We start from the raw sequence: 230686 nt of genomic DNA, 5'->3' as shown, positions 1-230686 counted from the left end.
GCATCCGACTCTCAGGACTTTTCAGAAAAATCTGTCTCGCGGCTTTGATTTTGGGACTGTGTGCCGTTCCGGCACTTGCAGAAACCATGTATGTCAAATCGTCTAAAACCAAGATGACAGCGGAAGCATCCGCACGATCCAAAAGCCTGGGCTATTTGAGTGCCGGCCAGGCAGTCAACGTTGTTGGCAAAGAAGGGAAGTTTATTAAAGTTTCTGTCGGTGGGAAAACAGGCTATGTCTTTAAATTCAAACTGACTTCCTCGGCACCCTCTGGCGGTGGCGGAGGGGGTGGACTTGACGTACTGACCGGCAACCAGAAAATGGCGGCAGCGGAATCGTCTTCCGGTTCCAGCATTCGAGGACTCAGTCCCATTTCCGAAAACTATGCTAAAGGGCATGGCATTTCCCCGGACCATGTGGCCTCTGTCAAACAGATGGAGTCACTGTCTTTTTCCAGCTCACAGGTAGATGCTTTTCAGGAGCAGGGCAAACTTGGACCCTACGCCCAATAAACCAACGATCCTAAAAGCCGCTTCGTCTTCTGGCTTTTTAAATATGCGGAGGTATTCGTGAAAAAATTATTGATCTCATTATTGGCTATTGGAATTACGCTGGGCCTGGTCACCGCTTCCTGGTCGATCAATTTTGGGGACATCCTGAATGAAACCCTGAAGCCGCCACCCAAAAAAGAAACAGCTCCGGCACCGGCCCCAGAACAGGCTGCTCCAGAAACGTCGGCACCGGCTGAAAATTCCAAGGGTGGTGGAGGTCTCATTGGAATACTGGAAAGCACCGGCGCAGTAGACAAAAAAACCTCAGGTATTTTACGGGGAGCGGGGGCTCTGGTTCAATCGCTCCAACCGATCGGTTGGGAAGAGGAACGTGCCATCGGTGGATCACTTGCCCTGGAAGTCTTTAAGAATTTTGGTGGGCAATATAAAAATGACAAGCTGCAACGCTATGTCTCCCTGGTTGGACTCTCTGTAGCGGGAGTCTCTGACCGTGCAGATATTCCCTACCATTTTGCGATTCTCAACTCAAATGACCCGAATGCTTTTGCAACACCTGGCGGTTACATTTTCGTCAGTGCAGGCCTGTTACGGCTGGTACGAAACGAAGCAGAACTGGCCGGTATTCTGGGACACGAAGTAGCGCATGTGGCCAAACGACACGCCCTGAAAACTATTGAACGAAGTAAAACCTTGCAGGGTTTCAGCCAGTTGACGACTTCCATTCTGGATTCTGATCCTGGAGTTCTGGACAATATCGTCAAGGAAATGTCCGCGACACTGTTCACCAAGGGACTTGATCAAAACCTGGAATATGAAGCGGATAAATTTGGAATGGATTACGCTTACCGCGTCGGTTACAACCCGGGTGGGCTTCGGGATTTCATGAAGGTTCTAGGCAAGGCGCAAGGGTCGCATTCTGTTTTGCTTAGTACGCACCCGACTCCGCGTTCACGCTACGGTAAATTGAACGCACAGGCAAAACGTTACGGCAATGTCTCGCTTGCTCCAATCCTGTCCCAACGCTATTCAGCTGAAACCAAAGGCAATCTATAGTGAAAACAGGTATTTTTCGGGACGAACTGCCAGGGGAACGTAAGAGTATCATCAATACCCTGATGTGGGGCTGGATTCTGGTTATTTCGATACTCGGCTATTTCGCGTTCTACCTGACAATTCAGTTGGAGCAAGTGAATTTACTTCTGGAAAAGATGCCCCCAGGCCTAACCGGGGATGAATTCACTTTCATTCAAAGTCGGCTGATCAAAACGATCAACCGACTTGAAACCGAGATTCTCTGGTTGGCTGTTTTGGGTAGCATCTTTGCGGTTGTAGGAGGGCTTTACACCTTCAATCTAGTTGTGCGCCCTTTAAGAAAACTGGTGCAGCTTGCCGAAGGAGAACCGGTGGAACCGCCCGAGATCAAGTCCAACAACGAGATCAAACAGCTACTCACCGCCATTCACCCGCCCAACATGGAAGAAGCAAAATCAATTCATCTGAAAAATTAGTTTTGCTGAGGTATCAGTAAGATTCAAAGTCGTGAGTCATTTTGGAAAGCCGGTTCTCAAGATCGTGTTGCGCCTCCCCCGGTAATCCCAGTTCGTCGCTCATCCTTCTAAAAAAATAATAATTCATGGATCGCCTGAGGTTGCTCAGTGAAAGCGCGACCTGATTTGGTGACTGGCTCAAAGCAATCCACTTGTCACATTCTTCAGATGGGGTAATGCCAGTTGCACGCTGTTCCATCAAAAAACTTTCCTGCCGTGCCGGGAGGTCTATCCTCCTCCGGTCAACAGAATGCCGTTGCTCCAGGTCGCGATAATACAAACAGGCCTCTTTCAACAAAACACTTTGTTCCCATGGGGTTTTTTTCTTCCACGATTCTTCCCTGCCGGTAGAATCTCTTACCTGCAGAACCTTCAGGTCTACGCGTTTCCTGGCGTATTCTTTTTGACGGGCTACCTTCAGGGCATCAAATTTATCGGAACGGGCCTCAAGCTCCCTATCTCGAAAGTCGGGGTCTTCCTCCCATTTTTTTTTCCATTTCTCGTGGCGAAGCAAATAAACTTCCCATTCCGTCATAGCATCAATTTTTTTATATAAATCCAACGCCTTTGGAAGGTCCACTTTTTTAGTGGCAACAACCATTTCCTGATATCGATCCGGATCCTTACCTTCAAGCTCGGCCAATTTTGGTTCGTAGGTTTTCCAAAAATAGACTCCGACCCCGGCTGAAGCTACAAGGACAAAAAGGAATGTGTAAAAGCACCATTCCAAATATTTCTTGAAATTTTTGGGAAGTTTCATCGTCTATTGTCAAAACCCAGAATTTGACATGGGAATGGGGAACAAAAAAATCACTCAGAAGAGGGAAGCATGACAATCCCAAACCAGTATTCCCGGATTGTTTCTATCAGCTTGTCATAATCTCCCTGATTTTCCGGTCTCAGTACGAGTGAATTCACACCATAGTCATAGAACCTTTGGGTCTCCTCATGTTCTATTTCCGGATTGGAGAAAACAATCATGGGAATTTTTCTAAGGTCAACCCGCTTTCTGCGTAATTCAAGAAATTCCCATATTTTATCAGTGGTCTTTGGCATTCCAATAAACACCAAACGCGGTTTGAAATGGGCAAGGCCCGACTTTTCAGGTTGTTCTAGAATAGCCTGAAGTTCGTTTAGGTTGCCAACCCGCTTGGGCCGACTTTCGATACCTGAATTATTAAATGCTGAGGTTAGCAGATGGAATTTTTCATCATCTTCTTCAAATACAATAAAATCTTTCAGATGACTCGGCATTTCACCTGCTCCTAAAAGACATTTCTGAAGAGGCACTAAAATAATATAACGGCAAAAACGGATGGAGTCGTGAGCAAAATCATCTAACGCAGTATTAGAAACTATACTGATACTCTAAAGGAACCTCATATTATTCGAAAGTATTATTTGTTCGATTCTCAAAATTATTTCAGGTATTTTTTTAGCAAACAGACAATCAATGTTTGAAGTGGCGTATACCGGTGAAAACCATAGCCATACCGTGTTCATTGGCCGCGTCAATGACCTCTTGATCACGGATGGATCCTCCAGGCTGGATAATGGCGGTGATTCCCGATTGAGCTGCTGCATCTACAGAATCGCGAAAAGGGAAAAATGCGTCGGATGCCATAACACATCCTTTTACATCCTTGTTTGCTTTTTCAACAGCAAGACGCGCAGAATCCACCCGGCTCATCTGACCAGCACCAACGCCCACTGTTTCCTGCCCACGCGCATAGACAATTGCGTTTGATTTAACATGTTTTGCTACCACCCAGGCAAATTTTAAAGCATTGAGCAAGGAGTCATCTGGTTTTGCTTCCGTGACCACCTTCAACTTCTCAGGGTCGAGGGTAATTCGATCAGCATCCTGGACCAGCAAACCTCCTCCTATCTTTTTGATATCCTGCTCAGTTTTACCGGCACTTGCATCCGGCATTTCCATCGCCCGAATGTTTTTCTTTTTCGCCAGTAATTCCAAAGCGGCTGGTTCATAGCCGGGTGCCACGATGACTTCTACAAAGTTTTTGAGAATTTCCTCGACGGTACTTGCTGTTAAAGTCCGGTTGAATGCCATCACACCACCGAACGCGGACACCGGGTCTGTATCTCGTGCCTTTAGAAAAGTTGCCAGTTGATCTTCGCCAACAGCAGTTCCGCAGGGATTGGTGTGCTTGATAATCACTGCCGAGGATTCAGCAAATTCAATGGCAAGTTCCCAGGCCGCGTTCATGTCGATGTAGTTATTAAACGACAATTCCTTACCCTGCAATTGCCGGGCATTTACTATCCGGTTGGGGGCGGGGTTTGCTTCCCGGTAAAGTGCGGCTGCCTGATGAGGGTTCTCGCCATAACGCAGTTCCTGAACCCTGGAAAGACTCTGGTTGAATTGGCCTGGAAATGTGGGAGCATCGTCTTCCAATGACGCCAAATAGCCAGAGATCATCGCATCATACCTGGAAGTCGAGGCAAAAGCTGTTCGGCTAAGGCGCTTACGTGTATTAAGACTCACCTCACCCCCAGACGCTTCCATTTCTTTTAAAACAACAGGGTAGTCTACAGGGTCGACCACTATGGTGACATCATTATAATTTTTTGCAGAGGAACGGACCATGGCAGGTCCACCTATATCGATGTTTTCAATCGCATCTTCCAGAGTACAACCGGGCTTGGCGATGGTTGCCTCAAAGGGATAAAGATTGATAACGACCATGTCGATGGGTTGGATACCATGTTTTTCCATGGCCTCCATATGAGCGTTGACATCGCGACGACCCAGGATACCTCCGTGCACTTTCGGATGCAGGGTCTTGATGCGGCCGTCCATCATTTCAGGAAAACCGGTGTAATCGGATACCTGGGTTACCGGGATTCCCTCACCCTTAAGTAATTCAGCCGTTCCCCCGGTAGAAAGAATTTCGACCCCACGAGCGTGCAACTCTTTAGCAAAACCGGCAATACCGGATTTGTCTGAAACGCTGATCAACGCTCTTTTTATAGCTTTCATTTCAGGACACCTTTCAAAAGCACCAAGCCACCATCCAGGCTAATTTAATAAGCTTGTGGTATTGCTCATACTGAACATAAGGGAATAAATAAAGATGCCCTTTGGGCAGGGAATTTAAATGCGGTAGTTCTTTTTGGGTGGTTCTTTGGTTCTTAAGGAATCCGGAGTAACGGTGTCGATGAGCTTTAACATCCAACAGGGGAAGGAACCGACCGACTCCATCATACCGGGATCCTCAGGAACTTCATTTTCCTTTTTGGATTCAGGAGGGTGTTGCGACGGGCTGGTTTCTGTCTCGGTCATGATTTTATTTCCCGTAAAAAAAGTTCGTTACCTCTTTTATTATTGAGGCTTCAGTATTTGAAGAGGACGAAATCTTACACCCTTTTTTAGCATTTTTAAACAGAAAAAACCCGGTAAGGCCCACATCCAGCAAGCTTATTGAATACAAAGCCCCCGGGTAAAATGCCATTCAACCGATTGACCCGCTGGCAATCCTCCAAACTGCTGATATAAGGTTTCCTCCACTTCTTTCATCAGACGGCCCAACTCCTCACGGTCGTCGTCCGTCCAGGCGAGGGGCATTTCCTCCAGACGGTTGCGAAATGGCTCCAATATGTCCGCATTGAGAGCCCGCTCATCTCCGGGAATGGGACTTGGAAGGAAAATCACCTGCAAAAAGGAATTCGCAGCTTCTTCCGACAACGGCTCACAGACGACCTGCCCAAACATCGCGTAATGTGCCAAAGCGGTAAGGGTTAAACAAATAACATCCAGATCGACCAGAGCGGTTGGGTAACGCGACTTGGCAGACAGGGCTTCAATATCCTTTATGGAAAGACCCAGCACCATATTGACAAAACGCGCACGAAACTGTACCCGACTGTGGAGAAACTGCAATCGCTGCAAATCCTCCACCGACTCTAAATCCCGCCAATGGATCTCGGGTACTTCACTTTCCATTTCCTCATCCAGTAAAGCTTCTTCTTCAGGTGCAACCCGATGCACACCAATCCTTGGGAAGCGGTCGATCATAGCAGCAAGGTGCTCTTCGATTACGGGACCCGCTACCTGTTTAACAAGAGGACCGTGATCTTTCAGCAAGGCTTCAACATCCCATTTAAGCTGCATGACTCCTGCATAGCCCACCTGAAAAAGCGACTGCATCCAGGTACGGGAGAGGAGCTTTTCACCTCGTCCAATATCGCCACCGGCACCAAGTTCCAAACCAATATTGATATACCCCAAAACTTTTTTCAGCGTGCTTCGCCTGGCTTCGACACTCCCGAGGTCCAGCCTGTCGGCGACGATTACCTTGTTAGCCAGCATCACCAGTTCCCAGCAAATAGCATCGAACCTGTTGACATCCTTCATCTGTGAAAGACATTGCCCGAAAAACGATGCGGGGTCAGCCTCGAACAATGGAAAGGTGGGAGCCAGTGTCTGCCTTCCCGGCTCTGCTTCAAAGTCTTCCGGGGCAGGCGGGTTTTCATTCAGACTGCCGACATTGAGCTTACTGTAAACGGTAAAGGCTTCCTCAAAATCCGGAAGTCCACGATCTGCTGTGCGGGACAGACGCCATTGATAGGCTTTTTCAACCGTTGGGGTGATGGGATACCAGATTATGCCTTCCATCAAAGCACGGAATATTTCCGCGTCTTCATTATAAAGCTGGATAAAAATGCGTTTAAACAACCCTGAAGTATCTTCTTTAATAAAGAAAAGGTCATAAACTCCATCAGGAGTCCAGGGAGGTTTTTCCCCCACGCCTTCGTACTGATCGGTCGCTTCATCTCGCTTGAAAACTTTAACAAATGCCTGGAGGAACATAATTTTTTGTTCGAATTCTTCCGATTTAAACCATTCCAGGAGGTGATTGTCATTGCCATGATCCATCAATTCGAACCACTGCCAGGCGCGCTCCGGTAAAAACTTGTCGCCTCCCCACCATTCCATATCGAAAAAAAACTGAACCTGTGCCGTCGATAATACGGAAAGCATTGGATAGGCATCCTCCGGACCAATTTCCTTTACCGTATAGTATATTTCTTCATCGGGAAGTACCTGCATCAAGCCATAAGGGTTGTGCGACAGTAACAGGAGATTCTGCCTATCTTTCCCTGAATACATCATGAAACAACGCGCCTGATCCTCAATTGATAGTTCATTCAGGGCTTTTTCCGCTTTTTGAGGATCAGAAAGCAGCCATTCTCTTGGAAATGGCAAAAGCTGGTCCAGCAACCCCTCTGAGGGGGGCATAATATCGTTCATTCTATATTTCGTTTTTGGGTTAGTTTTGACCTTTTATTGAGAGCATTCTATCATGGGTCAGAGAATCCCGTTGATAGAAACTGTTTGGCCAAATAAGGCTAATTTAACATAATCAAACCTTACTGAAGGACTTTAAAGGTAGCAAGCCCTCGTATTTTGAGGTTTACTAAAGGAAGAGCAGACTGAATTGTTCAGGCCCAAAATAAATTCGGTAATCTCGATACAAAAACATTTTCCAAACCGGAAAAACTTTTTGAAAAAAACAAATGACCCTTCGTTCCAGCAAAAATGAAAAGCAGGACATTGCCGAAGAGGTGGACCGCCTACGCCAGGAAAACAACTTTCTTAAAAAGCAGGTTGCCGAATGGCAAGAGAAAGAAAGCCGTTGGCTAAATAAAATTATTTCCCTCCAGAATATCGTTGAAAGTCCTTCGGCTGTTTCCATCATGATAACCGACCTGCAAGGAAATATTCTGCTCTGGAATAAAGGTGCGGAAAACATGCTTGGATATTCCGCCGGGGAAATCATCAATAAGAAAAAAATATCAGTGCTTTACCCAGATGAAGGTGACACCCGGGAGGTGGTTAAGGAAGTAGTCACACACATCATTAATGAAAAAAAGGGAATCACCTGTGAAGTGGAAGAACTCCACAAGGACGGACACAAGTTATGGGTGCGTCTGACACTATCCCCAAGATTTAATGAACAGGGTGAAGTGATCGGTATCCTGGGGATAGGAGAAAATGCTACCGAGCGCAAACAGGCTGAAGCGGCATTGGCTGAACGTGTCACCCTTGCCGCCTTCAGTGCCAAAATAGGGAATGCCCTGGTAGAAAGTGCCTCCATGCGTCAGGTGCTGACACGATGCACTGAAATCACAAGTCATTACCTGGGAATTTGTCTCGCCCGTGTCTGGATTATTTACAAAGGCGAAAACGTTCTGGAAGTGCAGGCGGAAGCTTCAGGAGGATTATCAAGCGACCCTCCCGTCGCATCGGGACGAATGGAAAAAGATCCTCTGGGCATTATTGCTGCTGGTAAAAAACCGTTTCTCAGTAATCAGGCTTCAAAAGATCAAAACCTTCAGCATTACCACGACTGGTTAGTCCGCGAAGGCATCCAGGGCTATGGTGCCTATCCCCTGGTACTGGAGCAACAGGTCATGGGAATATTCGAGGTCTTTTCGCACAAAAAGCTGAGCGAGGCAAGACACCACACCCTGGCCACCACAGCGGATGAAATCACTCTGGGACTGGACCGGGTGCGAACCTTCGATGCCTTGCAAAACAGTGAAGAGAGAATTCGATCTATAGTCAACAATTCCCTTGAAGGGCTAATCACCTTCTACCGGAATGGGAAAATTGCAAGCTTCAATCCCGCTGCCGAAAAGATTTTTGGTTATCCGGCCGAAGAAGCGATTAAAAATTCCCTGGCCACGGTCTTCCCAAACCTATGTGATACAGCAGGAGAAATCAAAGAACACCTGTTATCAGGCGATGACAGTTTACTGGGACGGCTGGTAGAAGAGACCGGGCAAAATAAACAGGGTAATCATTTCCCGGTAGACCTGGCGGTCAGTGAAATAAAATTTCCTGAACGGAGAAAAGCCAACCGGTCTGAATCGGGAGACCGTCCCTCGCTATACACAGCTATGGTCAGGGATATCACCCAGCGCAAGGGATTTGAAGAAGCTTTGCGCAATGAACGCGATTACACCATGCGTATCATCGAACGCACACCCGCCCTTGTTGTCGGCCTTGGCCTGGATGGCACTACCCGGTTCGTCAACCCGGCAGTTGAGCGCACTACAGGTTTTCAGGCGGGGGATCTGATTGGCCAGAACTGGTGGCGCACTGTACTTCCCGGGGAAGCTTATAAACAGACGGAAGCCCTTTTCGATGCCATGCAAAAAGGACCTGTTCTCAATCATGAAATTGTACTGACTGCACGCAATAAAGAAAAACGGGTTGTTTCCTGGAGTAACATTCAACGACTGGGTGATCAGGGTCAGCTTGAAGAAAATATCGGCTTCGGAACCGATGTAACGGAACAAAAGCGTGTGGAAAAGCAACTCATCGCCGCTGCCAGGAAAGCGGAAGAATCCAACCGATTGAAATCAGATTTTTTGAGCATCATTTCCCATGAGCTTAGAACACCGCTCACGGTAATGCTCGGTAGCACACCCCTCCTGCTGAATGCGGAGGATCTGCCTGACCCGGATGAAATTGTCAATATTTCACGCGATATTGATAGCTCAGGAAAACACCTGCTGGCACTCATTGACGACCTGCTCGATTTCTCCAAGGTGGAAGCAGGTAAAATGGGGCTCAGCCTGGATGAACTTTCCATTGGAGATTTTATGGAACAATTGATCCCGGCATGCCAAATGATCGCGCAAAAAAAAGGGCTGATGATTTTTTCCGAAGTGGAAGATTTCAACCTTCTTGCCGATAAGGTACGCCTCAAACAGATTATTTTTAATTTATTGAGTAACGCGATCAAGTTTACTGATGAGGGCAGCATTACTGTGCGGGTCCGCAAGGAACAAAACAAGGCTGTTTTTGAAGTTGAGGACACCGGTTGCGGTATCTCGGAAAACGATGTCCGTTATATTTTTGATGTTTTCCGTCAGGTCGATGCCTCAACGACCCGGGCAGCTTCGGGAACAGGCCTGGGCCTTGCCATCACAAAAGAACTGGTGGAACTTCACCAGGGAACCATTGCAGTTGAAAGCACATTTGGCAAAGGAAGCGTTTTCCGGTTTGTGCTTCCCCTTGAACCGGAAAGGAGAGATAACTGATGGCCACAATCCTTATAGTTGAAGATCACGAACTGACAAGAAAAACCATTCACCGCAGGTTGTCCAAGGCCGGTCATCTGGTGCTTGAGTCCAGCAACGGACTGGATGGCATTGAGCAACTGGAAAAAAACCCGGTTGACCTCATCCTGATGGATTTCATGATGAAAAATATGAACGGTATGCAGACCTTTGAGCGTATGAAAGAAATCCAGCCCAATGTTCCGTGCGCCATGCTTTCCGCTTATGCTCACGCAGGATTAATCAAACAATTTATGATTGAAGGTGGTGCCGATTTCATGGTCAAACCGATCGGAGAAGATTTCGAACAACGCGTCGACCATATCATCGAGCGTTTTCAAAACAAGAATTGAATCGTATTACCTTCGGCACAACATGGCAACCGTGAGCATCCTTCCGGCACGGTCCCCCTCCTTCCGATACGAATACCAACGGTCCGTATGACAGGCTGTACACTCTCCAGATAAATAAACCCTGCTGGCAGCAACACCCGAATCAACGGCCTGGTCCTGATTGGCTTTCCATAAATTCAGCAAAACCTTGCCAGGAGTATGTTCCTTAACCCAATCCTGCCAGTTTGCAAACCGATCCTTCATTGCAGCGAGACAACCCTCTTCCACTTCATAACAGCAAGGCCCGATTGAAGGACCCAGCGCCACCTTCAAGGTTGCAGTGTTTACACCAAAGCAATCCACCATCTTCTTTATCACAGCAGGAACGATACCCTTTTCTGTACCCGCGCGCCCTGCATGCACCACACCTGCGGTGTGGGTCACCGGGTCATACAAAATCGCCGGAACACAATCAGCCGTGTAAATTCCAATGGGTTGATCCGGAGTCGCTGTAATCAACGCATCACCCTCTAACCTTTCCGGTAGCGGCTTGGTGTCAACAACATAAACTTGTGCACTGTGAATTTGTTTCAACACCTTCAACGATTGTTTTTCCATTCCGCAACTCGTTAATAAACGATGGTGCGATTCATCATTTCTGGTTTGCTTTTGCTCCTTCGTTAACACTCTTGAATCAGAAATGGAAGAAGGAATCACGTTATCCCTCGAGCTTGTTCCATGCCTGAGATCGGGCTCCGACAACAAATCATTAAAAAAATAGGAAGACATAGGAAATCCCGTTAAACTTTTTTTATTTTCTTTCCAGTAGAGAAATTTTTACCCAACCAGGCACATTAGTTAATGAAAATTTTATCGACACCCTTTTCCGCCACATTCCACAGGCTTTTTCAAGGGTCCATGTAGAAATAAAAAAAAATTCCTCTTTCTTTTTTTTTAAATTCTGTTTACCGGCAAAAACGCCGAAACGCTTTTTTCTTCAATATTTTCTTGACAATACAAAGCGATCTAATAAAATACAATTAAAATATTTGGGCGCTGAAGCACTACCAAATATTTTGTTGAAAGGAGTTCTTGATGGCAACCAAGAAAAAATCCAAAGCTAAAACCAAGACCAAAGCTAAGGCAAAAACAAAAGCTAAAGCCAAGACTAAAAAGAAAGCAAAGTCGAAAGCCAAAAGCAAAACAAAAGCCAAAGCGAAAACAAAAGCTAAAGCCAAGACTAAAAAGAAAGTTAAAGCAAAGTCAAAAGCTAAAGCTAAGACAAAAGCTAAAAAGAAAACAAAGAAAAAAGCTAAGTCAAAAGCTAAAGCCAAGACTAAAGCTAAAACCAAAACAAAAGCTAAAGCTAAAAAGAAAACGAAAAAGAAAGCTAAGGCAAAGAAAAAATAACATTCTTTTTTTTGTCAGTTCGGGCAGTCAATCGTTTCCATTTAGCCAAAGCAATCACACTTCAACCCAAATCTACGAAAGACCTGAGGTAGCGTTTCAGCGCCCCGTATTTCCCCTCCTCGGGTCACTTTCCCCTCCTGTATTCCAAGCAAAAGATCCAGTGTTCGCAGAACCTCACTGGAACGCCAAAACCCCTTTAAAATCAAAAGACTTCAAAGCACCCGGCCTTGAGGTATTCGCCACCCTGGAAACTGATCGGGTGATCAACCCCATGACGCGATTTAAACAAGGCTTTTTCTTTTCTTCCGGTTTGACGGATTCCCAACGAAACGGACCTGAAAAAATCCTTTGCACCTACTGATTGGGAACAGGAAGCGGCAAACAACAATCCCCCGGGGCGCGTGCACTGTGCTCCTGCTTTGGCCAGCCGCAAATAAGCCTGCAAGGCATTTGATTTGTGTTCATTCCGGGATGCAAATGCGGGTGGATCCAGAATCACCAGATCAAATTGACGCTTCTGCCTTTTGAATTCTGACAACACCTTGAACGCATCACCATGGATTTGATTAAAATCCGATTCATTCAAGGCTCTCTCAGGAAAATTCATCAACATGTTTTCCTTTGCTGCGAGCAAAGCCTGTTGATTGATATCGACTTCAGTCACTGAGCGGGCCTTTCCCAACATGCAATAAACTGAAAAACCACCCGTGTAGCTGAACACATTCAACACCTCTTTACCTTCGGCTATTTCTTTTAAACGGGCACGGTTCTCCCTCTGGTCAAAATAAAAACCGGTTTTTTGACCCTCCACCACATCCGCCTGAAACACCAGTGAGTTTTCCGTAAAGTGCACGGGCCCATCCAAAGGAGGACCGTACAAAATATGACCGTTTGCCGGTCCCGTCGTCCGGGTTCGTTCCACATGCCGGCTCAACAACAACACTATGCGATTGCACTCGGAAACTTTTTTCAAGGATTCAACGAATAAATCCAAATGAGGTGCCCAGGCCTCCGTATACAACTTGATTACAAAAGTTTCTCCATACCGGTCCACCACAAGACCTGGGAAACCGTCGTTCTCCCCATTGACCAGCCGATAGCCTGTAGTCTGGGTTCCTTCCAGAGAACGCCTTAATAACAAAGCCTGCTCCAGTCTGCGTGTAAAAAATTCTCCATCAATTGAAACGGGTTCTCCGGTATTTAAAATACGCAGGCGAATGTCCGAAAATGGATCAAACAAACCAATCGCAAGGAAACGGTTTTTAAAATCGTAGATCACTCCCAGATCACCAGGCTTGCCAACAACATCCCGGTTCTGCAATTGATAGAAATGAACCCAGGGATGACCTTTGGCAATTTTTGCCTGCAATGATTTTGATACCTTGATTTTGAGTTTTCCAGGTTTCACTTTATCCACTTTCTGTTTTTTTAGAAAAACATACAGCCCCTCTAAAGGAGCCAAAAATATATCGGGTGTGCGCTTCTGATGTTACGTATTTCTATCTGGAAGATAAAAACTTCAAAGATGTTGAGCGCATGCGTCTCAAAATGACTTGCTGCCGACCTCGCACGCGTCTTTCGAAAGCCGGTTCCGTCCATCTTCTGGGATTAGGCAGAATAGCGGCCAGCCACGCCGACTCCAACGCTGATAGCCGTTCCACGGAACGGTTGAAATGGGTCTGCGCGGCATCACGACAACCAAACACTCCGTCTCCCCACTCAATAATATTGAGATACACTTCGAGAATCCGCTGCTTGCTCCAGAATATCTCAATTAGAAAAGTAAAATAAGCCTCTAATCCTTTTCGAATCCAGTCACGGTTCTGCCATAAAAAAACATTGCGTGCTGTTTGCATCGAAATCGTACTGGCTCCGACCAGCCGATTCGACTTGATGTTCACATCAATCGCCCTGCGAACAGCAGCCCAGTCAAATCCGTTGTGACGCTCGAATTTCTGATCTTCGGAGGTAATCACCGCCCGAACCAGTCTCGGTGATATATCCTCCAGCGCAATCCACTGTCCAAGAAGCAACGGGCGCCTGGTGTCAAAACCACTCTCGGCCCAGCGTATGAACAGCAAGGGCGTGGTTGGCGGATCGACATATTTGTAAACCCAAACCGACGCCATTGACAATAGAAAAAATCCTGCAATGGTAAAAAGCAGAAATTTCTTCACCCTGCCGGCAAGCGTGTTCGTATTTTTTCGGGAACGAGGTCCCTTTTTTTTGCGAGGTTTTGATTTGGGTTTTGGCCTGGGTTTCGGCCTGGTCAAACGGGGTTTGGAAGCCAAAACGATTTTCCCCTCAGGCCGCGATCAGGACAGGCTGTTGTGCAGGATGGAGGCGTAACGCCGTGCGGATGTTTTAAAACCCGCCTTGTCTTTCACTGTCTTTCGATACGTCGGGTGCAACCGCGTCTTGAAGGGGTTCAGGATCTTGTTCTTGTTTTTGAGCGAACGCATTTCATAATGCAGGTGCGGTGCAAAACTGTGGCCGGTGTTGCCCGCTTCCCCTATGATATCGCCAGCCTTTACATATTGTCCCGCTTTGACATGCACTTTATTGAGATGCAGATACAGGGTACGCACTCCCTGAGCCGGATGTGTCAATTCGACACACATGCCATTATTCCCGCGATTCCAGTTTACACGGGAGACACGAGCCTCAAACGTGGCATGAATCGGGGTCCCCACATTGGTTTTAAAATCGGTTCCCGAATGGCCTGAAAACCCACCTTCCCGGTAATCCCCCGGTAACGACGTGATTTCGGAATAATGTCGAATAGGCGATCGTTGTTCTTTTAAACGTAGCGCCCATTCCTTTCCGGAGTCATCGTAAAAAGTGCCATGAGCAGCGCCTGGGGCCTGATAGTAGTTTGCCACCAGTTTTTCTTTCAGATAACCACTTTCAAACTCCAACCGGAGGATGCGCATTTCCTGTTCATCGGGTAACCGCTCATACACCAGGGAAACCCGGTCTCCCTTCCGCAAGTGCCGACTCACATCCATACGCCACATCAAAATACGACTCATATAAGCGGACATCAGTTTGCATTCCGGATCGGACATTACCCGACACAAGGTGTGGGTCAGCGATTTTTTTACTGAAAAATGCAAGGTCTGGATTTCGCGCCCTGGAAACTCTTCCGGTGCAACAAATGATGCGCGCTGCACCTTAAAATCTTCTTTAACCTTTTGAGCCGTGGAAGCCGATACTGACACCGCTTTCTTTGGAGCTTTGGCAGGAGCAGGGGCGACGGCCTCTTTCTTCTCCATTGAAGGTTTGCTGGAAGACCGGTCAAGATCAATTGATTTCGATTCAGTTTCCTGGACCTGCGCTGACACAACCTGCTGCTCTGAAGCCACGGCTGCTTTGTCCGACGGGATCCAATTCTGTCGCTCAAATAGAAAATAGGCATTGCCCATCAGCGATGCTGCCAATACCGTCATAATGATGCCAGAATGGGGTGACGATTTTCGTGAAACCGGGCTTTGATAATCAAGAACAGAGTGGGAATCCATAATGCGATCCTGGAAAAAGACCTTACGGTCGGCTAATGGAAGGATTTGGGGACGTACCTGGAATGAGCCGATAAACCGCCATCAGATGGACGATTTGGTTTACAATGTGGCCCAAGCCATTATGCCAAAAGAACAAGCCGATAACAACCATCGGCCAGCTTACAAACAATTGTTTTTCATCAAATTATGACCACTGCGCCATTTGACACCATATTTCTGGAGGAAGGCACCGAACGCCTGCCATTCACGCAGAAAGTCCTTTCGCGACTCCCCGGTGTGCCCGTGGAACGGGTGGATTCTGCGTCCGATATTGAAGCACGCTTGGAGCGCACTCAAACTGATGTGTTCGGCGCAGGTAAACGACAGCTTTTCTTATCCCGTTTTCGAGGTGAGTTTTTAAAAAAATGCCCGGGGATCAGTCCCGGTATGGTCTGCTGCAACTATTATGTCGTCAACCTGATCAAAAACTGCATTTACGATTGTTCCTACTGTTTCCTGCAGGATTTTTTGCAGAACAACCCCGTACTCACCGCCTTCGCCAACCCTGAAGACCTGGTTGCGGAACTCGAATCTGTTTTCAAGGAACACCCTGAAAACAGCTATCGAGTCGGCACTGGAGAATTAACCGACAGTCTCGCACTTGAAGAGGTATTGCCCTACGGCGAAGTGCTGGTCCCGCTGTTCAATCGTTATTCCAACGCGGTGCTGGAACTCAAAACAAAATCCGATTGTGTTGAGCCGCTTTTGGCGTTGTCTGATACGAAAAACGTTATCGTGTCGTGGTCCATCAATCCTCCGGAGGTTGCGGAGCTTGAAGAGAAAGGCACACCGGGAACCCATGCACGATTGAACGCAGCAAAAAAATGTTTTGAAGCCGGATTTAAAGTCGGTTTCCATTTCGATCCCATCATCCTGCATCCCGGCTGGGAACAGGCGTATCAACAACTGGTCAACGATCTGTTCGATGCTGTACCTCCTGAAGGAATAGAATGGATCAGCCTCGGCAGTTTCCGTTACCGGCGTGGTTTGAAGCCTGTCATCAAAGAACGGCATCCAGAGACTCTCCTGTTCCATTCGGAGCACGTACCCGCAGAAGACGGAAAGTTCCGCTACCTGCGTCCAATCAGGCAGGAAGCTTACGACACGCTTAGGCAAATGATTCAGAAAAAGTCGGAAGCACTCAGCGTTTATATGTGTATGGAGTCAAAAGAAGTGTGGGAAGGCGTGACCGGCCACACCCCCCGCGCTGATAAAAAACTGGATGTGTTTTTTGATTTGTAAGTTTCGAAGTTGTTAAAATTTTTATCATAAATGAAAGAGGGCCTATGGGACCAAATCCAAGAAAACCCAACCAATCAATTCCTTCTGATAAACCGGTTTCCGAAAGGCCTTACACACTTTCGCAATTAAAGGACAAAATTCTCGACGGAAATTTCTATTTGCCCTTAAATATAATGATTCAAAATGAAACGATGGAGGTTACAAGCTGGACTGATCTCTCTGTAAAGTTTGTTGAATGGTTGATAAGAAAAAACCTCTTAACTGAAAGCAAACTTCCAATTTTTTCCTTGTTCAGAGAACGAGAAATTTTTTATAAATATTATTGACCAACATAGGATACCGGAAAGAAACGGGCTGTGGAAAAAAGTGGAGAATTTCTTTGTCGATACAAAATACAATGCAGACGGTCACAAAAAAAATATTATCCGAACTCTGCGAGTTCTGGAAATCCAAAACTTAAATATAAAAATCTCTTTTAAATAAAAATCCTATTAATTAAGATTTATGGTTTCTGGCGGGCGTTCCGGATGCGAGTGATCAGAATTTCATCATTCAAAATACGATAATAAACCAAATGGCTCTTTTAAATATAACGCCGCCCTTTTCCATCCCACACACGGCCAAGCCCAGGGTTGTCCGTCAATAGTTCAAAACTATATTCCAGCCCTTCCAGATACTCACGAGCCTGACCCTCACCAAAATACTCAACGGTGTATTGATAAATGGCCTTGATATCTGATTCGGCCTGATGCGTCAGCCGATAATTCATTCATTATTCATTTCAGCTTTAGCTTCGGCAATTATTTTACTCATGGATCTGGGTTCTGCCACACCACTTCTAAAACCCTCCTCCTCATCCCGTATTTCCACAGCCTTGCGCTGCTCATAGGTGAGGCTTTCCCACAACTCCATATCTTCCGGCGTGGGGAAAACCGCAGAGGAAAATTTGATCCCTGAAATATCGACTGTTTCAATATCACTCATAGCTAAATTATAACAAATTTCCTTTATACAAATCCATTTTCGGTTTTAATACACAACCCGCCACAGGGTCATGGGGTACATCTGGGTCGCTAATTTGCCTTCCCATTCCACTTTATGAACCCCTTTGTCGGTCATGTATTCGATCCTGGCAGTTCCCGTGCTGAAATTCTTTGCTTCGATCTTAAGTGATTGGCGGCCCCTGCCTTTCAATTTTTTCGGATTTACAGTGAAATATCCGCGTTGGGTCACACCCATTCTGGTCTGCCGTTTTACGTTATCCAGTGTCGCTGCGGTAGTTCCATCCGGGTTCGCCGTCAATCCCACAGTGCCTCGATAATGATGCAGGTCCAGCGCGATTCCTTTAACATCTTTCAATTGTTCATACAGGTAACGATTCCAGCTGTTGGCTTTGCTGTTTCAAAGTCTGCGCTATCGGATGCCGATCCCACGATGATGACTTTTTCGTCGCTGATCTTCTCCCGTATTTGGGCGCTGGCTCCAGGGTTTGATGCTGTTTTCCCGGTTAACACCCCAGGAGGAAAAAGAAACATTCCACGGCCAGCTTATATTTCTCATGTCAGCCGCTTTCACCAGCGTAAAACCCTGACTGGCCAGTTTTTCAATGTATGCCGCGTGATCCGCATCTGATTTGGGTGGACCGGGCTCAGGCCACATCATTTTTTCTTTCCACATAGCCCCCCAACACTACAACCGGTTAAACTTTTTTGAGGACACAGCCGGCGTCGACCGTCATTGTCGCATCAGCAGCCTGGACAGGCATAACGAGAACAACCATCAAAATACAAGGGGTGGTTGTAGACAGGAGCTTCTTTTACGTTTTCTGCCAGGGTGGGTGAAATAAAAAATACGATAAATTTAGAAAATCAAATTTCAAAAACCAATACAACAAACTCTTTATTATTTTTTTAATACGATTCAGCGTTGATACAGGAAAATCCGGTTTTCCATTTAAAAGGAACGATCGAAGGTGAAGCTATATTTCTACAATATCGTTTTTTAAAGTCCCAATGAATCCAGTGACTTCATTGCGTTCCCGTTGCGGGACAGTGAAATGATCCAGCATGGCGTTGACATGGCCCATGAACGCAGACCAGTCATCCTCACCAATTCCCATGCCTTTATGAGTGGTTGGCATGTCGCGCCCTGTATAAACCAAAGGCCCTCCCGTGCTGGCGCAAAGATAATCTATCAGCAATTGCTTTTCACGGTCCAGACCATCCGTTCCCCGGTGTTTCCAGAAACGGCCCAGCAGGGCATCAGCAATCAAGCGTTTTAAAAGATCATCTGCAACCGCCGCAATGGCATCGTAGCCACCAAGACGTTTGTATAGGGAATCATCGTTCATGATGGACTCCAAAATTTTGAAAGGGACCGGTTGCCTTACTTCGACAGGCTCAGCATGACAACCGAAAAATCAACGCAAGGCACGGACGAACGCTACCGTTTCCTGAGTCACGACCACAGTTAAAATGACAATAAAAATTTCCGGGGGAATGCGCAGGACTACAGACGCATGGGCATGACAATGCTGAGGTAATCTGCATCGCTTTCTGCGGTGATCAGGCAGGAGTGGTTTTCGTCTTTCAAATTCAGCACCACCTGGTCACCCTCTATTGCAGCCAGGACATCGAGGACGTAACGGGCGTTCAATCCGATGGTCACTTCATCACCATCGTAATCGATTGCGATTTCTTCCCGCGCCGCACCGAGCTCGGTGTTGTCCGAAATCAGTGTGAGATTGCCTGCGCGAATTTCGAATCGAACCATACGAGACTTCTCGTCTGCCAGAAGGGCGACACGCTTGAGGGCATGCGCCAGGTCTTCCTTGTTTACTTTTACCTGGAGCGTGTTGTCGCCGGGAATAACCTGCCGGTAGTTGGGGAACTTGCCATCTACCTTGCGCGAGATGATGACTTCCTGATCCTGAATGAACGCCAGTTGATTGTCTTTTACAGAAAACTTGTAGCTGGTGTCTTCCTCTCCCACAGACTTGAGTAATTCTGACAAGACTTTTTTCGGCAACAGGTAGCCGTTCGGGTCAGCATCGTTTCCATTGGTTTTCCCTGCAGGCCGCTTGATCAGTGCCAGCCGGTGACCATCGGTACCAACAAGATTGATCTTGTCCTGTTCCATCTCGAGGAGGAGTCCGTTGAGTGCCTGCCGGGTTTCATCTGGAGAAATGGCAAAGACGGTTTTCTTGATCATGTCCCGGAGTTGCCCACCTGTGAACTCCAGCAGGCAGGATTCGCTGTACTCCGGCAGTTTTGGATAATCTGCTGCAGGTAACCCCGGTAAACGAAACCGCGATTTGCCACAGGTCAGCGTCACCCAGTCGTTTTCTTCTTTTACCAGACGCACTTCATGGGAAGGAAGTTCTTTCAGGATGTCAAACAGTTTGCGCGCGTTGAGGGTAACAGCTCCTTCCTTGACAACTTTCGCCGGATAAAACCCCCGGATACCGATCTCCAGATCGGTCGCCATCAGGGTGATGCCATCACCACTTGCGGAGATTAAAAGATGGGACAAAATAGGCATGGCGCCCTTGCTTTCGACAACGCCCTGAACTTTTTGAACGCCCTTTAAAAAGGTATCACTGCCAATCTTGATTTCCATGGAACCTTATCTCCGGAAGGATTTTTCTTTCAAGAATATTTTTCAACAAATTGTCTAAGACCACGGGCCTCTAACTACATAAGGGGCGGAATTTCCTGAATGCGGAATCTGTATTTTAAAAAGTTCCCGTAAAATAGCTGGTTAATTTTCAGGATACTGCTTTGGGCAAGTTTTAGAGGGGTTCTGATACCTGCACTAGCACTTCGTGGTCTAAGGAGTATTGACTCCCTTTTATGATAATTAGCACAATAACCCCAACCTGTCAAAAACCAAATACCCTGTGGAAAACAGCCCCAAAACCCCTTCAAATTCAATAGGCAGGTCAGGGCTTTTGCCGCCAACCGGGGATCCCGGTCACCTTGACTCCTGCAGTCAACGCGTGCTAATTTCGATACATTAACTTCCTAAAATTTAAGGTTACCCGTCATGATAGTTGTCCTCAAACCCGATGCCAAAGAAAACGAGATTCAAGCCGTCCAGGAAAAAATAAAAAACCTGGGGTACCAGACCCATGAAATTATTGGGGTGGAACGACGTGTTATCGGTGCTGTCGGCAAAGATGATCAAAATAAAGAACACGCAAAAGAGGTTCTTGAAACCATGCCCGGTGTCGAGAACGTTATCCCGATTCAGAAACCCTACAAACTTGCCGGGCGTGAAATCCAGACCGCTAACAGTGAAATTAAAGTCGACAACATGGTGGTCGGTGGCAAGCGCATTGCCTTGATGGCGGGTCCCTGCTCAGTAGAGAGCCGCGACCAGCTACAGACCACAGCAAAAATAGTGAAAAATGCTGGAGCAAATTTTCTGCGTGGCGGCGCCTTCAAACCCCGTACTTCACCTTACAGTTTCCAGGGACTGGAGGAAGAAGGCCTCAAGCTACTCAAGGAAGCCAAGGAAATGACAGGACTGCCTATCGTTACTGAGGTAATGAACCCGCGCGAAGTTGATCTGGTTGCCCGCTACGCCGATATACTGCAAGTAGGGGCGCGCAACGTTCAGAATTTTTCCCTGCTCAAGGAATTGGGTGCATTAAAAAAACCGATACTGCTCAAACGCGGTCTGATGACCACCATTAAGGAGTTTCTCATGTCGGCAGAATACATCCTTTCCGAGGGCAACAAGAGCGTGATCCTGTGCGAACGAGGGATCCGCACGTTTGAGACCGCCACACGCAACACGCTCGACATCTCAGCCGTGCCCGTCCTCAAAAAAGAAACCCATCTGCCGATTATCATCGACCCAAGCCACGGAACCGGACATTGGGATCTGGTTCAACCAATGGCTATGGCAGCTATTGCGGCTGGGGCGGACGGGCTGATGATTGAAGTCCACCCAGACCCAATCAACGCCTTCTCCGACGGACCGCAATCATTGAAACCTGTCAAATTTGAGAATCTGGTTGATGCATTGAAACCACTCCTGACCGTGATGGGGCGAACACTCTAGAACGCCCATCACATTGACACCCCACAACTCATTGATTTCATTTAGGTTTTAAAGAAAACTCGCCTTGAATTAAACCATCGTTTAGGATATTCTGCTCCTATAACAAAAAATCCTCCCTGAAAAACGGGGTACGGTTCCCATATCGGGACCCGGGATGAGACCGATGAGCGACCTCTACGTATCCAATCGAAGCCAGGCGAGTGTCTACCACGATGAATTGATAGCCCGGTTAAGCGATCTTTTCACGCTAAATGATCTCATTGGTTCTGATCCGAACGACACCCAGTCGTTTTATCTCCAGTTTAAAAATCACATTCAGGAGTTTGTCGAAAAAGAATCCGCCGCGGGCCAGGAAGAAATGCTGGCGTCGGATAACAGCCACCTGTTGTTGTTAAAAAGAACAGCGTTGGTCGACGTAGTGGTGAAACGTGCCTTCCACCTCGCACTTGATTTTTACAATAAAATTCAAAACACCAACCTGAAATCAAACGACCTGCCTGTTGCAATTGTGGCACGATCCGGCTATGGACGAGAAGAGCTGTCTTTTGGTTCGGACGTGTCGATCAAATTTGTATTCAGGGAAAGTGATGGCGTCGAGAACCTAGATGCAGCAATTCAGGTAATCAAGGATTTCGAATATCTGTTTGTGTATCAGGATATTTTCAGGACAGTAGCAAGAAGCGGCAATTCGATCCTGGACACAGACGATCAGGAACTGGATGACAACAACATGTCATCCCTGTTTTCACTTTTGGAGCATCGATTTGTCACTGGCAATAAAACGGTGTATCGGGAGTTTGCAAGCTCCATCAAAACAACATGCATTTTTCATAAAGACAAACTGATCAGTTATTGCGACCGCTACAAAAATCTTTACGGAATCCACAACACGGTATTCAAACAGGAGCCCCATCTCAGAGAAGAACTGAATCGGGTTTACTGGGCTCTTTCGCTGGCACGTTTGCGGCATTCGATCCCGAAAAACAATCTTTTTGAAATTCTGGAAGAGATGCACAACCGGAAACTCATCAGCACACCTGCATTTAAAAAGTCGCAAGTCGCCTTGAATTTTCTGGCACGCACCCGAATGGCCCTGCATTGCCACCAGAAAGGAGCACAACGCGATCTCTTAAGCTACGAAGTGCGTGAGCACGTTGCCAAAGCAATGGGATATTCAGTAAAAGAATTTTTCAACAAATACTTTTACACCTCCGTGTTGCCGCTGAAACGATTTTCGCGTGGAATTTTCTGGGAAAGCCTGAGTTCTGATTCCAAAAAAGTGCAGACACTTTCGGCTGATTTTGCCGTCAATGCAGAAAGACAGATTATTTTCACCCAGGGTCGAAACGATTTTACCTGGAACACCCTCGGTGAAATGCTCGAATTATTTACATGGGTATCTCGTCGCAATCTTTACTTTTCCTATCCCGTAGCTCGCGCCATAGAGGAAAATGTAGACCGCATGGCCCCCCTGTTCCAGATGGCAAATCATGGAACTGAACTGCAGCCTTATTTCCACAGCATTCTTCGTGGAAAACATTTTGCTCAGGCCATCCGTTACCTCCATGAATTCGGGTTATTGGATCAATTGTTTATACCCGAATACAAAAACCTGAGCGGCATGCTTCAGGATATCTATGTACACCTGTTCCCAACCGATACCCATCTGATGCACGCAATGGATGCGTTGAACGGACTGGAAATCGATCCTGAGAAGCAACCGTTCCTGTTTGACCTTTACCAGTCGCTCCGGGACAAAAGCACCATTCGCCTCGCAGTCATGCTGCACGACATTGGCAAGGGATTAAAACGCGAAGGGGAAAATGAAGAACTCGTTGGCGGGCGGGCGATCCCCGGCATCCTCGGCAGGCTGGGTTATGGTCGAAATCCTAAATTGATTCGGGATGTGGCCTTCCTGGTTGAAAAGCATCTGATGATGCGTGACCTGATGATGCTGGACCCTGACGAAGACGACACCTATGAGATGATCTGGGACCTGGTTGAAAAAGATGTAGAGCGACTGAAAATGCTTATCCTGTTGACTTATGCTGACCGGGCTGCAACCAAGATGAATATGTCACAGTCACAAATTGACCAGTTGAAATATTTTTACCAGAACACCCTCCACCATAAAAAACGCGAAAGTGTGTCCTGGCCAGTTAAAAACGAATTCCTCCGAATGATCAGGTTGCCGCGTGACATGCAATCGCAACTTGAAATTTATAACGAGTTTAAAAAATCTCGTGATAAATTTTCAGTGGAATTGTTCTTCAGGGCCGATCATCCCAGCGAACTGGTCTTATGCACCTGTGACCAGGGTGGATTATTGTTCAAGGTGGCAACCGTTCTCGCCTTCAATCACCTGAGTATCACCGATGCCCGGATACACACTCTCGGAGACAACGTCTTTGATGTCTTTCAGGTTGCAGAAATCGGGCAGAAACCCATCGACTTCTCCAATTTTTTCCTGGTCCAGAAAAAAATCAAGGAAGAATTACGCAAAGTCTTTGTCGGCAATATCGAGGTATCAGAACTATACAAGGGCCGTCCCCTCTCCACGACCCATATGGAGGAACGGGCCGGACCCCTGAAAGCCAAGGTGTCGATCATTGGCCGGGCGGTGAAACTCGAATGCTCAGATATGCTGGGCATCACTATGCTGCAAACAAAATTCTTTTCCAAATTGAATATGCAGATTCAGCGCGCCGTCATCAACAGCCAGTATGGGACCGCTTCCAATATTTATTACTTGAGACCTGAGGACGTTCGCGAGATCATGAACGACGAAGAGGGCTTTAAAAATACCTTAAGGGATGCATTGGAACCTCTGACCCGTAATCAACCTATTTTTCCCGACTCACCCGCTGAAGTCGCGTGAAAACCAATCGGACCCACCAATGAAAGCTATTGCTTGCAGCGCACTGCTTCTTTGTAGTTTCCTTGGCACCTCAGCTCTGGCCGACCCTTTTAAAGAGGCGCTCACCCTGGACCGCCAGGGCTTTTATCAGGAAACATTGCCGCACTGGGAAGAGTTTCTGGCATCTCACCCTGAAAAGAAACTCGATATTTACGGGCATATCAAACTTTGTATTGTCATGAACAAAATGGGGAACCTTGGCCAGGCTTATGAAGTGGCCAAACGCCTTGCCGACCGCTATCCTGACGATTTTCACGCTCAATTCAATCTGGGCAACATGACCAGCGCCGTGAAGATGTACCCCGAAGCAATCACCGCTTATCGCACAGTCATACAAATGCACCCGGAAGAAGGGCTGGGCCATATAGGACTTGGATTGTCCCTGTTTGGAGACCGGAAGACGGACCAGGCACTGGACACCCTGCGCAAGGTTCGCAGTCTGTTTAAAAAACAAAAAAATATTTCCTGGTATCAAAACACCCGCATCATGATTGGGCAAATAAAAAGCTTTGCTCCCTATCCTCCGGATTTTTCCGACCTCTGGTTAAACAACAACCTGAAAACCATCCGGGACACTTATTACCGAACACTTTTTCTTGACTACGAAACAAACCTCAACCATTAGGCCTACGTTTCCCCCCGAATCCTGCATCACAAACCAAAAATGAAGTAGGTCCGCTTTTTAAAGATTGTATTCAGGGAAGCACATCTTTAAATACCTGAAACAGTTTTATTCGGAAAGGTATTTCCTTCGGGAAAGTATCCGGGGGTTAAATTTCTTTAATCAAGTATTCATCCTTATTTAATTTCCGCTGCCCATACTGGGTACAGCCTGTTCTCCTCCATCCCGAGGGAGCGGAAGGAAAAATGGGGATTCTTTCTTCCGCTCCCGCCCTCCTTAAAAGATTTTTTTATTGAAACCGGCCTCAAGCTCCTTTCATCTAATAGTATAGAAACCGTATAAACGGAGTGATATTTTGAAGAGACATATTTTGATGTGCCCTCCGGACTACTTTGGAGTGGAATACACAATCAACCCATGGATGGAAAACCAGATTGGAAAAGTGGACAGGAAGTTGGCAAAGCAGCAATGGCGCCAATTGCACCTTTCACTTAGCAAACACGCAAGCGTGGAGCTAATTTCACCGTTTAAAGAAACGCCTGATATGGTGTTCACTGCCAACTGTGGAATGGTCTGGGGATCAAACTTTATTCCGAGCAGGTTTCTCCATCCACAGCGAAAACCGGAAGAAACGTATTTTAAGAAATGGTTCAGTGACAAGGGTTTCGATATTCTGGATCTACCGGAAAATATTTCGTTCGAAGGTGCTGGCGACATTCTCCCCTCTCACGATTCGAATCATTTATGGGCAGGCGGTGGTTTTCGTACTAACCCGGAGACCCATGTAGTATTGGGTCGCGAGCTTAATTGCCGCATCATTTCCCTCAATCTGGTAAACCCTCGCTTTTACCATCTGGACACCTGTTTCTGCCCTTTAAATGACGGAGTGGTCCTTTACTACCCGCCGGCCTTTGATACGATGTCGAACCACCTGATCAGACACAGTTCCGAAAAAACCATTGCTGTTTCCGATGAAGATGCACACAATATGGTTTGCAACGCAGTTTTGATTGATGACCAATTGTTTTTAAATAACGCCAGCCAAGCCCTTCGGCAGCAGCTGGAAGAGGAAGGCTACACCTTGCACATTATTCCCGTGAGTGAATTCATAAAAGCTGGCGGTTCCAGCAAATGTCTCACCTTCTGCTGGTAAAAACCTTCAACGTGGTTCAGGAATAAGTACTTGGTAAACTTATAACATCTCAAATCAATTTTCCTCCAGACTCTCCCGCCTTCAGGGAAAGATCGTGTACAATGGATGTTTTCCAATGGCTCGGTTTTCAACGATATGAAAAAAGATTTTCTTTCACTGGGAGATTTTTCCTCCCAGGAATTACAAGACATGCTGGTCACGGGCCTTGTCATGAAGGACCGGCCAGCGGAATTCCATGATGCCCTTAAGGGAAAAACCCTGGGGATGATATTTAATAAACGATCGACCCGGACCCGTATTTCCTTCCAGGTGGGGATACTCCAACTAGGCGGTTATGGGCTGGTACTCAGTCCAAACGATCTTCAGCTGTCCAGGGGAGAGTCTATCGAAGACACCGCAAGGATTCTGTCAGGTTACCTGGATGGAGTCATGATCCGGACCTTTGCGCATGAAGAAATTGTCGAATTTGCCCGGCACGCAACCATTCCGGTTATCAATGGGCTGACCGACTACAACCATCCCTGCCAGGCAATGGCAGATATGCTGACCCTGCTCAAATACAATTCAACACTCGAAGGATTAAAACTGGCATATCTGGGCGATTCCAATAACGTCACCGTCTCCTTGCTCTTTGCTTGTGTCCATTTTGGAATGCATATGGCCATCATCAGTCCCGAGGGGTACACTCTGGACCCGTCTGTGATGGAATCAGTTCGGGAACAGGCGGAGCAAAAAGGTTTATCCATCACACTCACCTCCGATGTTGAAGAAGGAGTTGCCGGTGCTGACGCCGTTTACACCGATACATGGACAAGCATGGGACAGGAGGACGAAGCTGAAAAACGGCTGAAAGATCTTGATGCCTATCGAGTCGATGCCCGTGTAATGTCACTAGCCAAACCAGGTGCTTTTTTCATGCACTGCCTGCCTGCGCACAGAGGAGAAGAGGTTTCTGCAGATGTTATGGATGGAGGCCAATCCCTTGTCTGGGAACAGGCTGAAAATCGCCTTCATATCCAGAAATCAATTTTGTACCACCTGATGAAATAGCAGGCTTTGGATCCTGTTCTTTTATTAAAGACAGGGAAAAGTCCTGTCGGATTCCTTGGAAACCCCGCCGCAATGGGTTACAATTTCAATGTATCCTGAATAGTCATGTGATTTTTTATGAGGACTTTTCAAAATACTTTTTGAACGCTTTAAATTTCCGGTTGTTTCAAAAATATTTGAAGTTTTCTTAACAAAAATCAAACGAAATAAATTCTCCATGAAACCAAAAGTTATTATTCTATTGAGTCTGTTTATTTCAGCGAGTATTTTATTAGCACACTCCGCAATGGCAGATGCCTGGGGGCCACCTCCAACTAAAAAGACCATACAATCGAAATCCAAAATTCCTTCGCCGCCATCAATAAAAAAGAAAGTTGTTCCAGAATCTGAAAACGTAGATGAATTAACCGAAAAAATGATGGACAATCCGGAATCGATGAGCAAAATCGGGAAACTGCAAAACGATCCCACCATGCAGAAAATATTGCAGGATCCTGAGCTTATGGAAGCGATTCGAAATAAAGATTTATCCCGAATTGCCAGTGACCCGAAAATAAAAGCATTGGAGAGTAACCAAGGTCTCCAGGAATTGTTGAAACAAAATCAATGACCAAGGTAGACCCCAACAATCTAGTCTGGATAGATCTTGAAATGACAGGTCTCGATCACGAGATCGAATCTATCATTGAAATTGCCACCATTATCACAGACAAACATCTCAACATAATCGCGGAAGGCCCCAATCTGGTTATTCATCAGCCCGATGAATTGCTCAACCGGATGGATGAATGGAACACCCAGCATCACACATCCTCTGGTCTTGTTGAAAAAGTACGCAATTCAAAGATTGGACTGGCAGAAGCCGAACGCGCCACACTCGATTTCATCAAAACCTATATTCCTTATAATACGTCACCCCTATGCGGCAACTCGGTTCATCAGGATCGTAAGTTTCTCGACAAGTACATGAAAGAACTGGCCGACCACCTTCACTACCGAACCATTGATGTCACGTCTGTTAAGGAAATCGTCAAACGATGGTACCCCAACGGGCCAAAGGTGCCGAAGAAAAGCGATGCACACATGGCACTGATTGATATTCGTGAATCAATTGAGGAGCTGGTTTTTTACCGCCAACACTACTTTATTGGCAACGGCAGACCTCCGGAAGATGCCGAAACAAATTCCAACCACAACAAGGATGGAGAGGAATGAACAAGGGTACGGTGATAACAATACTTTTTATGGTAGGTCTCGCTGGCTTGTCCGTCAGCATGATCCTGGGTGGAAATCACATGCGTTGCGAGGTTTGCATCGAATACAACGGAATCGAAGTGTGTGAATTTGTTGAAGGTAAAGAAAGAAACGAGATGATCCAACTCGGAATCAGCACAGCCTGTGCCGGTGCCGCCAACGGTCGCACTGAATCCATGGACTGTGGCCAAACCCCTCCGGTAAAGGTGGAGTGTGTCGCCACTGACGGTTAACCTTTGTTCTCGCCGCCACAAATTTTGCTGTAGACTTCCTGGTATTTCTCTTCGACTTTTCCCAGATCAAAACGAAACCGATCCTTATCCATCTTCTCATTGGTTTTAAGGTCCCATAATCGGCAACCATCCGGGCTGATTTCGTCTCCCAGTAAAAGCTCTCCATTGCGCCGTCCGAACTCCAGCTTATAGTCCACCAACCGGATTCCGCGCTCTTCAAAATATCCAACCAGCAAATCATTCACCTTAAAACCTAATAGCTTGAGTTGCTGGATCTCGTCGTCTGTTGCCAGACCAAACTCCCGAATATGATATTCGTTTATCATCGGATCGCCCAGATCATCATCTTTATAATAAAATTCAAGGATCGGGTTCTTCAATACTTCACCTTCGGGTCGCCCCATCCGTTTGGCCAGACTGCCCGCCACCACATTACGCATCACCACTTCGACCAGAATAATATCCAGCTTTTTGGTCAGCTGTTCCCGATCGTTCATGTGCTCAACAAAGTGGGTGGCAACCCCTTTCTCTTCCAGCCATTTATAAATAACAGAGGATATGTGATTGTTCATCACACCCTTGTCTACAATGGTTCCTTTTTTGATACCATTGAATGCAGAGGCATCGTCTTTATAATATTGTATTAAGAGATCCGGATTCTCTGTCTCGTAAATTATTTTTGATTTTCCTTCGTAGAGCTGCTTTCCTCTTTTCATCATTTCCCCAGTTAGTTTTTAAATACACGTTTGAATATTTTATCCACATTTCTCAAATGATGCTTTTGATCGAAGGCCCGGTCAATTTCCTTTGCACTAAGAGTCTTTTTAATATCCGCATCCTTTTTCAGGAGGGCTTTAAAGTTCCCCCCTTTCTCCCAGACCTGCATCGCGTTACGTTGCACCATGCGGTAGGCTTTGTCACGATCCAGACCTTTTCGACACAGAGCCAGCAGGATGTGTTCGGAAAAAATCAAGCCCCCGGTCTGTTCCAGGTTGCGCATCATGTTCTTAGGATACACCAGCAGGTTGTCCACCAACCGTGTGAATTTTCGCAACATGTAATGAACCAGAATTGTGCTATCCGGCGCGATGATCCGCTCCACTGAAGAATGGCTGATATCGCGTTCGTGCCAGAGCGGCATGTTTTCCATTGCCGCCATGGCATTTCCCCGGACCACCCGGGCCAATCCGGACATCTGTTCAGACACAACCGGGTTGCGTTTATGCGGCATGGCAGAGGAACCTTTCTGCCCTTTTGAAAAAAATTCTTCAGCCTCCAACACTTCCGTCCGTTGCATGTGCCGAACTTCAACCGCAAACTTGTCGATGGACGAAGCGAGCAAGGCCAGTGCAGAGAAAAACTCGGCATGCCGGTCACGCTGAATCACCTGACTTGATACTGGTGATGGCTTGAGCCCCAGCTTTTTACAGACCGACGCTTCCACTTCAGGATCGATTCCTGCGAACACTCCAACCGCACCGGACACCTGGCCCACGGCAATTCGTGTTCGCGCACTTTTTAAACGCTCAATGCCTCGCCCGATTTCTTCATACCAGATGGCCATTTTCAAACCGAACGTTGTCGGTTCTGCGTGAATTCCATGTGATCGACCTACGACCGGAGTCATCTTGAACTCCAGGGCACGCCTTTTGATCGCTTTTCGAAGGGCCGCGAGCTCCTTCAAGATGAGGTCTGCCGCCTGTTTGAGTTGAACTCCGAGTGCTGTATCGAGAACATCGGACGATGTCATCCCCAGGTGCATATAACGAGCAGGCTCGCCAATGTGCTCAGCTACTGAAGTGAGAAACGCGATCACATCGTGTTTCACTTCACGTTCGATTTCATCAATACGGGCCACATCAAACCCGGCTTTTTTCTTCATGGCAGTCACTGCGGATTTGGGGATCTCTCCACGCTTGGCCAAAGCCTCACAAGCCGCGATTTCAATATCAAGCCAGATCTGGAATTTGTTCTCAGGCGTCCAGATAGCCGCCATTTCGGGCAATGTATAACGCTCGATCAAGGTAATTTCCTTTTTTCGGGTATGGGAAAATGCAGGTTGAAGGGGGAGCAAACGGTGTTTTACAATAAAAGGACACGCTTTTTACCGGGCCCTTGTGTCGAACCCCCTGGCTGTCGGTTCCAGCGCATCTTAAAACGATTTTACGCCCAAATCAATCACCCAAAATGACTTCTGAAACCACTGTCACCATCTGCTTTGTATGTCTCGGAAATATTTGTCGTTCCCCCCTCGCTGAAGGAGTTTTTCAGGATCTTTTGAAGAAAGAAGGTCTTGAAGAACGCATCATCGTTCACTCCGCCGGTACCGGAAACTGGCATGTTGGCGCTCGGCCCGACAAGAGAATGCAGTCCACCGCCAATGCCCGGGGCATTGAATTGCTATCAACAGCCGAACAATTCCAGCCTGGCGATTTTAAACGCTTCGATCTTGTCCTTGCCATGGACCAGTCCAATAAAGAGTCGCTCGACTATATGGGGTCGGGCAAGGTAACGAAAAACAAATTAAAAATGTTTCGCGAATTTGACCCCGACCACAATGGTGATTTCGACGTACCCGACCCCTATTACGGCGGTGACCAGGGTTTTGAAACAGTTTTCGATATTGTTAATCGCACATGCCCACCTCTCCTTGAGTACATTAAGCGTGAACTACTCTGACCGGATGAAAGAAGCCATCCGGGCCCGCTTGTCTAAATCTTTCAGACGTGATGTTTCCATCGCCTCAACCTGTGATGTTGGTGGAGGCTGCATCAATCAAGCGCAGGTTTTAATTCTCGATGAGGGAACACGCGTCTTCGTTAAAAGGAACGCCTGCCCGCCAGCTGGCATGTTTGAAACCGAATCAAAAGGTTTGCAGTTGATGGCCGCAGCCAAAAACGGGCCACGGGTTCCAAAAGTCATCGCCTGCGACGATCAGAAACCGGCACGTTTTTTAATTCTGGATTATCTGGAGTCGACTTCGCCGGGAAAAGATTATTTTACCCGGTTCGGGCACGCACTCGCCGCCATGCACCGCATCACGGCTGACTCCTATGGGCTGGATCATGACAACTTCATTGGGTCAACTCCGCAAATTAACACAAGAGAAAAAAACGGCCTGAAGTTTTTTCGGGACCAGAGGCTGGGGTTTCAACAGGAACTGGCACGGAACTCGGGACTGCTGCCCAAAAAAACTGATCAAAAGCTGGATGAATTACGCGCAAAAATCGGCGACCTGTTGAATATTGAAGATGAACAACCGGCCCTTATCCATGGAGACTTGTGGTCCGGAAATCATTTCTGCGGACCCTGTGGTGAGGCCACCATATTTGATCCCGCAGCGCATTTCGGCCTGCGCGAAGCAGACCTCGCAATGACCGAACTGTTTGGCCGTATGCCACAGGCATTTTACGACGCGTATCACGAAGCCTTTCCACTCAACCCTGGCTATCAGGAACGCCGGGATATATACAACCTGTATCACCTGCTCAATCATTTAAATCTGTTCGGCGGGTCCTATCTTGGTTCGGTCGAAACCATTATCTGTCAATTCATACGTTGACCCAATAGAGGCTCCCATGGCAGAAAAACCCTGGTCGGTATTATTCGCTATCCCGTTATTTCTTTTCCTGAGCTTCACTTCTGCCTCGGCAAAATTGGCCCATGACTACCCTGAATTAAAAAAACAGGCCGAAGCCTTCTTTGAAGAAGGCTCTTTTTCGCGTGCTCATACCCTATATCAGAAATCCAAAATTTATGATCTCCCCACTGAAGAAACAAAATGGGTGAAATTTCGACTGGCTGACACGCTCTGGCGTATGGAAGCGGCAACCAATAACCCGGACAACACAAAAACAGACCTGGCCAGAACTCAGCTTGAGCATATGGTCCGCGATATCAAACGCAAGGAAGAGAAAGGTCGCATCTGGGCTGAGATTAAAGAATCTCTTGGCGATTTCTGGTGGACTCGCAAGCAAACGCGCAACTGGTCTTCTGCCTGGCAGAATTATCAGCAGGCCCTCGACTGGTGGGCCGGGGCGCGTGACATTGAACTGGCGCGGCAACGTTATCTCAAAATGGTCTGGACAATTTCATCTCCACCCTGGCGGGACCGTTATTATATCTATGGAAACTATGGCAACCGCCTGCCGCTGAACTTTTTAGAAAACGTTCTCAAGATCGCGAAGAAACCGGAAGACCGCTACCGGGCACAATATCTGGTCGCCCTCACCACCCGGAACCAGGGCGGCTGGAACGCTTCCAAACGAACAAGGGAAGCGTTTGAAGAAGCTCTGAAAGCTGGCAAAGAATCCGACTGGTACGACGACGCGCTTTTCTTCTATGCGGAATGGCTCAGTGGGCCGGGTGAAATCGTCATCCTTGATGGAGGCCGCAAGATCCAACAGCAAAATTTCGTGGAAGCCCTCCAGATCTACCGTCGAATTCTCAGTGAATTCAAAAAAGGCGAGACTCGCTATTTTAAAGATGCCAAAAGGAAAATTGAACAGATCACCAAACCCGTACTAAACGTCAATGTATCGAATATTTTTCTACCCGGCTCGGAAGCCCAGTTCAATATTAACTGGCGCAACACCCGGGAGGTCGAATTTACACTCTACGCCCTGGACCTGACTGATACCTGGGAGCCCGTTGAACACCCGGGGAGTGTAAAATTTTTCGACAACCTGCCCAGGGATCCATCACGCAAAGTGCTGTCCTGGAAAGAACAAACAGGAGACAAGGGCGAACATCGACCAGGAAACAAGACCCTCAGAGTTCCCAAAAAACTGAAGACCGGAGCATATCTTTTAAACGCAAACTCTAAAAACGCACAAATAAATCAGCTCATCCTGGTCACGGATGCCGCTCTGATGGTCAAATCATCTTCTAATAGAACCATTCTGTATTTTGCTGACTCCTCCGATGGCAGCCCCATTGCCAATGCTCGTGTAAGTCTCTCTGAGCAATATCGCGACAATAAAAAATGGCTGTGGCGAACCCGCGAAGGAAAAACCAATTCAGAAGGACTGGCGGTTTTCGATCGAAACGGAAAAGCCAGATCAAAAATATTTGCAACCGCCCAGAGCGGAGATCGTCAGGCATTTGTCAGGGATCGCCAACACTATTTCTCAAATAAAAATGATTATTGGAAACTCTATGTCACCACAGACCGTCCGGCTTACCGCCCTAAAGAGACCGCGCACTGGAAACTGACCGCCCGCATTCACGATGGCTCTGTTTACGAAACTCCTGCTGGCAACCTGCTGGAATATGAAATTACCGACCCCAGGGGGGCCAAGTTAAAAAAAGGTGAAGCGCGCTTGAATTCGTTCGGCAGTGCCTGGGGAGACCTTGAGCTGACTGAAACCAACCCGCTGGGTTCCTACAGGATCACTTTCTGGACCAAGGGACGCAAGCGCCACCTCGGCAGCGCGGAAATGTTTCGTCTGGAAGAGTACAAACTCCCCGAATTCAAAGTGAATATTCAAACCCCAGAAGAAAATGGGCGCAAAAAGGTATTTCTTTCAGGGGAGACGGTCGAGGTTGAAATTGTTGCCGATTATTTTTTTGGCGGACCCGTGGTCAATGCTGAGGCCGAAGTGACAGTCTTTCAGAAATCCTTTCAGCCTTACTGGCGACCCACCCCGGAGTTTCCCTGGTATTTTCGGGATATGTACCGTCCACCTCATTCCTGGGGACGAGGCCAGCAAATCAAACGCGAGGTTATTAAAACAGATGCGTTTGGAAAAGCGCATTTGAAGTTCGAAACACCGTCTAACGGGCAAAACCTGGAATACTCTATAGAGGTTCGGGTCACCGACCAGTCGCGTCGCGAGGTCAGAAGCTCCGGAACCGTGCGCGTCTCCCCTCAAAAGTTCTTCGCACACCTGACACCTGAACACCACCTTTATCAGCCCAATGATCGGGTGAGCGTCGACCTCAAAACACTGGATGCCAGCAACCAGCCAATGAGTGTTGACGGAACAATCAAGATCACCCGTGAACAGTGGAATGAAATCTGGCTCGACCCTGCCGGGCGCGAAGTCAAAGGTGATGAACTCAAAAAGTATCGTGAAAAAAATTCAATCTGGCCGCCACCACCCTTACCGGGAAACAAGGGTTGGGTACTGAAGTTCAGAGGCTACGAACATGAAGAAATCAAAACCCAATCCGTTAATACCGATTCTGAGGGAACGGCTGAGATCACCTTCACTCCCACGCGCGATGGTTACTACCGGTTCGCGTTTCACCATGAGGATCGTGAAACACCCCCCATCAATGCCACGACCACAGTATGGGTCGCCACCAATGAAACAACCCAGCTCGGATTCCGCACCGGTGGGTTGCAGTTGATCGTCGACAAAGACACGTTTCACGCTGGAGAACCGGGGCCGGTCATGATCACCGCACCGACCAGTAACCGCTATGTATTATTCAGTGTGGAAAGCGAAGGGGTTGAAAGTTATCAACTGATCCACATGGAAGGACCGGTAAAACTGGTGACGCTCGACATAAGCGAGAAACACGTCCCGAATATTTTTCTGCAAGCCAACATGATCAGCGATCACAAAATTTTCAGGGACGTGAAGCAGATTGTCGTTCCGCCGGTCAAACAGTTCCTGGATGTAAAAGTTTCAACTGACAAAAAACAATACGGTCCGCAGGAAAAAGGGAAACTCACTGTTACAACCAAGGATCATGAAGGCAACCCGGTATCTGCGGAAGTTGCGCTCGGACTGGTAGATGAATCCGTTTATGCAATCCAGAAAGACCTGGCCCCGGATCCTCGTGAATTCTTCTGGGGTTCCAAACGCCAGCATCGGGTGACCACGGCGAGTACATACCAATATAGAACGTATAAACATCTTGAAGAAGATGAGGACGGCAATATTATCGATAGCCTGTCCGGAACCCTCCGCAGAGGTTCAAAAGCCAAACGTGTTGGAGCAAAAGATAGTTTCGAATATAAATCCCGTTCAGAAGCTAGCCAGACATTTTCGGCTGAAAGCTCAGGCGAATCCATGGCCATGGGTGGGATGATGGCGGACAATGTGGCGGCCGCAGCACCGATGGCCCTGAAAGAAAGTCGGAGAGACAGGGATTTATACAGCCAAACCCAATCTGGGAGAATTAATGCAAAAACATTGGTCGGTTCATCGGGGAATAAAATCAGCGATGGCCCTGCAGTTCAGGTTCGCTCGGATTTCCGGACCACAGTTTTCTGGCAACCGGATGTCGTCACGGGTCGCGATGGCACAGCTGAAATTGAAATAACCTTTCCGGATTCCCTGACCGAATGGCGCGCCACCGCGCGAGCCATGACGCAAGAAAATCGGGTCGGTTGGTCAAAGACACAAACCCAAACGCAGAAACCCCTCATTGCCCGCCTGCAGGCCCCACGTTTCTTTGTGGTGGGTGATGATGTCACACTCTCCGCTGTCATCAACAACAACACGGATGAACCTCAAACCGTGATACCCGAACTTGAAACCAACCGACTGAAATTGATTGGAAGAATATTCGAGCGGAGAGTTTCCATTGAGAATCTTAAAAAACCGGTGACCGTCCCGGCCCGCGGCGAGACTCGAGTCGACTGGCGGGTCCATGCTATTGAAGCAGGTGATGTAAAAATCAAAATGACCGCTCGAGGTGAACGTCATGCCGACGCGATGGAAAAAACATTCATCGCCCACGAACACGGTATCGAAAAATTCATTGCGCGCTCCGGCAAAATGCGCGGCGATGAGATCACTGCGTCCATTAACCTGCCCAGGAAGCGCAAACCGGGTAGCACCCGGGTTTCTGTGCAGGTCACGCCGAGTCTGGCTGTGACCATGCTCGATTCCCTGCCCTACCTGATCGACTTTCCCTACGGATGCACTGAGCAGACACTGAGTCGGTTTCTGCCAACGGTGGTTGTGGCAAACACTTTAAAGGGATTCGGACTCGAAACCTCCGACATTCTGGGCCGCGTGTTCGGTGGTATTGACCACGCCAACACGGACAAGACACATCGCAAGGGAAAGCGGGATCTTAAGAAACTAGAAGGGATGGTCGAAAAAGGACTCGACCGACTGACCGACTTCCAGCATTCCGACGGTGGCTGGAGCTGGTGGAAGAAAGGCAACAGCGACCCCTTTATGACAGCCTACGTTTTGTGGGGGCTCACTCTGGCAACACAATCCAATGAAGAAATTAACTTAAATATTCTGGCACGTGCATACAACTACCTTTCAAAAGTTCTGGTCGAGGCAGAAAACGACTATGCCCTGCAAGCCTGGGAACTTCATGCGGCGGTGTTTTATCAGACCCACTCAAACAAAGGCAAACCGGGAAAATATGAAAAGCGTGCATATGAAAACCTCTGGAAAAACCGGACGCGACTCAACGCATACACCCGGGCTTTGCTGGCGCTCACGGCGCATTACATGAAAGACTCCGAACGAGCCCAGACATTGGTTCGTAATCTGGAGAATGGAGTGATTGAAGACAAGAGTCCGGACACGTCAGTTGTACAACGCGGCAACCAGCAAACTTCCGGGAACTCGATCGGAACGGCGCATTGGGGTGAGGATGGCATTTTCTTTCGCTGGTCAGATGGAGGAGTAGAAGCGACTGCTTTTGTATTGAAAGCCCTATTATTGATTGATCCTGACCATCGGCTGGTGGAACCCACGGTCAACTGGTTGATCAAGAACCGGCGTGGAGCCCACTGGAGCAACACCCGAGACACAGCCATCGTATTGATGACATTGACCGACTATCTCAAAGTAAGCAGTGAGCTTGAAACCGATGCGGCTTATGAGGTGAAGATTAACGGGAAGAGAATTGCCAGTGAAACAGTTTCCAATGTTCTGACCGCACCTTCCACGTTCAATGTTGACTCCGGATTGATTCGGAATGGGGCCAACCTGATACAGGTGAAACGCACGTCAGGCAAGGGGCCACTGTATTTCTCAGTGCAGGCCGAATATTTCAGCCTGGAGGAACCGATTCCGGCAGCAGGCAATGAAATCTTTGTACGGCGGCAATATTATAAATTGTCCGGTCGACCCACTTTACTCAAAGGTTATGTCTACGACAAAACCCCTTTGAAAGACGGAGAATCGTTGACCACTGGTGATCGCGTCGAAACTGTTTTGACTATCGAAGCCAAAAACCATTACGAGTATCTGATCTTTGAAGACCTGAAACCGGCAGGACTTGAAGCGGTGGAGGTGAAAAGCGGACAACCCGTTTATGCGCGGGAGCTGAAACAAAGCGGAGTGAAACACAAGTTTTCAAAAGAAAATTCCGCCGGTGGAACTGCGCCCCAATCGATGCCGGCAAGAGGATTTATTGGTGGCGCAAAAATTTCCAATGGGTCTATTGTTCTGCCCCTTCCCCAACCTGAGGGTGATGCAATGGACTACACCGGTCGCCAACGCAGCGTGTACCAGGAGTTACGCGACCGCAAGGTGGCGTTGTTCGTCGACAAGATGCCACAGGGTGTTTGGGAAATTCGCTATGATCTACGCGCCGAGACACCGGGAACGTTTCATGCACTTCCGTTAATGGTTCACGCCATGTACATTCCGGAAATCCGCGCCAATGGCGCCGAAGTGCGAGTGACTGTATTGGATAAATAAATTGGAGGGAATTTAATTTTTCTAAAAACGAATTTCAAGACCAACGACAGCTTCATGCCGTTAAGAATTAAATTTATTCAATGCTATTTTTCTTGTAGCGCCATTCTCGTAAAAAAATGGAGTGACTCCATCCTCAATCTGGAGCTTCCAAAATCTATACCCTGCCTTAATAAAGAATCTTAACCAGACATTGTAAATCAAAGGTGCTTCCAGGTTATTTCCAAGCCTTTGACTGGCACTCGCTGCCGAAGGTGATTGGGACAAATCGTTCCTCCCTGAGGTTTTCTTTTTTGTATGGAGCAAAAAATAACCAAAAAAAATTCCCCTTGTCTCCAGTTCAATGAAACAGAGGCAAGAGGAATTAATAATTGAGTTTCTTTAAAAATGGAAATTTAGCTAATTCTAAAACCCATTCCCGATTTTTCGGAGGAAGATTGAAATTTCCTTTCGGGCCGGGCCGTCCAGGTTTTTTTCTTCCTTGGTCAGGGTGTTGAGCACGGACAGGCCGTAACCTATCTCGAGCCCCATGGCGATACTGACCAGAATGCGTGAACCATAGCGCACAGTGATGGCGTGTTCATCTGCCGCCCGGAAAGCCGTTTCGGGGCCTGCAAGCATGGCCCAGGTTTTGATGACTGAGACTTCGCGCGATTCCCTGAAGCGGAGTTCCTCCAATCGTTCCATATAGGTTCCGGGGTCGATCTCCCCGGCTTCATAACGTTCGACCAATTGATTCAGGTTTTCATGTTCCGAATCCATCTGGTTAAGGATATATTCGAACAGTTTTCCTTCCAGCGCCTCTTTCATCTTGGGAATATCCCAGATGCATTTGAACTCCTTCCTGACAGTGTTCTCAGATTGCTCTTTTTCTCTTTTGATTTTTCTAAGACAGACGTCACAACGCTGGCCGGAGTCGTGCGCAAATGGTTGACCACAAAAACATTTCGCCAGATAGGTTTCGATAGCCAACGCCAGGGCTTCACCTTCCAGTTTTAAAACAGTACGGAGAGCCGATCGAACGGAGTCTCCTGTTGTGATGTTGATCCAGCGGTGACAACTGGAGCACGAAATGCCATACCCGGGGGAATCTTCTTCCGGTTCAAAGACGGGGGTATATTCTGAATCACAGAGGGTACACTGAATACTTCTTGCTATAGATTCTGTCATGACCTTCTCGCGATACAAGGTTTTCAAATTGACCAGTTTCCCAAATGAAAGGAGAAAACAGTCACCAAAAAAAAAGAACCCACGGCCAATAAGGCCATGGGTTCCTAAAAAATTTCGTTCAGGTTAACCGGCGTAGGCCTGCCCCATTCCAGCGGCCTGAGTTTCCTTGGCCTCAAGGATGATCTCCCCGGTGCTTGAATTAACCGGATGCATTGAAATGGCCTGATGCGTGCTGCAAACCACTTTACACAAGTCGCAACCCTTACATCGCGAGGTTATGACCATCGCTTTCTTTTTTTCGGGTTCCAGGAGAATGCAGTCCGCTTCCGGACAGTACATAATACACAGGCGGCATCCCTTTTCGGCAATACATTTATCTTCGTGGACATACGCTACGTTATACACCCTGAACGCTCCTTAGATTAAAAATTTAACGTAACCCTAAACAACATTAGCTTTAATTTCCAGGCCAGAAAACACCCGGAGACAAATCCGTAAAAACTGAATCAGTAGGTTACCACTGCATAGCTTGAAGTTTCAGCCCATTCTTTTGCCATGTCATAGGCTTTTTGCATGGTATCCATGTTTTTCTGCAACAACTGTTCTTTTTTGGCATATTTCTTTTTAATGGCCTCGTCCAGGGTTGCCGTACCACCGGATGCAACATACTTTTTACCGAAACGCTCTTTCAAAGCCTTGTCGAGAGCCTCCATATCAACCACCTTGGTGATACCGGCGCAACCACCGATCATGGCCATATTGGTTGACAACTCGGTGCCACCGATTTCAAGTGCCAGCGAAGTGGCATCGAGATTGAACACCGAAACTCCCAGCTCATCAAGGCGCTCGTGGTCTTCTTTCGAAAGAAGATCAACGTCAGTGTTGATAATGATCAACCCGCCTTCTTTAATTCCAGAATAGAACGGAGCCGTGTAACTTTTCTGCATGGTGATAACCTGGGGATGGAAAATCATAATCACCTCAGGAAATACCAGTTCGCCCCGGTCATAAATTTTATCAGGACCAACGCGGACATAACTTTCAGCTGGAGCCATCCGTTTTTCCGCACCAAAGAATGGATTGGAAATTGAATATTTCCCCATGGCATTGGCGGCCATGGCCAGAAGATGAGCCGCGGTAACCGCGCCCTGACCACCGAGGCCGGAGATGCGAATGTTCATCCGCTTCATGGTTCCCGCAGGATGTGGTGTTGACATGATACGTTATCTCCTCAATTACGCGGTTACAGCCTTGGCCTTTTTACGGCGGGCTTTATCTTCGGCTTCTTTTTCCTTGATGAATGCCTTGACTTCGTCAGTCATCAGTTCGCGCATGACAAAACGTCCGCCAATGGATTCGGAGTCTTTCATTTCGTCCAGGCCTTCCATACTCTGCTTTCCAATTTCCAGAATGCATGGAGTGTAAAGCTGGATGTAGGTCGGTCCAAATTCACGTGCTACATAGGTTGCACGGCGAATTGCCTGCTCAACCCGGTTTGGTTTTGAAACGGTGAGAATCGCAACATAGTGACACCCGGCTTCAAAAGCAATTTCCGGCAATTTGACTTTTTCAAACTTCTTACCCACCGGAGCCATCTTGGCAACAAAACCCTTCTGCATCAGACCGGATTCCTGTCCACCGGTGTTGGCGTACAGCTCGTTGTCAAAACAGATCGTGGTGAATTTTTCCTGACGGAACCAGGACTGCATGGTCATGTCGAGTCCGATATCAACGGTCGCGCCATCACCCGCCAGAACGAAAACATCCTTGACGCGATCCGGAAAACGAACGGCCAGCGCCCTTTGCAAACCGGAAGCGACTGCGTTCTGGTTACCAAACAGGGAATGGATGTTGTGAATACCAACCTGCGGAAACACAAGGCTGGTACAGCCCGTGGACCCAACAAAAACAGAATCTTCGGGGTTAGGGATACTGGACATGATGAAACGGAAGGCAATAGACTCAGGACAACCTGCGCAAAGGGAGTGCTGCTCAATCAATTCCTTGCTGCTGCCAATGTCCTTCCAGCTTCTGTCCTCGTTTCCAAATGTCGCTGTCGCAACCAGTTCCTGATATTCAGGAGGCATAACATCTGCCAGATCTTCACAGAGTGCAATTTTTTCTTTACTCATAACTTCCTCACTATGGGATCACGCCCAATTGAATGCGTGGATGTTTTAGTGTTCTTAAAAACTTTTTATATAAACAAGGACTGCCGGCTGCCGCTTAGCCTCTACCAGACATTGGAGCAACCTTCATTCCCAGCTTCTTCTTGATTTCCATGACGATAACTTCAGAAGGCATCGTCATGCCGCCCGCAACCTGGGGTCCTGCAACAACCCGCTCATTGTCCGGGAGAACAGCTTTGATCTCACGCGCCAGCCAGCCGGCAACGTTGAATTCCGGAACAAAGATGGTTTTGGCGTTTGCGGTTGCTTCCCGAAGTTCTTCATGCGGGAAGGGACGCAGGGACTTGATTTTGACCAGACCCACTTTAATGCCTTCTTCTTCCAACAACCGGATCGCTTCCCGACCCTGCGATACCGCCGTACCAGAAGACACCAGAAGAATTTCACGATCCAGGTTTTCCGTTTCGATCAGAGAACCACCCATGATCAACTTGGTGTGCTTGCGGGAACGTTCAACGGCTGCACGGACTTCCTGCTGCCAGGAAGCATGAGTCATGTAACTGATGTAGTTGGATTTCATTATAAACGGATCGCGCATCATACGAATCGGAGGAACTTCCATATCCATACAGACTACTGGCGACCGGTAAGGATCGTATTCAGGCAGACAAATTTCTTCCTCCTGGATCATGACGTTGTCTTTGGTGTGAGTCACAAAGAATCCGTCACAGGCCAGAGCCAGCGGAAGATGGACATCCGGCTGCTCTGCAACCATGAAACCACCGAGGATCCAGTCGTAAAGATCCTGCGCCGTTTCTGCATGCCAGACCAGCGCACCCGTTTCGAGCATGTAATACAACTCAAGGGTGTCCGGCTGAATTGACAGAGGAGAATTGATACCCCGACAGGTCACACACACCTGAATTGGCAGACGGGAACCCGCCCACATGGGGAAGTTTTCCATAGCGCGGAGAGTACCCGGACCCGCAGTGGTGGTGAAAACGCGCGCGCCGCCAAAAGCAGCACCAGCACATTGGCCCATAACCGCAAATTCACTCTCACCGCGGAAGTATTCTTTCAAGTAGCCTTCCGAAAACAATTCACCGATCAGCGCAGCCGCTTCAGACTGCGGGGTGATCGGATACGCCACAGACATATCCAGGTTTGCGCGACGGATAGCTTCTTTGATGACTTCAGAGCCGGTGAGAAAAGTGGGCTTTCTCTTGGCCTCAAAAAACATGTCATTAGGATCAGCGACGGTCAAATTAACTGGACCCTTGCTGCCGATTTTTACTTTTTCAGATAGGAGGATGCGACTCTTCTGCCCATCAACTTTTTTATTCATGATCAACTCCCTCTCTCTTGCAAGAGCGCCGGTTTCGGCGTCGGGTTGGATTTAGGAAATTAAACTACTTTTTATATTACAAATGAACCGGAGGCTCAATTAAGCCACACCTTCCCGGGTCATGACAAACTGTTTAAAATTTTCAGCCTGGCTCTTGACGCCTTCGCTTTTAAGTTTCTCAACTGCGGCTGTGAGCCTATCGATTTTTTCCGGACTCGCATCGCGAAAGGAAAGACAGGCATCTTCATGGCCTGCCTGCGCACATACCGCTATGGTGTAGCAATCGGTTCCACCGCGAATAATTTTCAATGCAAGGTTAGCCTGATGACAATGCACTCCAATAAAGACACATACGTCAATTTTGTTATGCCAGATCGTTAAATTTGGATGGTTCGGATTGATTTCGACGGCCGGGTTAATCTTTGGATATTTAGGCCGATAATCCGCCATCGGTATCAGACGCGCTGGAAGGGCATTCGCGAGCTTCCGGATTGCCGTGGCTTTCATCGCGGCCTTATCATTCCAACGCCATAAAACCAGTGGACCTGGAAAAAGCGTGGGCACTTTAGCTTCCAACAATTTCCGTGCTGCGTATTCGTAAGCTTCCTCTTCGTCTACAATACGACCCTCAATATGCGCTTGGCCAGGGTCCGGCAAAACGATACCCATGCTGGCTGCCGCAGGGGGCAAAAATGCTTCCGGACCAGGCATTACCTGATACTGCTGTTCCATCCTTTAATCCTTTTTATTTAAAGGGTTATACCTTGCTTTTAGAGCGACCGCTTACTATAGCGTAAGCCCCCCAGAATTGTCAAACTAATTCCCATGACCTTGTGATGAGGATTGTATCCTTATTTTTATCAATAAGTAAGGAAAATGTGCCCCCTTTCAGGGGATAAAAACAACCTGATTAAATTTACATTGCCCGACTTCCACAAAGGGCCCAAGAAAACCATTCACAAGCCTGAAACAAATATAATTGTTTTCAACAAAATCAATCAGTTAAAGTGAACTTTGCCCCCAAGACACCCTCTTCGGACGAATTACCCAAAAAAACTCAAATTTGAAAATGACATAATTCCTGCATACCTCAATACAGGGGAGGGAAGATGTGTTAAAAACCCGGTCAGATACTGAGCTCTGCTTTCAGGGCTTCCAGCTCAGACAGGTGTTTTTTCTCTTCGACCAACAGATGGGAGAATATCGCTTTCACATCTATCTTACGTTCTGCTTCCAACAAAAACCCCAATACCTCAATCGACCGCTTCTCACAGGTAATACCAAACTCAACCGCTTCCAGGTCGGTTTGCATACCCGGTCCCTTGAGCGATTCCAAATCAAACACTCTGCCTTTTACCTCGGACTGGATAAAGCGGTTTACTTCTTCATTAGTAGGTGAGCGTTTACCAACTGCCGGCTGCAGATGCTTCCACTTCGCCTGCAAGGCTTTGGAATGATCCCGTTCATCCCGACCCAGACGACGAAATACATCTTTCACCTTGGGATCACGGGCTTTCTTGATTGCCTGCTCATAAAAGGAAATTCCCTCACGCTCTATCGCCATGCAAACCTGGATGGCATCGCCACATTGGAAGTTAATCTCGGATGGGGAAATATTCGATTTGGAAGTGGCCATAGTGTCTTTTGTTTGGTTGGAAAATACCTTCTTCTATATAAGAAGTCTCCAGGTAAAAAAAGGATTCGAGGGATTTTACCAGTTTTGACAGAAGTCCTCTATTAATTCGATTTTTTCTGACCCGCTTCCTCCTCGACTCTTCTTAACCGGAGTTCGATTATTAACCGGAAAACCCGCATTTTGGACTAAAAATATTTTTAGAGCGGACTGCAGAATATGCTATGATGTGCCTGTTTGTTTATTGAAAACAATGTATTACAGGATCTCTCCTTTTTAAAAAATGACAACTCCAGCTGAAAAAATTGAAATTTTTACCGACGGTGCCTGCAAGGGAAACCCGGGTCCCGGGGGTTACGGGTGTTTGATCCGCCAAAACGGCCAGACCCGTGAGCTCAAGGGAGCGGAACCCAATACCACGAATAATATCATGGAACTAACAGCGGCAATTGTCGCCCTCGAAGACCTGAAGGAACCAAGCGAAGTTGATCTGACCACAGACTCCCAATACCTGGTCAAGGGAATTACAGAATGGCTGCCAGGCTGGATCAGAAAAAACTGGGTGAATGCGTCACGTCAACCCGTTAAGAATAAGGAACTGTGGCAAAAGCTGGATCGCCTGAACAAGCTCCATCAAATTTCCTGGCACTGGGTCCGTGGGCACTCGGGACATCCGGAAAATGAACGGGCAGATCAACTGGCCAACGAAGCAATTGCCGAAGCCATCACCTGACTTTTTTACGAAGGGTTTACAGGCAAACTGTTTGAGGAACAAAATTTCCAATGAGCGCATCGCAAAATTCCACCTACTGATCTCCTCGCAAGTGAGCAACCCCTCTTATGACTCCATCAATTAATGACCATCGAAATACACAACTTTCCCTGCCTCCACAAATTTTTGCTGTTTCCTTTTTCCTGCTGTTGAGTTCCTGCGCAACCATGGAAATGGGCGCCGGTGATGAAAGCGTCTGGGATAAACCGGAATCACAACAGGAACGGGTCGAGGTTATCGAACCCCCTGCTGCTGAAAAACAGGTGCGCTATCCGCGCCCGGCGCCCGAAAGAACGAAAACCCAACAGGCACCGGAAACTGTGGAAGCAAACATGGGGTTGCTTTCCAATTTAAAAAACAAAACCCAACCCGAACAAGTGGCCAGCCTTCCCAAGGCACCACTCTACAAAACACCGACCCGGTCTCCGGCTCCGCCAAAGGCAGAAAAAAAAGATCCGCTCAATACCCGGAAAATCTACCCGCACCATGCCTTATATCCGCCGCTGGATGTTCCAGCTGCCGAGCTGCCACAATCGTTCCTGGATGATCTCGACCAGGAGTCTTTAAGGGAATCCATACGGCGTCAGCTTTATATTCTTGAAGGCAAAGCGCCCCTTGAACAAGTCCGTTTAGGCGATTTAATGGTGACGCAGGCCAGGCTGTACGACACGCTCGTTGAATTCGAAAATCTTCTGGATGCGGAACTGTCTCCGGAGGAATTCAGTCAGGAAATCAGGGAACGGTTTTATGTTGTGCCGGTCGGAACCGGTCAACACCACCGCGTGTTATTCACCGGGTATTACACACCGGTGATCCCGGCCAGCCGTACCTGGAGTGATGAATACCATTATCCGCTCTATCGCAAACCGAGTGGTGGTGAATCAATGGAAGCCTCTTACAAACGGGCCATCCATTCGCAAAGAGATTACGGTTTTCATCTGGTAGCATCCACCCGCCCGTTGGAGCTGACGCGTGAGGCGATCGACGGACGCGAAGTGCTGGCTGATAAAAACCTTGAGGTCGCGTGGCTCAAGGACCAGATGGAAGGATACTTCCTTCACATCCAGGGCTCCGGATTCCTGCAGTTTGAAGATGGTCAACTGGAAGCGGTGCAATACATGGGATCGAACGAGCGACCTTATAAAAGTGTCGGCAGGATGATGATCAACGAAGGCATCATCACGACAGGCCAAGGTTCGATGCAGGGTATCAAACGCTATTTTCGCGAACATCCCGAAGACATTCCAAAATATTTATTTAAAAACGAACGCTATATCTTCTTTGGCATGGGCGGCAACGGTCCGCGCGGTTCCACCGGTGCCGAACTGATCGGCGGACGCGCCATCGCTACCGACAAGACTCTTTATCCTGGCGGCGGACTCGTCTTCATCACCGCAGACAAACCCATCCTCAACTCCAGCAACAAGATCGTCGACTGGCAACCCTTCTCCCGCTTCGTGCTCGACCAGGATACCGGGTCGGCCATCAAAGGCCGCGGCCGCGCCGATCTCTATTTTGGTATCGGAGAAAAAGCCGGCGCCCAGGCCGGACGCTTCATGAAACGCGGCAAGATGTTTTACCTGGTCGTCAAATAACTCCTTGCGCCACTCGCCGTGGAGGCAACGAACAACCCCCTTGCTGGGGGAGAGCTTTGCATAACCCAAAAAATTCAATTTAACAGTAATCTTTTGATAGCCATTTATTTCCCTCCCCTTGAAAGGGGAGGGTATGGGAGGGGTCATGTTTACAACCTCCCCTGTATCCCCTCCTTTTTTAAGGAGGGGATTCAAGAACGTAAATACCCGCTCTTGAACAAATGATTCTGCCCACATTATATAGTTATGCAAAGGTCTCTTGCTGGGGGGGGGGGCTAACGTGTGCTTGGCGCACGGCCCACAGAAAACTTTTGTTCCTTCCCATTCAAAACTATCTTTAAAAATTCAAACACCCCCTTATGTCATTCTGATGAGCCTTTAGGCGAAGAAGAATCTCGCCTTTGCTTTTGATTAAAAGTTTTTAAAACAACCCTCCCCTAACATAATATTTTTAATCCCCCGCCACCTACCCGTTCGCTCTTTAACAAATATCCGCATAGTGTTAATATGATTTCCGAAAATCATAAAATATTATATTTCGGAGAAATCCCATGTTGCGTTCGCACTTGCTGAAACTGACGCTGACCGTTTCTATTTTATGTATTGCCACCTTCTCTATTGCGTCCCCGAATAATTCAAACAGGCTTGATTTAAAAGATGCCCTTGAGCTGGGGTTGAAGTCACCGGGCAAAGTGATCGACCTTGCGCCCTATCGTGATCCTTCAAGGGCGATCCCGAAAAAGGGAGAAGTCGATGCGAAAACGCGCATGCAGGTCGACAAGAGTTTCGGCCGGATGCCGTTGTTGTTTGAGAAGAACGAAGGCCAGGTATCAGATCAAGTGAAGTTTTTGTCGCGCGGACGCGGCTACAATTTTTATCTGACACCTACCGAATCGGTGATGGTCTTATCTAAAGCCGTTGAAGACAAAACCACGGCAACGAACGTAAGTCGAAAATCGGACCCACTAAACCGTTTGGCGTCATTGGAAAATCCACCGAAGATGGAGCGGGCAGTGGTGCGCATGCAGGTGGTCGGCGCAAACGATAAGGCAGTGATCAAAGGCGAAGAGAAGCTGGCGAGCACCAGCAATTATTTTATTGGCAACGATCAATCGAAGTGGCGGCAGGGTGTCGCAAATTACAAAAAGGTGCATTACGAGGACGTTTACGAAGGGATTGATCTTGTTTACTACGGCAATCAGAACAAACTCGAATACGATTTCATCGTCAAGCCCGGAGCCAATCCTAACAACATTGAATTGAAATTCAGTGGCGCAGACAAAGTATCACTCGACGATCAAGGCAACCTCGTTCTTCAAACAAATGTTGGTGATGTTGTCCAACACGCCCCAATCATTTACCAGATCATCAACGGTAAAAGAGAAACAGTCAAAGGGGAGTATATCCTAAAGCAAAACAACCGCGTCGCCTTTCACATCACCTCCTATAACCCCGACCATAATTTGGTAATCGATCCTGTGCTGGGGTTTTCCACGTATTTTGGAGGAAGTGGTAAGGATTTAAGTTGGTCCATTGCCGCAGATGAAAACAACAATATTTATGTGACGGGGAATAGTAGCTCACCGGATTTTCCTACCTTAAGCTCAATTCCTGGCGGAACAAATGTGGGGACAATATTTCTTTTTAAAATCCATCATCAAAATGGAATACCTTCATTGGCCTATTCTGTATTGCTAGGTGGATTGCAGGATGATCGAGGGGATGGCATTGATTTGGATTCATTGGGAAATGTTTATATTGCCGGTTTTACTGAATCGACAAACTTTCCCTTAGTAAATGAAATCGAAGGCGATTCTACAGGCTTGGATGCCTTTATTGTAAAGCTTGAAGAAATAAATGAAATACCGTCTTTGGCTTTTTCAACTTATTTAGGTGGAAGCGTAGGGGATGGCGCTTCAGATATTAAAATAGGAAATTTCGGAGATATTTTTATTACAGGTTGGACTAGCTCCAGCGATTTTGATACAAAAAATTCCATCAAAACGCATTCAGGAGGGTTTGATGTTTTTGTTTTAAAGATCCAGGAAACAAATGGAAATTTTAATTTAGCTTACTCGACTTTATTGGGTGGTAGTGGGCTTGATGTTCCTTCAAAATTAGCCGTGGACAACTTAAACCAGGTTTATGTGGCTGGGAGAACCGGCTCAACTAATTTTGATCTGTTAAATGAGATAGAAGGAGATAGTGAAGACGGATTAGATGATATGTTTGTCTTCAAACTAGAAGAGACAAATAATATTCCCTCCTTGGTTTACTCCACGTATCTTGGTGGGAAAGGCGATGATAGGGCCTGGAGTATCACAGCAGACAATTTTAATAATGTATTTGTAACTGGTTATGCATCCCAGGATTTTAATACTGTCAACCCCCTTCAGGAGAATCATCCAGGCTACGACGGTATTTTTTTTAAACTGGAAGAAACCAATGGTGTTCCAGAGTTAGCATTTTCTACATATTTGGGTGGAGTAAACGGGGGTGCTGCTTACGGTATATGCAGGGATTCTAATAAGAATATTTATTTGGTGGGTATCTCAGTAGGCGATGGGTTTATTCAGGTAAATCCTATTGCACCTTTTGCAGAAATAGATGATATTTTTGTCATGAAATTGAGGGAGAGAAGTAATGATTTTTCAGTGCTTTATTCCACCTATATTGGTGGGAATAATTCTGAATATGCCATTGGTTGCTCTGCAGACTCCTCTGGAAATGTTTATGTTTCTGGGGCCACATTATCTTCTGATTTTTTGACAAAAAATTCCTTGCAATCATTTAACGGTGATTTTGACATCATTGCCTTTAAGTTGTCTGATCCCGTTCTCCCGAACTTAACCAACGATTTTAATAACAATGAAAGTTCCGATATTCTTGCTACACATTCCAGCGGTATTCTTGTGTCTGCACTAATTGAAAACTCTGTTTTTGAAGACTTAGGGTTTCTGTTGCAAGCCGATCCTGCTGCTGGTTGGACGGTGAATGCGACGGGGGATTTTAATGGCGATAAGAAAGCCGACCTATTGCTCTACAACACGACCACAGGCGAGTACCGAACGGTTCTGCTGGATGGTACGTCGGTACTGAGTGACACGGTGGTGTTCACGATTGATCCTGTCATCGGTGTCGAACCCCGCGGGGTCGGTGACTTCGACGGTGATGGTGAAGCGGAGATCATCATCTACCATCCGCCGAGCGGGTTCACGGGACTGGTCTATCTGGTAAACGGGGCGTTCTCTTCTTTTGAAGAAGCGACAACGATCGATGTCGCGGGTAACTGGACGCTGCAAGACACCGGCTATTTCAACGGCGACAACAAAACCGATCTTCTCATTTCCAACACGGTCACCGGTGAATCGGCTGTTATCGAAATGGATGGATCAACGGCAACGGGTCCCACTTCCATCTTCACGTTTGATCCGGCTACCGGCTGGTCGGAAATAGACACCGGCGACTTCAACGGCGATGGCAAGTCAGATGTCCTCATCCTGCACAGCACTGGAGCACTCGGTGTGCTGGTCATGGATGACTTGGTGTTCCAGAGTTTTTACGTTCCGGGTGGGTTGTCCCCAGGATGGGAACTGGTCAACGTCGGGAACTACGATGGCATCAACAAAGCGGATTTCCTGATCCACGACACCAACACGGGTGATCTCATGACTGCGGTGCAGGATGGAACCACGGTAACCACCTACACCCCCGTGCTCAATCTCGGTGTCGGCTCGGGTTGGTCCTACCACGGTGGCAAGCCCTAACCGCCACCTTGCGGCCACTCGCCGTGGAGGCAACGGGTGAACCTGTTTTGCGCAAATAACGGTTCTTAAGCGTATTGCAATGAATTCAAAAACAGCCGCTCCCGCCTCTTCCACTAAGAGAGCTTTGCAATACCCATCAAATCTGCATTCCAGGAAATTCATTGGACCTTTAAGTGGGGGGAGGGATATTAAAAACAACCACCCCTGTACCCCCTCCTTCATCAGGAGGGGAAATTATTCGCCCCCATTTTCATTATTCAGATCGGGACTTACCAAGGAGAGGAAATCCCAAAACTCTTTTCTCAACAAGGCATTTCCATAAATCCCCGACCCCTCTTTTGTCATCTTATTCAGGACACCCTTGGTTACCCTTTATCGAAAGGTCGGCAACATGATGGTTTTAGGGCGGGAGGAGCCCCTCACCTGGAATAAACAAATTTACGCATTCAATGAGATCTCCAATGAAATTGAGCTGTCGCGGGTGGAGGATGACGGCCTCAACCGCTATTCATTCCTGTGGCAAGGCGAATTTGAACAGCGAAATAAAAAATTCACCGACCTCCTCCGGCACGTCAGCCAGACCCTGGAACAGGATCCATGCTGGTTTCTGATCTGGGAAACTCCCAGGAATGAAAAAGGCAATCGCCTGCATGATCCGAAAATTGAAATACGTAATAACGATGGCTGGGCAACACACGTCGGGGAAAAAATCACCGTTGGGCAAAAACTGATCGATCTGGATGAGCTATCAGGCCCTGAACCTGCTGGTCACAAAAAGCTGGCTCGTGATGCAGGGACGTTTATCCTGATGGGTGATTTACCAGCAGCGCCTGATCTCACCGAACCCCCTGCCGAAAAAACCTTGAGTCGCTTTGCCTACTGTAGCGAGATGGCGCCGAGCAGTCCGTTTCTGAGCTGGGTGCGGGAACGGTCGATGACCCTTGGCTACTGGAATCGCAATATGCACAGCCATCTCGGACTGGTCATCGTGACCCGGCATGTCCTGGATATTGAGGTTCTGAGAGAAAAGGGATTTGTCGACACCCTGCACGATGGCGACGATGCCGTCCATGCCTGGCTTTAGCGGCTGACGACCAAACAAAAGTTTGCGCAGGCTATTAATCATAAAACTTACTAAAAAATAAATTTTAATTCGCACCTCGGTTTTGGAAATCTCAACCCGTGGCCTCTATTTTTATTTCATCTGGCGTATGTTCTTTTATATGAGCAAACAGGTCCAATACAATTTTGATGACCACCATCAGGACCAACGCCAAAATATGTTGACCTGTCGATAGAACAAGAAACCCTCCAAACAAAATCGTAAGATGGAGAATGACCACTCTTTTGTAAGGCGCACTCATCAGAGATTGAGTCGTCGCCTTTCGGTATTCTTCCTTGCCAATAAAATGATAGAAATAGCTGAAGAGGTGGCTGCCTAGAAAACCGATAGCAGCGATCTTCATCCCCGGCTGTTCGAGGATAGCAGGAACCACCATCAGCAATTCATCGCCCGTATTTTGAAACTCCTTGCCAAACATGGCAATGACAAAAAACCCGTGAACCCCGGTAAACATCCCATAGTGGACTGTGAAGAACGGGATCATGAGAATGGCATCCCAGGCTTTGTTGCGAACCAGAATGGTGACAAACCGGAAAATATTGAGGACTCCGATGACTACGTTTTCCATCCAGTACAACGCGATCAGGAAAAACACCTGCCAGTCGAACAACACCACGCACAAAAAGGGAAGGATATTGGTGACCACCAGCACCAACGCCGATGCCCCAAAATAATTCCGGATTTTTTCAATCATCCACCCACCGCCTCCTCAATTTCATTAGAAGGCAAAATGGGTTTCAGGACAACAAATTCCAAATTTTTTATTCAAAAAATTTTCATTGGAATTAACTTCCTTTGATCCAGCAAAACAAATTGATTTGGATTAATAAACTATACACTTTTCTTCAAGCAAAGTATTAATGATATATTTCAATTTTTCTTTATTAGAAACTTTATAGGCCTCCTCAAGCACTTCACAAATTTCTTCACTTTCCATTCCTTGTTTTAAATTAACGCCACCAATAAACAAAAGGGTTTTAGCCAGACTATCACCAAAAGTCATCGGATTGACCTGCCAAAGAGTTCTTTTAATGCTCAATATTTTTCTTAATAACGCGTTTGTCTTTTCCCAATTTTCATTTGCCACAGCAAAATAAACCAGCACCTCCATGTTGTCAGCCAATTGATGTCCAAATACCTTTGGATTTGTTTCTGCCAATTTTTTATTGAGAATCAATGCCTCTTCAGCAAACTCCTGACCTTGTTTTTCTTCTGCCGACAGACCCAAAAGAATTGCGGCCTTTACCATCAATCCTCTAGCAATTAACGGTAAGAATTCTTGTGGGCTGGCTTTGGAATATTTTTTAAAAATTTCCAACGACTCCAAATTGGCCTTTTCAGCAATTCTTAACTTTCGCATTTTTTCAATATAATCATGGGAAAAATTAATAGCATTGGTTGGGTCTCCCATATAGCTTCCCGGGTTCAACATTTGGAATAAGCTGACGGATCCAATATTTACTGATTTTGCTTCCCTTCTTTTGGATTTTGCCTCAGCGTAAACTAGGCTACTGAAATAAAAAAGCGCCTTTGCCTTGTCCGGTAAAAAGGCTTTGGGATTTTTCCTTATTAAAATGTCAAAAATTTTCAAACTCTCCTCAACCGCTTGCTTCCCTTCTTTGTACTTCTCCTCACTTTGATAAAGTTTTCCTATCCCATTTAGTGTATGCGCCACAGGAAACAAAAATAATTGAGGGTTTACTTTTGCTTTTTCCTTAAAAATTTCCAAAGCTTCAGCCAAAGATTCTCTTGCCTCTTCATATCTATGAGTTTCTAAATAAATCGATGCCAGAAAACTTTTTACAGATGCCACATATGGCTTAAAAACCCGGAAATTAATCTTGGCAAGCTTATTGAAAATCTCATAAGACTGATTAAAGGCAATTTCTGCTTTTTCAAATCTCAATGTTAGTTGAAAATTCCTTCCCATTTCGAGTTGCGTCCTGGCAATTCCGGGCAAAAACACATCTGGATTGGCTTTTGATAATCTCCGGTAATATTTCAAAGCTTCAACCAGATATTTTTCCCCTTTTTCGAAACGCAGGGTTTGCACAAATATTTTTCCAAGCTCAAGAACAACAGGCGGCACCGCACCAGAAAAAGCGGCCGGATCCTTTTTCCCAAAGGCCTTGAAAGTTTCCAACCCTTTGGTGATCATTTCTTCAGCTTCTTGAAGCCGATGGGTGGCCTTATAAACAGCCCCTAATGACGTCCTAACTGACGCAATATAAGGCTGATAGGCTTCAATATACTTTTCCGCAAATTTTTGGTACTCCTTTAAAGATCTTTTGGCCAGTGCTTCAGCCTCACCGAACCTGTTGGAAACAATATAATAATAAATTAGGTGGCTTCGAGTGTCCTTAATATGATGTCTGAAAACTTGGACATCTTTTTTGAAACTATGCTCTTGAATAGCCCAAGCACTTAAAAACATTTCCTCAGCATTTTTCAAATTATAGGTATTCAAGTAAACGTCCCCAAGGTTAAACATGGCAGACACAGTTGACAGCCCCTCTCCCCCTTGAACTTCATTACCTTCTTTTTTCCTAAGCTTTATAACCTTTTTAAAATATGTTTCTGCTTTTTTAAGTTGGTTTTTTTCTTTGTACAATACCCCCAGATTGTTCATCGTCGCGCTTTTATTGGGCTGTAATAAAAAGAAATTCGGACCTGAAAATTTTTTATAGCTCTGCTGCGCCTCCAAATAAACCTCTTCCGCTTCCTTTAAACGGTTTGTCGATAAAAAAACGTTTCCTAATACGTTCAATACAAAAGATCGTCGCAGGTGTATATCCATAGGGGAAAGCCCTTTTATAGAGTTGCCCTCGATTAACGCCTGCTTTAAAATATTTTCTGCCTCTGCAAATTTATTCTGAGCCAATAAAAGAGAAACCAAGGCCTTGAAATTCGGGAAGTAGTCCGGATTTTTTAAAAATGCTCTTTTATAATCCACTAAGGCATCTATTGGTTTAAACCCCAATTCCAAGATCTTTCCGCGATTAAAAATATGCACAGATTGTATTTTTGGATTTTTTGATGCCATTGATATTAGTACATCAATATTTTTCAGGGCATCCTTAAACTCACCCTTATTAACCAAGTCCAATATTTTATTAACTTTCTCTCCACCTGGTTTTTCCCTTTCCATATTCTCTGTCAACTCTTGAAATGAGCTCAACCATTGGTGGATTTCTGTTCGGTAAAAAAATAAGTCGTCTCCAAGATCATAAAAATTTTTCCCTTTCAGACCCAATTGGAGTTCAAGATATTCCAATGCTTTTGGTGGCACGCCACATTTGTTCTTTTGGATTATTTTTACATTGCCGTCTACAGGCTTTATCGAAGCAGCACAAACCATTTTCTCATTTGAGCTGGACCATACTTTTGGAGCGAGAACCAAAATAAAAAATATTGGAAATATTAGGACCTTTTTCATTTTCCAACCCTTAGTAAAAATATTTTTCGGCGTTCCAAATCATATAGAAATCACTTTGGGATGCAACCATTAATTAAACTCATAAAAATTTTTATGTGCAATGGATTGAATTCTTTAGATTAGGTACTTGCCAAAGTGGATGGAGCAGACTAGCATAGCGATTGTAATTTCGTTCTTCGCATCACCTACCCCAAAAAATCCAAGGAAGACATCATGCCTGCAAAAATAAAACAACCCTGGGATCAATGCCAGTTCTGTATGCCCGCGAAGTGCTGCACCTACTTCGCATTTGAAATCGATGAACCGGAGTCGCGCAAGGATTACGAAGCCCTGCTGTGGCAAATCGCGCACAAGGGAGTTACCTTCTACATTGAGCGCAACAGCTGGTACATCATGGTCGATTCGCGTTGCAAATTCCTGACAGAAAACAATCAGTGCAGCATCTACGAAACCCGGCCCTACATCTGCCGCGAACACAGCATTGAATCATGCGAATACACGGCAAATGAATACGGATTCACCGAGCATTTTAAGTCTTATGATGAACTGCTGGACTGGATAAAGGAAAACACCAACTACCGCATAAAGCGCCATCCGTCCCTGCCGGAACCCAAAGACCAGGAGTGGCAACCCGTCCTGCCCAACAACGGTAATTGAACAAAAAAAAACCTCCGACCCTTGAGGGGCCGGAGGCTTTTTAGATACTATTTCTGAACGCTTATTCTTTAGCGTCGTCTTTTTTATCAGCCTTTGGTTTTTCTTCCTTCGGCTCTTCTTCTTTTTTAGCTTTGGCTTTGGACTCGGCTTTTTTCGGTGCCTCTTCTTCCTTCTTTTTAGCTTCGGCTTTCTTTGGCTCCGACTTTTTGGTTTCAGCCTTTTTGCCCTTGCCCTTCTTCGGCTCTTCTACAGGAGCATCGCCCTCGCGGTCGACCAGCTCAATGATCGCCATTGGAGCATCATCTCCGCGCCGGTTCCCCAATTTCAGAATCCGCGTGTACCCACCATTCCGCTCGGCATAACGTTCGGAAAGCGGACCGAATAATTTCTGGAACGCCTCTTTGGATTTGACCACGCGCAATGCCTGGCGCCGCGCATGAAGTGTTCCCTTTTTTCCGAGCGTGATTGTTTTTTCAGCATGGCTGCGCAGTTCCTTCGCTTTAGCCAGCGTGGTGGTGATACGTTCGTGGAAGATCAGCGAGGTGACCATATTACGAAACAGTGCCTTGCGGTGGGCTGAAGTACGGCCCAGTGTCCTGCCAGATTTTAGGTGTCGCATAGCGTTTACAACTTAAGTTCAGGTTGACAATGGATGGAGTCCCGAAAAGTATTCAGGGTTTTTCCACCGGCTCGGGCTCCAATTCCTTTTTCTTGCGCAGAGCTGAGATTTGTTTGAGGTCGTCCTCCTCCAGCTTCATGCCGAGTCCGAGTCCCATTTCTTCCAGAATTTCTTTAATCTCGTTCAAGGATTTACGGCCAAAGTTCCGTGTCTTGAGCATTTCCGTATCACCCTTCTGTACCAGTTCGGCGATGGTCTGGATATTCGCGTTCTTGAGACAGTTGTATGAACGTACGGACAATTCAAGCTCTTCAACACTTTTGGACAGGTTGGTGAGCGTTTTCTGTTTTTTCTCGTCCACTTGCGGCTGTGCCGGTTCCGGCTCTTCATCAAAGTTAATGAAGATCTGCATGTGATCTTTCACGATCTTGGCGGCGTAGGCCACCGCATCTTCCGGTGAAATGGCTCCACTGGTCCAGACTTCCATGACCAATTGATCAAAATCAGTAGACTGGCCAACGCGGGTTTTCTCGACAAGGTAATTCACTTTGTGAATTGGGGAGAACAACGCATCGACAGGAATCATCTGTACCGATTCGTTGGCCAGATCATGCCGGTCCGCCGGAACATATCCGCGACCACGAGTCACGATGACTTCCATTTCAAGGTTGCCGGTCGCATCCAGTGTGGCCAGATGATGATCCGGGTTCATGATGACCACATCCGGATCAGAGTTAAAATCCTTTCCAGTCACTTCTCCCGCCTCATTCTTTTTCAGGTAGAGGCGTTTAATCTCATCCTGCCCATCCATCTTGAGGTGCAGCTGTTTCAAATTGAGGATGATTTCGCTCACATCCTCAATTACACCCGGAATAGTGGAGAACTCATGATAGATGCCCTCGAATTTGGCACCAATAACCGCTGATCCTTCGATGGACGATAGCAACATTCGTCTTAATGAATTTCCTACAGTAATGCCGTAACCTCTTTCAAAAGGTCCAGCAGTGAACTTCCCATAAAAATCGGTTCGGGATTTTTTATCGAAATCAAGCCGTTTTGGCTTAACGATTCCCTGCATCATGGATGCGTCTCCTAGGCGTGGTGGTGTGTCGTATTTCCTGATTCGTTAAAGAGTCGGGCTCCAAAATTTGGCGCCCGCTTGAGGGCTAATTACCTTGAGTAGAGTTCGACGATCAACTGCTCCTGAATGGGTAAGGTGATGTCTTCCCGTGCCGGCAGCGTCTGAATAAGACCTTCGATTTTATCCGAGTCGAAAGCCAGCCATGAAGGCAATGTCTTTCCCTTGATGACTTCAACCGCAGTTTTGATCGGAGCCTTTTCGCTCTTGCCTTTTGCCATCCCGATGGTGTCACCTTTCTTCACGATATAGGAAGGCACATTGACACGCTTTCCATTAACCGTAAAGAAACGATGCTTCACCAGTTGGCGGGCCGCATTGCGTGAACCGGCAAGACCCAACCGGTACACCACATTATCCAACCGTGTTTCCAGAAGTTGCAACAGCAACTCACCGGTAACACCTTTACGGCGATCGGCAGTTTTAAAATATTTACGAAACTGGCCTTCCAGCACACCATAGATACGGCGCACCTTCTGCTTTTCTCTGAGCTGAATACCGTATTCGGACGGCTTGCTCCGACTCCTGCCCTGGCCGTGTTGACCTGGCGGATACGGGCGCTTGTCGATTGCGCATTTCGGAGTCTCGCACCGCTCGCTTTTAAGATAAAGCTTGATGCCCTCGCGGCGGCACAGCCTGCAAACAGAACCGGTATATCTGGCCAAAATTACTCTCCCTTGAGAAATAAATGTTTCGACTTTAATTTTTTTTTCGAGTCCACCCGGACCCGATGACTTCTGCCCGACAACTTCCCAAATCCCCCTGGGGATCAAGCGCCGGGAAAAACTTTATACACGCCGACGTTTTCGTGGTCGGCAACCGTTGTGCGGAATTGGCGTTTTATCTCGAATAACAGAAACCTCCATCCCGCATGCCTGCAAAGACCGGATTGCGGATTCCCGACCGGCACCAGGTCCTTTAACATGGACCTCAAGTTTGCGCATGCCCATGTCCTTTGCTTTTACCGCAGCTTTTTCAGCCGCAACCTGCGCTGCAAACGGGGTGCTCTTGCGCGATCCCTTGAACCCCTGTGCTCCCGCACTGGACCATGACACCACATTCCCGGACAAATCACTGATGGTCACGATGGTGTTGTTGAAGGTCGCACGAATATGAGCAACTCCGGTTTCGGGAGCTGTTTTGCTTTTTTTCTTTCCGCTTTTTCCTGCTTTTCCTTTATCCGCCATAACTCAATTATCCCTTCGGGTCTAAGTTGTTACTTACCTTTTTTCGATCCCACAGTCTTGCGGGGACCTTTGCGTGTGCGGGCGTTCGTATGCGTACGCTGGCCGCGTGCCGGCAAACCGCGGCGATGACGCAACCCCCGGTAACAACCGATATCCATCAAACGCTTCATATTCATGTTCGTGTTTCGCCGGAGATCCCCTTCCACCTCATAATCCTTTTCGATAATCTGGCGAATACGGGTCACTTCATCTTCCGTCAGGTCTTTCACCCGTGTGGAGAGATCGATATTAGCCTGTCCCAGAATTTTCGCGGAGCGGGTGCGCCCGACCCCGTAGATGTAAGTCAGGGAAATATACGCCCGCTTTTCACGGGGAATGTCAATGCCTGCAATTCGGGCCACTTTAATTAATCTCCTTTAAACTGTTCATCTCAGCTTTAGCCAGTGGACGCAAAGCGTCATCCCTGGCGTTGCTTATGCTTGGGGTTTTCGCAGATCACACGCACAACGCCCCGGCGGCGGATCACCTTGCATTTATTACAAATCTTTTTTACTGATGCTCTTACTTTCATGGCTTGCCTCTTCTTACTTGTAACGGTACGTGATGCGTCCCCGGGTCAGATCATACGGTGACAACTGAACCTTCACCTTATCGCCCGGTAGAATTTTAATGAAATGGAGTCGCATCTTACCGGAAATATGCGCCAGTACCTTGTGTCCGTTTTCCAACTCTACCTGAAACATTGCATTGGGCAGAGGTTCGAGCACGGTACCTTCCACTTCAATGGCTTCTTCTTTAGACATACTCAGGACACCAGGGAGCAGATACGATCAAAGATGTCATCCATGGAGCCACTCCCTTTTGCTGATTTCAAATTTCCCTGCTTTCTGTAAAATTCTTTTAATGGTGCCGTTTTATTTTCGTATTCCTTGAGCCGGTTCATCACCGTCTCTTCGTTATCATCGGCCCGCTGGTACAACTCGCCGCCGCAATGATCACAAACAGCTGGCTGCTTTGCCGGTTTCAGCGTTTCGTGAAACATGGCGTTACAACTTCGACAGGTTCTGCGCCCCGTCAACCGGACCAGAATCTCTTCCGGGTTAACTTCAAGATCAATCACTTCATCCAGTTTCTCGCCAACCGAAGCGAGCATTTCATCGAGCTTTTCTGCCTGCACCACAGTCCTTGGGAACCCGTCGAGGACATAACCGTTTTTACAATCCTCTTGCTGCAAACGCTCCCGGATCATGTCCAGAACAAGCTCATCCGGAACCAGATGCCCCTTATCCATGTATTCCCGCGCCTTAATACCTAGCGCGGTTTTACTGGAGACCGCCTTCCTGAGAAGGTCTCCAGTTGAAATCTGCGGGATATTAAATTTATCCCGGAGCATACCCGATTGTGTCCCTTTTCCCGAACCCGGAGGCCCCAACAGGATCAACTTCATGTTCAACCTCGACGACAACGAACCCTAGCCTCGCCGGGAGACCTCAACCACGGCGTCCGCGGATTTTCCCTTTTTTCATAAAACCATCGTAATTACGCATTACGAGATGGGATTCAATCTGCTGCATGGTATCCAGGGAAACGCCAACGACAATCAGCAGGCTGGTTCCGCCGAAATAAAACGGAAGTTGCGCATATTTTATCAGATAATCCGGCAATATGCAGACAAAACAAAGGTAAATCGCCCCGTAAAACGTCAGCTTCGACAGTATCGTGTCGATGTAGTCCGATGTTTTCGGACCGGGTCGAATCCCTGGAACAAACCCTCCGTTTTTCTTCATGTTATCCGCCACATCCACCGGATTAAAAATAACCGAGGTGTAAAAGTAACAGAAGAAAAAGATCGCCCCGCAAAAAATCAGGCTGTAAATCGTGTTACCCGGTGTCAACATGGCAGCAAAAGTCTGCGTCCACTCATTCGGGTAAACAGATGCCAGAGATGCCGGCATCATGATGAGTGAAGACGCAAATATCGGCGGTATAACACCAGCGGTGTTAACCTTGAGCGGCAGATGCTGACTGCTGCCCTCTACCATGCGCCGACCCACCATCCGTTTCGCATACTGGATGGGTATCCGCCGTTGTCCCCCTTCGGTAAACACGATAAAACCGACAACCGCTGCCATCAGAACCAGCAGCATGAGAACCAGGAGGAGAGACAATTCTCCGGTACCCATCAGATCCATCGACTGTAAAATAGCCGCCGGAACACCCGACACGATACCCGTAAAGATAATCAGCGAGATGCCGTTGCCAACACCAAACTCGTTGATCTGCTCACCGAGCCACATCAAAAATGCCGTGCCACAGGTGAGCGTCAACATAGTCATCAGCCGGAACCCCATTCCGGGTTCAATAACAACCGATGCACCACCCGGGCTGGTCATTCCCTCAAGCGCGATGGCGATTCCTGAACTTTGCACCAGTCCAATTCCGATGGTGCCATAGCGTGTGTACTGCGTTATTTTTTTCTGGCCCTGCTCGCCTTCCTTCTTCAACCTCTCAAGGTGCGGCGACACAATGGTCAGCAACTGGAGGATAATGGAAGACGTGATGTAGGGCATGATGCCCAGCGCAAAAATCGTCAACCGGCTGAGCGCGCCTCCGGAGAACATGTCGAAAAACCCCAGAATCGTGTTTTTCGCCTGCTCAAACAACTCCGCAAGAGCCACCCCGTCGATTCCCGGCGTGGGGATATGCGCCCCGATCCGGTAAACCACCAGCATGCCCAGGGTAAAAAAGATCCGGCGCTTAAGCTCCGGAACCCGAAACATATTAGCGAAACTTTCCGCTCCTGCCATCTAAAGGACTACAGCCTTTCCTCCGGACTTTTCGATTTTCTCCACCGCCGATTTACTGAACTTGTGCGCCTGGATTTCCACGCCGGACGTCAGATCGCCTTCACCCAGAATCTTCACTGCGGTTGCCTTTTTAACAAGACCTTTTTCTTTCAGAACGTCAGGGGTGATCGCCCCATCAACGCTGAGACCGGCGATCTGCTTGAGATTGATCACCTCGTATTCTTTCCGGAAAATATTGGTGAACCCCCGCTTTGGCAATCGGCGTTGAAGAGGCATCTGCCCACCTTCAAACCATGGATGCGGGTTGCCGCCGGAACGGCTTTTCTGACCCTTTTGACCCTTGCCACAGGTTTTCCCTGTGCCAGAACCGACTCCCCGACCAACACGCTTGGGAGACTTCTGCTGAGAAGGGTGGCTTTTCAATGATTCAAGTTTCAACATATCGTTTTCTGCCTCTTAGGCTGTCGCCTGATAATCCAGTTCCTTGCCACGAACCTGACCGCACTGTTTTGGTCCGCGCAACACCGTTAGACCGTTAATGGTGGCTTTGACCACATTATGGGGATTGTTGGTTCGAAGACATTTAGTCAGGATGTCCTTGATCCCTACCGCTTCAAGCACCGCGCGAACGGCCCCACCTGCGATCAGCCCCGTACCACGGGATGCAGGTTTCAGCAAAACCTCGCCGGAACCAAACTTGCCGATCACCTCATGTGGAATGGTGGTGCCTTCAAGGGAAACCTTGATCTGGTTCTTTTTCGCTTTCTCGACACCCTTGCGAATCGCTTCGGGCACTTCGTTAGCCTTACCAAGACCCCAGCCCACTTGCCCTTCACGGTTGCCAACGACTACCAGCGCACTGAAACTAAACCGCCGCCCGCCTTTGACCACCTTGGCGACACGCTTGATCGTAACAACCTTGTCTACAAAATCCTTATCCCGGGCATCCCGACCATCCCGGCTACGCTTTTCCTGACCCCGCTTATCTTGCAATGGTTGTCTCCCTTAGAGTCGAAGCTAGAACTGTACGCCCTTGCTTCGGACAGCATCCGCCAGCGCCTTGACTCGCCCGGCGTAAATAAAACCGTTTCGATCGTAGACCACTTCCTTGATTCCTGCCTGTTGCGCTTTGTCGCCCAGCAGCTCGCCAACCTGTTTTGCCGCATCCACGTTTCCACCATGCTCGAATTTGCCCTTGAGCTCCTTCGATTGTGTGGAAGCCATCACCAGCGTCTTGCGCTCCTGATCGCTTACAATCTGGGCGTAGATGTGTTTGCTGGTACGGAAAACAGTCAGCCGCGGCCGACCCTTCTCGTTCTGGATCTTTTTCTTGATCCGCATTTTTCTTGCCAGGCGCAATCGCCGTCGTTCTGTAGTTGCCATATTCCCGCCTGTTATTTTCCGGCGCCGACAGCCGCTTTACCCGCTTTACGGCGAATGCGTTCGTCAGCATACATAACGCCCTTGCCCTTGTAAGGCTCCGGTGGACGCAGTTTTCTGATTTCAGCCGAGGTTTGCCCGACCTTCTCTTTATCGATCCCTTTGACCTTGATAGTGTTTGCCTTAGGGTCCACCTCAAACTCGATTCCCTCTGGAGCCGGGAAAGCGACCGAATGTGAAAACCCGAGATGCAACACCAGGTTTTTTCCTTTTTGCTCTACCTTGTAACCGACACCCACAATATTGAGCTGCTTCATGAAACCCTGACTGACCCCGACCACCATGTTGTTGACCAGAGCACGCGTCAACCCATGAAGAGCACGGTCCTGCCTGGCATCACTCGGACGCTTGACCACAATTTTACCATCGTCCGTTTCAAGGGTCATATTAGCAGGGAGATCCCGCTTGAGCTCACCCTTAGGGCCTTTGATCTTACAAAGGTTACCGCTCATATTGAATTCCACCCCTTTGGGCAGATCAATTGGTTTTTTACCAACACGTGACATAATTACAATCCGTTAATGAAACGCCTATGCGCTTCGCAAATTTCTGACTACCAGACGTACCCCAAAACCTCGCCGCCAACGCGTTTCTCGCGACAGGCTACATCGGTTGCCAATCCTTGAGACGTCGATAAAATTGCCGTACCCAGACCATTCAACACCCGAGGCACTTCATCCGTGGAAACATAGACCCGCAATCCGGGTTTACTGATTCTGCGGATCCCATGGATCGCCCCTTCGCCATCCTGGTATTTCAATTGCATTCGCAGAATTCCCTGAGCACCTTGCTCCACAGTACGAAAATTACGAATGAACCCTTCTTCTTTCAGGATCTCGGCAATCCGGACTTTGATCTTGGATTTAGGCACATCAACCCGGGGATGCTTAGCCTGAAGGGCATTACGAATCCGGGTAAACATATCCGCTATGGGATCGGTCATCATAAGCTATCGTCTCTCCTGCCATCCGGACCGGGAGTCAACTCCGCCGCCGATTGGCTTTAGCTCGAACATTGTTTTGAATCCAGGGCCACCAAATGCCCCAAAAAAGCTACCCACCGGAACCTTACCAACTAGCCTTGGTAACTCCGGGAATTTCACCCTGCAACGCGCGTGTTCTGAAACAGATCCGGCACATGCCGAATTTCCTCAGGAACGCCCGTGGCCTGCCGCAAACCCGGCAACGGTTGTATCCGCGCACTTCAAACTTGGGTTTGCGCTGGGATTTTGAAACTAATGATTTTTTTGCCATGTCTCATTTCTTTAAATCACGGTGATCAGTTACGCAGGGGAAATCCCAACGTCTTCAACAACACGCGCCCTTGCTCATCAGAATCAGCAGAGGTGCAGATGGTGATATTCATTCCCTTGATTTTCTCAACCTTATCAAAAGGGATTTCGGGAAAAATCAATTGCTCTTTTAAACCAAGCGTGTAATTTCCACGACCGTCAAATGATTTGGGCGACAGACCTTTAAAGTCGCGCACCCGAGGAAGCGCAAAAGAGACCAGCCGCTCAAAAAATTCATACATGCGTTCACCGCGCAAGGTAACACGCACCCCGATGGGCATATTCTCCCGCAGCTTGAAATTGGAAATCGCATTTTTGGACTTGGTCACCACAGGAGCCTGGCCCGTGATGGCCCGGAGCTGCTCAACACCCGCCTCAATCAGCTTGGCATTTTGAATCGCCTCTCCCAACCCCATGTTGACCACGATCTTGCTGAGCTTTGGTACTTGCATAACATTCGGCAGGCCAAGCTCTTTCTGGATCTGGCTCTTGAGCTTTTCGTTAAATGCTGTTTTCAGTGTCGACATAAAAAATGGCGCGTCTTTCTTTTGCTTAAAATGTTGTTCGTAACTTAACTTTTTACTACCCGTGCAGCAATGGCGTTTTACTGATCGATTACCTCACCGGTTCTTGCTGCTACCCGGACACGCTTACCATCCTCCAGACGCTTCCATTTAACGCGGGTGCGCTTGCCTTCGGAGTCGATCAGCATGACATTGGACACATGCAACTTACCTTCCTTCTCAACAATCCCGCCTTGCTTGTTCGCCTGGCTGGGCTTGAGGTGACGCTTCAGCATGTTGAGCTTTTCAATCGTGATCCGCTCTTCACCCGGGAACACGGCCAGCACTTTTCCTTTTTTACCTTTTTCCCGACCGGAAATAACCTCTACCAGATCATCTTTTTTGACCGCAATCTTGGGAGCCGCCATCACAACACCTCCGGAGCAAGGGACAGGATTTTCAGAAATCGCTTGGCGCGCAATTCACGGGCCACCGGACCGAAGATACGCGTTCCAACCGGCTCACGCGCATCATTAACCAAAACCGCGGCATTACTATCAAACTTGATGTAACTACCGTTGGTCCGTCTCAATTCCTTACGGGTCCTCACGATCACCGCTTTTTTCACTTCGCCCTTTTTAACATTGCTGTGCGGCTCGGCTTCTTTTACCGCCACCACGATGATGTCACCCACCGAGGCGTATCGACGGCCACTACCCCCAAGCACTTTGATGCATTGCACCTTCCGCGCCCCGGAGTTATCCGCAACCTCCATCACCGTTCGAAGCTGAATCATGACGCCACCTTCCCTGCGGCTGGAGCTTCAATCACTTCCGCCTGCTTGATGATGCGCACCAGGCACCAGCGCTTAAGCTTACTGAGCGGACGGGTTTCGCGAATTTCAACGAAATCTCCGGGCTTGCACTGGTTGGCCTCATCATGACAGTGGTATTTCTTAGACCGGCGAATGATCTTTTTAAACTTGGTGTGTTTATACACCCGGTCCACACGAACCACCGCAGTCTTGTCCATCTTGTCGCTTACCACAGTCCCGGTCATTATACGCCGCCGGTCCAGGGGGTTATTCTGAGTTTCTTCCGTCATATTTTCTTAAGCCTTAGCCGTATCTTCGGTTGCCGAAGCGGGAGCGGTGTCGGCCTTCGCCCGCTTCCGTTCATTTAGAATCGTCATCACACGGGCGATGCTCCGCCTGAGATGGACAATCCCGCCAGGATTCTGGATTTTACCCGTCGCCAGCTGGAATTTAAGATTGAACTGCTCTTCCTTTAAATCGCCCAGCTTTTCCTCGAGCTCTTTATCGGATAATTCCCTGATCTCTTGCGATTTCATATTTCCCCGTTACTTGTTGACCACAAACCGCGTTTTTACCGGCAGCTTGTGTGCGGCCAGGCGGAATGCCTCGCGCGCGATATCTTCTGGAACACCGGACATTTCATAAAGCATTCGACCCGGCTTCACCACTGCAACCCAGAACTCCGGACCGCCTTTACCTTTACCCATTCGGGTTTCAGCTGGCTTTTTAGAGATCGGTTTGTCCGGAAAAATCCTCAGCCAGATTTTACCGCCACGTTTTACGTAACGTGTCATGGCAATACGCGCAGCCTCAATCTGGCGGTTGGTGATCCAGCCGCAAGCGAGGGTTTGCAATCCATACTCGCCGAAACTAACTTTATTCCCACGCCGGGCGGCACCGGTCATACGACCTTTGTGCTTTTTCCGGTATTTGACCTTTTTTGGCATTAACATGATTAAGTCTCCTCGCCCGCCGCTCTACGCTTCTTTATCCACGTTTTTTGTGGGCACTTCCTGACGCTCTTTAAAAATGTCGCCCTTATAAACCCAAACTTTGATCCCGATGATCCCGTAAGTTGTTGCCGCCTCTGCAGTACCGTAATCAATATCAGCACGAAGCGTGTGCAGTGGGACCCGACCTTCTCGATACCACTCGCTCCGCGCGATTTCCGCTCCGGCCAACCTGCCCGAACACCGGATCTTGATTCCTTTTGCACCGAACCTCAATGACGACACAACCGATTTTTTCATTGCGCGACGGAATGAGATCCGTTTTTCCAATTGCAGCGCGATGTTTTGCGCAATCAAGGTGGCATCGAGTTCCGCTCGGCGGATTTCCTTGATATTCAGGTTGATCTGCTTGCCGCCAATCATCCTCTGCAACTCCTCTTTCAACCGGTCCACCTCCAGACCCTTTTTACCGATGATGATTCCCGGTCGGGCTGTGTGAATGTTGATACGAATCCGGTTGGCGGAGCGCTCAATCTCCACATTAGAAACACCTGCATGAGACAGGGCTTTCTTGAGGTGCTTCCTTAACTTGATGTCTTCCAACAACAGGTCAGGATAATCCTTGGTGGCATACCAGTTAGATCTCCAGGGCTTGTTAACGCCCAGCCGAAACCCGTAAGGATGAACTTTCTGACCCACTATTGCGCCTCCGAAAAATTAACGTTCGTTCAAGACAATCGTGATGTGACTGTGCCGCTTTTTAATCGGCGATGCAGACCCACGTGCCCGCGGCATAAACCGCTTCATGGTGATTCCTTTATCAACGGTGATCGCCTTGACAAAAAGATCATCCACATCTACTACCTTGTGGTTCTCTTCCGCATTGGCGATTGCCGATTTAAGGAGCTTGGAGATAATGTCCGCAGATTTTTTGCGCGTAAACGCCAGGATGTTGATCGCATCGTTTACATTACGCCCGCGAATCATATCCGCAACCAGTCGCGCTTTTTGCGGACTGACGTGAACCTGCCTTAATGAAGCCCTGACATCCATTTACCTTCTCCCTTATTTGCCCGGCGCGGCTTTTTTGGTTTTGCCGCTGTGCGCCTTAAAAGTCCGGGTCGGGGAAAACTCACCCAACTTGTGGCCCACCATATTTTCTGAGATAAACACAGGAATAAATTTTTTCCCGTTGTGAACCCCCAGCGTGTGCCCAACGAAATCAGGAAGAATGGTCGAACGTCTCGACCAGGTCTTAATGATCTTTTTGTCGTTACGACGATTCAGCTCCTCAACTTTTTTCTCGAGATGCTCGTCGACAAACGGCCCTTTTTTTAACGAACGTGCCATCTTTTAATCACTCCTGAATATTTCGCCAGCAAGCCGGGAACCCGGCTTCCCCCGGAATCCACAATAGCCCGCAGACCCCAGGTTTAGTTTCACCTTCCGGACAGCCCCTGCCAACCGGAATTCCAACCTTATTTTTTCTTGCGCCGACTCAGAATAAATTTTTCTGACGGCTTCTTTTTCTTACGTGTCTTGAATCCCTTGGCCGGCTGTCCCCACGGACTACACGGATGACGCCCACCAGAGGAACGCCCTTCACCACCCCCCATGGGATGGTCGACCGGGTTCATCGCTACCGCACGCACTCGCGGCCGACGCCCAAGCCAGCGGGAACGCCCCGCCTTGCCCCAGGAAACATTTTCATGATCGGTGTTGCCAACCGTACCGATGGTTGCCCGACACTTGAGCTCAACCAACCGCACTTCGCCCGACCCAAGCTTGATGTTGGCGTAACGCCCTTCTTTCGCCATGAGCTGAGCATACGTTCCGGCACTGCGCGCGATCTGCCCGCCCTTGCCTGGCCGCAATTCGATATTATGAATCAGCGTACCTTCCGGGATCAACTGGAGCGGGAGACAATTACCAACTTTAACTTCAGCCTTTTCACCCGACATCACAGATGCACCTGTCTTCAGCTCACGAGGAGCCAGTATGTAGCGTTTTTCACCATCGGCATAAACCAGAAGCGCAATGTTGGCACTGCGGTTGGGATCGTACTCAATCCCTTCTACACGGGCAGGAACATCGTCCTTGTTACGACGGAAGTCAATAACCCGGTATAGCTTGCGGTGCCCACCACCCCGGTGCGGAGCAGTGAGTCGCCCATGATGATTACGACCACCCTTGCGTCCGATCGCGACAAGCAAACTCTTCTCGGGAGTCTTCTTGGTGACCTCTTCAAAAGTGGAGATCGTCCGGAAACGTACTCCGGCAGATGTCGGTTTCATTCTGCGTACAGGCATGCTCGGTTACGCTCCCTCGAAGAAATCAATGGTGTCACCGTCCTTCAACAGGACCATGGCTTTTTTCCAGCTTTGAGTCTGCCCCACATGCCTTCCAAACCGTTTGCTCTTTGGTTTCATCATCAGGGTGTTGACTTTGAGCACAGTGACTTTAAATATTTTTTCAACCGCTTGCTTAACCAAATGCTTGTTCGCACCACGGTTTACCTGAAACAAAACCCAGTTTCCCCCCTCAGACATCAGGGTGCCTTTTTCCGTTACCAGGGGCTTTTCCAACACGCGATGCAGATCCATTAGTTAAGGCGCTCCTCAATTTTCTTGACCGTCTCGGGCGTCAACACAATACGTTCGTGCCGAAGCAGGTCGTATACATTCAACCCCTCAATCGAAAGGCAATCCACCTGCGGAATGTTCCTGACAGCCAACCTCAGGTTTTCATTCTCATCGCCCAGAAGGAACAGAGTTTTCGCCGGAAGCTCAAGCTTACCCAACAGGGCAACTGCATGCCTGGTTTTAGGCTCTTCAAGCGAAAGATCCTTCACAACAGTGATGCCACCATTCTGAAGACGATCGGTTAATACGGATTTGATTGCGAGTTTTTTGGATTTTTTGGATAGAGGGAAACTGTAGTCGCGAGGGGCGGGACCAAACACCGTCATACCACCAACCCAGTTGGCGGACCGAATGCTGCCCTGACGGGCCCGTCCGGTTCCTTTCTGGCGCCAGGGCTTTTTACCACCGCCGCGTACTTCACAGCGACTGTTCTGCGTCTTCGCTGTACCACTGCGCCGGGACGCAAGCTGCATCACCACATATCGCTGCACCAGATGCTCGCGCACTGTCACGCCAAACACATCATCGGATACCGCAACAGTCTCGACTTTATTATTTTCTTTATCTTTTACTTCCAGTTCCGCCATCACTTCTTACCATTCTTCGGTTGTTTTTGCGATTTCACGACCCGGACCAGCCCACCGTTCTTTCCAGGCACTGCCCCCCGAATCAGAATTGTGTTATTACCGGGATCCACACTAACAACACTTAAATTTTTCACAAAGACCCGCTCGTTACCCATATGCCCTGCCATGGGATGCCCCCTGAGCACTCTGCCCGGGAAGGTCGCCATACCAATGGAACCCGGGCCACGAAATGACTCATGGTTACCACGTGAAGCCGGGTGACCCGCGAATCCGTGCCGCTTCATGACCCCCTGAAACCCTTTACCCTTGGACGTCCCGATGACATTCACAAAATCGCCTTCGGAGAACAGGTCAACCTTGAGCGGCTTGCCAAGTGCATCGTCTTCAATATCCTGGTCGCGGAATTCGGTCAAGGTCTGAGCCGGATCCATTTTATGCTTGGCGTAAAAACCTAACTGAGCTTTATTGGCGTGCTTTTTCTTTCGCTCACCATAAGCCACCAGAACCGCCTGATAACCGTCAGTTTCAGGAGTGCGCTTGAGAACAGGCACACATTTTTCAACCTGAATCACCGTCACGGGGACACAATCCCCCTTATCAGTGAACACCTGGGTCATCCCCATTTTTTTTCCAAGTAAAGCTTCCATAGGGCTACAGCTTGATCTCAATATCGACGCCGCCGGAAAGATCCAGCTTCATGAGTGCGTCTACTGTTTGCGGGGTAGGCTCGAGAATTTCCAGGATACGCTTGTGCGTTCTGATCTCGAACTGTTCCCGGGACTTTTTATCAACATGCGGTGATCTCAAAACCGTCCACCGGTTCCGGACTGTTGGCAAGGGGATCGGACCCACCACACGAGCGCCAGTGCGCTTTGTCGTTTCGACAATCTCGCCGACCGACCAGTCCAGCAACTTGTGGTCGTAAGCCTTAAGCTTGATCTTTATCTTCTGACTGGTTTCCGCCATCACTCGTTGATCTCGCTTACGATTCCGGCGCCGACGGTACGTCCGCCTTCACGGATTGCAAACCGCAGCTCTTTCGCCATCGCTACGGGGGTGATCAATTCAACGTCAAAGGTCACGTTGTCTCCAGGCATAACCATTTCCACTCCCTGCGGCAGGGTACAAACACCTGTCACGTCAGTGGTCCGGAAATAAAACTGTGGACGATACCCGTTGAAGAACGGAGTGTGACGACCACCTTCCTCTTTCGTCAGAATATAAACCGATGCCTTGAATTTACTGTGCGGTGTAATCGAACCCGGCTTTGCCAGAACCTGCCCGCGCTCGATGTCTTCACGCTTCGTACCGCGCAAGAGAAGCCCGACATTGTCACCCGCCTGACCTTCATCCAGCAGCTTGCGGAACATTTCAACACCGGTCACCGTGGTCTTGTCCGTATCGCGAAAACCAACGACCTCAACTTCCTCACCCACCTTGATGATGCCCTGCTCAACACGACCCGTCGCAACCGTTCCACGACCGGAGATGCTGAAGATATCCTCAATCGGCATCAGGAACGGCTTGTCAACCGGACGCTCGGGAACCGGGATGTACTTATCAACTTCCCCCATCAGATCCCAGATGCATTTACTCTGCGTCTCATCACTAGCATTTTCAAGAGCTTTCAACGCACTGCCGCGAACAACCGGAATGTCGTCCCCTGGAAATTCGTACTTGCTGAGGAGCTCACGAACCTCAAGCTCAACCAGGTCGAGCAACTCTTCATCATCAACCATGTCGCACTTGTTCATGAACACAACAATCCTCGGCACACCAACCTGACGAGCCAGCAGGATATGCTCACGTGTCTGAGGCATGGGGCCGTCGGTAGCAGAGATAACCAGGATCGCGCCGTCCATCTGCGCCGCTCCGGTGATCATGTTTTTTACATAGTCAGCATGACCCGGACAGTCAACGTGAGCGTAGTGACGTTCTTCCGTCTGATACTCAACATGCGCAATCGCGATGGTGATACCACGCTCCTTCTCCTCCGGCGCCTTGTCAATCTGATCGAACGCAATACTGTCAGCAAAACCTTTTGTCGCCAGTACTTCGGTGATGGCCGCGGTCAGAGTGGTTTTACCATGATCCACGTGCCCGATGGTTCCTATGTTTAAATGAGGCTTGTCTCTTACAAATTTTTCTTTAGCCATACCGTGTTCACTCCATTTTCTCGATCGTAAATGTCGATATCAGTTAAACCGTTGTGTTTTCGGGAGTCGTCCCGGCAGCTTTGGCGATCAACTCTTCCGCGATCGCAGCCGGCACAACATCGTATTTTGCGAATTCCATACTGTAGTTGGCACGCCCCTGTGTCGCCGAGCGGAGATCGGTCGAGTAACCGAACATACCCGCCAGGGGAACTTCACATTTCACCACCTTGGCACCGGCGCGTTCTGCCAATTCTTTAATCTTGCCCCGCTTTGAATTGAGATTACCTATAACATCACCCATGAAATCTTCAGGGGTCATCACCTCGACATCCATCACCGGCTCAAGCAACTGAGGACCGGCTTTTTGACAGGCCTCCTTGAACGCGATAGCGGAACAGATCTTAAAAGACATTTCAGACGAGTCGACCTCATGATATGACCCGTCATACAGGGTGACGCGAATATCAACCACTGGATACCCACACAACACACCCCGGTCCATCGCTTCCTCGATCCCCTTTTGCACTGCGGGAATAAATTCCTTCGGGATCGCCCCACCGGTGATCTTGTTCACAAATTCGTAACCATCACCTGGCTCCTGAGGCTCAACCTTGATTTTCACATGCGCAAACTGCCCCTTACCACCGGTCTGCTTCTTGTACTGGTGGGCATGATCCACCGCCTTTGAAATCGTTTCGCGATAGGCAACCTGAGGCTTGGACACATGCACGTCAAGACTGAACTCGCGCTTCATCCGATCAACCAGGACTTCGAGATGCAACTCACCCATCCCGGAGATAATGGTCTGGTTGGTCTCAGGATCAACCCGCGCTTCAAAAGTCGGGTCCTCCTGGGCCAGCTTATGCAGGCAATCGCCCAGCTTATCCTGCTCTGCCTTGGTCTTTGGCTCAATGGCAATCGCAATAACAGGCTGCGGAAATGTGATGGCCTCAAGAATTACAGGCTTGTCTTCAGGACAAAGCGTATCACCGGTGAAGGTTTTCTTGAATCCGACAACGGCGGCAATATCACCTGCGGCCACTTCTTTGATCTCTTCACGCTTGTTGGCGTGCATTCGCAGCAGACGACCCACTCGCTCACGCTGATTCTTAGTCGAGTTGTAGACATAGGATCCGGATTCCAGCTTACCGGAATACACCCGGACAAATGCCAGCTGCCCGACAAATGGATCGGTCATGATCTTGAAAGCCAGCGCCGACAGCGGCTCGCTGTCTTCAACCTTGAAACCAACCTCTTCCTGCGTATTCGGATTGGTCCCGACAATCGACGGAACATCAAGAGGAGACGGAAGAATATTGACCACCGCATCCAGCAACTGCTGAACACCTTTATTCTTAAACGCCGCCCCGCAAAAAACGGGAGTGAATTTCAAATCCAGGGTGCCGGTTCGGATAGCCGCAAGAATCTCACTGTTACTGATCTCACCGCCCTCAAGGTATCGCTCCATGATGCTTTCATCAGCATCGGAGGCGGCCTCAACCATTTTGTCACGGTAGTGCTCTGCCATCTCCCGCATATCTTCGGGGATGTCCACAACATCAAACACCTCACCCTTGCCTTTGTCATCCGAATAAATATTGGCTTTCATCTCTATCAAGTCGATCACACCAACAAAATCACCCTCAGCACCCACCGGGATCTGCACCGGAACCGGATTGGCTCCCAGCCGATCTTTCATTTGACCCACAACAGAAACAAAGTTGGCACCGGTACGATCCATTTTATTCACAAAAGCAATCCGCGGGACCTTGTACTTGGTAGCCTGCCGCCATACCGTTTCAGACTGAGGCTCAACGCCACCCACCGCACAAAAAACGCCGATGGCACCATCCAGAACCCGCAGGGACCGCTCAACCTCCGCGGTAAAATCAACGTGCCCGGGTGTGTCGATGATATTGATTTGATGCTTATCCCAGAAACAGGTAGTCGCAGCCGAAGTGATCGTGATACCACGCTCCTGCTCCTGCTCCATCCAGTCCATGGTGGCACTGCCTTCGTGCACTTCACCAATCTTATGACTCTTACCTGTGTAATAAAGAACACGTTCCGTCGTCGTGGTTTTACCCGCGTCGATGTGAGCGATGATTCCAATATTACGAACTTTTTCGAGGGATAACTTTTTACTCATCTCAGCCTATATTTCCTTACCACCTGTAATGGGCAAACGCTTTATTGGCTTCTGCCATACGATGCACTTCATCTTTTTTCTTAATCGCGCCGCCCTGACTGTTATAGGCATCCAGCAATTCAGCTGTCAGCTTTTCCGCCATGGATTTTCCTGCGCGGGACTTCGCATTCCCAATCAACCACCGGATACTCAATGCAATTCGGCGACTGTGGTTGACCTCCACCGGCACCTGGTAGGTTGCACCCCCGACACGCCGGGACCGCACTTCCAAAACAGGGGCTGCATTTTCCACCGCTTTTTTAAACACTCGGAGCGGCTCCTCATCTGCGACCTTCTCGCCGATGGTGTCCAGCGCCGTATAGAGCATGCGCTCTGCCAGACTCTTCTTCCCCTGCCTCAAAAGGCAATTAACAAAACGCGACACAAGCATGTCGTGAAATTTAGGGTCGGGCAGTATTTCTCTTTTTACTGCTGTACGTCTTCTTGCCATAGGTTGGGTTCGGAGTTAATTCTTGGGTCGTTTTGCACCGTACTTAGAACGGCTCTGACGACGGTTATCAACGCCCAGCGTATCAAGACTTCCGCGTACCACATGGTAACGGACACCAGGCAAATCCTTAACACGACCACCCCGAATCAAAACAATGGAATGCTCCTGCAAATTATGCCCCACGCCGGGAATGTAAGTGGTTACTTCCATTCCATTGGTCAGCCTCACGCGGGCCACCTTACGGAGCGCGGAATTCGGCTTCTTGGGAGTCGAGGTATACACACGCACACAAACACCCCGCTTCTGCGGACAGCGCTTCAACGCCGGACTCGCTGTCTTGTAATTTTTTGCCTTCCGGCCCTGTCGGACCAGTTGATTTATAGTCGGCAAAGTAATAGCTCCCTATTGAGGCCGCCCCGAAAAAAAACGGAGTTGCCCTAAGTGTTTGATTTCCTTGACCTAACGAAAATTTGTAACGCTGGCGGAAAGTTCAAGATTCTATCACTTTAACGAGATCAGTCAAGTGGAAAAATCTAAAAAAACAAGGTTATTCCACCGCGGCGGTTTCTTCTTCCTCTGTACCCGCTTCAGAAGTCTCTGTAGCGGTTTCAGCAGGCGTTTCTTCCTCGTATTCCGGCTCTTCGATCCGAATTCCGGAATACACCCGACAACCGGTTCCCGCCGGGATCAGTCGGCCCATAATAACGTTTTCCTTAAGGCCAACCAGACGATCCTCTTTCCCGCTGAGAGAAACCTCAGTCAATACCCGGGTTGTCTCCTGGAAAGAGGCGGCAGAGATAAAACTTTCTGTGCTAAGCGACGATTTGGTGATCCCCAGTAATACCGGGGTTGCCTGCGCCGGCTTGCCTCCATCCTTGATAACTTCCTGGTTCTTCTGATTGAACTGTTTCTTGGTCACCTGCTCTCCAACCAGAAGATCGGTATCACCCGGGTCTTCAACCTGAACATGGCGCAACATTTGCCGGACAATCACTTCGATGTGCTTGTCGTTAATCGAAACGCCCTGCAACCGATAAACCTCTTGAACCTCATTAACCAGATATTTCTGCAATTCGTTTTCACCAAGAACGGCGAGGATATCGTGCGGATTGGAGGCTCCATCCATCAACGGCTCACCTGCAAGAACATCGTCGCCCTCATGGACATTGATGTGCTTACCGCGCGGAATAAGGTAATCGCGCTCGTCACCGGTTTTGGATTCAACCACCACTTTTCGCATACCCTTAACAAATCCGCCGAACTTGACCTTACCGTCAATTTCGGTGATAGTCGCTTGCTCGTGCGGCTTGCGGGCTTCAAACAACTCCGCAACACGCGGCAGACCACCGGTGATGTCCTTGGTTTTTGCGGATTCACGCGGAATTTTTACGATAACATCACCCGCGTTGACAAAATCCCCTTCATTCACATTAATGTGGGCTCCAGCCGGAAGCAGATACTTGCGCAATTCTTCTCCTTCTTCATCAGTAATCAGAATGCGCGGCTGTTTCTTTTCATCCCGATGCGGGACAATGACCTTGGAAGAAAGACCGGTAATTTCATCGAAGTCTTCCTTCATGGTTGCTCCCTCCAGAATATCGTCGAATGCAACCGTACCTGAAACTTCGGTCAGGATGGAGTTGGTGTAAGGATCCCATTCCACCAGAGTCTGGCCTTCATGCACTTCCTGCCCATCGGCAACTTTCAATTTGGCTGCGTAGACAATGGAATAGCGCTCTTTTTCCCGTCCGTTTTCATCCTGCACCGTCAGGAAACCATTACGGTTCATGACGATGATTTCACCTCGCTGATTCTTCAAAGTGCGAAGCCCTTGATATTTGATGATGCCGCCTTTTTTGGTCGACAACGTTGTCTGCTCAACAACCCGGCTCGCGGTTCCACCGATATGGAACGTCCGCATCGTAAGCTGGGTTCCCGGTTCTCCAATAGACTGCGCCGCGATAACTCCGACCGGCTCACCGACTTCCACCCAGTCGTTGGTGGCCAGGTTACGTCCGTAACATTTCACGCAAAGACCCTGATGCGATTCACAAGTCAGGTTGGAACGAATTTTGACTTTTTCGATTCCTGAGTTTTCGATAGCCTCCACGATTTCTTCATCGATAAGGTCATTGGCTTTTATCAGGATTTCATTCGTAAAAGGATCGATCACATCTTCCAGCGCGGTTCGGCCCAGCAAACGCTCGCCCAATGGCTGGATGATTTCACCCGCTTCCACCAACGCCGACACTTCAAGTCCGCGCAAGGTTCCGCAGTCCTCTTCCATGATGATGATATCCTGCGCCACATCCACCAGACGTCGGGTGAGGTAACCTGAATTCGCGGTTTTCAGAGCGGTATCCGCCAACCCTTTACGAGCACCATGAGTCGAGATGAAGTACTGGATAACCGACAATCCTTCGCGAAAGTTTGCGGTGATGGGCGTTTCGATGATTTCACCGGAAGGCTTGGCCATCAGACCACGCATACCCGCAAGCTGCCGAAGCTGCTGCGAACTACCACGAGCACCGGAGTCAGCCATAATGAATATGGAGTTGAAGTCCTGACCCCTGTCCCCTTTTCCGTCGACCAGATCCTGATCTTCATTTTCCAGTTCCTTAAACATCTCTTCGGAAACTTTTTCGGTAACGTGTGCCCAGATGTCGATCACTTTGTTGTAACGCTCGCCATTGGTAATCAGACCATCGCGATACTGACCATATACACGCAATACCTCTTCGCCCGTCTTGGTGACCAACTCTTCTTTCGCTTTTGGAATACGCATATGATCGATGGAAATAGACAGGCCCGCCTCCGTTGCATAATGAAAACCGAGTGTTTTCACCTGATCCAACAGGGTGACCGTCTTTTCACGTCCGACCAGCTTATAAGAGGTAGAGATCAGATCGGACAAAGCTTTCTTGTCAAGGATCTGATTGACCAGACCGAACGGCAGCCCTTCCGGCATCACTTCCTTGATAAGAACGCGCCCGGTTGTCGTCCACTGCAATTCACCATCGATACGAACCATTATCTTGGCCTGCAGGTCCAGTTCATCCGCATCAAATGCTGCACGCACTTCACGCGAGTCAGAGAACACATGACCTTCACCTTTAACGCCGCCGCGAATCTTGGACATATAGTAACAACCAAGAACTATGTCCTGACTCGGCACTGCGATGGGGCGGCCGTTGGCCGGAGACATCACGTTATTCGGTGCCATCATCAGCAACTTGGCCTCGACCCGCGCTTCCATGGAAAGCGGCACATGAACAGCCATCTGGTCGCCGTCAAAGTCCGCGTTAAACGCAGTACAAACCAGCGGATGGATACGGATCGCCTTACCTTCAATAAGGACCGGCTCAAACGCCTGGATACCCAGACGATGCAGGGTGGGCGCCCGGTTCAGAAGAACCGGATGTTTCTGGATCACCTCTTCCAGAACTTCCCATACTTCGGCGCGTTCCTGCTCAACCATTTTCTTCGCTGTCTTGATAGTAGCGGCATACCCACGCTCTTCCAGCAGATTGAAGATGAACGGCTTGAAAAGCTCAAGCGCCATTTTCTTTGGCAGTCCACACTGATGCAGATTGAGTTCCGGCCCAACAACGATAACTGAACGACCGGAATAGTCGACGCGTTTTCCCAACAGGTTCTGGCGAAAACGACCCTGCTTACCCTTCAACATATCTGAAAGGGATTTCAGCGGGCGTTTGTTTGTTCCCCGCAGGGTACGTCCGCGCCGCCCGTTATCGAACAGGGCGGAAACGGCTTCCTGCAACATTCTTTTTTCATTTCGAATAATGATCTGTGGAGCCTTGAGCTCCTGCAGCCGCTTCAATCTGTTGTTCCGGTTAATCACACGGCGATATAAATCGTTCAGATCAGACGTCGCAAAACGACCCCCATCAAGAGGCACGAGTGGGCGTAACTCAGGCGGAATAACCGGCACCACCCGCAACACCATCCACTCAGGCCGATTGCCGGACTTGCGGAAGGCTTCAACAATTTTCAACCGCTTTGAAAACTTTCGCTTATTGAGAACCGACTGGGTGTTAGCCAGGTCTTCCTTGATTTTGACTGCAAGGCTGTCCAGGTCAAGGTTTTGCAGCATTTCGCTGACGGCCTCACAACCCATCATGGTTTTCAGTCCTTGCGGGAATTCAACTTCCGACTCACGCTGTTCCGCTTCAGTCAGCAATTGACCGTATTTATAATCTGATTCACCCGGGTCGGTCACCACAAAGTTCTCAAAATAAATAATGCGTTCGAGCTCTTTCAGGGTGAGGTCGAGCACATGACCGATGCGACTTGGAAGTCCCTTGAAAAACCAGATGTGAGCAACCGGGCTGGCCAACTCGATATGACCGAGACGCTCGCGACGCACCTTAGAGAGGATGACCTCAACGCCGCATTTCTCACAGACCACGCCTTTGTGCTTCATGCGCTTGTACTTACCGCAATTACATTCCCAGTCCTTTACAGGACCAAAAATTTTGGCACAAAACAAACCGTCACGTTCAGGCTTGAACGTTCGATAGTTGATAGTTTCGGGTTTTTTGACTTCCCCGTACGACCAGGACCGGATTTTTTCAGGTGAGGCCAACCGGACACGGATGGCATCAAACATGATCGGGTTTTTGGGTTTGTCAATCAGGTTGGGGGTATCCACGTGTGTGGTCTCCTAACGGGTTTAAAGTTTGGATGGTGACACCCAAATCAGGGGTAATCAGAACCAGCCGTTGTTTCATGCGATCCAATAAACGACTGGGATCGCTGCATAAAACCAACAAGGCGGCACCGTTTGGCCCCTTTTATTTATGTGACTCAATCTGACCGGGAACTGATCACTTAAGTGTTTCGATCAACTCCACATCAATGGCCAGACTTTGAAGTTCTTTTACCAGTACATTAAAGGATTCCGGCAAACTCGGAACCAGATGCGTATCGCCTTTGACGATGGCCTCGTACATGCGCTTGCGGCCTTCAACATCGTCGGACTTAACGGTGAGCATTTCCTGCAAAGTGTATGCTCCACCATAAGCCTCGATGGCCCAGACCTCCATCTCACCCAGACGCTGACCGCCAAACTGCGCTTTACCACCAAGCGGCTGCTGCGTAACAAGAGAGTAGGGTCCCGTTGACCGGGCGTGAATTTTGTCGTCAACCAGATGATGCAGCTTGAGCATGTAGATGTAGCCGACCATCACCTTCTGATGGAAGGGCTGACCCGTGCGGCCGTCGTAAAGCTGGACTTCACCCGCAGGATTACATCCACCCTCTTCAAGCAGCTTACGGACATCCGCTTCAGCCGCGCCATCGAAAACCGGCGTAGCCATATGACGACCCGTTGCCATCGCAGCCATCCCAAGGTTGGTCTCCAGAATCTGACCCACGTTCATACGAGAGGGAACACCCAGCGGATTGAGCAGAAGCTCGACTGGCTTGCCGTTTTCCATATACGGCATATCTTCTTCCGGAACAATCTTGGAAACCACACCCTTGTTACCGTGGCGTCCCGCCATCTTGTCGCCGACCTGCAACTTACGCTTCATGGCAACAAACACTTTGACGAGCTTAATAACACCAGGCGCAAGGTCGTCGCCTTTTTTGAGTTTGCTTATTTTGTCCGCCATGATCGATTTTAAAATCTGTATCTGATCATGACTGCTGTCTTCAAGCTGCTGCATAGCCGCAGAGTCGACACCTGACGCAGGGACCTTAGCCAAGTCCTTACCCGCTATATCAGCAAGGGTCGCCTCATCCAGCACTTCACCTTTTTTCAACTGTCGCCGACCCACCGTTGCCGCCTTGGAAACAGTTTTTCCAATCAACATGGAGCGAAGGCGCTTTTCGGTTTCACCTTTGACGATTTTGATCTCGTCCTGAAAATCCTTTTCGATACGCTCGACTTCCTCTTCTTCAATAGCCAGAGTCCGGGAGTCTTTATCGATTCCCTTGCGGCTGAAGACCTTGACACCAATCACGATTCCCAGAATACCAGGCGGAACCCGAAGAGAAGTGTCGCGCACATCGCCGGCTTTTTCACCGAAGATAGCTTTCAGGAGTTTTTCCTCAGGACTTAACTGAGTCTCTCCTTTAGGGGTGATTTTACCCACCAGAATGTCGTTGGGTTTTACCGATGCACCAATGCGGATGATTCCACTGTCATCAAGATTCTTCAGCGCATCTTCACCGACATTGGAGATATCCCGGGTGATCTCTTCTTTTCCCTGTTTGGTGTCACGGGCTTCAACTTCAAACTCCTCAATATGAACCGAGGTGAAGATATCCTCCTTGACCGTCTTCTCACTGATGACGATCGCATCCTCAAAGTTATAACCCTCCCAGGGCATGAACCCGACCAGCACATTTCGTCCCAGTGCCAGCTCACCCTTATCTGTTGAAGGACCATCAGCAATCACTTGTCCGGCCCGTATTTTTTCCCCGGTCTGGACGAGGGGCTTCTGATTGACACAGGTGTTCTGGTTGGAGCGCTGGTATTTGGACAGGGTATAAATATCAACCTTGGAATCCAGCCCTCCGGATCGTCTTTTATCTTTTACAGATGACCGGACCACGATCCGGGAAGCGTCTGCACTGATCACTTCACCCTCATGTTCCGCCACCACAACGGCCCCGGAATCACGAGCAACGATCCCCTCCATACCGGTGCCCACCAAAGGAGACTCGGTTTGCAGAAGAGGCACAGCCTGACGCTGCATATTGGAACCCATCAACGCCCGGTTAGCATCATCGTTTTCGAGAAAAGGGATCAGGGAAGTAGCCACTGAAATCAACTGCTTTGGCGACACATCCATGAGCTGAATCTTGTCGCTGGGCGACAAGATAAAATCGCCGGCCTGCCGGGCCGACACGATGTCGTTCACAAACTTGTTGTTCTTATCAAGTTCAGCATTGGCCTGAGCGATGATGTATTCATCCTCCACCATGGCGGTATGGAATTCGACCTCATCCGACACTTTGGCATTATTCACCCGCCGATACGGAGTTTCAACGAATCCGTAATCATTAACCCGCGCATAAGTCGACAAGGATGCAATCAGCCCGATGTTCGGACCTTCAGGCGTTTCAATTGGACAAATTCGACCGTAGTGAGTCGGGTGCACATCACGCACCTCAAACCCCGCGCGCTCCCGGGTCAATCCGCCCGGCCCCAACGCACTCAAACGGCGCTTGTGAGTGATTTCAGACAACGGGTTGGTCTGATCCATGAACTGCGAGAGCTGGCTGCTGCCGAAAAACTCCTTGATAGCCGCAGTAACCGGCTTGGAGTTGATCAGGTCATGCGGCATGGACACTTCCAGATCCTGGATGGACATCCGCTCAATAATCGCCCGCTCCATGCGAACCAATCCAACGCGGAACTGGTTTTCCATGGACTCACCCACAGCCCGCACGCGGCGATTGCCGAGATGATCAATGTCGTCTATCAGGCCCTGCCCATTTCGAAGACCGATCAGGTAGCGCATGACGGCTACAATATCTTCCAGAGTGAGCAACCGGTTTTCGAGATCGACATCCAACCCAAACTTCTGGTTCATTTTCATCCGACCCACTACCGACAGGTTGTATCGCTTCGGATTAAAAAACAGATTCCAGAACAGGGTCCGCGCTATTTCATTGGTTGGCGGATCACCCGGACGCAACCGCTTGTAGATTTCACGAATCGCGTCCTCCTCCTCATTGACCTTGGAGAGAACCATGGTGTCCCGAATGGTGCTATCCGGACTCTCTTCATCTATTCTGAGAACCTGAATATCACCGGCACCGCACTTTTCAATAGTCGCCAGAATGTCTTCAGTGATCCCCTGACAATAGTCGCCTACAACCTCCCCGGTGTCGGGGTCGAGCACTTCCTGGGCAAGGGTCAGACCGAGAAGATCTCCACGCTCAATTTCTACTTTTTTCGACTTGCCTATCTTGCGCAACTTCCGAATCACAAGCCCGGGAGCAACCTTCTTTCCCGACTTGAGAACAACATCCTCAGTTTTGGAATCGACCACATCCTCGCGAACTGTCATCCCGCACATCAAATTCTTGTTGTTCATTACCCATCGGCCTTCTTTTGGCTGAAAGGTAAGGGACTCAATAGTGTAAAACGCCCGGAGAATGTCTTCGCGGGTCAACCCAAATGCGGCGAGCAGGACGGTTGCCGGCAACTTGCGCCGACGATCAATTTTAACGTGAAGGATATCCTTAATATCGAATTCAAAATCAAGCCAGGACCCTCGATCCGGAATGATCCGCGCCGTATAAAGATACTTTCCACTGACGTGGGATTTTCCTTTATCGTGGGCAAAAAACGCCCCTGGAGAACGGTGCATCTGACTGACGATCACGCGCTCAACACCGTTGATCATAAAAGTTCCGGTCGGCCCCATAACAGGCAGCTCTCCCAGAAATATTTTCTGCTCTTTCACTTCACGAACAGAATTGACGACCACCGATGGCACTTTGGCTTCCTTAAGCGTGTTGACAATTTCGTCGGTCACTTCCACACGCCCCGGGATGAGCACCTTACCGGTCTCGGGATGCTTAACTTCCTCGACAATAGTCCTACCGGGAAGTTCTTTCAGCAAACGGGCATTGAGGTCCAGACGCTCCTTATCATAGAGCACCATCCGGACCATGATCTTAATGGGGTCTGAATAAGTCAGCCCTTTTTGGCGACATTCGCTGAGCTTGAATTTTTCTTTATAATGAACTTCTTCGCCGGTTTCCTCGTCAATGACACCGACACCCCCGAGGTCCTTGTACTCCCCCTGGGAGGTTTCCCAAATACCCACCTCGTACCCAACGTATTCGATACGAGCGTTAACATTCAGGTCGGAAATGGGGAAAATATCCTGGAAAACTTCTTCAAGCCCCTGTAGTTTTCTTTTCAGGGGAGCAACTTCAAGCTGAAGGAAATGTTCGAAGGATTTCTTCTGGATCTCTATCAGGTTGGGGATGCCAATGACCGTCGGAATACGGGAAAAGTTGAGCCTCGTACGGGGGTCAATGCTTCCACGTTCGATTTGGGTCGTTTTCGACATAGCGGTTTCGTCTCAGTAAGGTGAAATTGAAGGAACGTCCGCGCCGGAACGGCGCAGACGGGAACCACACTTCACGGTCACTTGATCTCGACGGTACCGCCAACCTCCTCGATTTTCTTTTTGATTTCTTCCGCTTCTTCTTTTTTTACAGCTTCCTTGATTGGCTTTGGAGCGCTATCTACAAGATCTTTAGCATCTTTAAGCCCCAGACTTGTGATCTCACGAACCACTTTGATCACCTGGATTTTCTTGTCACCACCAGCGGTAAGGACAACATCAAATTCAGTCTTCTCTTCACCACCACCAGCGTCTCCACCGCCGCCTGGCGCCATCATTGCCATGGGCGCAGCTGCAGTTACACCGTATTTATCTTCCAATTCCTTGACAAACTCAGACATCTCAAGGACGGACATACTGTCAATAAAAGTAATGACGTCTTCTTTCGTGACGGCCATCGGGAACTCCTTTCAAGCAAATGGGATTGTTCGTTTTCTATCCGGTATTGAATAATTTATTGCACTGCGGCTCACGCGCCGCTTTCTTTTTTATCCTTGATCGCAGACAACACGCCGACAAAATCACGGGTCACACCAGAGAGCACACCGACAAAGTTTCGAGTTGGCCCCTGCATAACTGACAACATCTGCGAAATAAGCTGTTCTTTAGAGGGCAGATCCGCCAGCGCTTTCACCTGGTCCGCACTGACCGGCTTGCCTTCAACGACACCAAACAACACTTCTGGTATTTTCTCGGCACCCTCTTTTTTAAAATCCTTTAACGCTTTAGCCGGGGCCACGACATCGTCATAACTGACCAGAAGTGACATGGGCCCCTTGAAACTTTCTTCCTGACCTTCGAAATCCGTTCCCTTTGCAGCTTTCTGCGCAAAGGTATTTTTGATAACCCAGAAATCCAGCTGACGGTCCTTTAAATGACGACGCAGCCGGGTCATTTCTGTTGCCGGTATCCCCTGATAGTTTGTCAGCAACGCTGATTTCGCGGACGCGAACACTTTATTCAGGCTATCGATCGATTCTTTCTTAGCTGGCGTTGGCACAACGGTCCCTTTCCGTTAATTAGGCGAATACGCGATTTTGATTCCCACACCCATCGTGCTCGACAGGGCAACACTCTGAACATAAGTACCTTTGCTGGTGGCGGGCTTCATCTTCACTAGCGCCGACATCAATTCCTTAAAATTTTCAGCCAGATCATCGGCAGAAAAACTGAGCTTGCCGATCGGCGCATGCACTATCCCACCTTTATCAACACGGAAATCAACCTTACCCGCCTTGATCTGATCAACCGCCTGCTGAATGTCAAAAGTCACGGTCCCGGTCTTGGGGTTCGGCATCAATCCCCGTGGCCCAAGCACCTTTCCCAACCGCCCCACCAGCCCCATCATGTCAGGGGTCGCAATGACACGATCAAAATCGGTCCAACCGCCTTGAATTTTTGCCACCAGATCTTCACCGCCGACAAAATCCACGCCTGCATTTTTAGCTTCGATTTCCTTTTCACCCTTTGCAAACACCAGGATACGGAAAGTTTTTCCAGTCCCTTTGGGAAGCACAACGCTGCCGCGAATGTTTTGATCAGCCTTGCGAGGATCAACCCCCAAACGCACCGCAACATCAACCGACTGGTCGTACTTGGTTTTAACCCCCTCTTTACAAAGAGTGAGAGCTTCTGCAAGCTCGTAACGCTTGTCGCGGTCCACTTTCTCTGAGGCGGCGCGATAACTTTTCGAGTATTTAGCCATAAACTTCCTTCTCTCCCTTAATCCTTAACCTTGATTCCCATACTGTTGGCTGAACCCTCAATAATCTTCATCGCCCCTTCAACATCATAGGCGTTCAAGTCGGGCATTTTCTTTTCAGCAATCTGCTTCACCTGATCACGGGTGAGCTCCCCCACCGACTCACGACTTGGATTGGAGGATCCCTTGGCAATACCTGCGGCCTGCTTGATCAGCGCACTTGCCGGCGGCTGCTTGGTTATGAAACTGAAGGAACGGTCCTCATAAACCGTAATAACCACCGGAATCAAGGTCCCGGTATCCGCCTGGGTTGCCGCATTAAACGCCTTACAGAAATCCATGATATTGACCCCGGCCTGACCGAGCGCGGGACCAACAGGAGGAGAAGGATTAGCCTGCCCACCTGGAATCTGTAATTTAATCAGTGATGTTATTTTCTTTTTGGTCGCCATTTAAATTCCTGTAAGGCCGCTCACATCGGAGACGGCAACGAAAAACACTTTGAGCTACCCCAAAGTCTTCTGTTTATCCAAAAACCCTAATCCATCAATCGACAGCCCCAAACAAAGGACGCCAGACCCTAAACCTTTTCGACTTGCGGGAACTCCAATTCCACAGGTGTGGCCCGACCAAAAATCGATACCATGACCTTGACCTTGCCTTTTTCCGGATGAACTTCCTCAACCACACCATTGAAGTTCATGAACGGACCCTCAATCACCCGCACACTTTCACCCTTCTCAAACGAAAATTTCGGCTTCGGCCGTGTCGATTCGCCCGCCATCTGCTCGAGAACACTTTTCACTTCCTCCTCGGTCAAAGGCACGGGCTGCGCACCGCCGGGAAACCCGGTGACTTTCGGAGTATTTTTAATCAGGTACCAGATATCCTGATCCATATCGACTTGAATCAGAACATATCCCGGGAAAAACTTCCGGGAGGTGATCTTCTTTTTCCCACCGCGGATCTCGATCACCTCTTCAGTGGGAATCACAACCTGCCCCAGCTTTTCACGCACACCGGAGTGCGCAAACCGCTCCTCGAGACTGGCCTTTACCTTGTTCTCATACCCGGAATAGGTATGAATCACATACCATTCCATCCCGGTACCGGGCACTTCAACCTGCGATGAGAGACTCAATTATTTTCCCCAATATGGTGTCCACAATTCCAAGAAACACCGAGAACAGAAAGACAACAAACAAAACCACCCCTGTTCCACCAAGAGCTTCACGACGAGAGGGCCAAGTCACCCGCTTGACCTCCTGCCTGACCCCAGTCAAAAATTCAATTGCCTTGCCAAACATCTACACCCCGTAACTTTTCTGGAGAAAATCCCCAACCAACCCCCTAAACACCGAGGGCCTGCAGCCCACAAACCCTGAGCTGCCTAAAAAAATACAGGCCAGGAGGGATTCGAACCCCCAACATCCGGTTTTGGAGACCGGCGCTCTACCAGTTCGAGCTACTGGCCTATTCAATTCCCCGAACAAACAATGGCAGATCACCAAAAGACAGACCCACTGGACCAAAGACCCGCCCAAAACCGGTCAAACCGGATCACTTCGTTTCTTTATGAGGGGTGTGCTTCCGACAAAAACGACAAAACTTACTAAATTCCAGCCGCGACGTGGTTTTCTTTTTATTTTTCGTCGTGGAGTAATTGCGGCGTTTACATTCACCGCAGGCCAATTGAATGATATCTCTCATATTTTTTCCCTCTTATCTCTTGCCGAATGCCGCCGATAGCCACCCCTAGCCTACCGCCGCCCTGTCTTAAACTTAAGTTATCTGGAGCCCACGATCGGATTTGAACCGATGGCCTCTTCCTTACCAAGGAAGTGCTCCACCCCTGAGCTACGTGGGCATTTTCCCTTTTTCAAGATGCCACCGCACACCTTTATGGAGAGCCAAAAAAAAACCTCAACTCTTTATCCCGCCGACCATCCAGGTCCGCCCCACAAAAAAAAACTGGAGCGGGAAACGGGACTCGAACCCGCGACCCTCAGCTTGGAAGGCTGACGCTCTAGCCAACTGAGCTATTCCCGCCTAACCCTTCTTTCTCAGCACTATCTAAACCAACCCACTTGCCCGACCAACCCTTTAAAACCAAAGAGTCCAAAACAATCCAATCTGACAAAGGGAGAATTAAAAAGCACCCTGAAATCAAAATGGGGAGAGGAGGATTCGAACCTCCGAAGGCAGAACCAACAGATTTACAGTCTGTCCCCTTTGGCCGCTCGGGAATCTCCCCGCAATAATTCGGAGGCAACCACCTGTCTTCAGCACAACCGTCTTATGGTTATTCCTCTTTTATAGGGAGAAAACTTCAGACCTGGGAGGCTAGACCACAAAAAAACAAGCCCCGACCCCTCACCGCGCCCCGGCAAAAAACCTTAAAAAACAAGCCAGAACCGGCTGAAAAGTCGGTCGTCTTGGGTTACCGAAAAACCGCCATTATATAGGCGCATTTTGATCAATGTCAATGGAAAATGTGGACTTTTTAAAAACCCGGTCGGTTTTGAACAATACTCCCCTAAAGAAACAATTATTGTATCATCTTTATGGCAAGCCCTCAATACTATTATAGAAACCAGGCGAGAATTTACCAACCGCCCCGCCAGGAAAAGCCGCCTTTTAGGGAATAGGGCCAAAAAATACTTCCCACTACAAAAACACCCCTGACATAATATTGCAAAAGGGAATTTTCCATCTTCAACAATTTCGTTGTTTTTTTGATTTTCAGGAAGGTTATTTTTTCCTTCTTAATGCTAAACACCCTTTTTTGTGGGATAAAATGAGGATTGGAGTTGGCCCCGGAGTTGCTTTTAAATTTAGAAACGACTCGAACCTTTTTTAGCGGCTTTTACTTAACCCATATTATTTGCCAAATGTAATGAAGAAGAAATCATCTTTTCGTTTGATCGACAAGGAATTCCTCAACAGGAAAGACAATCAGGCTTTTTCTATCTATGTGAAGGAAAAGCTAGGGGGTGGGGAAAAGTTTGTCCTGTTCGCGGATCATTCCAAACAGCACCAGAATAAAATCAAAATGCTGCTAAGCACCGGGTGCCTGGAACAAAAAATTTATATCCATGTTGACGACCGCAATGCCTATTTCAAACAAATGTCACAACATTTAAAAGTCCTTTCCCAGAAAAATCTGATCTCGCGCAAAATGGCAACCAAAAAACTATTTTTAGCGGCCCGGGAACTTGTTGGGGACATTTACGAGGAGGGCCCTTCGAAAATTATGGGGGACACCGCTAATGTGGTGGTGACTACGATGCGAGGCCTTTTTTCCGAATCGGATGTCAAATTTGAAACAATGGCCAAGCAAGTGGCCAACGACATCACCTCCTACACGCACAGCGTAAATGTCGCTTTCTACAGTCTGGCCTATGGAACCCACGTGGGACTGAAACCTACTGAACTCCACTCGCTGGGAATCGGTGCCTTGTTTCACGATATTGGATTGTTCTCGGTTCCAAAAGAGGTGATCTCAAAAGAGGGTTTGTACCACGACTTTGGAGTTCTGCCGAGCCTGTCTGCCAACAAAAACCTGAATCAAGAGGACGTGTTGCATTTAAAAAACCATCCTATTGAAGGAAAGAAATTGCTGGCTAAATTAAACAGGTACCCGGATTCGGTATTGGATATTGTGGAGCAGCACCACGAAAGCTGGGATGGAAGCGGCTACCCCAAAAAACTTGTGGGAAAACAGATCTCCCCGCTTGCCAGGATTTGTAAAATTGCCGACTCGTTTGATACGTTGAGGAATCCCCGTACCTATCGGCCGAAAAACTACAGCCCTTTTGAAACTCTCAATATTATGGTGAACGATTTAAAGGGGCAGTTTGAACCTGGCGTCCTGAAAACTTTTATACAAATAATGGGGTCTTCTTAGGATTCGGGTTTCAATTAAAAGAATATTGAGCCTATTTTAACTTGCCAGGCAGAATTCTGCGCCCTTTTCACAAAGTGATCTCAATGTTCCGAAAACATCTCCGTCGATTTTATTTTCCTCAACCTGTTTGAATAATATTTCAAAAGATTGCTCCAGGCTCAGGCTGTTCCGGTAAGCCCGAGTTGAAGTGAGCGCATCAAAAATATCAGCCACAGTTAAAATTCTTACGGGAAGACAAATGTCCTTACCAAGTAAACCCCGAGGGTATCCACTGCCATCGAGTTTTTCATGATGCATTAATACCAAATCCAGTCCCTTGCCAATAGTTTTGAGTCCCCGGCACAAATCATACCCGATCCTGGAGTGCTGTTTGATTGTATTAAACTCTTCATCATCAAGTTTTCCCGGCTTTAACAGAATTTTGTCGGGGATCCCAATTTTACCCACATCATGAAGCCGTGCCCCCTTTCTGAGGCCTTCCAAATCTTCAGGACTCAGGTTCATGCTTTTTCCAATGGCCAAGGCAGTTGCCGTTACCCGATCGACATGCTCCCCGGTGTAGTCGTCACGGGCCGCAACTGCCGCTGCCAGCGCAATCAATACCTCCTCAGCAGACTCCAGATGGTCCGTTAATTTTTTTAATTTTAACGAACTTTTTACTCTCACTTCTAATTCTTTGAGGTCTACTGGTTTGGAAATAAACTCAATGGCCCCCACATCAATACCTTCAATCCTTACTTCCTGACCATTGAGCGCCGAAACCAGAATGATTGGAATGAGTTGGTATTTAGGGTCATTTTTAAGAATTTTACATACTTCGATTCCGGATAGTACCGGCATATTTATATCAAGGATGATTAAATCAATATCCTCATGTTTGACTACATCGATCGCTTCCCGACCATTATTTGCAATCAACAATCGGTATCCCATTGGACGCAAAAACGCATTCAATAATTTTACATTCTGCTTTTCATCATCAACAATCAAAATGGTCTGGGGATCCGTCATACTCAACCACCGAACTTATTTAAATTTTTTTTTGCCTTTTTTCCAATAAGATCAGGCTAAGGGAGGTATATCAGCACGTCAATATCAAAAAATATTTATTCCCAATATCCAAACTACGTCAATTAAATTAAATGGTTAACAAGAGAAACCCAAATACGGACTTATGCGCTTCCGGCCATAAATACTCTATCAGGGCCCTCGCCGATCTGATCAAAAATGGTATCCCACCAAATCCTGGACTTATTCTTTAACCGAAAAACAATCAAATCGGCCCGGGCACCCATCACCAGTTCCCCTCCTGATATTCCGGAGGCCAACGCACCACCCACTGTTGCCATCCATAAAATTTCTGCCCGCGAAACATCTGGCAGCATCGCACCCGCCAACCGGATCTCTCTTAAAAAATTCAATCCATCATTGCTGGCATAAGAATCCGTGCCCAGCCCAACCGGAATCCCGGCATCCAGCAGTTCGCGCACCGGAATGTATCGCGCGCGCCCGAACCAGCGTGTGGAGCCAGGGCAAAACACAGCACTGGCATTATTTCTTTTCAGCAAATGAATATCCTGTTCATCCATTTTATTAAGGTGGACCGCCTGCATATTTTCAAGGACATCCATCTCATCCAGATACTTCACCGGGGAAACACCCGGAGGGTTCCAGGTTTCTTCCCAGACCCCACGTTCCTCAAGTAAATCGCGAAACGGACCTTTTCCAGTTTCCAAAAACTCCTGCTCCTCCGCTACTTCTGCCACGTGGCATGACCAGAGACACTGGTATTTTTCAGCCAGTTCAATCAACTTTTCATACAACTCCGGTGCCACCGAATAAGGTGCATGTGGAGCCAGACCCAATTGGATTTTTCCATCATGTCCGGTGTGTTCTTTTAACAGGGATTCGACTCGACGCACGTTCTCCTCTGCCTTGCTCTTTTGAAACCCCAGCACCTCGTAAAGCAAAACCTGCCGAAAAGGAAGTTGTGCGTATTCGGGCAGTAGTTCAGGATGGGAAAAATAGTCAACCAAAGTGGTGACCCCTGATGCCAGCATCTCCTGCGCAGCTATCTGCATTTCTCTGGCGCGCTCGGTAAAAGGAAGTGCAGTGTTTAACTTCACAACCTGTCTGATCCAGTTGACGAATTTCAAACCTTGGGGAATTTTTCCTTTCAGTCCGGAGAGCGACAAATGGCAATGCGCGTTTACAAATCCGGGCAGGATGAGGCTGTCGGATAAATCAATGGTCTCACCTGAAAAGCTTTCGGAAGGCTGTGAGTTGATGGCCACAATATTTTCACCATCAATTAACAGCTCTCCGTTTTCAAGGGGAGGAGCGTCCGGTTCCTCCGCCATAGTCACTAGCTGCCCGAACAAAATGCGTTTCATTTTTTTGCTAATCCTGAGATGTCAGTTGATATCCGCTGTAAAACCAAATTTATTGTTGACCACCGACTGATCATTTACGGCACCTGCACTGTATTGATCCTCCCCTCCGCCTGTATCGATCAAAAAACCAAAACTGCCCATTTCGCGCAGAGGTTCGAAATGCCCGCGACCCTGTCCTTCCGATTTTACAAAATATTCATCGCGACCACCGGTGTCTACCAGCATACCGAGTCCGTTGGCATTGCCCACACCCTGAGCCAACACTCCACTGAGGTAACGATCGTCTCCTTCATAGTCCATCAAAAACCCTGCCGCGAAATCGTGACCGCATCCCTGTGAAACACCGAAGTGGGCACTGTATTGGTCATCACCTTCATTATCCGTCAGCAAGCCCAGTGAATAATGAACCCCGGCTCCCTGAGCATAACGACCCGCAATGTATTGATCGTGGCCCGACGCATCGTGCAGAATACCCAATGCCAGCCAGTAACTCGAGCCCTGAGCAAAGTAATCGGCGGCATAGACATCGTTACCTCCGGCATCGGACAATATTCCAATTCCTCCCGAAGCACCTGCGACCGATTCCCAGGGTCGAAGCCCCAAACCAAACCCCTGAGCCATGGATTGCGTTGCCTTGTCAGGCTGGCGGAAGTCTTTCACCCGTCCCCCAGCAAAATAATGATCGTTACCCGCACGATCCAGCAAGGCGCCGAAACCTTTGACGAACCCAAACCCTTGCGCGTAAAGGTCTGTAGAATAAGCGTCGTAACCTTTTTCATCTATCAGCATGCCGATCCCCCACGCTGCCGATGCCTGGCAGAATGCCTGACAGCGGTAATGGTCGCGCCCCTCAAGGTCGACCAGCAATCCGGAACCAAATATTCCATTGCCCTGGGCCAGGGCACCGGCTTGATAAAAATCATCGCCTTCAAGATCGATCAGGAATCCGACACCGAGGAACCCTGCGCCCTGTGAGAACGATTCATCGGATAAATAGCGGTCATTTCCAGCCAGGTCGATCACAATAGAGAAGGGAAGGCCGGGTCGCGCCCCACCGGCATGGTTGCGATAAATGTCATTCCCACCGAGATCGAGGATCAGGACTGCGTCATCGCGGTAAACATTGGAACCTTCATTGCCGATAACCACCAGACCCGCCGGAGTATGGAACAAGGTCCGATCTTTTTGTGGATCTGCGGTCCACCCTTCCGGGTAATGGATGGTTTGGGAACGGGTGTTCGCGAGTTTCTGGATTCGGGGAATATCAAGAACCTCTGCCAGTTCCTGTGCGAGTGCCAGAATGCCCTGCACATCGACTTTTAAAGCTATCGCCAGCAAATCAAGCGTCAGGGTTTCTGATTTTTCTTTTTGCTTCGGCGTAAGTTCTTCCTCCTCGCGGTCGAGCGAGGCCATCCACTTTTGAAACCAGTTTTCCAGTCGAGTGATTTCATTCGGACTGAGGTTTCCGATCACTTTCCGGTAACGCTTTTGGACATCGGTCAGTTTTTTTACAAGGCGGTCAAGGTATTGAGTGAACGTTTGGGGTGAATTTTCTGAAATGGTGTTCTCAGCAGGCAATGTGTAGTCGAGGGATTCAGAACCCTGTTCAATCAGGTGAGAGAGATTGAGCTGGTTCTCTTGCCATGCCGAATAGAGATCGCCAATCAAGGAGTCCCCGACGGCAGGCAACGCCAACGGGCGGTGAATCAGGGAAGTGATGAGATTTAAACGAAACGGATTGAATGTTTCCCCTTTGACCGCAGTGCTGACCACCTCGTCCGCCCTCTGGCCAAAAGCTCTTAAGTTTTTATTAAACTCCGACAGCTTTCCTGAAGAATTCAGCAGATGACTCAATAGAGATTTGCCCTCCTTATCAACCGAATTAGCTTCTTTTACTTTAGAGTCCAATGCGGTCCTGATTTCTGGCCTTGCCTCAAGTTGGATCTTTAGAGAAAAAGGTTTTTTATTTCGCTCAACCTGAAGACGAACAGAACCCCCAACCTTCACCTCTGAAATTTGCTTTCTGAATTGATGTGACAGGGAATCGAAACTGCCCTTGCTTAGTTTTTCTCCCTGCAAGCCGACAATAAGGTCACCTGTTTGGAAACCAGCTTGCTCGGCTGGAGATTGAGGAAACACTTTCAATACCTTTAGTGCGAACAAATCGGGGTCTGTGGCCGACGAGGCAGGACCAATGGAAACCCCAAGCCAGGCCCGGGGTTGATATGAACTTTCCAGGGAATCATCAAAAGAAACCGATATTCCTAATAGTTGATCTGACTTTTCTTTATTATTGAGATTAGAAATTTCGGGTTTTCGCCAATTGGGTAGCTTTTGAAACGATTGTTCATCGTTAGCCATAGTGACCGAACAACTAGCCACAAACAGACAAAAGGTTAGAACTGCCAACAAAACTTTCATTCTTTAACCATTTTTTTCAGAAAGAACTAGAACCATGTCGTTTTTTTCCACTCATTATACGAGTCACCAAACCGGGTCTCGAGGGCACGATCTTCCAGGCGGGCACGAATAAAGTTCAAGGGTAATATAATTCCCACCACATAGGCCAACCCCCAGCTTGAACCAGCACACAGGGTCATGCCAAGAAACGTCATATTGATACCGAGGTAAATCGGGTGGCGCAACCTGCTATAGATACCCCGCTTCACCAGTTGATTGCTTCCCGGGAGCACGGCAAAGGATTTCCCAAGATGCAGCATCGACGTGATCCAGATGATGATCCCGCTTAAGCCCGACACTAATCCAACAATGACTATTGCATCGTGACCAAAACCAAAATGCAATGGCCCCAACCACAGCACTGCGAGACCCAGTGGATAAAGGGACGGCACCAGAATGTTGAGCGCCAGTTCTTTCATAATGAAAAGATCATCACTGAAAATAAAGGTTTGGAGGTATTGCTCCCCCTACTCCTAAGGTGGCTGGGGGACTTTTTCATTAATTCATTTTCTAAAAATTTCTGGATTGCTTCACTTTGTTCGCAATGACGGAGGCGGTGAGTCATTTTTTTCATATGAAACGGCTTTCTTCAAAGGGAAACCTTTGCCTAACCCTGAAATCAAAGTCCAAGGCGAGGTTCTTCTTCACCTGAAGGCTCATCAGAATGTCAGGGCAATATCAAAATTGTCACCCTGAGCCTGTCGAAGGGGGACCACCAAATTTCCGGCCTCTGATTTTTGGGAATTGCAAAGGTCTCCTTAAACAAGTGGGCTTGTGTGACTCCTGATTTTTTGATTGACCCGGCAATAATATCTCCTTTCCAAAAACAGCATCGACAAGCTGACTATGCGCAACAATCCCCCTGGCTCCGCCTTCCCCCTTCGTGGAAGGGGGAATATTAAATCCGCTTTCTATTTTTCAGTCATTTAGGTAAAAGGTCTTCGTTAGCCATGCACCAGCCCCTTTATCAATTCCAGCAACTCCTCTTCACCCTCTACAAACTCGATTCGCATCTCCATGTACCAGACCGGTAGAGGAAACGTTCTACCTTCAAGTTTGACCGCATCTTTTTCCGTGGTGAGCACAGCCGCCGCCCCTTTCGATTGTGCCGCCTCCATCAGTTCATCCAGATACGGCCCCTGATAGTCAAAATGATCTGGAAACTCCTGCTTTACGACGACTTCAATCCCCGCCCCGATTAATGTCTCGAAAAAATCCTGAGGCTGCGCTATGCCGCAAAACGCAGCCACACTTTTGTTTTGAAACCCTGGCCAGTCAATTGCCTCGCCGTCTTCAAGGTTCACCAACCGACCCGGCACCATGCGCGTTTTCATTACGGGCCGGTCAATGCCCAGCAACTTCTTCACATCCAGGTCGGGCTCTCCTTCGCGACTACGGGTGACGATCACCGCATCCGCACGATGCGCTGCATCACCATAGGGTTCTCTAAGCATCCCGGCTGGAAACACTTGCCCGTTACCCAGGGGTGAACGATGGTCTATCAACAGGATATTGAGATCGCGTTGGAGCGCCAGATGCTGATACCCGTCGTCGAGGATCATCACATTGGCGCCAAACTCCTGCTCGGCATGAACACCCAGCGGGTGACGTCTGCGCCCGGAAAGCACCGGCACCGTTAATAAACGACGCGCCAGCATCACCGGCTCATCCCCTCCGCTTGCGGGATCGAGCAGAAGTGATTTCCCATCTGATACAACATTTATATTGTCCTGGGCTTCCCCGCCATAGCCCCGGCTCAATATCGCCGGTTTCCGGCCCATCTTTTCCAGCACCCCCGCCAGCCACAACACGGTTGGGGTTTTACCGGTACCGCCCAGGGTGAGGTTTCCCACGCTGACGACAGGGACATTCAATTTTTTGGAAGGCATCAGGCCGCGTGCATAACACCTGGCTCTGATTTTCTGGACGAGGGCATATGCCCAGGACACCCAGCACAAGATCCAATACATGGGAGCCAGGTAAAAAGAGCGCTTTGGGGAAGTGACCTGATGAAAAAGGGATTCGAGGCTCATGGCACCCGGAAGTCAAACAGTCGAGGAGGGAAACCGACAGATTCGGTCAAGTGGGTTATAATCCGGCAATGGACGTTTTGTATCATACCATCATCACCACGGTCATGCTTCTGGCTTCACCGTTTTTCCTGATCCGTGCCATCATCAGCGGAACCTTCCGACGCGAGATGATAGAACGCCTGGGCGGCTGGCGTAGTTTTCACCCTCCCGACGATCCGGTCTGGATTCACGCGGCTTCCGTAGGTGAAGTCAAACTCGCGCTGACTCTCATCGACCAGCTCAAACACACCCTGCCAGAGCGCCCGGTTCTGCTATCAACTTTTACCCCGACCGGGCTGGCGGTGGCTCGAAAAGCCAATGTTTGCCCTTCATTTATGATGCCGCCCGACTCCCCCCTGTTTCTCAACCCTTTAATGGAAAGGTTGCAGCCCGCGGCGCTGGTTTTGATCGAGGCGGAACTCTGGCCGGGACTGCTTCGGACCTGCCACAAACAGGGAATTCCGATGGTGCTGCTCAACGGACGGATGTCCGAAGGATCGATGATCCGCTACCAGAAACTCAACCCCCTGTTCTCATGGATCGCTGAAGGCGTTCACTTTTTCGCAATGCGCACCGAAGCCGATGCGCGCCGGGTGAAAAAGCTGGGGCTGGCCGATTGCAGGATCGGCGTAACCGGAAACATGAAATACGATGCCGTCATGCCCCCACACACTAACGGGGATCGGCCCAGTCCCGGGTTGATCGTATTCGGTTCAACCCGGCCCGGGGATGAAGATGCCGCCCTCAAGGCTATCGAACGCTTGAAACCCGATTACCCGGAAATCCGTTATGTTATAGCCCCACGCCATATGGACCGCATTGATGAAGTGGAAACCATGATCCAAAGTCGTGGACTTGAATGCGTCCGCCACAGCCGGATGAAAGAACAACGAAACTTCTCTCCTTTCATTATTTTAGTGGATCAATTGGGTGTTTTGAACGATTATTACTCCATGGGACGGGCCGCGTTTGTGGGTGGTGGGTTCAAACCCGAATATGGCGGGCAAAACATTCTGGAACCGGCCCTTTGCGGTATCCCCGTCCTTTTTGGTCCCCACATGCAGAATTTCGAAGAAGAAGCCAAACTTCTGGAAGAGTCTGGTGGTGGATTGGTTCTTAAAACACAGACCGACCTTTATCCCATGCTGAAATTTTTGCTGGACAACCCCGAGGAATGCGAACAACTCGGACGACAGGCAGCGGCGGCGGTGATTGCTGAACGGGGAGCCGTTGAGCGGAATGTGGAAATCATTCGCGAATCGTTAAAGTTTGCCCCTTCCAACCTTTAAGATAAACGAGACACCCTCGCGGGTTTTATGATCACACTTTATTACATTCTTAGCACCTGTATCGGCCTGCTTGTCCTGCCTGGCTTGATCGTTCTTTCCACCATCACCGGAAGAAAGCGTCATGGTCTGTGGCATCACTTCGGATTTTTGCCGCGCAGGCCAAGGCCACACCGGCCCACTCTATGGCTGCACGCGCTTTCCGTAGGCGAGGTCAATGCTGCCGTCCCTCTGTTGAAAGAAATCCATTCAAAAAAACCGGAAATTTACATTGTGGTGACGGTGACCACTGAAGGTGGGTTCCAAACGGCATCTGAGAAACTCGACTTTGTGGATACGATTGCTTTTCATCCTATGGATGCCTGGCCATTTGTTTCGCTGGCGGTGCAACGCATTCGCCCTGACCTGTTTGTACTGGTCGATACTGGCTTCTGGCCCGGACTCATATTCAAACTCCGTGATAAAGGCGTGCCTGCGATTTTGCTGAATGGAAGAATCTCCGAACGTTCTTTCAACAACTATCTAAAAATTTCCAGTTTTATCCGCAAGGTCTTTCAGGGTTTCAGCAAACTTTACATGCAAACACCAGAGGGAGTCGCACGAGTCTATGATCTGGGTGCGAGTGAGGAGGCCATTGCCTTGCAGGCGGACACGAAATATGACCAACTACACCCCCTTGATGAGGAAAACTCGCGAATCCTGCGAGATTCACTCAAGCTTGCTTCTCATAACAAAGTCCTGATCGCGGGCAGCACCCACGCTGGAGAAGAGGAAATCATTCTGGATGCCTTTTCGGAACTTCGTAAAAGTTTTCCCAATCTCACATTGGTTCTGGCACCACGTCGTCTTGAACGACTGGCCGAGGTGGAATCATTGCTCAACCAGCGAGCCGTAGGTTACATGAAAAAATCACGGCTACGAGAACCTTTGGCATCCGTGATCCTGCTTGATACTATGGGTGAACTGGCTCGGCTTTACGCCGTCGCCGATGTTGCTTTTGTCGGCCGCAGCCTGATCGACCCGGGTGGCGGCCATAGCCTGGCGGAAGCTGCTATTCATGGAGTACCCATACTGCACGGCCCCTACATTGAAAATGTAAAAGCTCAGGTCCTGCTACTGAAACCTTCCGGTGCGGCTATCGAAGTAAGTCACGCCAGTGATATTATCAAGGAAGCTGGTAATCTGCTTGAGGACGACACTCGACGGGGTGTTCTCGGTGAGCAGGCACACATTCTGGTTGAGGGACAAAAAGGCGCTTCTAAAGAACTTGCTGAAGTGATACTCAATGAAACCTTTTCCACCGCATAAAACCCGAGACAATAAAATCTAACGGCTCTTTATTGACTTTTATCTTTCCCTATTTAATTACTTAATGACCCCGATTCGCACCAAAATTCACGTTCAGCGTTTGATTATTTTAATTGTTTTGACCCTGCTGGCGTTTTCCGGAACGTTGTCGACGCCGATGCTTTATGACGACGACCACGCAGTGGTCAACAATGAATCAACCAAAAGCCTCGACATTTACCCGCAGGCACTTCACCCGGACAACCTGCTCAACCGCCCGGTACTACAGTTCACTTTTGCACTCAACCGCGAACTGAACGGTCTCGATGTCTTTGGTTATCATCTGGTCAACCTCGCTCTACATATTGGGGTCGGGCTGGTTTTTTATTTCCTGGCATTCGAGTTGTTATCCCTGGTTCCCAAAAGGATCCGTCAGGATTGGCATCAGGTTCCTTTTTGGGCAGCGGCGATCCACCTCCTGCATCCTCTGGCGGTGGAGCCAGTGGCCTACATTTCCAGTCGCTCTTCATTATTAGCCTCTCTGTTCTTCTTATTGGGGTTAATCTGCCTGGTTCGTTTCTATAAACGAGAAACCGACACCGGGCTCGGGGGACTGGAACTGCTGGTCGGGTTTGGCTTGTTTTTCTATCTCGGTTGTGGTTCCAAAGCAATTGTGGTGACCCTGCCTGTGATCGCTGTGCTGTATTTATGGCTGGTACGACCTGGCAATTTTTTAAAAGATCACGGCACAGAGGCTATCCTGATCCTTTCGCCTGCTCTTTTGTACCTGTTCTGGCGCACTTCCCAGCTCGGGACCATGACCAGCCTGCCGGGCGACCTCGCTTCGGAAACAATGAGCCGAAGCCTGTATGCACTGACCCAGATCAAATCGTTTGTATCGTTTTATCTCCTGAAGTTTTTCCTTCCGGTTAACCAGAACTTTGAGCCGGATGTCCGGCTGGTATCCGGCACGGGTGATATCGGTGTCTGGCTGGCACTGGTTGTCATGGTGGCCATAGGTTACTTTCTTTATAAAAAAACACCGCGTTTGCTCTGGTTTGGCGGAGCCTGGAGTGTGATCACCTTACTACCCACTTCCAGCTTTATTCCTCTTAAACAAATAGTGGTAGAACACAGATTTTACCTGCCCGGCTTGGGAATGTGCCTGGTGCTGGCAGGATTGATGCACCTTGCCATTCGTAAATCCGTGTTGCGGAATTCTGCATTCGGTGTGGTTTTATTACTTTGTTTATTGCTAACTCAAAATCGGGCGCAGGATTTTAAGACAGACGTGACAATCTGGGAAGACACCGCCAGTAAAAGCCCCAACAAGGCACTGGTGCATAACAATCTCGCAACAACCTATCTGGGCCAGAAACGTTATGACGATGCCGAGCGTTCACTCCTCACTACATTGAAGCTAAACCCCAACCACTCACAAGCGCGAATCAATCTCGGGGTTATGTATGCAAGACAGGGGCAATTGGAAAAAGCGGTTGAAGAGTTTACGGGTTTGATCAATCGTGGTTCCAGCGATCCTGTGGTTTTATACAATGCAGGGCTTGCTTTAAAAAATCTGGAACGGCCGGAGGAGGCGCTTCCATTTTTGACAAAAGCCACAGAGAAGGCCCCCAACAATGCGGACTACTTTTTCACACTGGGACAAGTTTACCAGTCGGTGAAAAAAAATGATGAAGCGCTTCTGGCTTACCGGAGTAGCCTGAAACTCAATCCTGACAACCCCATGGTCCATCTCAATATGGGCACCGTGTTTTGGGAACAGCAACACTTTTATTTCGCTGACAATGAATTCCAGATAGCCAATCGCTTGAAACCAGATTCTCCCCTTATCCTGAGCAACCTGGTCAGTTCAAATATGTTGTTTCAGAATTACGAACAGGCCATTCATTACCTCGACCTCTGGCTCAAACTGGAACCAGATAACGCCACCGCTATCCAATATAAAATCGCCGCCAAGCGTTTGCTTGAAAACAAAAAAAGTAAAACCAAATAAGCAGCTTCGCGTGATTTTATCTTCTCAACATGAAAAACCCCCATCCATTTCAGTCAAATCTTGCATGCCTGCTGGTCATAATAACGGCCGGTTTATTAGTCTACGCGAACCACCTGCTCAATCCGTTTCAGTACGATTCCGTACGTTTTCTCTCTGAAAATCACCAGTTCGCTGACCCCGCCAGGTTAATCAGTCCGGAATTCGTTTTAAAAGAGTACTTCCATCGGGGGGGACTGTTCTGGACCTATGGTCTGAATGCGTGGCTGCATGGAATGGACCCGTTCGGATTTCATCTCATCAACCTGATGTTTCATTTGATGAACGGTGCACTTATATTCCTCGTAACGCAACGCGCACTTCCTTACTTCAATTTCACATCTCAATTCCTGTCACACCGTGGACTCAGTCTGGCGGTGGCTTTGTTGTTTGTCCTGCACCCCATTCAAACTGAAACCGTGGTGTATGTCATGAGCCGGTCGGAATTGATCGCGGGTTGGTTTTATCTTTTGGGTTTTTACTTCTTCCAGAGGGAGACCGGAGAGGCGGGATCGGAATGGACATTAAAAAATACGGTTCGAACCACCCTTGTTACTTTGCTTTTTATCATTCTCGGATACAGCATTAAACCCACGATCATCACTCTTCCCGCAACGATGCTGGCTTATTTTTTATTGGGTAGAAAAAAAGAGGACCCTCTCTGGGATCGGATCCGTAAATATAAGATCGTCATCATTGCAGGCTTCCTGGTTTCCGCGATGGCTTTAACCGCAAAACTTGCCATCGATCCCTTTTTCTTAGCGGGAACCTCCGGAGCGGTCGAGACTATCGGAAGGCAAACCTACCTATTGACCCAGCCCTGGGTCATCATGTTCTATTATTTAAAACTCCTGCTGTTTCCTTTCGGCCTGAATATTGATCCGGAAATTGTCCCCGCCACTACCCTCATTTCGTGGCGATTTCTCGCAGGGTTTTCAGCAATAACGATTTCACTCTGGGTGGCATTCAAAAAACCCTCCACCCGCCTGCCTCTGTTTGGCTTGATCTGGTTTTTTATCGTACTGAGTCCCTCCTCTTCATTTGTAACACTGCTGGACCTGGCGGCGGAGCACCGGGTTTACCTGGCCGCCTACGGTGTGTTCGTGATCATCACGCTTGGCCTGGCTCGTCTGATAAACATTACTGTGTCTGATTCGCCACGCCGGAGAGGCTGGTTTTTTGTCACCCTGTTACTGCTGTTACTAACATATGGAACACTCACCATAAAGCGTAATCAGGTCTGGTCGAGCGAGGTCACACTCTGGGAAGATGTATTGGAAAAATCGCCCAACAAGGTGAGGGCCCTGGTCAACCTGGGTCATGCATACACCAACCGGGGAAACCGGGACAAGGCGATCGATTTTTACCAGCGATCCCTGAAAAAAGGTGCGCATTATTTCCAGACCTATTACAACGTTGCGGTGTTGTATCTCGAAAAAGGCGAGACGGAGAAAGCTTTTGAGCATTTTCAAATTGCCGCACGGATTGATGGATCGATTCCGGATGTGCATGCCCGGCTGGGGGATTTGTATATGCAGCGTGAGGACTGGAAAAACGCGGATGCCTATTTGCGAAAGGCAGTGGAACTGAACCCCGGCTACGCCTCGGCCTTCAGAAGCCTGGGCATTCTGCATTACTATTATATGAAAGAACCCAGGGCCGGAGTCGCCTTTCTAAAAAGGTCCTTGCACCTGAATCCCGACCAGCCCGACGCAGATAAAGTCAGGGCCCTGATTGCCCAATATGAAGCCAAAAGCAGAAAATAGCCTTTCGCAAAACGAGGTATTCTTGGTCGTTGTTGTTTTGGCCGTGATATGGTATTTTTCTCAAACAACATGCCGAAGTGGTGGAACTGGTAGACGCGCTGGATTCAAAATCCAGTGGGGGCAACCCCGTGTCGGTTCGATTCCGACCTTCGGCACCACTACCCGTGGAGGGAGCTTGTCCAGGCTCCCTCCGCGGTCCAGATTTTCAGGGCGCGTTAGAAACAAACGGTTTGAAGATTCACCGTCGATGCGTACTCCTTGCAAAGAACAATGGACAACCCATTACCAGGAATTCCTGGGTTGCCACTTCCTCCATTACGTATTTCAAAAAGGGGCCAGCTTTAAAAGCTGGGCCCCTTTTTTTGTGTAAAGCGCTGACAATCCCATACAGTCAACTTTTTTCAGAAGTAAGTGAGAAACCGCCTGCAAATTTTGGATGGATTTTGGCTGTGCTAAAAAGAAATTAAATCCGCAGTAAATAGAATTAATTGCACCCTAAATATTTTTAATGGAAATTAATGCGCATCAAATTCGGACCATTGCATCCGTAATGCACCAGTAAAGCCGGTCAAAGGGAATAAGTAAGTGGAAAAGGAATTAAGAACGACCGCAAGATGTGCGTGGTAGTACCACGCGATCTTGGCAAGGGAGACGCTGCGCTCTCCCGTTGCATCCCTCTCGCTCGTGCGGCAAAAGCCGCAGCTTGTCGGCCTGAAACCCGACAAGCCTCTCGGCAACGGAAACCTGGTTCCCTTGCCTTGAGAAATTGGTGCATTCCGGCATCGAGCCTTTCATGCGCCAGCCACTCGGCGTGGGGCCTGCAAGTCATCTCAGAAAGCTGGTTTGAACTTTCTCCGAAAACTTGCTTGTGTCGGACATTGCCCGGCAATAAAACGTATTACCGTTTCACCCCTCGCGTATGTAGGGATCCCCACTTACCCCTAAAGGGACCGTGTGCGGAGCCTCCTTGCACTTGCTGCCCCCATCCTCGCCAGATAGCAGGGGTGCAAGTACCCTTTTCTACTTTATTTAAAGTAATTAGTTTGAATTTTGCTGTTCCGCAAAACTCAATAACAAGCGATCGGGCCAGCTATTTTTACGGCGTGCGCGTGTAGAGCCTGAGGGGTCCGTGATAGATGTAATGATGCCTTTTTCCAGCAAATTTTCTAGCTCAATTCTGGCGTGGGACTTAAGAAAAGTGTCGGTTTCTTCAATTACCCATTTGAAAATTTCTTCAACTGAAACATTGTGACGGCCATGAAATTTTTCTTGGAGCATCCCTGATAGAGGATGCGTTTGTGCCCCAATTTCAAAAAGATTCGCCTGCAATTCACTTCTTGACGCTTCCCGATGAGCTGAAAAAGAATTTCCGTGTTCAGGGTCAACTTTCCACATAGCTTGTTTAATTTTTTCAAACCCCATAGGGTTTCGTCCACAGAAGAAAAAAGCATTGTCCCGGATATGTTTTTCATCCCTCATCATGAACTTTAACGAGTAACGGCCAATACTCTTTAAGTTGTTTTCGAAAGCTAAACAAAATGCATCTATGGAGTCATCCGCATTTATAATCTGACTGAGATCATTTTCACCAACCATGCTCTTAATTTTTTCTGTAATTTCTTCATTTTCATGTTCCTTGAAACGGTTCATAAAACCACACATGAAATTGACAAATATTTCACTGCTCTGGTTATGCATAAGAAGTTTTATGTTTTCTATCGGACTATGGCCAAAACCAAAAGGATCAATAAAGCTAAAAGTTGGGCTATTTGGATTCTGGTTTAATACTTCTTTGATGCTTTCGATTTTATCCGTAAAAACCCCTTCTTTTAGGTCTATCGTAACGTTGGAATCTGGGTTTTTAATGGCATCAAGAGTTGTTAGATGCGCCAAGGCTTTTGGGTCCTTATCAATGAATACCAAGGTAGCTTTGAATCCTTGATATTTTTGAGCCGTGCTACTTGCAAGACGAGCCGCTATTACAGGGGAACCCTCTTCGCCACTTAGATACTCACCTGGGCCACAAAACCCATCAATATAATAAACATGTCTAAAACCTTTATTGGCAAGTATGCCAAACCATGCGCCAAGATAATCGTTTAATATCTCTAGCTTTGCCTTTGTTCTAGGTGGGCATTCCCATAGGTAACCTTCTTGAGACATTTAATCACTCAGCGGCTACATATAGGTCTTGAGGGGCGGAGCTACGGTCTGATAATTGGGGGAATTCGTTCCATTCTTTTCCATCTAGTTCCCTTCCACCTGATTTAGGTCTAAATCCTCCCCATTGTTTAAAGAAGAAGGGGACTTCCTGTTCAACACATTGATCGCGTATAGAGCGTACCCAAGATAATTGCATTGGCCTTGCATGGGGGCCGCTTTCGCCACCAACAATGACCCATTGTATACCCCTTAAATCCATTTCTCCCGGCGGCCCAATGAGTGGCTCAATTGATAAGAAACGAACACTGGCATTTGTTTCTTGAATATGCTTTATCCTCGAACATTTAGTATAGTCTTCGACAGATGTTCCTAACCAAATATGCTCTGGAACAGTCTTATTTTTATAACGATCATTGATAAAATCACGCATGAGAGAGCTACGCTTGGTCAGCACTTGGAAAATATGCCAGTCTGCTTTTTCCATCGTTTCAAAAACGCTTGCTATGTAGTCTTTGGGTATTTCTTTGTGAAATAAGTCGCTCATGGAGTTTACAAAAACCATTTTTGATTTCTTCCATGTGAGCGGCTGTTCGACACGATCCGGCCTGAGTGTAAGATCAAAACCCGTTTCAAATGGGTGATCCTTTACGCCTCGGAAACGCTCCGAAAAACGCTCTGCGTAGCAATTATCGCAACCAGCACTGATTTTTGTGCAACCCGTTACAGGGTTCCATGTTGCGTTTGTCCATTCTATTGTTGATTTCTGCGCCATTTTTGAATTTGAAATTCCTTAAAGTACTATTGGTCTGATTATAGCTCAACGGGAGCTCTATACGCAATGAATTCAATATATTACCGAGAAGTTTTCACCTCAAACTGAACGCCTTCTTTTTGCTGTAGCGTGTGGATGATGCCGAAGAGGTTATTGGCAGTCGGGTTGCCGCTGGGGCTGAACATGCGCATCAGGCTTTTGGGCGATTTATTCACCGCGTTTCCCAGCTTCTCAAAACCTATGGTCGCGTTGATGTAGTCGCGAAGAAGCATCTTGCCCGTTTCGGTATCCCCGGCCAGCATGTTTTCAATGCTTTCCTTGAGAAGGCCTGTACGAAACTTGGGATCGCGCAAGGCGCGGGCCTGTATTGTTTCTTTAAAATTACGTGTGATTGCCATTATTTCTGTTCCTTTTTGCGTTTCTTGTATTCCTGCCAAAGTTCCTTTGCCCGGTCTATGTCGTTTTGCTGGCGTTTCTTTGTGCCACCGCCAAGCAAAATAACCAGTTTGTCTCCGTCTTTTCCCAGATAAACCCTGTAGCCCGGTCCCCAGTCAATAACACATTCATGAACGCCCCTTCCCACGCTTTTGACCGAAGATAAATTTCCATTTCCTATCCGCGTAAGGTACGTGTTCACTTTGAGAGCGGCTTGCGTGTTCAGGCCTTCAAACCAGTCAGCAAAAGGGCTGCTCTCATCTTCACGAAGGTATTCTCTTACCTCTATCACAATGGTAACATAAAAGTTACTTTATTGCAAGTTTGATAATCACAGGGTGGGTTCATAAGTCTTCTCAAAGGAATGGGTGAAATCCCTGGCTTCTTGTTCAGGCAGTTTCCCGCCCATCTCCTTATAATGCGCGATATCCTGCCGGAGTTCCAGCATTTGCGTTTTATATGTTTCTTTAAAATCCTCAAAATGCCGTTGCAGGTTTTGGCGCTCTTTGAGCAGGCGAGTGATGAGGGTGTGTTGCTCCTCCCGATCCCGTTTGCGGCAAGTTTCAATCTGGATATTATTGTCGGCTTTAAGCTTCTGATATTTCCCAGTTAGGCTATACCAGACTCCCTTTAGTCCTTTGGGCAAGCGTTGTGTTCTTTCGAGGGTTTCCTTTTGCCATCTTTTGGGCTCTATCCGTACTCAAATTTATTTTTTCTGCACTTCGACAATCAGTTTATCGTTTTTAACATCGATTTGAAGTGATTCGGGTTTAACGGGTCCAGGAAGCGTCATGTATCTTTCTATATGGGAAGAACTTTGGCTTTTAAAAAATTTATCCTCTTCTTTGGTTTCATTCAGTTCCTCTATTGTTCCTGAGATTTTTAATGTTTGCTCTTCAATAGTGACGTCCAGTTTTGTCTTATCAAGCCCTGGAAGGTCCAGAGATACAATATATCGGTCGTTTTCTTCTGTTAAATCAAAATTCTGGGAAAAGGGACCTCCAAAAGAAAAGCTCCTCATTGAAAACGGGTCACCTTTTAACTGGTTCAGGTTCTGGTCAAAAAACCTGTCCATCCGTTTTTGCATTTGTTGAAATTGAGAAAACGGATCCAAACTGTCCTGGGAATAGAGTTTTGGAAATAGGTTTGGATTTATCAAACCAGGCTCTTGATTATGTGAGAATTGGTTGTCTGGATTTTTATTAAACAAAAAATATGACTGAACACCTATCATTAGAACGAGGCACGCAATCAAGGCCCATAACCATCGTATGGTTTTATTTTTTCTTTGGGCACCCAGGCTTTCCAGATAACTACGATTCATCTGGATTAGTTCCTGGTCTGCCATCTGCTTTTTTAAAGAATCCAGCTGGTCGTCTTTTTTTGAATCATCTGTTTTCATCTCCACAGCCTCGCATTCCTCGGTTAATTTAACTTTCGGTTTACCGGGTAACGAAGATTTCCAAAAACAGAGGAACAAAACACTTCCCCAAATCCTTCTTTAAAAGAATTTATTAAATCTAAAAATCAATTTTTCTTAATTTCAAATACTTTCAGGCATCGCCTCCTGCTGTCATTGACAGGTTCATTTCGCGATTTTATTAATTTGATAAAATTTATTAAATATTGAGTCAAGTTTCCACCAAAAAATTTGTTCAAGGAGGGCAGAATGGGCTTCTTGAAAAACTCCACAACAATATATATCTGGGCTGTTTTTCTCATCATTTTTTCGATTTTATTCAACCATTGGGAAAAATTTTCCCTTCAAATTTTTGGCCCGCCTGCTGCCTTGGATCTGGATTTCAACCAGCCCCGGCAGGAACCTGCCGTTCGGCTGGTTTCCAAAGATGAAATTATCACCACCGATGTTTTTGAAAAAAATCACCAGGCGGTGGTCAACATATCCGCCACCACTCTGACCATAAATTTCTGGCGGCAAATTATCCCGAAACAGGGCCAGGGAACAGGTTTTATCATTGACGATCAGGGATATATTCTGACCAACAATCATGTGGTCGCCAAAGCCGATAAAATCACCGTTACCCTGGGAGATGGAACCAAAGTGAAAGCCATTTTAATTGGGCGGGATCCCTCTTCTGATCTAGCCGTCATTAAAATTCCCAAACGTTATGTTTCCAAAGTCGCAAAACTGGGAAACTCGGATGACATACGGGTCGGGCAAAAGGCCATTGCTATCGGAAACCCCTTTGGACTTTCTCATACGTTGACCACTGGAATCATCAGCGCTCTCAACCGACAGATTCAAAGCCAGGGAGGCGCCCTCTATGATCTTATTCAAACAGATGCTGCCATCAATCCCGGAAATTCGGGCGGTCCCCTCTTGAATTCGAACGGAGAAGTGATCGGAATAAACACAGCTATCTTCAGTGTATCCGGAGGTTACCAGGGAATTGGTTTTGCCATTCCTGTAAACCAGGCGAAACAGGTGGCAACTCAATTGATCACGCATGGAAATTATCTGAAACCCTGGATGGGAATATCCGGAGTCGCGCTAAGCGAAGACCTCATAAATCTGCTGAAGCTTGATGTGAAACAGGGGGTTCTGGTAGCGGAGACGCTGCCTCAAAGTCCTGCAATTAAAGGTGGGATTCGTGGAGGCCAGAGAAACCTTATCTATGGAAATCTCAGGTTGCCGGTAGATGGCGATATCATCCTTTCCATAGACAACACCCCCATAAAAAATATGAATGACATTGTCCGTGAAGTAAACAAACATCAAGTCGGCGATTCTTTAACTGTAAAAGTCTGGAGACATGGAAACTCAATTAATCTGGAAATAATATTGGAAGAAAAACCGGTTTAAACTTTTCCAGAACCAATGAGGATTTATTGATCCGATTAATAGGGAGGCAGTGTGGTCAGTCGTGTGTCCTCAACGGGTCCTCCAACGGTGAAATGATATAAGCTCTGGTAACTCTTGTCTTCGATACCAAAAATCTGGTGGACCGGATCGTCGAGAAAACAACCGATACCGGTACTGCGAATACCGCTGACCTCCGCCTGCAAATATAGAATTTGCCCGATTGCACCGCATTCCCAGTAAAGACGGCGATAAAACCACGGCCCCCACTGCTCCAGGGGTTGCCGGAAGGCACTGATCATTCCAAGACTGAAACATCCGTCACTCGCGATGTTTTGTCCACAGGAAACAGATGCGGCCTGATGTTGAAAATTTCCTTCCTGAAGTAAAAACAAATCCAGCGACTGCGGGCACCCCTCCGGTTTCTCCCATAAGAAGTCCGGATTGAAAGCGGATTTCAGTTCCTTCAATTGATTTTTATTTCGCACAAGAACATATAATCCCTGCGGTAGATCGTCCACTCGGTGGACAAACAGACCAAGATGAACCTGCGGTTCCCAGGAAATGGTTTGGAAAGGAAGTGGACAAAGAGCGGGAGTCGCCTTGATCAAAAACTGGAAAAAGGTGTCGCGTGAAATCCGGGTGCGGCCGTCCATGGCAACGGCACTGCGGCGTTGATGAATCGCTTTTCTTAAAGGAAATGTATCTTCCTCAAAAAGCGAAGGCTCTCCAGCCGGAGGCGTGGATGAAATATTATTTGTAACTGGCTTTTCGGTAGCTTCAGATACTTCATCAATACCACTCCATTCCACATGGGATCTGCTCAGAATATTTGGCGTTCCTATCCATTTCACATTTTCCTCAAAGCTCTCCCTTACCAGGCGCGTATCCCAGGCCGGTTTAACTCCTAAAGGTTTGGGAGAAACTGCGATTAAACAATCAGGCACTTCCACCTCTGTTTCACTTTTATTCGTCAGACCCAGAAGCGTCTCCAGCGTTTCTGTGTCCAGATGATCGAGCAACTTTGCCTGCCAACCCAGTCCAGCGCAGGCCATGTTGACCGCGCCCAAAGCGTGCCCAAGATCATGCTGGCAATAGCGGAATGCACGCAGGCCATACTTCCAGGCTTCCCGCCAGTAAATTGAACTGAGACCGATAAAAAACGTTTGCGGATCAAAACCGGAACGCAGGGTTTCCCAGATTTTGTCAGGTAAACGGGCACGTAGTTCCAACGCATGCATGGCGGGGCAATAATGAAATACTCCGGGCACAGTGGAAAGACCCTCCAACGGGCCAGTAATTAAATAACCCTCTGTTGGATGCAGGTTGCCGCTTGAGGGATTGACCCGAAGCGCCCACCGAGTTCCCTGAAAACTTTTCCAGGCGGAGAGTGCAAGGCAATCGAAAAAAAACCGGGACAAAGAAGTGAAGGTCCAGGGAGATTTTGAAGTGGGTGCAGGTTTCAGGGCTTCTGAAAAATAAGGACGCTCTTCCGGAAGCACTTTTTCCAATGAAACCAACTCGGCACCCTGGTATCTCCGAAACGGATCGGGTTGTGATGCCCAGTCCAGGTAACCCGGACCTGGAGCGAAGCCCTGGCGACCGTGCTTTGAAAAACGATGGTAGTTAAAAACTTTTTCCGAGTCAGACATGGAAACCCTGATGGTGTAGGAAGTATTTCTAAAGAGGCATCTTAAACCATCTAAATTTTCAATTCAGCAGATTCCAGATGCACCCTCTTAAAAATTATTTATTGGGAGGGCATTTTATTTCCCAGAAGAATATACTGTTATCTGGTCGAATACCTTTATTTATTTTTTGGAAAAGAGAGTGAACATGCATAAAGTGATCGGAATAGTCCTGATAACAGGAGTACTGATAAGTATTATGATTTGGAGTACACCGGTTGCGCGGCTGGGTTCCGGTTTTATTGTGGGAGACGCGCAGTATATCCTCACCTACTATGATCTCGTGAAGGAATCTGAGAATATTCAAATCAAGTTTCCAAATGAAGATAATATTGCCGCCAAACCGATTTATAAAAATAAAACCGACAATCTGGTAATTCTGAAACTGGTGCAACCTCCCAAGGTAAAAAGGGAGCCCTTATTCTTTCAAAAAGAAAATAGGAACATTAAGGAAAGTTATGTTTTTTCTCTCGGTTATCCCTGGACGAACACCCTTGAAGACAAACATATTATGCTCGAAGGCAACCTTATAATGGCCATTGAAAACGAGACCGGGCTAATGAAAATCGATATTCAGATGGACCCGATCCACAGTGGCAGTCCATTGTTTAACGGGAAAGGTGAGGTTGTTGGAATGGTGATATCTGCTGAGACACTGGAAGATCGCGGCAATTATTCCGAAAACCCACACCCGGCGATTCCCTCTGCGGTATTGATCGATTTGATGAATAAAAACGATATACCATTTGAGGGTAAATCCAAAACAACATTGAATATATCCGCCATGGATGAATATATAGAAATGATAAGAAACAACGTTGTCCTGATAGAGGCGAGATAAACAATAGAAGATGGCCTCTGAGTTTGTAAGCGTTGAATCCTTACAATTTACCCAATCAAGGGCCAATGACCACTTTCTTTTCAAAAATGATCAACTGTCAGACTATTACTAGCGCTCTTCATATTAGGCACTTATTTAAACCTTAACACTTGAAATTGTTAGGGTTTGAGACAAATTCAAAATTCAATAAGTAGTCAGGTAAAAACCTGACCCCTTTACTTTATATGGGTTAGGTAGTTTTCTCTAACAAAACTTGGGCATACCACCAATTTTGGATTGCAATAAACCTCAGCGGCCTAATCCGCCATGATCGTATACGGCAGGAATCCATAGAGTTTTGGCCATGGATACTTTGGTTGTCATGTCTAATAATTTTCCACCATTAACTTCGTTGCAGATTTACTTTACAACTCTAAATCTTCTAAGAATTCAGAGGCCGGGGCGATGCCGGTTACTAGCAGATGGTCCCTTGCCCTTGTGCAGGCCACATATAGAAGGTGACGTTCCGTGTTGTAAACTTCCTCCAGGTCCGCATCATCAACCACCGTCTCAATTCGTTTCTGCAGAGGAATAATCTCATCATCACAGGCCATCACCACGACTGCTCTGAATTCTAAACCCTTAGCAAGGTGCATTGTGCTGATTGAGACTTTACCGCTGATGGTATCCACTTTCTCGTCCAGTATTTTAAACGGTAACCCGGAACTGTTTACCGCATCTTTCGCCCGACCCAACTCGGCTGATGACCTGACAAAAATACCCAATTCGTGAGGCATCAACCCTTCTTTGCTCAGATGGGTAACCCAGTTACTGACCATTTTTATCTCGGAATCCTGATTGTCAAAAGTCTGGATAGTTGGGGCTGGTCCGTTGAACACTGAAATGGTGTTCCCTCGTTCCTCTATGTTGCCGTCTGCATCTGTCACTTGAGGACCCAGCAAACGATCTGCTTGCGCTCGGATTTGGTGTGAAGTTCGATAATTGACATGCAAGATTCTTGATCGCCCGCGAATATCCACACCCAATGCACGCCATGAAAAGGGTTGCTGAAAAATACGTTGTCCAAGGTCACCAGCGAAGAAAAGGCTATTGGGTCGATCCTTTCCAAGAGCAGCTAAAAAACGCAGATGAGCAACGCTGATATCCTGGGCCTCATCCACCACCGCAAAATCGAATGGCGGGTTTTTGCTCTTCGCAATGACATCCGTCAGCTTTTTAAATAAACCTGAATGGGTCATTAAGTTTTTTGATTCGAGATCTGTCCGAACCTGGTCAAAGATGGACCAAAGCACAACACGTTGACTCTCCGGCAATCGGGTTTTTCTTCCCAACCGCTTTACATCCCGATAGGCTTCCCAGGATTCCAACTGCCACGCGTCTACTACTTGCTCCCACTCCGTCAACAAGAACGGGAGACTGAACTTGTGCCCCCCGACTTCCTGGGAAGCTTTTTCCAGAAGCTCAACAATCGTTTCCTGTAACGCCATTTTTTCCTTACCAAGGTGAGGCTTAATAAGCTGTTGGCCAATGGAATCCATTGAATGTACTTCGAGACGTTCGGCCAAACGCGGCTCACTGCTGATTAACCGTTTGAGTTTCGTTCGTAGAGCATTTGCCAGAATGTCGGAAAAGGTGGTGAGCAATACTCTCGCATCAGGATTGGTCCGGACAAGAAAGACAGCCCTGTGGAGTGCAACGATGGTTTTCCCTGTACCCGCAGAACCCGAGACCCGCGCCGGGCCGCTATAGTCGCGCTCAACCCATTGACGTTGCGCCGGGTGGAGAAAAATAGTCCATTTCTCCCAAGGGTATTCTAAGGCACGCTCCAGTTCCTCAATATTATTCATCACCCGGAAACGCCGCTGAGCATCGGGGTGAGCGAACGGGTCCGTACCAGCTGCAACGGGCTTGGCGGCTTCTGGTTTCCCACCCACGGCGATTTCTAAAAGAGCTTCTGCCGCCTCCCCTGGCAAATGATCCGCCAACACCAGCAGGGTGTCTTCATTAGCTTGGAGTACGTCGCTTACCCATTCCTCTGGCACACCGTAGTCCAGCAATTCCTCTTCAACCATATTGGCAAACAACAGGGGTTTCGGTGGTGAGGGTTGTTCTACGTCGACATACTTGGGGATAATGATTTCCTGAACAGTTTCCTTCACCTCTACCAACTGGGCGGCACCGGTTTTCGGGTGTGTTTCCAGCTTGCGCTTTTCAGCCCAACTGTAAGCTTTATCGTGATGATCGACATAGCAGAGGAGCAGGCTGGCCTCTGTTTTGTGGACAATCAAACGTATGTCACGGCTGACTCGAATCGACCAGAAATTTTTATCTTTGGATTTATCCAGTTTATGAAATTGCATCCCCGGCTTGGCGGGGTTTACCTGGAGGTCAAAAGCGGTGGTCTTGACAGCTTTCTGTTCTTCATTGGTGAGTTTGGAAAGACTGTCTGTGAAGGTATCTGCAATGCGGAGTCCCATTAGATCACAATGGAAATTTCAGACTGAGTCACAATATTTTACCTTTTTGTAAGTTTGGGGCCGACATAAACAACAAACAATGGGTCATAAGCTCGACCGGTCCAAGAGTAGTGGATACGCAATTGACGACTCTTTTCCTTGCCATGCATTGGGCAAAATAGATTTTGACCATTTATTTCGGGATGGGAAAAGGTAAGCTTACTTTTAAATTCGTTTTTTTCCGAATCAGAGGAATCTGTAAACCATGCTTTTTGTCCTGTAAAATGGTCCTGATAAATTTGTTGCCCCTCTGGAGTTCTTTTCCCATTGGAATCAAAACATTCCACAAAACAATTCAAAGTGTTCAATAAAACTTGTATCTGCCTTGATGCCCCTGGGGCGTAAGGTTCACCTTTTAGATATTCAAAACAGCTTTCAGAAAAGGTAAGATTTTGAAATCTATCTTTGGCAACCTCACCCAATTCGGTCCAACTTTCTATAGGTGGTTGAAGGCTTTTAAGTATATTTTCAAGTTCTTCAATTTCCCAATGGTTGAAGATATCAATTTTGAATACTGCCCCTGAATCATGATTCCAAGACACATTTAGAGGAGATATCTCCCAAGAAGAGGGTTTGAGACTTACCAAACGCTTTTCGATCCCCTGAAAAGAAGAGTAGGCGGCTTCGCCTAAGGCAGTATCGGTAACAATTTCCTCTTTATATTCAAAATAATCATCGGGGCTATGATTTCTATCATCCTCCCAAAATGGTCCATTCTTTGTTAGCCATTGGGTAAGAGCGCGTTTTTCTTCATGACTAAAGAACTGTATTACCTGTTTCATGTTTTGTGTTTTTGTAACATCTACGTATGGAATATTACGGTGACAATAAATGGGATGCCCATATCTTCTAGCCACATCCCTCATCTTCATTACTCTTTTAATAGCCTGTTTAAATTCAGTTACCTCCTGAAATTGGCCCTGAATTGACAAATCATTTACAAGAAGCTCCAATTTAATCCTCCCACCCTGCAAAATGATTCATATCCTTATCAAATTGGTCAAAAAATCCTTCCGGCCAAACATCAATGTTGCCCGTTTTATCTAGTGTTGGGCTAATGACCTGGGAGTCATTAGCATCAGGAGAACGTTTTTTGAAAAAATGGATAGCCACATTTTCCGATGACAAAGAGCCTGATTTAACGGACCGTCGAACGCCATTCAAAACATGGTCACTATGAGATTCAACTATTACCTGGACACCTGCACTTGCAACATCTGCCAGGAACTGGCCCATAAGGGCTTGGCCTGCTGGATGTAAATGCACCTCAGGGTTTTCAATCAAAATAAGGCTTTCCTTTTTAGATGAAAGCGCAGCCACCACAATGGGTAAGATTTGGGTTATTCCAAATCCAGAATGAATTGGCCGATGGAATTCAGTGTCATCGGAAGTTCGGATACTAAGGATTACTGCATTTGCTTGTTGAACTTGTTCGACTTTTAATGCAAACCCTGGGAACAAGATACGCATACGTTCCTCAACCTGCCTTAAAAGAGTAGGGGGTGCCGTTGGAAGAACAAGTTTTTCTAGAACGTTTTCATCCCTATTCCTGTGCAACAAACTTACTGTATGCTCCCCAATTGAACCAACAACCGAGGTTATTTGCTTGTCTTCGAGTGGATAAATTTCTCTCGGACCCATTCTTTCAGCAGTAATATATGTAAGTCGCCGTAATCGATTGGCAAAGATAGAAGTGGTTGAATTTTGATCCTCAGGTAGTAAATATCTTAATTTTTCAGGTTGAGTATAAGTTTTGTCGTTAATGGTTAAATTTTCTATCTTCATAGACATTTCGGATCGTTCCCCAAAAAACACCCAACGATAACAACGACTATCCCCATCAACCAAACCAATCTCAAAACTACGTCTACTATGGACTTCATCTACTACATCTGAAACGGTGCCTAATTGAATTGAATCACCATTTAGCAGGAGATATTTGGACCACTCATGTTCACGCATGGTTTGGTAAAGTAAAACTAAACCCTGCAGAACAGATGATTTTCCGCATGCATTTGAGCCGGATAGGATTGTCAAAGGCCTTAGGGGGAGCTTAAGTAACTCGAAACACTTAAATGTTTTTAGGGTTAACTGATTAAGCACCGAACACCTCTCCAATCATTTCACCAGCCATTTCAAATCGGCACTTGACGGCTTTTACGCTGTTGGTTCCATAGGTAATTGACTTAATAAATTCAGCATCCTCCATTAGCTTAAAAAAAGCTGCCTTTAACTTCTCTTTACGCTTTTCTACAATATCTTCAGGATAGTCGGAAAGACCCGTGGTCATTACATCCCATATGGAAGCGTTGATTACGTTGCGCTGCCCCCCGCTGCCATCGTAATGTTTCCTGAATGCATAGCGACCGAATACTTTATAATTATTTACTAGGCTAGTTCGAAATTGATTAGAAAACTCTTTCAACTGCTCATCTGACAAACTATTCATCTTTCTTAATGCCTGCGCCAAAAATTCGTCCATTTCTCCTTTATATTCACCGAAAGGGAAAATTTTAAACGCGCAAAACCGATTTACAAACTCTCGATCTCTCATTGTTGAGGCTCGGAGGCTTCCTCCAGTTGCTTCAGAAAATAATTTTGCTTTTGCTTCGGTCTTTAAAAGTCGAGTGGCCTTCCCCATAAATAAGCAGTTCCGCATTTGTTGGCGAGTGAGAGGAACCCCACCATTTACCCGTTCAAATATATCTAATCGAGCCTGCTCTGGCACTTTAGAATCAATAATATAAAGAACCAAATTGCAGTCCTCCACCCGGTTTTGCAACTTAGGGGATAGCTCACTGAATAATTTCTTATTCAATTCTCTCTGATTTGGCAATTTTAGTTTTAATTTGTCTTTTACGAAATATTGAAACGTAGAGAGTCGTTGCAATCCATCCACCACTACATTTCGACCTTTGTCATCTTCTGCGAGGTAAAAAACTGGTAGTGGAATCCTCATAAGTACAGATTCTATAAGCTTACTTTGCTTATCATCTGGCCAAATAAAATCTCTTTGAAAGTCTGGATCCATAACAAAAGTTTCTTTTTCGATTCTTCGTAGAACATCATGAACCGTACGGGTTTCAGTTCTTATCAACAGGGTATCAATAGGGTAATCACCCAAAGAAGCATCTTCATCTGCTCCCAGGCCTTCAATTTCCTCTTCAAGATTAGGGTTTAGATTTTCTTTGCTCACTGAATCCTCAATCGATGAAAGTGTTATTATCCAAAACCATTTCCCATATTAACTTAAACACAGTAAATTATTAAGAGCTGAATACTCAGTCATTTACCCTAAACACCTTCATTACTTCGTCGCCGAGGTGGTTGATGACTTTGACAGCGATGCGGCCGGATTTGGGTTTGTCAAACGGGCGGGAAGTGTCGCTGTGGAGGGTGGCCCAGGCTTCTTCGTTTATTTCTGCCTTGAGTGTGGTTTTTAGTGACTTGTAAGGATCGTTCGCCCCAAGGAAATAGGCATGGCGGACAAAGAAGCTTTCTTCATTGTAGTCAGTATCAATAAACCAGCAGGCGATGCCCTCCGCTCCATCGCTGCGGATTTCGCCGGTGTTTGGATGAAACACGTCCACCCCATTGACCTTGATTTGAATCTGGTCGTCCTCAGCATCCAGAATATCGATGTCTGGCTCACCAAAGATGACAAACAGGTTGCCCTTGCCCGTGTTCTTAAGGTCGTCAGCCATGTGGAGGTCGGCGTTCATCCGTGCCTTAAGAACAGGAATACGGCCCAGCTTGTTGAATTCCGTGGAGTGCGCGTCGTAACTGAAGGCGCAGGTGATGAGCACATCAAAGTCGGCGTCACCCGCTTCCCGCGCGGCAGAAACCAGATCAGGCCGGGAAACAGTTCCAAATTCTGGCCCAATGAAAATGGCAGCACGTTTTTCAGCGCCCGTTTCCTTGCCGCCTTCAAAATATCTGCCCTCGGCGCAGATCAGGTCGCCCGGCCAGGGGGTGAGTGAATTAAAATTGATTTTGTCTTCCTTGTGGGCTTGCTGGACACCGGCGGTCTTGAGGTTTTCCAGAATCATACTGGGGAAATCCTGCCCTTCCCCATAACCGTCTTTGGATTCCGCGACACCGTCGATCAGCTCATCGTTTTCATCGACACCCAGTACGCGGTGGGGAGATAAACTTTCAACGGAGAAGGGTCCGGCAACACGAACTTTCTTATTGTCCTCGTATGGCTTGTCATAAAGATATTCATTTTCCGCCTTAGCAGCAATGGAAGCATCGATTTCCTTCTGTCGGGCGATGCGTTGTTTCCACCATTGGGCGTGAAGGTCTTTTGCTTTCTTTGACCACCCCTCATCGGCTTCGCGAGGGATTTCCCACTCTTCCCATTTCTCTTTTAATGCTGAGTTGAGTTTTTCCCGCAGAGGCTCAAGAGATTCCTGAAACTTTTCCCATATCACATCGATTTCGGCATTGTTAGCTATGGATTTTAAGGTGATGTGGGGAACACGCTCATACACCAAACCATGGCGGATGTTACCTGTGGTAGAAGCCGTGGACGGCTCCGTCTGAGTAACTTTGGCTTCCTTTTCCTGCCCTTCTTTACTGTCCGCCAATAAATAGTAGGAGTATCGGGCGCCCATTATGCGAGCGCGGGCAAGGGCAAGGGCAACACGAGAAGTATCAATCGTGATCCACCGCCGTCCCCATTGCTCAGCCACATAAGCTGTTGTCCCGGAGCCACAGGTAGGATCAAGCACCAAATCCCCTGGATCGGTGGTCATCAAGAGACAGCGTTTGATAACTTCGCCTGCGGTTTGAACTATATAAGTTCTTTGAATTCCCAATTGCATTGAGTCCCATCGCTCTGTCATTGGAAGTACGCTAAAGTCTCCAATGAAGCGCTTGTAACGAATGGTTTTTCCCATCCTCCTAATACGATTTGATTTGCAAAGACGTATATTCCCCTCAGGGCGTGTTTTCCAATGTGTTCCACTTCTGATTTTGTATTCCGTGCCTTGAAAAACAATTGGGTGACTTCCAGAACTCGATTCACCATCGGAATATAGCGGTGCAAGCTGAAACCGCCTAAGGACTCGAACTTCGGTCTTCGCCTTACTAACGGATTCTTCATTAAATAAATCACTTTCGTGTTGGTCGTAACGATCAAGTGATGTATGCCCTGCTTTTCGATCCGCAAAAAGTTGTCTAAACTTCAAATTCCTTTTATTTTTGCCGTACCAAATAATATAATCCTGTGTCGATTCCAAATAATTTCCTGCCAAACCGCCTGTCTTTTGAAATCCAATTTGTGCGACAAAATTTTCTTCCCCAAAAACCTCATCCATCATTGCGCGTACACGATGAACATTCTCATCGCCAATTTGGACGAAAATTGAACCAGAATCAGATAACAAGTCCCGCACCACTGTCAACCGGTCTCGCAGATAAGTCAGGTAAGAGTGAATGCCGTCGCGCCAGGTATCACGGAAGGCTTTAACCTGCTCCGGCTCACGGGTGATATGACCTGTATTTCCATCCTTAACATCACGACTGGTTGTGGACCATTGAAAGTTGGAATTGAACTTAATTCCGTAAGGTGGATCGAGGTAAATACACTGCACCTTGCCGCGCAGGCCCTCGCGCTCTGCAAGTGAAGCCATGACCTGCAGGCTGTCGCCCAGAATTATGCGGTTGGACCAGTTGGCATCGTGTTGGTAAAATTCGGTTTTGGCATGGTCGTCCGGAAGTCCATTAAAGTCATTATAAAAATCGGCGAATCCGGCTTGAAATCCGGTTGCACTGGCTTCTTTCTCGGCTTCTTTCTGCTCGGTCTGGCGCAGCAGGTCGTCGATAAGTACCTTGGGGTGCACTTTTTCCTGAATATAAACAGGCGGTGCCTGCACCACTAGATCGGACCAGTCCTGTTCATCTTTCCCACGCCAGACCAGTTGTGGGTCCAGATCTTTATTGCGGCGTTCATAGGCCACGCGGATCGGGTCTTTCTCTTCCTTATGCAGGACTGAATGGTATTCAGCAGTGGGGATGTTCTTGCGCGACGCCTCCTCATGGGTGAGGGTCTCCACCTTTTTTTTACTTTTGGACTTTCGAGTACTTTTAGCTTTCTTGCCCTTACTAGCCATGACGTTTCCTTATTTCACAGGCTGGGAAATGACTGAATCAATCATCTTGTTAAATTCTGATTCTACTTTTTCTTCAAAGTCGGATTCGATCTGGTAGACCTCGGTGAATTCGGCAAAAGACCAGCGTCCGTAACTGCCATTGTTGTTCACGCCGGGCACCCAATAGGTTTCCATAGTCGATTTCTTTGCCTTGGCATCTTCACGACGGTAACCTTTTATTTCAACAACCAAGTGCAGGAGATCGTTTTCACCGTGGCCGTCATCTATCAGGACGATGAAATCTGGAATGTAAGTGCGCAAAGTCGAGCCAAAACGGTAAGGCACTTCCAGTCCCAGATTGTGATTTTTAACGTAGGCTTTGACCTGCGGATGGGATTCGGCTACTCGGCAGAATTCCCCTTCCCAATCACTATCCAAAATGACCCAGTTGATATGACAGTGGCGTGAATCCGTTTCCCACCGGTGAGTCTTTGAGGTGTTGAAATTCACATGTTGAGTGGAACCGGTTTGATTGTAGGGATCCAGTATTGCCTTAACGGGGCGTTCCCCTACCAATGAACGGGTGATGGCGGCGGTGATGTTTTCGCAAGCCATATCTGCCAGCTCCTGATACATTAGTTGAGCCGGATATGTGCTGCCCTTGCATTCCAGGCAATTGTCGAGCCATTCTTTAGTGATCCTTTTTAACTGTCCAAATAAATGAAGTTTGGGGTCCTCATCCGGGTCCCGCCATTGTGTGTAGAGCAACCGCTGGGTGAGGTTGAAAAGAATGGTGGAACGGCGTAGATCTCCGGTGTGAACAAGGTTGAGATCAACCCCTTCACCAATAATCCCCAAATTTTTTGTGACGGTTGGTCCTACCAGTTCCGGTGTCAGTTCCATGACAGAATCATCATTGAACTTTGCAGTCAGTCGTTCTTCTGGAAGCTCGACCCTGTAACCCGCCACACGTGGAAACCTGATTTCGAGCGCATCGCGCTCCGGGCGCACGGCGCTGACATGGATGGTCTCCCGTGGTGGTTGTGGAGGAGCAATAACAGGTTTTGCTGTGAAGTCGAAGGGAATCCCCAGCACATCGGCGTATTCGACATCGAACAGGTTTTCATCATTGAGATCATAGGATTGGCGACGTAAAGCCCGGCCAATAACCTGTTCACATAGAAGCTGAGTGCCAAAAGCGCGAACTCCGAGGACATGAGTCACCGTGCTGGCATCCCAACCTTCAGTAAGCATGGAAACGGAAACGACACAACGGATCTGGCCGCCGAGCCTTCCCTCCTTACCAACGGTGTTCATGACTTCTCTTAGTAATTCCTGATCGGTTATTTTTTCTGCTTTTTGTCGGTCTCCCGTACGTTCAATGATATCCCGACGGAAACGATCGATTTCATCGGATGCCATGGCGCGAAAGTTTTTATCAAGGGCATCGCCAGACTCAAGTTGTTCGCTATCGATTAACAGCGTATTGGGTTTCGCAATCGGGTTTCCATTTTGGTCAAAATTTTGAAATAGTCTCAGACGACCATTCTCAAGAGTTGATGTGCCATCTTCGTTTTCCCGGTGGAACCCTGAAATGTAGTCGTAAACCAGTTTAGACGTTGCCGTATTATTACAGACGACAATAAAGCAGGGTGGAACTTTAATATTAGCTTTTTGCCATAAGTCGAAGGTTTTTTCATAATGACCGTAGAGAGCTTCCAGCGCTGTTTTCAGTGGGGTTGGTAATTTCAGGGGGTCAAGAACGGCTCCTTTTCCTCTGCCTTTTTTAGGCATATCAGATTTGATGTGTTCCCAGAGATTGCGGAACATCGGCATTTCTCTGCTGGGAATATTGTCTGCCACTGGAACACGCGGTAGTTTCACTATTCCGCACTCGATGGCGTCCATTAGCGAGAAGTCACTCATCGTCCAGGGAAACAACGTCCCTTCTGCATAACCCGAGCCGCTCAGGAAGAACGGTGTGGCAGATAAATCCATTACTCTTGATACGCCCAGGTTTCGGTTAACCATCTCCAGGCCTTTAATCCAAATCCGGGCAGCCTCTTTATTTTTTTCGGCTTCTTTTTTTTCATCTCCTTTGAGCGGGTCTTCATCCTCTTTTTTAGGTTTCTCACGGTAGCAATGGTGAGCCTCATCATTCAGGACCATGATGTTCTTCATTCCCATCAGGTCTGGCATCACCCGTTGCAACATCTGGCCTTCGGTTTCGAGTGTGTTCAGCTCTTCACCACGACCTTGCAAGAGAGAGCGTCCGCCTTTAGAGATATCGATTCTTTCTCCCAACTTAAAGGCATGGTAGTTGGTAATAACAATCTTGGCGCGATCCAGGTCTGGCAACATATCATTCGGAACCAGTTCACGACTGGCGTAGTAGCTATCGGGATCATTTGACTGGAGAACTCGCAGACGATCTTTGATGGTCAGGCCCGGGGCAACAATTAAAAAACCACGGGTAAACTTTTGGCTTTGAGGTCTCCTTACCGCGTTGACTGTCTGCCAGGCTATGAGCATGGCCATGACAGTTGTCTTCCCTGCACCCGTTGCCAGTTTCAAAGCGAGGCGCATCAGTTCCGGGTTGGCGTCATTATTTGCGTTGGCCAGATGTTCAATAAAAGCTTTGCCTGTTTTTCCGGATTGCGGTGCGACTTCGTTTAGCCAAATGACGGTTTCGATGGCCTCTACCTGGCAAAAGAATGGACGGATATCGCTAAATTTGTGGTGCCGCCAATGCTGAAGCAGTCGAGCAGTTTCGGGCGTGACTTGCCAGTTACTCGGATCCGGAATCTTTCGCCATTTATCGAGTTGCCTGCGTAGATCGTTTATTAGCGGATTAGGGTCGTATTTTTGATCTTCTGTTGAAAGCCCTTTGCCTTCATCAAATGGCAAGTCCGATTGTTTGGTTGAACTTTTACGTTTTCGAGGCTTTGGGATGGGAGTGATGAATTCTGCGCTACGACGACCTTCTATAATTTTTTGAGTCGGTTGACCATCATCACCCAGTTCCCAGTGACGAGAGGGGTATTCGTATGGTGAGTTTAGAATCGGGCGTTCAAAGAACTTTTCGGTCATCAATGAAACTCCAGCAAGTGACCAATCTATGATTTGCTTTGGAAAAGAATTGGTTCCCCGTCAATTAATACGATCTAAGTTTTATTTTATTTTTTCAAGAAATGACTTAATTAGAGATTAATTCAATGAAACCCAATATATTTCCGGATTACACTATATCGTTGTTAGCAAGTCAATTAGCAAATTCAGAAATCCGAAATTAATTGAATTTTCTATTTTTTTGGGAGGATTTCCAATACTTTATAAATATTGACAAATATTTGAGGAGTTATTTCCAAAACGCTCTTATACTTTTCCAGAATTGATTGCTAAAACATAAGCTCCATTAAAGCCATCTATAAAAGAACCAAAGCTTTGGCAGGGGAAAAAAACTTCTAAAAGAAAAATTCATACCCAAGTCCCACCACCCTTATGGAACTCCAAATTTTCAATAGAAGCTAAATTCTCTAACAGAAAGAATATAACGTTGCAATTACTCCGGGATTTTTTGACAGATAGAACGAGATTTTTCGAAAAATAGGATTTGAGAATGGCACAGTCCTTGCTAAGAGGGCGGGTATGTGGGGTCACTTAATTTCTTCTTACGTTCCATTATTTCATTCTCTAGGACAAGGCTATGCCATTTCTTATGAAAATGATCCCTTAAATATTCGGTAAGCTGCAAACAGGTTTCATAACAAGACAGGAAATAATAATTATCAATATGCAGGATCTCCCCAGCTTTAGCCCGCGAAAGTGATTCAGCCTTAGAACAATATATCTCATTTGCAATTCCTTGGTTGTGGATCAGAATGTCCCTGGTCGCCTTTATCTCAATATATTTTTGATATTCAATTACTTTTAATAAACTTATATCAATAATATTTTTAATTGATTCTGCAAAATCCTTTGGAGACTTGTATGTCAATTCATGCATTAGCTTCTGAACTGCGACGATATGAAGGCTTTTTATATTTTCGCATTTTAGAACATCAGACAAATCAATTTTTTTATTCCCTGGTAATTTTTCTGGATACTTTAAAACTATGGCTGTAATTAGATCTGAAAACATGGTTTCCATAAAAGCCACAAACGAATAGATCCCTCCGATAGCTAGTTGAGTGTTTGAAAGCATATCGTACTGAAAGAGAATTTCTTCCTTACTAAAATTGCTTTTAGTTAATGTTGGCTCTCCATTAAGCTCTTGCCCAATAGGGTATTGAAGGTCAAATCTCTCTTGCCCAGTTTTTTCTAATTCATTTTTCATAAATTGAAAGGACGTATAGGATAATTGAACCTGTATTCCGACGCTTAAAATTTTCTTTCTTGTATCTGAAATTATTGAATATATTTCATCACCTAAATTTTTAGTCATTCCATTCCCTCGTTTGTTAAGATCTATTAACCATGCGCACTTTTAGCTCGGGAAATTACTTGTTTTAGGGCCTTGCTCTTACCAGTGAAAGTGTTCTCGCACTCAGTTTGGGCGAATGCTGAAATAACATTTTTATATCTAAAATCTTTAAGTTCAGGGTCTTGATCAGTAGAAACCGTAATTGAACTTCTAGGCTCAAGAGTGAGAGGCAACCGTTTACCATTGGTTATTTGAGGCTCCATAAAAACCATATTTGCCCCATCCTTCATTTTCAAACCCACACTGGTTATTGTTGCAGACACAAGACCTACGTTGATAATTTTTATCCCCAATCGTGGCCGTTCATCAATATGGCCTGGATTTACTATCAGAATTGACATTGGTAGTACTTTGATTTTAATCCTGTCCCTGTCATAAACCTTCCAAGTGTTTAAAATCCCTAGGCCAGCACCAATTATTGCTATTCCAAGAGCCAATCCTTCAACCATAAAATCTCCCTGCATAAGAATATCGTTTCAAAAATTATACCCCAATATTCTAGCAGTTTGAGATCAAAAGCTCCTGTCGGGTTTGTTTGGTGGTTTTGTTGTTGAGGCTGTATTTGATGTCGAGGGTTTTCATGCGGTAGCCTTTGTAAAGCTTGCGGATGGCAGGGGAAGCATCGTAGCTGAGGATCCACTTCCCTTTTGCCTTCCCCAGAATTCTCCTCAACTTTTCATGGTCCTCGAGGGCCATCTGATGCTGGTAATGCTTTCCCAGATCCCCACTGTAAGGCGGGTCCAGATAGAACAGAGTCTGCTTTGAATCCCATAATGGAATGAGCTTCCCAAAGCCCTGGTGGTCGATGTAGACTTTCTTTAATCGTTCACTCACCTGTTGCACCAACTCCCCATTGATCAAAGTTCGAGGCGGACTCTTGCGGCTCATTGCCCAACCGGCTCCAAGCTTGGCACCAAAGGAATTTTTTATCAGATACAGAAACCGGGAGGCGCGATCCACCTCGCCGAGGTGATCACCTGGTTCAAGGCATCGCTTCATCATTTGGCGGGAAAATAGAAGGTTCCGCATGGATTCGGAAAGCGCCGATGGCCGGTGCTTGGCCACGGTCATCAAATTGACCAGGTCCCCGTTGATATCGTTATAGACCTCAACTTTACTCTGCGCCTGGTCTTTTTGAAAAAGCACCCAACCCGCGCCGCCAAACACTTCGACGTAGGTGTGATGCTTCGGAAATTCCTTTACGATTTTCGGAGCAAGTTGACTCTTGCCCCCAACCCAACCAAAAAACGACTTCATTTTTATTCAAGCTCCACGTGGTAAACTGCTCCGGTTCTATGATGGGAGTAGCGGTTTATCCGTGGCCTGGTCCACACAGGTCGGTCCGGGTGTTCCAGCACCCGGCCTGCTCCTTATTTTTTCTTTTGTGCTTTTTCTGGCCGTTCGGCCTGGGCCGGTGGTTTCGGCCAGTGTTTCTTGTCCTTAAAATCGGCTGGTTTGGAAACCTCCAACGTCTTGCTGGCATCCCGCATTTCCTGCACCCAATCCCAGACATTTACAATCTTATCCAGCTCGGCAGATTCCGGTGGCGTTATGGTTCCACGCATTTCCTTTAACTGAAGGATGGAAAACCGCGCCTGGAGGTTGATCTGCTTGGTGATCGATCCGGCCACTTCGACAATTCGCCTGCCCGCTTCTCTTTTAATGTTGGTTACAGGGTTTGGTGAGTCCTGCTGAATCCGAAATTGAGTCATAATTTTAGTTCCAAAGAAGAGTGACGTTTTCAAAATTCAAATCCGTGTTATTTGCGGATTCAAATTTCCATTTCATGGATGATCCGCTGGGCTGGCCTGATATATCTACTCCACCGAAATGGACCACATTCCAGGGAAATCCAACCGCCTGGCTGGAGAGCGGTACCTGTGTGAAGGTGGTGCCACCATCTCGCGATACATACCCTTTGATATCCGTATCAGGCACTGCACCAGGAGCAATCAATACAAAACTTAAATGCGCCTCAGTTGGCACAGCGTTGGCGGTGATCGCGTTGGACTGCACGATCATATTTTCAGATAAGCCCACGGTGATCCTGTTAACAAAGGAAGAAGTGCCACTGTTAAAAGTGGCTCCGGCCAGCGTCTGGGTGTTGTATGAGTTGGTAGCTGCTTTGTAATAACGGGATAAATTTCCTCCAGCATTTCCCCGACTCAAATCTTTTGCTGTATCGTTCGAGACATCGACGCAAATCAGATAATCCTTGGTCGAATCCAGAGAAAACTCAAGAGCATCACTTTCAATTTGAGCACCAGCGGCTATATCGAATCCAGACGCGGCAGAAAATAAAAGCTCGGTCGGAACACCAACACCGTCCGCCCCGGAACTACGCTCAACAATGGAGGCGTTGTCGATTTTCAAACCTTCAGTTGCCGAAGCTTCGAACCGTACTTTTATAAAAGTCCCATCAGCAGAAATCTGGGAGGCCGGGACGAGTATACGCATGGTGTAATCTGCCCACGTGCCTGAATCAGTATCAATGGGGTTGGACGTGACTTCGGTGCCTGGGAAGACGCTTTTTTTGGGAGCGTATAAATCACTGGTGGCGTTATAGACCTGATTGGACGATGCTCCCAGGTCGATTTCACTTTCAGTGCTGAAGGGATTGACGATGCCGTCGACCAGGCTAAGTTGACCGAGCGCAGAAAGGCCGGAAGTTAAGGCAAGCGCATAGCCAATATTGGATTTTAGAGCGGCCACTTCTGCATCCGTTATCGGCCATTTGGTAATGTCGACACCGCCCAATCCGAGCGTAGAGATGGCGCGTACCGCATCACCTTTATAATTGATTGTCATCTAAATCCTCTTCTTTCCATAAACTTAAAACCGCTTCTTTGATCTGTCTCAAGGCATGTGAAATGGCCAATACCATTTCTTTAAAAAAAGCCCAAAACACCATAGGAATAAAAATAACCACCAAAAGCATTCGCCTCGGCCAAGTTTTATCCCAGGGGCGTTTGAACCTTGATTCCATATTTTCACCAAATAAATTGAATATGATTAAGGTGTTGGAATGGGCTTCACGTTGTAATGGATCAATCCCCAGATTTCCGCACCCGGATTGGTAGACCCTACATTTTTTATTTTCAAACCCAGCTCTTCAACGCTGGGTGTTTGAAGATATTCAAGGCCAGTAACAGCACTGAAACTATGAACACTGCCAGCATTGATGGTGACCAGCTTGGATTGTTCAGCATCGTCTTTAAGAAAATCGAGCTGAAGCGCACTGCCTGTTGGCCCGGATCGCGCAAACATACTGACCCCGGAGATATCAACATCATGGTTGAATTTGAAACCATTCAGGATGATCTCTTCGTCTACCGCCTCACCAGCGATATAAAAAGGAATATACTGCCGGGCGATTTCATCAATCTTATCGGCCCAGGGGTCAACCTTGTCCTTCCAGGCGGCATCATCTTCCGCTGGTTGTATCAGCCCCAAAAGGTCTGTGCTGGTTTCTGCCATTACACCCTCTGGTAAGTATTTTGAACTTCAATGATGAGCGTGTCGTTGGCTCCCTTGTTTTTAACAGGAAACACGTGGCGGGTTAACAAATCACCAGAGGCTCCTGCGTTCAACACACCGGCCTCTGTAATCGCACCGGTGCCAACACCCGCGCCGAATGTAGCGATATAATCAACCCTTGCACCGGTTCTTGTTTTTGAATCAAACGCGACGCGGGCGCTCTCGTTTTCAAGGGCGGTATCACCCGCCGCCGCTGCTGTTGTTCCCACTCCTATTGCCATGTGGGACATTGCGGCTGCCGCCTTCGCAGACATCTGATCCGCAATGTGATCAAGCCCGACATTTGTAATCATTTCTTTCTCCCATGCTTTATGGTTTTACTCGACACCACTTTCCCGGATTGATCTTTTAAAATTTCAGATTTTTCCTTTACGTTCCCATTCTCATCTAAAAGAGTAGCAATGACTTTTTGAAGTTGAACCGGGCGAATAATATCCGAATTGTTTTTCATGCGACAAGCACCTCCGATCCACCATAGTAGCTATTCCCCCATTTCTGCGTTCCCCAGCCTGTACCGTCTGAAGCTCTTACTTTTTCTGTTGAATTTATAAAATCCGCACCGCCTGTAAAATGGAAGCTTTTGAAAAGATCAGCCACCTCAGCGCTGTCTGAATTGACAGCATCGATCAAAACTTCAATCACATCCTGAGCTTCAGCGCTATCGCTCAATTCATTTTTAAAAGACGTGAGCAGGGTCTCCAAAATTTCTGTGTTGTCCGTGAGTGTGAACAAGAACCCGATATTAACGATGAGTGATTCTGAAATTCCGATAGATTCGGAAAGATTTTCGCGCAAAAACGCTACCGGGAATAGGCGAAGAGCCAGCATGACATGATCCTGAACCTGATCGCGTCCGGAGCCCACGATATGCTGGCCGGGAAGAACTTCTGAAAAAATACTGGAAAGGTTTCCCAATGGGTGATCGAATTTCACAATGTCCGCACGCTCCAGCTCCATTTGTTTTAACGAAACCCCGATCTCAACCAAGGTGCTCGGCGCACTGAGTTGCGACATCCAGAATTCCCCGACGTTCTGCGCTTGCTCCGCAGACCGGCAAAACCACAACTCCCATTCATTCGTTGGGTGCTTTTCCTTTTTTCCGTAAAGGCCAACAGAAACCGCATCAGTCAGAGACACATCTTTTGACCAGGCATTCTTAAAATAATCCCGCGCATACTTTAGATCGATTGTATTGGCCAGTTCCGTCTTGGGTGTGCGGGTGAACTTCACCATATCAACGCCATTATCGGCAAGCTTCACCATGCCCTGAGTGACGGTTAATACCTCTTCGCCATCAACCTCCGCGCTGTTGTTTTTTGGGCGGAAAATGAGACGTGCTTTTCCTTCGGCATCAAAGAAGAACTGGCACCGCGCTTCAAATTCACATTGAGCCCACAGATCATCGAACGTGGTTTCCCCGTCGATTACTCCGGCGACCTTATAACCTCCGGCAATAGCGTTCGTGAATTTAGTAGCGGCAGCGTCAAAAGATGCGGTGTGGATGGTGGATGCTGGCAGACCCTTTGCCACAATCACGGACCACTTTAAAAAATCCGGCACCGTTTCAATGACAGCATTGGGTGTGCCGGTCACCGTGCCTGCGCCATCATCGATCAATCCCACGCAATCGACAAAGACCTGGTCAGTGGCCTGATACCGTGCCGTGTGGAATTCCTGAGCGAGTTCCGCTCCGATAACGAAAACATTTCGATCACTTGACGATCCGGTGAATTCAAACTCAACCAGCATGTTGGTGAAGGCGTTCCAGTCATTATTGATGATCGAAGTGATATCGAACAGATCGACAATTCCATTCGTGGATTTTTCGGTCGAAACATTCAGGTTAGCGTTAATGTTGACATCGTTGATTCCGCCCTGCCGATTTGTATTCTGCGCGGACTGTGAAGCCCAAACAGTGGCGTTATAGTGAAGGGTTCTTGAAACATTAATAATGTCAATTTTGGCGGATGCTGGCCCATTAACCATCGTAAAGTTCATAGACGCTGGTTGGTTCGGGCCATCAATAGTAAAAGATGTTACGTATTCAAACACATATGGCAAATTAAATACAGGTTGTGTCCAAATCGCGACAGGACGCCCGCCTAGGTGGACCTGTGGGAATACGTTTTCAATAATTGTCAGGTCATAAAGCCCAATCGAGACTGAATACTCTGCTTTTATTACTCCCGATGAAACAGCCCCAAATGTTATCGGGATGCTGTTGACGGCCATAGGATCTGTCACATTGGTTGTTTTAAGGCGCTGCCCACTAGTGCCGCCCTGGCCGAATTGTTGTTCCGTCCTAGTCGCGTCGGTACTGGCACTGATGGTCGGAGTTGGCACGTTGATCGGAAAATCCAGATTATCAATGACAGAAACGATTTCATCTGCCGTTCCCTGGACATCGGCTTTGTCATCATCACCCGGCTTTGAAAGGTTCCCGATCACCTGACCGTTTACGATCACCTTCACAAAATCCGGGTTGTATTTTTCCTCGGCAAAGTGCTCAACCCTTAATTCGGTTTTCCCCATTTCACCCAGGGCACCCATTGCATCCGTCTGCCTGAGCCAAAGCCTGTGCGCTGTTTTGTTTAGCGTGGCGTATACGCCCTTATCGTCCAGCGTGAGGGCATTGGCCGGATTCAAGGCGGTTGTTCCGGCTTCTACCGCATCAAATCGAATCAATTGGAACCGGGTATCGACTCCGATTCTTTTTCTGGGTGTCTTTGAAAAAACCACTTCGCCATTGGGCAGATCAATCGTTGCGGAATTGTCAGGATCCTCCCCAACCCGCACCTGAGTGATAGCTGAAATGGGATGGTTCTTGTCGAAACACAAACAGCGAAAGTCTGAGATATTCTCGATCACCTCTTCATCGGCAAAATGCAGGGTGTTGATCCCGGAGCATCCGGTGAACTGTGTGGCTGTCTTCCCCGTGAATGTGATCGCATCTTCACCCAACAGCAAGGATCCTGCACTGGGAAACTTGGACGTGTCGCGCACGTCAAGTGTTGTGTCTCCCGGCTTTGCAATCGAAGAGACTTCTGTACGGTTGGCCTTGCGTACGGGAATGGCTTTAACACCGGGAACTGTACCGATGATGATGGGCATACGCTGTCCGATTGAAGATTCCGGCGCGTTCGGGTATTCGTTGGTTGTGATCTTTCGGCAAATGACCTCTTCACCATAAAGGGAACTGATGAGCGTCATATCGATCACGATAGATTGCTCATTCCATTCCACTGGCTCACACTCGGCAACCAGGAGCGGAGTGAGGTCGCTTTCATCCAGGCTTGCTCCACCAAACCACTGATACAAAGTAGCGGTTGCGGCTTCCAACGGGTAGCGTCCAATGAGTTCTGAAAAGCGTTCAACACCGGAACCATAATCAAGTGCAGCGTTCGAAAGCTCCACCTGGCTATCGGCAATGGAACGTCCGGCGCTTTCGCCCTGGGTCAACAGGTGATCGACCTCCGCCCAATTGATAACGTTGGCAATGCAGGTGGTGACACCGATGGTCATGGTCCGATCTGAAAAGTACAGAGTAATGGCAGGGTTGCCATTCACCACAGGCCACACCATTTTTAAAACCGATACCGGTTCATTGGCGCTTTTATTTTTTTCTGCGGTCACACCGCTGGAAAAAGTTCTCATTCTTCCCGAAGCTCCAGTGTGGTCGACCAGTTATTGACCTGGAATTTTTCGAATTCGAGAGCATTCATGATGCGAACCGTGAAAAGTGTTCCGGTGCCATCATCCATTTCGAACGATTTAAAACTTTTGCCCACCGTATCCCAGAACGTTTCCAGGGATGCGCGGTCGGCATCACTCATGAGGGTGAACGGCAAAGACCAGGTGCGCCGGGCAGCGCCCTTGTTTTGCACAATGATTTCGCCACCGGAAAGAACAGAGGTCACTTGCTCAGGCTGATCCTTTCCCATCTGGAGTGGAACATCCGGAGGGAATTGCGGCTCCCATTTTGTGGTGAACCCCGCCTTGTTTGGATAATAAAGACCGAATGACATTATTTCCTCCCCGGTCCAAAGGCGTTTTTCAATCCCGCTTTTTTTAGTTCCGGAATAATGAAACGGCGCACAGTGTTGCGGTCAATGGTTGCACCAGGAGGGAGATTGATATTGATATCACCGAAGGATGCCCCTGCCCCTTTAAAAGCACCGGCCCTGAAGTTTCTGGCCGTATCTCTGTTTAGAACGGCCTCCCCTTTATGGAGTTGCGCCAGCATATTGCGCGGCACGTTTCGAACACCCACAGCAAAGCTGGCTTCAGCTTCACCGGAACCGCCTGAACTTTTACCACCTCCAGAAGCACCGTCACTTTTAGACGCGTCGGTTTTTTTAACCGCTTCTTTGGACGCTTTGCCGGTCTGCTCAACAACCTTAACAATCTGAGTGATAGGCTTCCCAAACGTGGATTCAAATTTTTCCCGAGTCTTCTGGGCTTTTTTCACGGCTTCATCCAGGGACTTGGTGTCGATCTCAAGCTTTAGATTTTTTATGGCCTCATCAATCTGTTGCAAAGGCTCCAGGGCAGCGATTGCGTTGTCTTTTACGGTTAATAGCTGGTCTGATTGGCTCTGTAGGTTTTGTTGGTTTTGTTCTTCTGATTTAGTCTGCTTCTGTATTAAGTTTTGCTGTTGGTTTCGTAGCTGGAGATCAATAGCAAGAGCCGCCTTTTCGTTCTGAGACCCGGCCTCAGATTGCCGAATGAATGTCGCATTCATATCAATTAATTTTTGAAACGATGAAACCTTTTTACTAATATCATCTCCACCTGCATTTATTACGCTGGCATCCCTTGCAACTTTTTGTATCCTTGCCTGTAGCTTTTCAGGATTATCTAACCCCTTAATACTGACCTCGAATAAAATATCTTCACGACCTACAGCAATTTGATTTATTTGATTTTTGAATTCTTTTATTTTTTGTACAGACCGCTCCTGCGCCTCGACATTTCTTTGCAACATTTGCTCAACCGCCTGACGGGCGGCGATTTCGCCTTGAAGCGCATCGGCCACAATGGCACGGCGGCGTTGCAGCACGTCCAACTCTTGCTGGAGCCCATCGCGGTAAACGTTAGAGGTATCGGTCAATTCTTCCAGTCGCAACTGAAGAGCCTCATAGGCACGCTCGGTGTCTTCTCCTGAAACGGTGCCGGACTGCTGAATCGTTTCGAAGGCTTTGTTTAAATCCTCCGCTTCCTTGGTGAGGTTTTGAATGCCCAGGGTAGAAAAGGCCCGGTCGAGTTCCTGCGCGGCTTTTTTCTCGGCCTCCATTTTTTCTTTCAATCTTTCTTTTTCAGCGGCCAATCGTTTTTCTTCAACCACCGCCTGTTTGACGGCATCCGTATTTTTTTCAATCGCCTTGGTTTCCGCTTCGGTCACTTCCAAAAGGCCCTCACGCACTTCTTTGACCTTTTCCAGTTCCTTTTTTAATTCTTCAACTGTTTTCTGCTCTTCGGCTAATTGCCCTTTGATTTTTTTAACCGCTTCGAGGTGCTCCGGACTGTTCAATTTGTCCTGGGTCTTTTTTAGTTCTTCATTTTGTTGTTTAACCTTTTCGATTTCTTCCCTTAGGTTTTTTGATTCCTCTCGGGTATCGGCAACCTTCTTGTTCATTTTATTCAGGGCATCGGTCACATCATCTGTCTTGGTGCCCATACCGGTTAAGTTATTTCCCAGGCCAATCACCACATCAATAAAAGCGGCGAAGAAACCCGTAAGGGCTATTAATGTTATCCCGAGCCCTGTTACCGCCGCCGCAATACCACCAAAAGCCGCAATGAGCGGAGACAGGACAGCAAACAACAATGCACCTACGGCGACCAGGGCTGTGGCAGCCGTGACAGCCAGACCGACTACAACAATGAATTGTTGAATGGGTTTTGGAAGCGAATTGAAAATATCAACCACTTTGTTGACGATAGTTACCAAACCGCGCAAAACAGGAAGGAGAAACTCTCCAATAGAAATCAAGGCTTCTTCCACTGCAGATTTGAGAATTTTAAAATCCCCCGCTAATGAATCCAGACGGGCCTTGGCCTGCCGGGCCGCTTCATTGGTGCCGGTGATGGCGTTGGTGAGCCGATCCACTTCTGCGGATCCAACTGATAACAAGGTGACAAGGCCAGGGCCTCCCTCTTCACCAAAGACCCGGACAATATCCGCCGCGCTCAAATTGGCCGCTTCAAACTGTTTCAGGATGTCGACAAAGGAAAGAAATTCTCCCTGGGCGTTAAATGCGGAGATCCCGTTCTTCTCTAAAATTTCCGCAGCTTCACCGGCAGGCGCAATAAGCCTGGAAATGACGGTGCGTAATTTCGTGCCTGCCTGTTCGCCTTTGGTACCGCCCTGGGCAAACCCTGCCAAAGCACCAACCGTTTGCTCAATGGAAAGTCCAAGGGATGCCGCAATGGGAGCAGATTGCCTCATAGCCAATTGCAACTGGCTTAAATTGGTTTTGGAATTGGAAGTAGCTGCGGCCAGAACGTTGGACACACGAGCGGATTGATCCGCCTGCAATTGAAACTGTCCAAGCGCATCGGTGACCACCGTTGTGGCAAAAGCAAGATCCAGACTTTGTGCAGAGGCCAGGGCAATAACCGCTGGCAGGGTTTCAATGATTTCACCGGTCTTTTGTCCGGATTGAGCGAGAAGAAATTGAGCTGTTGCCGCTTCACTGGCCGCAAAAGCGGTGGTGGCACCCATCTCACGAGCGGAGGCGGATATTTTTTGAAGGTCTCCGGGCGTGGCGTTGACAATGGCATTAACATCCGCCATCGACTGCTGGAAGTTTGCAGCCTGAACGATCCCAGCGGTGAACAGCACCCCAGCGGCGGCACTGGTGGCCAGAGCCGCTTTACCGACTCGGGCAATTTCAGCAGCATTGTCTCTAGCAAAAGCACGGAGGCGCAATAGCTGCTTTTGGATTGGCCGAATGATTTTAGTGGCCTGATCCTTTGCCCGCATGATGATACTGAGCTCTGCTGCTTTATCTGCCATTTCGTTTTGCTCTTTGTCTTTCCCGTTCGGCTTCTTCTTCCCTGTGCTCGGCGACGATTGAATCTAAAATTTCAAACGCCCGCATCAGGATATTTGGTTGGTCGGTGATCCCGCCTTGTGTCGGCAGGAAACCATTTTGATAGTGCTTGAAATACCGCATCATCATCCTGGTTTCTGCCGTGGCATAATTTAACGGGCAACCTGTTATCGGTTCCCCGTTGTATTCATAAGGCGGGCACAAGCCTTTGCCCCCGTCACAGTCTTTGTGGTGGCAGGTGGCGCAATCCAACCCGGCAAGGCTACCCTCTGCCACCAACCTCAGTTTTTTTCCGTTTCCCCCGAAATGTCACACCCTTCTATGATCACGTTGGCAAGTTCCTGCCTGACTTTTGCGGGGATCAAATCAAACATTTCAGGTCGAGGCGCTCCATTGTTGTGCCGAAACTCAATTTCTTTGCCGTGTGCGTCTTTGAAATTTTCCCATCCGGCGAGACCTTTTTTTAAGGCGTTCAACGCCTGGGTACCGGACTGCATCAACATCACGGTATCCCCATCATTTCCGCCAAGTTTGGTTTGGGTAACGTTGTCCTGCATGGATGCCGCGTCTTTTGCAGACAGGGGTTTCAAAAGAAAAATGGTTTGATCCTCGGTTGGTAAATTGCGATCGCATTCTGGAACGTAGTGAATCTCTTTATCCATTAATACGGGTTTCATATTTCAATTTGCCTTTCTATATGTTTTGGAAGAAGCCCCTCGGCCCCCTTTACAAGGGGGAGAAAGGGGCTAATGGAATTTTATTTTGATTTCATCATCCCCGGAGTTTCGCGCCAGGGTGATGGGCGTTTCGTAAATGCGGGTTTCGTCACGATCCCCCCAGTTGATTTCATTGAGTAGGACCTTGGGCGCGGTGATGGTGATCTTGTTGCCGTCAATGCCACCAATGAGAGTGGACAATGCTTTAGAGTTTGCATTTTCCCAATCGGTCCAGAATGGATGCGTTGCCTCTGGCACTGACTCCGGGTTCAGGGAACCACTGACGTCGCGTTCGGTGATGGAGACACCGACCACACCGGATCCGGAATTGGCATCTTTTCGGACGGACAGCGAGTTTCCGATGTCGATTGACAAACCTTCGAATATTGGACTGTACGCACCGAGGGTGAGATTGGCAGAAAGGTACGGCCACGGAGCCTGGGCGTTGTACGCAGCTCCCCCTGGGATCGCCGCATCGGTCGGCTTGATATAGAGACCCTGAAACTCCCAATTGATCACGCCGTGTTTACCAGCATTCAGATCGAGGCTGAAATTCCCATAAGCGCCGGTAATTTTGTGGAGCACATCGCCCAGGTAAATATAAAGTGTGACGGATTTTCGATTGGTTGAAACCGGGTCATAGGTAAGGTCGCCATCTCCAACGCCACCTCCGGATTCAGCGGTGGCCGTGAGAGCAAATCCGCACGCCTGAAGCAACGGATCGATTTCTGGAACATCGCCCGCGCCACCGGCATTGGCCGTGCCACTACCTTTAAGCTCTGTCGAGAAGGTGACTGTGGCACTTTTGATGCCAATCACATGGCCTAATGCACCCAGGGTGGCACTGTCAAACTCGCGCACCAGCCTTTCACCATCGACCTTCACCTCTGGGCTACTCACCAGAATGGCATTGGCGCCTGGAACGGGAACGGGGTCTGTGCCGTAGGTCACTTCCTGTTTAGCAAGGACCAGTGAAACTTTTTTAAGAGCCATTGGTTTTTCCTTTCTCCTGAGCGACCAGGATTTCTTCGATCAACTCTTTAGCTGATGTGTCCCACGCGCCAAGGGGTGTGCCGATTTCTCGAAGTTGTTTCATGCTCATCTTCTCAAGTTCGGCGCGGGTGTAAGGCCGCTCGGTTGGCTTTTCGTTGGGCGGGTCCTGTTTAGGCTTCGCCTTTTTTATGGTCACCCCGCCTGATCGCTGGGTCATGATCATTTTGTTTTCCATTTTTAATCCAGAAATTTAAGGTTGAAATCCAGGCCGAATACCGCAAGACCTGGTATATCGATCAACGGCACCCGACGCGTGAGAATCAGCGGATAAGAACCTGTGATGCCGAGCTGTTTTTTGTGGAGCAAGTCTTTAACATCCCCCAACATTTTGAACGCCCCGGTATTGCCAAGTTTTGAAGCGTGATCATCGCGCAGGTTGGAAGCGGCCACCACCACAGACACGTTGGCATTGTCCATGTAGGTGGTGAAGGGTGTTTGCTCATCAAAGCGGTCACCGGTCCACGCAACAAAGACTGCGGGAAGTCTGGATTTGATCTTGTTCACATCGTCAACATTGAACTGACCGTCATAACGCTCGAACACCTTGCAATAAGTGTTGAGCGGTGCCGCGTTGACGGCGGCCAATACCAAATCCTCTATGTCTTCGATTTCCGCTGACATTTCAAAAATCCTTCATCGTTTCATTCGTGAAATTTCTTTCAGGTGCCTGATAAATTACCGAATCTCCTTCCGTGGTTTCATCGGGAGCGGTTGCTTCCTCTTCGCCCAGGGTGATCTTTCCTTTAGATATCGAATCCAGCCGCTTTTCGGCATCCTCAAAAGCTCTGCGCCGAACTTCATCATCAAGCCCTCTGCGTTCATGAAGAAACCAGATCGAAAGGGTCACAGAAAGATTTTTAATGATGCCCGGCACAGGCGATAGCGGTACCGTCTTGACCTTGCCAACGTAGCTGTCGATCAGTTCATCAGCTTTGTTGATCGCGGCGGCGATCACCGTGGTGTTGGCAACACCGAGCCCACTGTCGTCTGTGAGCTGGATCAGCTCATCAGGCGGCAGCATCTGCTCGATGTCGGTTTGGGCGCAGTAAGGCATTTAAGAAACCGCCCCTTTTTTCTCCAACAACATTTTGATAACGGTTTCCTTGTTCATGCCCGGCCTATATTCATCACCCAGCATTTTGGTTAGATCAGACCAATCGATACCCTTGAGCTGCTCTTCTGTGTAGGGTGGTTTTAGCAATTCAGAAGAAGAGCCGCTGTTATCCTTTTTTCCGCCGTTGGAACCACTTTCATTTTCCTCTGGCTCCGGACTTTCCAGAACAACAACGTGCAGCAGAGGCTCCTCCATGAGCTGTTGACGCTGTTCTTCATTGAATGTTTCATCCGGCCAGATTGTCTCGGCCCGGTAATGTTTTTGACCACCACGGCAGAAACCATCTTTCTGGCATGTAATTTTTAAAGGCATTGTGGATACTCCATTTTGTTTATTTTTATAAATGCCGGGGTTAACGGTTAGATAACCCCGGCATAAATTCGACCTCTAAAGCTAAGGATTAAGACTTAACCCGTAGAACCGTCTGACCCGACCGCTAATTGCCAGAATCCGTACCCGGCATTACCCCTTGATTCTGCACCGTATTTGTAAACAGCTTTCATGAACACATCATCGCTTTCCATGTTGACCTGGGAAACAAAGACAGGCCTCTTCCTTGGCTGAAAGATAAAGGGTTTTACAGGGCGCGTGGTGTCCAGCAAAAACCAGGCATCTGGATCAGTCAGATAATCACCCACAACCACCTCAGCAGAATTCCTGTAAGGGTTTTGCTTGCCGTCCTGGAGTCGTTCGCTGTCCATAAGTAGGTTTGCGGTGTCCTCCAGTGCAGGCGGCACCAGCAATACATTTGGGCGCAATCCAAGTGGTCGACCCTCATCATCTTTAAATTCACGCATTTTGGTTTTAGCTGCCCCGAAAGAGGCCTGCGCTTCGGCCAGCGTTCCCGCTTTCAGCTTCACCGTGATTTTATTCGAGACAACTCCGTCTCCAACGGGGTGATCGGTATCAATAAAATACTGGCCATCAAAACAAAGACTGGCAAAAGCCCCATTAACCACTTCAAATATCAGCTCATCTGGCCAGGTCTTTGCGGAGTGGGCCGCATCCTTGGCCAATGGCGAATAGATGCCAATCTGATCATCTTCAATATGTTTACGTTTCACCTCGACCGTTGCCTCAAAATCACGATTCACAAGCTGGTAATTGAATGCCTCAAGAGCCTTGACATATTTTTCGCCAATCCACTCACGCATTTTTGGAAACATTGACAGCCAGGAATAATCGTTGGATGCACCGGTAGAAGGCACCTCCATTGCTATTTTTGGCCAAACAGGCTCAACTGCCGCAAATGCTTTGTTAAAAGTTGTTTTGAGGTTGGTGAACAACCCCTGAATCACTGACGCGTTGACAAGCATGTTGTGTTTCTCCTTATTTTTTTATTTTTGAATCAGCCTGACTAGCCGATCAACTTTGCGCTTTGCAGGACGGCAATGATGGCGTTGATTGCCGCCTTGTTGGCATTGGCCAAATCAGCCACGGTGTTAGCATCGACCTGAACGTAGGTCGCCCCCTGGGCGTCTGCATCGTCCTGCGTGACAAACGCGACCGCCTTTGCTACCCGAGCATGGACGCCAATAGCAATCCACGCCTTCGTTGCACTATCTTTTGCGACCAGCACACCAGCCATCACCTGATGGGTCGTAGATGCTTTTGTTACCGTCTGGTCATCTGACACATACATGGCCTTTCCAATGTCTGCATTGACCAGGGAGGATGATGTGAGCTGAAATACTCCTTCACGGCCATCGACGGTTTTATCCCCATCCCCACCGGCTGAGTTATCAACCCGCTCTTGAACGATCCCCCTGACGTTACTGAGCCCTGCAGTATCAGATGCGGGCACGGCAAGGCCATTGGCATCAAGGGAATACATGGACCCACCAAAAAGGGTCACCCCTCCTTTAACTGGGTCATTGTAGATAACCCCTTCCCGGCGCGGGGTATTGCGATCTTCTGTTAATGCCGTCATTCGGTTTCTCCTTTTCTGTGTTTATTCAAAAAATACGGGGTCTGCTTTTTGAAAAAATTCAGGTTTTGTTTTTAGTTGGCCGGAGCCTCAACGCCTCCGAACGTCACCAGGTCTTCCTGGGAGTTTCCAAAAATTTCGGCCAGGGCGATTGTGGTTTCATCCAGCTTTTGACCGGTGGTGATTTCATCACCTGAAGGAGCTGGGTCGGTAGGAACAACAGGCGTGGCCTTGGATGCAAACAGCTCAAACCCCGAAAGATCGCGCCTGGCGTACTCCTGCGCCCATTCTTTTTGGGCGGCAGTAACCTTGCCTTCCTTCATGGCGGCCTCAACTGCCTTATCCGCTTTCATCGCGGCGATTTCGTCGGCCAACTTTTCGACACGGGCACTTTCACCCGTTTCCAATTTTTGCTTGAGCGCCAATACAGTCGCTTCAGCTTCGGAGATGGTCGCGCCTTCGTTTAGGTCCAAAGCCGAAGCAAGGTTCATTGGGATGGTTTCAATGACCACTTTGCTACCTTCTTTTTTTTCATTTTCTGCCTTCATTGCAGAAAGGTGATCCAAAACCTGCTGTTCAGTCGAGACACTTGAAATACCCAAAAGGGTTATCAATTTTGCAAGCTCCATTTTTTGTTTCTCCTTCAATTGACTTTTGTTAATCAACGGCACCATGCCATCGATTGCCGGATTGTTTGTCAGCGCGGCGGAATGCAAACGCTGGGGAATTCCAATTCCACCTGGCTGTTTTTTAACCAGGAGCACAGGCGATAAATACTTGTACTCTTTAGCTTCAATAAAACCCTTTCCACGCGCATTCCATTCCACCTTTGCCCAAAGCCCTTGTTCTCCTCGATCCTCCAGTTCCTTGATCCATCCAGCGGCTGGAGCAATGACCCCGTCCAGGGTCTGGTGTTCGTAATCGATAACGAGATCATTTTCACGATTGCTGTAAACATCAATAATTTTCTGAACGACTTCCGGAGTTATTTCAAACTTCCGGCCCTGTCCATCCTGCAATATTCCGAGGGGTGCGATCTGGATAAATTCAGGAGCCTTTGAACCCAGTTGAGAAATTTTAAGAGCGTATAGTTCATCCATTATTGAAAATCTCCTGTCAGGTAATCGTCCAGTACTGCGGTCATTTCATCGAGGTCCTGATCCTGCAACACCAGGTAAGGTCTTGCGGGAATGTCGACCTTTTTCCCGCGTCCTGCCTTACCTCCAAAATTGTGGATAGCTGCGTAGATCATGTTGGTTCCCCATTGAACCGAATCAATGTCGGCCTTTGAGCTGATCGAATTCAAAAGGTTGCCCTGACCGATCAGGATTTTTTTTCCATCCAGTCTTTTCTGACCACGCTTGGTCAAAGAACCGTCTTTTTTCTTTCTGAATTTTCCTTTGCCTTTTTCACCAAACGCTTCACCACCAAGCAGGGTGACAATAGAGAGTGGTTTCCATTTTTTATCGCCGCCGCGCCATGAACCCGCTTCGGAATACCTGCCACCAACCTCAAAGTTTTTGGTGATCGAAGCCAGGCCGATTTCCCCGAACTCCTGCATGACTGGAGTCAGGTTTAAAAGTCTGGCGTGAAGCCGTTCCAGCTTTTCATTCAGGCCGTTGTCATCGACCACAACGTCAATAAATTCAGACTCACTTGCCATCTTTTGTCCCCGGCGTTAAAATGGCTACAGAGGTTCGGGAGTGGCGACCCGGATGTAGAGCGCAAGCCCAACCCATACAGAGTGGGGCCGTGACCCAATCACTCCGGTATGTGACGTGGCTGTCCCGGCAGTTCATAGTCAGAGCCATCATTCCCTCCCCCAGATCAACATTCCCGCCCTTAATCGTTTCATCGCAGACTTTGACCCGCGAAAAAAATCAAACCCGATCCACTTTCCATTGTGAACTTGGGCGATCAATCCGAGAGTCCGCTTCTTATCCAAATGGACCATTTTTGCGTAGCGTTTTCTGAGTTCGACTTTTCCGGTTGATTCGTTGCGCGCAAACTGCACCCAGATTTCATACGGATCTTCTATGGTTTCCTGAATCATGGGGAAAAACCTCTCGCGTCCATCAACACGCTTATCCGGTGCTTCCAGGATGTGATCCGCTATTCCCTGGTTGACATTTACAAAATCCCCGTAAGGGTCCTTAAATGTCACGTCATCACCGCCCACTGCATCCCTCAAAAGAGTTCGCACGTCTCCCGTTTTTTTTGCGTGAGGGCCTTCGCTTTTTTTCACAGCATCTACCGGCACCACGGCTGACCGATCCCAATCATCTGGACCGCGATCATCCAATGATTTCCATTTCGCTGTAGCGGCGCCATCTGCCAGGCGTTTTGTTTCTACCTGTCCCCAGGCGGCGCGACCTGGATTGTAGTCCCAAAATTTGCCGATGCCGCTGGGGAAGGTGTGCTCTTTACCGGTGCGGGGATCTTTCCATTTGTAGGTCCCGTTTCTTGGCGCGTCGTCTAAAATTTGCAAGCCATCGCGTTCCGCTTCACGTTTTGACACCGAAACTTTTTTGCACTTGCAGCCCCAATCATTGGGCGGGGTGTGGGTGTGCCACCAGGGGTGATCGAGCGGCAAAACGGTGTTGTGCCATTCAAGATGTTCCGGCCTGGGCTCAACTGAAAGTCCGGCGATGTATCGGGCATAGGGCCTTCGCGCTTTAGTGCGTTGCATCTGCGCTTCTGCACCTGCCGCGTGGGCGGTGCGCATGTTGGTGTTGTAGATCAAAGCAGCCCGCCATCCCGGTTTTCCCTGGTAAGTCCAACCGTGTTTTTGAACGATGGAATTGAACTGCTTTTTAAAGTCGGCCACCGTTGTTCCATTCGCTATGGCTTTAGTTACCTCTTCATGGAAATCAGCAAGCAATTCACTTTTCATGGCCCCTGCCACCACAAAGGCGCGGGAATGCATACCGCGCTCAATACCACGCCAGTCGCGAGTTGGCAGGCGGACCTTATCGCGCATGAACCGGATGGCTTCTTCAAAGGGAAGCTGGGTGAACTGCAAGGGCATCAGGCATCCTCCTTTTCATCATCCGGAAGCGACTCAAACCGCCCAAGCAATTCCGATGACTCAAAAGCTTTCTGAATGACCGCACCCATTTGATCCACAGGAATTTCTGTATACAAATCGAGAAGCCCATCGCGAAACTCTTCCAGGGATTTGGAGGACAAAAGCAAATCCTGCACAGGGTCAATGAGCGATTCCTGCCCTGCTTCTTTTAAAAGCCGGTCGAGGAAACCCTGAAGGTTGTCATCGGTTTCAGGCTGTTCTGTTGCGGAATAGAATTGCTCCTTTGATGCGCTTTCTTCGGCATCCTCCTGAGCCTCTTCTTCCGGTTCTTCCTTGCGGCCCTGCTCAACTGGTGACCGACCGCCCAAAACCTCTTCACCCTTTTCCGGTTTCGGGATTTTAAATTTCTCGTAATAATGATTTGCTGGAATTTCAACACCACTTTCAAGATGCGTCTTATAGCGCTGCGCTTCTGCCAGCAGGTCCTCTTCACTCTCATACTCAAAATGAATCCAGGGCAGGGGGACATCCCAGCCAAAATTGAACCCGACCAGGGGCCGGATAAAATCGCGGCGAATGGATTTTGAAACCTGTTCACAGTCGTCTTTTTGCAAATCATCTTCAGTGTTTTCATGAACGGTGCCCAGCGACCGGGAACCTTTATCGCCCTGCTCGGTGGTGAGGGTTTGACCGAGTACTGCTTTTGAAATTTCTGCATTAGCAAAATCAGCAAGAGGCTTGTACGGATCGCTGCCAGCTTTTTGTGTTGCCTCTATGAGTTCGATAGCCGCGCCTTCCGGGATGATCGCGGCAGCGTCCGAAGCCAGATACCTAAGAGCCGCAATCAACTGATCCTTTTCATCTTTCTTTGCGCCTGATGGATACTTGCCGATACGCATGGGCATCCCATAGCCTTCGGCGAATTTCACCCAATCGCGCACACCGAAATTTTTAAACAGGTACATCCAGCTACAAACTCGCAGTAAACCCTGCCGGGTCGCATGGCCTGATTTTGTTTTGTGAACGTGGAATAAAAACTTGAAGGGCTTTAATTCGACCCCTTCAACAGAATCGGAATCAGTAAGGAGACGTGGAGGATTCGATAGCTTGCGCCACATGAACCGCCTGGGCTCAACCCGGATCATATTTTTAACAACATGCCGAGACCCCTGAAGGTCCCAGCACAATTCGAGACCGGCATACCCTTTGCCAATGGCATCTGTGATGTCTTTTATGTTGTCCTCAAAATCAGGGAGACCCTCAATGACTTCGAGAATAAATTCTGCAATCTCAAGATCCTTTTTATCCTGTGATGCGGGTTCAACTTTGTAATTGAGCCCTGAGATTCTGCCACGCCTTTTTGAAAGAACACTCAACAGGTGCGTGTCTTTTTCCTCAAATTCCTCAAACAGCTCCATCGCACGAAGCGGCTCACCAAGAGTTGCTTCGCGCAATATATTGCCCAGCCTTAATGGGGTCAGTCCTGCTGATTGAAATCCGGGTTCGTTATCGTAGATGGTGGCAGTCGATACGATATCTTGTTCCGGTTTTTTCTCCGGCTTAATTTCTCGATTGAATTGATCAAACAGGGATATCATCAGTACGCACCTTTGATTTCAAATTCGCGCTTGTTGACTGTTTCATAGTCAAACTCATCACATTCCAAAGTTTCACGGGCGTAAGCGGCCAGCATGCCTGCAATCGCGCTGTCTCCGTGACGTTGCAGACCTTTCTTTGATTTGGTGCGCCCGGTATCAGGAACCTTTGCAATTCCCTTTTCCATCTTGACCTGCCGGTGATCGTCCACCACGTCGGCATCTTTTGGAATGGTCCAGGACTTCTCGACATAGACATCCTTGTACTTGGGCATCCATTCGCCATAAATCTGAATGGTCAGCTTCACCTGCTCTACGCGGTTCTTGCCATACCGTTGCATGGCGACTTCACCCAGGTATTCCCCGTTACCTCGGGAGTCCAGCGCGATACCCATAAGCCGCGCCTTATCCCGAAAGTAGTCGCATACATAAAAAAGGATTTGCTCCTGTTGTTTAAAAGGCACGTTGGACAACTCGATCAAAAATGGAACACGGTAGGTGAGGTTTTTGTTTTCGATCAAAGGCCATTGGATGGAAAGATCGCCGGACCGCCCGAAGTCTTTACCCAGCCAGCACTTTTCCCAGGGCTCGATTTTCTGAAGCTCAGGCAGAACATTGGCCACCAGCCAATCATCACACTCGCGCTCACGGACGTGATCCGGTTCCTGCTCAAACCCTTCTTTACATACCCAGGTGAGTACGGGGTATTCATCACTCATGTTGGATTCAAGAAGTGCGCGGGAAAAATAAATACCGGTTCCTTTGGAGGGGATAACGTGCAACTCTTCATCTGCATCATCGCCGTAAAAAGCGATCAGCTCCTCACGCCATTCGGTCTCTGCTTCCTTCGACCATTGTTTGCCCGTCTTTTGGCAGATGGCTTTATACAGACCATCTTTCAAAGCATCATCGAGCGTGATGCGATGGACGCTGTAAGGGAGTTTCCCCAGGCGGGATTCTTTCAGGATTTCGTTAAAGTAATTGTCATCACCATCATGGGTAGAAATTATTGAAACCCTGCCGCCCCACATAAGCAAAGCCATTGCGGCTTTTAAAAGTCCTGGCAAATCATCATGGAATGCAGCCTCATCGATAATGACTTTGCCTTGCTTGCCACGCAGGTTGTTCGGACGTGATGAAAGTGCAGTTACTCGATTTCCGGAAGCGAACACTATCTGGAAGGCCTTAATGCTGCGGTCACCATCTTCAAAAACGAACTCCTCCATTTCACCAGCGGCGAGATGGTAGTGCCTTGCCCATTCGGCACAGTCCAATACAAATTCCTGCGCCATTTCCTTGTTGTATCCGATGTACCAGGTGTCCTGCCCCTCGGCCTCTGCGGCATCCAGAGTTGAATCAGCGGCTTCTGCCCAGGTAAGACCAACACGCCGGGACTTTTCACAAGCCTTCACTGGAGAGCGGTCAGCAACCCAACGTTGCTGGTAGCCCAACAACACACCGGCTCGCCTGTCTTCTGTGGGTTGATCAGCCACCTGCATTTGGCACTCCTAAAATTTGCTCCCGGATTGATTTAGCAACTTCCGGACTCAATCCTTTTTGTTTCATGGTTTTGTCCACAGCTTTTGCCGTTTCCTGCGCAAGGCGTTCACGTTCTTTATTGATCAGGATTTTGACCCGTTCACGAGTTGCCCCAGAGGTCTGAAGCTTTGCAATGGCAGTTCCAGCTTTGGCAACAATCTCCGGATCCAGTTCTCCTTCATCCGGCATGATCACTCGCATAAGCTCGTTAATAACGAGATAGACAGCGGCCTGCTCCATCTCCATTCCCTTTTCACCCGCCGCTTTGCAGATTGCCTCTGATTGTTTGGTTGCCACTTTGATCCGTTCAAGGGAGCGTAGATACCCTTTTGAATAGCGACCGACAGAAGACTTGGAACAAACGTCACTGGGCTTGATTTCGCCTTTGTGCGCGAGGTCTTGCAGGTGGTCGACCACCTCGGCGATGGTGGCACCTTTCACCAGAAGCTCTTGAACCTGGTCGCGAATTTCATCCGGCAATTTGTCGACTTTTGAATGCGCTCGGTTGGGCACGATCAGTCCCCGCAGTAAGGGCACATAACGCCTGTCACTTCGATTCGGCCTTCCAACAGGTCCCGGCCTTTTGGCAGGAGCATTGCGTACCAGGTTTCGTTATCGTGCTTTTTAAAATCGATCAGTTCTTTGCCTGCGCCTGCGAGATACCGAAGGATTGATGACACATCCGCCTTGGTGAGGGAGTGCCCCGCCTGATTGAGCATCAGCAATAAAACCCTGGATGACAATTTGCCGTCAAAATCTGTTGACAGCAGTTCCAGCACCTGCCCTCGAATCACTTCTGCCATGCCTGGATTAATCATTTCGCTTTTGTTCCCTTGAATAATTCAACTGCCCGATGGTTTGATTCAACGTTGCCGTCAGGTTTTTGAGGTCGCGAAAAACGGTAGAGAATAGACCCTCCATTTTTCCGATGTAGATGTGGTGGTCTTCTTTCGCCACGAATTCCCGATACATTTTTTCGCGTCCTTCGCTTTGCTCAACATAAATAGACCGGATTTCGCCGCGCAGAGAATCGACATCATTTTTCAATTGATTGAACGCCTGCCGCACCATGAACCCCAGGCCGCTGAGCAGAGCGGCCAGCACAAACGAGATCACCTGCCAAAGTTCAAGACTCATAATCCCCCCGCCAATCCCGGAAATTTTTCCGCCAAACCCCGCATGGTTTTGAGGCCGTCTCTAATGGTCTCGGACTGAACCCTGGCGTGTTCGACTGCGTGAGACAGATCAACGTCGGTTCCGCCCTGGGCTCCGCCCTTAACGCCCATATCCACCTTTCCAGTGACCGGATCGATCTTCACCCAGGCGTGGCCTGTGAATTCACCCCCCACACTCTTAGGGTTGGAGTAGTTCAGGCTGGTTTCTTTCTGGCCATCTACATGAACCATTTCCAATTTCGCGGCGGACATTGCCTCGGTAGGCACGGTTGAAAATGTCGAGCACCCGGCAAGCACCAGACTGATCAGAATTGTTATTAAAAATTTCATAGAGGAAAATTCCTTTTCTGGTTTATCAAGGGAGGACCGGGGAAACCCCGGTCCTCCACGCGCTTCACGGCCTCGCCCTTTCGGGCCTTGGTGTGTTAGTTACACATGATTCATATGTTCACCTGAGTTTCAGCGGCCTTGCTTTGTTCGGTCGGGTAGGACCGCAGGCCGAAGCGCACAGCGCAACGGCCCACGGCGTGGGAAGGGTTTTCGCAAAGTCTTCGCTGGGGTGGATTAGTTGGTTCCCGTTCATACCCGCGCTCCAAATCAAAAGTGAACGCAGATTATCTTGTTAGACGGGAATAGTCTGGTGAAGGGGTTCTACGAAATATTTCGCGGAAGAACGACGGGGTATACGTGAAGGGGATTAGTTGTTTTCTTTATCCTCTAAAGCCAGGGCGGCTTTTTGCGCAGGGGTGAGGCTTTGATAGGTAGAAATAAATTTTGAAATCACTCTGGGATTGACAGCGCAGACAGAAGTAAAACCAACAAAGGATTTTGATATTGCGCGCATCTTAATATTCAATCCCTCGAAATCTCGATAATTTCTTTTTTTACTTTCTATTTTTTTTATGAATGGTCCTGTTATTTCGTTTTCTTTATTCATCATACAAACTCTCCTGCCTTGGATTCGACCTACATTCTTTTACCATAAATTTTCCCAAAATGATCTGCACCATTCTTGTAGTGAGGTCGAACTCTTCTGCCAGATCACTCTCGTTGTATCCGTTCCAATTTCTGAACATGACGCGGTCCCGCACGTGGGTCATGCTGGTTTTGACACGACGGAAATACTTCTGCTCGCCATCAAAAGTGCGCATGACGATCAGGGTGTGCTCCAGACCGATTTTCTCGGCCAACCCTTGATAGACCTCGGGGAGGTCATTAATTTCAATTTCCTTCATCCACGGTTCAAATCTCACTCGGACATTCCTTCAATATCGGTGTGGTCGAACCCTGCCTCATAAAGGCGGTTTTTGAGGGCATTTTCGGAATAATCCCCCCAACCCCCTTTACAAGGGGGAGTATTTTGCGAGTTGTTTCCATATATATAGTCCGCCCCCTCATGGGCCTTTTGGAGGTCTGGAAGGCCGGTGGTGGCAGGAGGGGTGGCCTGGACGGGTTCCGGACCATTTTGACCCTCAAAACCCGTCCGTCCGTCACCCGGCCACTGGGATTTGGACGGACGGGACGAGTTTTTACCCTCATTTTTAACATTAACTCCCGTCCCGTCCGTCTGATTTTCAGGGACCCCCTCACGGACGGACGGCTTTTCGCCCGATTTTTGAGCAAAATCTTCCGGGGTTGCCAAACGGTACCCGTAAGGCGGTGTCAGCACAATTTCCTTGTGGAATTTCAACCGACCCACGGAGGTGGACACCTTTTCGTTGGGGGCAGAAATGTTGTTTCTACGTAAATTTTCCCGGATATTTGTGACGGTCATGGATGACCCCTTAGGGAGTTTCGTGAGCAGGTCCAGAATATGGTCGTCCAGGGTTTTGGATGGCTGGCTGTTTCCGACAATTTCAAGACCGATATCGTCATCCATTTTGACTCTGGCTATTTGTAAATCTTCTACTGTTTTCTCTTTTCGCTGGATATTTGACAAGATGGTTTGATCACCATCCGCGACACGCAGGTGCCAGAGTGAATCGGCAAAGGCGGACCAGGCTTTGGCTCCCATCATTTTCCCGTCTGAATTTTCGTGGTGGGAAATCATCACTCCGCAGTTGTGTTCCTGTTGAATTTGCAGACAAAATTTGGTGACCACGGTGGCATCATCGTTATTGGAAAGTTGACCCTCCATACAATCCCGCAGTGGATCGAATATAACCAGGCTTGCGCCCACACCCTGAATCGCATTCATGATGGTTTCCTGATGGGCGGGGGAATCGATGCAGAGTCCGTTCATTTCTGCCGTAAAAAAATCCAACCCTGCCAACTCAATACCCATGCGTCTGGATAGTTGATCGATTCTATCCTGAAGGTCTTTCCGGTCGCCCTCGGGTGTGTAGACGATGACTGGCCCCTGGCGAACCGGGAACCGCCCAAGGAAAGGTGTGCCTGAAGCTATACAAAGCGCAATGGTTAACATCAACCAGGTCTTGCCTGCTTTTTCCTGGGCAGTCACCATACCCACACCGGCATGTGCCCATAGTCCTTCGATCTGCCAGTCCGGGCGATCCTTAAAATTGGGGTAGCGACCGCACCGGATAAGTTTGAGGCCGTTGAAATCCAGTTCCAATTGTTGGTTCGGTATCACTTTTTAATGCCTTTCGTTTTTTTAATAATCCCCCCAGCCCCCTTTACAAGGGGGAGGATCAAGAGTTTAAAAAGAAGTTGCCGGAGAATGGGGCAAGCGCCACCTGCCGGGTGATGGTGTTGGCGGTTGGGTTGACGACTACCAGGCCATTGGTGAACTGGCGTTGGTAGGTACCGTCTCCGTTTATCGTAAAAGCTCCGACCGGATCGCCCAGGTTCATGCCCCATTCATCGAGATAGACGAAGGTTCCCGCTGAGCCGTTTTCTGTGAGATACGGAAACAGGTTCCCGTTTTGAACCAGGGAAATACCGCCGAGAAAATACAGGCTTTTCTTTACTGACCAGGTATCGACGTAGGCCTCGATCACTATTTTTTTATTGAGCAATAACGCCTGGCTCAAATCCCTCATTACAGTTTCTTGAAAAAAATGTTGTTTGAGCGTATCGGTGGAATAAAAATCGGACCCGATGCTATAGGCTTCCACCGCGCCACCTTCGACCATTTCCAGCATGCCCTTATTCAGGAAAGACGTGGTGGCGGTTGAGCCTTTTGAAATGCCATTAAAATAAACCACTTTACCGATGGCCGCCATTGCGTCCTGAATTTTAGCCAGGAACTCATAGGAGCCATACTTCCAGCCATTGGCAGTGTAGCCTTTCGGGAAGGTTGGGCCAGCGGCCAGCGCCCATGCCGGTATATCTTCTGTCATCGTGTCGAGAAACACTCCATCAAACCCGACAATGGGCACGTACTTCGCCATTTGCGCGGCGAAATAATCCTGCCAGGCGGCATTACGCACGTCCATTAAAGGAAGTGCCTGACCCAAAGCCAGGCCTGGGTATGTGGGACCGCCGTAGGTGATGGGTTGATCCTGCGGGTCGTGCAACCCGTATTTTGCGACCAGAGCATCTTGAAGTTCCTGAGTGCTGGCGTTCCACAAATCATCGCCGGTAGCGAAGTAGGGGGAAACGAACCACAGCACGATGCAGTTGGGGTTTGCTGTTTTGAGGCCGGAAATAATCGTTGGATCAGGATCGCTGGCCAGGACCAGGTTGCAGCGCTCACCAACAAAGGTGATATTTGACGGTGTGTTTTCTGCGGCGTTTAAAATAGAACCCATGAGGTTGAACGGCCCTGCCAATTGCTGGCCAGAAAGGTTCGCCGGTAATGTGGATGTGGGTTGATAGATCACGTAGTGCCTCCTTCGCGATTTTTTTCAAGATTTATTTTAATCACCACAAGTCCTCTGAGTAGAGAGGTCGGTTGATCTCTTCAATTTGGTCCGCTTCCATAGCCAGGGTGGCGGCTCTACGCCTGCCCACGAATCCTTCCTTATCGTCAATAAAGCCTTGCGGCCCCTGGTTGTGATTGGCGCGTGGAAACTTATGCAGAATTTCGTGATGCCTTGCGGGCTTTGGCATCGAAACCACTTCCCCGTCAATGATGACTGCCACGTGTGTGATCATTGAGCGCCTCCCTCCGGGAATTGGAAATATTCTTTGCCGTCTAGCAGGTGACCTGCCTTTTTTTTGCCGACAAAATCCACCGCGCCATCCTTTTCATTGAGCAAGTGCGACCGGTAGCGTGGCACTGCCCCGTGTTTTGTGATCTTCCAGTAATCATCACGCCCCTTATTCCAATCATCTTGAGGAGCCCACTCTCCCCACTGCTTGAAGAAAAAAGGAACGTTTGCTTTGGCGCATTGATCGCGCACATCCCGAAACCATTGCGGGTGTGATGGCCGGGCTTTAGGGCCGGACTCTCCCCCGGCGATGATCCAGTCTAAGGAAGAAGCCCCCTCCGCCCCCTTCGGAGAAGGGGGGACTAAAAACTTTTCAAAATTTACGGGGCCGAGTGCTGGTTCGTAAGAGATGATCCGTTTGGCGGCGGGTGTTTCTAAAAGAACGGGAATGCGTTCGTCTGCTGTTTTTTGGTCCTCAACCGAAACACCGAGCCATAGATTTTTTCTCAACGTCAAATCACTACCTGGTCGGAAATCATAAAAATTTGCAAAGAATTCCTGCGTACGTTCAGGCCTTTTGGTGAGAACGATGAAAGTGTGTCGCGGATTGCCGTCGACCACATTTAAAACCTTCTTTATGAAATTATCCGGCACTGCATCATGAAAGAGATCAGACATTGAGTTGACAAAAATCCGCTCGGGACTTTTCCACTTGAAAGGCTGTTGCAATAGCTGCTCGTGGCATTCAACGTCTGTGAAATTTCTGCCGTGGTACAGGGTTTTCTTGTTTCCGGCCAGGCGCGGCCATTGCCTTTCTGCGTAACAGTACTTGCATCCATCAGAAACCTTTGTGCAGCCGGTGACCGGGTTCCAGACTTTGGTGGCCCACTCTATTTTGGTGTTGCTCACGATGCCCTCTTGTATTCTCTTTGTTCATTGGCTCCTGGCCGATTGGTGAAAAGGAAATGAGGGATCCAACCTTTATCTGTTCTGAAACCCCATTCCCGAAGTTTGGGCCCGGTGAAAAACAGGGTCCATACGGATTGCTGATCTACTTTTGTTAAGTAGTGAAGTTGTGACGCGGAGCGGTAGTAGAATTTCCCCTGTTGGCACAGGCGGCCACCATCCGGAAAGGTTTCAGCCAGGCGGCCTTTGAGGTAATAGGAAATTGAGGGCCACGGGTGATCGTGCAGTACTGGTTCATCTGAATGCACGAATTTATGCAGGAAGATATTGAGGAATCGGTTGCGAGGAATTACCCACCAGCGCTTCATGTATACCTTCCCCTCAATTTCTACGATCAAATCCGGCCTGCGGCCTGACACTAACTTTTCAAACCATTTCATTGAGTTCCTCTCTTTCGTCTTCTTTTACATCCATTAATTCTTCAATCAATTCCCAGGCTTCGCTGTCATCCTTAACCGGGAAAAAATGTTCTGCTCGGGAATGCATCACCACACGAACCTGGGTGTATGGTGGTTTTGTCTGATCACAAATAAAAGCAGATTCAATTCGGCTTGCATCAATTACTGCATTGCCTAATTTGGCCAGTTTCATATTAATTTTTTCCCAACGTTTGATTGATAGAATCGATTGATTTTTGAACGCGCTCATCAAAATCTTTCGGCCACGTACCGTAGAGCCGTCTGTAGGTCGCCATGCGGTTCAGTAATTTTTTTATTTCCCCATCCTCTGTTAAAAAATAACAAGTGGAGCAAAATGGAATGTAGGGGTTTAAGACCGGATATTCACAATCCGGGTTGAGGCATTTGTCTTGATTCATGGTTTCTCTTATTCAAATGCCGTGAGGCGGAGTGTTGGTTTGGTTTGCACGGTTCCCTGGGGGAGTTGGTATTCCCCGCCTCACGGCGTTAGTTGGATTGTGGTTTTGCGCAACGTGGGAGAAAGAATTCCTCAAGCTCTCCCGTTTCCTTATTTAGCTTCATGTCAATCATGATGATGTCGTGTGCAAAACTAAAATCATTGAACCCGTGAAGCTTCCTAAAATCGAGAGGGCATACTGCATGAACTGCCCTTAAATTCATTCCGATGTGGGTGGTTATTTCTTCAGGGTTTATTTTATTTTCGAAAAGTGGTTCTGCCCTCTTTAAAATTTTTTCCATTAAAACAGTTTCTTCTTTTGTTAATTCAGCAAATTCAATTTGATTCATTGGTATCTCCTTATCGATTCGATTGCTGTTTTGATCTTCCCGACCTGGTCGCGTTCGATAAAACGGAGCCCGTCGAGATTGAATTTGTTCTTTAAAAATCTGCGTAACGCCTCTCCTGTTTTGATTTGTATTCCAGGGTGCTTCATCCATATCGCCTCGATCATTCTCAGTTGTTTGGCGGTGGCCATGCCTGGTCGGCCATCGAGATTGGAGAAGCGGTTTTTTAAACCGCTGGAGGAAGAAGCCCCCCCCGCCCCCTTCGGAGAAGGGGGAGCCGAACCAACCCAACCCAGACTTTCGAATGCCTGGATCACTTTTGAGGCTTCGGCATCCGTCAAATCTTTTGCAGAGGTTTTCTCGGTTTCGCCAAAGAGCAACTCGCGGTATTCGGTGTCATCGAGATTCAATTCCTTTTTGGCTATATGGATTTTGGCCAGCATGGCTTGGGATGGCATTACGGCAGCTCCTCTGGTTTTCTGATGAACACATACCAATCGCATTTGGTGCATTTGTGCTGATCCTGGATTTCGAAGGGCTCTACCTCAACCTCGGCACCGCATTCCGGGCAGGGCGGTGCTTTAAATTCTTCTCTACCCTGGTTGAATTTTTCCAGCCGGTCGGCCAGGGTTTCCACTTCCAAAACTGCGGGTAGTTCCCCGCCTGCCGCCAGAAACTGGATGTTGGGATGCTCGACACGTTCATCGATAAAGATTCGATGGCACCACCCGGTGTAATACACATAAGCTGGATACCCGCCGAGATCGAGCGTTGCAATTTTGGTGAGCTGGGTCATTTCAGGAGTCCCCCTTTTCGGGTCATTTCAATCACTTCGACCAAAATGGAGGGTTCAATTTCAAAAACATTGAAATCAAGCCGCCACATATCGAGTTCCTGCTCCCGCCAATCATCGAAGGCCTGTTGCTGGTTTTCAAATTTGGCGAAGGGGGAGCACGGTGGAATCAAGAAAGGGTAGCGATCATAAAACTCGAAACCTTCATTGACGTAGTCTTCATCTGCTAATTCTGAGGTATTCACCCGGTAGCAATCTTTCACCTGGACGATTCCAAACTTTTTGCCATTGGCGAAGTACCCTTTGGTGAGACCGGCCACCAAACTGCCTTTGATGAACTTTTTAGCGTGGCTGTCTTTCCAATCCCGGAGGGTGCAGGTTTTGGCATCCATCACAACCGCATGCCACGTGTATCCGAAAGAAATATTAAGCATATGGTGTGCCTCCTTTTGGATCGGCCAGGATGCGGAGTGTTCGGGCTGGACCGTCCAGTTTTTTCATAGCGTCTTCCATTTGCTCTTTAAAATTTGCGTTGAGCAATTTCCGCATCAAATCGTTGGGTGCCTTGATGGTCATTTCCATATCTGTGAGTTTGGCAAGTTCCAGCGGCAGAAAGTATTTTGAGACGGATTCTGCGGGGATTTCATCGGCGCATTTTTCAATCCAAAGCTGAAAGAAATCATAATCGTCCGGCGTTGGCAGATCAGACTCCTCTTGCTCCGGCTGATTGGAATAATCCCCCTGGCTTCGCTTTCCCCCTTTACAAGGGGGATTTTGATCTACTTCATCGGCCATGCTGTAGGCTACTTTCTTTAAGTAGTTATGATTCGTGAGTGGTCGTTTGATTTTGGAATCGTTCAGGACCATGCTGTCCATCGCCTTTGCCCAGGTGGCCGGGGTGATGCCGATCTCGGGCTCACCGGGTATTTTGATTGTTTTGGAATCGATCATTTCTAAAAGTTCTTTAAGCACCTTTCCGGCCTTCTTCCACGTGAGCACTGTTTTTGCCGGGCGGAATAACGTGAGGTAATGCACTGCGCTATGAGGCGTGGGCTTTGGAAATTCGGAGAACAATTTCAGGCATCCCTGCACATCCTGATTTCCCCAGGTCTCAAAAGAGGCGGTGGTGCCGCAGGTTGGGCAACGGAGGATCATTTGCGAAGATCCTCCACTTTACAGCCTTTATGATTGGCAACAGCCTGAGCGGCAGCATATTGCGTGGTGAAAGCCCCCAAGTTGATTGTTTTATGAACGGTTCTAAGCGCTCCGTTTTTTTTAATTTCTTCTTTCCTGTGGCCTTGCGCTCTCCAGGGTTTCCCTATGGTTGTAGGGTTGAAATGCACGTACTTGAATTGGCGCGGTTCGGTTTGAACTGGCTTTGTTCTTTTTTTTGTTTTTTTGTTGCCCTTAATCCTGTAATTAAGTTCGGCGGCGGCCTGCGGCGATAGCATGCACTTGAACATTTGATCTGGAGTGATCACCGTTTTTAATTTCAAATCACCGTTTTTATTTGGGCGGTAAACCCGGACTTCCATTCCCATCAGGACACCTCCAGCGGCAGTTCCATCTGGTATTCGGCCAGGAGTTCTGCCAGGTCTATCTTTTTGATGGCGGCTTCGCGTTTCAGGATGGACACGCCGTGACTGTGCAGGTTGTGGATATAGGTTTCAATTTCGGATTCACAGGATGGCAGGTAATACCCGCCTGAGCGGTAATCAGAAATTATGATCGTTCCCCAATCGACAATGAGCGCGGCCACGATTTCGCGTATCTTCCTGTCGCTGATGTTGAGCGCTTCTGCCAGGGCTTCGCGGCTGATGGCATTGGATTTACCTCGGGCGGTCTGAAGCATGTCCCACACCGCGCCTTCGTTGAAATTCATCTGTTCAATCTGTTTTGGATTCATCGTCTTTCCTCAACGGGTATTCAGTCATGTTCTTCTGGATTAGAATTTCATCCAGTTCATAGATGAATAACGCCTTGCACCCTGGACAATGGAGCCCGAGCTCCAGCTCTTTGTTGTTGGGCTGAAAATGAACGCGCAGCGGGGTGACCTCTGAGCATTTTGGGCAAGGGATCATTGTTTTCTCGCCTCCAGGCGTTCCCGGATTTCTTTTTCTGCGGTGGTGGTCACTCTGAATTTTTCTTCCTGAACCACTTTCAAGCCAGCCTCCTTCAGTTGGGAATCGTATAAAGGCATACCACCGGGCTTTTTCTCCCAAACCTTTCGACTATCCAGTATTGCGTCTTTGTTAATCTCTTGAACCGTGCGGATATAAGGCTTGCTCCAGGGGAGTGCGATCAACCGAGCTAACGCGACTTCAAAATTTTTCGCGATACTTCGGATGGTTTTTACTGCCGGTTGACCGGCGTGAAAAGAGAGTGTGCCGTACCGGAGTTTCAGGCTTTTGGCATCCCACTTTGCACGGCTGGCCCCGGCATAGGTTTCAAGCGCGGCCTCCAGTTCTTTTTGCTCTTTTATGAGTGCCGGTTCATCGCCTTCTGCCCTTCTGGCATCCCATTTATCCTTCACCTTCTGGATATCGCGCGCTTCCATTTGCGACCAATACTCCCGTTTCAGGCCAATTTGATGCAGGCGCTTCACCGCCTCTTCTGCCTGGGCGATGTCTTTGATAATGACGGGTTTCTTTTTTGATTTGCTCATAATGGAAAATTCCTTTGCGAATATTCTGAAACGATGATGTGTGGTGATCCGCCATGAACAAGATCGAGGCGGGGTGCTTTGGCATCGATCACTTTGGGTTTCTTTTTGAATCCGAATTTCTTCATGAGCCGCCGCCACCAGGGGAGTGGATGTTTGTTTTTGCATTGGCATTGCATTTTCATTTAACGCCTTCTTTCTTTTTGGGTTTCTCGGAAAGGACCGGACGCTGCGGCCCGAGGTCTTTAATAAGCTGCCAGTTGGTGCCGTGCCTGCCACGGTCCACTTTCACTATGATTTTGTGATGCGCGAGTACTTTTAAATAGTCGTCAACTGTGTGCGGGTTGACGCTGGAAATCTCACTTAAGCTCTTGCGATTAAAAACCGGCTTTAAAATTCGAATGGCATGCCAGATTTTGTCGCGGTTTTTGTTGGGCCTTTGAAGAGTTTTTAATAAGCCTTTCAGCTTCTGGCGCGAGCCGATCACATAGAACTCTTTTTCCGCTCGATTATCGAACCTGGCCAGACCGGCATTCATGACTTCCTTCAACACCCGCTTGCAATATTTTTCGGTGAAGCCGGTTTTCTCTGCCAGTTCAGCCAGGGTGATCCTGGGCGTTTTCTTGTCGATCAAAACCTGGATTACCTGGTTGAACTTCATGATCGAACCCTTTTCTTTTCAAAAGAGGACTTAAGGTGCTCCTGTGTTATTTCTTTCAATCGGTTTTGTTTGGCGAGGCGTTCGGCCAGGTCAAACAGGTCCATCGTGAGGCGGAGCTTGCCTCCGCTCTTTTCGTGGATGTAATGAATGGCACTATCATCCAAAGTTGCTGTGCAGATTTTGGAGGCAATGGTTTTGATTTCTTTTGGTTCGAAAAGCTGGAACACAACCTCGGCGCGAATGCGGTCATACAGGTGCGGGAAGCGCTGGAGCTTTTTACCGATGTGCTCCATACCGGTGATGATGATGGGTGCGTTCGATTCATCATTCAGATCGCGCACGATTTCGATCATGCCTTTGTTGGCTACGAGGTAATCGACTTCATCCAGGATGAGGAGCCTGGGTTTTTCCAGCAGGTGCTCTTTAGCCTGGGTGAACAGCTTGCCGGTGAACCCGCGTGGTTCCTCGCCGAGCTCAGCAACGATTGAGTGGAGCAGGTTGCGTGGGGTGTCCACATATCGGCAGCGGACGTAGGCCGCGCCGGAGTCGACTGCATGCCGTTGACAGGCAAAGGTTTTGCCGGTACCGGGCTTGCCAGAAACCAGCATCATTCCCTTGCGCCCAGCGGTTCCTTTTTTCAGGATTTCTAAACCCTTGTAAAAATCCTGAACGTTTTTGGTGTTGACCATTTCCTGATTCATAAAGTAGACTCCTGGTTACGTTCTTTTTTATGTTTGCTTTTTTTGGAATTGCCGCGCTGGAGGCCGTCTACCTCTGGCGCGGTTTTTTTATTGCTGATAAATTTCTTCATTCCCGTTAATGCCGTCTTCCTTTCTGTCTATCCACACGGTCCATTCACCATCCTGATTTTCATCCTGCCCATAAAAGAGCGGGTGCTGGCGTGGTTGTGATGTTCGATCCAGACCTGTCAGTGTGAAGCGGTCCGGGGTGCCGTCCTGATTTTCGTCATACAAATTTTCGATCAGACCGTTGCCGTGGTTCAGGGTTCCGCATTGGGTATTGGCTTTAACTGGTGTGAGCTCGGCGGCTTTTGCGTCCAGAAAGGTGACGACTAATAATCCGACAGAAAAGAGCAGATAGATGAGGGCGGCGTATAACCAGTACCCCGGATCGGTGAGACGTTTTTTTAGATTAAACATTGGTGTCTCCCTCATTGCCCGAAGGGGCGACCTGTGATAAATTTGGGCCTTCTTTAATTCCACCGCAGAGGCAGCATGTCCCTTGAAAAATACGCACACGATTGCGCAATCTTAGCCACAGAGATGTGGCGGCTTTTAACAGCCGATGAATACGCGGATGTGCCTGACGCGCTTTCCACGTTCGGTGTAAATGAATGGTATCGATGGCGACGTGAGCATCATAAAGAGGTTTCTGTTTTTGCCTCCGCAACCCCGTCGCGCCAGAAGAAGATGCTTTTAAAACATGATCGCGAGAAAAGGCTACTCCTCGTTTTTGCTTCGGTTCAGATGGGTATTGAAACGGCGGAACTGCTCTACGCCGTTTTAGAGAAATGCCAAGAGGGCCTTTCTTACAGAAACATGATTCGAGCGGCTGCCGAGGCCCGGCGAGAAATCGAAAATCGGGAAAGCTCCTTCTGGCCCCTCGAAGGACACCCAACGTTCCGTGATCTGAAAAAACCCTCCCAATAAAATTAAACATTGGCTCCTCCTTTGGCGCGTTCCGGCTGGCCCTGCAGGATGGTTTTGCCCATCTCGGTTTTTTTGTACTCTTCAAAAAATTCGCGATCATCGGCATTCATTTCCTCCCGTTCCAGAAGCCAACAGAAATGCTCGACTTCGGTTTCAAACAATGGCCTTACGTTTTCCGGTTCCGGCTCTGGCGCCGGTTCTGGCAGAAGATCGATTTCATCACTGGTGATCTGCGGAATTTGCGCGGCTATCTTTTCGCCCTCGATTTGTTTCTCGAATTTTTCAACCGCATTGACTGTTGACGGCGCAATCTCGATGATGTTGTTCCACGGCATATCGTTTGCGGTGCGACCGGTAAGATCGTGCGCTTTTTTAATCAGGTCCTGCGTTTGCTTTTTGATGGACTTGATCTGCTTGGTTTTGTGCTTCAACTCTGCAACATCTTTTGCAGTGCCCAGATGCGCGGCCATCGGGTGCATGGCCTTTTGTCGCTCGGCAATGCCCAGGTATTCCCCCTCTTCATCCCATACATATATTTTTGAAATGTCATTGAAGTCATAACGAACGGTAACTTTGCAACGCAGTCCGAATAAGGCTTCGTTCCAGTAGTCCCCGTTCAACATTCGGATTCCGTTGCGGCCTAAATTTTTTACCTGGGCATCCATCATCAAGAAGTGGAGTTGATTGAGATCAACACCATTCCCCCGGCCTGCTTCAAACACTTCTGCCTTGGTTGCGTTTTTTATTGTGGGATGTGGACGATTGGCCTCAAAACTCCACCAGCTTTGCAATGCCCGGTTCACCTGGCTGATCTCCAGCGGCGCTCGTTTATTAAGCTTCTTCATGAGATGCTCATTTCTCATGAGGGAGGCTGGTTTATCCTTGATGGATGATCCGCAAAATGTTGGGATATAGCGTTCAAACTTTTCGAAGTCTCTGAAAAAACGCTCCACTACTTTTGCACGTGCGTTGTAGGGTTGGGCAAATACGCATTTGATCCCGAGGCGTTGATAGAGGCCGCCGAGACCAGACTGATGAAAATCCGGACAGACTTCATCTGTAAAAAATTTGGAGCGGAAGGCTTTTCCGTTGTCTATGTAAACGACCTTCGGGATTTTTCCGAGCCCGATGATTGAGTTGCGGAGTGCTGCGGAGATTACCTGGGTATTTTCCGTAACCGAAAACGCCCAACCGGCCATTGACCGTGAACGCCAGTCGTAAAAGAGGATTAACAGCGGCCTCACCTGCTTGCCGGTGAACGGGTGCGTCACAAAAAAATTACAGTAATGACCATCACCAACCAGGACGTCTCCCACTTCCAGTTTGGAATCATCCCTCACAATGTAGGGGAGCACTTTATCGATGAATGCTTTTTCACCTTCGCGGAGATGTACCCACATATCGAATGCATATTGTTTGTAACGGTTCACCGCACGACGCATGGTCGCCGGTGATGATGGCGATTCGATTCCCTTAGAAAGAAGGATTGCTTTTGTGGTGCGGATTGCTTCTGATACAGGGACTCTGTTTTCGTGTTCCAGTTGGAGAAAAAGTTCTTTTTCTTCTTCCGGGGTGAGGAGTGATTTCTTTTTTAAATGCTGGCCGTGTTTAGGAGCGAGGGCGCGGTAATCATTCCCGGCATCTTTTAAAATTTTCATCCATGCGAAAATTGTTTTAAGGGAGACCTCGCCCAGCTCTTCTTTTAATTGGGGCCAGGCACCCGCTTTGTACATGGCTATGAACTGCGGATCGGCTTCTTTTTTCTTAACGCCCTTTGGCTTGGCTCGATCCCGGTGTTCGTGGAATTGATGGAGTAGGTCGAAACGGGCACGGGCCTTTTTTTCTGCCCATTCAGGGAGGAGCGCCTCGCCTGCGGCGGCGTGGAGGAGTTCGAGCTGGCTTGGCTCTTTTGTTGCCGCCACCGCAGGGAGGCTCTCGCCTGGCGCGTCCGGATCGTCGCATCCGGAGGATTGGGCTTTCTTGATCTGCAACTGGACGGAAATGGGGAGGTCTGTGAGTTTGTAGTAGCGAGTTCTCCCTCCATTTCCATCACGCAATTCGTAAGGCCATGAGCCCTCGATTGATCGAGCGAGGAGCGTTCTTTTTGCAATGCCCAACAAAGAAGAAAGCTGCACCGCAGTTAGATAAGCGTTCATCTTGTTACTCCCAGATGTTTTTTTGGAACGCCAATCGACTCTATAAAATCAAGAATTTCTTTAGAGTTTCTTTTTCCATAAATTACCTGGTGAACCGCTGACCTGGTCTTGCCTGTGGCGCGGCCAACATCCGCCATGCTGTAGCCGCGTTTTTTGAGGTGAAACCAAACTTGCAGACCGTCCCGTTTTTCTTTGATGTATTTTTTTTGGGGATTCATTTTTGTTGGAGTTGAAGTTCAAGAATTCTTTTTCTGTGCCGAAGTTCTTTTGATTTTTGCTCTACCTGGGCGAGCTTTAACAGGGTGATGTCATCCCCCGTTATCAGTTGGCCCCCTATGGCCTGTGCCAGCACTTCAATTGGAGCGACGCTTTTAGTTGCCTCGCAAAAGATGGGAATCAACTTTATGGAGACCAGGTTTGTGGCGGAGGGAGCAATCCATTTTTCGATAATGTCGACCGTAATGCCTTTTGAGTTTCCCTCCTTGCTTGGGACTCCGTATTTTTCTGCGAGCTCATTCATAAGGTCTGCAACCTGATCCCGGCTAAGGCCGGAAGTTTTTATCGCCACCCGCATCGCTTCTTTTAGACCGTCGATAGGGTTAAGGTTTTTTTGATTGAAGAGATCAAATTGTTCTGCCATCGTTCCCGCTTTTTTCCTGATTCCCCTGTCGGAACTCGCTTCAAAAGTAGATATTGAAGGGGGTGGGGGGTCGGGTTAAAATGCTTATCAAGTCAAGCAACGAATAAAAAGATAGCCTAAAGCATATTTATTGTCAATTAAAAACAGCCTCACACCAAAAAAAATATGAAAACGCAAAAAATATTCCGTAAATATATAAAAATAAAGGCTTTAGTCTTTATATAAAAGGTGTGAGGTTTTTTAATAAAAAGGCCTCACACCTCCTTTGAAAAGGTGTGAGGGCAACAAAGGCCATAAAATGACGTTTAAAGAGTGTTGGTTGAGGGTCACTTCTGCAACGCCTATTGCAAAATATAACCAACTGGCTGAGGCCTTGGGCATTCATCCGTCAAGTGTGCATGGTGCAAAAAAGCGTGATATGTTTCCTGCCAAGTGGGCGTTTGTTATTGGCGAAAAATACGGTATCAGTCCAGAGTGGATAATCACCGGGAAAGACCCTCAGAACGCAATTGAAGAGGGTGTAGAAAATTACAAACTTGGAGAATCATCTGAATTTATCAGGGTCCCACGGTATGACGTTAGCGTTTCCGCTGGGCATGGCAGCGTGATCCATTCGGAGCAAATCGTTGACTATCTCTCTTTTAAAAGGGATTGGGTTGCGAGCCGGGAATTGAATCCAAAAAGCCTTGTACTTGTGAAAGTTGATGGCGATTCAATGACTCCCACCCTTTTGGATGGTGATTTGATTTTGGTTAACCGAGGTGTTCAAGAATATAGATCAGACGGTTTGTACGTATTGAATTTTGATGGTAACTTACAGGTTAAAAGAATCCAGAAAATGCCGACAGGAGACCTTATCATTCAGGGAGACAACCCAGCGTACAAGGCTTTCACGGCGGTTGGAGACCAGGTAGAGCTGCTCACTATAATTGGACGGGTTGTCTGGTTTGCACGAGATATTTAGAGGAGAAAACGATATGAGATTGTTACTTGGTATTTTGATTTTTGTTTTATTGCCAGGCGTGGCCTGGGCTGATTTCTTTAAATACACAGATGACCAGGGCAAAACGCATTATGTGGATTCTGCCGCCAAGGTGCCTTTGAAATACCGGCAGAGCGTGAAGCACAAGGTAACACCGGACAGGCCGCAGAAAGCCACACCCTCCAAGGCTGAGGTGGTTGGAATAATCGATGATATGATCGCGGAGAACAAACGGAAGCAGGCCGAATCACAAAAGAAAATCAGACGTCTTGAAAGTGAAATTGATCAAATAGACCGTGACCGCCGAGCTCTTGAAGAATCGGTCCGAAACAAGCGGCGGTAGCAATATTTAGAGGAGAAAACGATATGAGGTTTTTTCTTTTTATTTTGATTTTTGTTTTGATGCCAGGCGTGGCCTGGGCCGATTTTTTTAAATACAAAGACGACCAGGGCAAGACGCATTATGTGGATTCTGCCGCCAAGGTTCCCTTGAAATACCGGCAGAGCGTGAAGCATAGGCGGACATACCAGAGGCCGAGACCTGAGAAGAGCGCTTTGGATTTGGTTGATGAAAAAATCAACAACCTTATTGCGGAAAATGAAAAGGAACTGAATAAGGCGGCCAAGAAACGCCAGGAGAAACGAGCCGAAATTGAAGCCGCAGCTAAAGCCAGGTTAAAGGTCGGCACACATCATAATATGAGGATTGATGAATATTGCGAAGAAGAATATGGAACGACAAATCACGTCTGGCAGTGTCGCAAAAAGCTGGAGTCTGCTGAGAATGATCTGTACAGCCATAACATCAGAAACAGCTCTGAGCTTGAATATTGCAAGAGTTTCTGGGGCCTTCCACGCTGGATAAAAATTAAGGGGTGCTACCATAGGCAGATCCGAAACAAGGATAAGTACAAGCGTATATCGTCCAGAGCAAACTCTACAGTCATCTCAGAATGCGATCGCCTGTACCATAAGGGCGATTGGGAGGGGAAGAATTATTGCCTTGCAAATCTAAGATAATCCCTACTTTTTGCCCACTAAAAAAATCTTGATATAACTGCAAAAACACCCTGTTTTTTGCCGATTTTGTTTTTCAATTAAAACGAGATAAAACTTTTTTTCCTGCCCTCTAAGTCCCTATATTTCCCGGACTTTCCCGCTTTTTCCCGCTTTTTCTATAAATCTAATAATAACTGCAAGCCTATAAAGAACTAACCAATTCGTAGCGCGCATCGTAGCGCAAATAAAAAGGACCTACCGCCGGAGCGATAAGTCCTTTTAATTCAAGTGGGCCGTCACGGGATCGAACCGTGGACCTACTGATTAAGAGTCAGTTGCTCTACCAGTTGAGCTAACGGCCCCAATTGCGCTGATCGGGCTTAATCTATCACGCTCTTATTAAGGGGTCAATGGATCGCTTTCCTACCAACAAACTCTCCCGCAAACCGCCCCGCCACCGAGAAAAAACCAGGGTAAACCCTTTACTTTAAATCACTTAATCAATTTTTGATTTTTTTGTTTTTTTGTATTAAGTTTTAATGTAAACCTGCCGTAAAGAAATTTGGTGAATTGTTTCCAGATATATTTTTTATGGAACAATTATTTAACCAAGGTGAATGTGATGGATTCAGAACAATTAAATAGTATCAGCCGGGTCGAATCTCCCCAGCCTTCCAAGTCTGTTTCGAAAGCCAAGGGTGAGGGGTTGGCCAAACCTGCGGCTCAGCCGGAAGGTGGCGCTGTTTCTCCAGATCAGGATACGGTTTCGTTATCCAGGGAAGCCAGACAGGCATTGGATGGGGCAAATCCTCCATCTTCTGAAACTCCGCAGGGGCAGCAACGGAGCTTTGACGTAACAGATAATAACGAGGTCATCCTGAAGATCACTGATCAGGAAACCAACAAGGTGGTCAAACAGATTCCGGCGGAAGAGGAAGTCCGGTTAAGGCAAGCGGTTCAGGAGAGTGTGGAATCTCTCAACGAAAATATTTAAGAAGGATACCAAAACCGCTTCGCTTTTTTGAACAGGAGAAACCTGACGGGTCTCAGGGTGGAGGTCTGTATTTTTCCCGGGACTGGTCGGCGGAAAGTAGAACCCTCTCATGGATATTTCATCAGTAAATATAAATTTCAATGCGGTCAACCGGACGGCGTTCACCAGTTCGTCAGATGAACCTGATAATGCGGAGCAGACGACTGCGCGTACCAAACAGGGGCAAAACGGTGTGTCCCCCGAAGCTCAACTCAGCCAGGTCCCTCCCGCCAACGATGCGGAAGCTCTTGCCAAAGAAGAGGGCCGGACCCAACTTCAGAATCACAATCCTTCCCAACACCACATCAATCTACGCGTCTAGCACTCTGCGGTGGGCCTGCCGTATAAACTCTTTTGGGCCAGCATATTAGTTTGGGGCAGATCTAAAAGATCTTACCTTATTGTCTGGAATCAGGATTGAGGAAACAATTTTCAGGCGCCTCTGTCGTTAGCGATAGGCACTCATGAATCGGTCGCGGATTTCTTCCGGGGTATGGGTCACGCGCCCGCGCTGGGAATCGAAGCTGGGTGCCACCTTGACGAGCAAAAAGGAAGGACCTTCCTGCGACATCACTTTTTCCATCTCAACTTTTAAATCATCTGCATTGTCGACGCGCTGGCTGTAGGGGTAACCGTTTGCGGCAGCTACTTTTTCCAATGCGATTTCATTTGATAGCGAACGTTGCTTGCCGGTCGATTCGTACACCTCGTTGTCGATGCAAAGGTGTACCAGGTTTTTCGGTTTGGCGGCGGCGATCATTGCAAGGGTTCCCATGGACATCAATACGTTGCCATCGCCATCCACGATGACGGTACGGCGTTCGGGTTGAGCCAGGGCCGCACCCAAGCCGATGGAAGAAGCCAGCCCCATGGAACCGATCATATAAAAATTTTCTTCCCGGTCCTGCACATTAAAAAACTCACGGCTGATGTAACCATTGGCCAGAACAACGGGTTCATCTTTCAAAAATGTAGCAATGATTTCGAGTGCTTCCGTGCCTGTCATTTATTTTTTCCTGTTAAAAAAATGTAGATGAAAAAGAGCTGCGCTTACTTCGAATCTTAATGGTGGCCTTCGTTGTAGAGACCTTTTTTGACCAAGAGGGTGAAGGGGATTTTTTTATTCCGGATGGTGTCCAGCGCAAGCGAAAAGGCGGCTTCGGCTCCCTGTTCATCTCCAGGTTCTACAACGGCGTGCGGAATACCGGAAGTTTCGAGCAGTGGTTCATTGATGTCCCCCATGATGATATGCTCCGGAGCGTCCTTCCCGCCAAACCCACGCCAACTCATCACGACCAGCACCGGCAGGTTGTAAATCAGGTTGAGAGAAGTGAAGGCATTCAGGCTGTAACCCAGCCCGGAATTCTGCATAAGGAGAACCGGTCCACGCCCGGCCATGTAGGCTCCGGCACACAAACCCACGGCAGCATCTTCGCGCACCGCCGGGTAGTAGGAAACGTCGTCCCTGCTTTCAAGGTTCGAAATCAATCCGGAAAGAAGAGAGCAGGGAACACCGGCGAAAAAATCAAATTTTTCCGCAACCAGCCGGTCGGCAAAACTTTGTGATGTCAGCATTTTTGTAAGACGTCTTGGATAGTGTGGGTGAGAGGGTTACCAGGATTGGATTTGTCGTTCTCCGCCAAATTCCATCTGAAGTTTATGGATCAGTTTGATGTACTCAACGATGCCTTCGCGACCATTAAATTCAACTCCCAGATCGCGCGCAGCCTGGTTGGACATCGGCACACCTTCTTCTCCAGGAACCCCTTCGACTTCACCGAATGAATCGACGATTTCGCAGATCAGTTTGCCAAGGTCCAGGTTGTGGATGTGACCGTCAACGAGGTGGATGGTCTGGCCTGCCACCTCCTTGTTGCCGATGACTTTGTCGAGACATTGCACCACTGCATCGAGCCCGACATATTTGGTACTGCCCTTGAGGTCGACGTTGTAGTTGGTGGCAAGATAATCAACGGTGTTGAACCATTCAGATTTATTGATCTCGGGCCGGACACCATAAATGGTCACAGGGCGGAGGATCACCATTTCGAAAGCTCGCGCACGGTTGTAAAAATGGCAGAACGATTCAATTGAGGATTTAATAGAGCCATATAGAGACCCGGGCCATACCGGATGATTTTCATCCAGTGGGTTGTTTTCGTTTACCGTAGGCAACACCTTGCCAAACACTGAACAGGCGCTCATGAAGATAACCTGTTTTACCCGTGCCTTTTTGGCTGCTTCCAAAAGATCAATGCTGCCATTCACATTGGTGGTGATGAGTTCATCGGCAGATTGTACAGGCCCGGGAAAGTGTGCCAGATGCACCAGCACTTCGGCTCCTTCCACAAGCTTGGCTAAAGATTCCTTATCTGATAAGTCGCCGATTACATAATCGACATCTTCATAAGGTTTCAAATGTTCCAGCACACAGCCATCGCGGATAAGAGCTCGCACAAATGGCTTGTCCTCTCCGGCGTTTTCGCCATGCAAAACTTTTATCAGGTGGGACCCGACCATTCCCGTGATCCCGGTCATTGCGATATTCATTAACCTGCCTCCAGATTTCTATTGTCTCGGGCACAAGAGCCCGGATTCATCTTGCCAAATATCACAGGCCGGGTACGGCTTCGGATTCGAAAGCCAGTGAAATACCTTAATTTAAGCCTGCTGTGCAGGCCATTATGGCGTTTGGCGAGTCCTCAAGTCAAGACCCACTTGCCTGGTTCTCCCAAGGAGAGTATTCTTTATTCTTCGTATATATCGGGTTGTTTTGATTACCCATATTATCCGGCCCTCATTATTTGCTAAACTCGGCTAATAGTCAGATATTGCCCCTGTTCCTCTATTTCGGCTTTCGCTTTGAAAATTTATTTCATTGTCGTCATTTAGAGATTCGAGACAATTTTCTTTGCCCGAAAAATTTTAAATTCAATTACTCAGTTTCAAATGATGCATTTTCAATCAAAAAACAAGCTGGGAGCAACTGGCTTGATAATGTGGATGCTATTGGCCGTACCTTCCCCGGCCTTTGCGGATCCCTTTTGCCGTGATGTACTGGATTCATTCAATTTTGAGCAAGGTTTATTTGCAGGACCGGATCCCGATGTTTTACCCAACCGGATTCACGAATACATTCAGACCCGGATCGAACATCAGGTTAACAAGGGGCAATTGACGAGGGATGATGCAAGCTACCTGCATGATTCAATAGCCAATGAACTGGGATTGTTTCAGGAAATTGCCAACACATGCAATCGCGAACCCGGATCGGGAATACGTCTGATCGACCGTTTGCTCGAACCTCATTTCAATGCATCTTCCCTCAATGAGCATCAGGTTGAATCCAGGAATCAGAAAGCCCATGAAACAATGGATGCGGTGTGGAAAGCCTGCCATATATTCTGGATGGAGCAGGACACGCCTTCCCCGTGTACTCTGGAAAACATAAAAGATGAAGATGGAAAGAAATTACTTTTGCCCGAAGGTCTTGAGGTAACGATAGAAGATGGATCGATGGCAGGCTTCCAGGCACGTGCATGGCATCATAAAGGAAACAGGGTATACGTGATGAACGCGCAGGGTGATATTTTTGAAGCTCCCATCCAGAAAATCAACAACCAGTGATGTTTTTGACTATTTTTTGAGGATTACTTCATGAGCCCGTTATTCTCCCGTCCGATAATGATTCTTCTCAGTCTTTGTATGCTGTCAGGGTGTTCCAGTCCTGAAGAAAAGTTTATCGATGCCGCCACACGCGAAGGCAGCGTGACAGACCCCAAAGTTCTTTCCTGTGCAGCGGATAATCTTCAAAAAGAAATGAGCGAGGAACGATTTTCTAAATTAGTGGAAGAACTGACTTTGATTGCTGATAAGAAAAAGGATAAGGGAGATGCCAGCATCAAACTGATGGGAGCCTACACTTTAGCAACGACCGCCTGTGCTGTAGGCAATCTTCTGAAACTTGATGATGGTAAGGAAAAGTGAAAAAACTTCAGGAGGTGGCTAAACCCTGACTGGGTTCTCAGGAGCCATAGTTTGCCTTATCAGTTTCCAGGTAGTCCCCACAACATATCCAACAGAAAAATGACAATCAGGATATTTTCAACCTGTTGTGGATTTTACTACAACAGGCAAACAAAGGCAGCGGGTTCATCACGTATATAATGAATCATCATCCGTTTTGTTACCCCACGTTCAGGCAACACGGAGCATTCCCAAAAAAAATTCGTTCGCGGAACCCAGGTTCCGTAAAACCGTCTTCAGGATAAAGCCAGACGTGATCGGCCCTTCAATGCAAACAGAACTCCAGACCATATCCCCATTATCGGGATACAGGAGAGATAGTCCAGACTCCTGGTTTGCTGGAATATTTTTTTAGGGATGGAAGTTATTTAAACCGGTTTTACCTTTGATGCCTGCGGTCCTTTTTGCCCCACCACTTCTTCATACTCCACATCCTGGTTCTCTTTTAGGGTTTTGAAGCCGTCCATCTGAATTTCCGAGAAATGGACAAACACATCTTTACCATCAGGTGAGATGATGAATCCATATCCTTTTCGATCATTGAACCACTTCACTTTTCCAACGGCCATAAGACACCCCCCGAAAAAAGAAAAATAAGTTGTATCCTACCATAAGCCGAAAGAGTTTGGACCTCCGAAACTCACATTTTTTCAAGCCTTTTTATTACAATGGTTTATAGAGTATTTTTTGCTTATTATCAGAGAGTGTGAAGTGCGCCGTGTAGGAATTTTTCCTACAAAGCAGAAATTGGAGGCAGGTGAGAAAAGCGAAAAACTACAGCGTTAATAAAAATCACAGAACATCAAAATCAATTTTTGCCGACTGTGTCAGTTGCACAGCCTGACATGCCAGAATATTTTTACGTTTTAAGTCCCGATCCGTGAGCGCATCGTGGTGTTCCATTTTGACCCGTCCTTCATCCAGTCGACCAGTGCATGTGGCGCACACACCGGATTCGCAAGAGTAGGGCGCAGGAATTCCAGCTCGCAGAGTGGCGTGCAACAAGGTCTCGCCTTTACGAATAGGGACCTCTGTTACCTTTCCATTCATTTTCACTTTTAAAGTTTCAGGAATCACCACCCCGCCACTCAAAGGTTCTCCAACTTCGACACCTGTAATTAGTTTGCCTGTGCCGGGCCTTTCCTCTTCCCCATAAAGCGAGACAAATTTTTCATAGTGAATCCTGCTGGATTTTACTTTGCGTTTTTTTAACTGTCTTAACACCTCATCCATCATGCCTTCAGGTCCACAAGTGTAATATTCGGCATTGTCCGGAAATTCCTGTTCCGTTTGTTCCAGTTTGTTCTCTATATAGTTTTCATCCATTCTTTGCAGCAGGTGTGTGAGGCGAAACCTGTCTCCCTCTTTTTCATTCAAATCATCCAGTTCTTTCTTATATATAATGGACGCTTCGTCGTGGTTGCCATAGACCAAAGTCACGCGACTTTCTGGTTCCGTTTCCAAGACCGATTTCAGCATGGAAAAGATCGGCACAATTCCACTTCCTGCTGCGAACATGACATGATGCCGGGCCGTTGCAACATCAGGACGGTGAACGAAGGTTCCGCGCGGAGGTTGGGCCCAAAGAGTGTCACCTTCCTTCAATTCCTTGACCAGATAGGTTGATACGTTGCCGTTGACGATCCATTTAACGGTAATCGACAACTCTTTATCGACAGCAGAGGCACTACTCAGAGAATAAGCCCTGCGCGCCAGGATTCCCTTGTTTAACACACGTAACGTTAAGAACTGTCCGGGCTGGTATTCAAAAACAGATTTCAACGACTCCGGGATCTCCAGAATAATCGTCCGGGCCCGTGCTGTTTCCTTAATGATTTGTTTAACTTTCAACGGGTGAAAAATATTCGCCGGATCTTCTTTTTCCTGCTGAAAGGAGCTATCTACATTCACGGAATGTGGTCCCATAGCCAGGTTTTTTGCAATGATCTGTTTCAGGAAGGAACGGTTCAGGAATTTTAAAACCCATCGACGAAGGCGGGTCGTTATGCCTCCTTTTTGACCGATGATCCAGCGACCCATCACTTTTTGCAGATTGAGGATGGTATTAATATCCTTCCGTCGCTGGGTAACATATTCCCGGAAATTCCGTGCGCTGAGATACCGTTCCTCCTGCTCTAATGCTTTCAGGATGAGAGGATGAACCAATACCGCATCTTCTATGGCGAGTTTGTTGCCCTGCCCCCCAATAGGAGATGCAATGTGGGCCGCGTCGCCAATCAAAAGTAAACCGTTGCGAACCCATTCCGTGGCTTCCCCAATTTTCACATCCAGTAGTGAACACTGGTCGAACCTTTTTAAATGGTCGGGTAAAACATTGCCAAGTTCGGGGTCGACCCGCTTGACTCTCTCCAAAAAAGCAGCAAGACCTTCCTGCTTCATGCGAGCGAACCCTCCTTTGGGTATGACCCACCCGACCTGGCTGGTTCCACGCTCTTTGGGAATGTTTATGAGAATGCCTTGATCGTCAAGGGTAAGGCCCAGTTCGTTTTGCCAGGGAATAGAGCGCGGCAGCTCGAACCAAACAAAATCGTAACTGGTCTGAGAAGGTTCGAGTTCGATACCCAGGTTCCTGCGGATGGCCGAAAATCTTCCGTCTGCGGCCACCACCAGTCTTGATTGCACCAGGCAGGGTTTTCCCTGCAGGAGGGTCATCACTCCTGCCACGGCGCCCTCTTCCATCATCACACTTTGTACCGGGCAATCGGCGATGAAACGAAAATTGGGATATCGGCCGGCCTCTTCGACAAGACGCTTCAGCAACGGAGGCTGGGGCGTAATGATCGCATAATTGAAAGGAGGAGGAAGGTCACGGATCGGCAGGGTGAACATGCGACCTTTCTGATCCCGTATCTCAAAGGCATTCACCTTTTCATAGTCCAGCTCTTCCAGCAGATGAGACAATCCCATCTGGTCAAGGATTCTCAGCACTGAAGGCTGGAAGGCGTTGCCACGGAACTCACGGTCAAACGTTTTGTGTTGTTCAAGTAACGTAACATTCACGCCACTTTTTGCCAGCAGCACAGATAAGAAACATCCCGCTGGCCCGGCACCCACAATTGTTACATCTGTTGTCAAAGTCTCCATATTAATCCCCAAATAAATGCAGCAGGATTGAACGTGTGTGAGGAAAGGTTCGATGCTCGAACAAATAAATGTCCTGCCAGGTCCCCAGTCCGAGCTTTCCATCAGTCAATGGAATCGATAGCTGGGTTTGAGTCAATGCCGATCGAATATGTGCTGGCATATCGTCCGGTCCTTCCGCTGAATGGAGATAAAGCGGATCTCCATCCGGAATGATCCGTTCGAAAAATGCATTGAGATCCGTCAGTACATCGGGGTCTGCGTTTTCCTGGATCATAAGCGATGCGGATGTGTGTTGGACGAAAACGGTCAATAGTCCTGTATTCAACCCCTGGTTTTGAGCCCAGTCCGTAATTTCCCGGTTGATGTTGTAAAGTCCTCGCCGTTCGGTGTGAGTTGTAAACCGATGGGTGAATTGTTTCATGCCGGTTGGCCTTTACAAAAAATAAACCCCTAATTACAATAAATTCAGGGTGCAATACTATTTAATGATTAGACAACCTGAACTGGCTTTAAAATAAAAAAGGTTCTGGCCGCTTGGAACTTAATCAGGTATTGTCCTGAAATGCCCGAATTTTTCAGATATGGCACAATATATCATGTCAGGTGGTTCTGGGTTTTTATTTCTGACAGATGAAGCATTCCAGCAAATCTTTTTTTAATTTTACATTCGGGCCCAGGCCTTATGAGTAAAGCCGATACTTCAAAAGCGAAGGCTCCAGGAAAAAACCCGCCGAGAAAAAAATCGGCCGCCGCCAAACCCAAAGCCGCTCCTCCCGCCAAAGAGAAAAAGCTCAGTAAAAAAACCATCAAGGCATTAATGATTGCCGGAATTGTATTTATTGCGGTGATTGCTGCGGGGACTTCCTATTACTTCAAGGCGGGTGGGCCCGAAGGGAACGAGGAGCCTGAAGTTGTTGAGGAAGTACAAAAGAACCCGCTTCCAGAATCGGTACAGCTTTTACTCGATCAAGGTCTTCTGAAAGATGCGTTGGACGCGTTGGGTCCGGCGGTGGATTCAGATCCGGAAAATATTGAACTCCTTCTGGCTTCAGCACGTTTGCATGTCAAGGGGGCGCGCTATCCTGCTGCTAAAAAGCTTGCGGAGCGTGCCCTTAAGATTGATGAGAACAGGGGACTGGCACACGCCGTAGTCGGACTTGCCCTTTTTCAGGATGCCCAATTTGAAGAGGCTTTGAAAAAATCATTGTACGCAATCAAACTTGATGACAAGGAAAGTCTGGGCTATCTCACGGTTGGGAAAATATATTTACGTCAGAATAGCCTGAAGGATGCGTTGGCCGTGCTCAAACAGGCGGCTCGCCTTGACCCCAAAAACCCTGTTATCTGGACGCAATTGTCGTCAGTTTACATTAAACAAAAAGAGTTCAAACGAGGATTGCTGGCAGGAAAAGCGGCGCTGGAAGCTGATCCGGATTATCCTGCGGCGCACTTTAATTTGTCCGTTGTTTATTTCAAGCAAAAAAACATATCCAAGGCCATTGAGCACGTCGAAAAAGCAGAAGCCCTGTACCGGGCAAATGCCAACGAACACTGGGTGGGAAAAACACGCCACCAGAAGAAGTTGTATCTGGAAAAATTTAAAATCAGAACTGAAGACATCGCCAAAAGCGATACAAAGGAAAAATAATGAGCGACTCACAAAACCCATTTGAGCAATACAAGCGACCCGAACCCTCCGAACCTGCGGAGGCGCATTTTCGAAACGCCTGGCAGTTTCGAAAGGATAAAAATTTCGAGAGTGCCGCACAGGAGTTTTCAAAATCCCTTGAATTCAATCCAGAAAAACCGGCGACACATTTTAACCTGGCATTGGTGCTGGATGAATTGAAAGAAGGGGATCGGGCCCTGGATCATGCGGCTAAAGCTTTAAAGCTATTCCAGGTGGAAAATGATGCGAGAAAAGTGTCGACCGCGACAAACCTGGTTAAAAAATTAAAAAGGAAATATGATAACCCCAAAGAATAAATAAAATGTTTTCCGTTACTGTTTTCGAGTAAGAAGGCTGCAAATCCAGAGGCCATGCGGATTCACCCACTCGCGATACTTTTCATATTGAAATCCATGATGATTCACAAACGATATTAAATCTTCTTCCTTAAACCAGAGGCTGTGTTGGGACAGGCCGGAGAGATTGTCTCCACCTTCTGCAAACACTTCGAATTCAAAATTCCCATTTTCCAGACCCACCTTTTGAAAACGTTGCGGTTTTTTGGAATGCTCTGAAGAAACGTGACCGGAAATAATAATCGTGTCGCATTTCTCCATGCAGGATTTCAGGAACCACCAGGGTTTCTCGGAATGGTAAAGCACGCCCGAGCAGAAAATCACATCCAACGCTTCTGGAACCAGGGACGGAAACAAATGCATGTCGCCAAAGCGCAAGGTGTAGTTGGACCAGTCCAGATAAGCTTTCAATAATGCCACCTTTGCGAAATTGTCTGGTCTGCCTTCAAGCCCGATGACGCGTTTTGGTTTCTGCGACATCAGCATCATAGAAAAATGGCCCTCGAAGGGTCCAAACTCCAGAACCGTTTTGCCTTCCACAGAAAATCCATCCGGAATATGCGGCCAGTGACTGGGCGCCTCGTTCATTTGTTTTGCCCATTCATCCAGAATATGAGAACCGTATTTGTAGTCCAGAGCAGTTTCCAAAGCCTGGAACAGACCCGGCAAATCCAGTAGATGCTCCAGGCAAAGCAACTGGCCCTTAAATACCGAGCTGATTCGGGTGAGTGTATCTTCCAGTTCAATTGAAGAGGCCGAGGATGCGACGACAACAACCGTTTTGGGGTCCACTTCACTCAAGCTTTCCAGGGGCCGGACTTCCAGACCTTGAAACTCTGCAGGATGAGGGCTTTTTTCATAAATACCGGCCAAGGGAATATCAGCATTTTGCAAAACGTTTAGAAGAAGGACAGCAGCCGATTGAGTACCGACTATTGCCACTGGCGCTCCAAATGCCTGACACCGGGCCTTTAGAACGGTTTCCATGGATTGACGGATTTCTTCTTCGGCTTCTGTGGATTTTGCTGTTTGCGGATTACCCATGCCAAGGCTCCTGTAAGCTTTTCTTGATTGAGTGGAAATTTTCTTTCCTTATATATACGGCATTTCCTGAAAAAACCTTTATTGCATGAGGGGTTGAAATAGCTCCTTTAAAAAGGAGACCTTTGCGTAAGTCAGAAAAAAACTAACTCAAGAAGAAAAATGCCTTTTTTGCTCTGCCCCCCTCCTTAATCAAGGAGGGGGTACGGGGGGGGGGTTGTAATCTATACCCCTCCCGCACCCTCCCCTAAACAGGGGAGGGAAAAGTCGTTTCCTTCTCCTTGTCTTCAAAGAACCTCACCTGGAATTTCAGGTTATGCAAAGGTCTCCCCTTCCCTTCGACAGGCTCAGGACGGGCTCTAAGCTAAGGATGACAAATTCGGCATCGAACTGTCATTCTGAAGCCCATAGGGCTGAAGAATCTCGCCTTTGCTTTTGATTTATCCTTTATGCAAAGATCTCCTGCAAAAGGCTTTATACTTATTTTATGCCAAGCCGAGTTCTCAACCTGATCTGCCGCCATTGCTCCGCCAGCGTTCTGCGATACAAAAAATCCGGTTCAGGAAAACTGATCCGCATTTACCTGGACCGTGTTGTAGAGCCTTTGGAATTGGCAAGATTAAAAAGTGCGGGAAGCAAAAACGAATTACCACCTCTCCATTGTAGCGGATGTGGCACCTCACTTGGAATGCCTATGGTTGAGAGCGGTCGCCTGGCTTATCGGGTTTTACCAGGCACTTTGGGAAAACAAAAGGACAAGTGATTAATATCTGGATGCCGGGGATAGTCTAAGAATTGTATTTGGGAGAAGTTTATGAACATCGTATTAAGCCTTGAAGTGCAACGCATCCGGCAGTCCACCGAGGTGAGCGCCGACCACGTAGAAAACCGGATCATCCTGGACGGACGTTTAAAATGTGTAAATCACAATGTCAGCCTGGGGGGAGTGCAACCCCTGTCTCAGGCAGGAGGAACAGTACGCCTGGCAGATTCCACGGATGATCCCGAACTGAAATACGATTCAGAAAATTGCGTTGGTCGAGCCCAGGTGCTCGAGGAATACGGCGACTGGCATATTTCCAATATTGTTGTGCTGCCCCATGAACAACACCGTGAAATCTGGGATCGCTTGAAACACGATAAAAGTTTGCGTGCGGTTAAATTGCTTTTGAGCAACGGCTCGGATTCCCAGTCTGAAGAAAAAATTCAACTCAATTCAAAAGACCAGTTTCAGGTCGAAGCCGTGGAGATTGAATTCTCCCACGAGATTTGAATGAGGCTAATCGAAGCATGACTTAAAAAATATTCAGCAACCTTCAATCTAATAGTCAAATAAAACTTTGACTCCTTTATACCACCGATGACTTGTTGCAGATTGATATCAGGCTTTGGCACCGAGAGGGCTGGTTAACCGCCCATCAGAACTTTCGAGTGACCTGGTCCAGAGGCGGGGAAGTGAGAAACAATATTGAGGTTCATGTGAAAGACAACCATGTCATCCTTAATTATAAACATCGGCAATCAGGTGACGAATGGAAGAAAGAAAGTTACCCGGTATATCTGGACTGGACGCATTGCAATTATGGAGGAAAACGACCGTGGTTCCTCTGTCCGGTTCAGGGGTGCAGGCGACGTGTAGCCATTTTATACAGTGCAGGAATATTTGCCTGCAGACAATGCAATCAAGTGCTTTATACCAGTCAGATGGAGAACGAAATGGATCGGGCAACCGGGCGGGCAGACAAGATTCGAGATCGGCTGGGATGGGAACCTGGAATATTGAACGGCAATGGATTAAAACCCAGGGGAATGCACTGGCGGACTTTTGAGCGTTTATCAGCAGAACACGATTTTTACGTGAACCAGTCCCTCCTGGGAGCCACATTGAAATTCAAGGTGCCGATGGATTATTTTGGGTGATTGATGCGTATCCGTCAAAGGACGACATTAACTAAAGCGAAAACCAGTACCCTTAACAGACAGCACCAGCCTGTTTAGAAAAAACAACTTCCAGTAGAATGATTTGCTAGCAACATGAGGCCCACCCATTCTTTAACACGGATCTTGATAATGGGTAAAACTTTACCCAAAAATTTTATTTTAATTCTTTTTTCTCAATAATTTTCCTAAGGTTGACCCTATACCTATAGTTAATAAACTAAGCATTAAATACATTTGAAAAACAACCTTTACCCCTTCCAAACCAATCAAGTCAATAATTATGCCTAGTTCCCCTAATATAAAATGCACAGTAGGACCTGAAAAACTAATTATTGGTATAAAAGATAAGCCTAATAAGATGTTTCCACCTTTAGATTTAAAAACGGCCAGGAAAGAAGCCAAAGCAGGTAATATCCACACTAAAATTAGAACAAAATCTCTATTCAATCCAAATCGGTTGAATTGGTATCCATTAAAAATAGCGGCTAGGTTACCCATTATCAAAAAAAAAATAATTAACATAAAACCCAACCACCATGATGATTCCAAAATTTTCATTTCAATTTCCTAAACTTGAGTCATATATTGGAAATGGACTATAACCAGGCTCACCTGGTTGGGGGCCAGGATTAATAGGCCAGTTGGGCCATTCATTTATTCCAATTGAGGTGCCACATTCTTTCATGGCTTCCTCCGCACAGTGACAGCAATTGAACCTAGTAAAGCTATAATTTGGTCCTTGGCAATTTTCCATGGCCCTTTTAATACAATCATCCTTTTCGGGCTCCTTTGGTGCCGTGCAAGTCAACCCATCCTGGTTGGGGTCTGGATCCGAACCAACCCCTGTAGGATCATAGCTTAATGTGGACCCGTCCTGAAATCTTACAAAACAATGTCTTGCATAGGGAAAGGGTATCATTAGATCTCTGTGGCACATTTGAAAAAGACCTAATGGGTCAGTAGAATTAATTGGGTCATTTAGGACATGATACCGTCTGAAAACCCCGGATAGTGCAGTCCTGGCGTGGAGTGATCGGGAGTTTTGGGTGTGCCGGGGCACATGATTTCAGCCTCGGCCTGTCCTGTTCTCCCTGAGTCCCTCGGTTTCACCTCCTTTGCTTCGTTTGCTTCTTATATTAATAAGCTGACTCCAGTTTTATATTATAGGGATCACGTCGGTGCGGGATCGGACTGGACTTTCAGTTTCTCCATCTCCAACTTGATCCATCGTTTGATATTCACCGCAACCGCCGTGAAGTAACATTGAAGCTTCATCTTGTTTAGTCCCCGATACCTGGCCCGCGTCAGCCCGTGATACCGCTTCATCTCGGACAGTTTTCCCTCGATCGCCTGCCGGAGTTTCATGTCTTCCTTGAACTGATCAGTCTTGTTATAAACTTCCGCGTCTCTCAGTTCCTGGTGCGCAGGACCGATCCCCACCACACGCCGTTTCTCTTTTGCTTTTGTGCATTTTGACAGGTGCTCGCATGGGCCGCACTTTGTCAGGGGAAAGTGAAACATCCGTACGTCCTTCTGGTAATCGTGAAAACTCTGCTTGATCGTCACACCGGCAGGACACGTCAGCGTGTTCTTCTTCGCGTCATAATCGAACATCGACTTCGGATACACGGCTCGCGTGATGTTGTTCATGATCCGCAGGGGCGCGACCAGTTCCGTGCCGTGTTCCTTGAGCGCTTTTCTATATCCTCCGTCGCTGTATGCCGTGTCGCCGATCAGTTTCTCCGGCTTGAGACGGTGCGGCTTTTGTTCTTCTATTGACTGCACCGTCACCGATCCGTCGCGCTTGTTTCCCGGTGTTGCCTGCACACTGGTGATGAAGCGGCTGTTGACGGTCTCGGTGATATTGGCCTTGTAACCGTGGAACTTCTTCGTCTTCGACTTCGCGCCGAAGCGTGCATCGGGATCGACCGGTGACACCAGCAAGTCGGCGGGCTTCTCCTTGCGCACTTTCTCTTTAGGCTGGTTGTTCTCATCTTCGGTGATGTGTTCCCTCAATATACGTTTCAGCATTTCGACGGATTTCGAAAGGTTCTTGTCACCTTTAACGGACTCGGCCTTGCGAAGCACTGTCCGGGCATCAGTCACCACCTCCACCAGTTTCTTCTCCTTGGCCGCAAAATCCAGACGACCATCCACTTCATGGTCCACCTTGCGGTGATCGTACTCCTCCACCGTGATCTTTTTGCCAAGTGATTGGTATAGTTTCGGATGTTTCTTCTTCAGCGGGATCAGCACGTTCCGCACCCCCTTCTTCACCAGCACCGTCATGGTGGGAAGCGCGATATCCGCGATCACGTGCGTCGCATCGATGCGCTGGATTTCATTCCGGCCGATCAATCCCTCCTTGACCAGTTTATCGAGGAGTTTGTCGAAGACTTCCTTCTCCTTCTCATGTTCTAAAAGGCGTTTTCTGAAGTCGCCGAGAGAAGAGTGATCGAACGGGCGTTCGTCCAGCCGTAACCCTAATGCAAACTTGATCTCGATATCGAACGCACAGGCACGCTCCATCTCGCGGTCCGAAAGATTCCGGTGAAACTGGAGGATGGTGGCCTTTGCCAGCAAGGCCGGGGAGATCGGCGGACGACCGTTGTCCAGACAATACATCGAAGCGAACATCTTATCCTTGATGAGCGGATTGATCTTCTCTTTGAACCGCCGGTAGAAACTGTCTTCAGGAATAATCCGGTCACACACATACTCCGGATCAAAAAAACTGCCCTGACCGGAATGCGGGGAAGAGGCAGAAGGCTTCAACATAAAACCTCCAGGGAAAGAGGGGGAAGGGAACTTCTAAAACGACTTTTAAAACTTAGGTTGCAAAGCTATTCTATCGCGTCTCGAAAAAAAAGATATAGGCCACCCATAATAAAAGCCCCTCCAATAATCACCATAATAGTCTGAGCTAATAAGAAGTTACGATAATTAGTCTTTTTATTAAAAGCCTCTTTCCCCCAAATATTTAAGTGGTGAGACAAGACGGCAGAAGAAATTCTCTTCCTCTTGAATAATCCAATCAGACCCAAAAGAATAAATATTATGCTATTTATTGTTTCCATTAATCAAAATCAATAATTTTAATAGTTTGAGTTGCTCCAATCGATACACCGAATCCCAAGCCCACTCCAGCTCCAGCTCCAAGATTTAATTTCCCTTTATCATCAACAGTCACCGATCCTTGAGCACCAACGGGAACGCCTCTAACAGGAAAACCACCTCTTGCAATTATACCCAAACCAATTCCTTCACAAGGATCACCTGTATTAATGGTTGCTGACACTCCTTTTCCGATTCCTAATCCAAACCCATAAGTAAAAAATATCCCTTTGGGCCCTATTTGAATTGAAACAGTTCCCCCAGGACCTGTAGTACCAGTAGCAGACCCTGATGCACCAACATCTATGTACCATAAACCATTTAAATCGATAAAGTTTACGGGGTCTTGGGGCGTGTACCCATACAGGTTTGTCTCAACCAGGGGTTTTCCGACACTATCGACATAACCAAATAAATTAGAACCGTCACCATCAAATCTGATCGGATCCTTACTGGTCCAACGGACTGTTTCTGGATCATAATCCCGAGCCCCAAAGCGGACAAACTTGGTGTCCTTATCGTACAAACCTCCTGCAAAGCCAAAGGGGATAAGATCCCGATCAACAGGTAATAATAATTCATTACCCCATTCATCATAATCCAATTCAAGAAGCGTTGCGCCTGTATTGGTATTTATTATAAAACGAGGTGACCCTAAATGGTCAACGATTATTCGATACATCCCTGCGTTTGCCAATCCCGTCGGAATCACCATGATGTCCGGTACATTGGACCGACTAGCGTAGATAAACCGTTTCGTTATATTCCCTGAGCCGTCGAGTTCCGCAACGGGGTTGAGTTGGTCTTTATACAACCACTGTCGCTCAAGCGTGCCTCCTACTTTCTTCCCGATCCTGCGGTTGAGCCCGTCTATGAGGTACTCGATATCGTCCGACGTGCCCGGACCAAAGTCCACACCGCGCAAATTTCCCAGCACATCGTAGTCGTAAGTGGTGACATTGCTTCCCTCGGTCTTGGTCAATAATTCGCCGTTGTCTGTATACGTGTAAGGGCGGATTCATATAATAAGTGCAATTCCTTTGGTAAAAAAAGAGGTAGGATTGATTTGCAGAAAAATCTTACTCTTACCCAAAGGAATCGCACCAATGAGACATTACCAGCAGTTAAACAAAGAAGAAAGATTTTATATATGGAACGCCTTGCGTTCGGGGCAAACTCAAAAAATGGACCCTGGCCTGCGTCCTCATACTACGTTCACAGATGACGAGGGTATTACTTTATTCATTTAAACACCGGGGCAGGCCTTCCAAATATTAAAGGGTGACGTGGTTGAACCAACGTACAATAAAAGACTACCTGGGAATTAATTCCTACAAAATGGGTTCCGTTAACCATTATAATGTTAAGAAAGCCCTCCCGGAGGACCGGAATTAAAACGTCTCGTTGATTCGATAGAGTCAACCTCTATGCAATAAGCGGTTTAACCCCTTTACTTTCTTTTTATGAAACAGGGTCCCTTTATGAAACCTATTGTCGATATAGCCGAGAAACTTGGTTTGAGCGCTGAGGACCTGGTCTTCTATGGGGCTGACAAGGCCAAGATCCGGTTTGAGGTTCTGGAAAAATTTCCCCCTCGTGGAAAATTGATCCTGGTGTCCGCCATGACGCCCACACCGGCAGGGGAAGGTAAAACCACCACCACCATCGGATTAGGCCAGGGATTGGCACAGCGCGGGCAATCTGTTTGCCTGGCTTTACGGGAACCTTCTCTGGGACCTTCACTTGGTATGAAAGGGGGTGCCACCGGGGGCGGTAAAAGCCAGGTTCATCCCGTTGAAGACATTAACCTTCATTTTACGGGCGATTTTCACGCCATCACCGCTGCGCACAATCTACTGGCTGCATTATTGGATAACCGGATTTATCATCAGGGTTTGAGTAATATCGATCCCCGCCGAATTCTCTGGAAACGGGTTATGGATATGAATGACCGGGCCCTGAGAAATATCATCGTTGGTTTGGGCGGCGTTCTACAGGGAGTTCCCAGGGAAACCGGATTTGATATTACCGCAGCATCGGAAATCATGTCGATTCTCTGTCTCTCTGAAAACTTTGACGATTTAAAAAATCGTCTTGAAAAAATCCTGGTTGCTTTTACCTATGATGGCGAGCCGGTTACCGCTAAAGAGTTAAACGCCTCCGGTGCCATGACGGCACTCCTCAAGGACGCCTTGATGCCCAATCTGGTGCAAACAACAGAGGGGGTTCCTGCTCTGATACATGGCGGCCCTTTTGCCAATATCGCGCATGGTTGTAATTCTGTGTTGGCCACCAAAATGGCCCTCTCACTTTCCGATTGGGCGATTACCGAGGCGGGATTTGGATTCGATCTCGGGGCGGAAAAGTTTTTTGATATCAAATGCCAGAGTGCAGGCCTGGATACAGCCGCAGTGGTCCTTGTCGCCACCTGCCGGGCTCTGAAGATGCACGGTGGGGTTTCAAAAGAAAACATTGAAGCAACTGACCCGGAAGCAGTCCAAAGGGGTCTGCCCAATCTGGACCGCCATGTGGAAAATATCAAGCTTTTCGGTGAACCTCCTATTGTATGTTTGAACTTTTTTGAAGGAGATGATGAACAGGAAATTGAAACCGTGCGGCGGCACTGTGAAGAAAACCTTAAGGTCCCCTTTGCCGTCAGTAGAATATTTACTGAAGGGGGTCCAGGCGGCCTGGACCTTGCGGACCTGGTAATGGAGCATGCGGAAAGAACGCAAAGTCCTTTCTGTCCACTGTATCAATGGGAAGATGGAGTACAGGAAAAAATTCTAAAAGTTGCTAGCAAAATGTACGGTGCACGCAATATTGAATACACAAAAAAGGCTCAGCGTGACCTCAAATCCATCACACATTTGGGTTTTCAAAACCTGCCTGTTTGCATTGCGAAAACACCAGCTTCCTTGTCTGATGACCCCAAACGTCTGGGGCGTCCAGAAAACTTTACGGTCACGGTTCGGGAGATTCTAATCGCCGCGGGAGCAGGGTTTTTGATTCCCCTCACCGGAGAAATCATGAGAATGCCGGGCCTGCCCAAAAAGCCACAGGCCGAGCTGTTCGATCTGGAAGAAGGCAGGATCGTCGGCATGAGGTAGCTACCGCCCTGCCCCATGATTTAGTTTGTTTTTATAAGGGGGCATACCTTTTAGCAATGGTTCGGATTCCAAGTCTGAAGAAAAAATTCAACTCAATTCAAAAGACCAGTTTCAGGTAGAAGCGGTAGAGGTTGAATTCTCATTTGAACTTTGAATGAAGCCAATGGAAGGGTGGCCAGCAAAAAGGAAACTTTGGACTAACCTTTTAACCAATAGTCAAAAAAGGGTTTGGCCTTATTACATTTTTAGATCCCCTAACATCCCCAAGGCCAACTTTCTGCAGATTGGATGATCCTAAACATTCATGCACTATGTGCACAATTATGCCATATAGAAGGGGTTTTGTTAAGTATCCTTAGTTGTCTTAAAAAGGAGTTTGTGCGATAAATATTGCGTGACTACAAAAAGGGTAGTTGATCAATCCAAAATGCCAAAAATCAACCACATAATATTATCTTGGGCACGCGAAACAGCCGAACTTTCTCTTGAAGAAGCCGCAAATAAACTAGGCATTAGAGATGGGAAGAAAATGAGAGCCCAGGAAAAGCTTCTTGCTTATGAGGATGGAACTGCGGAGCCATCAAGGAGCATGTTGCTTAAATTTTCAAAAATATATCGCCGACCTCTTTTAACTTTTTATCTCAACAATCCACCTAGTATTGGTGACCGTGGTGAAGACTTTCGAAGTTTGCCGGATGATTTTGAGAGTGAAGAAAATGTTTATGTGGATGTTCTCATACGCGACATCAAAGCCAGCCAAAGCGTAATACGAGAAACATTAATAGATGAAGACGAAAATATTAGATTGGATTTTGTTGGCAAAAATACAACTGAACAGGGAATACAGCGAGTTACTAATGATCTTCAAGTAGTTTTAAATCTTGATATGGGTGAGTTTCGAGCGCAATCCAATCATGGTAATGCATTTAAACTTTTACGTCATGCGGCAGAAAAAATTGGTGTAATTGTTTTGCTTAAGGGAAATCTGGGTTCTCACCATACCAATATCAGTGTTAAAGCGTTCCGGGGATTTGCGCTTTCTGATGATATAGCACCTTTTGTCGTTATTAATGATAGAGACGCAGAATCCGCTTGGGCTTTCACGCTCCTTCATGAGCTAACCCATATTCTCCTTGGGCAAACAGGGGTTAGTGGTGCATTTGCAAAAAAACAAATAGAAAAATTCTGTAATGAGGTGGCTAGTGAATTTTTGTTACCAAAAGATGTATTCAAGAATTTTCAAGTATCTGCTTCAAATTTTGAAGGGCTTGAGGAGCAAATCAGCCAATACGCGTTTTCTCAAAAAATTAGTAGCACTCATATTTCTTACCGTCTTTTTAGAAGAGGGGATATAGATAAAAAAACATGGGAGCAGTTGCGGGACTCTTATCATAAAAAATGGGTGAGCCAACGTGATAAGAAGAAGGCTAAAAATCGAGAGCAAAAAGGTGGGCCCGACTACTACGTAGTACGAAGGCATAAGCTGGGTGCACTCGTTGGTTTAGTTCAACGGTTGAATTATTCTGGTGCTTTAAGCACTACAAAAGCAGGATTTTTATTAGATGTGAGACCGCTCAAGGTCCATCGCCTCTTTGAAGCAAGTAATAATTTAACCTAAGAGGACATGGATTGTTATATCTCTTAGACGCAAACACACTGATAGACGCTAAGCGGGATTACTACCCAATAGGAAGTGTTCCCGAATTTTGGGAGTGGCTTGTCTTTAATGGTCAACAGGATAATATAAAAATTCCAATGGAGGTTTACGAAGAGTTTTCGGACACAAAAGATAAAGATGGAAAGAAAGACGAGCTTGCAATCTGGGCTGAGATACCAGATGTTCGGGAAGCACTGTTTTTTAGAGAAGAAGCAGAGCAAGATTTGGTAGCTCGTATTACCTATGGTGGCTATGTAGCCAATCCAACAGATGATGAAATTAGTAAAATTGGTCGCGATCCATTTCTATTATCTTATGCCCTGAAAGATTTAGAAAATCGTTGTATTGTTACCACCGAGGTATCAAAGCCTAAAAAACAGGGTGCGAACCGAAAAGTGCCAGATGTTTGTAAGCATTTTGGAATCCAATGCATCAATAATTTTCAAATGTTTAGAAAATTGAATTTCAACACCAATTGGCGAAATTTCCAGAACCTCTAATTTTGATTTCGGCTGCTAAGGCAGCGGACATTCTGTTTTTTAGTAAGACCGTTTCAAACCCTCCAAAGCAACTAGTAGAAGTGGTATTGAGAAGGCAAAGTTTTTCACTCTGCGCAACACATCGAACGCCGGTGACTTATGGTGAGGCCCTTGTTCTTAAAAATTCAATATGCGACTTTTGCGTATACAAGATTTGTAAAACTAGACCTGGAGGAAATTCGCCCGGATCTTCTTATTGTCTTGTGTAAAACTGCAATGAGATTTACACCAAGGGGCAACAAGTCTCCAAATTAAAAGGAGTTTTAATAAAAGGGTCAAGTCGCTTATTGACCAAAGGATTGATGGCGCAGTTTTTAAAATCAGGCTCTCATTCTTGCTAAGAACCCGACGACAAAGGTAAAGGCGATACAGAGGAAAGCGAAAGCATCGCCAACGGTGGAATAAAAAGAAGGGTGTCCTGCGCGGGGAGCAATGGCATCGACGACCACTTCCTCTTTAAACAATCCGGTGGCCTGGTGAATGGATCCATCAGCGTGAATCACACCTGTGATTCCGGTATTGGCTGCGCGGACGATGGGCACGCGGTTTTCTACAGCCCGCAGGGAAGCAATGGCGATGTGCTGGTAGGATGCGGCACTTCTGCCAAACCAGGCATCGTTGGTGATGTTCACTAAAAACTGCGCGCCTTCCTTAACGGGTCGCCTGACCAGATCCGGAAAGATGATTTCGTAACAGATGTTCACGCCAAACTTTTTTCCTTTCACATCAAACACGTCATAGGAATCACCCAGGCTGAAGTCGCCGATGGTCACCACCATTTTTTCGACGAAGAACAGAATCTTGCGAAAGGGGACGAACTCCCCAAAGGGAACGAGGTGAATTTTGTCGTAGCGTCCCGCGACCGCTCCCTCTTCATTGAAGTAAAGCGCGCTGTTGAAATAGGAATAAGTCGGGCGCTCACCTTGAGTCGGTATTTTGTTTTCGGTAACGAAGGGACTCCCGATGAGTGCGGGGATTCCGGTTTTAGCCAGTTCACTTTGCAACAGGGTTGTCCGGGGAGCGTCGGCACCAAAGTAAAACGGCGTCGCCGCTTCCGGCCAGACAATTAAATCGGGTGAGGCCTGCCCCGCCTGTTCTGTGAGTTTGAAGTATCGTTGCAACACTTCATCTTTGTGGGCCGGATCCCATTTCATTTGTTGCTCGATGTTGCCCTGGATGAGTGCCACTTTGATTTTCTCAGAGGCATTGGGTGAAAGTTGCTGCTGTTTCAATGCATAGTTCCCGAAGCTCCAGCAACCCACAAATAACCCGAGAGTGATTCCGGCGATCGGCCAGCGTAGTTTCTTAAAACCGGGATGCTGGCTGATACCCGGATGGATCATGTAAAACAATCCGGCGTTGACCAGCATGATGAGTGCCGTCACTCCATACACGCCGGTGAACTCGGCGATCTGGATGAGGGGCAATTTGGAATATTGTGAATAGCCGAGGCCAAGCCAGGAAAAGGCAAACACACCGTAAGTTGAACGAAAATATTCCAGGCTGGTCCACAGTACGGGTGTGATTAAAAAAAAGAACAAGGGGTTTTCGCGGGACAGGAGTCTGGCCAGTAAGCAAAACAGGGCGATGAACAGGCTGAGGTAGGCCACCATTATCATGAGAATGACCCAACTGACGGCCAGGGGTAAATGACCGTAATTGACCATGGTGTTGATGACCCAGCTGAGGCCGGTGGCGTAGAAGACCAGACCAGCAAAAAACCCGCAAAAAGCCGCTTTTCTCATTGAAATAGAATGGATTGCGAAAAAAAGCGGAATAAGCGCAAACAGGGCCAGCGGGGCCAGGTCGAATTTAGGAAAGGACAGGGCCAGAAGAAGGCCGCTCAGGCCGGAGAGGGCCAGGCGTTTCAGAGTATCGAATTGGAGTTGTGACTTCACAGCCTTTAAGTTATAGTAGATAAACGATTTGGGCAAATCAAACAATGGTTTTTGGTGTGTTACTGTCCAAAATCCGACTGATATTTATTCTCAATTATCAGTTTTGAAAAACCAGTTGATAGGTGGTATGCCACCTGTTTGTAGGAATAGTCCGGCGGGAAAAACTCATGACCTCTCAAAGTCGACTCATTGATCACTTCAAAAAGGTTTGCATCTGTAGAAGCATTACAGGTGGAACCATCATGAAGGCAATGCGTGAGGGAGCACTCTCTTTTGAAGCTCTTCGACGCCAAATTCGAGTAGGCACCGGCCAATGCGGTGCCAAACGCTGCCGTGAGAAAATTGAGGCCAAGGTCAAAGATTATAAGGCTGAGTTAAAAACAGAAGCCACCAGCATAGAACCGCCCCCCCCTTCTGCCTGATAACAAACGCGTCCGTATTATAGAGTTAAACCCCTTCAGACTTCCAGCAATTCTCTTGGGAAGTTGCAATGTTTGGGTAGCGAAATTTATCTTTTGATGTTGTATATTATATATAGAGGTAAGTAGTCTCTTCTCCACTCCAAATTAATTTGGGGGCGACCAGGGTTCGACGGGAGTATTGAGACGGAGGTTGCATGTACGGGATGCCGTTGGCCCGTTAAAAAACGGCACTATTCCATAATCGCCAATGATTATGAAATCGCAGTAGCTGCTTAACTAAACCTTAAGCTAGTTACCGTCTTCTCCATCTTTGTTCGCGGGGTGGAAGCGGACGTCAGCACAGCGAACTGGCCTCATAATTTCTGTTTCCGGATTATGGGGTGAGATTCAGGAAACTGGCCGGCATGGAATCCTGTCCGTGGGAGTTAGTGCCGGTGAGATCTAGATCGCGGACTAAACATGTAGACGCCTTCAGTTGACGACTTTCGGACGGGGGTTCGATTCCCCCCGCCTCCACCAATTTAGCATCCGATAAAATCCAGAGAAGTCCGGAACCCCATGGAAACATGGGGTTTTTCTTTTTTTTGCGTCCGATGAAGGATAAGGTTTTTCTATGAAAACCGGGACCATGAGAAGGTACTGACGACGTTCTACAGTTATGGAGAGGTGAGTTTTCGGCGGCAAGGGGAAATAATTGGCGGTCTGGCAAACCCACAGCACCCTGCTCCCAAAGATGTTGAACAATTGGCCCAGGCCTTGTCCAAGAAAATGAAACGGTCAAAATCTTGACCTTATGAAAATTAAAATTTTAAGCCTGTAGAAGCCAAAACCTGGGAAGCAAGAGTTAATTAACCCTCGGTGCGGGTCCTTCTGTGCAATCCCATTCTGCGGACAGCCAGCACGCGAAATTTAGCTGGATTATTGCCTTTTTTTAAAGAGGTTACTTAGTAAGGAAATGCCGTTCTCAACCCTGCAAACCCAAGGTAGGCCAAGGCTCCGCAATAGGTGTAGTAGAGGTAGCGTGGGTTAATGAAACTGCAGGTGATGGCAAGAACGATTACCAGACACGATGTTATCATCGGGTCGCCATTTATCGTATAAGGTGCGGTAGTAACCATTCATTTTTACACCTCTGGAGGAGAATTGCCGCATTGAAATTTCTACATCCAAAAGCCGGGTCAGATTTGCTTATCCACCTTCATTTAATTCGCGCCAGGTTCTTGCTCCAAACTTTCTTAGAACGAAAAGGTGTTTCGGTTCTTTTAAATTATATTTTTCAGCCATTCGCTGAAAATAACCAATCAAAGAGTCCACATCCTTTGTGTCATCCTCTGTGGGTTCCTCAGGCAATTTCATTCTGTAGTCACCCATTTGATATGGATATTCAAAAAGCGCCCAGTCTAAAAGGGTATCCTCCACCGTCTCCAAAAACCCGGCATAAGCATTCGGCTTGGCTCCATATTCACACAACAATTCGATCATTTCAGCATCCATCCTAAGCATTGCCATAGTAAGGGAGCCTTGCTGAACCTCATCCAAAAGGTTGGGATCGCCTCCCTGGTCCAACAATAATTTTACAACTTGGTGTCTCCACGGCTCTTCATCTATCATAAGGTTTTCAGCAGTTTCTGAAAATAAAGTTTCCCCATATTGGTTAGTTTCATTGAGATCAATCCCTTGAGACAATAGTTTTTTGACTTGGGCCATATCGCCTTCATAGCAGGCTTTTTTGAAATTTTTTTTATTGTCATTCATTGCTATCCACATTTTTAAGTTTGGTTTTATGAATCTTACTGGCCCCTCGTACAAGGCAAAATGTTATGAAAGGGAACCATTATTGAGGCAGAAAAATACTCTGAAAAATTAGCATCAAAGATGGTAGCTCAACCCCAAGCTCAATTCATTTTCAGGTCAACGCTTTGGGAATCGCAAAGGAAAGTGATTTCTGGTCCGGCAAAAAAACCCATTCCCAATGGTTTTCCGGCGAGTAGAAATTGAAAATAAGTTCAAATTTACTCAATTGATCTTGAATGAGGTTTTTGGTCCTCATCTTTTTCCCTGAATCGGACGGCACCCGCCGAGAGAAGCAGTGCGACCCATCCGCAACCGGCAAGAGAAAAAGCCATCCAGAAAAAAAACCAGGGCCAAAAACAATCACAGGTCATTTTTATCTCCGGATTGATTCTGGCTCGTTACCCGGTCCGGGCTATTGACTTTTTGGACACGATCATCCTTCCCGTAAATAATCGTCAATTCATATTTCTCACCCTGCACGGCTTCGATGGGAGTGCCTACCACTTCCCATAAGCCCAGCGTCAGCACATCCATTAAACCGTGCCCGATGGCCCGCCCCGAGCTGGGTTCATTACCTATCTCGTATTGATAGACATCCATGCGGTTTCCCTCATTGAGGGTGACCGCCTTAACAGGAGAACCAAGAGTCAGTTCCACCTCTCCCCGTGTAGAACCCACTCGAACCATGCCTAGATTGGGATCTTTCTTCCCGCTCATTGCCATGCCCACGGAACAACCGCTAATTGCAAGAGGAGTCAATAAAGCTATTCCGATAAAACTGATCATAAAAAATGACTGCTTTTTATCCATGGTTCCTCCTTTTCACAAAACTGATCTGGTAATTACAGGAACTGCAAATAGTTGGAGCTTCGCTGCCAGCCAGAAAAGTAATGTTTTCTATTTATTTTTAGCTTGATTAATTATGATTAAACTGTAAAATTATAAAACTGTCAACCAAAAAACATAAAAATTTATGAATTTTTCACATAAGCTGAAAAAGGCTAGAAAACTTAAGGGCTTGAACCAGAGAGAATTGGCACTTGCTTTGGTTCGTGAAGGTCGCAAAGCCTCACCTCAGCAAATCAGCAACTGGGAAAAGGGGACTTATTCCCCAAGCGGGAAGAATCTGCAGGCTTTGTGCAAGGTGCTTGGCGTAGGTATGGAATGCTTTCAGGACGATTCCGCTGATTCCGCTGGCAATGTTCTTGGGTTCGATCAGGGGGAAGGAGTTCCCGGGCAATTCTCCATGGTTGAGAAAAAGAAGGGGGCGATCAGTGCAGGTACCGGATTGATTGCGTCAAACGAAATGGATTTTCAACTGGCATTCAGAAATGACTGGTTGGAAAAGTTTGGCGGGGTGAGGCAACTGTTTGTCATGCGTGTGGAAGGTGACAGCATGGAGCCGACTCTTGTGGAAAATGACATTGTCCTGATTAATAAAAATGAAATTACGGTTGGGCCAGGCGGCGGAATTTTTGCAATCAAATGGGGGGAGTTGCTTCTTGTAAAACGACTTCAGTTGAATCCCTCGTCAGGTAAAATCTCTATTATCAGTGACAATTCAAAATACAGAGCCACTACAGAATCACAGGATGCTTTTAAAATAGAAGGCCGGGTCATCTGGTTCGGCAGAGAAACCCGATGATTCATCGCCATGAGTTTTTTTCATTGATCCGCTAAGTTAGCCGCTACTTTCCCATCTTTAAAACGAGATTCTAATGTCAAATTTACGACAGTTTTGGAGCGGTGTAAAAGGGGTAGGATTCTTTGACCATTACCCGATTTCTTCTCCGCCAGATGAACAAAAACATTTGCATTATGCGGGCCAGGGGCCGTGGCAACTCCTACCCGTGACGTTAAAGACCTACTCGTCTTACCAGGCAGAGCAGGATCAAACGCCTCAAAATCATACGCAGTCCCATGATAAATCGGATTACCCCCCCCAAAACCCCATAGCCTGCGCCCGATCCATTGGGGGGGGGATTGTCAGGGGGAAAACCAGATACTGTCAAACATTTTGAAAGTCTGTTTTGTGGGAGGTTTTATTTCAATCTGTGAGAGCCGCGAAATAGGTTAACAGTCAGGCTGTGGACTTGTGGAAAATGCGTAGCATTTTCTCACAGGGTCCACAGCTCTTCAACTGGCCATTTTTTCTTTCAGGATTTCATACGGGGTTTTCCCTTTAAACGCTCCGTGAGGTCTATGGCAGTTGTAGAAGTTTTCCCATTCTTCGAGCTTTTTATTCAAGTCCACGTCATCCGTATATTCCAGTAGCTGATAGAACTCCTGCTTATCAGTTTTGTGGGAACGTTCGACCTTACCGTTGAGGCGCGGAGTACCCGGTTTGATGTAATGATGGCGAATGCCTCTATCCTCTACGTGCCTGTGGAATTTTGATTGGAACTCGTGCCCGTTGTCGGTCCGGACAGTTTGGATTCGAAAGGGAAACTTGTCGATCACATAATCGATGAAATTGATCGCATTCTTTTGCGTGTGTTTTTTGTAGACCTTTAAAGCCCTGATTCGAGTGGCATCGTCAATCGCCGTGTATTGGTACCGTTTGATCTTCGATCCGTCTGGTTGGGGAAATATAAGAAACTTCACATCGACTTGAATGTGATGACCCGGCACCTGTTTTTCATAACGAACCGTTTTCAGGGCTTTCTTTTTTGGTTTCTGGGAAGGCGGTTCAATCCGTGTCGAACCAAGGTCCGGGGAGCCGCACCGGATGAGATACGAATTTTGTGATAGCGTTCAAGGTACCACGCGATTCTTTGCGGACCCATGTGATAGGTCTTACGAAGGTAAAGGATTTTTTCATAAACCTCATCCGGGTATAGGTGCGGCACATTTCCATAGGAAGGTCCTGGGCTTCGATTGATCAGGCCAGGCTCTCCTTTTTCCTCGTAGGCCCGCCTCCATTCATAGAAAGTGGTTCTTGAAATCCCGAAATAGCGGCAGGTTTTGGAAACGTTTCTGATTGCTTTTGCGTGATCTAAGGCTCGAAGCTTACGATGAATATCTTGTTCTTCTGGTGTCATCACGACCTCCGGTTGATTAAGTTCTAATATTATTAAAACCTGTCAACCGATCTCGTGGATTTCACACATATAGGTTGTAAGGAACGGTATCTTTTTTACGCAACCAATTTAAAAATCTCTCTTGCTTTTCTTCCATAAAGTTGAAAAATCACCTTTACCCACACGCATTACCTGCCGGGAAGTAGCGGCACCATCGCGATCTACAAGACAACAGAGGTAGTGGGCGGCAGCACGACGCCGGTAGGCACGTTCTACCTGCATCGGGATCATCTGGATTCTGTTGTGGTGATCACGGATGATGCGGGCGTCGCTGTAGATGAATTGTCTTACGACGCACACGGCAGAAGGCGCAACAACACAGATTGGGTGGACTACGGTGCCGGTAGTGTCACCTCCCCCGCGACCACGCAGCGTGGTTACACCGGGCACGAGCATCTGGACGAAGTGAGTGTGATCCACATGAACGGGCGCGTACAAGACCCGGTGTTAGGCCGTTTCCTCTCTGCCGATCCATTCGTGCAAGACCCAAGCAACCTGCAATCGTTTAATCGTTACTCTTACGTCAATAACTATCCCCTCTCATTCACCGACCCGAGTGGATTTTTCTCCTTTCCCTTCTGGGCTGCCATAACCCCATCAATCGCGGGCACAGGGTTCGGCAACGGAGTAATACATCATATGATTCTCTAAAAGGGGACGGGGAGCGGTTTTCACATTCCGGTCAGGCAATTTAGGTCCAGGGCAAGGCGGGCACCCGCTGCGGGTTCCCCACGCACACCTTCAGCTGTGAGTGCTGGCTCAATCACTTTACCTGTGATAAATGTTGGTGCCTCCGGAGCTACACCTTATGGCTTTAAGGATCCAATTAGTACCTTCGGCGGACAGGCTAGTGGATTGGGTAACAGCCTTGGTTTCCCGATCGCAAACCCGAGCCAGGCGGCTCAGTCTGGTATCCTAAGCCCCGGAGCTGAATTGGCTATTGGGGTTTTAAGTTTTGTTGCATTGGAGGCGGTTACTGGTATCCTGACGACAACTGTTGTGGGTTCTCCACTTGCGGTTCTTGCGCAAACTGCCGCCACCGCTAGACTACTTTCCTTGGCAAGTAAGGCGAAGAGCTTTTTCGCAGGTTTTAGAACCAGTAAAAGAGGAAAAAGAATAGTAAACTTAGGGGGTGAAGGGGAAGTTCCGGGAAAGGGCGTTATTAATGTTCAACCAGGAAAAATAGGGGCCGGTTCTTCTAAGAATGCTTTGGAAGAAGCCCGTTTAAATGCTTTAGATGTAAGGAGTAGAATTGATAAACAGCCGGGCTCCATTGGACAACCTATTGTAAGGGCTGATGGAGATAGGCTTCCTTTTGGTGATAAGTCCATAGACAAAGTAATTTTAAATGGTGCTCCTTTAGATGCTGGAAAAACTCATTTTGGTCCATCCTTCACTACAAGAGAAATAAATCGAATATTAAAGGATGGAGGAGAATTTATATTAGATGGAATACGACAGCAGCGATGAATAAAGTAGAAGAATTCGCCAAAAAAAATGGTTGGAACTATGGCACATATGAAAGCTTCCCCGGGGTAAAAAGCCTTTCTGATGTTATTGTTATTATTTTACCGACTTGGAGTCAAAAGGATTTTAAAATTATCACTAAAATAAAGGGCCAAATTAGTAAACTAGAACTGCCTATTTATTTGTTCGATATAGATCAATTCGTAAATTTAGAAATTGATAATCCAATAGAAGACCTGTTTCCAGACATTCCCTTTTTAAGAGCCACTCCCGTGATTTTGTATTATAGGAATGGGTTTCTTTGTGGTTTTTTACATAATGATTTAGGATTGACTTTGATAAGCTAATTTTAAAAAGTGTAAAAGTAAAGGGGTCACCCATTAGGAGGCTCCGTGTCAAAATCGAGCATGTACCTATTTCCCAATAGTCTATTCTACTGGAAGTTATTTTCTTTAAACAGGCCGGGGCTGGTTGATGCGCATTCTGGTTTTCTTTTTTGTCGCCTCTCTTCTTGGCTAAATCTGCATTAATCTAATTTTTTGGGTGTAGCGGCTTTATTTTTTGGTGTAATTCGTGTGTAATCGTGCCTGGAATTCAATACAATTCACCATCATTTCCGGGAGTTTTAGAGAACAGCCAACATACGCCAACACAAAGTTTATAAACACGTTAAGAAGAATCTGGAACTAAAGCGAAAACCGTACTTAAACCCTTCTAATCCGTAGGTCGCAGGTTCGAATCCTGCCAGGCGCGCCACCTGCAAGTGTGGCAATAGTATTTAAATATAGTCTAATAAAGATTTGACCTCATTCCTAAGGTACAGTCAGGGAAAATATCAGGTAGCACTAAAAATGCAATTGAGAATGCTTTAAATATCAAAAATAAAAAAATGCCGAACAATCAACATATCATCATGGCTGATGGCGATAAACTTCCTTTTGCAGATAAGTCCATTGATAAGGTGATTTTAAATAGTGCGCCTTTGGATAGAAAACCGAATATATTTGGCCCCTCTTTTACAACAAAGGAAATAGACCGTATTTTAAAAGAAGGTGGCGAATTTATTAAAAATGGATTGAAAATTAGATGAATGCTGTAGAAGTTTTTACAAAAAAGAATAATTGGATATTTACAACCAAAATTACTTTTCCAGGAATAAAAGCTTTATCGAATGTCCTTGTTATATTTTTACCTGAATGGAGCCCTAAAGATTTTAAAATTATTGATTCGCTGAAAGTAAATATCAATCAATTGGAAGTTCCTGTATACGTATTCGATTTCGACCAGTTTCTATGTCAAAAGGATTTCGATTTTCTGTTTCCAGAAATACCAATAATTTTAAGCACTCCCGTAATACTTTATTATAGTTGTGGTCATCTAAAATACAGTTGTCAAAATGAAAAAGTAACAAAGTTTTTTGAATATTTACCCTAGTCTGGCAAGGTTTTAGTTGTGGCTGGCCATTGACAGGCACTGTGTCAAATAAATGAGGGTGTCCCTTGCTTCCAATGGACTTTTCTAGGGGAAGAATATTTTTTTTCAGAGGGATCGGGTTCTTTATTCCATGTAGGCTGAAAGTTCGATTTTTTTTTGATTTTTTGGTTAAGAAAACAGACATATTATTTACTGCATTTGAAGTTATTTATTTTTCAAGGTGCAGAAGCAAAGTCCGTTGGTGTAATTCGTGTGTAATCTTGCCCAGAATTCCTTAATATTTCCCATCATTTCCGGGAGTTTTTGAGAACAGCCGGCATACGCCAACACTAAGTTTATAAACACGTTAGGAATATTCTGGAACTAAAGGGAAATCCTGACTTGAACCCTTCTAATCCGTAGGTCGCAGGTTCGAATCCTGCCAGGCGCGCCACCTGCAAGTGTGGCAATAGTATTTAAATGCAGTCAAATAAAGATTTGACTCCTTTATGACTCCTTTACCTTTATGACTCCTTTAGACTCCTTTACTATGGTTTAAAAAGTTATCACAGCATTTACGGTGGACAGTCCAATGGATTAGGTGGCGGTCTGGGTTTCCCGATCTCCAATCCGAGTCAAGCGGCACAGTCCGGTTTCCTCTCAAGTCCAGGAACCGAATTAGCTATTGGGGTTTTAAGTTTTGTTGCATTGGAGGCGACAACTGCTGCTTTGACCGCAACTGGATTTGGGGCTCCTCTGGCTATTCTTTCCCAAACAGCCGCAGCCGCAGCCGCAGCCGCAGCCGCAGCCGCAGCCGCAGCCGCTAGACTCGTTTCTATTGCCAACAAGGCAAGGAAAATTTTTAATAGATTCAAATCCAAAGATGAATTTCTTCTAAACACAAATGTAGTAATTTCCGATGGAAAAAAGTTTGTGGAATCAGGGCAAACAATTATAAAATCACGAATATCTGATCTAGAAATTAAAAATTTAGTTAAAAAAGGAAGAATAAGGGGAACCCCTAAGGCGGCTTTAAAAATTAAGGAAGTAGGGTTTCCAAATAGTGTGCATTCTCGAATAAATGCTCGCGCTGGACTTGCTCCTGGAAAATCGGGAAACTTTGCTGATGGAATAATTGGGGGAACCGCTCTTGAACGAGGATCAATTCTTGTTACTAGAGATAAGGTTTTTTTAGATTCAATCATTAATGCTGGTGGAAGGGCTATTAAACCATGATGTTTCAAGAAATTTCTTTGGGAAAGGAGCAAGGAATAGAGCTTAACGGATCATTTTTGTCTTTTTCTAAAGAAATTATTCGAGATAAATTGGGACGACGTTTAGATACTCTAAGAGTAACAAAAAATAGACAACCCTCAATTGTACTTCTAGATAGTATTGATGATAACCAATGCGTAGATAGTCCGCGAATATTTTGTGTTTTTTCGAAATTAAAGGAAGACAAAATAATTATTTTTGGGGGGAAAAAAGTTTATTGGCTTGATTTGGACGCAATGAAAATTTTAAGGGAATTCACTTTAGGGAGAGATGAAATAGATTCCGAATTTAGTAGTAGTAAAATCGTTGCAGTAGATAATGGGATTTTGGTGGTTTTAGAAGCGGAAGTTTTTTTAATTGACAATAATATGAAATTAGCATGGCATAGGAGAAAATTATATACTGATATTTTTAGCAAAATTGAAAATGGTTTTGCCTTTTTTATTTCAGATAGCAATAGAATGTTCAAACTTTCTTTAAGCGATGGCGACATTTTTCCTTAAGAATAGAAGTAAATGGATTTTTTATGTTTAAAGGATTTCCCCATATTGAAGAGCGCTAGTAATAGTCTGACAGTTGATCATTTTTGAGAAGAAAGTGGTCATTGGCCCTTGATTGGGTAAATTGTAAGTGTCTAACGCTTACGAACCTACTCGACAAGGAGAAACCAATGACCACCGTGAACAAGGTAGCACGAAGGAAACTGTCCATGCTAGAGCTGGCAGGTGAACTGGGCAATGTCAGTAAAGCGTGCAAGATCATGGGCTATTCCCGCACCCAGTTCTACGAGATACGCCGCAACTACCAGACCTATGGTGCTGAGGGTCTTATTGACCGTCTGCCTGGCGCTAAAAGCCCTCATCCCAACCGGGTCTCTGAGGAGATTGAGAAGGCGGTTCTGGACTATTCCCTGAAACATCCTTCTCATGGTTGCCTGCGGGTGGCCCAGGACCTGGTCCTTACCGGAATCAACGTTTCCTCGGGTGGTGTCCGGGGTGTGTGGAGTCGGCACAACCTGCTACAGAAACATCAACGCTTCTTAAGGCTGGAACAATCGATCAAGGGCAAGAAGATCGATCTGACCGAAGATCAGATACGCGCGTTAGAACGGTTCAGTCCGGAGTTCCGGGAACGTCATATCGAAACCCGGCACACTGGTGACCTGGTAGCCGTCGACACCTTCATGGTCGGGACCTTGAAAGGCGTAGGCCGTGTGTACCTCCAGTCTGTCATCGATTGCTACAGCCGGTATGCTTTCGGACGGCTCTACACCAGTAAGCTGCCGGTCACCGCAGTCCAGACGCTTAACAACGAGGTACTCCCGTTCTTTGAATCTCACGATGCCAGGATCGCGACCATCTTGAGTGACAATGGCAGAGAGTTCTGTGGACGAAAGGACCGCCACCCTTACGAACTGTTTTTGCAGTTAGAGCAGATAGAACACCGAACCACCAAGGTTCGGCGTCCGCAAAGTAACGGCTTTGTTGAACGCCTTCACAGAACCCTGCTTGACGAGCACTTCCGCATCATGGGAAGAAAGAAGTGGTACGAGTCCGTTGAGGAAATGCAGAAGGACCTCGACACCTACTTCATCCACTACAACACCAAGCGTCCTCATCAGGGCAGAAATATGAACGGCAGGACACCGGAAACCGTCTTCAAGGAAGGTCTTCCAAAACCAGATAAAATACAGGAGCAAAAACAAAAAAAGACAGCTAAAATAGCCGCATAAATCACATACCCAACAAGGGCCACTGTTCGGCAAATACTAGCTTTGTACACCTTTACCAATAACGTATTTCGGAAGCTTCCATAATTTGGGCACCTATTTCATCAAACTCCTTCCTATAAATTTCTCGGAAAACATTTTTGAAATGGATTGTTTCTCTAAAGTCATTAAATAATGGAAGCGTGAAAAATTCCGGTTCCTCATAACCACTATCACTTCTTTTCATATTTGAAGCCATATAGGTTCCAGCTTCCTCGAATTTGTCTAACAATATTAATTTGATAAAAATAAAATTTAGATTAGACGCTGTGTTGTTAGTTGAGTCGAGTAATTTAAAGCAGTCACTCATTTTTCCCATAGATCTTAAAGCGATGCATTTACAAAACACAAACCCCTTTTGTTCTATTTCCGTGCATTGGGACAAAATTTGTGTTGTTAATACAAAATCACATACCTTAATTACCAAATCCCATCTTTTGTCTTCCAGAAATTTATTTACCAACCGCCTGAGAAAGTGGTTCCCAACTTTTATTTTTTCATTGTCCTTCTCACACATTTTTCTAAAAATCAAATGTCCAATCTTAAAACTAATTTCGATGGAACTTATTGAGGCTTTTTCTATGTAATCCGTATTGATCTCAAGCTGCAATCCAGATTTGATCGTGCCCTTCTTTAAAACCTTATTTTCTCTGCATATATCTATATATCTGCTATTAACCACGCCACCATTGTGTACAAATAGATTTCTCCTTGCAGTCAGTTCCACAAATTCTGGCAGCATATTTAAATGCTCGATGATTTTGACGTTCATTTTATCTTCTATATATTTTATTTGACTTAAATGTGAATCCCGCAAAATCCTTTCAATTTCTTTTTCAATTTCCGATTCAACGTTTTTTTTTGAAGTTTTTAACTTTTCAACGTTCTCAAGTGATTCAGACCTATTCATACCCTGAATACTTTTTGGTCTGCAACTAAAAAAGGCTTTTAATATGTTTGTTATAAATATTTCAAACTTAGAAACCATCATTATCAGCAAATTTTGGTTCATCATGGTATAAGCATTTTCCCTTACCACCAATCCTCTCTGCGTTTTTATCCCTTCCCCAATTCTCCCAAGACTGGGAATAATTTTTTTCAAGTCTATTTTGTCATTTTTATTTACGATGCCCTCCATCATTTTTTTGTGTTTTTTTAGATCATCCCTGTACTTGCTAAGTAGTTTGTCATATTCCTTTTCCCTTTCTTTTAATTCCTGCCGATATTTAGGAATGACATTAAGGTTTATTTCTTCAATTGCTTCAATGTGTTCTATTAAGTTTTCTGCATGGACTAAAAATTCGAACTCCTTTAATGAGCTTTCTTCTTTTGGGGACCTTATTTCTTTGGGTTTTTCTTTTGGTTTTTTTGTGTTTTTCTTCATTTTAAATTCGCATCGGACACAGGACAATGAACCATTAAATTTTCATACTATGCCAGAAAAAAATTTCATTATGGGTAATTTTTTTTATTGGCCAGAGAGCCAGGCTAGGAATAATGTTTACTGGAGTTTAAAAACGAAACCACCATAAAATGGATAAAGTCTGTAACCCCTTCATAGAAATTAAGATGGAATTTGAACAAGTCTATAAGGATAAACTAATGCCGATTATATAACGTATAGAATAAGAACAATCTAAAATGGTGGTGCTTGAGAGACATGGGAAGGATTATTGTGTAAAACGCGGATTTGACCGCATAGAAAGGATGGGGGCACCTATGGGGGAAACTGATAAATTTTGAACACCATAACTCATTACTATTTAATTGCTTAGCAAAACTATTTGGTAGTCCCCGCTCACTTTATCTTCTTTTTTAAAGGGTTAATTGGGTTGGCTGCTAGTTAGTGGCACTATGTCCAATGAAGTGTCTTAAAGGTGGCCCAAATGAACGGTAACCCAAGATACACATTCCAAAGAAACTCGCTCTATTACTTTCGTTACACTCTTCCTCCCGATATCTATAAAGTTGTAGGCAAACGAGGCCAAAGGTATTCTCTTCGGAGGGGATTCCAAACAACCTGTATTACAGATCGAGCAAGGACTTCTTGGAGTCCAGTAAGAAACGGCTGATGGGAGATACGGCAAGAGAAGCCAACTCCACAAAGGTGAGGGATTTTAAGAAGGAAAATACCCACCTCAAAGAGTTTGTGGCCAAGATGGCCTTGAAGAATCGTTTCCTTAAAAGAGAACAAGGCTTGAATAAATTCAATAAAAACAAACCAGTATTATTAACAAAAACTCTTTCCGGCGCCAGTGATTGCGGTAAACTATATTAATAGAGGAGAGGTTTTTCTCTGTCTATTTTAAATGTGGTTACAGTACGCAGATAAGGGTCTCCCCTCGATGAAATTCAGAAATTCATTTGAAGGAGGACCTCATGATTACGACACAATCGAAGAGTTTCGAAAATTTCTGGGAGATCATTGAAAAAGAGATCCACCAACATCCCGTTATTATCTCAAACGTTTATTGCAAATGGTTCAAGAGAGGGGAGGCCAGTGAAGCCCAGATTGTTGACCTGTTTGAACAGTTTGCGGTGTTTTCCAAATGGTTTCTTCTTGCTCAAATGATGCGGATGCTGCAGGCCTCCGATCTGGAAGCAGAAATCCAGGCTCGCTACATTCTGGTGAATGAACTGGGGGTGGGAATCAGTCCGGATAGCGCAACCGAAAACCAGCTTTTTAAAACCTCCTGGGCTCATATCAACTGGCTTCGCGAAACAGCAAAACCTCTGCCATTGGATGCGACACAATTGGGAAGCTGGAATTCAGCATCTTTGGCCACTAGAAAATTTATTGAAGGACTGGAAAGGAATTACGGAAGCAAAGATGGTAACGTGGGTCATGGCGCCAGTTATGCTATTGAAACCTGGGCTTCCTGGGGAATTGGTGGAAGTGAGGCTGATGAAAACAATAATTTCTGGAAAGAACTGATTTCGGGCCTTGAGAAATGTAATTCGCGGAGACGGCAAAATAACCAGCCTGAAATTCCCCTGGATTTTTTTCTATTTCATTTCAATAGTGAAAAGCAACATGGAGATAACGTTTTCGATGAACTTCGGCATTCGTTTGATAAACCAGAGTTTCATTATGAAGAATTTCTTTTTGGAGCACGCAAGGCATTAGAGGCAATACATACTTTCTGGCTGGGTCTGAATAACGCCCGAAAACGAATAGTCAGGTGTTGAGAAACTGGCCAGCAGGATTTTAAATACGACGACCGATTTCCTCAGCCAAACGACGCATCCCTTGAGATGATTCGGAGACTACTGCGTCAATTACATGCATTTGTGTCTTGTCGGCTAGCGCACGATCCAATGCCTCTTCAAAATCCCCGACACACTCTGTCGTGGCTCCTTTCCCATATTGGAGAAGGTTGCAGACCTCTCCATAATTCCAGTTTTCGATATCGTTAAACGCACCATCCAGAATGACCCGCTCCGTTTCATAGCCTCCGTTGTTGATGATAATAACCACTGGGGTGAATCCCAGTTTTTTATAGGTTGAGAGTTCTGTTCCAGTCATTTGAAAAGCTCCGTCGCCAACTAAAATCACAAGCCTTACATTCGGTGAAGCACATTGAACACCCAGCCCGGCGGGCACAGCAAATCCCATGGTCGTGTAAAAGGCTGATGCAAAGAACGAGGAACGGTCCGGCACTTTAAGTTCGGCTGCAGCAAACAGACAGTCGCCCGTATCGCACACCACTGAAATCTGAGGGGTCATTCGGGTATTCAATATGTCAATGATTCCGGAGGTGGTCAGGGATGCCAGTGGATCCAGTTTCTTTTTGTCGTGGGACAAATTCCCGTTTTCTCCGGAAGGCTTTTTGCGTGAGCTTCCGGCCGAAGGGGTTTCCTGCAACCCGCGAGTGAGGCCGCGGATGAAATCACAGAGAGTGATGTGGGGAAACCGGTGATGCTTGATCGTGACTTCACCCTGATGGGCCCGGATCATTTTATTTGGGTTCAATCGCGCGGTGAACATACCAAGATTGATATCGGTAAACATCACACCCAACGTGACCAAAACATCTGCATTTTCGATGGTTTGGCGTACCGCCTCTCCCCCGACCTTTCCCTGATAAATACCGAGGTAAGATGGATGGCATTCGTCAATTACGGTTTTTCCCATTATGGTGGCCGCTACAGGAATTTTGGAATGCTCCACAAGTTGGAGCAGGTCCTCTTGGATACCGAATCGATGGATTTCCACTCCGGCAAGAATGGCTGGTGTTTTGGCGGACTTGAGTAAACTTACTGTTTCCGACAGTGCCTCATCGAGTGTTTCGGTATCGCTGGGTTCAAATGAGCAGAATGCTTCATAGTCAAAATGGAGGGGCATTTCTTTTTCAATCAGGTCTCTGGGAATTTCAAGATAACCGGGTTTCTTATTATTCCAGACCTTTTCAAGAACAAGGTCAATCTGTTTAAACGCAGTAGATAAATCATTTAGAGAAACGGCGCAGCAGGTGAAATTTTCAAATATTCTTTTCTGCGCCTCGTTTTGTCCGAAATTATGATGAATCAGTTGATTTTCCCGCCGTTCTCTAAGTCCAGGAGCACCGCTGATCACCAGAACCGGAGACGATTCCGCATTGGCACCGGCAATGGGGTTGACAGTGCTTAATGCGCCAACCCCGTGTGTGACCAGAACTATGCCGATGCCTTGATGTCGCCGGGCGAAACCGTCGGCTGCAAAGCCAGCTGTGTCTTCACGGGTTGTTCCGACAAATTGAATGCGCCCGTCTCCTTCAAGAAGTTTGCAGAATTTCAAACTGAAATCCCCCGGCACTCCGAAAATATGTGTTACGCCCATTTGGTGAAGCCTGTTGCACAGATAATTTCCTATGGTACAGGTCTCGACAGTTGTCGTCATGATGACCTCCAATTTTCATAAACCATTTCCCGCAGGGTTTTCTAAACTTTTCCTGGACATGTGATTTTATCCTGTTTCCTTATTTGCGATGATTCCCAAGGTGATTAATTCCTCATACTCTGCCAGGCACTGGGGATTTTCCAGCGAGGCCAGGTTTTCCGGATGTCGGCCTCGAAATAAATCCCGGAGTCCCAGTTCCACTTTCTTTCCATTCAAGGTCCGTGGGACATCATGGACAGCAAATATTTTATGAGGAACATGACGTGGACTGGCCTCTCGCCTGAGAGCTTGTCTGATTTTATCTTTAAATGATTTGCTCAAAACCTCACCTTTATCCAACACCACAAACAGGAAAATCTGGACATCGTTTTCTTCCTCAAAGCCAATGGCAATGCTGTCCAGCACCCCATCAAGGTGTTCCACCACACGATAAATCTCTGCGGTTCCTATCCTTACACCGCCAGGATTCAATGTCGCGTCGCTTCTTCCAAAAACAACAATTCCTCCATCATTGTTGATTTCAATGAAATCGCCATGAAGCCACACACCACGCACCTGGCTGAAATATGCATTCCGGTAATTCAGGTTTCCCGGATCATTCCAGAAAGCGACCGGCATGGAAGGCGCTGGCTGGCGGCAAGCCAGTTCCCCTTTCTGGTTAAAGCCAGGCAGGTGATCCTGATCCAGCGCAACCACATCCATGCCCAAGCCGCGGCATTGAATTTCTCCTGCGCGAACCGGTAGCATTGGATTTCCCAGAAAGAAGCAGGAGATGATATCCGTGCCTCCACAGATTGAAGCCAAATGAACATCCGACTTTACGTTTTGATAAACCCAGTAATAACTTTGCTCGCTCAGCGGAGACCCGGTCGATAAGATAGTCCGTAGGGTTTGGAGATTAGCCACCTTTTCAGGAATGAACGCCTGTTTCTCGTTGATGGAAAGAAATTTAGCGCTGGTCCCGAAAACGGTAATCCCGGCTTCATCAATAAATTTCCATAACGCCTGCAAAGAGGGGTAGGCCGGACTCCCTTCATACAGAACAATCGTAGATCCCTGGGCCAGAACGGATACAAGCCAGTTCCACATCATCCAGCCGCAGGTTGTGAAATAGAACACCACATCTTCAGGACCTATATCGGTATGGAGCGCATGTTCCTTATGATGTTGCAACAAAGTGCCGCCGGTACCGTGGACTATAGACTTGGGCAGGCCCGTGGTTCCGGAAGAATACATAACAAAAAGTGGATGATTGAAATCCACCGGCACAAATTGGAAACTGCTTTCCCCTCCTGTTTCAAGAAAATCACCCCATTCACACGCTCTGGGAATGGAAAGAAGGCTTGGATCAATGTTCGGGTTCAGGAATGGAATCACCACCAGATGTTCCAGTACCGGAATCTCTTTTAAAAGTGTCTTAAGGACTTCCAGTCGACCAATGGGTTTACCGTTATACAAGTAACCGTCCGTGGCAAAAAGGACTTTGGGTCGGATTTGGCCAAAGCGGTCGATCACCCCCTGGCTCCCAAAATCCGGTGAGCAGGATGACCAGACCGCACCTAGGGCTGCGGTAGCCAGCATGGCAATGAGCGTTTCCGGAATATTTGGAAGGTATCCTGCTACACGGTCTCCGCACTTAACACCCGCCTGGCGAAGGGACAGGGCACAATTTACGACCTGATCGGAGAGGTCCCCATAGGTTAGATTTGTCAGGGGCTGTCCTTCAACTTTACTAATTACTGCAGTCTTGTTCCGTGGACCCGAGAGCAGGTTTTCTGCAAAATTGAGGGTGGCCCCGGTGAACCATTGTGCGCCAGGCATATTTGTAGAGGAGAGTATTTGGTCTGGCGGACTGTGGAGGATGATCTGCGAGTACCGGAGATAGAAATTCCAGAAATCCTGAAGGTGTTCTACAGACCAAGCATAGAGGTCTTCATAGGAGTCAAGGGACAGGTTAAATTCCCGATTGACCGCTTCCATGAACCGGAACATTTGCGAGTTCCGGATTTGCCGTTTATCCGGTTGCCAGAGAGTTTCGTTCATAACATCTTCCTCCATTCAGGGAAGATGTGGGACCCAACCGCCGTTTACATTCGTTCTACAATCATGGCAATGGCTTCCCCCCCTCCAATACACAAGCCAGCCAAGCCTCGTTTCAAGTTTCTTTTTTCTAACGCATACAAAAGAGTCACCAGTATCCGGGCGCCGGTAGCCCCAATGGGATGTCCCAGTGCAATAGAACCTCCATGGATGTTTACCTTTTCCCCGTCAAGTCCCAGAAGGTCATTGACTGCCATAGAGATGCCAGCAAAGGCTTCGTTGATTTCGAACAGATCAATATCGTCCAGGCTTAAATCCGTTCGAGCGAGGACTTTTTGAATGGCACCGAAGGGAGCCAGACCAAAAGTGGCAGGAGATTGTGCATGGGTAGCGTAGGACACAATCCGTGCCATTGGGTCCAGCCCCCGTATCTCCTTACCAATGACCAAAGCGGCCGCGCCATCGTTTATTTTTGCGCTATTACCTTTGGTTAGCGTCCCTCCTTCCTTCTTGAACACAGGGTGCATGAAGGACAGTTGGTCCAGATCTTCTTCATAGGGTTGTTCGTCCTTTTCAATTGCCTGCTGCTTTCCTTTTTGATGGAGGGTGACAACTGCGATTTCCCGAGCGAAAGTCCCATCCTCCTGCGCCTCACGAGCCCTCAGATAACTGGTCCGGGCAAAATGGTCCTGTTTTTCCCGGGAAAAGCAGAACTGTTTGAGGACCTGTTCGCACAACTCGCCCATGTGCTGGTTCTCGTGAGGATCCCATAACCCGTCATGGATCATGCTGTCTACCATTTCCGTGTTTCCCAGCTTGTGACCTCGTCGCACTTGTGGAAGTAGAAAAGGGGAACAGCTCATATTCTCCATCCCGCCCGCTACCACGAATTCCGCTTCACCCAACCGGACAGCCTGATCAGCGAGCATTACTGCTTTGAGACCGGAAGCGCAGACTTTATTGATTGTCGTGGCCCCAATACTTTCAGGCAGTCCGCTTTTTAAGGCGGCCTGGCGGGCCGGGGCCTGCCCGATTCCGGCAGACACTACGTTGCCCATGAAAACTTCTGAGAATTGATCCGGCGAAATACTGCTGCGGCGCACCGCTTCCCTGATGGCGATGGCTCCGAGTTCCGGGGCAGAAACCGTTGCCAACCCACCATTAAACTTTCCAATTGGAGTGCGCACGGCTCCATAAATAAATGAGGCTTTTTGAAAATTTTCCATAGTTTGCCACCTTCCGCGACCTCACCGTCATTTTTTGACAATGGGCCGTTCTATCTGAAACAGGTCCCTGGTGCGAGTGTAATAATCGCCACCCATCCTGCCGACGTTATCAACCGCTTCCGGAGGCAATCCCTTTTTCCAGTCCATCTTCTCCAATGCTTTCGAAATCAGAATTTTTTTGACGTTTCCGAGAACAAGCGTCCCTACGCCCGCCCCCTCACCCAGTTTGACCGTCTGGTTCAGCTCGCAAACCAGTTGCACCGGGCTGTCTGCAATTAACCGGGGTTCTCCCGGACCACGGTCGACATAGTCCACACCTGCTTCCTGAAACTCATCCACTCCCGGTTCAAATGGTGCCGAGGTAACGTTGGCCTTGTCGGCTATAGGGAACGAAATACAGCCGACAATATAATTTTGCGTCGATTTGATGTTTCGGAGCGTATCTTTTTCCGAACCGTCCCGATTGTAAAAAACAGCATTGGATATGACCGGAGGATTCATGGAACAAATATTGTAATAACTGAAGGGAGAAAGGTTGTGTTGCCCATGTTCAGAAATGCTGGAAATCCAGGCGATGGGCCTCGGTTGGACGATTGAATTCATCAAATGATAAATTTCGACCCAGAACTCTTCTTCCGGCTTGATCGTATTGAATTCCACATGTCGTGTCATTGGGTTGATTCCTTCCAGCTGTCGGGATAGTCAGGGTCTTCCAATACAGTGCCTGCGGTGGTTAATAGGAGTGGGTCGAAAGTGTCAACCATCACCGCCTGTTCATCGGTTCTTTTTTGTCCAATAGAAGCCTCGTAAGTACCCGGGTGGGGGCCATGCGGAATACCGGCCGGGTGGAAACTGATAGAACCACGGTCGATGCCTTTGCGACTTGTAAATTTTCCGGAAACATATAAAAGCAACTCGTCACAATCTACAGAAGAATGGTAGAAAGGACAGGGGATAGCGTTTTCGTCGAAGTCGAGCACACGAGGAAGAAAGCTCATTACAGCAAACCCAGGCCCGGAAAATGTTAGGTGCGATGAAGGGGGCAAATGCACCCGCCCTGTTTTAGGTTGAATACGGTCCAGGCTCAACGCGACCGGATAAACACAGCCGTCCCAACCTTCCAGTTTAAAATAATTTTTTGAATAAAAGGTTTCAGTGAATATGCCCTGGCGCTTGCGGACGATCACCCGCTGTTCCTCATTTTCAAATAATGCATCATCCCAGCAGGGAGTTTTGAAACTCCTCTCGGAATAGGGTGCGTCCATTTTAAATTGGCCGGATTCATTGAGGAATTGTGGAGGTATCCCGATCCCGTGTAGGGCCTCGACGAACATCAACCTGGGTGATTTTTCGAAATTAAAACGGTATGGGCAGGATCGCGGAATAATCAGGTAATCGCCGGGAACAAGTTTTATACTCCCGAACAGGGACTGCAACTGGACTTCCCCCTCCATCAGGAAAAAAAGCTCATCTGCATCATTGTTTGAGAAAAAAGTAGGGGTGGATGTTTTGGGGCGGCACAACCCATACGTTAAATGATCGTTGAAAGCAAGCAGGACGCGGCCGGAAATTAAATTATTACACCCATCGAATTGATCGCTCCGGAAATGTCGCCTTTGGAGAACAGGTGCTTTTCTTTTTTCAACGGTGGGCCATTCAGCGTCCAGGAATGCCCGGGTACTGAATTCACCCGTTGGAGGATGGTGAAGATAGAGAATGGAGTAAGGGGCATCAAACCCTTTCCTGGTGAAACAGTATTCGTAAAGCAACTGGTCGCCAGTGCGGTGCACGGTGTGGTGCATCGAGGGAAGGTTGCCGAATTTACGATAACCAATCATGGAATCACGCTACCCAGTGTGTGAGTTTTCCGATAGATTCGATTTCGAGAGTTACCTGATCACCGGACTTTAGAAACCGGCCCAGTTCCAGGCCGCAGCCGCCACCCACCGTTCCGCTTGCCAGCACATCACCCGGATACAGCGTCTGGTGCTCCGAGGCAAAGGCGATCATTTGTTCAAAACTGAATTGGGAGGATCCACTGTTGCCATCACTCCAGAGTTCATCATTAACCCAGGCACGCATTTTAAGATTGCGAGAGTCCGGGATCTCATCTGGTGTGACAAGCCAGGGCCCCAGGCCGGTATTAAAGTCCTTCGCCTTTGCCGGCCCCAACCCAACCGGCATGATTTTTTCTTGAAGAGAGCGCGCGCTGAAATCATTGACGATGGTATACGCTCCAATAAAATGTGCCGCTTCTTTTTCTTTTATCCGATGACAGTGCTTTTTAATCACTATTGCGAGTTCGAGTTCGAAGTCCTTTTTCGTTTCCATTACAGGAAACTCTACCTGGCTCTGATCACCGCTGAAACAGCGAGGCGAACCGTTATACCAGACGGGGTATTCATACCATTCCGGAACCATTCCCAGACCCCGCTTTTGACGGCAGGTTTTAACATGCTCCTCGAAGGTATAGAAATCCAGAAAGGCGCCCGGGTTCTCCACTGGAGGCAATAAGGATAATTCCCCGAGAGCCCGCGGTTCCTGATCTACGATCCAATTCCACGTATCGCTGTTTTGACTCAAGGAACTCATAGCTTCTGTCGTGGTCATCCCCGGAAGAGGATAGACGCAATTATCCAGAAGAAGACCATGGCTCGCTTCCTGGGATTCTGTTATATATCGAAGCAGCCTCAACTTTGGACCTCCTGAAATTCAATAGCTTCGAAAAGCGCACGAAAATTACCCTCACCAAATCCATCGTGTCCTTCGCGCTGGATGATTTCATAAAAGAAAGGCCCCGCATCGTCTTCGTGATATAGCTGGGAAGCCTCTTTCAAAAAAATCTGTAATAGATAGTTTTCATTTTGACCATCCAGCAGGATGCGCTCTTTTCTTAAATCTTCAAGATTTTCCCTGATACTGGAAATCTGATTCTTCCGCATGCGCTCCGGCAGCAAATCATAATAGGCATCGGGAGTTTCCAAAAATTCGATTCCCTGCAAACGAAGACTATGGACTGAATCGATCAAATCCGGAACGGACAGGGCCACGTGCTGGATACCGGATCCGTGATTTTTTTCAATGAAGGTCTGGATCTGGGAATCGTTGAAATGCGGATGGAGAGGTTCGTTCACCGCAAACTTTAATTTTGAAACCGGGTCCCACATGACTCTGGACGAAAGCCCGGTGCCATGTTCACCTGAAGAGCTGTCTGGAGTGTGAAACGCAACCCGCCAGAATTCTTTCAGGTTCAGAACGTGTTCGAAAAAACTGCATATGGGAAATATCGTCCGGGTGTTGATTGTCATATGATCAATCCGCTGGAAGGGGGCCGAAAGGCCTTTTTCTATTCTGCAGGATTGGAACATTGGGATTTCATTTTCATCGCCATCAATTTCAATGAAACCGATTTCGAGAAATCCGATCGGTGTCGCAATACTGGTCATGCGATGACAACAATTAGCGGAATGTATTTCTTTCGGGTCGTGAATGAATGTGGCATCGTGCGCTCCCAGAAAATCCAAAGCCCGTTGCAGGCTCTCAACCTGGAGATTGACTTTACGAATGCCGGGAGAAAGTAATTTTAAAAAATCGGCGGAATAGCTGTGCGAAGAAAGTGGAGCGGATACGAGGACTTTAATATCGTTGGAACTGAAAATGATCCCTTTGCTGTTGAACTCATGTTCCCATTCCGGTGTAGACCGGTGCGATTCATGAAACCCCAGTTTGTTGACGTAAAACTCACGACTTCGATCAATATACTCGACAACAAATTCTATAGAATGAACTTTGACGATACCAGGCGATGATTCCGTTTCCATTTGGACCTCCTGACATTACTGGCCGCAAATTTCTATTGTTATTCGAATCGCCCCCCCCTTAGTTTTTCTCTCCTCACGTTTTCCTTTAAATATTAGATGTTATCCAAACTACTGAAGTTTCTCAGGCTGTCAAACCTTTCAGTTTTTCCTCTGGGGTTTTAAACTTTTCCCCTCTATTCAATGTACATCCAACTTGGGGTTCTGACCAAAATTCTTTTTTGAATTGAGGGGCCCTCACCCGACGGAAGGGCTTGAAACAGGGCCCGAAAATCCTGTTAACCTCTTTAAAAATAATCGTTAACAGGCTTTCCAATTTACCTGACAGAAATCCGGAAAATTCGAACAAATTTTGCGATAAATTTTTTAATATTTTGCTCTGAGTTGAAAAAAAAAAATTCGAAACGTGCCAGCCTGGGAAGAGGTTTAGGTTTTCCCGCCAGCCGACTGCAAGGTCGTGGCAGTCGGCCATTTCCCTAGTTCAGTAAATTCGAGTTTACCATTGATATCTGGGTGACCTTAATAGACCTGCTTTAAAAGGCATTTTCTCAAACTTATTAACCGGCACAAAATTCACGACAGGTTATGGAACCCATTTCACATGGAACGACCTATATTAGTTCATAAGGAAGATCAAGCTGCCAACACCTGCTGGAAACGAAGGGATATCCATGCCGAAGGAGGAACAATGCGAACCATCATAGAGCCTTTTCGAATTAAAATGACCGAGCCGCTTCCGAAAATCCAAGGTCGCTTAACGCAATGTTGAACTTTTATAAGGTGGAATATAGAATCAATGTGTCTCTAATTTAAATCACAATACGGACAGATTCATCTGACGACGTATAGTGGGTCATAACAATAAACCTTAGATTCAACTAGTAAAATTTTGGGGTTTTATGTTTTCTTACAATAGCGTTTCTTTTCATGGGTACTTTTTCCCGATAGAACCTTGTAACATTTTATCGTTAGTAAGCAAAATTACTGATCTTGGAAAGAAAACTTTTGGGGCAACATTGGGGGCATCTGATAATATTTGAATGCAATAACCTCATACCTTGTAATAAGTTGTGGGGTTGATTTGGTAGTCCCCGCCCCATTTTCACTATATAAGGCTTACCGCTTTAGCGGCAGGCCTTTTTATTTTGAAGCGATGGGTTCTGCCAGATTCTTTTCTGTCTGGTGGAAATAAATTATGGTGGGGTTGAGAATTTAAAATTCGCCTGAAAACTTTTGAATGGGTACTATCTCTACAAAATTTGAAATAAATATTTTCTGTCCATTGCTAACTTCTTACTGATTTGTCCATAGTTTAAGCTGCTTCAGCACAATCTACAACTTCAACTGGCAGTTGTGGCTGGAGAAAGTCTTCTGGCAGGCCAGCATCTCCAGGATTAAAACCATCAATATTGGGTCCTTCCAGTATATCTCCAGGATTAAATTCCTCAGCCAGGCCAGCGCGATAGGGTCCCTCCCAAACATTATAAATTTCAGTATTATTAAAATAGTAGGTTTCTTGTCCTGTCAGCCTGATGCCAAGAAAGTTTCCTCCCTCGTCATATAGGTTGTTTTTGTAATAACTATGTGCCGGATATGCCATAGGTTGAATTCCACCAAATTGTTCTGGCCCAAAAATGGGTATTGGATTGTGCACCAATAACTGTTTTTCAGAGACAAAATAATTATGAGCTCCTTCGACTTCAAAGTTATGAACTTTGAAGGCCCCTTTCCGTTGCTCAATGCGGGAAATTTTGTGTGGGTTGCCTTTAAGGGATTTCAGCAGATTTCCTTCCTTAAGTTTCCCGGCAACGACCCAGCCTTTGCCTTCCACCCAAAAGGGATGGTTGGCTGTGGTCTCGATCGCAACATCTCCAATGTGAAGCACGATCAGGTTTTGGGTGGTACGCGAGGTGACCTCGGTTACCTGCCGGATCACGATCTCTCCTGTTTTTTCATCGTAAGCTTTGACCCGCATGCCCTTCCTGATTTTGGAGATGGCAACAGGGCCGTTTTCTGACTGGACCAGAGAGTCACCCGTGAAAGAATTGGCACATGAACAACCACCGCACTCATTCACAGATTCTGCTTCTTGTTCTGAGACAGCTTCCCCCGCATCTTCCGCGGAGACTTCTCCCGCCTCTTCCGCTGCGGTATCACCGGCAACATCTGCCGTCACATCAGCGGTGGCATCGACGGTCACATCTCCCAGTATTTCAGCATCCAGTTCCGCCAGCCCCGGTGTAGCCGCCCCTTCCGTTACAACATCGGCCGCGACTTCCGCCGCCACCAGCGCGACACCCACCGCAACCATGGCGACTTGCTTGATGTGCTTTTTAATAAAGTGTCCGGCTTTTTTAATACCTTTCCAGATCTTCTTGAATACGCCATGGCCGGTAGGGTCCGCAAATGTTACCGGATTGTTAAGGGCAAACGCATACCGATTAAAAGCATCCTGAGTGAACACCTTACCTCCCAGGCGAGTGTCCGCCGTCAGGAACCGACCAATGACTGGATTGTAGTACCGGGCGGAAAAATAATAAAGGTTGGCTTGTTCGTCCAACTCTTTCCCATTGAACTTGGGCCGAAAATGATTGTCATTGGCGTCGGGACGGAAAATTTCGCCATAAGGTTTGTAGAAAACCCGGGAGACCTGTTCTCCGTTATGGTTCGTGACTAGTGCTACACTGCCCACCTGATTCTTATGAAAATGAAAAATCGTACCGGGCTGGGGGACCCCGACAGGGGGATCGGCTTCGCCGGAATCATTGACCGTAAACGCAACGAGTTTTCCGCCTGGTCCCATCAGATACTTTGTGTGCTGAACGGTACCTGAAAACACCGAGATTTCATAGAATGGCGCTGGGTAAAACGTTGTGACGGATGCTGACTCCTGAATAATGCGGCTACCGGTATAGTCGTAAGTGTACTTTTTTGCGTCCCCTGCGCCTTCCAGTTTTTTCAACTGGTTTTTGACGTCGTAGGTCAGTTCGAGCGTCTGGTCGATGGTCTTGTTTTTAAAATGCTCCATGTTGCCGTTGTCATCATAAGAAGCGATATAATTATGTCCGCCGGTATCCTGCCTGAACTGGTTGCCGGTATACTCAAAGTCGAGACCATCCTTACGTATGATATTTCCGGACCAGTCGTACTCGAAAGAAAGCTTGTTGTATTGGCCGGGAGCGTTGGCAGTGATGAGACGATTGTTTTCATAGATCAAATGCTGGCTGAAGTTTTCTTTGCTTGTCCCATTATTTCCACAAAGACTGTTGGCGTCAGTGAAATTGCAGTCGAACAGATCGGTAACGTTGTTTAGCCGGTCCCATTCATAAATGGTATTTAGTAAAGAACTGTCAGGGGAACTGATGAATTGTTCACGTATGTTGCCCATGGGGTAATACCAGAGCTTTTCGGTGATACGATTGGAACTTGTCGTGTTCTGTGGTTGGCCAAGGGCATTAAAGTTCGAGTAAGTGATGGCAGGCGCAGGGCTGACATCGTTTCCGTTGTACTGAATATCCTTGAGATTTCCACCACCGGTAGAATATCTGCTTTCCACGAATGTTCCATCGTCGAACTGGTATCGCGTCATCCGGCCTTTGGGATTGTATCTCATCTTAAAAGTATGATGACGGTTTGCACTTGAATTGGATATCTGACTGATTTTTGGAATATCCACTTTAATGGCATTTTGTTTGCCGTAGGGCGTGTAGCCGTAAGTTTTGGATGATTCCTTGTTGCCGTCCTTATCCTGGATTTCAGCGTGGACTAAACGACCTAAAGTATTTTTGAATTGGTCCGAATCTTTCACGACATCCAATGTGTATCCAACGGTTTTGGTGATTTCCGATTGCGCGTTTTCCCAGGCTTCGCGCTTCAACCGGTTCAGGTTGTCGTATTCAAGGTGGATGGTCTGTCCTTTTGCATCCTTTGTATGGCCAAGAGTTCCCCGTGGGGTATAAAAGAACCGGGTTACTCCCATGTTGGTTTCTTCCAACGTTGTTTTTCGGCCTAGAGAATCGAAGGTGACCTTATTAATTACTCCATTGGGCAGGGTAACCCGGGAGGGTTGCGCCAAGGGAGTATAGTCATACTTTGTAACGGATTCAGGGGCATCATTAATTTCCATTGACACAGTTCTTCGTTGTGAATTGAAGAAACTGAAAACAGTGGATTTGATATAACGTGGGTTGTCATTACTGTCCGGGTTGCCCTCGCTATTGGCAGTGGTAACGATAGTGTTGCCTGCCTGATAGCTCCACGTATTTTTCGTAACACTTTTTTCGCCAGAAGCGTTTACATAAGGTGTCTTGATCCATTTACTCCGCCCCTGGGAATCGTAATCCTTTTCAATCCAGTATTTTTCTGGTGCTCCTTCAAAGTAGGGAAGCGTCTGTTTCCAGGGCAGGTTCTGGGCCTTGTAAAGTTTTTCCGTAATGATCCATTGGCCATCGTCTCCTTTGGCGGTTGTTTTGTAATCTCGTTTCAGACCGTCATAGTAGACCTTGGAAACATGCCAGTTTTCCATATCACCATCGTTCCAGGTTTCGCGGGTTTTGATCTTTTGTGAATAACCTGATGGGGTGCCGTTGTCGTTTTGGGTATATTTCCTTTCCATATGTGACAAGGTGAGCACAGAAGAGCCTTTTTCAGGCCCGGAAAGATAAGTGTAATTATTGGTGCTCAGGCAATTGATGTCCGGCTGGATTGCTCCATATTCAGACCCGGGCATGGGACCTTGAGTATCTTCAACCCGGCCGTAACTGTCCAGACAGACGGTTGACGTCTTTCCATTCACGTCTGTAACGGCGACCCGACTGCCAAACCGGGCATCGTAGGCGTAACTTTCAGTCAATTTAAAACTCGCGTTTTCACCGGGATCAGGGGGCGGTGAGGTTTTTACAAGAGGGAATGTATTGAAGGTGCTTTCATAGGTCAGGTGAGTATCTGTATGAGGGATCAATCTGGCCGGATTGCCCGACATTTGATCCTGGCGGACCAAATTTCCATAAACAGAGTCGTAAGTCATTTTGGAACCCAGCCACATGTTGTTCTGGTTGTCCCACGCCAGGGAGGTAGACCGGTTCATAGTCCCGGTGTCGTACGTATTTTGTTTAAAACTCAGGTCTGACTTATTATTGAATTTGTAAGTTTCCCAGGCGCTTTGATCTTCAGGACAAGTGGGGTTCGTTGAAATTTTCTGATACAGGAGAAAGCCGTTTTGCCAATTCGTTTCATCATTCTGGTAGAAACTGCACGTTGATACAAAATGACTGGATTGATTAATATCACCATAATCCGAAATCTGGGTTTGATTGCCAAACCTGTCGTAGGCAAAGGAGGAGAGCTGTTTATAGCCAAAACCAAAATCCTCTTTTGATTTGGTCGTTACTTCCACTCGGGCAACTTTAGTGGCGTTGTCACATTCCTGATGGTCCAGGGTGTCCACGCATTTGTAGTAAAACTGGGTTCTGGTCAACAGGTTTTTGGGAGTATCGACGCAAGGGGAGGTGTCCGACAGATTTTGCGTATCCTGATTGCACAGCAGGTTTTGATCGACCAGCGTCTTGAACTGAAAATTAAAATCAGGGAAATCTCTTTTGTAGACGGTTGTGTTTTTTGAGCCCAGTTGTGGGTCTGCTTTGGTGCGCGCGCGGAACCCCAGGTTGCCCAGACCACTCAAACTGGTGGTGGCATTTTCATAAAAATAGGAGTAGTCGTAAGTGTTTCCTTGCCCGTCACTCACGTGAGATGCGGAAACCACGTATTGGCTGTCTTCGACTTTTTGGATGGGATAGTCGGGTAGTTGTCCTGAAAACCGGTAGACCGACTGGTCCGTCAAGGGTTTGTAGTCGATTCGGGTGATGCCGCCGATACCGTTATCGACCGCGACTACCTTTTGCAAGGGAGAAATCCCCTGCATACAAGTCAAAATGTCAGATGCATTCTCCGTAGTACCATTAGCTGCGCAATAATCCCCTTTTCCATTTCCTGTGACGTCCTGGATGGTTTGTGGATAGTTTTTGTTTTGCAGGTTGGGGGAGGGTGAAGCGTTGGCCCCATATGTGCCAATGCCCATCATTGCGCAGGATAGATAATATGGATAGCCAACAACGCGGCAGTAATCAACCAGGCCATCTCCATTCATGTCGGTAAATATTCGTGGAAAACCATCTTCAATGGAATAACCGAAATCAAAAGAGCGATCAGCAGGCCCTGGATAGAGGATTTCGATCGGGTCTGTCACATTACCGTAAGAGTCTCTCGTGCTTCCAAAGGAATCTTCCTGGGCCAATGCGCATTTGAGACTCTTGTTGCCTTTGGAATCTTTTACAGTCCGGCAAAAGTCAGACCGACCATCGCCATTGACATCGCCAAAATTCCAGGGGTTGTCCTCTCCCTTTTCACCCAGGCTGAACTTGACACCCGCTTTTGATTTCATTACGGGGGATTCAAATCCGGAGTCTTCAAATCCACTTTGGAGAGCCAGGGCACAGGCCACTCGTTTGTTGTTGTCTTTGTCGATGACCCTGCAATAATCGGCGCGGCCATCTCCGTTAACATCAGTAAATGCTTGTGGACGGTCATTGCTACCAAAAACAAATTTCTTGTTTTCCGGGCTTTGGAATTGATTCCAGGCAAAGCCTTGTGAGGTCGCGATTTCACAACTGAGAATTTTGTCTTCATTGTTCCTGCAATAATCGGCTCGGCCATCACCGTTTACATCGAAAAACCCGCGCGGTTCCTTATTACTGGAACTGGTATAAAGGTCATCATCAGGTGTTTTAAATTTTCCGTCGCTAAAACCGGATTCCGTTGCAAGAGCACAGGAAAGCTGTGAATAGCCATTGCCCTTATCTATAAAACGGCAAAAATCATCGCGGCCATCGCCGTTAACGTCTACCAGTTCCCCAGGGGTATCCCAAACACCAAAATCAACAACAGAGCTGCTTGAAGATGGCCAGTAAGGTTGACTAAACTCATCCTTTCCGCCCAAAGCGCAGGACAAGGATCGAGTTGCGTCGCCAACTGCACGGCAAAAATCAACATGCCCATCGCCATTGACATCGCCAAACAGCCGAGGATATTGGATTTTCGCCTTTTTGTCAGAGGGGTAACCCATGTCTGAGACGGTCAAACTTGAATCAGAATAGGAGCCGAAAGAAGATGTTCCCTCATCCCAATGAAGTGTGACAGGTGGCAGGCAAACATCGTTCGCATCGCATTCCTCTATCTGGCGAACGATACTGGTCCCATAATTCAGGTTTTCCTCGTAGCTCAATTTATAACGGGTGGCGATTCTTGTGCCGGGAGTCTCGCAATTTGAATCTGGACTATCGAGATTTTTCGATTCTGAAATGCAGGTGACAATTTCCTTAAGCAGGGCATTGGTTTCCACCCATCCACCATCATCATCTCCCTGAGATGGATAGGAATTCCTGATGTACTTGAATTGCACCATCCTCTTGAAATCGGTTGTTGAGTTCTGATGCCCTGTGTAATAGATAAATTCAGGATAATATTGCCCGGGGCTGTCGATATTTTCTCCAGTATCCATATCCGGCGGAGAACCTGTGTACTTAATAAAATAATAGTTTCCGTTTCGATCGGTGACAGAATTGAGCGCCCAGATGCGGACCCCTTTGCCCTGAGAATTCATCACCCTCGAGCCATTTGAACCAGCGGTTCCATATTGTAAATAGGTGCCATCTTTCAGCCACACATCGAAAGATGCGGGGCCACTGCCTGCTTTACTACGGGCAACAATTTTCCGGAAGGTGTCACGCTCAGTTCTGTATTCAGAACCGTCGGCTCCATAGTTCCCTGAGATGACTTTCAACCGGCCATCGTTCACTCCATTGCCATCCAGGCAAAACCGATCATCTTCATCATAATTCAGAGTTCCCTTGAAACCATCCTGGGCAAGGGTGGCCGGGCATCTTCTGATCTCGGACAAACCATTCAAAAATAATCCCAACCCTAAATATCCATTATCGCTATCACTGTCATAAACTATTTCCAGCTCCGGCTGCATACCGCGGGTACCGGGGGGAACTCTGAGTGGCAGGGAAAATGTGCTGGACCCGGTTGTTCCGGCGGAGAACTCGGGAGTTGGGAGGGTCTGTTTCTTAGCCTGGCTTTGCTGGAAAGTCGATTTCGCCAGGAGGGCGTTGGTTGGAACGATCAAAAAGAGCAGGGAAGTGAACAGAAAAACAAATAAATTATAATTCCTGGAAGGAAGGACTTTCTGGAAAAAGCGGCACATCGTCTAGGCTCCTGAAGAAGGCAAAAATCAACGGGCAGCGAAATCGAAAGCAGATACTATACCCTTTTTCTAATCGGATATCCAAACTTTCTAAATTTTTAGGATTGCCTCCTGCAAATAACAAAAAACCAAAAAAAAATAAATATCCCGGACATAAATGTTGCAAGCAGGATTGCCAATTTGGCCTGTTCCACCCATTGCGTATTGTCGGGAAAGGCCAGATTGGATACAAAGATGGACATCGCGAATCCTATTCCCGCAAGAAAACCCACACCGATGATTTCCTTAAATGAAACCCCTTCCGGCAATTCTCCTGACTGGGGCAAGCCAAGGAACTGACTCCCGAATAAGAATAAACAGAACAATAAGGAAAAATGAAAGTTAAACTTTTTTTCATTTTCTTATCCCTGAATAAATTCACTTAAATCTATTTTACTATGGCAGCAATGGACGATTGTTTTTTATCTGCCCCCACAGGACAATTTTTTGCCCAAGTGCGCAACTTTTTATGGCTTGACCTGGACACTGGTATTAGAGTTCAACTCACAATCGGTCTCACTAGTAGCCGCGCTATCTTTAAGCTGAAAAAGTAAATCAACACTATCAAGGAAAACGTTTTTATTAAGCGTGGAGTTTTAGCATTTTACAAAATTATTATTTGGTCATTCGTGAACTCGAGTGAACTCTGAGGCTCCTGCATTCAGGAATTCATCAAGTCCCTTTGGATCTGTAAACGGGGACATTCCCGGTGCAATACGAGAATGGTATTTTGGTTCTCCCTGAAACCCAAGGGAAATTTCCTTATTTCCCATTGCGGCCAGAAAAATAATAGCGATTGCAAAAACAGTTATGGGCACAAAATCTTTTAGTTTTAAACTGTCTTTCACCAACCGCACACAAATCCATAGCTCTCCCAGAGTCATTAGAAATAAAACGCCATTATTCGCTAGCGCCACCATGCTCCGGTTCAATAAATGAAAGAAAATAAAGGGATCAAAAACAGTATAAATATAAGAGATGAACGCCACTAAATTGCAAACCACCAGATTCCGAACAAAATAGGATTTTTTATATTTTGCAAACGTATACAGACTGATTAACCCGGGGGAACTCAATACTAAAGCGATCGAACCAATTAATAATGGATAAAACTGTTTTTGAAAAAAATTGCCGCCCGGGTTTTCCAGAAACTTCATCCAGACCGCAACAAAAATAAACCCCAGGGATGTCACTACGGGCACCCAGGCTCGATCTATGAAGTTTCGAAACGCCATGACCCGGTCCCATTTACTGGCAGGTTCAACCGGATGATTTGATAAAAACAGTTTAAGGTGGGTCCGGCCAACAAGGATTTCATCGCCCGAATTGATCTCTACCTTTTCGCCACGTATCAAACGATCTTTATTGACCCGGGTCCCATTTTTGGTTTTTAGATCCTTTACGAGAATTTTATTTTCAAGCGCCGTTATCTGCAGGTGCTTTGGAGAAATATAAGGATCATCCAGAATAAGATCGTTGGAGAAATCCCGGCCAATCGTTCCACTTCCATTTCTAAAGATGGTTTTTGACTCCCCACTCCCTCCCTGGCCAGTCAATGTTTCAATAATCAACCTGTCCATTCGATACCTCCAAGAAACTTCTTAAGAAACCTTCTTGTTTGAGGTTCATTTACCCCCGATATGCCTATTTGAATGATAAATTTTCGCTTGGAATCGTTCAGGATGGCCAGGCTCACATAAACATCGTTCAGCAGGGAATACTTTTTGTAGCCTCGCACGCAATAAGCCGCCTTCCAATTATTGCCCGCCATTTGGATGAAATGATCCTGGCAACGGAATTCTGTTACTTCTTCTTTTGAATAGCGACGATAAAACTGGCCGGTGGAATACTCCTTGGAATATTTTTTATAAAACTCCAAAGAATTTAAACTTTCGCTTTCCATGGAGTAAAACGTATAACCGATCGTCCCAGTACCAAGCCTGGAAGAAAGATAAACATTATTTTTACTTTCGCACCATTTATAACTGTAGAAATAAAACTGGTTTTTCTTCGGGTCCTCTTTCTTACTTTTTCCCCAACATTTAATAACCAGGGGCATGATATTCTTTGGGACTTTTAAAGACCCAAATTGTTCAAATTTCCACTCGGATTTTATTGCACTGCTAACCAGGTGGTCGGACCGCTTCAGCACCTGGTCTTGAATTATCTGCCTCCAACCCGGTTTCGCACCTTCTGCATCCAGAGATTTCTCAAGGTTCTTCAGGTATTCAACAGGAACCAGATAGCTTAGGTCGTTCCCTTCTATGGCTACATTGATCCCGATTACCTTCCCCCTCGGACCAAAAGCCGGGCCTCCGCTCATCCCGGGGTTCAGGGAAGCTGAAGTCAAAATATGCTGATACTGTTTATTTCCAATCAAGCCATTGAAAGTTCCTTCCAGGATAACCATTCCAACATCCAGGGGATTTCCCATTGGAAAAACCTGGCTACCCTGGGCCAGCTTTGAAGATCCTAAAACAACGGTTTCTTCTTTATTTTCCGGGCCTTTTAAAATTGCCAGATCGTGAGCAACATCTATAGCGACTAAATCCAGTTCCCCCTTTTTCATCCCATCCCGATGGTATTCAATTCTAAATTGATCGGGCTTATCAACCACATCTGAAATCACATGGAAGTTGGTCCCATATAAACCTTTTTTATTAAACTTGAATCCAGAACCAATAACGGATTTTTCCTGGGAAATTAAATCAACCACCTGGATTTGATAGACCGCGATATTGTTGGATTTGAAAATTTTTTGAGCCTTACCGGTCAAACCCCATGCGTTATTACCGGAAATCATAAAAGCGCAAAGGACCGTGTGCCAAAACATTTTCCTGATCAACTTTGAAATCGCAATAACATTAAAAGGGCACATGAGGTCCTCAACTGAATTTATGGTTTTTATTTTTGGCACAAAAACTCCAACTAAATAAACCGGTTCAGCCTGATGTCCGGTTTGCAAGAATTGATATGCGGGAAATAAAATTTTGGTATCTTGATTTTGCTTTTAAACCGCTCTCCCCAAACCAACCCCATATTTGAAACAGGATAGCGGAATCCTTTCATTTTCGGAATATCAAAATGAGAGGAATATATCACAACAATATTATTTCCCCGCGTTTAATTTCATTTCTCAACAGCCATTTAAAAAAGCCAACTCTGTCAAAAAAAATTTTGGAATCGATAATTGAAAAAAAAGTATCCTGTCTGAGAGCAAGAAGTTATGGGAGACGGCTTCGAAGTGGGTGTCTACAACGAAGCTCTGACACAGCTTTACCAGTAATGTGTTTTCGTTCTATTATTTAACTGGTCGTATTGCTAATAAGGTATTTATTCGGAGTTGTTTATGACCGCGAATTATAAAGGCTCGTGCCTGTGCAAAACCATTCATTTTGAAATTGACGGGGACTTCGACAATTTTTATTTTTGTCATTGCGATCGTTGCCGGAAGGATTCCGGGTCCGCACATGCAGCCAATTTATTCTCATCAACTGCAAAATTGAAATGGATTTCGGGCCAGGAAAATATTCAGACTTTTATCCTGCCATCAACACAACATATAAAAAGTTTTTGTATTACCTGCGGCTCTGCCATGCCGAATATCTTAAATGGAGGCAAACTCCTGATGGTTCCGGCCGGTGCGCTGGACGGGGTTTACGCATTGAAACCAACCGCCCACATTAATTTATCGGACAAAGCCCGTTGGGATGAAGACCTGGAAAATGTCCCAAAATTTGAAGAATTTCCCGGATAGCTAATAAAATTTAGTAAAATAATTTTTTAACTCTCGGATCCCTAACGGGATCGCCCAGAGAGAAATTTAGTTCGAAACCCAAAAGACTCCTGTCTGTCAGCTATAGGAAATTTAATGATTATTGAAAAAGAATGCGTGGTTGCTATTAACTTCACGGTAAAGGATGAAGATGACAACGTTCTGGAATCTTCCCCTGCTGAAGAACCACTGGTCTACCTGCACGGCGCGGGCAACCTGGTAATCGGTCTCGAGAAAGGACTCAAAGGCATGAAGGTCGGCGAAAAGGAAACCATCACCGTTTATCCGGAAGAGGGTTTTGGGGAAGTCGTCCCGGAATTGAAAGTGAAAGCCGAAAAGTCGATGTTTCCACCGGAGATTCAGTTGGAAGTGGATCGCGTATTGGAACGCGACGAAGGGGGAGAAAAAACCCGATACCGGATCGTGGCCATCGATGGGGATACCGTTTATATGGATGGCAATCACCCCATGGCCGGCAAAAACCTGCACTACAGCGTGGAAGTTGTCAGCATCCGCCCCGCCACAGATGACGAGCTGGAAAAAGGCCAGCCGGATGTGATTGTTCATTGAAAACTTCGGCCCCTCGCCGGGTTAATTTGACTCTTTTAGTGGTTGTAGTAAATTTTGCTATAATCAATGGACTTTTCTTAAACTTTCTCCCATCAAAATAATGAAAATAGATAGTTTCAAAGCGGCCTTGACTGCAGGTTTCCTGGTTATCACGCTTTCCATAGCCATGTTCCAGGCTTCTCTTCCGCATTCTGCATGGGCACAGGATATTGACGAGGTGATTCAGGGACTGGAGCAGGACTTCGGCCTGGGAAACAGTAAAAATGATGTGAAGCGCAGTAACCTCAATGCTGCCAACGAACAAAACCGTGAAGATATTAAAATCAAAGAACAAGAGGGATTAAGCGGAGGGGAAGGGGAAGAGGAAGAAGAAGCAGTCCTGGTTGATATCTTACTGGATATAGAAGAAACAGGTTATGATAGTTCCATCACCGTAGAATTTGTGGGCGGGCCCACTTTGGCTACAGGGATTATTGGAAGCATGACTCAGGCCTCGCTGCAGTTGCCGGCAGGGTCTACTCAGTCCTTGAAAATCACTTGTGACGTGGCCGACGCTTGCTCTGCCTGGCTATTCTTTATAAAGGGAGCCACTTTTATAAGTTCGGCAGAAGGCCCCAATGGATTTTTTGATTCTATGTCCCCAGGTGCGATGACAATAACTCAAATCAAAGTCAATGCGGACAATTCCGGACCTACCAATATGAACCCCGGCCCACCGGTTTAAACCCAGACCTCATTCATGGAATGGTTAGCATTCCTTTAGATTAAAGTTACCGAGTAATTTATTTTCTTCGCTATCGGTTAAAAAGTTCTGCCAAAACTCACCTCCCTCCAGCACTGTCGCGGTGAGCCCCCTGCTTGAATCCCTCAATCCTGCCCTGTTCTCTTCCCGATACTGCCCCGGAAGATGGGTTTATTTTTGTTAAAATATAATTATAGGGAGGATGCTTTTTTAAAATAAGAAATCTGGTTTTCTGAAAAACAGATTGCACTTTTGTTGCAGCAGACAAATTATTTGACGGAGCATAAGAAGCCGATGCGGATTTTTCCCATCCTGGAAAGGGAAAACAAAATAAAGCTGTCAATCGGGGTTATGTTCTTTGTTTTGTCTCAGATGTTATTAACTGTTTCAGCCGCTGAAGAATTCAAGCCACCCCAATGGTCCCGGATAACACCTCAGGGTCAGGAAATGGTGCAGTTATATTATTTCTGGTCTAAAACATGCCCCCATTGCAAAAAAGCCAAACCTTTTGTTTCAAAGATGGCTCAATCCTACGACTGGCTGGAGGTCCAATCCTACGAAATAAGCGAAAACCGGGAACATGCGGAGTTTTTTTCCGGGTTGATGGATGCCATGAACAAAAATCAGAGAGGGGTACCAGCATTTGTTTTCTGCAGCCAGGTTGAATTCGGATATGTGGATGAGCCAACCACAGGAGCTCACTTACGTGATCAACTATTAGAATGTCGCGATTTACTTTGGAATTACGGGAAAAAACCATTGCCCGGAAATGGAGAACAGGATGATCTTAAAATTTTTGTCCCACTTTTTGGTGAATTAGACGCAAACCAATTCTCTTTGCCGGTATTTACCATCATCATTGCAGGACTTGATGCATTCAATCCGTGTGCTTTTTTTGTCTTGTTATTGCTTTTAAGCCTGATGGTCAAGGCAAAAGATCGAAAAAGAATGCTGCTAATTGGCGGGGTTTTCGTATTCTTTTCTGGTTTCGTTTATTTTCTTTTTATGGCGGCCTGGCTGAATATGTTTCTTTTTCTGGGAGAAATAAGAATCATAACAATGATTGTAGCCTTGCTTGCCATAGCGGTTTCGTTAATCAACATAAAGGACTATTTTTTCTTTAAAAAAGGAATCTCCCTAACGATTCCAGACGATGCAAAACCAGGTCTTTACGCAAGGATAAGAAACCTGATAAACGAACCCTCTCTTCCCACTGTTATTTTTGGGACCAGCGTGCTGGCCCTTGTAGCTAATTCCTATGAGTTACTCTGCACTGCGGGCTTCCCCATGATTTTTACAAGAATTCTCACGTTAAACAGTCAATCCTCACTTGGGTATTATGCATACCTGGTGCTTTACAATATCATTTACGTTATCCCGTTATCTTTGATTGTTTTGATTTTTTCAAAAAGTCTGGGCAAAAGAAAGTTAAGCGAAAAGGAAGGGAGAAGGTTAAAACTGGTTTCAGGTCTGATGATGCTTGGGTTGGGGTTGTTACTGGTCGTTGCGCCTGAGTTATTGAGCAACCCTTTGATCGCCATCGCTTTAATAATTTCCGCAATCACCATTTCCTTTGCTATCATATATTTTGATAACAGGAAAGAGACGACCTGACAATTTTTCACCACAATTATTCCTGGTAAACAGGGGTTCAAAATTGATGAGTCTCCGTAAAGCAGGTTCCATGAAATATTTTTCTATTCCGGCGATTGCGGTGTTGCTATCTTTTCAGACCGTCAACATCTCTTATTCAGACGAAACTATGGATTGCACTCCATCCGCCCCATATGAAGCTCCCCCATACGTCGAACCACGGCCTGAATCCAAAGCCCCATCAAAATTGGTCGATAATAGAAACGGAACCATTACAGACCCGGAGTCCGGATTAATTTGGACCCAAAAGGACAGCTATGCGGACCTCAACAAATGTCTCACCTGGCCTGAGGCAGTCCAGTATGTTGAAAATTTGAATACGGCGGGATTTTCTGACTGGCGTCTGCCAACCATCAAGGAATTACTAACCATATATGATACCTCTCGCGAGGGTGTTTTAGCCTGGGATAAAAATCCCGAGTACCCACTGGCATTGGATGATAAATTTTCAGATGGCGCCGCTTACTGGTACTGGAGCAATGAATGTGGAAAGACAAAGCTATCGGAATGCTGCGCCAAGTCCCTTTATTTTGTAAAAGGACACATTAACTTACGTCATTTTGATCTATGTAATAATGGCGGAGTCCGTGCGGTAAGAGACTTAAAGAAATAATTAAAATGTTGCACCAATACTCGATAAACTTTCCGCCGAAAACTTTTATCCCCTGATATGAGTACCGGTTTTACCCTCCAGTGCAGGAACCAGATGGAACAAATGGGCAATAATGACTTTCTGGCCTCCCTGGTCCAGAAATTTTAGTGCAGCTTCGACTTTTGGTTTCATGCTTCCTTCTGCAAATTCTCCATGTTTCAACCAGTTTTCCATTTCAACCCGGGTCGTTCTGGAAATAGCTTTTCTGGAAGGGGATTTAAAATCAAGAAAAACATGTTCGACCGAAGTCAAAATAACCAGAATATCAAGCCCCAACTTTGTTGCCATCAACGCGCTTGTGTGATCTTTGTCAATGACTCCTTCAACCCCATAAAACTGTCCATCTACTTGACGGATTACCGGAATGCCCCCACCCCCACCACCAATCAGGATATACCCCTGATCCAGAATCGTCTTAAAGAATTCCTCTTCAACCAGGCCTAAGGGCTGGGGAGAAGGCACCACACGACGATAGCCTCTTCCCGAGTCTTCAACCATTTGCCAATCGTTTTCTTTTTTCAATTTTTCGGCTTCTTCCTGAGAATAAAACAAACCGATTGGTTTAAGGGGATGGGTAAATGCGGGATCGTTATTGGCGACTTCCACTTGCGTGATCACAGCAAAGGCTTTTCTATCCACTCCGCGTTCTCTGCACAGATTGTCCAGTACATTCTGGATAATATATCCAATGCGTCCCTGACTATCAGCGACACAAACATCCAGAGTGACCTGGCGGGGGAATTCGTGCCGGGTCAATTCCTGTTGCATAAAAATTTGGCCCACTTGCGGTCCGTTACCGTGACACAATACAATTTTCTCGTATCCACGCTCTAAAAGAGTGACTACCCCTTCCAAACTTTTTCTGGCAACAATGAATTCTTCTTTTTGATGGGGGTGAGGTGAATCGGGAACGTTCAGGGCGTTCCCTCCCAGGGAAATCAACAAACCCGGCCGTGGAGATGATGGACTCACGAAAGATCCCTTAAAAGAATATTCAAAAAGTAAACCGAGAAATGATTACACGATTCCAATCATAAATAAAGTTTTCCAGGCCGCTATTTACTAGTGGTAAATGGCTCCAGTATGGTTTCCAAGTCGGGCTGTCCAATTTCTTCGAGATCGTAATTAACTCTTACTGAGGGTTTTTGTATATTGATAACCCTGCCTAGGTCGATGGGCGTTCCGATGATCACTAAATCACAGGGCACAGCATTGATCGTCGATTCCAGATCGGAACGTTGTTGCTGATCATATCCCATTGCAGGTAGAAGCGGGCCTGTCTCCGGATAAGTTTCAAATGTTGTTTTTAAACTCCCTTGCAACCAGGGACGTGGGTCAATGATTTCACTGGCTCCATACCGTTGTGCGGCCAGGGTTCCGGCACCATATTTCATACCGCCGTGGGTTAACGTAGGCCCATCTTCAATGACCAACACACGCGCACCCTGGATCAATTCCGGTCGGTCTACCAACAGCGAGGAATTCGCCTCTATCAGGACTGCAGTCGGGTTTGCTTCCTTAATGTTCTTCCGGAGTTGCTGGAGATCTTCCCGCCGAGCCGAATCAATTTTATTGATAATGATGACCTGCGCCCTGAGCAGGTTAACTTCACCGGGAAAATAAGCCAGTTCATCCCCAACACGATGGGGGTCAACCACTACAATTTCGAGATCAGGTTGATAAAAGGAGAAGTCGTTATTACCCCCATCCCAGATGATGATATCTGCCTCCTGTTCAGCTTCGCGCAGTATTTTTTCATAATCCACACCAGCGAAAACGGTCAAGCCCAGGTCAATATAAGGTTCGTACTCTTCCATTTCCTCAATAGTACAATCGTGTTTTTTTAAATCTGATTTTTCAGAATATTTTTGCACCGTTTGTTTCTGTAGATTTCCATATGGCATGGCATGTCGCACGACAGCAACACGTTTTCCCTTGTCTCGCAGGATCCGGGCAATTTTTCGTGAGGTTTGGGATTTGCCACATCCAGTCCTTACCGCACAGACCGAGACAATGGGTTTGCAAGAGGCGATCATGGAATCTGCAGGCCCAAACAGGCAAAAGTCTGCGCCAGCTGCCAGTATGCGGGATGCTTTATCCATTACATAAGCATGCGAAACATCGCTGTAGGCAAAAACCACACTATTCACCTTTTCCTGTTTTATGATTTCCGTTAATTCGCTTTCAGGTCTAATGGGGATTCCATCAGGATAGAGAGAACCTGCAAGACTTGCGGGGTAAATCTTTTTTTCTATACCCGGTATCTGAGTTGCCGTGAAGGCAACAACCTTATATCCAGGGTTGTCACGGAAGCGGACGTTAAAGGTATGAAAATCCCTCCCAGCCGCCCCCATAATGACTATGTTTTTTCTTGCAGGAGAATTCATCTTTCCTCCTTTTTTTGCAAATGATTAATTAATCAGGTTGCATGATATCTACTTATTTTACGCCTCCTGCATTCCCTTAAGCAACTTGCATGGTCTTTATAATTTCCGAATAAAATCTCATGAAAACTTTACTCTTCGAGGGCAGTGCTTCAAAACAGGACTCGGGAAAAAATTTTAATCTTGAATATCAAAATCCCAATCAATTTCAGAAATTTTTTAGATTATTGAGACTACAAAATTTACAAAAGGCAATACTGATCTTATATATTAGTAGAGTCTATTTAGGTTAAAAAATTATGTTTGAAATACTCAACAAATCTCATGAGGGATCCGACAATTATAGATTCGATATCCAGGCACCCCTGATTGCTAAAAAAGCACGGCCCGGACAATTCATAATTTTACGTCTGGATGAACACGGTGAACGGATTCCTCTTACCCTTTGTGACTGGAACATGACTTCCGGCTCAATCACGGTATTCATTCATGTTGTTGGAAAGTCCTCTCTCCAGATGGCTTCAATGGATAAGGGACAATCCATTCTTGATATCGTCGGTCCTTTGGGAAACCCTACGAAGATTGACAATTTTGGCCGGGTTGTTCTTGTAGGTGGCGGTACAGGGATTGCTGCCATCCACCCTATTGCAAAATCTCTTACCAAAGCCGGAAACCATACAATTTCTATTTTAGGTGCGAAAACTCAAAATCATCTGGTCCTGCTTGATGAGATGAAACAGGTTTCCTCGGAAGTACGACTGGTAACCAATGACGGTAGTTCTGGAACCAAAGGATTTGTCACTGATGAGTTGCGCTCGATCATGGCCAGTCATGAGACGATTCATCGAGTGATTGCCGTTGGACCGCTTGTCATGATGAAAGCTGTCGCCGATTTGACCCGGTCCCGCCAAATTAAAACGCTTGCCAGTATGAACCCCCTTATGGTCGATGGTACCGGGATGTGTGGAGCGTGCCGAGTAACGGTCGGAGGGGAAATGAAATTTGCATGCGTGGATGGTCCTGAGTTCGATGCGCATGAAGTTGACTTTGATGGGGTAATCAACCGAATGAAAACGTATACCATGGAGGAACGTGAAGCCAGCGAGCATTACCAGCAGGAGCATGGTGACCTTTGCAGGCTTTCTGAAACTCCGGAAATTGGATAAATCAGCCAGAGGCGCGTTATGTCAGGTTCCAAACAACCACGAACACCCCCATTGGAACGGGATCCCGGGCAACGTCGGCACAGTTTTGATGAAGTAAACCTGGGCTACACACCAGCAATGGCTCAACTGGAAGCATCCCGGTGTATTCAGTGTAAAAAACCCAAATGCGTTTTGGGTTGCCCGGTCCATGTGCAAATTCCCGATTTTATCCGACTAGTAAGCGAAGGGAAATTTGTGGAAGCGGCAGAAAAAATAAAGGAAACCAATTCCCTGCCGGGTATCACCGGGCGGGTGTGCCCTCAGGAAGATCAATGTGAAAAACATTGCGTGATTGGAATTAAAGGAGAGCCTCTGGCCATCGGTCAGTTGGAACGGTT

Annotated in this window: 235 protein-coding genes, 6 tRNA genes, 1 other RNA gene and 2 pseudogenes (2 of these 244 running past the window's edge); 67 read left to right on the top strand and 177 right to left on the bottom strand. The window is 47.2% G+C overall.

What is annotated here, in order from left to right:
* The 3 genes in view from G3M70_07980 to G3M70_07970 are tightly spaced (at most 57 nt apart) and all read left to right on the top strand, a layout consistent with a single transcriptional unit that may run on beyond the window.
* Positions 1 to 512, top strand: partial view of an SH3 domain-containing protein gene (locus G3M70_07980; GenBank protein QPJ61820.1) — the 3' portion only. It extends 40 nt beyond the left edge of the window; the window shows 512 of its 552 coding nt (coding positions 41–552); the start codon falls outside the window, past its left edge; the stop codon is at positions 510 to 512.
* 57 nt (positions 513 to 569) lie between these two features.
* Positions 570 to 1565 (top strand): M48 family metalloprotease, encoded by a 996-nt coding sequence (locus G3M70_07975; GenBank protein QPJ61819.1) that lies wholly within the window; start codon positions 570 to 572, stop codon positions 1563 to 1565.
* Positions 1565 to 2020 (top strand): hypothetical protein, encoded by a 456-nt coding sequence (locus tag G3M70_07970; protein QPJ61818.1) that lies wholly within the window; start codon positions 1565 to 1567, stop codon positions 2018 to 2020. The genes G3M70_07975 and G3M70_07970 overlap by 1 nt, the downstream gene beginning before the upstream one ends.
* Before the next feature lie 13 nt (positions 2021 to 2033).
* Here the strand turns inward: G3M70_07970 and G3M70_07965 are convergent, their stop codons facing one another.
* From G3M70_07965 to G3M70_07945, 5 genes are all read right to left on the bottom strand, one after another.
* The gene (locus G3M70_07965; GenBank protein QPJ61817.1) at positions 2034 to 2702 is read right to left on the bottom strand and encodes a hypothetical protein; all 669 of its coding nucleotides are present in this window, start codon (positions 2700 to 2702) and stop codon (positions 2034 to 2036) included.
* Between the two features lie 167 nt (positions 2703 to 2869).
* Positions 2870 to 3313, bottom strand: a complete 444-nt coding sequence (locus tag G3M70_07960; GenBank protein QPJ61816.1) for a hypothetical protein — start codon at positions 3311 to 3313, stop codon at positions 2870 to 2872.
* Positions 3314 to 3509: 196 nt separating this feature from the next.
* The gene (gene purH / locus G3M70_07955) at positions 3510 to 5060 is read right to left on the bottom strand and encodes a bifunctional phosphoribosylaminoimidazolecarboxamide formyltransferase/IMP cyclohydrolase (GenBank protein QPJ61815.1); all 1551 of its coding nucleotides are present in this window, start codon (positions 5058 to 5060) and stop codon (positions 3510 to 3512) included.
* A 114-nt stretch (positions 5061 to 5174) separates the two neighbouring features.
* Positions 5175 to 5363: a hypothetical protein gene (locus G3M70_07950; GenBank protein ID QPJ60357.1), complete on the bottom strand. Its 189-nt coding sequence runs from the start codon at positions 5361 to 5363 to the stop codon at positions 5175 to 5177.
* A 135-nt stretch (positions 5364 to 5498) separates the two neighbouring features.
* Positions 5499 to 7331 carry a hypothetical protein gene (locus G3M70_07945; GenBank protein ID QPJ61814.1) on the bottom strand — a complete coding sequence of 611 codons (1833 nt, stop codon included), beginning with the start codon at positions 7329 to 7331 and terminating at the stop codon, positions 5499 to 5501.
* Between the two features lie 266 nt (positions 7332 to 7597).
* Between G3M70_07945 and G3M70_07940 the strand changes: the two genes are divergently transcribed.
* Entirely contained in the window at positions 7598 to 10132 is a 2535-nt protein-coding gene (locus G3M70_07940; protein QPJ61813.1) for a PAS domain S-box protein, read from the top strand.
* Complete coding sequence (locus tag G3M70_07935; protein QPJ61812.1) at positions 10132 to 10503, top strand: response regulator; 372 nt, start codon at positions 10132 to 10134, stop codon at positions 10501 to 10503. Before G3M70_07940 ends, G3M70_07935 begins: the two co-directional genes overlap by 1 nt.
* 6 nt (positions 10504 to 10509) lie before the next feature.
* On the opposite strand, the gene pgeF is transcribed toward G3M70_07935, so the two are convergent.
* Positions 10510 to 11271, bottom strand: a complete 762-nt coding sequence (gene pgeF / locus G3M70_07930) for a peptidoglycan editing factor PgeF (protein ID QPJ61811.1) — start codon at positions 11269 to 11271, stop codon at positions 10510 to 10512.
* A 306-nt stretch (positions 11272 to 11577) separates the two neighbouring features.
* On the opposite strand from pgeF, the gene G3M70_07925 reads away from it, so the two are divergent.
* Complete coding sequence (locus G3M70_07925; GenBank protein QPJ61810.1) at positions 11578 to 11892, top strand: hypothetical protein; 315 nt, start codon at positions 11578 to 11580, stop codon at positions 11890 to 11892.
* Between the two features lie 202 nt (positions 11893 to 12094).
* On the opposite strand, the gene G3M70_07920 is transcribed toward G3M70_07925, so the two are convergent.
* The 3 genes from G3M70_07920 to G3M70_07910 are packed head-to-tail and all read right to left on the bottom strand — an operon-like array spanning position 12095 to position 15413.
* A complete protein-coding gene (locus tag G3M70_07920) occupies positions 12095 to 13336 on the bottom strand; it encodes a class I SAM-dependent rRNA methyltransferase (protein QPJ63750.1) in 1242 nt (413 codons plus the stop codon).
* A 55-nt stretch (positions 13337 to 13391) separates the two neighbouring features.
* Positions 13392 to 14165, bottom strand: coding sequence for a monofunctional biosynthetic peptidoglycan transglycosylase (mtgA, locus tag G3M70_07915; GenBank protein QPJ63749.1), 774 nt, complete (start codon positions 14163 to 14165; stop codon positions 13392 to 13394).
* Positions 14166 to 14207: 42 nt separating this feature from the next.
* Complete coding sequence (locus G3M70_07910; protein ID QPJ61809.1) at positions 14208 to 15413, bottom strand: M23 family metallopeptidase; 1206 nt, start codon at positions 15411 to 15413, stop codon at positions 14208 to 14210.
* A 1-nt stretch (position 15414) separates the two neighbouring features.
* Here G3M70_07910 and G3M70_07905 point away from each other — a divergent pair, with 1 nt between their 5' ends.
* From G3M70_07905 to G3M70_07895, 3 genes are read left to right on the top strand one after another with little or no spacing between them, the layout of a single operon-like run.
* On the top strand, positions 15415 to 15603 hold the full coding sequence (locus G3M70_07905; protein ID QPJ61808.1) for a hypothetical protein: 189 nt from the start codon (positions 15415 to 15417) through the stop codon (positions 15601 to 15603).
* Positions 15600 to 16694 (top strand): radical SAM protein, encoded by a 1095-nt coding sequence (locus G3M70_07900; GenBank protein QPJ61807.1) that lies wholly within the window; start codon positions 15600 to 15602, stop codon positions 16692 to 16694. Before G3M70_07905 ends, G3M70_07900 begins: the two co-directional genes overlap by 4 nt.
* A 44-nt stretch (positions 16695 to 16738) precedes the next feature.
* A complete protein-coding gene (locus tag G3M70_07895; protein ID QPJ61806.1) occupies positions 16739 to 17020 on the top strand; it encodes a hypothetical protein in 282 nt (93 codons plus the stop codon).
* A gap of 257 nt (positions 17021 to 17277) precedes the next feature.
* On the opposite strand, the gene G3M70_07890 is transcribed toward G3M70_07895, so the two are convergent.
* From G3M70_07890 to dnaN, 6 genes are all read right to left on the bottom strand, one after another.
* The gene (locus tag G3M70_07890; protein QPJ61805.1) at positions 17278 to 17463 is read right to left on the bottom strand and encodes a type II toxin-antitoxin system RelE/ParE family toxin; all 186 of its coding nucleotides are present in this window, start codon (positions 17461 to 17463) and stop codon (positions 17278 to 17280) included.
* Positions 17460 to 17678, bottom strand: coding sequence for a hypothetical protein (locus G3M70_07885; protein ID QPJ61804.1), 219 nt, complete (start codon positions 17676 to 17678; stop codon positions 17460 to 17462). The genes G3M70_07890 and G3M70_07885 overlap by 4 nt, the downstream gene beginning before the upstream one ends.
* 45 nt (positions 17679 to 17723) lie before the next feature.
* Positions 17724 to 18053 carry a hypothetical protein gene (locus G3M70_07880; protein QPJ61803.1) on the bottom strand — a complete coding sequence of 110 codons (330 nt, stop codon included), beginning with the start codon at positions 18051 to 18053 and terminating at the stop codon, positions 17724 to 17726.
* Between the two features lie 54 nt (positions 18054 to 18107).
* On the bottom strand, positions 18108 to 18371 hold the full coding sequence (locus tag G3M70_07875) for a hypothetical protein (protein QPJ61802.1): 264 nt from the start codon (positions 18369 to 18371) through the stop codon (positions 18108 to 18110).
* Positions 18372 to 18672: 301 nt separating this feature from the next.
* Positions 18673 to 19044 (bottom strand): group 1 truncated hemoglobin, encoded by a 372-nt coding sequence (locus G3M70_07870; protein ID QPJ61801.1) that lies wholly within the window; start codon positions 19042 to 19044, stop codon positions 18673 to 18675.
* 158 nt (positions 19045 to 19202) lie between these two features.
* Positions 19203 to 20312 (bottom strand): DNA polymerase III subunit beta, encoded by a 1110-nt coding sequence (gene dnaN, locus G3M70_07865; GenBank protein ID QPJ61800.1) that lies wholly within the window; start codon positions 20310 to 20312, stop codon positions 19203 to 19205.
* Between the two features lie 426 nt (positions 20313 to 20738).
* Here dnaN and aroF point away from each other — a divergent pair, with 426 nt between their 5' ends.
* The 8 genes from aroF (at position 20739) to G3M70_07825 (ending at position 28990) form a co-directional block, all read left to right on the top strand.
* On the top strand, positions 20739 to 21761 hold the full coding sequence (gene aroF, locus G3M70_07860; protein ID QPJ61799.1) for a 3-deoxy-7-phosphoheptulonate synthase: 1023 nt from the start codon (positions 20739 to 20741) through the stop codon (positions 21759 to 21761).
* Between the two features lie 163 nt (positions 21762 to 21924).
* A complete protein-coding gene (locus G3M70_07855) occupies positions 21925 to 24639 on the top strand; it encodes a hypothetical protein (GenBank protein ID QPJ61798.1) in 2715 nt (904 codons plus the stop codon).
* 19 nt (positions 24640 to 24658) lie between these two features.
* Positions 24659 to 25303 (top strand): tetratricopeptide repeat protein, encoded by a 645-nt coding sequence (locus tag G3M70_07850; protein ID QPJ61797.1) that lies wholly within the window; start codon positions 24659 to 24661, stop codon positions 25301 to 25303.
* 352 nt (positions 25304 to 25655) lie between these two features.
* Positions 25656 to 26453, top strand: coding sequence for a hypothetical protein (locus tag G3M70_07845; protein QPJ61796.1), 798 nt, complete (start codon positions 25656 to 25658; stop codon positions 26451 to 26453).
* A gap of 105 nt (positions 26454 to 26558) precedes the next feature.
* Positions 26559 to 27503, top strand: a complete 945-nt coding sequence (gene argF / locus G3M70_07840) for an ornithine carbamoyltransferase (protein QPJ61795.1) — start codon at positions 26559 to 26561, stop codon at positions 27501 to 27503.
* A 217-nt stretch (positions 27504 to 27720) separates the two neighbouring features.
* A complete protein-coding gene (locus tag G3M70_07835; GenBank protein ID QPJ61794.1) occupies positions 27721 to 28113 on the top strand; it encodes a hypothetical protein in 393 nt (130 codons plus the stop codon).
* Positions 28110 to 28718 carry an oligoribonuclease gene (gene orn, locus G3M70_07830; protein QPJ61793.1) on the top strand — a complete coding sequence of 203 codons (609 nt, stop codon included), beginning with the start codon at positions 28110 to 28112 and terminating at the stop codon, positions 28716 to 28718. Before G3M70_07835 ends, orn begins: the two co-directional genes overlap by 4 nt.
* On the top strand, positions 28715 to 28990 hold the full coding sequence (locus G3M70_07825; protein QPJ61792.1) for a hypothetical protein: 276 nt from the start codon (positions 28715 to 28717) through the stop codon (positions 28988 to 28990). The genes orn and G3M70_07825 overlap by 4 nt, the downstream gene beginning before the upstream one ends.
* Here G3M70_07825 and G3M70_07820 read toward each other — a convergent pair.
* Complete coding sequence (locus G3M70_07820) at positions 28987 to 29706, bottom strand: phosphoribosylaminoimidazolesuccinocarboxamide synthase (protein QPJ63748.1); 720 nt, start codon at positions 29704 to 29706, stop codon at positions 28987 to 28989. The two genes, G3M70_07825 and G3M70_07820, sit on opposite strands and share 4 nt — an antisense overlap.
* Positions 29707 to 29717: 11 nt before the next feature.
* A complete protein-coding gene (locus tag G3M70_07815) occupies positions 29718 to 31013 on the bottom strand; it encodes an adenylosuccinate lyase (GenBank protein QPJ61791.1) in 1296 nt (431 codons plus the stop codon).
* 164 nt (positions 31014 to 31177) lie between these two features.
* Here G3M70_07815 and G3M70_07810 point away from each other — a divergent pair, with 164 nt between their 5' ends.
* Genes G3M70_07810 through G3M70_07800 form a run of 3 tightly spaced genes read left to right on the top strand, consistent with a single transcriptional unit; the run spans position 31178 to position 38619 of the window.
* Complete coding sequence (locus tag G3M70_07810) at positions 31178 to 31669, top strand: low molecular weight phosphotyrosine protein phosphatase (GenBank protein ID QPJ61790.1); 492 nt, start codon at positions 31178 to 31180, stop codon at positions 31667 to 31669.
* 4 nt (positions 31670 to 31673) lie between these two features.
* Positions 31674 to 32552: a fructosamine kinase family protein gene (locus G3M70_07805; GenBank protein ID QPJ63747.1), complete on the top strand. Its 879-nt coding sequence runs from the start codon at positions 31674 to 31676 to the stop codon at positions 32550 to 32552.
* A 16-nt stretch (positions 32553 to 32568) separates the two neighbouring features.
* Positions 32569 to 38619 (top strand): alpha-2-macroglobulin, encoded by a 6051-nt coding sequence (locus G3M70_07800; GenBank protein ID QPJ61789.1) that lies wholly within the window; start codon positions 32569 to 32571, stop codon positions 38617 to 38619.
* A 402-nt stretch (positions 38620 to 39021) separates the two neighbouring features.
* On the opposite strand, the gene G3M70_07795 is transcribed toward G3M70_07800, so the two are convergent.
* The 7 genes from G3M70_07795 to G3M70_07765 all read right to left on the bottom strand — a co-directional run bounded on the left by G3M70_07795 (position 39022) and on the right by G3M70_07765 (position 44896).
* Entirely contained in the window at positions 39022 to 39786 is a 765-nt protein-coding gene (locus tag G3M70_07795) for a hypothetical protein (protein ID QPJ61788.1), read from the bottom strand.
* Positions 39787 to 39909: 123 nt separating this feature from the next.
* Complete coding sequence (locus tag G3M70_07790; protein ID QPJ61787.1) at positions 39910 to 40191, bottom strand: pyruvate ferredoxin oxidoreductase; 282 nt, start codon at positions 40189 to 40191, stop codon at positions 39910 to 39912.
* 101 nt (positions 40192 to 40292) lie between these two features.
* Complete coding sequence (locus G3M70_07785) at positions 40293 to 40976, bottom strand: ferredoxin oxidoreductase (protein ID QPJ63746.1); 684 nt, start codon at positions 40974 to 40976, stop codon at positions 40293 to 40295.
* A gap of 45 nt (positions 40977 to 41021) precedes the next feature.
* Entirely contained in the window at positions 41022 to 41918 is an 897-nt protein-coding gene (locus G3M70_07780) for a ferredoxin oxidoreductase (protein QPJ61786.1), read from the bottom strand.
* 94 nt (positions 41919 to 42012) lie between these two features.
* Complete coding sequence (locus tag G3M70_07775) at positions 42013 to 43260, bottom strand: ferredoxin oxidoreductase (GenBank protein ID QPJ61785.1); 1248 nt, start codon at positions 43258 to 43260, stop codon at positions 42013 to 42015.
* Positions 43261 to 43359: 99 nt separating this feature from the next.
* The gene (locus G3M70_07770; protein QPJ63745.1) at positions 43360 to 43929 is read right to left on the bottom strand and encodes a carbon monoxide dehydrogenase; all 570 of its coding nucleotides are present in this window, start codon (positions 43927 to 43929) and stop codon (positions 43360 to 43362) included.
* A gap of 457 nt (positions 43930 to 44386) precedes the next feature.
* Positions 44387 to 44896, bottom strand: a complete 510-nt coding sequence (locus G3M70_07765) for a ferritin family protein (protein QPJ61784.1) — start codon at positions 44894 to 44896, stop codon at positions 44387 to 44389.
* 280 nt (positions 44897 to 45176) lie between these two features.
* On the opposite strand from G3M70_07765, the gene rnhA reads away from it, so the two are divergent.
* The 4 genes from rnhA (at position 45177) to G3M70_07745 (ending at position 52111) form a co-directional block, all read left to right on the top strand.
* Positions 45177 to 45626, top strand: coding sequence for a ribonuclease HI (rnhA, locus tag G3M70_07760; GenBank protein ID QPJ61783.1), 450 nt, complete (start codon positions 45177 to 45179; stop codon positions 45624 to 45626).
* A gap of 107 nt (positions 45627 to 45733) precedes the next feature.
* Positions 45734 to 47260: a hypothetical protein gene (locus G3M70_07755; GenBank protein ID QPJ61782.1), complete on the top strand. Its 1527-nt coding sequence runs from the start codon at positions 45734 to 45736 to the stop codon at positions 47258 to 47260.
* Between the two features lie 551 nt (positions 47261 to 47811).
* Complete coding sequence (locus G3M70_07750) at positions 47812 to 51027, top strand: hypothetical protein (GenBank protein ID QPJ61781.1); 3216 nt, start codon at positions 47812 to 47814, stop codon at positions 51025 to 51027.
* A 391-nt stretch (positions 51028 to 51418) separates the two neighbouring features.
* Positions 51419 to 52111, top strand: coding sequence for a hypothetical protein (locus tag G3M70_07745; GenBank protein QPJ61780.1), 693 nt, complete (start codon positions 51419 to 51421; stop codon positions 52109 to 52111).
* 91 nt (positions 52112 to 52202) lie between these two features.
* On the opposite strand, the gene G3M70_07740 is transcribed toward G3M70_07745, so the two are convergent.
* On the bottom strand, positions 52203 to 52844 hold the full coding sequence (locus G3M70_07740; protein QPJ61779.1) for a hypothetical protein: 642 nt from the start codon (positions 52842 to 52844) through the stop codon (positions 52203 to 52205).
* Positions 52845 to 52973: 129 nt separating this feature from the next.
* On the bottom strand, positions 52974 to 55586 hold the full coding sequence (locus tag G3M70_07735; protein ID QPJ61778.1) for a tetratricopeptide repeat protein: 2613 nt from the start codon (positions 55584 to 55586) through the stop codon (positions 52974 to 52976).
* A gap of 213 nt (positions 55587 to 55799) precedes the next feature.
* Between G3M70_07735 and G3M70_07730 the strand changes: the two genes are divergently transcribed.
* Positions 55800 to 56243 carry a YkgJ family cysteine cluster protein gene (locus G3M70_07730; protein ID QPJ61777.1) on the top strand — a complete coding sequence of 148 codons (444 nt, stop codon included), beginning with the start codon at positions 55800 to 55802 and terminating at the stop codon, positions 56241 to 56243.
* Positions 56244 to 56304: 61 nt separating this feature from the next.
* On the opposite strand, the gene rplQ is transcribed toward G3M70_07730, so the two are convergent.
* The 46 genes from rplQ to G3M70_07500 all read right to left on the bottom strand — a co-directional run bounded on the left by rplQ (position 56305) and on the right by G3M70_07500 (position 88088).
* Positions 56305 to 56862 carry a 50S ribosomal protein L17 gene (gene rplQ, locus G3M70_07725; protein QPJ61776.1) on the bottom strand — a complete coding sequence of 186 codons (558 nt, stop codon included), beginning with the start codon at positions 56860 to 56862 and terminating at the stop codon, positions 56305 to 56307.
* 52 nt (positions 56863 to 56914) lie between these two features.
* A complete protein-coding gene (locus G3M70_07720) occupies positions 56915 to 57943 on the bottom strand; it encodes a DNA-directed RNA polymerase subunit alpha (protein QPJ61775.1) in 1029 nt (342 codons plus the stop codon).
* Positions 57944 to 58032: 89 nt separating this feature from the next.
* On the bottom strand, positions 58033 to 58665 hold the full coding sequence (gene rpsD, locus G3M70_07715) for a 30S ribosomal protein S4 (protein ID QPJ61774.1): 633 nt from the start codon (positions 58663 to 58665) through the stop codon (positions 58033 to 58035).
* Positions 58666 to 58788: 123 nt separating this feature from the next.
* Positions 58789 to 59187 (bottom strand): 30S ribosomal protein S11, encoded by a 399-nt coding sequence (rpsK, locus tag G3M70_07710; protein QPJ61773.1) that lies wholly within the window; start codon positions 59185 to 59187, stop codon positions 58789 to 58791.
* A 29-nt stretch (positions 59188 to 59216) separates the two neighbouring features.
* Positions 59217 to 59588: a 30S ribosomal protein S13 gene (gene rpsM, locus G3M70_07705; GenBank protein QPJ61772.1), complete on the bottom strand. Its 372-nt coding sequence runs from the start codon at positions 59586 to 59588 to the stop codon at positions 59217 to 59219.
* A gap of 56 nt (positions 59589 to 59644) precedes the next feature.
* Positions 59645 to 59758, bottom strand: coding sequence for a 50S ribosomal protein L36 (gene rpmJ / locus G3M70_07700; GenBank protein ID QPJ61771.1), 114 nt, complete (start codon positions 59756 to 59758; stop codon positions 59645 to 59647).
* Between the two features lie 13 nt (positions 59759 to 59771).
* The gene (gene infA / locus G3M70_07695) at positions 59772 to 59990 is read right to left on the bottom strand and encodes a translation initiation factor IF-1 (protein QPJ61770.1); all 219 of its coding nucleotides are present in this window, start codon (positions 59988 to 59990) and stop codon (positions 59772 to 59774) included.
* Between the two features lie 2 nt (positions 59991 to 59992).
* A complete protein-coding gene (locus G3M70_07690; protein ID QPJ61769.1) occupies positions 59993 to 60634 on the bottom strand; it encodes an adenylate kinase in 642 nt (213 codons plus the stop codon).
* Between the two features lie 43 nt (positions 60635 to 60677).
* Positions 60678 to 61994, bottom strand: a complete 1317-nt coding sequence (gene secY, locus G3M70_07685) for a preprotein translocase subunit SecY (GenBank protein ID QPJ61768.1) — start codon at positions 61992 to 61994, stop codon at positions 60678 to 60680.
* Positions 61995 to 62435 carry a 50S ribosomal protein L15 gene (rplO, locus tag G3M70_07680; protein ID QPJ61767.1) on the bottom strand — a complete coding sequence of 147 codons (441 nt, stop codon included), beginning with the start codon at positions 62433 to 62435 and terminating at the stop codon, positions 61995 to 61997.
* 15 nt (positions 62436 to 62450) lie between these two features.
* Complete coding sequence (rpsE, locus tag G3M70_07675) at positions 62451 to 62987, bottom strand: 30S ribosomal protein S5 (protein ID QPJ61766.1); 537 nt, start codon at positions 62985 to 62987, stop codon at positions 62451 to 62453.
* Between the two features lie 24 nt (positions 62988 to 63011).
* Positions 63012 to 63377, bottom strand: coding sequence for a 50S ribosomal protein L18 (locus G3M70_07670; GenBank protein QPJ61765.1), 366 nt, complete (start codon positions 63375 to 63377; stop codon positions 63012 to 63014).
* Positions 63378 to 63388: 11 nt separating this feature from the next.
* Positions 63389 to 63940 carry a 50S ribosomal protein L6 gene (rplF, locus tag G3M70_07665; GenBank protein QPJ61764.1) on the bottom strand — a complete coding sequence of 184 codons (552 nt, stop codon included), beginning with the start codon at positions 63938 to 63940 and terminating at the stop codon, positions 63389 to 63391.
* Between the two features lie 47 nt (positions 63941 to 63987).
* Positions 63988 to 64380, bottom strand: coding sequence for a 30S ribosomal protein S8 (rpsH, locus tag G3M70_07660; protein QPJ61763.1), 393 nt, complete (start codon positions 64378 to 64380; stop codon positions 63988 to 63990).
* A gap of 121 nt (positions 64381 to 64501) precedes the next feature.
* The gene (locus G3M70_07655) at positions 64502 to 64687 is read right to left on the bottom strand and encodes a type Z 30S ribosomal protein S14 (GenBank protein QPJ61762.1); all 186 of its coding nucleotides are present in this window, start codon (positions 64685 to 64687) and stop codon (positions 64502 to 64504) included.
* A gap of 25 nt (positions 64688 to 64712) precedes the next feature.
* Positions 64713 to 65252 (bottom strand): 50S ribosomal protein L5, encoded by a 540-nt coding sequence (gene rplE / locus G3M70_07650; protein ID QPJ61761.1) that lies wholly within the window; start codon positions 65250 to 65252, stop codon positions 64713 to 64715.
* 77 nt (positions 65253 to 65329) lie between these two features.
* The gene (gene rplX, locus G3M70_07645; GenBank protein ID QPJ63744.1) at positions 65330 to 65641 is read right to left on the bottom strand and encodes a 50S ribosomal protein L24; all 312 of its coding nucleotides are present in this window, start codon (positions 65639 to 65641) and stop codon (positions 65330 to 65332) included.
* A gap of 14 nt (positions 65642 to 65655) precedes the next feature.
* Positions 65656 to 66024: a 50S ribosomal protein L14 gene (gene rplN / locus G3M70_07640; protein ID QPJ61760.1), complete on the bottom strand. Its 369-nt coding sequence runs from the start codon at positions 66022 to 66024 to the stop codon at positions 65656 to 65658.
* Complete coding sequence (gene rpsQ, locus G3M70_07635) at positions 66021 to 66305, bottom strand: 30S ribosomal protein S17 (protein QPJ63743.1); 285 nt, start codon at positions 66303 to 66305, stop codon at positions 66021 to 66023. The genes rplN and rpsQ overlap by 4 nt, the downstream gene beginning before the upstream one ends.
* Before the next feature lie 33 nt (positions 66306 to 66338).
* Positions 66339 to 66578 (bottom strand): 50S ribosomal protein L29, encoded by a 240-nt coding sequence (gene rpmC, locus G3M70_07630; GenBank protein QPJ61759.1) that lies wholly within the window; start codon positions 66576 to 66578, stop codon positions 66339 to 66341.
* A gap of 9 nt (positions 66579 to 66587) precedes the next feature.
* On the bottom strand, positions 66588 to 66995 hold the full coding sequence (gene rplP, locus G3M70_07625) for a 50S ribosomal protein L16 (protein QPJ61758.1): 408 nt from the start codon (positions 66993 to 66995) through the stop codon (positions 66588 to 66590).
* Positions 66996 to 67019: 24 nt separating this feature from the next.
* A complete protein-coding gene (rpsC, locus tag G3M70_07620) occupies positions 67020 to 67691 on the bottom strand; it encodes a 30S ribosomal protein S3 (GenBank protein QPJ61757.1) in 672 nt (223 codons plus the stop codon).
* A gap of 18 nt (positions 67692 to 67709) precedes the next feature.
* Positions 67710 to 68045 carry a 50S ribosomal protein L22 gene (gene rplV, locus G3M70_07615; protein ID QPJ61756.1) on the bottom strand — a complete coding sequence of 112 codons (336 nt, stop codon included), beginning with the start codon at positions 68043 to 68045 and terminating at the stop codon, positions 67710 to 67712.
* A 12-nt stretch (positions 68046 to 68057) separates the two neighbouring features.
* Positions 68058 to 68342: a 30S ribosomal protein S19 gene (gene rpsS, locus G3M70_07610; protein QPJ61755.1), complete on the bottom strand. Its 285-nt coding sequence runs from the start codon at positions 68340 to 68342 to the stop codon at positions 68058 to 68060.
* 128 nt (positions 68343 to 68470) lie between these two features.
* Entirely contained in the window at positions 68471 to 69301 is an 831-nt protein-coding gene (rplB, locus tag G3M70_07605) for a 50S ribosomal protein L2 (GenBank protein ID QPJ61754.1), read from the bottom strand.
* A 6-nt stretch (positions 69302 to 69307) separates the two neighbouring features.
* A complete protein-coding gene (rplW, locus tag G3M70_07600; protein QPJ61753.1) occupies positions 69308 to 69595 on the bottom strand; it encodes a 50S ribosomal protein L23 in 288 nt (95 codons plus the stop codon).
* Positions 69595 to 70221 (bottom strand): 50S ribosomal protein L4, encoded by a 627-nt coding sequence (gene rplD / locus G3M70_07595; protein QPJ61752.1) that lies wholly within the window; start codon positions 70219 to 70221, stop codon positions 69595 to 69597. Before rplD ends, rplW begins: the two co-directional genes overlap by 1 nt.
* Positions 70221 to 70868: a 50S ribosomal protein L3 gene (gene rplC, locus G3M70_07590; protein ID QPJ61751.1), complete on the bottom strand. Its 648-nt coding sequence runs from the start codon at positions 70866 to 70868 to the stop codon at positions 70221 to 70223. Before rplC ends, rplD begins: the two co-directional genes overlap by 1 nt.
* A gap of 4 nt (positions 70869 to 70872) precedes the next feature.
* A complete protein-coding gene (gene rpsJ, locus G3M70_07585) occupies positions 70873 to 71187 on the bottom strand; it encodes a 30S ribosomal protein S10 (GenBank protein QPJ61750.1) in 315 nt (104 codons plus the stop codon).
* Complete coding sequence (tuf, locus tag G3M70_07580; GenBank protein ID QPJ61749.1) at positions 71187 to 72377, bottom strand: elongation factor Tu; 1191 nt, start codon at positions 72375 to 72377, stop codon at positions 71187 to 71189. Before tuf ends, rpsJ begins: the two co-directional genes overlap by 1 nt.
* A 43-nt stretch (positions 72378 to 72420) precedes the next feature.
* Positions 72421 to 74526, bottom strand: coding sequence for an elongation factor G (gene fusA, locus G3M70_07575; GenBank protein QPJ61748.1), 2106 nt, complete (start codon positions 74524 to 74526; stop codon positions 72421 to 72423).
* 16 nt (positions 74527 to 74542) lie between these two features.
* Positions 74543 to 75016 carry a 30S ribosomal protein S7 gene (gene rpsG / locus G3M70_07570; GenBank protein QPJ61747.1) on the bottom strand — a complete coding sequence of 158 codons (474 nt, stop codon included), beginning with the start codon at positions 75014 to 75016 and terminating at the stop codon, positions 74543 to 74545.
* 15 nt (positions 75017 to 75031) lie between these two features.
* Positions 75032 to 75406 (bottom strand): 30S ribosomal protein S12, encoded by a 375-nt coding sequence (locus G3M70_07565; GenBank protein QPJ61746.1) that lies wholly within the window; start codon positions 75404 to 75406, stop codon positions 75032 to 75034.
* Positions 75407 to 75563: 157 nt separating this feature from the next.
* Positions 75564 to 79646, bottom strand: a complete 4083-nt coding sequence (gene rpoC / locus G3M70_07560; protein ID QPJ63742.1) for a DNA-directed RNA polymerase subunit beta' — start codon at positions 79644 to 79646, stop codon at positions 75564 to 75566.
* A gap of 217 nt (positions 79647 to 79863) precedes the next feature.
* Entirely contained in the window at positions 79864 to 84075 is a 4212-nt protein-coding gene (gene rpoB, locus G3M70_07555; protein ID QPJ61745.1) for a DNA-directed RNA polymerase subunit beta, read from the bottom strand.
* Between the two features lie 77 nt (positions 84076 to 84152).
* Positions 84153 to 84530, bottom strand: coding sequence for a 50S ribosomal protein L7/L12 (gene rplL, locus G3M70_07550; protein QPJ61744.1), 378 nt, complete (start codon positions 84528 to 84530; stop codon positions 84153 to 84155).
* A gap of 71 nt (positions 84531 to 84601) precedes the next feature.
* A complete protein-coding gene (locus G3M70_07545) occupies positions 84602 to 85132 on the bottom strand; it encodes a 50S ribosomal protein L10 (GenBank protein QPJ61743.1) in 531 nt (176 codons plus the stop codon).
* A 15-nt stretch (positions 85133 to 85147) separates the two neighbouring features.
* On the bottom strand, positions 85148 to 85837 hold the full coding sequence (locus G3M70_07540; protein ID QPJ61742.1) for a 50S ribosomal protein L1: 690 nt from the start codon (positions 85835 to 85837) through the stop codon (positions 85148 to 85150).
* 17 nt (positions 85838 to 85854) lie between these two features.
* Positions 85855 to 86286: a 50S ribosomal protein L11 gene (gene rplK / locus G3M70_07535; GenBank protein ID QPJ61741.1), complete on the bottom strand. Its 432-nt coding sequence runs from the start codon at positions 86284 to 86286 to the stop codon at positions 85855 to 85857.
* Between the two features lie 128 nt (positions 86287 to 86414).
* Complete coding sequence (nusG, locus tag G3M70_07530) at positions 86415 to 86936, bottom strand: transcription termination/antitermination factor NusG (protein QPJ63741.1); 522 nt, start codon at positions 86934 to 86936, stop codon at positions 86415 to 86417.
* Between the two features lie 16 nt (positions 86937 to 86952).
* Positions 86953 to 87141: a preprotein translocase subunit SecE gene (gene secE / locus G3M70_07525; protein ID QPJ61740.1), complete on the bottom strand. Its 189-nt coding sequence runs from the start codon at positions 87139 to 87141 to the stop codon at positions 86953 to 86955.
* A gap of 94 nt (positions 87142 to 87235) precedes the next feature.
* Positions 87236 to 87309, bottom strand: a tRNA-Trp gene (locus tag G3M70_07520).
* An 85-nt stretch (positions 87310 to 87394) separates the two neighbouring features.
* A complete protein-coding gene (gene rpmG, locus G3M70_07515) occupies positions 87395 to 87544 on the bottom strand; it encodes a 50S ribosomal protein L33 (protein ID QPJ61739.1) in 150 nt (49 codons plus the stop codon).
* 82 nt (positions 87545 to 87626) lie between these two features.
* Positions 87627 to 87701: transfer RNA gene (locus tag G3M70_07510), tRNA-Thr, on the bottom strand.
* A 105-nt stretch (positions 87702 to 87806) separates the two neighbouring features.
* Positions 87807 to 87883: transfer RNA gene (locus tag G3M70_07505), tRNA-Gly, on the bottom strand.
* A gap of 123 nt (positions 87884 to 88006) precedes the next feature.
* A tRNA-Tyr gene (locus tag G3M70_07500) sits at positions 88007 to 88088 on the bottom strand.
* A gap of 642 nt (positions 88089 to 88730) precedes the next feature.
* Here G3M70_07500 and G3M70_07495 point away from each other — a divergent pair.
* Positions 88731 to 89741, top strand: a complete 1011-nt coding sequence (locus G3M70_07495; GenBank protein ID QPJ61738.1) for an HD domain-containing protein — start codon at positions 88731 to 88733, stop codon at positions 89739 to 89741.
* Between the two features lie 36 nt (positions 89742 to 89777).
* Here G3M70_07495 and G3M70_07490 read toward each other — a convergent pair whose 3' ends face one another.
* From G3M70_07490 to lpxK, 5 genes are all read right to left on the bottom strand, one after another.
* On the bottom strand, positions 89778 to 90752 hold the full coding sequence (locus tag G3M70_07490; protein ID QPJ61737.1) for a response regulator: 975 nt from the start codon (positions 90750 to 90752) through the stop codon (positions 89778 to 89780).
* Positions 90753 to 90913: 161 nt separating this feature from the next.
* Complete coding sequence (locus G3M70_07485; GenBank protein ID QPJ61736.1) at positions 90914 to 92134, bottom strand: amidohydrolase family protein; 1221 nt, start codon at positions 92132 to 92134, stop codon at positions 90914 to 90916.
* A gap of 21 nt (positions 92135 to 92155) precedes the next feature.
* Positions 92156 to 94555 carry a PDZ domain-containing protein gene (locus tag G3M70_07480; GenBank protein ID QPJ61735.1) on the bottom strand — a complete coding sequence of 800 codons (2400 nt, stop codon included), beginning with the start codon at positions 94553 to 94555 and terminating at the stop codon, positions 92156 to 92158.
* A gap of 26 nt (positions 94556 to 94581) precedes the next feature.
* The gene (locus G3M70_07475; GenBank protein QPJ61734.1) at positions 94582 to 95013 is read right to left on the bottom strand and encodes an isoprenylcysteine carboxylmethyltransferase family protein; all 432 of its coding nucleotides are present in this window, start codon (positions 95011 to 95013) and stop codon (positions 94582 to 94584) included.
* A 525-nt stretch (positions 95014 to 95538) separates the two neighbouring features.
* Entirely contained in the window at positions 95539 to 96627 is a 1089-nt protein-coding gene (gene lpxK, locus G3M70_07470) for a tetraacyldisaccharide 4'-kinase (GenBank protein QPJ61733.1), read from the bottom strand.
* A 68-nt stretch (positions 96628 to 96695) separates the two neighbouring features.
* Here lpxK and G3M70_07465 point away from each other — a divergent pair, with 68 nt between their 5' ends.
* From G3M70_07465 to G3M70_07445, 5 genes are all read left to right on the top strand, one after another.
* Entirely contained in the window at positions 96696 to 97955 is a 1260-nt protein-coding gene (locus G3M70_07465; GenBank protein QPJ61732.1) for a hypothetical protein, read from the top strand.
* Positions 97956 to 97982: 27 nt separating this feature from the next.
* The gene (locus G3M70_07460; protein ID QPJ61731.1) at positions 97983 to 99260 is read left to right on the top strand and encodes a hypothetical protein; all 1278 of its coding nucleotides are present in this window, start codon (positions 97983 to 97985) and stop codon (positions 99258 to 99260) included.
* A 64-nt stretch (positions 99261 to 99324) separates the two neighbouring features.
* Positions 99325 to 101253: a tetratricopeptide repeat protein gene (locus G3M70_07455; protein QPJ61730.1), complete on the top strand. Its 1929-nt coding sequence runs from the start codon at positions 99325 to 99327 to the stop codon at positions 101251 to 101253.
* A gap of 29 nt (positions 101254 to 101282) precedes the next feature.
* On the top strand, positions 101283 to 103055 hold the full coding sequence (locus tag G3M70_07450) for a tetratricopeptide repeat protein (GenBank protein QPJ61729.1): 1773 nt from the start codon (positions 101283 to 101285) through the stop codon (positions 103053 to 103055).
* A 71-nt stretch (positions 103056 to 103126) separates the two neighbouring features.
* A tRNA-Leu gene (locus tag G3M70_07445) sits at positions 103127 to 103213 on the top strand.
* A gap of 880 nt (positions 103214 to 104093) precedes the next feature.
* On the opposite strand, the gene tcmP is transcribed toward G3M70_07445, so the two are convergent.
* The 6 genes from tcmP to G3M70_07415 all read right to left on the bottom strand — a co-directional run bounded on the left by tcmP (position 104094) and on the right by G3M70_07415 (position 107827).
* Positions 104094 to 105218, bottom strand: coding sequence for a three-Cys-motif partner protein TcmP (tcmP, locus tag G3M70_07440; GenBank protein QPJ61728.1), 1125 nt, complete (start codon positions 105216 to 105218; stop codon positions 104094 to 104096).
* 4 nt (positions 105219 to 105222) lie between these two features.
* Entirely contained in the window at positions 105223 to 105990 is a 768-nt protein-coding gene (locus tag G3M70_07435; protein QPJ61727.1) for a phage Gp37/Gp68 family protein, read from the bottom strand.
* Positions 105991 to 106070: 80 nt separating this feature from the next.
* Positions 106071 to 106388: a transcriptional regulator gene (locus tag G3M70_07430; protein QPJ61726.1), complete on the bottom strand. Its 318-nt coding sequence runs from the start codon at positions 106386 to 106388 to the stop codon at positions 106071 to 106073.
* Positions 106388 to 106714, bottom strand: coding sequence for a type II toxin-antitoxin system RelE/ParE family toxin (locus tag G3M70_07425; GenBank protein ID QPJ63740.1), 327 nt, complete (start codon positions 106712 to 106714; stop codon positions 106388 to 106390). Before G3M70_07425 ends, G3M70_07430 begins: the two co-directional genes overlap by 1 nt.
* Before the next feature lie 42 nt (positions 106715 to 106756).
* Complete coding sequence (locus G3M70_07420) at positions 106757 to 107071, bottom strand: hypothetical protein (GenBank protein ID QPJ61725.1); 315 nt, start codon at positions 107069 to 107071, stop codon at positions 106757 to 106759.
* A 60-nt stretch (positions 107072 to 107131) separates the two neighbouring features.
* Positions 107132 to 107827, bottom strand: a complete 696-nt coding sequence (locus G3M70_07415; GenBank protein ID QPJ61724.1) for an Hsp20/alpha crystallin family protein — start codon at positions 107825 to 107827, stop codon at positions 107132 to 107134.
* 267 nt (positions 107828 to 108094) lie between these two features.
* On the opposite strand from G3M70_07415, the gene G3M70_07410 reads away from it, so the two are divergent.
* A complete protein-coding gene (locus G3M70_07410) occupies positions 108095 to 109249 on the top strand; it encodes a trypsin-like serine protease (protein ID QPJ61723.1) in 1155 nt (384 codons plus the stop codon).
* A gap of 35 nt (positions 109250 to 109284) precedes the next feature.
* Here the strand turns inward: G3M70_07410 and G3M70_07405 are convergent, their stop codons facing one another.
* A complete protein-coding gene (locus G3M70_07405; protein ID QPJ61722.1) occupies positions 109285 to 110898 on the bottom strand; it encodes a SagB/ThcOx family dehydrogenase in 1614 nt (537 codons plus the stop codon).
* 178 nt (positions 110899 to 111076) lie between these two features.
* Between G3M70_07405 and G3M70_07400 the strand changes: the two genes are divergently transcribed.
* Positions 111077 to 111775: a trypsin-like peptidase domain-containing protein gene (locus G3M70_07400; protein ID QPJ61721.1), complete on the top strand. Its 699-nt coding sequence runs from the start codon at positions 111077 to 111079 to the stop codon at positions 111773 to 111775.
* 404 nt (positions 111776 to 112179) lie between these two features.
* On the opposite strand, the gene G3M70_07395 is transcribed toward G3M70_07400, so the two are convergent.
* The 58 genes and pseudogenes from G3M70_07395 to G3M70_07110 all read right to left on the bottom strand — a co-directional run bounded on the left by G3M70_07395 (position 112180) and on the right by G3M70_07110 (position 159107).
* A complete protein-coding gene (locus G3M70_07395) occupies positions 112180 to 114252 on the bottom strand; it encodes a UvrD-helicase domain-containing protein (GenBank protein ID QPJ61720.1) in 2073 nt (690 codons plus the stop codon).
* Between the two features lie 38 nt (positions 114253 to 114290).
* Positions 114291 to 115244 (bottom strand): hypothetical protein, encoded by a 954-nt coding sequence (locus G3M70_07390; protein ID QPJ61719.1) that lies wholly within the window; start codon positions 115242 to 115244, stop codon positions 114291 to 114293.
* Position 115245: 1 nt separating this feature from the next.
* A complete protein-coding gene (locus G3M70_07385) occupies positions 115246 to 116394 on the bottom strand; it encodes a DUF3696 domain-containing protein (GenBank protein QPJ61718.1) in 1149 nt (382 codons plus the stop codon).
* Positions 116387 to 117487: a DUF262 domain-containing protein gene (locus tag G3M70_07380; protein ID QPJ61717.1), complete on the bottom strand. Its 1101-nt coding sequence runs from the start codon at positions 117485 to 117487 to the stop codon at positions 116387 to 116389. The genes G3M70_07385 and G3M70_07380 overlap by 8 nt, the downstream gene beginning before the upstream one ends.
* A gap of 85 nt (positions 117488 to 117572) precedes the next feature.
* A complete protein-coding gene (locus tag G3M70_07375; GenBank protein ID QPJ61716.1) occupies positions 117573 to 120407 on the bottom strand; it encodes a site-specific DNA-methyltransferase in 2835 nt (944 codons plus the stop codon).
* 9 nt (positions 120408 to 120416) lie between these two features.
* A complete protein-coding gene (locus G3M70_07370; GenBank protein QPJ61715.1) occupies positions 120417 to 123476 on the bottom strand; it encodes a DEAD/DEAH box helicase family protein in 3060 nt (1019 codons plus the stop codon).
* 544 nt (positions 123477 to 124020) lie between these two features.
* Positions 124021 to 124830, bottom strand: a complete 810-nt coding sequence (locus G3M70_07365) for a hypothetical protein (protein QPJ61714.1) — start codon at positions 124828 to 124830, stop codon at positions 124021 to 124023.
* A gap of 26 nt (positions 124831 to 124856) precedes the next feature.
* The gene (locus G3M70_07360) at positions 124857 to 125318 is read right to left on the bottom strand and encodes a hypothetical protein (protein QPJ61713.1); all 462 of its coding nucleotides are present in this window, start codon (positions 125316 to 125318) and stop codon (positions 124857 to 124859) included.
* Positions 125319 to 125367: 49 nt separating this feature from the next.
* A complete protein-coding gene (locus G3M70_07355) occupies positions 125368 to 126126 on the bottom strand; it encodes a DNA adenine methylase (protein QPJ61712.1) in 759 nt (252 codons plus the stop codon).
* Positions 126127 to 126239: 113 nt separating this feature from the next.
* The gene (locus G3M70_07350) at positions 126240 to 126581 is read right to left on the bottom strand and encodes a hypothetical protein (GenBank protein ID QPJ61711.1); all 342 of its coding nucleotides are present in this window, start codon (positions 126579 to 126581) and stop codon (positions 126240 to 126242) included.
* A 4-nt stretch (positions 126582 to 126585) separates the two neighbouring features.
* Complete coding sequence (locus G3M70_07345) at positions 126586 to 127677, bottom strand: hypothetical protein (protein QPJ61710.1); 1092 nt, start codon at positions 127675 to 127677, stop codon at positions 126586 to 126588.
* A complete protein-coding gene (locus tag G3M70_07340; protein QPJ61709.1) occupies positions 127661 to 127855 on the bottom strand; it encodes a hypothetical protein in 195 nt (64 codons plus the stop codon). Before G3M70_07340 ends, G3M70_07345 begins: the two co-directional genes overlap by 17 nt.
* Before the next feature lie 26 nt (positions 127856 to 127881).
* A complete protein-coding gene (locus G3M70_07335) occupies positions 127882 to 128346 on the bottom strand; it encodes a hypothetical protein (protein ID QPJ61708.1) in 465 nt (154 codons plus the stop codon).
* Positions 128346 to 128699 (bottom strand): hypothetical protein, encoded by a 354-nt coding sequence (locus tag G3M70_07330; protein QPJ61707.1) that lies wholly within the window; start codon positions 128697 to 128699, stop codon positions 128346 to 128348. The genes G3M70_07335 and G3M70_07330 overlap by 1 nt, the downstream gene beginning before the upstream one ends.
* Positions 128696 to 128857, bottom strand: a complete 162-nt coding sequence (locus G3M70_07325) for a hypothetical protein (protein ID QPJ61706.1) — start codon at positions 128855 to 128857, stop codon at positions 128696 to 128698. Before G3M70_07325 ends, G3M70_07330 begins: the two co-directional genes overlap by 4 nt.
* Positions 128854 to 132060, bottom strand: a complete 3207-nt coding sequence (locus G3M70_07320; GenBank protein ID QPJ61705.1) for a hypothetical protein — start codon at positions 132058 to 132060, stop codon at positions 128854 to 128856. Before G3M70_07320 ends, G3M70_07325 begins: the two co-directional genes overlap by 4 nt.
* Positions 132057 to 132431, bottom strand: a complete 375-nt coding sequence (locus tag G3M70_07315; GenBank protein QPJ61704.1) for a hypothetical protein — start codon at positions 132429 to 132431, stop codon at positions 132057 to 132059. The genes G3M70_07320 and G3M70_07315 overlap by 4 nt, the downstream gene beginning before the upstream one ends.
* A complete protein-coding gene (locus tag G3M70_07310; protein ID QPJ61703.1) occupies positions 132431 to 135424 on the bottom strand; it encodes a phage tail tape measure protein in 2994 nt (997 codons plus the stop codon). Before G3M70_07310 ends, G3M70_07315 begins: the two co-directional genes overlap by 1 nt.
* Positions 135414 to 135737 carry a hypothetical protein gene (locus G3M70_07305; GenBank protein QPJ61702.1) on the bottom strand — a complete coding sequence of 108 codons (324 nt, stop codon included), beginning with the start codon at positions 135735 to 135737 and terminating at the stop codon, positions 135414 to 135416. The genes G3M70_07310 and G3M70_07305 overlap by 11 nt, the downstream gene beginning before the upstream one ends.
* Before the next feature lie 5 nt (positions 135738 to 135742).
* On the bottom strand, positions 135743 to 136138 hold the full coding sequence (locus G3M70_07300) for a hypothetical protein (GenBank protein QPJ61701.1): 396 nt from the start codon (positions 136136 to 136138) through the stop codon (positions 135743 to 135745).
* Between the two features lie 69 nt (positions 136139 to 136207).
* Positions 136208 to 137170, bottom strand: coding sequence for a hypothetical protein (locus G3M70_07295; GenBank protein ID QPJ61700.1), 963 nt, complete (start codon positions 137168 to 137170; stop codon positions 136208 to 136210).
* Entirely contained in the window at positions 137160 to 137405 is a 246-nt protein-coding gene (locus G3M70_07290; GenBank protein ID QPJ61699.1) for a hypothetical protein, read from the bottom strand. Before G3M70_07290 ends, G3M70_07295 begins: the two co-directional genes overlap by 11 nt.
* Positions 137406 to 137407: 2 nt before the next feature.
* Positions 137408 to 137851, bottom strand: a complete 444-nt coding sequence (locus G3M70_07285; GenBank protein QPJ61698.1) for a DUF1834 family protein — start codon at positions 137849 to 137851, stop codon at positions 137408 to 137410.
* A gap of 1 nt (position 137852) precedes the next feature.
* A complete protein-coding gene (locus tag G3M70_07280; GenBank protein ID QPJ61697.1) occupies positions 137853 to 138284 on the bottom strand; it encodes a DUF1320 domain-containing protein in 432 nt (143 codons plus the stop codon).
* The gene (locus G3M70_07275) at positions 138285 to 138656 is read right to left on the bottom strand and encodes a hypothetical protein (protein QPJ61696.1); all 372 of its coding nucleotides are present in this window, start codon (positions 138654 to 138656) and stop codon (positions 138285 to 138287) included.
* Between the two features lie 95 nt (positions 138657 to 138751).
* On the bottom strand, positions 138752 to 139660 hold the full coding sequence (locus tag G3M70_07270) for a head protein (protein ID QPJ61695.1): 909 nt from the start codon (positions 139658 to 139660) through the stop codon (positions 138752 to 138754).
* Between the two features lie 257 nt (positions 139661 to 139917).
* Positions 139918 to 140274: pseudogene (locus tag G3M70_07265) on the bottom strand (hypothetical protein).
* Between the two features lie 71 nt (positions 140275 to 140345).
* Positions 140346 to 141371, bottom strand: a complete 1026-nt coding sequence (locus G3M70_07260) for a hypothetical protein (protein ID QPJ61694.1) — start codon at positions 141369 to 141371, stop codon at positions 140346 to 140348.
* Entirely contained in the window at positions 141371 to 141832 is a 462-nt protein-coding gene (locus tag G3M70_07255; protein ID QPJ63739.1) for a phage virion morphogenesis protein, read from the bottom strand. The genes G3M70_07260 and G3M70_07255 overlap by 1 nt, the downstream gene beginning before the upstream one ends.
* Before the next feature lie 249 nt (positions 141833 to 142081).
* Entirely contained in the window at positions 142082 to 143299 is a 1218-nt protein-coding gene (locus G3M70_07250; GenBank protein QPJ61693.1) for a hypothetical protein, read from the bottom strand.
* On the bottom strand, positions 143299 to 144897 hold the full coding sequence (locus G3M70_07245; GenBank protein QPJ61692.1) for a DUF935 domain-containing protein: 1599 nt from the start codon (positions 144895 to 144897) through the stop codon (positions 143299 to 143301). Before G3M70_07245 ends, G3M70_07250 begins: the two co-directional genes overlap by 1 nt.
* Positions 144897 to 146393, bottom strand: a complete 1497-nt coding sequence (locus G3M70_07240; GenBank protein QPJ61691.1) for a hypothetical protein — start codon at positions 146391 to 146393, stop codon at positions 144897 to 144899. The genes G3M70_07245 and G3M70_07240 overlap by 1 nt, the downstream gene beginning before the upstream one ends.
* Complete coding sequence (locus G3M70_07235; protein QPJ61690.1) at positions 146380 to 146946, bottom strand: DUF3486 family protein; 567 nt, start codon at positions 146944 to 146946, stop codon at positions 146380 to 146382. The genes G3M70_07240 and G3M70_07235 overlap by 14 nt, the downstream gene beginning before the upstream one ends.
* Positions 146947 to 146948: 2 nt before the next feature.
* Positions 146949 to 147251, bottom strand: coding sequence for a hypothetical protein (locus G3M70_07230; GenBank protein QPJ61689.1), 303 nt, complete (start codon positions 147249 to 147251; stop codon positions 146949 to 146951).
* Positions 147244 to 147570, bottom strand: a complete 327-nt coding sequence (locus G3M70_07225) for a hypothetical protein (GenBank protein ID QPJ61688.1) — start codon at positions 147568 to 147570, stop codon at positions 147244 to 147246. Before G3M70_07225 ends, G3M70_07230 begins: the two co-directional genes overlap by 8 nt.
* A complete protein-coding gene (locus tag G3M70_07220) occupies positions 147567 to 147938 on the bottom strand; it encodes a hypothetical protein (protein ID QPJ61687.1) in 372 nt (123 codons plus the stop codon). The genes G3M70_07225 and G3M70_07220 overlap by 4 nt, the downstream gene beginning before the upstream one ends.
* Before the next feature lie 367 nt (positions 147939 to 148305).
* Positions 148306 to 148548 (bottom strand): hypothetical protein, encoded by a 243-nt coding sequence (locus G3M70_07215; protein ID QPJ61686.1) that lies wholly within the window; start codon positions 148546 to 148548, stop codon positions 148306 to 148308.
* Complete coding sequence (locus tag G3M70_07210) at positions 148538 to 148861, bottom strand: hypothetical protein (protein QPJ61685.1); 324 nt, start codon at positions 148859 to 148861, stop codon at positions 148538 to 148540. The genes G3M70_07215 and G3M70_07210 overlap by 11 nt, the downstream gene beginning before the upstream one ends.
* A complete protein-coding gene (locus G3M70_07205; protein ID QPJ61684.1) occupies positions 148858 to 150201 on the bottom strand; it encodes an AAA family ATPase in 1344 nt (447 codons plus the stop codon). The genes G3M70_07210 and G3M70_07205 overlap by 4 nt, the downstream gene beginning before the upstream one ends.
* A gap of 58 nt (positions 150202 to 150259) precedes the next feature.
* A complete protein-coding gene (locus tag G3M70_07200; GenBank protein QPJ61683.1) occupies positions 150260 to 151393 on the bottom strand; it encodes a hypothetical protein in 1134 nt (377 codons plus the stop codon).
* A 40-nt stretch (positions 151394 to 151433) separates the two neighbouring features.
* Positions 151434 to 151667 carry a hypothetical protein gene (locus G3M70_07195; protein ID QPJ61682.1) on the bottom strand — a complete coding sequence of 78 codons (234 nt, stop codon included), beginning with the start codon at positions 151665 to 151667 and terminating at the stop codon, positions 151434 to 151436.
* Positions 151664 to 152572 carry a phage Gp37/Gp68 family protein gene (locus G3M70_07190; GenBank protein QPJ61681.1) on the bottom strand — a complete coding sequence of 303 codons (909 nt, stop codon included), beginning with the start codon at positions 152570 to 152572 and terminating at the stop codon, positions 151664 to 151666. Before G3M70_07190 ends, G3M70_07195 begins: the two co-directional genes overlap by 4 nt.
* Positions 152569 to 153009 carry a hypothetical protein gene (locus G3M70_07185; GenBank protein QPJ61680.1) on the bottom strand — a complete coding sequence of 147 codons (441 nt, stop codon included), beginning with the start codon at positions 153007 to 153009 and terminating at the stop codon, positions 152569 to 152571. The genes G3M70_07190 and G3M70_07185 overlap by 4 nt, the downstream gene beginning before the upstream one ends.
* Positions 152996 to 153220 (bottom strand): hypothetical protein, encoded by a 225-nt coding sequence (locus G3M70_07180; GenBank protein ID QPJ61679.1) that lies wholly within the window; start codon positions 153218 to 153220, stop codon positions 152996 to 152998. Before G3M70_07180 ends, G3M70_07185 begins: the two co-directional genes overlap by 14 nt.
* Before the next feature lies 1 nt (position 153221).
* Positions 153222 to 153446, bottom strand: a complete 225-nt coding sequence (locus G3M70_07175) for a hypothetical protein (GenBank protein QPJ61678.1) — start codon at positions 153444 to 153446, stop codon at positions 153222 to 153224.
* Between the two features lie 88 nt (positions 153447 to 153534).
* Positions 153535 to 153834: a hypothetical protein gene (locus G3M70_07170; GenBank protein ID QPJ61677.1), complete on the bottom strand. Its 300-nt coding sequence runs from the start codon at positions 153832 to 153834 to the stop codon at positions 153535 to 153537.
* Positions 153831 to 154289, bottom strand: a complete 459-nt coding sequence (locus G3M70_07165) for a regulatory protein GemA (GenBank protein QPJ61676.1) — start codon at positions 154287 to 154289, stop codon at positions 153831 to 153833. The genes G3M70_07170 and G3M70_07165 overlap by 4 nt, the downstream gene beginning before the upstream one ends.
* A complete protein-coding gene (locus G3M70_07160; GenBank protein QPJ61675.1) occupies positions 154289 to 154627 on the bottom strand; it encodes a hypothetical protein in 339 nt (112 codons plus the stop codon). The genes G3M70_07165 and G3M70_07160 overlap by 1 nt, the downstream gene beginning before the upstream one ends.
* Positions 154624 to 155058, bottom strand: a complete 435-nt coding sequence (locus G3M70_07155; GenBank protein QPJ61674.1) for a hypothetical protein — start codon at positions 155056 to 155058, stop codon at positions 154624 to 154626. Before G3M70_07155 ends, G3M70_07160 begins: the two co-directional genes overlap by 4 nt.
* Positions 155051 to 155779: a hypothetical protein gene (locus G3M70_07150; protein ID QPJ61673.1), complete on the bottom strand. Its 729-nt coding sequence runs from the start codon at positions 155777 to 155779 to the stop codon at positions 155051 to 155053. The genes G3M70_07155 and G3M70_07150 overlap by 8 nt, the downstream gene beginning before the upstream one ends.
* Positions 155776 to 156165, bottom strand: coding sequence for a hypothetical protein (locus G3M70_07145; protein QPJ61672.1), 390 nt, complete (start codon positions 156163 to 156165; stop codon positions 155776 to 155778). Before G3M70_07145 ends, G3M70_07150 begins: the two co-directional genes overlap by 4 nt.
* Positions 156165 to 156530 (bottom strand): hypothetical protein, encoded by a 366-nt coding sequence (locus tag G3M70_07140; protein QPJ61671.1) that lies wholly within the window; start codon positions 156528 to 156530, stop codon positions 156165 to 156167. The genes G3M70_07145 and G3M70_07140 overlap by 1 nt, the downstream gene beginning before the upstream one ends.
* Entirely contained in the window at positions 156511 to 156705 is a 195-nt protein-coding gene (locus G3M70_07135) for a hypothetical protein (GenBank protein QPJ61670.1), read from the bottom strand. Before G3M70_07135 ends, G3M70_07140 begins: the two co-directional genes overlap by 20 nt.
* Positions 156702 to 157289: a hypothetical protein gene (locus G3M70_07130; GenBank protein QPJ61669.1), complete on the bottom strand. Its 588-nt coding sequence runs from the start codon at positions 157287 to 157289 to the stop codon at positions 156702 to 156704. Before G3M70_07130 ends, G3M70_07135 begins: the two co-directional genes overlap by 4 nt.
* Positions 157286 to 157471: a hypothetical protein gene (locus G3M70_07125; protein QPJ61668.1), complete on the bottom strand. Its 186-nt coding sequence runs from the start codon at positions 157469 to 157471 to the stop codon at positions 157286 to 157288. Before G3M70_07125 ends, G3M70_07130 begins: the two co-directional genes overlap by 4 nt.
* The gene (locus G3M70_07120) at positions 157468 to 157947 is read right to left on the bottom strand and encodes a winged helix-turn-helix domain-containing protein (GenBank protein ID QPJ61667.1); all 480 of its coding nucleotides are present in this window, start codon (positions 157945 to 157947) and stop codon (positions 157468 to 157470) included. Before G3M70_07120 ends, G3M70_07125 begins: the two co-directional genes overlap by 4 nt.
* A complete protein-coding gene (locus tag G3M70_07115) occupies positions 157944 to 158648 on the bottom strand; it encodes an AAA family ATPase (protein QPJ61666.1) in 705 nt (234 codons plus the stop codon). Before G3M70_07115 ends, G3M70_07120 begins: the two co-directional genes overlap by 4 nt.
* Positions 158649 to 158735: 87 nt before the next feature.
* The gene (locus G3M70_07110) at positions 158736 to 159107 is read right to left on the bottom strand and encodes a hypothetical protein (protein QPJ61665.1); all 372 of its coding nucleotides are present in this window, start codon (positions 159105 to 159107) and stop codon (positions 158736 to 158738) included.
* A 75-nt stretch (positions 159108 to 159182) separates the two neighbouring features.
* Between G3M70_07110 and G3M70_07105 the strand changes: the two genes are divergently transcribed.
* Positions 159183 to 159617: a hypothetical protein gene (locus tag G3M70_07105; protein ID QPJ61664.1), complete on the top strand. Its 435-nt coding sequence runs from the start codon at positions 159183 to 159185 to the stop codon at positions 159615 to 159617.
* Between the two features lie 2 nt (positions 159618 to 159619).
* On the opposite strand, the gene G3M70_07100 is transcribed toward G3M70_07105, so the two are convergent.
* Genes G3M70_07100 through G3M70_07090 form a run of 3 tightly spaced genes read right to left on the bottom strand, consistent with a single transcriptional unit; the run spans position 159620 to position 162413 of the window.
* Positions 159620 to 161773, bottom strand: a complete 2154-nt coding sequence (locus tag G3M70_07100; GenBank protein QPJ61663.1) for a transposase — start codon at positions 161771 to 161773, stop codon at positions 159620 to 159622.
* Entirely contained in the window at positions 161770 to 161991 is a 222-nt protein-coding gene (locus G3M70_07095) for a hypothetical protein (protein ID QPJ61662.1), read from the bottom strand. Before G3M70_07095 ends, G3M70_07100 begins: the two co-directional genes overlap by 4 nt.
* Positions 161988 to 162413 carry a hypothetical protein gene (locus G3M70_07090; GenBank protein ID QPJ61661.1) on the bottom strand — a complete coding sequence of 142 codons (426 nt, stop codon included), beginning with the start codon at positions 162411 to 162413 and terminating at the stop codon, positions 161988 to 161990. Before G3M70_07090 ends, G3M70_07095 begins: the two co-directional genes overlap by 4 nt.
* A gap of 298 nt (positions 162414 to 162711) precedes the next feature.
* On the opposite strand from G3M70_07090, the gene G3M70_07085 reads away from it, so the two are divergent.
* Genes G3M70_07085 through G3M70_07075 form a run of 3 tightly spaced genes read left to right on the top strand, consistent with a single transcriptional unit; the run spans position 162712 to position 164415 of the window.
* Positions 162712 to 163377: a helix-turn-helix transcriptional regulator gene (locus G3M70_07085; GenBank protein ID QPJ61660.1), complete on the top strand. Its 666-nt coding sequence runs from the start codon at positions 162712 to 162714 to the stop codon at positions 163375 to 163377.
* Between the two features lie 13 nt (positions 163378 to 163390).
* Positions 163391 to 163738 carry a DUF4124 domain-containing protein gene (locus G3M70_07080; protein QPJ61659.1) on the top strand — a complete coding sequence of 116 codons (348 nt, stop codon included), beginning with the start codon at positions 163391 to 163393 and terminating at the stop codon, positions 163736 to 163738.
* Positions 163739 to 163761: 23 nt separating this feature from the next.
* Complete coding sequence (locus G3M70_07075; protein QPJ61658.1) at positions 163762 to 164415, top strand: DUF4124 domain-containing protein; 654 nt, start codon at positions 163762 to 163764, stop codon at positions 164413 to 164415.
* A 268-nt stretch (positions 164416 to 164683) separates the two neighbouring features.
* Here the strand turns inward: G3M70_07075 and G3M70_07070 are convergent.
* Positions 164684 to 164756: transfer RNA gene (locus G3M70_07070), tRNA-Lys, on the bottom strand.
* A 260-nt stretch (positions 164757 to 165016) separates the two neighbouring features.
* Here G3M70_07070 and G3M70_07065 point away from each other — a divergent pair.
* Together G3M70_07065 and G3M70_07060 are read left to right on the top strand one after the other, a co-directional pair.
* Positions 165017 to 165388 carry a hypothetical protein gene (locus G3M70_07065; protein ID QPJ61657.1) on the top strand — a complete coding sequence of 124 codons (372 nt, stop codon included), beginning with the start codon at positions 165017 to 165019 and terminating at the stop codon, positions 165386 to 165388.
* A gap of 109 nt (positions 165389 to 165497) precedes the next feature.
* Entirely contained in the window at positions 165498 to 165749 is a 252-nt protein-coding gene (locus G3M70_07060) for a hypothetical protein (protein ID QPJ61656.1), read from the top strand.
* 126 nt (positions 165750 to 165875) lie between these two features.
* Here the strand turns inward: G3M70_07060 and G3M70_07055 are convergent, their stop codons facing one another.
* The 3 genes from G3M70_07055 to G3M70_07045 are packed head-to-tail and all read right to left on the bottom strand — an operon-like array spanning position 165876 to position 167977.
* Positions 165876 to 166433, bottom strand: coding sequence for a sulfopyruvate decarboxylase subunit beta (locus G3M70_07055; GenBank protein QPJ61655.1), 558 nt, complete (start codon positions 166431 to 166433; stop codon positions 165876 to 165878).
* A gap of 56 nt (positions 166434 to 166489) precedes the next feature.
* Positions 166490 to 167002: a sulfopyruvate decarboxylase subunit alpha gene (locus G3M70_07050; GenBank protein ID QPJ61654.1), complete on the bottom strand. Its 513-nt coding sequence runs from the start codon at positions 167000 to 167002 to the stop codon at positions 166490 to 166492.
* A 36-nt stretch (positions 167003 to 167038) separates the two neighbouring features.
* Positions 167039 to 167977 (bottom strand): NAD-dependent epimerase/dehydratase family protein, encoded by a 939-nt coding sequence (locus G3M70_07045; protein ID QPJ61653.1) that lies wholly within the window; start codon positions 167975 to 167977, stop codon positions 167039 to 167041.
* 399 nt (positions 167978 to 168376) lie between these two features.
* Between G3M70_07045 and G3M70_07040 the strand changes: the two genes are divergently transcribed.
* Both G3M70_07040 and G3M70_07035 read left to right on the top strand, forming a co-directional pair.
* The gene (locus G3M70_07040) at positions 168377 to 169054 is read left to right on the top strand and encodes a hypothetical protein (GenBank protein ID QPJ61652.1); all 678 of its coding nucleotides are present in this window, start codon (positions 168377 to 168379) and stop codon (positions 169052 to 169054) included.
* A gap of 30 nt (positions 169055 to 169084) precedes the next feature.
* On the top strand, positions 169085 to 169414 hold the full coding sequence (locus tag G3M70_07035) for a hypothetical protein (protein QPJ61651.1): 330 nt from the start codon (positions 169085 to 169087) through the stop codon (positions 169412 to 169414).
* A 407-nt stretch (positions 169415 to 169821) separates the two neighbouring features.
* On the opposite strand, the gene G3M70_07030 is transcribed toward G3M70_07035, so the two are convergent.
* The 3 genes from G3M70_07030 to G3M70_07020 form a co-directional block, all read right to left on the bottom strand.
* Positions 169822 to 170022 carry a cold-shock protein gene (locus tag G3M70_07030; GenBank protein ID QPJ61650.1) on the bottom strand — a complete coding sequence of 67 codons (201 nt, stop codon included), beginning with the start codon at positions 170020 to 170022 and terminating at the stop codon, positions 169822 to 169824.
* Positions 170023 to 170245: 223 nt separating this feature from the next.
* On the bottom strand, positions 170246 to 172558 hold the full coding sequence (locus G3M70_07025; GenBank protein QPJ61649.1) for a 2Fe-2S iron-sulfur cluster binding domain-containing protein: 2313 nt from the start codon (positions 172556 to 172558) through the stop codon (positions 170246 to 170248).
* A 1-nt stretch (position 172559) separates the two neighbouring features.
* Entirely contained in the window at positions 172560 to 172979 is a 420-nt protein-coding gene (locus G3M70_07020) for a YjbQ family protein (protein ID QPJ61648.1), read from the bottom strand.
* 261 nt (positions 172980 to 173240) lie between these two features.
* Between G3M70_07020 and G3M70_07015 the strand changes: the two genes are divergently transcribed.
* Positions 173241 to 174206, top strand: a complete 966-nt coding sequence (locus G3M70_07015) for a tetratricopeptide repeat protein (protein ID QPJ61647.1) — start codon at positions 173241 to 173243, stop codon at positions 174204 to 174206.
* Positions 174206 to 174544 carry a hypothetical protein gene (locus tag G3M70_07010; protein QPJ61646.1) on the top strand — a complete coding sequence of 113 codons (339 nt, stop codon included), beginning with the start codon at positions 174206 to 174208 and terminating at the stop codon, positions 174542 to 174544. Before G3M70_07015 ends, G3M70_07010 begins: the two co-directional genes overlap by 1 nt.
* Positions 174545 to 174559: 15 nt before the next feature.
* Here G3M70_07010 and G3M70_07005 read toward each other — a convergent pair whose 3' ends face one another.
* Positions 174560 to 175627: a class I SAM-dependent methyltransferase gene (locus G3M70_07005; GenBank protein ID QPJ61645.1), complete on the bottom strand. Its 1068-nt coding sequence runs from the start codon at positions 175625 to 175627 to the stop codon at positions 174560 to 174562.
* A gap of 484 nt (positions 175628 to 176111) precedes the next feature.
* Here G3M70_07005 and G3M70_07000 point away from each other — a divergent pair, with 484 nt between their 5' ends.
* The 3 genes from G3M70_07000 (at position 176112) to G3M70_06990 (ending at position 177544) form a co-directional block, all read left to right on the top strand.
* Positions 176112 to 176387: a hypothetical protein gene (locus tag G3M70_07000; protein QPJ61644.1), complete on the top strand. Its 276-nt coding sequence runs from the start codon at positions 176112 to 176114 to the stop codon at positions 176385 to 176387.
* Between the two features lie 51 nt (positions 176388 to 176438).
* A complete protein-coding gene (locus G3M70_06995) occupies positions 176439 to 176897 on the top strand; it encodes a hypothetical protein (GenBank protein ID QPJ61643.1) in 459 nt (152 codons plus the stop codon).
* A gap of 92 nt (positions 176898 to 176989) precedes the next feature.
* Positions 176990 to 177544: a hypothetical protein gene (locus G3M70_06990; GenBank protein ID QPJ61642.1), complete on the top strand. Its 555-nt coding sequence runs from the start codon at positions 176990 to 176992 to the stop codon at positions 177542 to 177544.
* A 180-nt stretch (positions 177545 to 177724) separates the two neighbouring features.
* Here the strand turns inward: G3M70_06990 and G3M70_06985 are convergent, their stop codons facing one another.
* The 3 genes from G3M70_06985 to G3M70_06975 all read right to left on the bottom strand — a co-directional run bounded on the left by G3M70_06985 (position 177725) and on the right by G3M70_06975 (position 181697).
* Positions 177725 to 178123, bottom strand: a complete 399-nt coding sequence (locus G3M70_06985) for a hypothetical protein (GenBank protein ID QPJ61641.1) — start codon at positions 178121 to 178123, stop codon at positions 177725 to 177727.
* 612 nt (positions 178124 to 178735) lie between these two features.
* Positions 178736 to 180343 (bottom strand): IS1182 family transposase, encoded by a 1608-nt coding sequence (locus tag G3M70_06980; protein QPJ61640.1) that lies wholly within the window; start codon positions 180341 to 180343, stop codon positions 178736 to 178738.
* A 298-nt stretch (positions 180344 to 180641) separates the two neighbouring features.
* Positions 180642 to 181697: an RHS repeat-associated core domain-containing protein gene (locus tag G3M70_06975; GenBank protein ID QPJ63738.1), complete on the bottom strand. Its 1056-nt coding sequence runs from the start codon at positions 181695 to 181697 to the stop codon at positions 180642 to 180644.
* A 445-nt stretch (positions 181698 to 182142) separates the two neighbouring features.
* Between G3M70_06975 and G3M70_06970 the strand changes: the two genes are divergently transcribed.
* From G3M70_06970 to G3M70_06960, 3 genes are all read left to right on the top strand, one after another.
* Positions 182143 to 183789, top strand: a complete 1647-nt coding sequence (locus G3M70_06970; GenBank protein ID QPJ61639.1) for a formate--tetrahydrofolate ligase — start codon at positions 182143 to 182145, stop codon at positions 183787 to 183789.
* Between the two features lie 427 nt (positions 183790 to 184216).
* A complete protein-coding gene (locus G3M70_06965) occupies positions 184217 to 185407 on the top strand; it encodes an ImmA/IrrE family metallo-endopeptidase (protein QPJ61638.1) in 1191 nt (396 codons plus the stop codon).
* An 11-nt stretch (positions 185408 to 185418) separates the two neighbouring features.
* Positions 185419 to 185946: a DUF4411 family protein gene (locus G3M70_06960; GenBank protein QPJ61637.1), complete on the top strand. Its 528-nt coding sequence runs from the start codon at positions 185419 to 185421 to the stop codon at positions 185944 to 185946.
* 359 nt (positions 185947 to 186305) lie between these two features.
* On the opposite strand, the gene lnt is transcribed toward G3M70_06960, so the two are convergent.
* Complete coding sequence (gene lnt / locus G3M70_06955) at positions 186306 to 187694, bottom strand: apolipoprotein N-acyltransferase (protein QPJ63737.1); 1389 nt, start codon at positions 187692 to 187694, stop codon at positions 186306 to 186308.
* Positions 187695 to 188050: 356 nt separating this feature from the next.
* Between lnt and G3M70_06950 the strand changes: the two genes are divergently transcribed.
* Positions 188051 to 188305, top strand: a complete 255-nt coding sequence (locus tag G3M70_06950; GenBank protein ID QPJ61636.1) for a (2Fe-2S)-binding protein — start codon at positions 188051 to 188053, stop codon at positions 188303 to 188305.
* Between the two features lie 151 nt (positions 188306 to 188456).
* Positions 188457 to 188824, top strand: a transfer-messenger RNA (tmRNA) gene (gene ssrA, locus G3M70_06945).
* Positions 188825 to 189249: 425 nt separating this feature from the next.
* Here ssrA and G3M70_06940 read toward each other — a convergent pair.
* The 3 genes from G3M70_06940 to G3M70_06930 form a co-directional block, all read right to left on the bottom strand.
* Positions 189250 to 189423, bottom strand: a complete 174-nt coding sequence (locus G3M70_06940; protein ID QPJ61635.1) for a hypothetical protein — start codon at positions 189421 to 189423, stop codon at positions 189250 to 189252.
* 70 nt (positions 189424 to 189493) lie between these two features.
* Complete coding sequence (locus G3M70_06935) at positions 189494 to 190060, bottom strand: ankyrin repeat domain-containing protein (protein ID QPJ61634.1); 567 nt, start codon at positions 190058 to 190060, stop codon at positions 189494 to 189496.
* 399 nt (positions 190061 to 190459) lie between these two features.
* Positions 190460 to 190909 (bottom strand): hypothetical protein, encoded by a 450-nt coding sequence (locus tag G3M70_06930; GenBank protein QPJ61633.1) that lies wholly within the window; start codon positions 190907 to 190909, stop codon positions 190460 to 190462.
* 163 nt (positions 190910 to 191072) lie between these two features.
* Here G3M70_06930 and G3M70_06925 point away from each other — a divergent pair, with 163 nt between their 5' ends.
* On the top strand, positions 191073 to 191744 hold the full coding sequence (locus G3M70_06925; GenBank protein ID QPJ61632.1) for a helix-turn-helix domain-containing protein: 672 nt from the start codon (positions 191073 to 191075) through the stop codon (positions 191742 to 191744).
* A 491-nt stretch (positions 191745 to 192235) separates the two neighbouring features.
* Here G3M70_06925 and G3M70_06920 read toward each other — a convergent pair.
* Together G3M70_06920 and G3M70_06915 are read right to left on the bottom strand one after the other, a co-directional pair.
* Positions 192236 to 193140: pseudogene (locus G3M70_06920) on the bottom strand (IS481 family transposase).
* Between the two features lie 108 nt (positions 193141 to 193248).
* Entirely contained in the window at positions 193249 to 193401 is a 153-nt protein-coding gene (locus G3M70_06915; protein QPJ61631.1) for a hypothetical protein, read from the bottom strand.
* 21 nt (positions 193402 to 193422) lie between these two features.
* Between G3M70_06915 and G3M70_06910 the strand changes: the two genes are divergently transcribed.
* The 4 genes from G3M70_06910 to G3M70_06895 all read left to right on the top strand — a co-directional run bounded on the left by G3M70_06910 (position 193423) and on the right by G3M70_06895 (position 195736).
* Entirely contained in the window at positions 193423 to 193830 is a 408-nt protein-coding gene (locus G3M70_06910) for a hypothetical protein (protein QPJ61630.1), read from the top strand.
* 96 nt (positions 193831 to 193926) lie between these two features.
* The gene (locus tag G3M70_06905; protein QPJ61629.1) at positions 193927 to 194649 is read left to right on the top strand and encodes a class I SAM-dependent methyltransferase; all 723 of its coding nucleotides are present in this window, start codon (positions 193927 to 193929) and stop codon (positions 194647 to 194649) included.
* On the top strand, positions 194646 to 194993 hold the full coding sequence (locus tag G3M70_06900) for a hypothetical protein (protein ID QPJ61628.1): 348 nt from the start codon (positions 194646 to 194648) through the stop codon (positions 194991 to 194993). The genes G3M70_06905 and G3M70_06900 overlap by 4 nt, the downstream gene beginning before the upstream one ends.
* A 566-nt stretch (positions 194994 to 195559) precedes the next feature.
* Complete coding sequence (locus tag G3M70_06895; protein QPJ61627.1) at positions 195560 to 195736, top strand: class I SAM-dependent methyltransferase; 177 nt, start codon at positions 195560 to 195562, stop codon at positions 195734 to 195736.
* A 958-nt stretch (positions 195737 to 196694) separates the two neighbouring features.
* On the opposite strand, the gene G3M70_06890 is transcribed toward G3M70_06895, so the two are convergent.
* On the bottom strand, positions 196695 to 197303 hold the full coding sequence (locus tag G3M70_06890; protein ID QPJ61626.1) for a hypothetical protein: 609 nt from the start codon (positions 197301 to 197303) through the stop codon (positions 196695 to 196697).
* On the opposite strand from G3M70_06890, the gene G3M70_06885 reads away from it, so the two are divergent.
* Positions 197292 to 197837: a hypothetical protein gene (locus tag G3M70_06885; GenBank protein ID QPJ61625.1), complete on the top strand. Its 546-nt coding sequence runs from the start codon at positions 197292 to 197294 to the stop codon at positions 197835 to 197837. The two genes, G3M70_06890 and G3M70_06885, sit on opposite strands and share 12 nt — an antisense overlap.
* A gap of 167 nt (positions 197838 to 198004) precedes the next feature.
* Positions 198005 to 199066, top strand: coding sequence for an IS481 family transposase (locus tag G3M70_06880; protein ID QPJ61624.1), 1062 nt, complete (start codon positions 198005 to 198007; stop codon positions 199064 to 199066).
* Positions 199067 to 199118: 52 nt separating this feature from the next.
* Here G3M70_06880 and G3M70_06875 read toward each other — a convergent pair whose 3' ends face one another.
* Positions 199119 to 200486, bottom strand: coding sequence for a hypothetical protein (locus tag G3M70_06875; GenBank protein ID QPJ61623.1), 1368 nt, complete (start codon positions 200484 to 200486; stop codon positions 199119 to 199121).
* A gap of 687 nt (positions 200487 to 201173) precedes the next feature.
* Here G3M70_06875 and G3M70_06870 point away from each other — a divergent pair.
* Complete coding sequence (locus G3M70_06870) at positions 201174 to 201380, top strand: hypothetical protein (GenBank protein QPJ61622.1); 207 nt, start codon at positions 201174 to 201176, stop codon at positions 201378 to 201380.
* Positions 201381 to 201481: 101 nt separating this feature from the next.
* Positions 201482 to 202291 (top strand): hypothetical protein, encoded by an 810-nt coding sequence (locus tag G3M70_06865; protein QPJ61621.1) that lies wholly within the window; start codon positions 201482 to 201484, stop codon positions 202289 to 202291.
* Positions 202292 to 202310: 19 nt separating this feature from the next.
* Here G3M70_06865 and G3M70_06860 read toward each other — a convergent pair whose 3' ends face one another.
* The 11 genes from G3M70_06860 to G3M70_06810 form a co-directional block, all read right to left on the bottom strand.
* Positions 202311 to 203981, bottom strand: coding sequence for an alpha-keto acid decarboxylase family protein (locus tag G3M70_06860; protein ID QPJ61620.1), 1671 nt, complete (start codon positions 203979 to 203981; stop codon positions 202311 to 202313).
* Between the two features lie 66 nt (positions 203982 to 204047).
* Positions 204048 to 206024, bottom strand: a complete 1977-nt coding sequence (locus tag G3M70_06855; protein QPJ61619.1) for an acetoacetate--CoA ligase — start codon at positions 206022 to 206024, stop codon at positions 204048 to 204050.
* Positions 206025 to 206068: 44 nt separating this feature from the next.
* Positions 206069 to 207247, bottom strand: coding sequence for an acetyl-CoA C-acyltransferase (locus tag G3M70_06850; GenBank protein ID QPJ61618.1), 1179 nt, complete (start codon positions 207245 to 207247; stop codon positions 206069 to 206071).
* A gap of 27 nt (positions 207248 to 207274) precedes the next feature.
* Positions 207275 to 207919: a flavin reductase family protein gene (locus tag G3M70_06845; protein QPJ61617.1), complete on the bottom strand. Its 645-nt coding sequence runs from the start codon at positions 207917 to 207919 to the stop codon at positions 207275 to 207277.
* Entirely contained in the window at positions 207916 to 209085 is a 1170-nt protein-coding gene (locus G3M70_06840; protein QPJ61616.1) for a homogentisate 1,2-dioxygenase, read from the bottom strand. Before G3M70_06840 ends, G3M70_06845 begins: the two co-directional genes overlap by 4 nt.
* Before the next feature lie 4 nt (positions 209086 to 209089).
* On the bottom strand, positions 209090 to 209941 hold the full coding sequence (locus G3M70_06835; GenBank protein QPJ61615.1) for a fumarylacetoacetate hydrolase family protein: 852 nt from the start codon (positions 209939 to 209941) through the stop codon (positions 209090 to 209092).
* Complete coding sequence (locus G3M70_06830; GenBank protein ID QPJ61614.1) at positions 209938 to 211068, bottom strand: 4-hydroxyphenylpyruvate dioxygenase; 1131 nt, start codon at positions 211066 to 211068, stop codon at positions 209938 to 209940. Before G3M70_06830 ends, G3M70_06835 begins: the two co-directional genes overlap by 4 nt.
* Before the next feature lie 1309 nt (positions 211069 to 212377).
* The gene (locus G3M70_06825) at positions 212378 to 219328 is read right to left on the bottom strand and encodes a hypothetical protein (GenBank protein ID QPJ61613.1); all 6951 of its coding nucleotides are present in this window, start codon (positions 219326 to 219328) and stop codon (positions 212378 to 212380) included.
* 98 nt (positions 219329 to 219426) lie between these two features.
* Positions 219427 to 219654, bottom strand: coding sequence for a Na+/H+ antiporter NhaA (locus G3M70_06820; protein QPJ61612.1), 228 nt, complete (start codon positions 219652 to 219654; stop codon positions 219427 to 219429).
* 336 nt (positions 219655 to 219990) lie between these two features.
* Complete coding sequence (locus tag G3M70_06815) at positions 219991 to 220947, bottom strand: FHA domain-containing protein (protein QPJ61611.1); 957 nt, start codon at positions 220945 to 220947, stop codon at positions 219991 to 219993.
* Complete coding sequence (locus tag G3M70_06810; protein ID QPJ61610.1) at positions 220935 to 222284, bottom strand: serine protease; 1350 nt, start codon at positions 222282 to 222284, stop codon at positions 220935 to 220937. Before G3M70_06810 ends, G3M70_06815 begins: the two co-directional genes overlap by 13 nt.
* A gap of 432 nt (positions 222285 to 222716) precedes the next feature.
* On the opposite strand from G3M70_06810, the gene G3M70_06805 reads away from it, so the two are divergent.
* From G3M70_06805 to G3M70_06785, 5 genes are all read left to right on the top strand, one after another.
* A complete protein-coding gene (locus G3M70_06805; GenBank protein ID QPJ61609.1) occupies positions 222717 to 223124 on the top strand; it encodes a GFA family protein in 408 nt (135 codons plus the stop codon).
* 114 nt (positions 223125 to 223238) lie between these two features.
* Positions 223239 to 223712, top strand: coding sequence for a peptidylprolyl isomerase (locus tag G3M70_06800; protein QPJ61608.1), 474 nt, complete (start codon positions 223239 to 223241; stop codon positions 223710 to 223712).
* A gap of 100 nt (positions 223713 to 223812) precedes the next feature.
* The gene (locus G3M70_06795) at positions 223813 to 224436 is read left to right on the top strand and encodes a hypothetical protein (GenBank protein ID QPJ61607.1); all 624 of its coding nucleotides are present in this window, start codon (positions 223813 to 223815) and stop codon (positions 224434 to 224436) included.
* A 312-nt stretch (positions 224437 to 224748) separates the two neighbouring features.
* A complete protein-coding gene (locus tag G3M70_06790; protein ID QPJ61606.1) occupies positions 224749 to 226068 on the top strand; it encodes a hypothetical protein in 1320 nt (439 codons plus the stop codon).
* A gap of 46 nt (positions 226069 to 226114) precedes the next feature.
* Positions 226115 to 226720, top strand: a complete 606-nt coding sequence (locus tag G3M70_06785) for a DUF1566 domain-containing protein (GenBank protein ID QPJ61605.1) — start codon at positions 226115 to 226117, stop codon at positions 226718 to 226720.
* A gap of 45 nt (positions 226721 to 226765) precedes the next feature.
* Here G3M70_06785 and G3M70_06780 read toward each other — a convergent pair whose 3' ends face one another.
* On the bottom strand, positions 226766 to 227731 hold the full coding sequence (locus G3M70_06780; protein QPJ61604.1) for a carbamate kinase: 966 nt from the start codon (positions 227729 to 227731) through the stop codon (positions 226766 to 226768).
* A gap of 83 nt (positions 227732 to 227814) precedes the next feature.
* Positions 227815 to 229146, bottom strand: coding sequence for a GTPase (locus tag G3M70_06775; protein ID QPJ61603.1), 1332 nt, complete (start codon positions 229144 to 229146; stop codon positions 227815 to 227817).
* 296 nt (positions 229147 to 229442) lie between these two features.
* Here G3M70_06775 and G3M70_06770 point away from each other — a divergent pair, with 296 nt between their 5' ends.
* The gene (locus tag G3M70_06770; protein ID QPJ61602.1) at positions 229443 to 230309 is read left to right on the top strand and encodes a sulfide/dihydroorotate dehydrogenase-like FAD/NAD-binding protein; all 867 of its coding nucleotides are present in this window, start codon (positions 229443 to 229445) and stop codon (positions 230307 to 230309) included.
* Between the two features lie 18 nt (positions 230310 to 230327).
* Positions 230328 to 230686: the beginning of an NADPH-dependent glutamate synthase gene (gene gltA, locus G3M70_06765; GenBank protein ID QPJ61601.1), read on the top strand. It continues 1051 nt past the right edge of the window; only the first 359 of its 1410 coding nucleotides appear in the window; it begins with the start codon at positions 230328 to 230330; its stop codon lies off the right edge, out of view.

The sequence above is a fragment of the Candidatus Nitronauta litoralis genome (assembly GCA_015698285.1).
Taxonomy (GTDB): domain Bacteria; phylum Nitrospinota; class Nitrospinia; order Nitrospinales; family Nitrospinaceae; genus Nitronauta; species Nitronauta litoralis.
Note: the sequence above shows the minus strand (reverse complement) of the source record. Positions and strands in the feature narration are given on the sequence as shown.

Excerpts from the sequence above, each read along its gene's own strand:
- G3M70_07960 (QPJ61816.1), bottom strand. The coding sequence starts at position 3,313 with ATGCCGAGTCATCTGAAAGATTTTATTGTATTTGAAGAAGATGATGAA.
- purH (QPJ61815.1), bottom strand. The coding sequence starts at position 5,060 with ATGAAAGCTATAAAAAGAGCGTTGATCAGCGTTTCAGACAAATCCGGT.
- G3M70_07950 (QPJ60357.1), bottom strand. The coding sequence starts at position 5,363 with ATGACCGAGACAGAAACCAGCCCGTCGCAACACCCTCCTGAATCCAAA.
- G3M70_07945 (QPJ61814.1), bottom strand. The coding sequence starts at position 7,331 with ATGAACGATATTATGCCCCCCTCAGAGGGGTTGCTGGACCAGCTTTTG.
- G3M70_07940 (QPJ61813.1), top strand. The coding sequence starts at position 7,598 with ATGACCCTTCGTTCCAGCAAAAATGAAAAGCAGGACATTGCCGAAGAG.
- G3M70_07935 (QPJ61812.1), top strand. The coding sequence starts at position 10,132 with ATGGCCACAATCCTTATAGTTGAAGATCACGAACTGACAAGAAAAACC.
- pgeF (QPJ61811.1), bottom strand. The coding sequence starts at position 11,271 with ATGTCTTCCTATTTTTTTAATGATTTGTTGTCGGAGCCCGATCTCAGG.
- G3M70_07925 (QPJ61810.1), top strand. The coding sequence starts at position 11,578 with ATGGCAACCAAGAAAAAATCCAAAGCTAAAACCAAGACCAAAGCTAAG.
- G3M70_07910 (QPJ61809.1), bottom strand. The coding sequence starts at position 15,413 with ATGGATTCCCACTCTGTTCTTGATTATCAAAGCCCGGTTTCACGAAAA.
- G3M70_07905 (QPJ61808.1), top strand. The coding sequence starts at position 15,415 with ATGCGATCCTGGAAAAAGACCTTACGGTCGGCTAATGGAAGGATTTGG.
- G3M70_07900 (QPJ61807.1), top strand. The coding sequence starts at position 15,600 with ATGACCACTGCGCCATTTGACACCATATTTCTGGAGGAAGGCACCGAA.
- G3M70_07895 (QPJ61806.1), top strand. The coding sequence starts at position 16,739 with ATGGGACCAAATCCAAGAAAACCCAACCAATCAATTCCTTCTGATAAA.
- G3M70_07890 (QPJ61805.1), bottom strand. The coding sequence starts at position 17,463 with ATGAATTATCGGCTGACGCATCAGGCCGAATCAGATATCAAGGCCATT.
- G3M70_07885 (QPJ61804.1), bottom strand. The coding sequence starts at position 17,678 with ATGAGTGATATTGAAACAGTCGATATTTCAGGGATCAAATTTTCCTCT.
- G3M70_07875 (QPJ61802.1), bottom strand. The coding sequence starts at position 18,371 with ATGTGGAAAGAAAAAATGATGTGGCCTGAGCCCGGTCCACCCAAATCA.
- G3M70_07870 (QPJ61801.1), bottom strand. The coding sequence starts at position 19,044 with ATGAACGATGATTCCCTATACAAACGTCTTGGTGGCTACGATGCCATT.
- dnaN (QPJ61800.1), bottom strand. The coding sequence starts at position 20,312 with ATGGAAATCAAGATTGGCAGTGATACCTTTTTAAAGGGCGTTCAAAAA.
- aroF (QPJ61799.1), top strand. The coding sequence starts at position 20,739 with ATGATAGTTGTCCTCAAACCCGATGCCAAAGAAAACGAGATTCAAGCC.
- G3M70_07855 (QPJ61798.1), top strand. The coding sequence starts at position 21,925 with ATGAGCGACCTCTACGTATCCAATCGAAGCCAGGCGAGTGTCTACCAC.
- G3M70_07850 (QPJ61797.1), top strand. The coding sequence starts at position 24,659 with ATGAAAGCTATTGCTTGCAGCGCACTGCTTCTTTGTAGTTTCCTTGGC.
- argF (QPJ61795.1), top strand. The coding sequence starts at position 26,559 with ATGTTTTCCAATGGCTCGGTTTTCAACGATATGAAAAAAGATTTTCTT.
- G3M70_07835 (QPJ61794.1), top strand. The coding sequence starts at position 27,721 with ATGAAACCAAAAGTTATTATTCTATTGAGTCTGTTTATTTCAGCGAGT.
- orn (QPJ61793.1), top strand. The coding sequence starts at position 28,110 with ATGACCAAGGTAGACCCCAACAATCTAGTCTGGATAGATCTTGAAATG.
- G3M70_07825 (QPJ61792.1), top strand. The coding sequence starts at position 28,715 with ATGAACAAGGGTACGGTGATAACAATACTTTTTATGGTAGGTCTCGCT.
- G3M70_07820 (QPJ63748.1), bottom strand. The coding sequence starts at position 29,706 with ATGAAAAGAGGAAAGCAGCTCTACGAAGGAAAATCAAAAATAATTTAC.
- G3M70_07810 (QPJ61790.1), top strand. The coding sequence starts at position 31,178 with ATGACTTCTGAAACCACTGTCACCATCTGCTTTGTATGTCTCGGAAAT.
- G3M70_07805 (QPJ63747.1), top strand. The coding sequence starts at position 31,674 with ATGAAAGAAGCCATCCGGGCCCGCTTGTCTAAATCTTTCAGACGTGAT.
- G3M70_07800 (QPJ61789.1), top strand. The coding sequence starts at position 32,569 with ATGGCAGAAAAACCCTGGTCGGTATTATTCGCTATCCCGTTATTTCTT.
- G3M70_07795 (QPJ61788.1), bottom strand. The coding sequence starts at position 39,786 with ATGACAGAATCTATAGCAAGAAGTATTCAGTGTACCCTCTGTGATTCA.
- G3M70_07785 (QPJ63746.1), bottom strand. The coding sequence starts at position 40,976 with ATGAAGCGGATGAACATTCGCATCTCCGGCCTCGGTGGTCAGGGCGCG.
- G3M70_07780 (QPJ61786.1), bottom strand. The coding sequence starts at position 41,918 with ATGAGTAAAGAAAAAATTGCACTCTGTGAAGATCTGGCAGATGTTATG.
- G3M70_07775 (QPJ61785.1), bottom strand. The coding sequence starts at position 43,260 with ATGAATAAAAAAGTTGATGGGCAGAAGAGTCGCATCCTCCTATCTGAA.
- G3M70_07770 (QPJ63745.1), bottom strand. The coding sequence starts at position 43,929 with ATGGGTATCGTTTTGCCGGACCCTGGCCAAGCGCATATTGAGGGTCGT.
- G3M70_07765 (QPJ61784.1), bottom strand. The coding sequence starts at position 44,896 with ATGGCCACTTCCAAATCGAATATTTCCCCATCCGAGATTAACTTCCAA.
- rnhA (QPJ61783.1), top strand. The coding sequence starts at position 45,177 with ATGACAACTCCAGCTGAAAAAATTGAAATTTTTACCGACGGTGCCTGC.
- G3M70_07755 (QPJ61782.1), top strand. The coding sequence starts at position 45,734 with ATGACTCCATCAATTAATGACCATCGAAATACACAACTTTCCCTGCCT.
- G3M70_07750 (QPJ61781.1), top strand. The coding sequence starts at position 47,812 with ATGTTGCGTTCGCACTTGCTGAAACTGACGCTGACCGTTTCTATTTTA.
- G3M70_07745 (QPJ61780.1), top strand. The coding sequence starts at position 51,419 with ATGATGGTTTTAGGGCGGGAGGAGCCCCTCACCTGGAATAAACAAATT.
- G3M70_07740 (QPJ61779.1), bottom strand. The coding sequence starts at position 52,844 with ATGATTGAAAAAATCCGGAATTATTTTGGGGCATCGGCGTTGGTGCTG.
- G3M70_07735 (QPJ61778.1), bottom strand. The coding sequence starts at position 55,586 with ATGAAAAAGGTCCTAATATTTCCAATATTTTTTATTTTGGTTCTCGCT.
- G3M70_07730 (QPJ61777.1), top strand. The coding sequence starts at position 55,800 with ATGCCTGCAAAAATAAAACAACCCTGGGATCAATGCCAGTTCTGTATG.
- rplQ (QPJ61776.1), bottom strand. The coding sequence starts at position 56,862 with ATGCGACACCTAAAATCTGGCAGGACACTGGGCCGTACTTCAGCCCAC.
- G3M70_07720 (QPJ61775.1), bottom strand. The coding sequence starts at position 57,943 with ATGATGCAGGGAATCGTTAAGCCAAAACGGCTTGATTTCGATAAAAAA.
- rpsK (QPJ61773.1), bottom strand. The coding sequence starts at position 59,187 with ATGGCGGATAAAGGAAAAGCAGGAAAAAGCGGAAAGAAAAAAAGCAAA.
- rpmJ (QPJ61771.1), bottom strand. The coding sequence starts at position 59,758 with ATGAAAGTAAGAGCATCAGTAAAAAAGATTTGTAATAAATGCAAGGTG.
- infA (QPJ61770.1), bottom strand. The coding sequence starts at position 59,990 with ATGTCTAAAGAAGAAGCCATTGAAGTGGAAGGTACCGTGCTCGAACCT.
- G3M70_07690 (QPJ61769.1), bottom strand. The coding sequence starts at position 60,634 with ATGAAGTTGATCCTGTTGGGGCCTCCGGGTTCGGGAAAAGGGACACAA.
- secY (QPJ61768.1), bottom strand. The coding sequence starts at position 61,994 with ATGGCAGGAGCGGAAAGTTTCGCTAATATGTTTCGGGTTCCGGAGCTT.
- rplO (QPJ61767.1), bottom strand. The coding sequence starts at position 62,435 with ATGTTGAAACTTGAATCATTGAAAAGCCACCCTTCTCAGCAGAAGTCT.
- G3M70_07670 (QPJ61765.1), bottom strand. The coding sequence starts at position 63,377 with ATGGCAACTACAGAACGACGGCGATTGCGCCTGGCAAGAAAAATGCGG.
- rplF (QPJ61764.1), bottom strand. The coding sequence starts at position 63,940 with ATGTCACGTGTTGGTAAAAAACCAATTGATCTGCCCAAAGGGGTGGAA.
- rpsH (QPJ61763.1), bottom strand. The coding sequence starts at position 64,380 with ATGATGACCGATCCCATAGCGGATATGTTTACCCGGATTCGTAATGCC.
- G3M70_07655 (QPJ61762.1), bottom strand. The coding sequence starts at position 64,687 with ATGGCAAAAAAATCATTAGTTTCAAAATCCCAGCGCAAACCCAAGTTT.
- rplE (QPJ61761.1), bottom strand. The coding sequence starts at position 65,252 with ATGTCGACACTGAAAACAGCATTTAACGAAAAGCTCAAGAGCCAGATC.
- rplN (QPJ61760.1), bottom strand. The coding sequence starts at position 66,024 with ATGATTCAGCTTCGAACGGTGATGGAGGTTGCGGATAACTCCGGGGCG.
- rpmC (QPJ61759.1), bottom strand. The coding sequence starts at position 66,578 with ATGAAATCGCAAGAGATCAGGGAATTATCCGATAAAGAGCTCGAGGAA.
- rplP (QPJ61758.1), bottom strand. The coding sequence starts at position 66,995 with ATGTTAATGCCAAAAAAGGTCAAATACCGGAAAAAGCACAAAGGTCGT.
- rplV (QPJ61756.1), bottom strand. The coding sequence starts at position 68,045 with ATGGATGTCAGGGCTTCATTAAGGCAGGTTCACGTCAGTCCGCAAAAA.
- rpsS (QPJ61755.1), bottom strand. The coding sequence starts at position 68,342 with ATGGCACGTTCGTTAAAAAAAGGGCCGTTTGTCGACGAGCATCTCGAG.
- rplB (QPJ61754.1), bottom strand. The coding sequence starts at position 69,301 with ATGCCTGTACGCAGAATGAAACCGACATCTGCCGGAGTACGTTTCCGG.
- rplW (QPJ61753.1), bottom strand. The coding sequence starts at position 69,595 with ATGGATCTGCATCGCGTGTTGGAAAAGCCCCTGGTAACGGAAAAAGGC.
- rplD (QPJ61752.1), bottom strand. The coding sequence starts at position 70,221 with ATGGCGGAACTGGAAGTAAAAGATAAAGAAAATAATAAAGTCGAGACT.
- rplC (QPJ61751.1), bottom strand. The coding sequence starts at position 70,868 with ATGGAAGCTTTACTTGGAAAAAAAATGGGGATGACCCAGGTGTTCACT.
- rpsJ (QPJ61750.1), bottom strand. The coding sequence starts at position 71,187 with ATGGCGGAAACCAGTCAGAAGATAAAGATCAAGCTTAAGGCTTACGAC.
- tuf (QPJ61749.1), bottom strand. The coding sequence starts at position 72,377 with ATGGCTAAAGAAAAATTTGTAAGAGACAAGCCTCATTTAAACATAGGA.
- fusA (QPJ61748.1), bottom strand. The coding sequence starts at position 74,526 with ATGAGTAAAAAGTTATCCCTCGAAAAAGTTCGTAATATTGGAATCATC.
- rpsG (QPJ61747.1), bottom strand. The coding sequence starts at position 75,016 with ATGGCAAGAAGACGTACAGCAGTAAAAAGAGAAATACTGCCCGACCCT.
- rpoC (QPJ63742.1), bottom strand. The coding sequence starts at position 79,646 with ATGTTTGATGCCATCCGTGTCCGGTTGGCCTCACCTGAAAAAATCCGG.
- rpoB (QPJ61745.1), bottom strand. The coding sequence starts at position 84,075 with ATGTCGAAAACGACCCAAATCGAACGTGGAAGCATTGACCCCCGTACG.
- rplL (QPJ61744.1), bottom strand. The coding sequence starts at position 84,530 with ATGGCCGTCACGAAAGAAGACGTCATTACTTTTATTGACAGTATGTCC.
- G3M70_07540 (QPJ61742.1), bottom strand. The coding sequence starts at position 85,837 with ATGGCTAAATACTCGAAAAGTTATCGCGCCGCCTCAGAGAAAGTGGAC.
- rplK (QPJ61741.1), bottom strand. The coding sequence starts at position 86,286 with ATGGCGACCAAAAAGAAAATAACATCACTGATTAAATTACAGATTCCA.
- nusG (QPJ63741.1), bottom strand. The coding sequence starts at position 86,936 with ATGGAATGGTATGTGATTCATACCTATTCCGGGTATGAGAACAAGGTA.
- secE (QPJ61740.1), bottom strand. The coding sequence starts at position 87,141 with ATGTTTGGCAAGGCAATTGAATTTTTGACTGGGGTCAGGCAGGAGGTC.
- rpmG (QPJ61739.1), bottom strand. The coding sequence starts at position 87,544 with ATGAGAGATATCATTCAATTGGCCTGCGGTGAATGTAAACGCCGCAAT.
- G3M70_07495 (QPJ61738.1), top strand. The coding sequence starts at position 88,731 with ATGAAGAAGAAATCATCTTTTCGTTTGATCGACAAGGAATTCCTCAAC.
- G3M70_07490 (QPJ61737.1), bottom strand. The coding sequence starts at position 90,752 with ATGACGGATCCCCAGACCATTTTGATTGTTGATGATGAAAAGCAGAAT.
- G3M70_07485 (QPJ61736.1), bottom strand. The coding sequence starts at position 92,134 with ATGAAACGCATTTTGTTCGGGCAGCTAGTGACTATGGCGGAGGAACCG.
- G3M70_07480 (QPJ61735.1), bottom strand. The coding sequence starts at position 94,555 with ATGAAAGTTTTGTTGGCAGTTCTAACCTTTTGTCTGTTTGTGGCTAGT.
- G3M70_07475 (QPJ61734.1), bottom strand. The coding sequence starts at position 95,013 with ATGAAAGAACTGGCGCTCAACATTCTGGTGCCGTCCCTTTATCCACTG.
- lpxK (QPJ61733.1), bottom strand. The coding sequence starts at position 96,627 with ATGAGCCTCGAATCCCTTTTTCATCAGGTCACTTCCCCAAAGCGCTCT.
- G3M70_07465 (QPJ61732.1), top strand. The coding sequence starts at position 96,696 with ATGGACGTTTTGTATCATACCATCATCACCACGGTCATGCTTCTGGCT.
- G3M70_07460 (QPJ61731.1), top strand. The coding sequence starts at position 97,983 with ATGATCACACTTTATTACATTCTTAGCACCTGTATCGGCCTGCTTGTC.
- G3M70_07455 (QPJ61730.1), top strand. The coding sequence starts at position 99,325 with ATGACCCCGATTCGCACCAAAATTCACGTTCAGCGTTTGATTATTTTA.
- G3M70_07450 (QPJ61729.1), top strand. The coding sequence starts at position 101,283 with ATGAAAAACCCCCATCCATTTCAGTCAAATCTTGCATGCCTGCTGGTC.
- tcmP (QPJ61728.1), bottom strand. The coding sequence starts at position 105,218 with ATGTCTCAAGAAGGTTACCTATGGGAATGCCCACCTAGAACAAAGGCA.
- G3M70_07435 (QPJ61727.1), bottom strand. The coding sequence starts at position 105,990 with ATGGCGCAGAAATCAACAATAGAATGGACAAACGCAACATGGAACCCT.
- G3M70_07430 (QPJ61726.1), bottom strand. The coding sequence starts at position 106,388 with ATGGCAATCACACGTAATTTTAAAGAAACAATACAGGCCCGCGCCTTG.
- G3M70_07415 (QPJ61724.1), bottom strand. The coding sequence starts at position 107,827 with ATGAAAACAGATGATTCAAAAAAAGACGACCAGCTGGATTCTTTAAAA.
- G3M70_07410 (QPJ61723.1), top strand. The coding sequence starts at position 108,095 with ATGGGCTTCTTGAAAAACTCCACAACAATATATATCTGGGCTGTTTTT.
- G3M70_07405 (QPJ61722.1), bottom strand. The coding sequence starts at position 110,898 with ATGTCTGACTCGGAAAAAGTTTTTAACTACCATCGTTTTTCAAAGCAC.
- G3M70_07395 (QPJ61720.1), bottom strand. The coding sequence starts at position 114,252 with ATGGGACTCCGCATTGCAGATACCTTCACAGACAGTCTTTCCAAACTC.
- G3M70_07375 (QPJ61716.1), bottom strand. The coding sequence starts at position 120,407 with ATGGCTAGTAAGGGCAAGAAAGCTAAAAGTACTCGAAAGTCCAAAAGT.
- G3M70_07370 (QPJ61715.1), bottom strand. The coding sequence starts at position 123,476 with ATGACCGAAAAGTTCTTTGAACGCCCGATTCTAAACTCACCATACGAA.
- G3M70_07365 (QPJ61714.1), bottom strand. The coding sequence starts at position 124,830 with ATGACTAAAAATTTAGGTGATGAAATATATTCAATAATTTCAGATACA.
- G3M70_07360 (QPJ61713.1), bottom strand. The coding sequence starts at position 125,318 with ATGGTTGAAGGATTGGCTCTTGGAATAGCAATAATTGGTGCTGGCCTA.
- G3M70_07355 (QPJ61712.1), bottom strand. The coding sequence starts at position 126,126 with ATGAAGTCGTTTTTTGGTTGGGTTGGGGGCAAGAGTCAACTTGCTCCG.
- G3M70_07350 (QPJ61711.1), bottom strand. The coding sequence starts at position 126,581 with ATGACTCAATTTCGGATTCAGCAGGACTCACCAAACCCTGTAACCAAC.
- G3M70_07345 (QPJ61710.1), bottom strand. The coding sequence starts at position 127,677 with ATGACAATCAATTATAAAGGTGATGCGGTACGCGCCATCTCTACGCTC.
- G3M70_07340 (QPJ61709.1), bottom strand. The coding sequence starts at position 127,855 with ATGGAATCAAGGTTCAAACGCCCCTGGGATAAAACTTGGCCGAGGCGA.
- G3M70_07335 (QPJ61708.1), bottom strand. The coding sequence starts at position 128,346 with ATGGCAGAAACCAGCACAGACCTTTTGGGGCTGATACAACCAGCGGAA.
- G3M70_07330 (QPJ61707.1), bottom strand. The coding sequence starts at position 128,699 with ATGATTACAAATGTCGGGCTTGATCACATTGCGGATCAGATGTCTGCG.
- G3M70_07325 (QPJ61706.1), bottom strand. The coding sequence starts at position 128,857 with ATGAAAAACAATTCGGATATTATTCGCCCGGTTCAACTTCAAAAAGTC.
- G3M70_07320 (QPJ61705.1), bottom strand. The coding sequence starts at position 132,060 with ATGAGAACTTTTTCCAGCGGTGTGACCGCAGAAAAAAATAAAAGCGCC.
- G3M70_07315 (QPJ61704.1), bottom strand. The coding sequence starts at position 132,431 with ATGTCATTCGGTCTTTATTATCCAAACAAGGCGGGGTTCACCACAAAA.
- G3M70_07310 (QPJ61703.1), bottom strand. The coding sequence starts at position 135,424 with ATGGCAGATAAAGCAGCAGAGCTCAGTATCATCATGCGGGCAAAGGAT.
- G3M70_07300 (QPJ61701.1), bottom strand. The coding sequence starts at position 136,138 with ATGAAACCCGTATTAATGGATAAAGAGATTCACTACGTTCCAGAATGC.
- G3M70_07295 (QPJ61700.1), bottom strand. The coding sequence starts at position 137,170 with ATGGCTCTTAAAAAAGTTTCACTGGTCCTTGCTAAACAGGAAGTGACC.
- G3M70_07290 (QPJ61699.1), bottom strand. The coding sequence starts at position 137,405 with ATGGAAAACAAAATGATCATGACCCAGCGATCAGGCGGGGTGACCATA.
- G3M70_07285 (QPJ61698.1), bottom strand. The coding sequence starts at position 137,851 with ATGTCAGCGGAAATCGAAGACATAGAGGATTTGGTATTGGCCGCCGTC.
- G3M70_07280 (QPJ61697.1), bottom strand. The coding sequence starts at position 138,284 with ATGCCTTACTGCGCCCAAACCGACATCGAGCAGATGCTGCCGCCTGAT.
- G3M70_07275 (QPJ61696.1), bottom strand. The coding sequence starts at position 138,656 with ATGCCTTTAAAAATTACATGCCAGAAAGATGGTTTCTGCCGTGGTGGT.
- G3M70_07270 (QPJ61695.1), bottom strand. The coding sequence starts at position 139,660 with ATGCTTGTCAACGCGTCAGTGATTCAGGGGTTGTTCACCAACCTCAAA.
- G3M70_07260 (QPJ61694.1), bottom strand. The coding sequence starts at position 141,371 with ATGGATGAACTATACGCTCTTAAAATTTCTCAACTGGGTTCAAAGGCT.
- G3M70_07255 (QPJ63739.1), bottom strand. The coding sequence starts at position 141,832 with ATGCAGGAGTTCGGGGAAATCGGCCTGGCTTCGATCACCAAAAACTTT.
- G3M70_07250 (QPJ61693.1), bottom strand. The coding sequence starts at position 143,299 with ATGCCCTTGCAGTTCACCCAGCTTCCCTTTGAAGAAGCCATCCGGTTC.
- G3M70_07245 (QPJ61692.1), bottom strand. The coding sequence starts at position 144,897 with ATGATATCCCTGTTTGATCAATTCAATCGAGAAATTAAGCCGGAGAAA.
- G3M70_07240 (QPJ61691.1), bottom strand. The coding sequence starts at position 146,393 with ATGCAGGTGGCTGATCAACCCACAGAAGACAGGCGAGCCGGTGTGTTG.
- G3M70_07230 (QPJ61689.1), bottom strand. The coding sequence starts at position 147,251 with ATGATTAATCCAGGCATGGCAGAAGTGATTCGAGGGCAGGTGCTGGAA.
- G3M70_07225 (QPJ61688.1), bottom strand. The coding sequence starts at position 147,570 with ATGAGTCTTGAACTTTGGCAGGTGATCTCGTTTGTGCTGGCCGCTCTG.
- G3M70_07220 (QPJ61687.1), bottom strand. The coding sequence starts at position 147,938 with ATGAAATTTTTAATAACAATTCTGATCAGTCTGGTGCTTGCCGGGTGC.
- G3M70_07215 (QPJ61686.1), bottom strand. The coding sequence starts at position 148,548 with ATGATGAATAAAGAAAACGAAATAACAGGACCATTCATAAAAAAAATA.
- G3M70_07195 (QPJ61682.1), bottom strand. The coding sequence starts at position 151,667 with ATGATCACACACGTGGCAGTCATCATTGACGGGGAAGTGGTTTCGATG.
- G3M70_07185 (QPJ61680.1), bottom strand. The coding sequence starts at position 153,009 with ATGAAATGGTTTGAAAAGTTAGTGTCAGGCCGCAGGCCGGATTTGATC.
- G3M70_07180 (QPJ61679.1), bottom strand. The coding sequence starts at position 153,220 with ATGAAACTGGCCAAATTAGGCAATGCAGTAATTGATGCAAGCCGAATT.
- G3M70_07175 (QPJ61678.1), bottom strand. The coding sequence starts at position 153,446 with ATGAATCAAGACAAATGCCTCAACCCGGATTGTGAATATCCGGTCTTA.
- G3M70_07170 (QPJ61677.1), bottom strand. The coding sequence starts at position 153,834 with ATGAATCAAATTGAATTTGCTGAATTAACAAAAGAAGAAACTGTTTTA.
- G3M70_07165 (QPJ61676.1), bottom strand. The coding sequence starts at position 154,289 with ATGCCATCCCAAGCCATGCTGGCCAAAATCCATATAGCCAAAAAGGAA.
- G3M70_07160 (QPJ61675.1), bottom strand. The coding sequence starts at position 154,627 with ATGACCCAGCTCACCAAAATTGCAACGCTCGATCTCGGCGGGTATCCA.
- G3M70_07155 (QPJ61674.1), bottom strand. The coding sequence starts at position 155,058 with ATGCTTAATATTTCTTTCGGATACACGTGGCATGCGGTTGTGATGGAT.
- G3M70_07150 (QPJ61673.1), bottom strand. The coding sequence starts at position 155,779 with ATGATCCTCCGTTGCCCAACCTGCGGCACCACCGCCTCTTTTGAGACC.
- G3M70_07145 (QPJ61672.1), bottom strand. The coding sequence starts at position 156,165 with ATGGGAATGGAAGTCCGGGTTTACCGCCCAAATAAAAACGGTGATTTG.
- G3M70_07140 (QPJ61671.1), bottom strand. The coding sequence starts at position 156,530 with ATGAATCCAAAACAGATTGAACAGATGAATTTCAACGAAGGCGCGGTG.
- G3M70_07135 (QPJ61670.1), bottom strand. The coding sequence starts at position 156,705 with ATGATCCCTTGCCCAAAATGCTCAGAGGTCACCCCGCTGCGCGTTCAT.
- G3M70_07130 (QPJ61669.1), bottom strand. The coding sequence starts at position 157,289 with ATGAGCAAATCAAAAAAGAAACCCGTCATTATCAAAGACATCGCCCAG.
- G3M70_07125 (QPJ61668.1), bottom strand. The coding sequence starts at position 157,471 with ATGAAAATGCAATGCCAATGCAAAAACAAACATCCACTCCCCTGGTGG.
- G3M70_07120 (QPJ61667.1), bottom strand. The coding sequence starts at position 157,947 with ATGAAGTTCAACCAGGTAATCCAGGTTTTGATCGACAAGAAAACGCCC.
- G3M70_07115 (QPJ61666.1), bottom strand. The coding sequence starts at position 158,648 with ATGAATCAGGAAATGGTCAACACCAAAAACGTTCAGGATTTTTACAAG.
- G3M70_07110 (QPJ61665.1), bottom strand. The coding sequence starts at position 159,107 with ATGTTTAATCTAAAAAAACGTCTCACCGATCCGGGGTACTGGTTATAC.
- G3M70_07105 (QPJ61664.1), top strand. The coding sequence starts at position 159,183 with ATGTCCCTTGAAAAATACGCACACGATTGCGCAATCTTAGCCACAGAG.
- G3M70_07100 (QPJ61663.1), bottom strand. The coding sequence starts at position 161,773 with ATGAACGCTTATCTAACTGCGGTGCAGCTTTCTTCTTTGTTGGGCATT.
- G3M70_07095 (QPJ61662.1), bottom strand. The coding sequence starts at position 161,991 with ATGAATCCCCAAAAAAAATACATCAAAGAAAAACGGGACGGTCTGCAA.
- G3M70_07090 (QPJ61661.1), bottom strand. The coding sequence starts at position 162,413 with ATGGCAGAACAATTTGATCTCTTCAATCAAAAAAACCTTAACCCTATC.
- G3M70_07085 (QPJ61660.1), top strand. The coding sequence starts at position 162,712 with ATGACGTTTAAAGAGTGTTGGTTGAGGGTCACTTCTGCAACGCCTATT.
- G3M70_07080 (QPJ61659.1), top strand. The coding sequence starts at position 163,391 with ATGAGATTGTTACTTGGTATTTTGATTTTTGTTTTATTGCCAGGCGTG.
- G3M70_07075 (QPJ61658.1), top strand. The coding sequence starts at position 163,762 with ATGAGGTTTTTTCTTTTTATTTTGATTTTTGTTTTGATGCCAGGCGTG.
- G3M70_07065 (QPJ61657.1), top strand. The coding sequence starts at position 165,017 with ATGGATTCAGAACAATTAAATAGTATCAGCCGGGTCGAATCTCCCCAG.
- G3M70_07060 (QPJ61656.1), top strand. The coding sequence starts at position 165,498 with ATGGATATTTCATCAGTAAATATAAATTTCAATGCGGTCAACCGGACG.
- G3M70_07055 (QPJ61655.1), bottom strand. The coding sequence starts at position 166,433 with ATGACAGGCACGGAAGCACTCGAAATCATTGCTACATTTTTGAAAGAT.
- G3M70_07050 (QPJ61654.1), bottom strand. The coding sequence starts at position 167,002 with ATGCTGACATCACAAAGTTTTGCCGACCGGCTGGTTGCGGAAAAATTT.
- G3M70_07045 (QPJ61653.1), bottom strand. The coding sequence starts at position 167,977 with ATGAATATCGCAATGACCGGGATCACGGGAATGGTCGGGTCCCACCTG.
- G3M70_07040 (QPJ61652.1), top strand. The coding sequence starts at position 168,377 with ATGATGCATTTTCAATCAAAAAACAAGCTGGGAGCAACTGGCTTGATA.
- G3M70_07035 (QPJ61651.1), top strand. The coding sequence starts at position 169,085 with ATGAGCCCGTTATTCTCCCGTCCGATAATGATTCTTCTCAGTCTTTGT.
- G3M70_07030 (QPJ61650.1), bottom strand. The coding sequence starts at position 170,022 with ATGGCCGTTGGAAAAGTGAAGTGGTTCAATGATCGAAAAGGATATGGA.
- G3M70_07025 (QPJ61649.1), bottom strand. The coding sequence starts at position 172,558 with ATGGAGACTTTGACAACAGATGTAACAATTGTGGGTGCCGGGCCAGCG.
- G3M70_07020 (QPJ61648.1), bottom strand. The coding sequence starts at position 172,979 with ATGAAACAATTCACCCATCGGTTTACAACTCACACCGAACGGCGAGGA.
- G3M70_07015 (QPJ61647.1), top strand. The coding sequence starts at position 173,241 with ATGAGTAAAGCCGATACTTCAAAAGCGAAGGCTCCAGGAAAAAACCCG.
- G3M70_07010 (QPJ61646.1), top strand. The coding sequence starts at position 174,206 with ATGAGCGACTCACAAAACCCATTTGAGCAATACAAGCGACCCGAACCC.
- G3M70_07005 (QPJ61645.1), bottom strand. The coding sequence starts at position 175,627 with ATGGGTAATCCGCAAACAGCAAAATCCACAGAAGCCGAAGAAGAAATC.
- G3M70_07000 (QPJ61644.1), top strand. The coding sequence starts at position 176,112 with ATGCCAAGCCGAGTTCTCAACCTGATCTGCCGCCATTGCTCCGCCAGC.
- G3M70_06995 (QPJ61643.1), top strand. The coding sequence starts at position 176,439 with ATGAACATCGTATTAAGCCTTGAAGTGCAACGCATCCGGCAGTCCACC.
- G3M70_06985 (QPJ61641.1), bottom strand. The coding sequence starts at position 178,123 with ATGAAAATTTTGGAATCATCATGGTGGTTGGGTTTTATGTTAATTATT.
- G3M70_06980 (QPJ61640.1), bottom strand. The coding sequence starts at position 180,343 with ATGTTGAAGCCTTCTGCCTCTTCCCCGCATTCCGGTCAGGGCAGTTTT.
- G3M70_06970 (QPJ61639.1), top strand. The coding sequence starts at position 182,143 with ATGAAACAGGGTCCCTTTATGAAACCTATTGTCGATATAGCCGAGAAA.
- G3M70_06965 (QPJ61638.1), top strand. The coding sequence starts at position 184,217 with ATGCCAAAAATCAACCACATAATATTATCTTGGGCACGCGAAACAGCC.
- G3M70_06950 (QPJ61636.1), top strand. The coding sequence starts at position 188,051 with ATGACCTCTCAAAGTCGACTCATTGATCACTTCAAAAAGGTTTGCATC.
- G3M70_06940 (QPJ61635.1), bottom strand. The coding sequence starts at position 189,423 with ATGGTTACTACCGCACCTTATACGATAAATGGCGACCCGATGATAACA.
- G3M70_06935 (QPJ61634.1), bottom strand. The coding sequence starts at position 190,060 with ATGAATGACAATAAAAAAAATTTCAAAAAAGCCTGCTATGAAGGCGAT.
- G3M70_06930 (QPJ61633.1), bottom strand. The coding sequence starts at position 190,909 with ATGGATAAAAAGCAGTCATTTTTTATGATCAGTTTTATCGGAATAGCT.
- G3M70_06925 (QPJ61632.1), top strand. The coding sequence starts at position 191,073 with ATGAATTTTTCACATAAGCTGAAAAAGGCTAGAAAACTTAAGGGCTTG.
- G3M70_06915 (QPJ61631.1), bottom strand. The coding sequence starts at position 193,401 with ATGCAGGTAGAACGTGCCTACCGGCGTCGTGCTGCCGCCCACTACCTC.
- G3M70_06900 (QPJ61628.1), top strand. The coding sequence starts at position 194,646 with ATGAATAAAGTAGAAGAATTCGCCAAAAAAAATGGTTGGAACTATGGC.
- G3M70_06895 (QPJ61627.1), top strand. The coding sequence starts at position 195,560 with ATGGCTGATGGCGATAAACTTCCTTTTGCAGATAAGTCCATTGATAAG.
- G3M70_06885 (QPJ61625.1), top strand. The coding sequence starts at position 197,292 with ATGATGTTTCAAGAAATTTCTTTGGGAAAGGAGCAAGGAATAGAGCTT.
- G3M70_06880 (QPJ61624.1), top strand. The coding sequence starts at position 198,005 with ATGACCACCGTGAACAAGGTAGCACGAAGGAAACTGTCCATGCTAGAG.
- G3M70_06875 (QPJ61623.1), bottom strand. The coding sequence starts at position 200,486 with ATGAAGAAAAACACAAAAAAACCAAAAGAAAAACCCAAAGAAATAAGG.
- G3M70_06870 (QPJ61622.1), top strand. The coding sequence starts at position 201,174 with ATGGGAGATACGGCAAGAGAAGCCAACTCCACAAAGGTGAGGGATTTT.
- G3M70_06865 (QPJ61621.1), top strand. The coding sequence starts at position 201,482 with ATGATTACGACACAATCGAAGAGTTTCGAAAATTTCTGGGAGATCATT.
- G3M70_06860 (QPJ61620.1), bottom strand. The coding sequence starts at position 203,981 with ATGACGACAACTGTCGAGACCTGTACCATAGGAAATTATCTGTGCAAC.
- G3M70_06855 (QPJ61619.1), bottom strand. The coding sequence starts at position 206,024 with ATGAACGAAACTCTCTGGCAACCGGATAAACGGCAAATCCGGAACTCG.
- G3M70_06850 (QPJ61618.1), bottom strand. The coding sequence starts at position 207,247 with ATGGAAAATTTTCAAAAAGCCTCATTTATTTATGGAGCCGTGCGCACT.
- G3M70_06845 (QPJ61617.1), bottom strand. The coding sequence starts at position 207,919 with ATGACACGACATGTGGAATTCAATACGATCAAGCCGGAAGAAGAGTTC.
- G3M70_06840 (QPJ61616.1), bottom strand. The coding sequence starts at position 209,085 with ATGATTGGTTATCGTAAATTCGGCAACCTTCCCTCGATGCACCACACC.
- G3M70_06830 (QPJ61614.1), bottom strand. The coding sequence starts at position 211,068 with ATGGAAACGGAATCATCGCCTGGTATCGTCAAAGTTCATTCTATAGAA.
- G3M70_06825 (QPJ61613.1), bottom strand. The coding sequence starts at position 219,328 with ATGTGCCGCTTTTTCCAGAAAGTCCTTCCTTCCAGGAATTATAATTTA.
- G3M70_06815 (QPJ61611.1), bottom strand. The coding sequence starts at position 220,947 with ATGGACAGGTTGATTATTGAAACATTGACTGGCCAGGGAGGGAGTGGG.
- G3M70_06805 (QPJ61609.1), top strand. The coding sequence starts at position 222,717 with ATGACCGCGAATTATAAAGGCTCGTGCCTGTGCAAAACCATTCATTTT.
- G3M70_06800 (QPJ61608.1), top strand. The coding sequence starts at position 223,239 with ATGATTATTGAAAAAGAATGCGTGGTTGCTATTAACTTCACGGTAAAG.
- G3M70_06795 (QPJ61607.1), top strand. The coding sequence starts at position 223,813 with ATGAAAATAGATAGTTTCAAAGCGGCCTTGACTGCAGGTTTCCTGGTT.
- G3M70_06790 (QPJ61606.1), top strand. The coding sequence starts at position 224,749 with ATGCGGATTTTTCCCATCCTGGAAAGGGAAAACAAAATAAAGCTGTCA.
- G3M70_06785 (QPJ61605.1), top strand. The coding sequence starts at position 226,115 with ATGAGTCTCCGTAAAGCAGGTTCCATGAAATATTTTTCTATTCCGGCG.
- G3M70_06775 (QPJ61603.1), bottom strand. The coding sequence starts at position 229,146 with ATGAATTCTCCTGCAAGAAAAAACATAGTCATTATGGGGGCGGCTGGG.
- G3M70_06770 (QPJ61602.1), top strand. The coding sequence starts at position 229,443 with ATGTTTGAAATACTCAACAAATCTCATGAGGGATCCGACAATTATAGA.